At 47.1% G+C, this 178,015-nt stretch carries 177 protein-coding genes, 1 other RNA gene, 3 pseudogenes and 3 riboswitches; of the genes and pseudogenes, 156 read left to right on the top strand and 25 right to left on the bottom strand.

Annotated features, from left to right (window positions below; translation table 11 throughout):
• The 7 genes from BGM27_RS07640 to BGM27_RS07670 form a co-directional block, all read left to right on the top strand.
• Positions 1-5,482: SDR family NAD(P)-dependent oxidoreductase (locus tag BGM27_RS07640; RefSeq protein WP_217031226.1), on the top strand; the 5,482-nt coding region annotated here is incomplete at its 5' end.
• A gap of 4 nt (positions 5,483-5,486) precedes the next feature.
• Positions 5,487-13,205 carry a type I polyketide synthase gene (locus BGM27_RS07645; protein WP_007409376.1) on the top strand — a complete coding sequence of 2,573 codons (7,719 nt, stop codon included), beginning with the start codon at positions 5,487-5,489 and terminating at the stop codon, positions 13,203-13,205.
• A 22-nt stretch (positions 13,206-13,227) separates the two neighbouring features.
• Positions 13,228-19,380 (top strand): type I polyketide synthase, encoded by a 6,153-nt coding sequence (locus BGM27_RS07650; RefSeq protein WP_020954227.1) that lies wholly within the window; start codon positions 13,228-13,230, stop codon positions 19,378-19,380.
• Complete coding sequence (locus tag BGM27_RS07655; RefSeq protein ID WP_020954226.1) at positions 19,377-25,592, top strand: beta-ketoacyl synthase N-terminal-like domain-containing protein; 6,216 nt, start codon at positions 19,377-19,379, stop codon at positions 25,590-25,592. The genes BGM27_RS07650 and BGM27_RS07655 overlap by 4 nt, the downstream gene beginning before the upstream one ends.
• Before the next feature lie 81 nt (positions 25,593-25,673).
• A complete protein-coding gene (locus tag BGM27_RS07660; RefSeq protein WP_007409380.1) occupies positions 25,674-26,828 on the top strand; it encodes a cytochrome P450 in 1,155 nt (384 codons plus the stop codon).
• A 56-nt stretch (positions 26,829-26,884) separates the two neighbouring features.
• A complete protein-coding gene (locus tag BGM27_RS07665; protein WP_007409381.1) occupies positions 26,885-28,132 on the top strand; it encodes a hydroxymethylglutaryl-CoA synthase family protein in 1,248 nt (415 codons plus the stop codon).
• A gap of 58 nt (positions 28,133-28,190) precedes the next feature.
• On the top strand, positions 28,191-28,937 hold the full coding sequence (locus tag BGM27_RS07670) for a polyketide synthase (RefSeq protein WP_023842868.1): 747 nt from the start codon (positions 28,191-28,193) through the stop codon (positions 28,935-28,937).
• A gap of 36 nt (positions 28,938-28,973) precedes the next feature.
• Here the strand turns inward: BGM27_RS07670 and proC are convergent, their stop codons facing one another.
• Entirely contained in the window at positions 28,974-29,813 is an 840-nt protein-coding gene (gene proC, locus BGM27_RS07675; RefSeq protein ID WP_007409383.1) for a pyrroline-5-carboxylate reductase, read from the bottom strand.
• A gap of 396 nt (positions 29,814-30,209) precedes the next feature.
• On the opposite strand from proC, the gene BGM27_RS07680 reads away from it, so the two are divergent.
• From BGM27_RS07680 to BGM27_RS07700, 5 genes are all read left to right on the top strand, one after another.
• Complete coding sequence (locus BGM27_RS07680) at positions 30,210-31,169, top strand: MBL fold metallo-hydrolase (protein ID WP_007409384.1); 960 nt, start codon at positions 30,210-30,212, stop codon at positions 31,167-31,169.
• A gap of 5 nt (positions 31,170-31,174) precedes the next feature.
• Complete coding sequence (locus BGM27_RS07685) at positions 31,175-31,951, top strand: SDR family NAD(P)-dependent oxidoreductase (RefSeq protein ID WP_007409385.1); 777 nt, start codon at positions 31,175-31,177, stop codon at positions 31,949-31,951.
• 16 nt (positions 31,952-31,967) lie between these two features.
• On the top strand, positions 31,968-33,317 hold the full coding sequence (dsdA, locus tag BGM27_RS07690) for a D-serine ammonia-lyase (protein ID WP_007409386.1): 1,350 nt from the start codon (positions 31,968-31,970) through the stop codon (positions 33,315-33,317).
• A 75-nt stretch (positions 33,318-33,392) separates the two neighbouring features.
• Positions 33,393-34,352, top strand: coding sequence for a type I pantothenate kinase (coaA, locus tag BGM27_RS07695; protein ID WP_003153290.1), 960 nt, complete (start codon positions 33,393-33,395; stop codon positions 34,350-34,352).
• Positions 34,353-34,376: 24 nt separating this feature from the next.
• The gene (locus BGM27_RS07700; RefSeq protein WP_029973629.1) at positions 34,377-34,766 is read left to right on the top strand and encodes a VOC family protein; all 390 of its coding nucleotides are present in this window, start codon (positions 34,377-34,379) and stop codon (positions 34,764-34,766) included.
• A 1-nt stretch (position 34,767) separates the two neighbouring features.
• On the opposite strand, the gene BGM27_RS07705 is transcribed toward BGM27_RS07700, so the two are convergent.
• From BGM27_RS07705 to BGM27_RS07725, 5 genes are all read right to left on the bottom strand, one after another.
• Positions 34,768-34,935, bottom strand: coding sequence for a DUF4083 family protein (locus BGM27_RS07705; protein ID WP_007409388.1), 168 nt, complete (start codon positions 34,933-34,935; stop codon positions 34,768-34,770).
• A gap of 80 nt (positions 34,936-35,015) precedes the next feature.
• Positions 35,016-36,098, bottom strand: a complete 1,083-nt coding sequence (locus BGM27_RS07710) for an AI-2E family transporter (protein WP_007409389.1) — start codon at positions 36,096-36,098, stop codon at positions 35,016-35,018.
• Between the two features lie 73 nt (positions 36,099-36,171).
• A complete protein-coding gene (locus BGM27_RS07715) occupies positions 36,172-36,378 on the bottom strand; it encodes a YqzH family protein (RefSeq protein WP_003153294.1) in 207 nt (68 codons plus the stop codon).
• A 101-nt stretch (positions 36,379-36,479) separates the two neighbouring features.
• Positions 36,480-36,824 carry a YolD-like family protein gene (locus BGM27_RS07720; RefSeq protein WP_007409390.1) on the bottom strand — a complete coding sequence of 115 codons (345 nt, stop codon included), beginning with the start codon at positions 36,822-36,824 and terminating at the stop codon, positions 36,480-36,482.
• A gap of 15 nt (positions 36,825-36,839) precedes the next feature.
• Positions 36,840-38,066: a DNA polymerase IV gene (locus tag BGM27_RS07725; protein WP_007409391.1), complete on the bottom strand. Its 1,227-nt coding sequence runs from the start codon at positions 38,064-38,066 to the stop codon at positions 36,840-36,842.
• Between the two features lie 215 nt (positions 38,067-38,281).
• On the opposite strand from BGM27_RS07725, the gene BGM27_RS07730 reads away from it, so the two are divergent.
• The 5 genes from BGM27_RS07730 (at position 38,282) to BGM27_RS07750 (ending at position 40,723) form a co-directional block, all read left to right on the top strand.
• Positions 38,282-38,752, top strand: coding sequence for a GNAT family N-acetyltransferase (locus BGM27_RS07730; protein WP_007409392.1), 471 nt, complete (start codon positions 38,282-38,284; stop codon positions 38,750-38,752).
• Positions 38,753-38,764: 12 nt separating this feature from the next.
• Complete coding sequence (locus tag BGM27_RS07735; protein WP_007409393.1) at positions 38,765-39,109, top strand: antibiotic biosynthesis monooxygenase family protein; 345 nt, start codon at positions 38,765-38,767, stop codon at positions 39,107-39,109.
• Positions 39,106-40,056 carry a GNAT family N-acetyltransferase gene (locus tag BGM27_RS07740; RefSeq protein WP_020954223.1) on the top strand — a complete coding sequence of 317 codons (951 nt, stop codon included), beginning with the start codon at positions 39,106-39,108 and terminating at the stop codon, positions 40,054-40,056. Before BGM27_RS07735 ends, BGM27_RS07740 begins: the two co-directional genes overlap by 4 nt.
• 90 nt (positions 40,057-40,146) lie before the next feature.
• Positions 40,147-40,509 (top strand): iron-sulfur cluster biosynthesis family protein, encoded by a 363-nt coding sequence (locus tag BGM27_RS07745; protein ID WP_014305346.1) that lies wholly within the window; start codon positions 40,147-40,149, stop codon positions 40,507-40,509.
• The gene (locus BGM27_RS07750) at positions 40,484-40,723 is read left to right on the top strand and encodes a DUF2552 family protein (protein ID WP_003153307.1); all 240 of its coding nucleotides are present in this window, start codon (positions 40,484-40,486) and stop codon (positions 40,721-40,723) included. The genes BGM27_RS07745 and BGM27_RS07750 overlap by 26 nt, the downstream gene beginning before the upstream one ends.
• Before the next feature lie 39 nt (positions 40,724-40,762).
• Here BGM27_RS07750 and BGM27_RS07755 read toward each other — a convergent pair whose 3' ends face one another.
• Positions 40,763-41,677: an alpha/beta hydrolase gene (locus BGM27_RS07755; protein WP_007409395.1), complete on the bottom strand. Its 915-nt coding sequence runs from the start codon at positions 41,675-41,677 to the stop codon at positions 40,763-40,765.
• A gap of 122 nt (positions 41,678-41,799) precedes the next feature.
• Here BGM27_RS07755 and BGM27_RS07760 point away from each other — a divergent pair, with 122 nt between their 5' ends.
• A complete protein-coding gene (locus BGM27_RS07760) occupies positions 41,800-42,024 on the top strand; it encodes a YqkE family protein (RefSeq protein ID WP_007409396.1) in 225 nt (74 codons plus the stop codon).
• 32 nt (positions 42,025-42,056) lie between these two features.
• Here the strand turns inward: BGM27_RS07760 and BGM27_RS07765 are convergent, their stop codons facing one another.
• Together BGM27_RS07765 and mciZ are read right to left on the bottom strand one after the other, a co-directional pair.
• Positions 42,057-42,977, bottom strand: coding sequence for an aldo/keto reductase (locus BGM27_RS07765; RefSeq protein WP_007409397.1), 921 nt, complete (start codon positions 42,975-42,977; stop codon positions 42,057-42,059).
• 62 nt (positions 42,978-43,039) lie between these two features.
• Complete coding sequence (gene mciZ / locus BGM27_RS07770; RefSeq protein WP_003153315.1) at positions 43,040-43,162, bottom strand: Z-ring formation inhibitor MciZ; 123 nt, start codon at positions 43,160-43,162, stop codon at positions 43,040-43,042.
• Positions 43,163-43,240: 78 nt separating this feature from the next.
• Here mciZ and BGM27_RS07775 point away from each other — a divergent pair, with 78 nt between their 5' ends.
• Both BGM27_RS07775 and BGM27_RS07780 read left to right on the top strand, forming a co-directional pair.
• Entirely contained in the window at positions 43,241-43,795 is a 555-nt protein-coding gene (locus BGM27_RS07775) for an NUDIX hydrolase (RefSeq protein WP_003153317.1), read from the top strand.
• Positions 43,795-44,958 (top strand): TIGR00375 family protein, encoded by a 1,164-nt coding sequence (locus tag BGM27_RS07780; protein ID WP_007409398.1) that lies wholly within the window; start codon positions 43,795-43,797, stop codon positions 44,956-44,958. The genes BGM27_RS07775 and BGM27_RS07780 overlap by 1 nt, the downstream gene beginning before the upstream one ends.
• Positions 44,959-44,968: 10 nt before the next feature.
• On the opposite strand, the gene BGM27_RS07785 is transcribed toward BGM27_RS07780, so the two are convergent.
• Positions 44,969-45,322, bottom strand: a complete 354-nt coding sequence (locus BGM27_RS07785) for a helix-turn-helix domain-containing protein (RefSeq protein ID WP_007409399.1) — start codon at positions 45,320-45,322, stop codon at positions 44,969-44,971.
• A gap of 176 nt (positions 45,323-45,498) precedes the next feature.
• On the opposite strand from BGM27_RS07785, the gene BGM27_RS07790 reads away from it, so the two are divergent.
• The 24 genes from BGM27_RS07790 (at position 45,499) to lysA (ending at position 65,689) form a co-directional block, all read left to right on the top strand.
• A complete protein-coding gene (locus BGM27_RS07790) occupies positions 45,499-46,488 on the top strand; it encodes a type I asparaginase (protein WP_003153321.1) in 990 nt (329 codons plus the stop codon).
• Between the two features lie 37 nt (positions 46,489-46,525).
• Complete coding sequence (aspA, locus tag BGM27_RS07795) at positions 46,526-47,953, top strand: aspartate ammonia-lyase (protein WP_007409400.1); 1,428 nt, start codon at positions 46,526-46,528, stop codon at positions 47,951-47,953.
• Positions 47,954-48,094: 141 nt separating this feature from the next.
• Positions 48,095-49,501 carry a Na+/H+ antiporter NhaC gene (gene nhaC, locus BGM27_RS07800; protein WP_007409401.1) on the top strand — a complete coding sequence of 469 codons (1,407 nt, stop codon included), beginning with the start codon at positions 48,095-48,097 and terminating at the stop codon, positions 49,499-49,501.
• Between the two features lie 12 nt (positions 49,502-49,513).
• Positions 49,514-50,827: an NAD-dependent malic enzyme gene (locus BGM27_RS07805; RefSeq protein WP_007409402.1), complete on the top strand. Its 1,314-nt coding sequence runs from the start codon at positions 49,514-49,516 to the stop codon at positions 50,825-50,827.
• Positions 50,828-50,939: 112 nt separating this feature from the next.
• Positions 50,940-51,230: a hypothetical protein gene (locus BGM27_RS07810; RefSeq protein WP_003153325.1), complete on the top strand. Its 291-nt coding sequence runs from the start codon at positions 50,940-50,942 to the stop codon at positions 51,228-51,230.
• Between the two features lie 56 nt (positions 51,231-51,286).
• Positions 51,287-51,514, top strand: a complete 228-nt coding sequence (locus BGM27_RS07815) for a hypothetical protein (protein WP_012117898.1) — start codon at positions 51,287-51,289, stop codon at positions 51,512-51,514.
• A gap of 76 nt (positions 51,515-51,590) precedes the next feature.
• Entirely contained in the window at positions 51,591-52,235 is a 645-nt protein-coding gene (gene spoIIM / locus BGM27_RS07820) for a stage II sporulation protein M (RefSeq protein ID WP_007409404.1), read from the top strand.
• A 112-nt stretch (positions 52,236-52,347) separates the two neighbouring features.
• Positions 52,348-52,797 carry a ferric iron uptake transcriptional regulator gene (gene fur / locus BGM27_RS07825; RefSeq protein ID WP_003153330.1) on the top strand — a complete coding sequence of 150 codons (450 nt, stop codon included), beginning with the start codon at positions 52,348-52,350 and terminating at the stop codon, positions 52,795-52,797.
• 115 nt (positions 52,798-52,912) lie between these two features.
• On the top strand, positions 52,913-53,140 hold the full coding sequence (locus BGM27_RS07830) for a YqzK family protein (protein ID WP_007409405.1): 228 nt from the start codon (positions 52,913-52,915) through the stop codon (positions 53,138-53,140).
• A gap of 7 nt (positions 53,141-53,147) precedes the next feature.
• Positions 53,148-54,038, top strand: a complete 891-nt coding sequence (gene xerD, locus BGM27_RS07835) for a site-specific tyrosine recombinase XerD (protein WP_007409406.1) — start codon at positions 53,148-53,150, stop codon at positions 54,036-54,038.
• A 168-nt stretch (positions 54,039-54,206) separates the two neighbouring features.
• Positions 54,207-55,391 (top strand): phosphopentomutase, encoded by a 1,185-nt coding sequence (gene deoB / locus BGM27_RS07840; RefSeq protein ID WP_003153338.1) that lies wholly within the window; start codon positions 54,207-54,209, stop codon positions 55,389-55,391.
• 11 nt (positions 55,392-55,402) lie between these two features.
• Positions 55,403-56,221 carry a purine-nucleoside phosphorylase gene (locus BGM27_RS07845; RefSeq protein ID WP_007409407.1) on the top strand — a complete coding sequence of 273 codons (819 nt, stop codon included), beginning with the start codon at positions 55,403-55,405 and terminating at the stop codon, positions 56,219-56,221.
• Between the two features lie 136 nt (positions 56,222-56,357).
• Positions 56,358-57,527, top strand: a complete 1,170-nt coding sequence (locus BGM27_RS07850; protein WP_007409410.1) for a D-alanyl-D-alanine carboxypeptidase family protein — start codon at positions 56,358-56,360, stop codon at positions 57,525-57,527.
• A 95-nt stretch (positions 57,528-57,622) separates the two neighbouring features.
• Positions 57,623-57,976, top strand: a complete 354-nt coding sequence (gene spoIIAA / locus BGM27_RS07855; RefSeq protein WP_007409411.1) for an anti-sigma F factor antagonist — start codon at positions 57,623-57,625, stop codon at positions 57,974-57,976.
• On the top strand, positions 57,973-58,413 hold the full coding sequence (gene spoIIAB / locus BGM27_RS07860; RefSeq protein WP_003153347.1) for an anti-sigma F factor: 441 nt from the start codon (positions 57,973-57,975) through the stop codon (positions 58,411-58,413). Before spoIIAA ends, spoIIAB begins: the two co-directional genes overlap by 4 nt.
• A gap of 11 nt (positions 58,414-58,424) precedes the next feature.
• Positions 58,425-59,192 carry an RNA polymerase sporulation sigma factor SigF gene (sigF, locus tag BGM27_RS07865; protein ID WP_003153348.1) on the top strand — a complete coding sequence of 256 codons (768 nt, stop codon included), beginning with the start codon at positions 58,425-58,427 and terminating at the stop codon, positions 59,190-59,192.
• Between the two features lie 126 nt (positions 59,193-59,318).
• A complete protein-coding gene (locus BGM27_RS07870) occupies positions 59,319-59,939 on the top strand; it encodes a stage V sporulation protein AA (protein WP_007409412.1) in 621 nt (206 codons plus the stop codon).
• Positions 59,929-60,354, top strand: coding sequence for a stage V sporulation protein AB (locus BGM27_RS07875; protein ID WP_007409413.1), 426 nt, complete (start codon positions 59,929-59,931; stop codon positions 60,352-60,354). The genes BGM27_RS07870 and BGM27_RS07875 overlap by 11 nt, the downstream gene beginning before the upstream one ends.
• A 12-nt stretch (positions 60,355-60,366) precedes the next feature.
• Complete coding sequence (gene spoVAC / locus BGM27_RS07880) at positions 60,367-60,819, top strand: stage V sporulation protein AC (protein WP_003153353.1); 453 nt, start codon at positions 60,367-60,369, stop codon at positions 60,817-60,819.
• A gap of 11 nt (positions 60,820-60,830) precedes the next feature.
• A complete protein-coding gene (spoVAD, locus tag BGM27_RS07885) occupies positions 60,831-61,847 on the top strand; it encodes a stage V sporulation protein AD (RefSeq protein WP_007409414.1) in 1,017 nt (338 codons plus the stop codon).
• Positions 61,848-62,198 (top strand): stage V sporulation protein AE, encoded by a 351-nt coding sequence (spoVAE, locus tag BGM27_RS07890; RefSeq protein WP_007409415.1) that lies wholly within the window; start codon positions 61,848-61,850, stop codon positions 62,196-62,198.
• Between the two features lie 3 nt (positions 62,199-62,201).
• On the top strand, positions 62,202-62,810 hold the full coding sequence (gene spoVAEA / locus BGM27_RS07895; protein ID WP_025284950.1) for a stage V sporulation protein SpoVABEA: 609 nt from the start codon (positions 62,202-62,204) through the stop codon (positions 62,808-62,810).
• Positions 62,764-64,245: a spore germination protein gene (locus BGM27_RS07900; protein ID WP_007409417.1), complete on the top strand. Its 1,482-nt coding sequence runs from the start codon at positions 62,764-62,766 to the stop codon at positions 64,243-64,245. Before spoVAEA ends, BGM27_RS07900 begins: the two co-directional genes overlap by 47 nt.
• Before the next feature lie 124 nt (positions 64,246-64,369).
• Entirely contained in the window at positions 64,370-65,689 is a 1,320-nt protein-coding gene (lysA, locus tag BGM27_RS07905) for a diaminopimelate decarboxylase (RefSeq protein WP_007409418.1), read from the top strand.
• A 44-nt stretch (positions 65,690-65,733) separates the two neighbouring features.
• Here lysA and BGM27_RS07910 read toward each other — a convergent pair whose 3' ends face one another.
• Positions 65,734-66,636, bottom strand: a complete 903-nt coding sequence (locus BGM27_RS07910; RefSeq protein WP_007409419.1) for a DUF1002 domain-containing protein — start codon at positions 66,634-66,636, stop codon at positions 65,734-65,736.
• A 284-nt stretch (positions 66,637-66,920) separates the two neighbouring features.
• On the opposite strand from BGM27_RS07910, the gene BGM27_RS07915 reads away from it, so the two are divergent.
• From BGM27_RS07915 to ribT, 9 genes are all read left to right on the top strand, one after another.
• Positions 66,921-67,352, top strand: a complete 432-nt coding sequence (locus BGM27_RS07915) for a peptidylprolyl isomerase (RefSeq protein ID WP_003153363.1) — start codon at positions 66,921-66,923, stop codon at positions 67,350-67,352.
• A 149-nt stretch (positions 67,353-67,501) separates the two neighbouring features.
• Positions 67,502-67,993 carry a CcdC protein domain-containing protein gene (locus BGM27_RS07920; RefSeq protein ID WP_007409421.1) on the top strand — a complete coding sequence of 164 codons (492 nt, stop codon included), beginning with the start codon at positions 67,502-67,504 and terminating at the stop codon, positions 67,991-67,993.
• A gap of 81 nt (positions 67,994-68,074) precedes the next feature.
• Positions 68,075-68,650, top strand: a complete 576-nt coding sequence (gene lepB / locus BGM27_RS07925) for a signal peptidase I (RefSeq protein WP_032861567.1) — start codon at positions 68,075-68,077, stop codon at positions 68,648-68,650.
• Positions 68,651-68,898: 248 nt separating this feature from the next.
• Positions 68,899-69,243 carry a hypothetical protein gene (locus BGM27_RS07930; protein ID WP_007409423.1) on the top strand — a complete coding sequence of 115 codons (345 nt, stop codon included), beginning with the start codon at positions 68,899-68,901 and terminating at the stop codon, positions 69,241-69,243.
• Positions 69,244-69,362: 119 nt separating this feature from the next.
• Positions 69,363-69,509, top strand: a riboswitch (FMN riboswitch).
• Between the two features lie 131 nt (positions 69,510-69,640).
• Entirely contained in the window at positions 69,641-70,756 is a 1,116-nt protein-coding gene (gene ribD, locus BGM27_RS07935) for a bifunctional diaminohydroxyphosphoribosylaminopyrimidine deaminase/5-amino-6-(5-phosphoribosylamino)uracil reductase RibD (protein WP_007409424.1), read from the top strand.
• Positions 70,737-71,384: a riboflavin synthase gene (ribE, locus tag BGM27_RS07940; protein ID WP_007409425.1), complete on the top strand. Its 648-nt coding sequence runs from the start codon at positions 70,737-70,739 to the stop codon at positions 71,382-71,384. The genes ribD and ribE overlap by 20 nt, the downstream gene beginning before the upstream one ends.
• 14 nt (positions 71,385-71,398) lie before the next feature.
• Positions 71,399-72,595, top strand: coding sequence for a bifunctional 3,4-dihydroxy-2-butanone-4-phosphate synthase/GTP cyclohydrolase II (locus BGM27_RS07945; protein ID WP_007409426.1), 1,197 nt, complete (start codon positions 71,399-71,401; stop codon positions 72,593-72,595).
• Positions 72,596-72,627: 32 nt separating this feature from the next.
• The gene (ribH, locus tag BGM27_RS07950) at positions 72,628-73,092 is read left to right on the top strand and encodes a 6,7-dimethyl-8-ribityllumazine synthase (RefSeq protein WP_003153372.1); all 465 of its coding nucleotides are present in this window, start codon (positions 72,628-72,630) and stop codon (positions 73,090-73,092) included.
• A 116-nt stretch (positions 73,093-73,208) separates the two neighbouring features.
• Positions 73,209-73,583 (top strand): GNAT family N-acetyltransferase RibT, encoded by a 375-nt coding sequence (gene ribT / locus BGM27_RS07955; protein ID WP_003153373.1) that lies wholly within the window; start codon positions 73,209-73,211, stop codon positions 73,581-73,583.
• A gap of 65 nt (positions 73,584-73,648) precedes the next feature.
• Here the strand turns inward: ribT and BGM27_RS07960 are convergent, their stop codons facing one another.
• The gene (locus BGM27_RS07960; RefSeq protein WP_003153375.1) at positions 73,649-74,170 is read right to left on the bottom strand and encodes a DUF309 domain-containing protein; all 522 of its coding nucleotides are present in this window, start codon (positions 74,168-74,170) and stop codon (positions 73,649-73,651) included.
• A gap of 88 nt (positions 74,171-74,258) precedes the next feature.
• Positions 74,259-74,348, bottom strand: a complete 90-nt coding sequence (locus BGM27_RS07965) for a YjcZ family sporulation protein (RefSeq protein ID WP_003153376.1) — start codon at positions 74,346-74,348, stop codon at positions 74,259-74,261.
• 207 nt (positions 74,349-74,555) lie between these two features.
• On the opposite strand from BGM27_RS07965, the gene BGM27_RS07970 reads away from it, so the two are divergent.
• The 14 genes from BGM27_RS07970 to BGM27_RS08035 all read left to right on the top strand — a co-directional run bounded on the left by BGM27_RS07970 (position 74,556) and on the right by BGM27_RS08035 (position 87,519).
• The gene (locus BGM27_RS07970) at positions 74,556-75,311 is read left to right on the top strand and encodes a segregation/condensation protein A (RefSeq protein WP_007409427.1); all 756 of its coding nucleotides are present in this window, start codon (positions 74,556-74,558) and stop codon (positions 75,309-75,311) included.
• Positions 75,301-75,894, top strand: coding sequence for an SMC-Scp complex subunit ScpB (gene scpB, locus BGM27_RS07975; protein ID WP_007409428.1), 594 nt, complete (start codon positions 75,301-75,303; stop codon positions 75,892-75,894). The genes BGM27_RS07970 and scpB overlap by 11 nt, the downstream gene beginning before the upstream one ends.
• An 89-nt stretch (positions 75,895-75,983) precedes the next feature.
• Positions 75,984-76,469, top strand: a complete 486-nt coding sequence (locus BGM27_RS07980; RefSeq protein WP_007409429.1) for a DUF3907 family protein — start codon at positions 75,984-75,986, stop codon at positions 76,467-76,469.
• A gap of 112 nt (positions 76,470-76,581) precedes the next feature.
• On the top strand, positions 76,582-77,733 hold the full coding sequence (locus tag BGM27_RS07985; protein WP_007409430.1) for a D-alanyl-D-alanine carboxypeptidase family protein: 1,152 nt from the start codon (positions 76,582-76,584) through the stop codon (positions 77,731-77,733).
• On the top strand, positions 77,721-78,311 hold the full coding sequence (locus tag BGM27_RS07990; RefSeq protein ID WP_003153385.1) for a nucleoside recognition domain-containing protein: 591 nt from the start codon (positions 77,721-77,723) through the stop codon (positions 78,309-78,311). The genes BGM27_RS07985 and BGM27_RS07990 overlap by 13 nt, the downstream gene beginning before the upstream one ends.
• 4 nt (positions 78,312-78,315) lie before the next feature.
• Positions 78,316-78,852 (top strand): spore maturation protein, encoded by a 537-nt coding sequence (locus tag BGM27_RS07995; RefSeq protein WP_007409431.1) that lies wholly within the window; start codon positions 78,316-78,318, stop codon positions 78,850-78,852.
• A gap of 93 nt (positions 78,853-78,945) precedes the next feature.
• Positions 78,946-79,680 (top strand): 23S rRNA pseudouridine(2605) synthase RluB, encoded by a 735-nt coding sequence (gene rluB, locus BGM27_RS08000; protein ID WP_007409432.1) that lies wholly within the window; start codon positions 78,946-78,948, stop codon positions 79,678-79,680.
• A gap of 84 nt (positions 79,681-79,764) precedes the next feature.
• Complete coding sequence (resA, locus tag BGM27_RS08005; RefSeq protein ID WP_003153391.1) at positions 79,765-80,304, top strand: thiol-disulfide oxidoreductase ResA; 540 nt, start codon at positions 79,765-79,767, stop codon at positions 80,302-80,304.
• On the top strand, positions 80,301-81,929 hold the full coding sequence (resB, locus tag BGM27_RS08010) for a cytochrome c biogenesis protein ResB (RefSeq protein ID WP_007409433.1): 1,629 nt from the start codon (positions 80,301-80,303) through the stop codon (positions 81,927-81,929). The genes resA and resB overlap by 4 nt, the downstream gene beginning before the upstream one ends.
• Before the next feature lie 18 nt (positions 81,930-81,947).
• Positions 81,948-83,123 carry a c-type cytochrome biogenesis protein CcsB gene (gene ccsB / locus BGM27_RS08015; protein ID WP_007409434.1) on the top strand — a complete coding sequence of 392 codons (1,176 nt, stop codon included), beginning with the start codon at positions 81,948-81,950 and terminating at the stop codon, positions 83,121-83,123.
• A gap of 81 nt (positions 83,124-83,204) precedes the next feature.
• Positions 83,205-83,927 carry a DNA-binding response regulator ResD gene (gene resD / locus BGM27_RS08020; RefSeq protein WP_003153397.1) on the top strand — a complete coding sequence of 241 codons (723 nt, stop codon included), beginning with the start codon at positions 83,205-83,207 and terminating at the stop codon, positions 83,925-83,927.
• Complete coding sequence (locus BGM27_RS08025; RefSeq protein ID WP_007409435.1) at positions 83,924-85,705, top strand: ATP-binding protein; 1,782 nt, start codon at positions 83,924-83,926, stop codon at positions 85,703-85,705. The genes resD and BGM27_RS08025 overlap by 4 nt, the downstream gene beginning before the upstream one ends.
• Positions 85,706-85,895: 190 nt before the next feature.
• Positions 85,896-86,480, top strand: a complete 585-nt coding sequence (gene sigX / locus BGM27_RS08030) for an RNA polymerase sigma factor SigX (protein ID WP_003153399.1) — start codon at positions 85,896-85,898, stop codon at positions 86,478-86,480.
• A complete protein-coding gene (locus tag BGM27_RS08035; protein WP_457758434.1) occupies positions 86,416-87,519 on the top strand; it encodes a sugar dehydratase in 1,104 nt (367 codons plus the stop codon). Before sigX ends, BGM27_RS08035 begins: the two co-directional genes overlap by 65 nt.
• Positions 87,520-87,565: 46 nt before the next feature.
• On the opposite strand, the gene serA is transcribed toward BGM27_RS08035, so the two are convergent.
• On the bottom strand, positions 87,566-89,143 hold the full coding sequence (gene serA / locus BGM27_RS08040; RefSeq protein ID WP_007409437.1) for a phosphoglycerate dehydrogenase: 1,578 nt from the start codon (positions 89,141-89,143) through the stop codon (positions 87,566-87,568).
• 206 nt (positions 89,144-89,349) lie between these two features.
• Positions 89,350-89,484: riboswitch (FMN riboswitch) on the top strand.
• 147 nt (positions 89,485-89,631) lie between these two features.
• Between serA and BGM27_RS08045 the strand changes: the two genes are divergently transcribed.
• Positions 89,632-90,204, top strand: a complete 573-nt coding sequence (locus BGM27_RS08045; protein ID WP_007409438.1) for a riboflavin transporter FmnP — start codon at positions 89,632-89,634, stop codon at positions 90,202-90,204.
• A gap of 141 nt (positions 90,205-90,345) precedes the next feature.
• On the opposite strand, the gene BGM27_RS08050 is transcribed toward BGM27_RS08045, so the two are convergent.
• Positions 90,346-90,594, bottom strand: a complete 249-nt coding sequence (locus BGM27_RS08050) for a ferredoxin (RefSeq protein ID WP_003153403.1) — start codon at positions 90,592-90,594, stop codon at positions 90,346-90,348.
• 268 nt (positions 90,595-90,862) lie between these two features.
• On the opposite strand from BGM27_RS08050, the gene BGM27_RS08055 reads away from it, so the two are divergent.
• The 17 genes and pseudogenes from BGM27_RS08055 to fni all read left to right on the top strand — a co-directional run bounded on the left by BGM27_RS08055 (position 90,863) and on the right by fni (position 106,702).
• Complete coding sequence (locus BGM27_RS08055; RefSeq protein WP_007409439.1) at positions 90,863-91,921, top strand: YpbB family protein; 1,059 nt, start codon at positions 90,863-90,865, stop codon at positions 91,919-91,921.
• On the top strand, positions 91,914-93,404 hold the full coding sequence (locus tag BGM27_RS08060; RefSeq protein ID WP_007409440.1) for a RecQ family ATP-dependent DNA helicase: 1,491 nt from the start codon (positions 91,914-91,916) through the stop codon (positions 93,402-93,404). The genes BGM27_RS08055 and BGM27_RS08060 overlap by 8 nt, the downstream gene beginning before the upstream one ends.
• 14 nt (positions 93,405-93,418) lie before the next feature.
• Entirely contained in the window at positions 93,419-94,006 is a 588-nt protein-coding gene (locus BGM27_RS08065; RefSeq protein WP_007409441.1) for a CPBP family intramembrane glutamic endopeptidase, read from the top strand.
• Complete coding sequence (locus tag BGM27_RS08070; RefSeq protein ID WP_007409442.1) at positions 93,984-94,754, top strand: LysM peptidoglycan-binding domain-containing protein; 771 nt, start codon at positions 93,984-93,986, stop codon at positions 94,752-94,754. Before BGM27_RS08065 ends, BGM27_RS08070 begins: the two co-directional genes overlap by 23 nt.
• Positions 94,755-94,822: 68 nt before the next feature.
• Entirely contained in the window at positions 94,823-95,281 is a 459-nt protein-coding gene (locus tag BGM27_RS08075) for a YpbF family protein (RefSeq protein WP_007409443.1), read from the top strand.
• An 86-nt stretch (positions 95,282-95,367) separates the two neighbouring features.
• Positions 95,368-96,156: a metallophosphoesterase gene (locus BGM27_RS08080; RefSeq protein ID WP_007409444.1), complete on the top strand. Its 789-nt coding sequence runs from the start codon at positions 95,368-95,370 to the stop codon at positions 96,154-96,156.
• A gap of 151 nt (positions 96,157-96,307) precedes the next feature.
• Positions 96,308-96,892, top strand: coding sequence for a genetic competence negative regulator (locus BGM27_RS08085; RefSeq protein ID WP_007409445.1), 585 nt, complete (start codon positions 96,308-96,310; stop codon positions 96,890-96,892).
• A gap of 160 nt (positions 96,893-97,052) precedes the next feature.
• Positions 97,053-98,327 (top strand): NAD-specific glutamate dehydrogenase, encoded by a 1,275-nt coding sequence (gudB, locus tag BGM27_RS08090; RefSeq protein WP_003153413.1) that lies wholly within the window; start codon positions 97,053-97,055, stop codon positions 98,325-98,327.
• Between the two features lie 105 nt (positions 98,328-98,432).
• Positions 98,433-99,416: a YpdA family putative bacillithiol disulfide reductase gene (locus tag BGM27_RS08095; protein WP_012117874.1), complete on the top strand. Its 984-nt coding sequence runs from the start codon at positions 98,433-98,435 to the stop codon at positions 99,414-99,416.
• Between the two features lie 96 nt (positions 99,417-99,512).
• Positions 99,513-100,168: pseudogene (gene prsW, locus BGM27_RS08100) on the top strand (glutamic-type intramembrane protease PrsW).
• Positions 100,169-100,298: 130 nt separating this feature from the next.
• Complete coding sequence (gene sleB, locus BGM27_RS08105; RefSeq protein WP_007409447.1) at positions 100,299-101,168, top strand: spore cortex-lytic enzyme; 870 nt, start codon at positions 100,299-100,301, stop codon at positions 101,166-101,168.
• 24 nt (positions 101,169-101,192) lie between these two features.
• The gene (gene ypeB / locus BGM27_RS08110; protein ID WP_007409448.1) at positions 101,193-102,542 is read left to right on the top strand and encodes a germination protein YpeB; all 1,350 of its coding nucleotides are present in this window, start codon (positions 101,193-101,195) and stop codon (positions 102,540-102,542) included.
• An 87-nt stretch (positions 102,543-102,629) separates the two neighbouring features.
• Positions 102,630-103,286: a flagellar brake protein gene (locus BGM27_RS08115; protein WP_007409449.1), complete on the top strand. Its 657-nt coding sequence runs from the start codon at positions 102,630-102,632 to the stop codon at positions 103,284-103,286.
• A 46-nt stretch (positions 103,287-103,332) separates the two neighbouring features.
• A complete protein-coding gene (locus BGM27_RS08120; protein ID WP_003153420.1) occupies positions 103,333-103,509 on the top strand; it encodes a YpfB family protein in 177 nt (58 codons plus the stop codon).
• 78 nt (positions 103,510-103,587) lie between these two features.
• Positions 103,588-104,262, top strand: coding sequence for a (d)CMP kinase (cmk, locus tag BGM27_RS08125; RefSeq protein ID WP_007409450.1), 675 nt, complete (start codon positions 103,588-103,590; stop codon positions 104,260-104,262).
• A 227-nt stretch (positions 104,263-104,489) separates the two neighbouring features.
• Positions 104,490-105,638: a 30S ribosomal protein S1 gene (rpsA, locus tag BGM27_RS08130; RefSeq protein WP_003153426.1), complete on the top strand. Its 1,149-nt coding sequence runs from the start codon at positions 104,490-104,492 to the stop codon at positions 105,636-105,638.
• A gap of 14 nt (positions 105,639-105,652) precedes the next feature.
• A complete protein-coding gene (gene fni / locus BGM27_RS08135) occupies positions 105,653-106,702 on the top strand; it encodes a type 2 isopentenyl-diphosphate Delta-isomerase (RefSeq protein ID WP_007409451.1) in 1,050 nt (349 codons plus the stop codon).
• Positions 106,703-106,736: 34 nt separating this feature from the next.
• Here the strand turns inward: fni and BGM27_RS08140 are convergent, their stop codons facing one another.
• Positions 106,737-106,868: a YpzI family protein gene (locus BGM27_RS08140; RefSeq protein WP_003153429.1), complete on the bottom strand. Its 132-nt coding sequence runs from the start codon at positions 106,866-106,868 to the stop codon at positions 106,737-106,739.
• Between the two features lie 76 nt (positions 106,869-106,944).
• On the opposite strand from BGM27_RS08140, the gene BGM27_RS08145 reads away from it, so the two are divergent.
• From BGM27_RS08145 to BGM27_RS08315, 35 genes are all read left to right on the top strand, one after another.
• Positions 106,945-107,547, top strand: a complete 603-nt coding sequence (locus BGM27_RS08145; RefSeq protein ID WP_007409452.1) for a YphA family membrane protein — start codon at positions 106,945-106,947, stop codon at positions 107,545-107,547.
• Positions 107,548-107,739: 192 nt separating this feature from the next.
• A complete protein-coding gene (gene der / locus BGM27_RS08150; RefSeq protein ID WP_003153433.1) occupies positions 107,740-109,050 on the top strand; it encodes a ribosome biogenesis GTPase Der in 1,311 nt (436 codons plus the stop codon).
• 17 nt (positions 109,051-109,067) lie between these two features.
• On the top strand, positions 109,068-110,105 hold the full coding sequence (locus BGM27_RS08155) for an NAD(P)H-dependent glycerol-3-phosphate dehydrogenase (protein WP_003153434.1): 1,038 nt from the start codon (positions 109,068-109,070) through the stop codon (positions 110,103-110,105).
• 318 nt (positions 110,106-110,423) lie between these two features.
• A complete protein-coding gene (locus BGM27_RS08160) occupies positions 110,424-110,627 on the top strand; it encodes a DUF2768 domain-containing protein (protein WP_003153435.1) in 204 nt (67 codons plus the stop codon).
• A gap of 19 nt (positions 110,628-110,646) precedes the next feature.
• Positions 110,647-111,381: a hypothetical protein gene (locus BGM27_RS08165; RefSeq protein WP_007409453.1), complete on the top strand. Its 735-nt coding sequence runs from the start codon at positions 110,647-110,649 to the stop codon at positions 111,379-111,381.
• A 185-nt stretch (positions 111,382-111,566) separates the two neighbouring features.
• Positions 111,567-113,045 carry a stage IV sporulation protein A gene (gene spoIVA, locus BGM27_RS08170; protein WP_007409454.1) on the top strand — a complete coding sequence of 493 codons (1,479 nt, stop codon included), beginning with the start codon at positions 111,567-111,569 and terminating at the stop codon, positions 113,043-113,045.
• Between the two features lie 374 nt (positions 113,046-113,419).
• The gene (gene hbs / locus BGM27_RS08175) at positions 113,420-113,698 is read left to right on the top strand and encodes a non-specific DNA-binding protein Hbs (protein ID WP_003153447.1); all 279 of its coding nucleotides are present in this window, start codon (positions 113,420-113,422) and stop codon (positions 113,696-113,698) included.
• Positions 113,699-113,884: 186 nt separating this feature from the next.
• Positions 113,885-114,457, top strand: coding sequence for a GTP cyclohydrolase I FolE (gene folE / locus BGM27_RS08180; protein WP_003153448.1), 573 nt, complete (start codon positions 113,885-113,887; stop codon positions 114,455-114,457).
• A gap of 20 nt (positions 114,458-114,477) precedes the next feature.
• Positions 114,478-114,705: a trp RNA-binding attenuation protein MtrB gene (gene mtrB / locus BGM27_RS08185; RefSeq protein ID WP_003153449.1), complete on the top strand. Its 228-nt coding sequence runs from the start codon at positions 114,478-114,480 to the stop codon at positions 114,703-114,705.
• A gap of 156 nt (positions 114,706-114,861) precedes the next feature.
• Positions 114,862-115,617: a heptaprenyl diphosphate synthase component 1 gene (gene hepS, locus BGM27_RS08190; protein ID WP_007409455.1), complete on the top strand. Its 756-nt coding sequence runs from the start codon at positions 114,862-114,864 to the stop codon at positions 115,615-115,617.
• A gap of 5 nt (positions 115,618-115,622) precedes the next feature.
• Positions 115,623-116,324, top strand: coding sequence for a demethylmenaquinone methyltransferase (menG, locus tag BGM27_RS08195; RefSeq protein WP_003153453.1), 702 nt, complete (start codon positions 115,623-115,625; stop codon positions 116,322-116,324).
• A gap of 28 nt (positions 116,325-116,352) precedes the next feature.
• Positions 116,353-117,315, top strand: a complete 963-nt coding sequence (gene hepT / locus BGM27_RS08200; protein WP_003153454.1) for a heptaprenyl diphosphate synthase component II — start codon at positions 116,353-116,355, stop codon at positions 117,313-117,315.
• 121 nt (positions 117,316-117,436) lie between these two features.
• Positions 117,437-117,883, top strand: a complete 447-nt coding sequence (gene ndk / locus BGM27_RS08205; RefSeq protein WP_007409456.1) for a nucleoside-diphosphate kinase — start codon at positions 117,437-117,439, stop codon at positions 117,881-117,883.
• A gap of 189 nt (positions 117,884-118,072) precedes the next feature.
• On the top strand, positions 118,073-118,843 hold the full coding sequence (locus BGM27_RS08210) for a protein-glutamate O-methyltransferase (protein ID WP_007409457.1): 771 nt from the start codon (positions 118,073-118,075) through the stop codon (positions 118,841-118,843).
• Between the two features lie 71 nt (positions 118,844-118,914).
• Positions 118,915-120,087, top strand: coding sequence for a chorismate synthase (gene aroC / locus BGM27_RS08215; RefSeq protein ID WP_003153459.1), 1,173 nt, complete (start codon positions 118,915-118,917; stop codon positions 120,085-120,087).
• On the top strand, positions 120,087-121,175 hold the full coding sequence (gene aroB / locus BGM27_RS08220) for a 3-dehydroquinate synthase (protein ID WP_007409458.1): 1,089 nt from the start codon (positions 120,087-120,089) through the stop codon (positions 121,173-121,175). Before aroC ends, aroB begins: the two co-directional genes overlap by 1 nt.
• Positions 121,172-121,555, top strand: coding sequence for a chorismate mutase (aroH, locus tag BGM27_RS08225; RefSeq protein WP_003153463.1), 384 nt, complete (start codon positions 121,172-121,174; stop codon positions 121,553-121,555). Before aroB ends, aroH begins: the two co-directional genes overlap by 4 nt.
• Before the next feature lie 223 nt (positions 121,556-121,778).
• The gene (gene trpE / locus BGM27_RS08230) at positions 121,779-123,326 is read left to right on the top strand and encodes an anthranilate synthase component I (protein WP_007409459.1); all 1,548 of its coding nucleotides are present in this window, start codon (positions 121,779-121,781) and stop codon (positions 123,324-123,326) included.
• On the top strand, positions 123,298-124,314 hold the full coding sequence (gene trpD, locus BGM27_RS08235; RefSeq protein ID WP_007409460.1) for an anthranilate phosphoribosyltransferase: 1,017 nt from the start codon (positions 123,298-123,300) through the stop codon (positions 124,312-124,314). The genes trpE and trpD overlap by 29 nt, the downstream gene beginning before the upstream one ends.
• Positions 124,307-125,059 (top strand): indole-3-glycerol phosphate synthase TrpC, encoded by a 753-nt coding sequence (trpC, locus tag BGM27_RS08240; protein WP_007409461.1) that lies wholly within the window; start codon positions 124,307-124,309, stop codon positions 125,057-125,059. The genes trpD and trpC overlap by 8 nt, the downstream gene beginning before the upstream one ends.
• 4 nt (positions 125,060-125,063) lie before the next feature.
• Complete coding sequence (locus BGM27_RS08245) at positions 125,064-125,717, top strand: phosphoribosylanthranilate isomerase (RefSeq protein WP_020954214.1); 654 nt, start codon at positions 125,064-125,066, stop codon at positions 125,715-125,717.
• On the top strand, positions 125,698-126,900 hold the full coding sequence (gene trpB, locus BGM27_RS08250) for a tryptophan synthase subunit beta (RefSeq protein ID WP_020954213.1): 1,203 nt from the start codon (positions 125,698-125,700) through the stop codon (positions 126,898-126,900). The genes BGM27_RS08245 and trpB overlap by 20 nt, the downstream gene beginning before the upstream one ends.
• Positions 126,893-127,690 carry a tryptophan synthase subunit alpha gene (gene trpA / locus BGM27_RS08255; protein ID WP_007409464.1) on the top strand — a complete coding sequence of 266 codons (798 nt, stop codon included), beginning with the start codon at positions 126,893-126,895 and terminating at the stop codon, positions 127,688-127,690. Before trpB ends, trpA begins: the two co-directional genes overlap by 8 nt.
• 11 nt (positions 127,691-127,701) lie before the next feature.
• Entirely contained in the window at positions 127,702-128,784 is a 1,083-nt protein-coding gene (gene hisC, locus BGM27_RS08260; protein ID WP_007409465.1) for a histidinol-phosphate transaminase, read from the top strand.
• 51 nt (positions 128,785-128,835) lie between these two features.
• Complete coding sequence (locus tag BGM27_RS08265) at positions 128,836-129,951, top strand: prephenate dehydrogenase (RefSeq protein ID WP_032865269.1); 1,116 nt, start codon at positions 128,836-128,838, stop codon at positions 129,949-129,951.
• An 11-nt stretch (positions 129,952-129,962) separates the two neighbouring features.
• Positions 129,963-131,249, top strand: coding sequence for a 3-phosphoshikimate 1-carboxyvinyltransferase (gene aroA / locus BGM27_RS08270; RefSeq protein WP_007409467.1), 1,287 nt, complete (start codon positions 129,963-129,965; stop codon positions 131,247-131,249).
• Between the two features lie 316 nt (positions 131,250-131,565).
• On the top strand, positions 131,566-132,837 hold the full coding sequence (locus tag BGM27_RS08275) for a tetratricopeptide repeat protein (protein ID WP_007409469.1): 1,272 nt from the start codon (positions 131,566-131,568) through the stop codon (positions 132,835-132,837).
• Positions 132,838-132,910: 73 nt separating this feature from the next.
• On the top strand, positions 132,911-133,450 hold the full coding sequence (locus BGM27_RS08280; RefSeq protein WP_003153482.1) for a ReoY family proteolytic degradation factor: 540 nt from the start codon (positions 132,911-132,913) through the stop codon (positions 133,448-133,450).
• Positions 133,451-133,504: 54 nt separating this feature from the next.
• Positions 133,505-133,951 carry a YpiF family protein gene (locus BGM27_RS08285; RefSeq protein ID WP_003153483.1) on the top strand — a complete coding sequence of 149 codons (447 nt, stop codon included), beginning with the start codon at positions 133,505-133,507 and terminating at the stop codon, positions 133,949-133,951.
• A gap of 137 nt (positions 133,952-134,088) precedes the next feature.
• On the top strand, positions 134,089-134,592 hold the full coding sequence (locus tag BGM27_RS08290; protein ID WP_020954212.1) for a Rieske (2Fe-2S) protein: 504 nt from the start codon (positions 134,089-134,091) through the stop codon (positions 134,590-134,592).
• Between the two features lies 1 nt (position 134,593).
• A complete protein-coding gene (gene qcrB, locus BGM27_RS08295) occupies positions 134,594-135,268 on the top strand; it encodes a menaquinol-cytochrome c reductase cytochrome b subunit (protein ID WP_003153485.1) in 675 nt (224 codons plus the stop codon).
• Between the two features lie 31 nt (positions 135,269-135,299).
• The gene (locus tag BGM27_RS08300) at positions 135,300-136,067 is read left to right on the top strand and encodes a menaquinol-cytochrome c reductase cytochrome b/c subunit (RefSeq protein ID WP_007409471.1); all 768 of its coding nucleotides are present in this window, start codon (positions 135,300-135,302) and stop codon (positions 136,065-136,067) included.
• 107 nt (positions 136,068-136,174) lie between these two features.
• Complete coding sequence (gene lhaT, locus BGM27_RS08305; RefSeq protein WP_020954210.1) at positions 136,175-136,768, top strand: lipoprotein heptaprenylglyceryl N-acetyltransferase LhaT; 594 nt, start codon at positions 136,175-136,177, stop codon at positions 136,766-136,768.
• Between the two features lie 67 nt (positions 136,769-136,835).
• A complete protein-coding gene (gene ypjB / locus BGM27_RS08310; protein ID WP_007409473.1) occupies positions 136,836-137,618 on the top strand; it encodes a sporulation protein YpjB in 783 nt (260 codons plus the stop codon).
• Positions 137,619-137,647: 29 nt separating this feature from the next.
• Entirely contained in the window at positions 137,648-138,823 is a 1,176-nt protein-coding gene (locus BGM27_RS08315; RefSeq protein WP_020954209.1) for an oxalate decarboxylase family bicupin, read from the top strand.
• 23 nt (positions 138,824-138,846) lie between these two features.
• Here the strand turns inward: BGM27_RS08315 and BGM27_RS08320 are convergent, their stop codons facing one another.
• Positions 138,847-139,719, bottom strand: a complete 873-nt coding sequence (locus tag BGM27_RS08320) for a YitT family protein (RefSeq protein ID WP_007409475.1) — start codon at positions 139,717-139,719, stop codon at positions 138,847-138,849.
• Positions 139,720-139,861: 142 nt separating this feature from the next.
• On the opposite strand from BGM27_RS08320, the gene BGM27_RS08325 reads away from it, so the two are divergent.
• From BGM27_RS08325 to BGM27_RS08410, 18 genes are all read left to right on the top strand, one after another.
• Positions 139,862-140,197, top strand: a complete 336-nt coding sequence (locus tag BGM27_RS08325; RefSeq protein WP_003153495.1) for a nucleotide pyrophosphohydrolase — start codon at positions 139,862-139,864, stop codon at positions 140,195-140,197.
• An 8-nt stretch (positions 140,198-140,205) separates the two neighbouring features.
• On the top strand, positions 140,206-141,009 hold the full coding sequence (dapB, locus tag BGM27_RS08330) for a 4-hydroxy-tetrahydrodipicolinate reductase (RefSeq protein WP_003153497.1): 804 nt from the start codon (positions 140,206-140,208) through the stop codon (positions 141,007-141,009).
• Positions 141,010-141,032: 23 nt separating this feature from the next.
• Complete coding sequence (gene mgsA / locus BGM27_RS08335) at positions 141,033-141,446, top strand: methylglyoxal synthase (protein ID WP_003153499.1); 414 nt, start codon at positions 141,033-141,035, stop codon at positions 141,444-141,446.
• Positions 141,439-142,152, top strand: coding sequence for a bacillithiol biosynthesis deacetylase BshB1 (gene bshB1, locus BGM27_RS08340; RefSeq protein WP_007409476.1), 714 nt, complete (start codon positions 141,439-141,441; stop codon positions 142,150-142,152). The genes mgsA and bshB1 overlap by 8 nt, the downstream gene beginning before the upstream one ends.
• The gene (bshA, locus tag BGM27_RS08345) at positions 142,149-143,282 is read left to right on the top strand and encodes an N-acetyl-alpha-D-glucosaminyl L-malate synthase BshA (RefSeq protein ID WP_007409477.1); all 1,134 of its coding nucleotides are present in this window, start codon (positions 142,149-142,151) and stop codon (positions 143,280-143,282) included. Before bshB1 ends, bshA begins: the two co-directional genes overlap by 4 nt.
• A 4-nt stretch (positions 143,283-143,286) precedes the next feature.
• Positions 143,287-144,477, top strand: a complete 1,191-nt coding sequence (locus tag BGM27_RS08350; RefSeq protein ID WP_007409478.1) for a CCA tRNA nucleotidyltransferase — start codon at positions 143,287-143,289, stop codon at positions 144,475-144,477.
• On the top strand, positions 144,462-145,439 hold the full coding sequence (locus BGM27_RS08355) for a bifunctional biotin--[acetyl-CoA-carboxylase] synthetase/biotin operon repressor (RefSeq protein WP_007409479.1): 978 nt from the start codon (positions 144,462-144,464) through the stop codon (positions 145,437-145,439). The genes BGM27_RS08350 and BGM27_RS08355 overlap by 16 nt, the downstream gene beginning before the upstream one ends.
• A gap of 244 nt (positions 145,440-145,683) precedes the next feature.
• Positions 145,684-146,517, top strand: a complete 834-nt coding sequence (panB, locus tag BGM27_RS08360) for a 3-methyl-2-oxobutanoate hydroxymethyltransferase (RefSeq protein WP_007409480.1) — start codon at positions 145,684-145,686, stop codon at positions 146,515-146,517.
• Between the two features lie 3 nt (positions 146,518-146,520).
• Positions 146,521-147,381, top strand: coding sequence for a pantoate--beta-alanine ligase (gene panC, locus BGM27_RS08365; protein WP_007409481.1), 861 nt, complete (start codon positions 146,521-146,523; stop codon positions 147,379-147,381).
• A 1-nt stretch (position 147,382) separates the two neighbouring features.
• Positions 147,383-147,766, top strand: coding sequence for an aspartate 1-decarboxylase (panD, locus tag BGM27_RS08370; protein ID WP_003153510.1), 384 nt, complete (start codon positions 147,383-147,385; stop codon positions 147,764-147,766).
• A 121-nt stretch (positions 147,767-147,887) separates the two neighbouring features.
• Complete coding sequence (gene dinG, locus BGM27_RS08375) at positions 147,888-150,674, top strand: ATP-dependent DNA helicase DinG (RefSeq protein ID WP_007409482.1); 2,787 nt, start codon at positions 147,888-147,890, stop codon at positions 150,672-150,674.
• A 147-nt stretch (positions 150,675-150,821) separates the two neighbouring features.
• Positions 150,822-150,992, top strand: coding sequence for a YpmA family protein (locus tag BGM27_RS08380; RefSeq protein WP_003153512.1), 171 nt, complete (start codon positions 150,822-150,824; stop codon positions 150,990-150,992).
• 9 nt (positions 150,993-151,001) lie between these two features.
• On the top strand, positions 151,002-151,487 hold the full coding sequence (gene tseB / locus BGM27_RS08385; protein WP_007409483.1) for a cell wall elongation/penicillin-binding protein regulator TseB: 486 nt from the start codon (positions 151,002-151,004) through the stop codon (positions 151,485-151,487).
• A 22-nt stretch (positions 151,488-151,509) separates the two neighbouring features.
• Positions 151,510-152,691 carry a pyridoxal phosphate-dependent aminotransferase gene (locus BGM27_RS08390; protein ID WP_007409484.1) on the top strand — a complete coding sequence of 394 codons (1,182 nt, stop codon included), beginning with the start codon at positions 151,510-151,512 and terminating at the stop codon, positions 152,689-152,691.
• 134 nt (positions 152,692-152,825) lie between these two features.
• Entirely contained in the window at positions 152,826-154,118 is a 1,293-nt protein-coding gene (gene asnS, locus BGM27_RS08395) for an asparagine--tRNA ligase (RefSeq protein WP_003153515.1), read from the top strand.
• Positions 154,119-154,212: 94 nt separating this feature from the next.
• Positions 154,213-154,911: a DNA replication protein DnaD gene (gene dnaD, locus BGM27_RS08400; RefSeq protein WP_007409485.1), complete on the top strand. Its 699-nt coding sequence runs from the start codon at positions 154,213-154,215 to the stop codon at positions 154,909-154,911.
• Between the two features lie 18 nt (positions 154,912-154,929).
• Positions 154,930-155,589 (top strand): endonuclease III, encoded by a 660-nt coding sequence (gene nth / locus BGM27_RS08405; protein WP_007409486.1) that lies wholly within the window; start codon positions 154,930-154,932, stop codon positions 155,587-155,589.
• Complete coding sequence (locus BGM27_RS08410) at positions 155,586-156,077, top strand: YpoC family protein (RefSeq protein WP_007409487.1); 492 nt, start codon at positions 155,586-155,588, stop codon at positions 156,075-156,077. The genes nth and BGM27_RS08410 overlap by 4 nt, the downstream gene beginning before the upstream one ends.
• 77 nt (positions 156,078-156,154) lie before the next feature.
• Here the strand turns inward: BGM27_RS08410 and BGM27_RS08415 are convergent, their stop codons facing one another.
• Both BGM27_RS08415 and recU read right to left on the bottom strand, forming a co-directional pair.
• Positions 156,155-158,938: a PBP1A family penicillin-binding protein gene (locus BGM27_RS08415; RefSeq protein WP_007409488.1), complete on the bottom strand. Its 2,784-nt coding sequence runs from the start codon at positions 158,936-158,938 to the stop codon at positions 156,155-156,157.
• Between the two features lie 38 nt (positions 158,939-158,976).
• Positions 158,977-159,585 carry a Holliday junction resolvase RecU gene (gene recU, locus BGM27_RS08420; protein ID WP_007409489.1) on the bottom strand — a complete coding sequence of 203 codons (609 nt, stop codon included), beginning with the start codon at positions 159,583-159,585 and terminating at the stop codon, positions 158,977-158,979.
• A 41-nt stretch (positions 159,586-159,626) separates the two neighbouring features.
• On the opposite strand from recU, the gene BGM27_RS08425 reads away from it, so the two are divergent.
• A complete protein-coding gene (locus tag BGM27_RS08425) occupies positions 159,627-160,589 on the top strand; it encodes a DUF2515 domain-containing protein (protein WP_020954208.1) in 963 nt (320 codons plus the stop codon).
• A gap of 43 nt (positions 160,590-160,632) precedes the next feature.
• Here BGM27_RS08425 and sspM read toward each other — a convergent pair whose 3' ends face one another.
• Positions 160,633-160,737: an acid-soluble spore protein SspM gene (sspM, locus tag BGM27_RS08430; RefSeq protein WP_003153525.1), complete on the bottom strand. Its 105-nt coding sequence runs from the start codon at positions 160,735-160,737 to the stop codon at positions 160,633-160,635.
• 205 nt (positions 160,738-160,942) lie between these two features.
• Between sspM and BGM27_RS08435 the strand changes: the two genes are divergently transcribed.
• Together BGM27_RS08435 and BGM27_RS08440 are read left to right on the top strand one after the other, a co-directional pair.
• Positions 160,943-161,188, top strand: a complete 246-nt coding sequence (locus BGM27_RS08435) for a DUF5446 family protein (RefSeq protein ID WP_007409491.1) — start codon at positions 160,943-160,945, stop codon at positions 161,186-161,188.
• Between the two features lie 45 nt (positions 161,189-161,233).
• On the top strand, positions 161,234-161,602 hold the full coding sequence (locus tag BGM27_RS08440) for a YppE family protein (protein WP_007409492.1): 369 nt from the start codon (positions 161,234-161,236) through the stop codon (positions 161,600-161,602).
• A gap of 38 nt (positions 161,603-161,640) precedes the next feature.
• Here the strand turns inward: BGM27_RS08440 and BGM27_RS08445 are convergent, their stop codons facing one another.
• Positions 161,641-161,823 carry a YppF family protein gene (locus BGM27_RS08445; RefSeq protein ID WP_003153532.1) on the bottom strand — a complete coding sequence of 61 codons (183 nt, stop codon included), beginning with the start codon at positions 161,821-161,823 and terminating at the stop codon, positions 161,641-161,643.
• A gap of 186 nt (positions 161,824-162,009) precedes the next feature.
• On the opposite strand from BGM27_RS08445, the gene BGM27_RS08450 reads away from it, so the two are divergent.
• Entirely contained in the window at positions 162,010-162,444 is a 435-nt protein-coding gene (locus tag BGM27_RS08450) for a YppG family protein (RefSeq protein WP_007409493.1), read from the top strand.
• A gap of 29 nt (positions 162,445-162,473) precedes the next feature.
• Here the strand turns inward: BGM27_RS08450 and BGM27_RS08455 are convergent, their stop codons facing one another.
• A complete protein-coding gene (locus BGM27_RS08455; RefSeq protein ID WP_007409494.1) occupies positions 162,474-162,893 on the bottom strand; it encodes an Hsp20/alpha crystallin family protein in 420 nt (139 codons plus the stop codon).
• Positions 162,894-163,031: 138 nt separating this feature from the next.
• Here BGM27_RS08455 and BGM27_RS08460 point away from each other — a divergent pair, with 138 nt between their 5' ends.
• The 9 genes and pseudogenes from BGM27_RS08460 to BGM27_RS08500 all read left to right on the top strand — a co-directional run bounded on the left by BGM27_RS08460 (position 163,032) and on the right by BGM27_RS08500 (position 170,406).
• On the top strand, positions 163,032-163,538 hold the full coding sequence (locus BGM27_RS08460) for a PTS sugar transporter subunit IIA (protein ID WP_007409495.1): 507 nt from the start codon (positions 163,032-163,034) through the stop codon (positions 163,536-163,538).
• 98 nt (positions 163,539-163,636) lie between these two features.
• Entirely contained in the window at positions 163,637-165,883 is a 2,247-nt protein-coding gene (locus BGM27_RS08465; protein WP_007409496.1) for a DEAD/DEAH box helicase, read from the top strand.
• 19 nt (positions 165,884-165,902) lie between these two features.
• Positions 165,903-167,141, top strand: coding sequence for a ribonuclease H-like domain-containing protein (locus BGM27_RS08470; protein WP_007409497.1), 1,239 nt, complete (start codon positions 165,903-165,905; stop codon positions 167,139-167,141).
• 121 nt (positions 167,142-167,262) lie between these two features.
• Positions 167,263-167,370 (top strand): annotated as a pseudogene (locus BGM27_RS08475) (hypothetical protein); the annotation flags it as partial.
• An 83-nt stretch (positions 167,371-167,453) separates the two neighbouring features.
• On the top strand, positions 167,454-167,690 hold the full coding sequence (cotD, locus tag BGM27_RS08480; RefSeq protein ID WP_003153539.1) for a spore coat protein CotD: 237 nt from the start codon (positions 167,454-167,456) through the stop codon (positions 167,688-167,690).
• A gap of 88 nt (positions 167,691-167,778) precedes the next feature.
• Positions 167,779-168,327, top strand: a complete 549-nt coding sequence (locus tag BGM27_RS08485) for an SLOG family protein (protein ID WP_007409499.1) — start codon at positions 167,779-167,781, stop codon at positions 168,325-168,327.
• A gap of 79 nt (positions 168,328-168,406) precedes the next feature.
• Positions 168,407-168,706: a cell division regulator GpsB gene (gpsB, locus tag BGM27_RS08490; protein ID WP_003153541.1), complete on the top strand. Its 300-nt coding sequence runs from the start codon at positions 168,407-168,409 to the stop codon at positions 168,704-168,706.
• A gap of 55 nt (positions 168,707-168,761) precedes the next feature.
• Positions 168,762-169,143: RNase P RNA component class B (gene rnpB, locus BGM27_RS08495), an RNA gene on the top strand.
• 96 nt (positions 169,144-169,239) lie between these two features.
• Positions 169,240-170,406 (top strand): THUMP domain-containing class I SAM-dependent RNA methyltransferase, encoded by a 1,167-nt coding sequence (locus BGM27_RS08500; RefSeq protein ID WP_007409500.1) that lies wholly within the window; start codon positions 169,240-169,242, stop codon positions 170,404-170,406.
• Between the two features lie 40 nt (positions 170,407-170,446).
• On the opposite strand, the gene BGM27_RS08505 is transcribed toward BGM27_RS08500, so the two are convergent.
• Positions 170,447-170,599 carry a YpzG family protein gene (locus tag BGM27_RS08505; protein WP_003153548.1) on the bottom strand — a complete coding sequence of 51 codons (153 nt, stop codon included), beginning with the start codon at positions 170,597-170,599 and terminating at the stop codon, positions 170,447-170,449.
• 165 nt (positions 170,600-170,764) lie between these two features.
• On the opposite strand from BGM27_RS08505, the gene BGM27_RS08510 reads away from it, so the two are divergent.
• The 5 genes and pseudogenes from BGM27_RS08510 to BGM27_RS08530 form a co-directional block, all read left to right on the top strand.
• The gene (locus tag BGM27_RS08510; RefSeq protein WP_003153550.1) at positions 170,765-170,956 is read left to right on the top strand and encodes a hypothetical protein; all 192 of its coding nucleotides are present in this window, start codon (positions 170,765-170,767) and stop codon (positions 170,954-170,956) included.
• 103 nt (positions 170,957-171,059) lie between these two features.
• Entirely contained in the window at positions 171,060-172,979 is a 1,920-nt protein-coding gene (locus BGM27_RS08515; RefSeq protein ID WP_007409501.1) for an ATP-dependent DNA helicase, read from the top strand.
• A 111-nt stretch (positions 172,980-173,090) separates the two neighbouring features.
• On the top strand, positions 173,091-174,593 hold the full coding sequence (locus tag BGM27_RS08520; RefSeq protein WP_007409502.1) for a carboxypeptidase M32: 1,503 nt from the start codon (positions 173,091-173,093) through the stop codon (positions 174,591-174,593).
• A gap of 133 nt (positions 174,594-174,726) precedes the next feature.
• Positions 174,727-174,826, top strand: a riboswitch (purine riboswitch).
• Between the two features lie 99 nt (positions 174,827-174,925).
• Positions 174,926-175,510 (top strand): xanthine phosphoribosyltransferase, encoded by a 585-nt coding sequence (xpt, locus tag BGM27_RS08525; protein WP_007409503.1) that lies wholly within the window; start codon positions 174,926-174,928, stop codon positions 175,508-175,510.
• Positions 175,507-175,905: pseudogene (locus BGM27_RS08530) on the top strand (solute carrier family 23 protein); the annotation flags it as partial. The gene xpt and the pseudogene BGM27_RS08530, both read left to right, overlap by 4 nt.
• Before the next feature lie 19 nt (positions 175,906-175,924).
• Here BGM27_RS08530 and BGM27_RS08535 read toward each other — a convergent pair.
• Together BGM27_RS08535 and BGM27_RS08540 are read right to left on the bottom strand one after the other, a co-directional pair.
• Positions 175,925-177,466: a recombinase family protein gene (locus BGM27_RS08535; RefSeq protein WP_041482317.1), complete on the bottom strand. Its 1,542-nt coding sequence runs from the start codon at positions 177,464-177,466 to the stop codon at positions 175,925-175,927.
• A 247-nt stretch (positions 177,467-177,713) separates the two neighbouring features.
• Positions 177,714-178,015, bottom strand: a 302-nt coding sequence (locus BGM27_RS08540; RefSeq protein WP_217031231.1) for an excalibur calcium-binding domain-containing protein, incomplete at its 5' end; no start/stop codon positions are given.

Here is a 178,015-nt window from a genome sequence, read left to right on the forward strand (position 1 = left end):
CCGCAGCCATATTTTCGATCTGGGCGAAGAACAAAGCGCCGCCGGACAAGCTCCGGCAGTGGCAGATGCAAGAGATCTGAAAGATCAGGTTCAAGAGAAACTAAAGCGGCATGTATCAGATCTTTTAAAGGTAAGCATGAAAGATATTGAGGCTGACAGCGAACTGACGGAATACGGATTTGATTCGATCATCTTCACTGAATTTACCAATCTATTAAATCGGTCTTATCAGCTTGAGCTCAGCCCGACTATCTTCTTTGAATTTCCGACATTGCGCAAACTGAGCGGCCATTTGATATCTGAATGGAAAGAAGCATTCAGCGGCTTAGAAGGAGAGCGTTTAAAAACCGCTCTAAAAGCCGGAATAAGAAAAGCTGAAGCTCCGGCGGCCGTTCATGTCAAGCGGGAAACGCCCGTATCCGTAAAAGGAAGATCAGAAGAAAAAACCGAACCGATAGCCATTATCGGAATCAGCGGTATTTTTCCGCAAGCGAAAGACATAGATGAATTCTGGACACGTTTACAAAAAGGAGAGCATTGCATCACAGAAATTCCACGAGATCGCTGGGATTGGCGCGAATATTACGGCGATCCGGCAGCGGATGCAAATAAAACGTCAATTAAATGGGGCGGTTTTATAGATGGAATCGCCGGGTTTGACCCGCTGTTTTTCGGGATATCTCCGAAAGAAGCTGAAATGATGGATCCTCAGCAGCGTCTATTAATGATGTATGTGTGGAAAGCCATTGAAGACGCGGGGTACTCAGCAAAACGGATTGCCGGAACAAAAACCGGCATTTTCACCGGCACACTGGGAAGCGGATATCAAACTTTAATCAATAAGGCGGGTCTTCCTGTCGAGGGGTATACGATGACCGGAATCGTGCCGTCCGTCGGGCCGAACCGAATGAGTTATTTTCTTGATATCCACGGGCCGAGCGAGCCGGTAGAAACCGCTTGTTCAAGCTCTTTAGTCGCCATTCACCGCGCGGTAAAAGCCATTGAAACGGGAGATTGTGATATGGCGGTCGCAGGGGGCGTCAACACGATCGTCACGCCTGAAGGGCATATCGGTTTTCAAAAAGCAGGCATGCTCAGTGAAGACGGGCGCTGCAAAACATTTTCCGATCAGGCTGACGGTTATGTCAGAGGAGAGGGTGCCGGCATGATTGTCTTGAAAAAGCTTTCAGAGGCTGAGCGTGACAGGGATCACATCTACGGCCTCATCCGCGGTACAGCGGAAAATCACGGCGGACGCTCAGCGTCACTTACCGCGCCGAATCCGCAGGCTCAGACGGATGTGCTGAAAAGCGCTTATCAAAAAGCCGGTATTCACCCGTCAACGATCACTTATATAGAAGCGCACGGAACAGGAACGGCACTCGGCGATCCGATTGAGATCAATGCATTGAAAAAAGCTTTCCAAACAGACGGGGCGCCGGGCGGATATTGCGGGATAGGCTCAGTGAAGACAAATATCGGACATTTGGAGCTCGCAGCAGGTATTGCGGGCGTTATCAAAGTATTGATGCAGCTGAAACATCGGACGCTCGCCAAAAGTCTGCATTGCGAGAACATCAATCCCCATATCAAATTGAAGGACAGCCCGTTTTACATTGTGACAGAAACAAAGGAGTGGGAAGCGCTGCGTGATGAAAACGGCCGGGTCCTGCCCCGCCGGGCGGGTGTAAGCTCATTCGGTTTCGGAGGTGTCAATGCGCATATCGTTATTGAAGAATACATGGGCAGAAGTGAGACGGAACAGCAGGAAACCCGTGAGAAAGCGTCATCTCTTTTTGTTTTGTCGGCTAAAAATGAAGAGCGGCTGAAAGAAAGAGCGCGTCTCCTTCGCGATTTTATCCAAAACGGATCATCCCGCGATATCGATCTTGCAGATGCCGCATACACACTGCAGACCGGACGGGATGCGATGGAAGCGAGGCTGGGAATCATTGCAGGCTCCGCAGAGGAACTGACTGAAAAACTGAACGCGTTTCTGATGGGAAAAAACAGCGAAGATATCATCAGCGGCCGTAAAAAACGCGAGAATAACACGATCTCCATGTTCTCAGACGATAAAGACGCGGCTGACCTCGTCAGCGCCTGGCTTGAGAAAAAGAAATACAGGAAAGTGCTGCGGCTCTGGGCAAACGGATTTGACACGGATTGGGAGCAGCTGTATACGGACAGTAAGCCGCGCCGCATCAGCCTGCCCTCCTATCCGTTCAGAGCCGACCGCTATTGGGTGCCGAAACGGGAGCAGCTGCCGCTTTCGAATCAAAAAACAGTATTATTGCAGAAAACATGGGAACCGTGCGAGGCATTGTCTTCATCCGAGCCGTTCAACAACAAAATAGCGCTCATCGTCTCTGAAGATACAAAAGACCTTGCCGCCGAGGTGAAAAAACAGCTGAATGATGCTGACATTGTGCAGGAAAATCAGCTCATCTCTTTCTTACAGGGTCCGAACGCGGCCATCTATTCCGGGTTTATTGACTTCACCGGCTGCGGCTCCCGACAAAAGCGGCAGGACATCAGCTGGGTGGCATCGCTGCAGCAGCTGATTGAATACGGCCGCGGACTAGAAAACATGAAAATGCTTTATCTTACAAAAGGGCTTGAAGCCTTCAAAAATAAGGCTGCCGTTATGCACGGTATTGAAAAAGCGGGGCTTTATCGCATGCTGCGGCATGAATACAGCCAAATTCTCACCTGTCACGCCGATATTGATCCTGAAGAGCCGCTGGAGCAGACAGCCGCTTTTATTAAACAAGAAATTGAATCAGACTTAACGGAGTCTGCTGTTTGCTATAGGGACGGCATGCGCTTCAGCTATGTTCTTCGGCAGACTGATCAGATTGAACCAGAAGCCGTGCAAACAGACCGGACTGCGTTTCCAAATGACGCCGTCCTGATGATAACCGGAGGAACGCGCGGACTCGGCGCTTTATGCGCCAAGCATTTCGTTTCCGCATACGGTGTGAAGAAACTGCTTCTGACAGGCAGAAAGGAGCTGCCGCCGAAAACCGAGTGGGATCTTGAGCAAACAGACCCTGTCGTTTCGGAAAAAATACAGCTTATCCGGCAGCTGGAATCACAAGGCGTAAAAGTGTGCGTCTCAGCAGTTGATCTGACGGATAAGCAGGCCGTCGGACGGCTTATAAAAGAGGTAACCTCAACGCTCGGACCTGTCGGAGGCATTCTGCATTGCGCGGGAATTACGGACCGTGAAAACCCTGCTTTTCTCCGTAAATCCAAAGACAGTATTGCGCGGGTGCTCGCGCCGAAAGCAGACGGCCTTCACAGTCTGTATGAGAGTGTAAAGGATGATACGCCGGCATTTTTCGTTCTGTTTTCATCTGTCTCGGCATCCGTCCCGATTCTTGCGGCGGGTCAGAGCGATTATGCGATGGCTAATTCTTATATGGACTATTTTGCAGAAAACAATGAGAGCGGCATCATTAGCATACAATGGCCGGCATGGGATGAGACGGGCATGAGCAGGGATATAAAAAGCGGGATTTATGAGCAAACGGGATTGCTGCGGCACTCTGACGCTGAAGGTCTCAAGATGCTTGATTACATTTTAAGAGAAAGACCCGGAGCTGTCGTGCTGCCGGCACAAGTGAAACATGATTGGGACGCCAAAGCGCTGGAAAATGCCAAGCCAGCCGCCCATAAAGGAATGAGAACAGCTTCCAAACCTCCTGAAACAAAAAAACGGGAACATAACCGGATTGATATTCAATCTTGGCTGAGGTCGCTTTTGGCAAAAGAGCTGAGTATCGATGAAACGCATATGGATATCGATGTGCCTTTTCAGGAATACGGAATGGATTCTATCTTTCTGGCGCAAGTGCTGACAAAGATCGATCAAAAACTGCCGTCCGTTTCAATTGATCCGACTGTCCTTCTGGAACACCCTACCATAGAACAGCTCGCGGATTATTTAGCCGCACATTGTCCGGAAGCTTTTTCGGCAGATGCAGCAGTTCCCGCGGAGAAGGTCCCTTTGCAGAAGACGCCGAAACGGAGCAAAAAAACGGCAGATAACCCCGGGAAACGGGGAAAGGTTGCGATCATCGGCATGGCCTGTCATTTTCCGAAAGCGGGGGATATAAAAGAATTTTGGAAGAATCTCCGCAGCGGAACGGATGCCGTCACTGAAGTTCCGCCGGACAGATGGAACGCCGGGGAACACTATCGGCCGGGTGAATATCAAGAAGGAAAAAGCATCAGTAAATGGGGCGGTTTTATTCACGATATTGATCAATTTGACCCGGAGTATTTCAATATTTCAGAAACGCTGGCACCGATGATAGACCCGCTGCAAAGGCAGTGGCTCGAAGTGAGCGCGGAAGCTTTGGCCGATGCCGGTTATCAAAAAGAGGATCTCTGGGGCCGCCGTATCGGCGTTTTTGCCGGTGCAAGGGCAGGTGCGTTTCATCAGAAATTTCAATATTTGCAAAAAGATGCGATTATTGGCGCAGGGCAAAATTTTATTACCGCACACATGGCGCACATTTATAACTTTACAGGGCCTAACCTGGTCGTGGATACGGCCTGCTCCAGTTCGCTTACGGCAATTCATTTGGCCGTACAGGCCATTCAAAATGGAGAAGCGGAAGCGGCCTTTGCGGGCGGGGTTGACATTTTGCTTGATGAAAAACCTTTTCTCACAATGAGCGCGGCGAGAATCTTATCGCCAAATGGCCGTTCAAAATCTTTCGATGCCGATGCGGACGGAACAGGAATCGGAGAGGGCTGCGGTGTGCTGATGCTGAAGCCGCTTGAAAAAGCGATAGAAGACGAAGATAAAATATACGGCGTTATTGACGGCTCTGCGATTAATAATGACGGCAGCACAATGGGCGTGACGACGCCGAATCCCCGGGCGCAGCAGGACTTGATTGAGCAGGCGGTTCAATCAGCGGAAATCGAGCCGGACACCATGACATACGTAGAGACGCACGGAACCGGTACATTGATCGGCGACCCGATTGAATTAAAGGGATTAACCAATGTCTTGTCTGCTTATTCCGATGAAAAACAATTTTGCGGTGTAGGAAGCGTCAAAAGCAATATCGGCCACTTGCTGAGTGCGGCGGGCGCGGCGGGAATCATCAAAGTTTTGCTGGCGATTGCCAATGAAGAGCTGCCGCCGACTTTGCATTGCCATAAACCGAACCCCCGCTTTCAATTTAAAGATTCTCCGCTTTATCCTGTGCTTGAGCTGAAGCGGTGGAACGGAAAAAAAGAGATACTCAGGGCCGGGGTCAGCGCGTTCGGTTTGGGCGGGAATAACGCCCATATCATTGTCAGCAACGAAGGAATTCCGAAAGAGCGAAAAGCGGCCATGGAACCGAAAGGCGGCCAGACAGTATACCGAAAACAACGGTATTGGCCTGAAAAAGCACAGTTGTCCGAAGCGGAAGAAAATGAGGCGGGCACAGAAGCAATGTTTGAAATAAGCGAGGTGTGATAGATTGGCAGTTGCCACCGATCAAGTCAAAACGTTCCTGCAGAAAATCAGCCATACGAATTATATCGTCCGGGATCATCGCGTTCATCAAATCCGCGTCCTCCCGGGCGTGACTTTAATAGACATGCTGTATCGGCTCGCCGCCGGGTATCTCGGTGAAAGGCCTATAGAATTAAGACAGATTATTTTTAAGCAGCCTGTTGTAACATCTGAAGAGTTTGATAAACACCTGTATGTGACCTTTACGCCGGCGCATAACAGCTGGAAAGTTGAGATTACTAGCGAAAAAGCAAAAAACGGCACACCGCTTGGCGGAAACCGGGATGAGAATATGGAATGCCAGCTTTATTTGCAAGAAGACACGCCCCGGGCAAAAGAACTGAATATTGAAGCGTTCATGAAAAACGCAAGCCGAAAATGGGACATGCATGACATTTACGGAATTGCAAGAAGAAGCCATATTGAGCATGGCGAGTTTATGAAAAATGAAGGGGCCGTTTATCAGCTTCAGGATAAAGAAGAATTAATGGAGCTTACTCTGAGTGATTTGGCTGAAGGATTCCGGGAGAAATTTAAGGCGCATCCGGCTTTTTTAGATGCGTCCACCCTTGCCGGCTCTTCCTTTGCATTGTCGGCCCAAAAGCAGAATGACACACCTTATATTCCTTTTATGATCAATCGTTTTTGCATGTATCAGCCGTTTCCGAAAACGATTTACACTTATTCTGCGAAAAACAGCCGCACTGAAAGCGGCGCATCAGATAGCGAACCTGATGTTTATTCGGCCGACTTCACGATTTACGACAGGGCAGGGAACGTATTGGCCGAATGTGAGAAACTGACAGTAAAAAGGGTCAGACAAGCGAATATGATTACCCATCTGATAGACAAAGAGAAGCCGCCTCAGCAGAACAGAAGCGGCCGTGGTGAGTCGGAAAATTCTGTGGCCGCAGAAGACGTGTCTGAACAGCAAACGCCGGAACAAAACATGGTGACTTACATAAAGTCGGAAATCGCCAGGTTGATCAATCGTCCGGCACAGGATATTGATGTGCGGAAAGGCTTTTATGATATGGGGCTTGACTCGGCGCATTTGCTGAAGCTTGTAAAGATATTAGAGCAGACTTTTCAGCAGCAGTTTTATCCGACACTGCTTTTTGAATATTCATCTGTCCGCCGCCTTGCGGATTACCTTATCAATGAAGCGGGCTGTGTGCTGAAAGATTCGGCCGAAGAACGGCATACATCAGACGCTGACATTGCTGAAGAGGTTCTGTTTTTTGAACCCGCCTGGAAAGATCATCCGCTGGAAACGGCGGTGCAGAACGGGCAAAAACACACCCGTCATCTCATTATCGCTGCCGATGCAGGACCCCTTCTCACCGGTGAACTCGGCATACATTGCCCGGAAGCGGAAGTGATAGAACTGAAAAGGGAGCATGAGGCTGCAGATGAGCAGTTTGGAGCAGATGCCGAGCGCATATTTCGTATGCTCAAACGGGAACTGACAGACCATCCGAAAGAACATACATTGATTCAGCTTGTATGCGCCGTTGAGAATGGAGCGGCATTGTCTTCCGCTCTCGGGGCTATGCTGAAAACGGCACATCTGGAAAATCCGGCTCTTCGCATTCAGGTCATCACCTTCTGTGAAAAGAATGAGAGATTGCCAAGTGAGACGGCCGCAATCATTAGAACAGAAGCAGACTGCTCTCATGCAGGATGCACAGACATTCGGTATAAAGACAATATGCGGCAGATCAGATTGTTCGAACGTATTGAGAAACTGGACGGGCAGACACAGTCTCCTTGGAAACAAAACGGCGTATATGTCATTACAGGAGGCCTCGGCGGTCTTGGATTTCTGCTTGCCCGTCACCTTGCAGAAAAAGAAAAAGTGAAGCTCGCACTCATCGGCCGTTCGCCGGAACAGTCTGAGAAGATCAGCAGACTGAAAGCATTGGGCGCAGAAGTTCTTTACGTTCAAGCGGACATCGGCAGCAAAGCCGAAACAGAGCGGGCATTTGCTCAGATTACAGAAACCTTCGGCCGGCTGACGGGTATTTTTCATTGCGCCGGTGTTTTAAAAGATCAATTTATCATCCAAAAAGACAGTTCTGACTTGAAACAGGTGTTCCTGCCGAAAATCAGCGGCCTGATTCATGCGGACGAAGCTTCACGGAATGAACCGCTTGAGTTTTTCGCCGTATTTTCCTCATTCTCGGCGTTGGCCGGAAATGCGGGCCAAATAGATTATGCCGCAGCGAACGCTTTTATGGATGAATATATGAAATATCGCGATTGCAGAGCGGAAAAAGGCGAACGGACCGGGGCTTCTATGACGATCAACTGGCCGCTTTGGGAAGATGGCGGCATGCAGGTTGACAGCTTGATGAAAGAGATCATGAATGATACAACGGGCACCAGCCCGCTTCCGGCCGGGGAAGGGATGGCTTCACTTGAATATATGCTGCGACTCGGCAAGCTGCAATCTGTTATTTTATACGGGAAGGAGCCCGCTGTAACTGAAAGCATGGCCCGATTGGTTCCGATGGCAGACAAGAACCGCTCTTCATTATCCCATGCAGCTGTAAAGAGAAGGAGCCGAAAACAAGAGAGACATACAGAAGAGCACGATATTGCGGTAATCGGATTGGCGGGAAGATACCCGCAGGCGGGAAGCATCGAAGAATTTTACCAAAATCTGCGCTCAGGGAAAGACTGCATCACAACAATGCCGAAAGACAGATGGAAAGGTTATCCTTTCTCATATGAAGCAGATCAGTTCTACCGTTACGGAGGATTTTTAGATCGCATAGACAGCTTTGATCCGCTGTTTTTCAATCTGACTCCGCGCCAGGCTGAAATGATGGACCCGCAGGCGCGGCTGTTTTTAGAGACGGCTTGGGAAGCTTGTGAAGATGCCGGTTTTTATCAAGACAGAACGGCGCGCGGGCCATCTTCACAAAAAAGAAAACGCGTCGGGGTATTCGCAGGTGTGTTTTGGAGCCATTATGAGCTGTTCGGCGCTGAAATCACACAGCGGGGCACACCGCTGTCTATGGGCGTGACGCCTGCCTCTGTTCCGAATATCGTGTCTCACTGCCTGAACTTTACAGGGCCGTCAATGGCTGTTGATACGATGTGCTCTTCTTCGCTCACATCCATACATTTGGCATGTGAAAGCATTAAAAGGGGGGAGTGCGAATTCGCCCTTGCCGGCGGTGTGAATGCGGTCACACACCCGCATAAATATGCGTTTTTGGCGAATGCCGGATTTCTGTCTTCAGAAGGCGTCTGCAAAAGCTTCGCCGACGGCGGTGACGGTTATGTGCCGGGAGAAGGCGTCGGCGCGGTGTTACTGACAACCGTTCAAGAAGCGGAAAGAATGGGCTGTCCGATATATGGCGTCATAAAAGGCTCCGCTTTAAACCATGTCGGAAAAACATCCGGTTTGACCGTGCCTGATCCGGCATCACAGGCGGAAGTCATTACAGATTCTTTTCAGGGTGCCGGCATTGATCCGGAGACACTGAGCTATATTGAAGCCCACGGAACAGGCACGTCTCTGGGTGATCCGATTGAAATTGAAGGGCTGAGCCGCGCTTTCCGCAAATGGACAAACAAGAAGCGGTTTTGCGCCATCGGCTCTGCCAAATCAAATATCGGCCATTTAGAAGGAGCAGCCGGGATCGCCGGATTAACAAAGGTGCTTTTGCAGCTGAAGCATGGAGAAATCTTTCCGTCATTGCACGCGGACACGCTGAATCCCCATATTCCATTTTCGGACACGCCGTTTTATGTGGCGGACCGGCTGGAAGAATGGGAACGGCCGTCACATCCTGACCAGCCGAGAAGAGCGGGTTTAAGTTCTTTTGGCGCCAGCGGGAGCAATGCCCATTTTGTCATAGAAGAATATCTGCCGCCGCAGGCTGAAAAGAAATCGGTAAATATACGGGAAGACGAGCCGGTTCTGTTTCTGCTTTCGGCAAAAAATGAAGATCGCCTATTAGAATATGTCAAACGGTATGACCGCTTTTTACGGGAAAAAGAAGTCAACCTTAAAGACCTGGCCTACACGCTTCAAGCTGGCAGAGAAGCGATGCCTGAACGGCTGGCATTTATCGTTACATCCGTTTGCGGCCTGCAAGCGAAACTGAAGGATGTGCTTGAACGGAAAACAGAAATTGAAGGATGTTTCCGCGGACGTGCTCAAGATGATATTTCATCAGCAGGAATGGCCGAGCTGCTGAAAAACAAGCAATATTCCAGATTGCTCACTGAGTGGGCAAAAGGAGCCGCCGTTGACTGGAGCCTGTTATACGAAGGAGAGAAGCCGAAACGGGTCAGCCTTCCTGTATATCCGTTCGCGAAGGAGCGATATTGGGTGCCTGTGCCTGCGGATATCCGGAAACAGACAGACGAACCGGCGGAAAACCAAAAGATCATTCTTCAAAAAGACTGGAAGCAGCAAGATCCGGCGGAGTCTGAAGCATTATCAGGAACAGTAATGATACTTGCAACTGATAAGACGAGCCGATTGGCCGATGCTCTTTTTAAAGGAAACGGCCATATTGAAACGATCCGCTTCATCCATCAGGCAAAAGACGGCGCCGATTATTACGCCGCCGCATCGGGGCGAAACCTTTACGGCCGAGTGCGGGAGTCTCTTCAAAACAAACAGATACTCGGGGTCGTCGACATAACCGCATATGATACGGAATATGAACGGCAGGAAGAGATAGAACACGGAAAGCTTGCCTTTTTACAGCAGGCTCTTGAATCATTCCGTCATAGCGGCGCTGTGTTCAGTCAAGTGACACACCGCCTCCAGCCTTTCAAGGAAAGTAAACCTCTGATGCAAGGGGCGAAAACGGCGGGGCTGTACCGGATGCTGGGCGCTGAGTATGCCAACATTCATTCTTTTACGATAGATAGCGATTGTGAGATTGAGCATACAGAAGAATTAAGCAGACAGATTGAGACTGAATTTTTACAGCCGCGGGCCAAAAGCGTCAGTGAATGCTGCTACAGGCTGAATCGCCGTTATGTGCCGTTTCTGAAGCAGGGTATGAATGTTTCGGCGGCGCCTGAGCTTTCCTATTCGTCTGATGACGTGCTGTTAATAACGGGCGGATCGCGCGGGATCGGCGCAATTGCGGCGGAGCATGCCGTTTCACGCGGCTGCAGGAAACTGGTCATCATGGGGCGGGAGCCGCTTCCCGATTCCTCAGAGTGGGCAGACATGAAAAAGGACGGCATTCTCCCGGAAAAAGCCGAGCGGATGCAGAGGTTAGCCGAGCGGGGCGCGGAGATCCGTTATTACAGCGTTTCTCTTACGGATCAAAAGGGGCTCCGGAACATGACGGACGGCATCCGCGGCACGATGGGGCCGATTACCGGCGTTTTTCATTGCGCGGGTGCAATGGGAGAACACCCCGCTTTTTATAACAAAACCGAAACTGAAATCGAAAGCGTTTGCACGCCGAAAGTAACAGGGCTTCGCGGTCTCTATGAAGCTGTTCAGAATGAGCCGCTGTCGTTTTTTATTTTGTTCTCATCCGTTTCGGGTCTGATCCCTTCGCTTGCTGCGGGGCAAAGTGACTACGCGATGGCTAATTCATTTATGGACTCTTTTGCAAATCATCAAGCAGGTAAAGGAAACGTGTTTGTTAAAGCCGTTCAATGGCCCGTCTGGAAAGAAACCGGCATGGCTGAAGGCCTGCCGGAAACACCTGCTTATCAAAAATCAGGACTTTCCAGGCTGTCTGCTGAAGACGGACTGAAGTTTTTAGATTACATCATTTTAAACGGACAAAGCTGCGGAATTCCTTATGTTCCCGAAGACAGTGAGCCTGATTTTGGTGATCTTCTGCAGGTGAAGAAATCTGAAGCTCCCGTGAAAAAAAGCACTGCCGGTGACCAAAAGGTGAAGGACATGATTCGTCAATGGGTGCGCACCGTTTTCAGCGAAGAACTGAAAATGACGGATGAGCAGATAAAAGATGATATGCCGTTTGATGAATACGGGATTGACTCAATACTCTTTGCGGAATTGGTTCAATCATTGCAAAAACGGATCAGCATTAAGTTAACACCGTCCTTAATGCTTCAATATCAAACGATTACAGAAATGGTTGACTATTTCGCAGCGCATCATGAAGCCGATTTTGTGACAAAAGAAAATGGTTTCGTTCAAGACAGGGACGTAGAGCCTGATTTAACCGCCGCCGCTGAAGAGAGAACATCCACGAAGCCGAAAGCGGATACCGAAGACGATATTGCCGTCGTCGGCATGTCCTGCAGTTTTCCGGGGGCGGGCGGAACGGATGCTTTTTGGGAGCTGCTGATGAAAGGAAACACCGCCATCCGGCCTGTCCCCGCATCGCGCTGGCATGCAACAGCAAATGCAAAGGATTATGCGGGGTGGATTGATGATATCGACATGTTTGATGCGGGATTTTTCGGCATCTCTGAAAAAGACGCGGCAATTATGGACCCGCAGGCGCGGATCATATTAGAAGAAGCGGTTCATTCCGTTTATGATGCCGGGTACGGCCAAAAGGATTTATCGGGCCGGAAAGTCGGCGTGTACATCGGCGGCAGGGCGCAGCCTTCAGCCGGTATGGAACATATCCTGCAGGCGCCTAACCCGATTTTGGGGGCGGGGCAAAACTATTTGGCGGCCAACATTTCACGATTTTTGAATGTCACAGGGCCGAGCCTTGTCGTGGATACAGCATGTTCCTCAGGGCTGATCGGGCTGTCCTTTGCAAAAGACGCCCTTTTGGCCGGAAGGATTGACGCGGCCTTAGTCGGTTCGGTGAGTCTGCTCTTATCTCCGTCCGCGCACCGGTTATTCGGAGCGCGCCATATTTTAAATGAGAACGGCGTGTTTCATATATTCGACCGTGAATCAGCGGGAGAAGTGCTCGGAGAAGGAGCGGGGGCGGTTTTTATCAAACGATTGAGCGATGCGGTGCGGGACGGAGACCGTATTTACGGCGTCATAAAAGCCGTCTCGGTAAACAATGACGGCCGGACGCTCGGTCCCGGTTCACCGAATATAAGAGCGCAGAGAGACGCCATTCAAACTGCGCTTGACATGGCGGAAAAGTCGCCCGAAGACATTGGATATATAGAAGTGAACGGAGGCGGTTCCCCAATCGTTGATTCGGTGGAAATCAAGGCACTCTCAGATGTCTATCAGCTGAACCGGAAAACGCTTCTGCCCTGCCGGATCGGATCGGTGAAACCGAATGTAGGGCATTTGCTTCTGTCTTCAGGTCTTGCGGGCTTCATCCGTTGTGTGCTGAGCGTCTATCACAAGCGGATTCCGCCTTTCTTATCAGCGCGTGAGCCTTTTGAACATTATGACTTTGAAGCGTCGCGTATTCATTTTAATCGTGAACCCGTTGATTGGCATTCAGAGAAGAAACCCCGCGTCGCAGCTCAGAGTTCATTTCCTGACGGCGGGACAAATGCTCATATCCTCGTTGAAGAATACAGAGGTGAAAGGCAGCGGGAACATCACCGGGCGCCTCAGCCGCCGGAATTCAGAAAAAAACACTACCCGCTTTTGGGCGGCTGGAACAGCACGGAGAATGAAGCGGAAAAAACAAGTAATGAAAAAACAGACATTGCGGATCTTTTAAAGAAATATGAGAAAAAAGCAGAGACAAGCACTGCACCTGCAGACTCGTTTTGGCAGGTGACAACGTGACGTTTTTAAAAGGGGACGAACCATGAAAAAAACAGTGAATCTGCGCCTGACGGCAGAACATCCCATTATGAAAAACCATCTTGTTCACGGAGAATCTGTCATGCCCGGTCTGGCCTATATTGATATGCTGTATCAGCTGGCAAAGCAAAGCCTTGATCTTTCATTCCGTTCCATCTGTCTGAAACGGGTGACCATTTATCATCCTTTATCAGTGAAACGGTCAGAGCGGCTTGATGTGAGTGTCATATTCAGTAAAGAAAAGGAGTTCTGGACTGCCTCGATTTGCGGGGCGGATTCCGGGACGGTTTTCTTATCAGCGGAGGTGCATGAAGGGGTTTTCTCATCAGATAAGCGCCTTGACGCGGAAGAGAAAAAACAAGTTGCGCTTCCATCAGTCTCCTTGCATACGGTTTACGAAGACGCGAGAAGCCGCGGACTGTCGCATGACGGGCTGATGAAGCCGGAGGGAGAGATCTATGCAAATGAAGAGGAATGTTTCCTTGATATTCGGCAGTCTGATTCATGCCAGGAAAATCTCCCCGGCGCTCTCTTTCATCCCGCGCTGATGGACGGTGCCGCCATGGCCTCCGGCGTATTGCAGACAGCTGCAGGCGCCGGTTTGTTTTTACCGATTTATTATGATTCGTTTAGTGCCGCTGAAACCGTTACGGAGCGCTGTTACGCGGTGATTTCGAAAAAATCCGGCATGCCTTCTGAAATGGTGAAAATGGATATTGACTTTTACAACCTCAGCGGTGCGCATATTGCTTCACTGCTCGGCCTGACAGCCAAAAAGGTGCGGACAGACCGGCAGCTGATACCAGGCGTTCAGCAGATGGAGGAAACCTTATACCGCATTTTCTCAACATACGTAGGCCGTCCTGTCACAAGAAATGATGCGCACACCGTATTTTTTGAATTAGGCCTTGAATCGTCACAGCTTCTGGCCATTATTAAAGACATCGAAGGGGCGTTTGATCTGCGGCTGAATCCGACTCTTTTATTTGAGTGCAGCAGCATATCCGAACTGCTTGAAGACATAAAAACAAAAGGAACAGAAGAATCTTCCGGCCTTGTCGCGGATGCAGCACCGGTCTCTGAAACGCAATCAGTCAGTCAGACATTTACTTTCTATGAACATGAAGCATTCCTTCAGGATCATCTGGTTTTCGGCAAACCGGCACTGATGGGTGTAGTGTATCCGTGTCTGGTGCTTGAAGCGTCCGGAGCGTCTCATTCCGGCACGTATCCCGCCGAGCTGAAAGATATCCGCTTTACGGGCGGGCCCGTCACGCTGGAGCCGGGAGAGGCCGCACAGATTGACATTTCATTTGCGGCAGAAAAGAATGCCGAACGCTTTACCGCAAGCTGCACTGTTTCCGGTAAAGAAAGCCGGAAGACGTGTGCCGAAGGAGAAATAAGCAGAGGTATAGAGACACCCGTAAAAAAATCGTATGACGTTGAACAAATGAAGGCGCATGCACAAAAGGTAGCACCGGATGTTATTTCCCGTCTGTACGATTCGGTTGCCGGCTTCACGATAGGCCCGATGCTGAAAACGGTAACGGCGGGATACAAAATGAGTGAGAGCTCCTTTTTATTGCAGCTGGACTTATCAGGAAAAAAAGAAAAAGGCGATCTGCGTCACTTTGCATTTGACCCGCTTATATTGAATTCTTGTTATATGTCGCTCGGTGAAGAAGAATTGCAGCTGAAAAAGCGGATTCACGTCCCGCTCATGATTGAGAGGCTGACGCTTTACGGACCAGTCATGTCTGATACCGCCTATGTGGTGAATACAATCAAACATAAAAAAGACGGGTTTCTCTCATTTGATGCCGCAGTCCTCAGTCATACCGGGGAACAGCTGGCGGAATTGAAAAACGCGTCTGTGAAAGAAGTGCTTCAGCCAAATCGGCTTGAAAATGCGTCTTTTGCCCCGTCCGGGAATCAAAGCCGTCAGAAAACGAAAGGAAAACCGCTGGATATTGCCATTGTCGGGATTTCCGGCAAGTATCCGCAGGCCGATGATATCAATGCGTTTTGGGAAAATCTCAAACAAGGAAAGGATTGTATTACCGAAATTCCGAAAGACCGCTGGAAATGGGAACATTACTTTTCCGAGGACCGGACGGCGCCGGGAGCGATCTACAGCAAATGGGGCGGATTCATTGACGGGATCGCCGATTTTGATCCTGAGTTCTTTAAGATTTCCCCCCGTGAAGCGGAACACCTTGATCCTCAGGAACGGCTGTTTTTAATGCATGCGTGGATGGCCATGGAGGATGCGGGATATACGAGGATATCACCTGAACTGGGCCGTCAGGTAGGTGTGTATGCCGGTGTCATGTATCAGGAATACCCGCTATTCGCGGCTGAAGCGGGAGTGAAAGGACGGCATATCGGGCTCCCCGGCGGGATTTCATCCATTGCTAACCGTGTCTCCTATTTTTGTGATTTTCAAGGGCCGAGCATTTCGGTCGATACGATGTGTTCGGGTTCGCTGACTTCATTGTACATGGCGTGCCGGGATCTGCGGGATCATCGGATTCGCGCGGCGCTTGCCGGCGGAGTGAATCTCACCGTTCATCCTAACAAGTACTTCATGCTGAGCCAGGGGCAGTTCATCTCATCTAAAGGACACTGCGGGAGTTTCGGCGCCGGGGGTGACGGCTATATTCCGTCAGAAGGGGTCGGGGTGCTGCTTCTTAAACGTTTAGAAGACGCCGTACAAGACGGAGATCGGATTTACGGCGTCATTAAGGGAGCTGCCATTAATCACGGCGGAAGAGCGAGCGGTTACACCGTACCGAACCCCAAGGCGCAAAGCGAAGTCATTTCTCAAGCTTTACAGGAGGCGGGGGTATCTCCGGGCCAGATCAGCTATGTGGAAGCGCACGGGACAGGGACGAAATTAGGCGATCCGATTGAAATCCGGGCTTTAACCGATGCATTCGGTGATGTTCCTGAAACATGTCTCATCGGGTCTGTCAAATCAAATATCGGACATGGGGAATCTGCAGCGGGCATCGCCGCTGTCACAAAAGTGCTGCTGCAGATGAAGCACAAACAAATCGCCCCATCTTTGCATGCGGATGTTTTAAATCCGAATATCCAATTTGACGAAGGGCCGTTTTCCGTCTGCCGGGAATTAACAGATTGGAAACGGATTTCAGCAGACGGAGCAGAACAGCCGCTCAGGGCGGGGGTCAGCAGCTTTGGTGCGGGCGGTTCTAACGCGCATATCATTATTGAAGAATATGAGGCTCCTGTCAAACAAGCAATCAGCAGCCAAGAGCCGGCTGTCATTCTGCTGTCTGCGAAAAATGGGGAGCGTCTGACAGAATACGCGGAGCGCCTTCTTGCTTTTCTTCAAAAGAAGCATACGGATAAGCCGGACTTATTTGATGTCGCATACACTTTACAAGCGGGGCGGGAAGCGATGGATGAGCGGCTGGCTTTCATTGCGGACTCTCTTAAGGAGCTGGAGGACAAGCTCAGATCGTACTTGGAAAATGAAAACGCACCGCATCTTTACAGGGGGCGGGCGAAGCGAAATCATGAGACAGTGGCTGTGTTTGAATCTGATGAAGATTTGCAAGAAGCCATGGTCAAATGGCTGAAAAAGAGAAAGTACGGTCATTTGCTGAACATGTGGGTGCAGGGAGTCGATGTGGACTGGAACTTGTTATATTCGGGACAAAAACCCCGGAGAATCAGCCTTCCCGCCTATCCGTTTGCAAAGGTCAGATGCTGGATTCAAGATGAAGCCGAGGCGGTTTCAAAACGGAATGACGGCAAAACGGTGATCCATCCGCTGCTTCATGAAAACACATCCGATCTGTGGGAGCTGAAATTCACCTCTGTTTTTACCGGACGGGAATTCTTTTTCACTGACCACACAGTCAATGGGGAGAAGGTGCTCCCGGGAGCCGCCGTGATCGAAATGGCCAGGGCGGCCGTTGAGCGTGCCGCATACGCTGTGCCGGACGGACGTAAAGGAATGTATTTGAAAGATCTCATATGGATGAGGCCTGTCGTTCATAAGGGGACGGATGTAGAAGTCCATATCAGCCTTATCCTTAAGGGAAATGAAGACATTGAATTTACGATTTACAGCCTATCGGAAGAACCCGGGGGAGAACGGATTATATACAGTAAAGGCACCGCGGTATCAGGAGAGATAGCAGCGGTTCCGTCAGTTCACTTAGAGGGCTGGCTGTCCGGCTGCAGCCAATCGGTTATGCCGTCTGATGAGGTTTATCAGGCTTTCCGGCATGCGGGTATGATATACGGGCCGAGCCATCAAGGAATTGATCAGCTGATGATCGGAGAGAGGGGTGCTGCAGCCCGGCTGTCGCTGCCGGAAACGGCAGACAGTACCGCCGATCAGTTTGTCATCCATCCGAGTCTTCTAGATGCCGCGTTTCAGGCGTCACTGGGTGCCGGTTCAGATACTGCCGAAGACACTCCGATGCTGCCGTTTTCCCTGCGGCAGGCAGAAATATTTCAGCCGACTCAGAAAACGATGTGGGCGCTTGTCCGCAAACAGAGCGATCGGTCAGATAACGGAGCGCTGACGCTGGATATTGATTTATGTGATGAAAACGGCGCTGTTTGTATGAGATTAACAGGCTTCTCCTGCCGGGCTGTCCGGCAGACAAACCAAATCGAAAGCAAACGGCAGGAAGTTCAGACGGCGATGCTTGCCCCTGTTTGGGACAAAACTTTCTTTTCTCTGGAAGAAAATCGAGCGGTTGATCAGGAACAATTGCTGATCATCGGAAAGCCGGGAAATACCATAAAGGCTGCGGCAAAAATGTGGCCCCGCGCCCATCTGGCGGAGACGCCGGATCATTCAAGCGAGCAAACATTACGTGAATTGACAGCCGGGTATCAGGATATCCGCCATTTCTTATGGATTGCGCCGGATCGTTTCGCACCCGCATCCGTCAGTCAGGAAATGCTTGATGAGCAGGAGAATGGGGTGATTCAATGTTTCCGTTTCATCAAAGCGCTGCTGTCACTCGGGTATGGAAACCGAAACATCAGCTTTACGGCGGTCACCCGGCAGACACAGTCCGTGTATCCGGGTGATCTGCCGCAGCCTGAGCATGCAGGTGTACACGGTTTGATCGGTTCATTGGCAAAAGAATATCCGAACTGGGACATCAGGCTGATTGATGCAGAAGAAGACAGTGATTCGTCTGAAATGAAAGACATCTGGCGCCTCCCTCCAGATCCGGACGGAAATGCTGCCGCGTACCGTAACGGAGCTTGGCACAAGCAAAAAACAGTCCGGGTGCTGACAAGTTCCGCTCCGCGTATGTCGTACAGAGAAGGCGGCGTTTATGCTGTCATCGGCGGAGCGGGCGGCATCGGAGAAGCATGGAGCAAATACATGATCACCCGTTACAAGGCACGGATGATATGGATCGGCAGGCGGCCGAAGGATCAGGAGATTCAGAGCAAAATAGACAGGCTGGCGCTATCAGGCCCCGCGCCGCATTATATACAGGCTGATGCCCAAGATGCCGAAGCGCTTAAAGCGGCCGTCCGTTCCGTAAGAGAGCAATACGGCAATATAACGGGAGTCATCCATTCCGCGATAACGCTTGCCGACAAAAGTATGGCGAATATGGATGAAGCTTCTTTCAGAAACGCTTATTCAGCTAAGGTGAATACGAGCGTCCGAATGATCGAAGCTTTTAAGGGAGAACCGCTTGATTTTGTGCTGTTTTTCTCATCCGTTAATTCTTTCACAAAAAATGCCGGGCAAAGCAACTATGCGGCAGGGTGTACATTTCAAGACGCCTTTGCCCGCCATATCGCTTCCTTGCTTGATTGTGAAGTGAAAGTCATGAATTGGGGATATTGGGGCAGTCTGGGCGTTGTATCAGACCCGTCTTACAGAAAACGGATGGAGGCGTCAGGGATCGGTTCTATTGAACCCGATGAAGCAATGGAGGCGCTGGAAGTCTTACTATCAGAACCGTTCAGCCAAGCGGCATTCATCAAAGCTGCTCCGCACGGCTTAGCCGCGCTGACGGATCAAGATGCAATATCGGTTGTATCCGGCCCGAAGCCTTCATTTATGGAAAGCGTCAAGCGGCAAAATCCGGATCGGAATGAACAGCTTGAGACTTTAAAACGAGAAATGGAGTTGCGCATATGAACAGCCTTCTTTGCAAACTGCTCTTTTACCAATTACAGTCAATCGGGTTTTTCAGCGAGCCTGTCACCACACCTGCAGCATCCATGCGGAGCGCCGGCGTGATCGGCACATACGGCAGATGGCTGGAAGAAAGCTTGAATCTATTAAAAGAAAACGGATATATCGCGTATGACGGATACACGGTCACCCTCCTCACGGATCAGCGCCCGGACGGCCGCACAGTCTGGAATGAGTGGAATGCCCATAAACGCCTGCTTCCCAATGGGGAGCTTGCGCAAGCTGAATTGGCCGAGGCGACGATAAAAGCGATGCCTTCCATTTTAAAAGGAGAACGTCCGGCTACGGATATCGTATTTCCCGATTCATCAATGCGGCTCGTTGAAGGTGTTTATAAGCATAATCCCGTTGCGGATTATTTTAATGAAGTGTTAGCAGATTCCGCGGCCGCTTACTTGAAAGCCTATCTTACAGAACACCCCGATGCCCGTATCAGGCTGATAGAAGTAGGGGCCGGGACGGGCGGAACGAGCGCCATGCTGTTTACAAAACTGAAACCATTTGCAAAACAGATTGCGGAATATTGTTATACGGACGTTTCTAAAGCTTTTTTAATGCATGCCGAACAGGAATACGGACCTGATGTGCCGTATTTGACAACAGCCTTGTTTAATGCGGAGGAGCCTTGCGAATCACAAAATATCAAAACGGGTGTTTACGATATTGTCATCGCCGCCAATGTGCTTCACGCCACAAAAAATATCGGTTTGACACTGCGCCGTCTGAAAGCGCTCCTGAAATACAACGGGATGATTTTGATAAACGAAATCAGCGATCGTTCTGTTTTTACCCATTTAACCTTCGGGCTGCTTGACGGCTGGTGGTCCTATGAGGATGCTGAGCTTCGGATTCCGGGAAGTCCCGGCTTATATCCAAAATCGTGGGAGCGTGTGCTGCATTCGGAAGGATACAGAGCGGTCTGTTTCCCTGCTGAAACGGCTCATGATTTAGGCCAGCAGATTATCGCAGCTGAGAGTGACGGACTCGTCCGGATGCAAGGGATCAGAGACGGCAGAAAGCCATACGCCGCCCCGGCCGAAGTTTTCCGAAAGCCCGCGCAGCCTGCTTCCCGCAGCCGCGCGCCAGAGGAGCATCAAGCTGTTAAGGCTGATGGGGAATCGGTCGCTTCCCATGTCCGCTCAGTCATCAAAACAAGTATTGCCGATGTATTAAAAATGAAAGAAGAGGATATTCAGGAAGAACTGAATTTCTCTGAATACGGCATTGATTCCATTCTGGCCGTCAATGTGATTAACGAGATTAATAAGCGATTGAATCTTACACTGCAGACAACGATTTTATTTGATTACTATCATGTGAAACTGCTGACCGGTTATATCTCGGAAGAATACGAAACCATCATAGCCTCGTCTCTGAAGGCCGAAAGAGCGAAAATCCGCCCGGCGCTTCAGGAAGAACGGCCTGCTGAAAAACCTCTGCAGCCGGAAAGAAAGGAAAACGGTTATCAGAAACCGAAACAAGAACGTATGCCGCCTTCTTTCGCAAAGTCCGATGACTCGGGAATGTTCCGGGTTGTGATTGACCGTCCGGGCGGCATTGAAGATCTGACGATTGCCCGCAGTGAAGTGCCCGAGACAAAAGATGACGAGGTTCAAATAGCCGTCCGCGCCTTTTCTTTAAACTTCGGAGACTTGCTTTGTGTCAGAGGGCTGTACCCGACGATGCCGCCTTATCCGTTCACTCCGGGATTTGAAGCAAGCGGCGTCGTGATCAAGACAGGGAGGCATGTAACATCCGTCATTCCAGGTGATGAAGTGATTGTCGGCATGGGAGAGGAATTTGGATCTCAGGCGAATCTCATCACATGTAAAGAACATCAAGTCTATCATAAACCGGCCCGGCTGACCTTTGAAGAAGCATGCGCTCTTCCCACCGTGGCGGTGACCATGATAGACGCCTTCCGGAAAGCCGGACTTAAAAAAGGCGAAAAAATATTAATTCAGACCGCGACGGGAGGAACGGGGCTGATCGCGGTGCAAATGGCCCGGCATATCGGCGCGGAAATATATGCCACGGCCGGATCACAGAAAAAAATTGAGTATTTGCATTCGCTCGGGGTCCGCAATACCATTTGCTATTTAGAAGAAGATTTTGAAACGGAAATCATGCGAATGACCGGCGGCCGGGGGGTGGATGTTGTCATTAATACCCTGGCCGGTGATGCCATGCAAAAAGGAATGAATTGCCTGGCGCCGGGCGGAAGATATATCGAAATTGCCATGACTGCGCTGAAATCCGCTAAATCAGTCGACTTGTCCGTCCTTCATAACAATCAATCGTTTCACAGCGTGGATTTGCGGAAGCTGTCCCTTCAAAATCCGGACCAGGTCAAGGACTATCAATTGGAACTGCAGCGGCTGGCGGAAGAGGGAGTCATTCAGCCTGTCATCTCAAAAATCTTTTCCTTTGAAGACATAAAAGAAGCGTATCACTGTCTGGATGACCGCGGAAATATCGGGAAAATCGTCATCAGCGTTTCTGAGCCGTATCAAATGACGTACCGCCGCGAACAAAAGGATCCGGCCGAAACAGTAAAATCAGCAGCTGTGTTACATGAAAAAGAACCGATCGCGATTATCGGGATGAGCGGGCGGTTTGCTGAATCGGAGAATGTCCATGAGTTTTGGGAACACTTAGCCGCCGGGCGGGATCTGATTAAAAAAGCAGACAGATGGGATGTCTCTGACAGCCAATGCCAGTATGGCAGTTTTATAGAGGACATTGAATGTTTTGACCCCGTTTTCTTTCATATATCGGGACGTGAAGCGACCTATATGGACCCTCAGCAGCGGCTGTTTTTGGAAGAATCATGGAAAGCGCTTGAAGATGCGGGATATGCGGGAGACTCGGTAAGAGGCCGGGAATGCGGCGTGTATGCCGGCTCCTGCGGCGGAGATTACCAGGCCATTTTTAAACAGCAGGGGCCCGCGCAGGCTTTTTGGGGCAATCATAATTCCGTCACTCCGGCAAGGATCGCCTATCACCTTAATTTACAAGGTCCGGCGATCACTGTTGATACGGCATGTTCCAGTTCGCTGACAGCCATTCATTTGGCATGTCAGGGGCTTTGGACGAAAGAAACGGAAATGGCGGTGGCGGGCGGGGTTTTCATTCAATCCACTCCCGCTTTTTATCAGTCGTCAAATAAGGCGAATATGCTGTCACCGACCGGACGCTGCCATACGTTTGATCAAAGCGCGGACGGGTTCGTGCCTGGTGAAGGCGTGGGAGCGGTGGTGCTGAAACGTCTTAGCGACGCCGTTAGTGACGGAGATCATGTGTACGGCGTCATAAAAGGATCTGCAATGAATCAGGACGGCGCTACAAACGGAATCACCGCTCCAAGCGCGCTTTCTCAAGAACGATTGGAACGTCATGTCTATGATACTTTCCACATTGATCCGGAAACCATTCAAATGGTGGAAGCTCACGGAACGGGCACTGCACTGGGCGACCCGATCGAATTCGGCGCCTTAACGCGCGCTTTCCGCCGCTATACGGATAAAAAAGGATATTGCGCCATCGGCTCTGTGAAAACCAATCTCGGACATGCCGCTGCGGCCGCGGGGATGGCCGGACTGTTTAAAATCCTGCTGTCGCTGAAGCATCGGCAGATTCCGGCTTCCCTGCATTTTCACCAAGCCAATCAGCATATTCAATTTGCGGACAGCCCGTTTTTTGTGAATGAAAAGCTGATACCGTGGAAACGGAATCCGGATGCACCGCGCAGAGCCGCTATCAGTTCATTCGGATTCAGCGGAACAAATGCCCATCTTGTTATTGAAGAGGCGCCGCAAACCGTGCGCCGGTCGCCGGCAAAACCGGCCTGCCTCATTCCTTTATCTGCGCGGACGGAGCGTCAGCTGGAAATTCAGGCAGAACGCCTGCTGGATTCACTCAGCAAGAACAAAGACAGCGATCTGGGAAATATAAGTTATACGCTCCTGCTCGGCAGAAAGCATTTACATCACCGGTTTGCCTGTATCGTAAGCAGTGCGGACGAACTGAAGCGGGTATTATCGGAGTGGCTTGTAAAAAGAGAGCTTCCGGGTGTGTTTGTGTCCAATTTGAAGGATCAGAAGCCGGCAGAAGAAGCCGGAATGAAAACATTCGGAATGGAATGCATTGAACAGTGCCGCTCGGCGGCTTCGCCCGCGCAGTACAGAGAAAGCCTGGCACATATCGCTGACCTTTTTTGCAGAGGGTATGATCTTCCTTTTACACGGCTTTTTGACGGAGGGCAATATTATAAAACGCCGCTTCCTGCCTACCCGTTTTTAAAAGAAAGGTATTGGGCGGCTGATGTAAATAGTTCTTTACCAGGCCAAGCCATGAAAAAGTCTGAAACGCAAACCGTTCTCCCGTCTTCGCCGCAGCCTGAACATGAAGGGCTGATTTCTCTGACTCCTTTAACTGAGATCGAAATGAGAGCGTTTGAACCGGAGACATTGCAAAAGCCAATCGTGTTACAGCCTTTGGATTGTACTGTTTCTGTCCAGCAGCCAGAAAAAGCCGTTTCCGAAGACAATAGAACATTGCTTGAAGAATTGAGGACAAGCCTGGCAGATATTTTATTTTTGTCACCGGAAGATATTGATGCTGATGAGCCTTTCATCGACATGGGTCTTGACTCCATTATCGGGGTTGAATGGATACAAACAGTAAATAAAACGTACCACACTGAGATTACTGCCAATAAGGTGTATGAACACCCGACGCTTGAAGAGCTTGCGGAATATATAGCGGGACAAATAAAGAAACCCGAGTATGCTGAAGCGGAGGAAACAGCGGTACGTCCGCAAATCCCGGAAGCAGAAACTCCCCTTGCCGGCATCTCTGACGGCACTTTGCGCAAAGAGCTCAAAGAAAGCCTTGCGGACATCCTGTTTCTGAAGCCGGAAGATATTGATGAGCATGAGGCATTCATTGAGATGGGGCTGGATTCTATTATCGGTGTGGAATGGGTTCAGTCCATTAATAAGACCTATCAAGCGTCTATTACGGCAAATCTGGTCTATGAATATCCGACAATCGCAACATTAGCCGGGTATCTGACCGGTTCTGTCCAAAAAGACACCGAGGAAGTACATGGGGAACATACGAAACAAAACGATATATCAGAAGAGACAGATGATCAAGAACCGCCCGAGCTGATCTGTCTTAACCCAAATGGAAAGGGAAGACCGATTTTCTGGTTTCATTCCGCGCTGGGGGCAGTGGAGCTGTACCAGCCTGTTGCCGAACGGACCGGGCGTCCTTTTTACGGAATTCAGGCAAGAGGGTGGATGACAGACCGGGAACCGATCCGCGGCATTAAAAAAATGGCCGAATATTACGTTAAGCTCATACGTACCGTGCAGCCCCGGGGTCCTTACGATGTAGGCGGCTATTCATTAGGGGGCATGCTCGCTTATGAAGTCACCCGGCAATTGCAGCTGGCTGGAGAAACCGTTGAGTCAATCGTCATGCTCGACTCCTTTGACGCGGCGGGTGCGCGGGAAATAAACATTCCTGATGAATTATTTGATAAAAATATGATGCTGCAGACGGTGAACATGGCTTTATTTGCACCGATTTATCAACATCCGGAACGCATTTCTGAAACCTTGATTCACCGTGATGAACTAGATGCCGATCTTCATGAAGACATATTTTTAGAGCAATTAATCGCAAAAGCCAAACAGCGGGGGTTAACGAAGACGGACGCGTTGGTGAAAAATCTGATCAGGCAGAATATAAATGTTCAGGACGCTTACGAAATCACTGATTACGAACTCCTGCCGCTTCCGGATCCGAACGGGGTGACATGCTATTATTTCCGAAATAAAAACGGTATTTTCTTGGGTGAGCTTGATCCGTATTTTACAATCAGGGCTGATATTTTATCCGCTGATTTCGTCAACTATTGGAGCCAGTGGGAAGAGCATATGACAAACATCGCCATCATGGATGTGGCGGTATCCAATCATATGACGTTATTGGCTGAAGACAGCGCAGCCGAAACGATTTCTGAATTTTGCGGCGTTTTATATTCGGCAGACGGAATGACAGAATACAGCTTTCTGCAGCTGCAGGAAAAGATACTGAACGTGCATGGTGAGATGCTGAAGCAGCCCGCCAAAACAAGACCGTAAATTCACATATCCGCCCGCCGGGTTTACTCGTAAGCTTTGGCGGGTCATTTCAAATCTTGAACACATCTTGGAGGAATGAAAATGACCAGTTTAACAAAAATCAGACAGCAGCAGCCGTACAAGTGGTACCAAACGATGAGAGAAACCTCTCCCGTTCATTACAATGAAAAGGAAGATTGCTGGGAAATCTTCACCTATGATGAAGTGAAGCGGGTGATTTCTGACTACAGTCATTTTTCTTCCGATCATAAATACTTAAGTGCGGACAAACAGGAAAAAATGATCCGGCATATTAACAAAGACAGCCTTTTGAAAATGGACCCGCCCGAACACACCGTCTTCAGAAAATTGGTCAATCAGCCGTTCATGCCGAAATCGGTTGAGTCTCTTGCACCGCGTATAGCCGCTATCGCTGATGACCTGCTTCAGGCCGTCCGTTCAAAAGACAGGATGGACATTATTGAAGATTACGCATTTCCGCTTCCGATTATCGTGATCGCAGAGCTTCTAGGATTTCCTCCGAAAGACAGAGATATCTTTAAAAGCTGGGTCGACCAAAGCCAGAATGTAAAAGATGAAAAGAAAATGAATGAAGTGCAAAAGCAGATGATCGGATACTTCATGCAGTTTATTTTACAGCGGAGAAAACAGCCGCAAAATGATTTAATCAGTCATTTAATTTCAGCTGATTTAGACGGAGAGCCGCTGTCAGACAAGCAATTAATCGGTTTTTGCGGCTTGTTGATCGTCGCGGGGCACGTAACGACGGAAAATGTGATCGGAAATTCATTTCTCAGTCTCAAGGAGTTCCCGCACATTCTGCCCCGGCTGCTTGAAAACAAGGCGCTCCTTCCTGACTTTATTGAGGAAGTCATCCGCCTCAGACCTTCCATTCAGCGGGTAACCCGCTACACTGCGGTTGAGAGCGAGATTGGCGGAAAAACGATTCCGGCCGGAGAAAAAGTGTATGCGTGGATTGGATCGGCGAACAGAGATGAAAAGAAGTTTAGAAATGCCGATCAGATTGACTTGGGACGAAAGCCGAATCAGCATCTGTCATTCGGTCAGGGCAGCCATTATTGTTTAGGAGCGCCGCTGGCCCGGCTTGAAGCGAAAATCGCGCTTTCCCACTTTTTTGAACAGATGCCCGCATGGCGTTTTACTGAGGATCAAGAGCCGAATCTGGTTCCGAGCCCTGTATTTCACGGCGTTGACAGGCTGCTTGTTGAGTTTTGAACGAAAAAATAAAAGAGGCTTCGCGGGAAGCCTCTTTACTCTGGGGGCTTGGAGAAATGAATGTAGGAATCGAAGCAATGAACGTGTTTGGCGGAACCGCGTATGTAGACGTCATGGAGCTTGCGGAACATCGGAACCTGGATAAAAAAAGGTTTGAGAACCTGCTGATGAAAGAAAAAGTGGTGGCGCTTCCGTTTGAAGATCCGATTACGTTCGCCGTAAATGCCGCAAAACCGATTATCGATTCTCTGTCAGAAGAGGAACGGAATCAGATTGAAATGGTCATCACCTGTACGGAATCCGGGATTGATTTTGGCAAATCCATCAGTACATACGTCCATGATTATTTGCAGCTGAAGCGGAATTGCCGGTTATTTGAGGTGAAACAGGCTTGCTATTCTTTAACGGCCGGGTTTCAAATGGGCGTGAATTTCATCTTATCGCAAACATCGCCGGGAGCGAAAGCGCTCATCATCGGAACGGATATTTCCCGCTTTTTAGTGGCTGAAGGCGGTGACGCGTTGACGGAGGAATGGTCCTATGCCGAACCGAGTGCGGGGGCGGGAGCTGTGGCGCTTTTAGTCAGCAGCACCCCTCATGTCTTTTTGCTTGATCAAGGCGCAAGCGGGTATTACGGGTATGAAGTCATGGATACCTGCCGCCCGATTCCGGATAGTGAAGCGGGGGATGCTGATCTGTCGCTCATGTCTTATTTGGACTGCTGTGAAAAATCATTTCAGGAATACCGAAAGCGTGTGAGCGGGGCGGATTATAAGAATACATTTCAATACCTTTCTTTTCATACTCCGTTTGGCGGAATGGTAAAAGGAGCGCATCGGACGATGATGAGAAAATTGGCAAAGGCTAAGCCGCAAGACATTGAAGCGGATTTTCAGCAACGCGTGCTGCCTGGGATTCAATACTGTCAGCGCGTCGGCAACATCATGGGGGCCACCGTATTTTTATCTCTTGCCAGCACGATTGATAACGGCTCTTTTGAAACGCCGAAACGCGTCGGCTGTTTTTCATACGGTTCGGGCTGCTGCTCTGAATTTTACAGCGGTGTCGTTATGCCGCAAAGCCGTACGCGGCAGAATCAATTTCAGATCAGCCGGCATTTGGATGAACGCGTCCGTTTATCGATGGCTGATTACGACCGGCTGCTCCAAGACAGCGGCATCGTAAAATTCGGCACAAGAAATGCCGCGCCCGCAGCAGACATCCCGAATGCGCATCAAGGAAAAACGCGATTGGTGCTGACTGAAATAAAAGAGTTTCACAGAAAGTATGAATGGACGACTTAATATCAGAAACACTCAGAGCCGGAAAGGCTTGAGTATTTTTAAAGAAACGGAGATAAACATGAATCCAATGATTGATGTACAGGAAACAGAACCGGGCATTGTGCAGGTCACAATGCAGGATACGGCCGGGAAAAACGGGCTGTCAGAAGAGTTTGTCAGAGAGCTGCACCGGGTATTCCGAGACATCAATGCCCATCCGTCCTATAAAACCGTCCTTCTGACGGGTTACGGAAATTATTTCTGCACGGGAGGAACGCAGGAGGGGCTTTTGACCATTCAGAGCGGAAAGCTTCAATTTACAGATTTAAAGCTTCACAGTCTTTTATTGGATTGCAGGATTCCCGTGATTTCCGTCATGCAGGGGCATGCGATCGGAGCCGGCTTTACGATCGGTCTGAGCGCGGATTTCGTGATTTTAAGCAGAGAGAGTTTTTATTCTTGTAATTATATGAAGTACGGATTTACACCGGGAATGGGCGCGACGTATATTGTGCCTGAAAAACTGGGAATTGTCCTCGGGGAAGAAATGCTGTTTACTGCCGCGAATTTCAGCGGCGCCGCTCTGGAAAAACGGGGAGTTCCGTTTGAAGTGCTGCCGAAAAAAGACGTCCTTCAAAGAGGCCGCGAATTAGCCCGGCTGCTGGCGGATAAACCGAGAGCCTCACTGGTTGCGCTGAAAACCAATGTGACCGCACGGATCAAAAGAGAGCTGACAAAAGCGGTTGAGGAAGAGGTGAACATGCACGAAGCCACATTCCATCTTCCTGAAGTAAAAGAGAGAATCAGCCGCTTATACGGCAGTTAAACAGAATGAAAAAAGCATGGGAAGCCCCATGCTTTATCACTGGTCCGTCTTTTGCAGAACGGAGCCTGCGAATTGTTCTTTAATTTCGGCGCTCCGTGCTGCGGTTTCTGCGATGCAGTGCATGATGGCTTCTTCAAAGCGGCGCTCTTCTAATGCGCGAAGGCCTGCTTCAGTCGTGCCGCCCGGGCTTGTGATTTCCTTGCGCAGGCGTTCAGGCCGTTTGCTGCTTGTTCTGAGCATTTCCGTCGCCCCGGCCATGGTTTGTAAAATCAGCTCTTTTGCCGTTTCTTCCGGCAGGCCGGCTTGAAGGGCGGCCTTTTCCATTGCTTCGACATACCGGTACACATAGGCGGGACCGCTTCCGGCAATGGCTGTGACGGCGTCAAGGTGTTTTTCTTCAAAGCGCGTCGCTTCTCCGATTGTTTCCAGAAGCTCTTTTGCCGTCCGGATTTCAGCTTCACTCGCCTCGGAGCTTGCGGAAAAACCGGTCGCCGATTGCTGAATGGCCGCGGATGTATTCGGCATCGCCCGGATGATGGTGAGCTTTCTGCCGAAATATTGCTGAATCGTGTGAATCGTCAGCCCTGCGATGACAGAAATCACAAGCTGATCTTTCACGTATTCGCGAATGTTCTCAATGCTTTCTGCCGCATCTTTCGGTTTAAAGGCGAGAACGAGAATGTCGGTATTGCTGAAAAACTCTTCTTTATCCCGGCACGGTTTTACTCCGTACGTTTTTTGGAGCTCTTCAAGCCGGCTGTCATTTGACCGGTTTGTCATATATATATGTCCGGGGGCTGTCATTCCGCTTTGCAGCAGTCCGTTCACCATTGCTTCCGCCATTGATCCGGCCCCGATAAAACCGATTTTCTTCATATAAATCCTCCTTCTTCTCAAAACACAAAAAAACCTTCCCGTCAAAAAGGACGAAAAGGTTTCGCGGTACCACCTTACATTAGCACGAATCAGCCGTGCTCAGCTCAAATCCCGTAACGAGGGGATACGTTTAGGTTTTCCTAACCGCTCTGAGGGCAGGTTCTGTAAACAAGAGGGCCGCAATGTCTTTCAGCCGGGGACATTGCTCTCTGCTGCCGTTGTTTATATACTAGTTCCTCGTCATCGCGTTCCGTGTTTTCTAGTTTGTTGTTCATTATGCTATGCGCAAGAGCGGGATGTCAATCTTTTTTTCCGATATGCGGCAATAATGACACAGTGAAAAGAAAACGCTAAAATATGATTATTCAGGAATGAAAAGAACGAAGGAGCGTAAACATGGCAGCGAGAAAGATCATTCCGATACGTGTGCCGACTCCGTTTGCAGTCGGCGACGTTATCGTTTATTTAGTAAAAGATGAAGCCTTAACCCTTATTGATTGCGGCCCGAATACAAAGGAAGCGGCTGAATCGCTCTCATTGCAGCTTAAGGAACACGGGGTTTCTGCGGCAGATATAGAACAGGTGGTGCTCACTCATCATCACGCAGATCATTCAGGTCTGCTGCACCTTTTTTCCGACGATGCGGAAGTAATAGGGCATCCGCTGAATGACAGGTACATTACTCAGGATCAGTCGTATATCGCCCGGCAGGAGGACTTTTTTCTGTCGCTTATGACTGAAATGGACGTTCCCCTGACGCCTGAAGACATACATAAAACAGTTAAGCTGTCATACTTATTTTCTGCAAACCGTCCGTTAACGAAAACAGTGAGGGAAGGCGGAAAAATTGACGGGCTTAACGGCTGGACGGTGCTCGAAATCCCGGGTCATGCCGCTTCTCACATTGCGCTCTACCATGAAAAAAGCGGTGAAATGTTCAGCGGCGATCTGCTTTTGTCCAACAGCTCCACCAATCCGATTCTGGAAGCTCCGGAAAAGGGGGGCGTGCGCGCGGCCCCGATGCTCGACTACTTGAACTCAATGAAGCGGCTGCATGACGTAAACCCGTCCTTTTTATATCCGGGACACGGCGATCTGCTGACAGACGTAAAGCCTGCTTTTGACAGGCGGCTTGAAAAACAGAGAAGTCGGTCGGAATATGTGCTGCGCCTGTTGTCAGAGGAAACGCTGACGGCTTTCCAGGTATGCCGGCGGCTGTTTCCGGCTGTGTATGAAAATGAATTGTTTTTAACGATGTCAGAAACGATCGGCCATCTTGACGTGCTGGCCGCCGAAGGGAAGGCTGTATCCTTTCAGTCGGGGAACACTCTGAAGTTTAAAGCTGTAAAGGAGTGAAGGAAATGGGCAGATTAACGGATAAGCGGATTTGGATCACCGGAGCATCCGGCGGACTCGGAGAACGGCTTGCATATTCCTGCGCGGCAGAAGGGGCTCATGTTTTTTTATCCGCCAGGCGGGAGGACCGCTTGCAGGAAGTGAAAAAGACGATTACCGCGCGCGGCGGACAGTGTGATGTCGTTCCGTTTGACGTCCGGCATGCAGAAGAGGCTGAAAACGTAAGGCGTTTGATCGGTCATGTTGACGTATTAATCAACAACGCCGGCTTCGGCATTTTTGAAACGGCCGCTGATTCATCTTTGGATGATATGAAGGCAATGTTTGAAGTCAACGTCTTCGGATTAATCGCCTGTACGAAGGCCTGTCTTCCTGTGATGCTTCATGCGAAAAGCGGCCATATTATCAATATCGCCTCACAGGCCGGCAAATTGGCGACGCCGAAATCAAGCCTTTATTCCGCAACGAAGCACGCCGTGTTAGGGTATTCCAATGCGCTGCGGCTTGAGCTGGCCGGTACGGGTGTAGCCGTGACAACGGTTAATCCCGGTCCGATTAAAACAGACTTCTTTACAATTGCAGATAAAGAGGGCGGTTATGTGAAAAGCGTCGGCAGATGGATGCTTGATGCCGACCATGTGGCAGAGCGCATTACATCCGTGATTCTGACGGATAAACGGGAAATGAATCTTCCGCGATGGATGAGCTTCGGGACGAAGCTGTATCAGCTTTTCCCATCGTTTACAGAAAAACTGGCAGGCCGCGCATTAAAGAAAAAGTAACAAGGGGGAAAAAGGAATGTCCGACCGGGATATACACAAGGCATTGATGGCAGAGCCTCTAGTCAGGCAAATGGCGGAGGCGCGTGAAGTATTTTGGATCAATCCGCATAAAACCGATGATCCAGTAAAGCATGGCGCTGAATGGAAAAAGGAGATTGCCGAAGCGGAAGAAAGGCTGCGCCGGTTTGCGCCTTATATCGCGTCGGCTTTTCCGGAGACGGAAGCGGAGGGAGGCCTCATTGAATCTCCGCTTGTCTTGATTAATGAAATGAAGAAGCATCTGGAACACAGCGCCGCTCAGGCTTTCCCCGGGCGTCTGCTTTTGAAATGCGACGACGAACTTCCGATTTCCGGTTCCATTAAAGCGCGCGGCGGGATTTACGAAGTGCTGAAGCATGCCGAAGATCTCGCGGTAAAAGCGGGGATGCTCTCAGCAGACGACGATTACAGCATATTGACTGAAGAACGGTTTACCGCTTTTTTCTCAAAATACTCTATAGCCGTCGGCTCTACGGGCAATTTAGGTCTGAGTATCGGCATAATCGGCGCGAAGCTCGGCTTTTGTGTGACCGTTCATATGTCCAGTGACGCAAAGCAGTGGAAAAAGGAGCTGCTCCGGGAAAAGGGGGTTCGCGTCATCGAATATGAAGCAGACTACAGTCTGGCTGTCAAAGAGGGGCGCATGCAGGCGAAGCAGGACCCTTATTGTTATTTTATTGATGATGAGCATTCCCGGGATCTGTTTTTGGGGTATGCCGTTGCGGGAAGCCGTGTGAAAAAGCAGCTCGATCAAATGAACATAAAGCCTGATGCAGATGAACCGCTTTTCGTTTATTTGCCGTGCGGGGTCGGAGGAGGTCCGGGCGGCGTCGCGCTTGCGCTAAAGCTGATCTATGGCGGGCATGTCCATATTTTTTTCGGTGAGCCGACGCATTCACCGTGTATGCTGTTAGGACTGTTTTCCGGCTTGCATGACGGAATCAGCGTGCAGGATATCGGTCTTGATAATCAAACGGCCGCCGACGGACTCGCGGTGGGAAGGCCGTCCGGACTGGCCGGCCCTCTGATGGAGCCTATAATCAGCGGCTGTTATACCGCCGATGACGGCACGCTTTTTTCGCTGCTTTATCAATTAAGGGCGGCCGAGAATAAGAGCCTTGAACCCTCTGCACTCGCCGGACTGGCCGGGGCCGTCAAGGTCGTTCAGACCGAAGCCGGAAACCGTTATATAAAAGAGCGGGGGCTTGAGATGGAAAATGCCGTGCACCTTGTGTGGAGCACCGGCGGAAGCATGGTTCCGGAGGAGGAAATGGAAGAGTACAGCCGGATCGGTTCCTCATTTTTGAAAAAAATGGGCAGACAGTGAAGCGGTTTTCCGTTACAATCTTTGTAAGCGTTTGTTTTTTTATCGGAAAGCCATACAGAGAGATTGGTGTGAATTGTGAAAAGTAAAGAATTGAACTTACATACATTGTATACGCAGCACAGCCGCGAGTCGTGGGCCGGATTCGGCGGCCATCTTTCCATTGCCGTTTCAGAGGAAGAAGCCAAGGCGGTAGAGGGGCTGAATGACTACCTGTCGGTGGAAGAAGTAGAAACGATCTACATTCCGCTTGTGCGCCTTCTCCATCTTCATGTCACGTCTGCCGCAAGACGGAATCAGCATGTCAATGTGTTTCTGAAGCATCCGCATTCAGCGAAAATCCCGTTTATCATCGGAATCGCGGGCAGCGTCGCCGTCGGCAAAAGCACGACGGCGAGAATTTTGCAAAAGCTTCTTTCCCGTCTGCCGGACAGGCCGAAGGTGAGCCTGGTGACAACCGACGGTTTCTTGTATCCGACGGCGGAATTAAAAAGGAAAAACCTTCTGTCCAGAAAGGGATTCCCGGAAAGCTACGACGTGAAAGCGCTGCTTGAGTTTCTGAACGATATAAAGTCGGGGAAAGAGAGAGTGGAGGCGCCCGTATATTCCCATCTTACGTATGACAGGGAAGAGGGCGCCGTCGAGGTTGTCGAAGGTGCGGATATCGTTATTATCGAAGGAATCAATGTCCTGCAGTCGCCGACCTTAGAGGACGACAGGGAAGATCCGCGGATTTTTGTATCGGATTTCTTTGATTTTTCGATCTATGTGGATGCCGAAGAAAGCCGGATTTTCACGTGGTATTTGGAGCGTTTCCGCCTCTTAAGAGAAACCGCTTTTCAGGATCCGGCTTCTTATTTTCATAAATTTAAGGATTTGTCTGATGCAGAAGCGGATACCATGGCCGCCTCCATTTGGGAGAGCGTCAACCGTCCGAATCTGTATGAAAATATCCTGCCGACAAAATTCAGATCGGATTTGATTTTGAGAAAAGGTGATGGCCATAAAGTTGAAGAGGTGCTGGTAAGGCGGGTGTGATGGGAGGAGGAAGCGAATATTATGATGCATCATATTGAGTTGTATGTATCTGACTTGAAAGCCTCCGCCCGGTTTTGGGGATGGTTTTTAGGTGAGCTCGGTTATAGAGAATTTCAAAATTGGGACTCCGGCATCAGCTGGAAAAACGCAGGATTTTATGTTGTGCTTGTACAGACAGAGGAGCGTTTTTTAACACCGGAGTACCACAGATGCCGGGTCGGGCTGAACCATCTGGCTTTTCATGCTGCATCAAGAGAGCAGGTTGACGAGATGACAGAAAAGCTGCTTGCCAGAGGATGCCCCGTGCTTTACAGGGACCGCCATCCATATGCAGGCGGAAGCACGCATTACGCCGTATACACGGAGGACCCGGATCGGATAAAAGTGGAGCTCGTTGCGCCTGCTTCTGAATGAACTATAACTTTTCGTTTTTTTCTTCGCGCAGCGCGTCGAGTTTCTTTTCGATTCTGTCCAATTGTATGCGGCGCTTGTTCAAGCTTCTGAATACGTATATCACGGCAAACAGGAAAAATGCGGCTGCAATAAATGAAATCAATTGAAAAATGACATCACCGATGTTCATCTTTTTTACCTCCGTGTGCGGCGGGTTTCTTCAGCCCGCCGTTTTTTCATTTTGACCGATGTGAAGACATGGGGGATGAATCATTTCTCTCCTAGCTTTGTTTTTTTTCTGAGAATGAATAGTTTCTGCATGTGGCTTATGACCACTTTTGCGGCCGCATATCCCGGAATGGCCAGCAGCATCCCGGCAATTCCTGAGAATTTGCCGGCGGCAAGCAGAAGAAAAATAATGGTCAGCGGGTGAATGTCCAGCTTCCGACCCATAATTTGCGGGGAAATCAGCTGGCTTTCAAGCTGCTGGACAATGACGACGACCGTAATCACCAGCACCGCCTCGGTCGGTGAATCGAACAATCCGACAATGACTCCGGGAAATGTGCCGATCCAAGGCCCGATAAACGGAATCAGGTTTGTCACCATGGCGAACGCGCCCAGAACGAGCGGATAATCGAGCCCGATTATAAAATAGCCGATCGTGACGAGAACGCCGACACAGAAACTGACGAGCAGCTGTCCTTGTATGTATGAACTGAGAGCTTCATCCATATCCCGAAGTATTTGTTTTCCTTCTTTTTGATGTTTTTCCGGAAGAAGCCGCAGCAGTCGCCGAGGGGCTTTGTTTCCTTCTTTTAACATGTAATACAGCGCAAACGGAATAATGGCGGCGGTGATGGCGGCATTGGCAGCCGTACCGGCCAGGCTGCTGAGAGAATCAGCGATTGAACCGGAATAATTTGCTGCTTTGTCTGCTAATTTTTTAAAGGAATCCCCATGCTGAAGCCGGGAAAACCATTTGCTGTCCTGGAGATGCCGGATCCAATTTTCAGCTTTTGCGGAAAGCTCCGGAATATGATCTGTGAAGGCTGTAAACTGTTTTTGAACGGCAGGGCCCGCCGTATAAAGGAAGAGGACAAAAAGGCCGGCTGTTCCCGCATAAATCGCTAAAATCGCGATCCCTTCGGGCAGCTTTAATTTCGCATGCAGCAGTCTGACGAGCGGGCGGCACAAATAGTAAAGGACGCCCGATAATACAATGGGCGGAAACAAGGTTTTAACCGTAATCACAACAGGCTGGAACAAAAAGTCTATTAATGTTCCGAGATAAATGATGAGAAATAACAGAAGAACGGCATAGCCGATTCTGAAATAAGGCCCGACAGGCATATCCTGCACCACGCAATCTTTAAGGGTTTACTCTCGGACATTTCCCTTATCGCCCGGTGCATAAACGTCCGTGTCAGGAAAACTGCCCCTGATTGGTGACGTAATCGTAGATAATATCTTCTACATGGGCATGGAGATCCTCATCGGGTTCTTCATTCCTTCTTTCTTCTAAAGCTTTTTTTAAACTCTGTTTTTCATAGGGGCTCAGCGGATCTGTCGACACATTCCGTCCATACTGGCGGAGGGCTTGTCCCAGCATTTTTTCTATAAATTGATCCATCATATATTCTCCTATTCTTGTCATTCATCTTTATTCTACTAAATATCATGTGATCCTCCCACTCTTCTATCATATTTTCTGTCAGGGCCGGGTTAGGATTTTTATTCCAATTCAGCTGAGAGAATACGATGAAACGGCAGCGTTAACGCATCTTCATCGTTTATGATTTTTAAACGCTTTTCGTCATGCCTCACTTGTTTTACCCAGCCCCAAAAGCGGCGGGGGCCGTGTGCGGAAGCGTAGGTGACCGAAATGGCCCTGTCTTCTTCAATCGACGCCGCAATGATGCGGTTCATGTCGTTCAGTTGCTCTTCGCTCAGTTCCGGAGGCCGGAATTCCCGTTCTTTTCGTTTTTTCGCAAGCAGCTGCTCCCGATGTTCGGGCAGCATCATCCGGCTTGATTCCCACATGACATTATACCCGGGTGTTAATTTGTTCGGATTCATGTATATCACCTCAAATTATTTGTAATGCCCGCCGATTTTTTCAGCCCGGTGAAAGGCTTGGCCGGCCTCTGTCAGTGAAGCGGCATGGAGGAGCGACGCAGGGCCGTACCGCTCATGAATATCATCCAATACTTTGCCGAGACTGATCTTTTTTTCCTGGGCATCGAACAGGCTCAGCTGAACATAATCACAAGGCTCCAGCTGGGAAAGGGAGACGCCGGCGCTGCGGACGGGCGCACCGTTCCAATGCTCTTTGAAGAGCTTGACCGCCGTTTTAAAAATATCCATTCCGAAATTAGTCGGTGACACCAGCTTTCTCTGTCTGTGAAAACCTGAAGGGAATTCAAAATCAGCGCCTCTGATGCTGACCGAAACCGTATGGCCGATGTATTGTTTGAAACGGGCGCGGCGGGCCACTTCTTCGCTTAACTCCAGCAGCACGACTTTGATATCCTCAAAGCGGCTGTAGTCTCTCGGGAGGGTCATGTTATGGCCGATCGCTTTTTGCCGGCTGTGCGTGTTGACGGTGACCGGAGAGGGATCGATGCCGCGGGCTGTCCGCTGAAGCAATTCGCCGTTAATGCCCCAGCGTTTTTTCAGCAATTCGGCGGGGTGTCCGGCAAGCCCGCCGATTGTGCTGATGCCCATCCGTCTTAAATGATGCTCCATCCGTTTTCCGATGCCGAATAATTTTCCGACCGGCAGCGGCCACAGATCCTGCCTGATATTTGACATATCCAATCTGTGGATGCCGGATGCGTTTTTTTTGGCAAAATGGTCGCAAGCCATTTTTGCGAGCGCCTTATTCGGCCCGATGCCGACACGGGCATAAATGCCGAATTCACGCATAATCGCTTGCTGAATGCTTTCGGCAATTGTAAAAGGATCACCGAACAGCCGCCTGCTTCCGGTCACGTCGAGAAACTGCTCATCGATGGAATAGGGTTCTACAAGATCGGTATACCGTTCAAACAGTTCGGTAATCATGACGGATACATCAATATACCGCTGCATCCGCGGACGGACAATAACGGCATCGGGACATTTGGCCTGCGCTTCCCACAGCCGTTCGGCATTTTTTACGCCGTATCGTTTGGCGAGCGGACAAGCCGCAAGCACGACGCCGCTGCGTCTTTCGGGATCTCCCGAGACAATCACGGGCCGGCTTTTGAGATGAGGCGCTTCCGCTTTTTCCACAGACGCATAAAACGATTGCATATCTACAAGAAGAATATCAGCCATAAAAAAACCTCCGGGAACATTTGTTCTGTTTTTCATTGTACCCGAACAATGATCACGTTTATACTGGTAAATCATTCCCTGGCTGGAAGACGTGCTGATTCGTTTGCTTGAAAAGAAATCATTTACAATTGCAAACAACCCACATATAATTTTTTATATTCCAATGAGAAGAGCTGACATTCATTTTGCCGGACGAAAAGGAGAGTCAATCGATAATGGATATTCGAACAATTACCTCTGAAGACTATGAAATGGTTACGTCTGTTTTGAATGATTGGTGGGGCGGCAGGCAGATGAAAGACAAACTGCCGCGCTTGTTTTTTGAACATTTTCAGGACACAAGCTTTATCACGTACGGGCCGGAGGGAATGACCGGTTTTTTAATCGGTTTTCAGTCACAATCAGACCCTGAGACAGCCTACATTCATTTTTCCGGTGTGCATCCGGATTTCAGAAAAATGCAAATTGGAAAACAGCTCTACGACCGATTTATGGAGACGGTGAAGAAAAGGGGCTGCACAAAAGTCAATTGCGTGACGGCGCCTGTCAATAAAGTATCAATCGCTTATCATACAAAATTAGGCTTTGAAGCTGAAAAAGGAACCAAAACCGTAAACGGAATCCCTGTTTTTGCGAATTATGACGGTCCGGGAGAAGACCGGATTCTGTTTGTGAAATATATGTAGAGGGGGATGAATATGGGTTTTTTAGCTGACACGCCCAAACCGCCCTATTATGCGGTCATTTTTTCATCAATAAAGGGAAAATATGATGAGGAATATGAACATACGGCAGAGCGCATGATGAATTTGGCAGGCGGACAGCCGGGCTTTTTAGGCGCGGAAAGCGTTCGGGAGGAAAACGGCTGCGGCATCACGGTTTCCTACTGGGACAGCCTGGAGGCGATTAAAAGGTGGAAAGATCATACTGACCACCAGGCGGCAAAACAAAAAGGAAAAAGCGCCTGGTATGAAGCGTACGCGGTCCGCATTACGAAGACGGAGTCACAGCGGATGTTTGCGTCAAAAGGGGCGGAAGATTGATTACATTTTTACAGCATACACAAGAACAGACCGCGCGGGAAATTGCGGCGGTTCAGCGCTGCGCTTATCAAAAAGAAGCCGAGCTGATCGGCTTTTTCGGCATTCCCGCCCTGCATGAAACACCCGATGATATACAGCGGTCACGGGAGACGTTTGCCGGTTTCAAGGAAAAAGATCAGCTTGCAGGCGTCATTTCGTATGAAAAAAAGGGATATGACCTTGTCATATGCAGGCTGACGGTGCACCCGTCCGGCTTTCGAAAAGGAATCGGACGGGCGCTTATTCAATTTGTGATAGATCAAAACCGGGACGCCCAAAAAATAGAGGCGGCTACCGCCAGCCAAAACGTTCCGGCAGTCTCTCTCTATTTAAAAACAGGTTTCACAGAAGCCGGACAGATAGAGACGCCGGAAGGGCTGACCCTCTCGTTTTTTCATCTTTATCCGAAGAGGAAAGCGGAAGTTGTTCCGTACAAGCCGGAATGGAAAGAAACGTTTGAAAGAGAGAAGGCGGACTTGATCCGAATCTTCGGCCCAGCACTTCATTCTGTCAGCCACATCGGCAGCACCTCTATCCCAGGGATGGCCGCCAAACCCGTCATCGATATACTGGCGGAGGTTAAAGATATTTCGGACGCTGACCGATTCAGTCCGCAGCTGGAAGCACTCGGCTATGAGGCGAAAGGGGAAAATGGGATAGAGGGCCGGCGTTTCTTTCAAAAAGGCGGCAACAAGCGCACACACCACGTTCACATATACGAAACAGGCCATCCGGACGTGAAGCGTCATCTGCTGTTCCGGGATTACCTCACCGCAAAGCCTGAAAAAGCGGCTCAATACATGGAACTGAAACGGCACCTCGCTAAGACGTACCCATACGATATGGCAAAGTATAGTGAAGGGAAAAATGACTGGATCAAGGCGGCTGAACAAGAGGCAAAGGACTAAGGAGAGCGGGCTGCTGTAAAGAAAGCAGAAACAATGCATACAGCGGCTCGGTATGCTACAATGGCGAAAATGAAAAACGGAGGATCATCTATGCAAATACATGTGACGGATGCGGCGAAACACACACTTCAGCAGGCAATGGACGCCAACCCGGGGAAAAAAGCGCAGCTCCGCTATGACGCAGAAGGCTGCGGGTGCGCGGTGAGCGGCGTGCCGACCATCTGGCTGGCGGACGAATTAACGGGACAATGCGAAGCCATTGAAACCAACGGACTTCCGCTTTACATCCAGACCTCACAAAAAGTGTTTTTTGACGAGGAAATGACAATCGATTACAATGAAAAGGCAAAAACGCTCGTCTTAAAAAGCCCGGCAGAGATGCTGAGCCCGAGAATGAGCATATTAGTAAAGCAGGGAGAAACGGAAAGTGAATCAAAAGCTGAAAGCCATTAAACAGACGGCACAGCATAAAACGTGGGTATCCTTTCTGAACAACAACCACCCGTACAGTCTGCTGCACTGGTCCATCGGAGGGGCTGAATCCGTTCAGAAGGATGTCTGGCTGCTTCAAGATGAGATGACCTTCAAAGCGCAGGAGTTTACGACAATCGACCTCGCCATTGACTGGATCGGAGAAAATATGGACGGGATTACCGACGTTTTATGACGGGAAAGCGAAAGAACCAGCATACGTTCTTTCGCTTTTTTACGTTTGCGTCATGGTATCTAAAAAGGTTTGAACGGCTTTACGGTAGCTCTCCGGATTTTTGGTGTACGACATGGCATGCCCTCCCGATTCGGCCAGATAGAGCATCTTAGGGCCGCGTTTTCTGCGGTGCAGCAATTCGGAACAAGCGGAGGGTATATAATCATCTTCCTTACTGTGAATAAACAGCACGGGCTGCCGGATGCGGCTGATAACCGATAGAGGAGATACATCACGGATACGGTAGCCTTCTCTCATCCGCAAAAAGAAATCAGCCAAAGGCAGAAGCGGCCACGGAGGCAGCCGGAACTCCCGTTTCAGCCTGTAGGCGAGCTGATCGCGAAAGCTTGCGAACGGACAGTCCGCAATATAAAAATCAGCGCCGTTTTCATCCTGATGCCCGCCCGCGTATAATAAGGCCGTCACCGCTCCCATCGATTCCCCGTGGATGCCGATTTGACCGCCGTCTCCGGTTTTGTGTCTCACCCAATTCACGGCTTCTTCCAAATCATCTTTTTCAAAATAGCCGTAGCTCGTCGTTCTGCCGCCGCTTTTTCCGTGCCCGCGGTGGTCATATACGAGCACATTCCATCCTAAATCTAAAAATAAATCCATGTATTTCAATGAATTGAACGAATTTACGGTAACGCCGTGACAAATAATCATGGTGTTTGCCGTATGATGCGGGGCGATGTAAAAGCCTTTGATCTCATACCCGTGGCGTGACAGGATGACGGCTTCTTCTTTTTCCATGGCCTGAAAGGAATCAAATCTATCATGCCCGTCCGCCGTTTCTTTTTTCATGATATCTTCATCCGTCTTTTTCTTCATAAACATAATCAGATTCGTAAAAGCGAATCCGGCAGCCAAAAAGACTGCGCAAGCCGAACCGAACACCGCCAGCCATTTTTTCACACAGGCACCCTCCTTTCATATGAAAAATCCTTCCTCCGGCTATTCAGGACCGTGAACGTTGCCGGCCTCCGGCGCTCCGTGGTACACTTGCTTCACCATATTCAGATACGGGGGGCGTCATGATGAAAAAGCAGCTGCCTAAAGAAAAACACAGCTTAAAAGACGATCTGGAGGAAGATCTGAAGGCCAGGCTTTTGCAAATGAAAAGTGAGCTGAAGGAAGAAGACGAGAAAAAACAGGCGCAGCAAAAGGCGGAACAAATCAGAAAACGAAAAGAAAAAGAAAAACATAAAAGCTTTGAAGAGCTGCTGAATGAAAGCAGTCTCGATTGGCACAAATATAAATAAACCGGCATCTGAAAAGGTGCCGGTTTTATTATTTAAGAACGATGGGCTTCGTATACGTCCCGTTTTGTATGGTATTGCAGGGCTTTGATTTCCTGGCTGCTTAAACGCCGGGCCTCTGCAGCCGAACAGTTTTCTCTCAGCTGCTCAAGTGAGCTGGCTCCGGTGATGACAGAAGCGACGGCCGGCTGTGACAGCAAGTATTGAAGAGAAAGCTCCGTCATGCTCAAGTCAGGTGCGGCAGCGCTGATCGCTTTTTTGGTTTCTGCCAGTTCTGCAAAAGAATATGTTAAATAGCCGTTCTCTTTTACGCTTGCGGCCGCTTGATCAAGCGGTTTTTCCGTAAGAAGCCCTTTAGCGACAGGCCCCCTTGCGACTACGCTGATTCCGTTCTCCTCTAAAAGGGGAAGCCACTCCTCGGGACGCCGGTCCAGCAGGCTGTATTGCATCATAACGCTGGTGATATTTGATTTTTTTACATATTCTTTAATAACATTCGGACGAATCGAGGAAATGCCGTAATACCGGATGACACCTTCCTGTTTTAAGTCCTCAAATGCTTCGATCGTTTCGTCAATATGGTCTTCCATCGTGCCGCCATGCAGCTGATAAAGGTCGATATAGTCCGTTTTCAGCCGGCGCAGGCTGTTTTTGACCGCTTCTTTTATGTAGCCCTTGGAAGCGTCCCAATGCCAGCCGTCTTTATCATCATTCCAGCGGTTTCCGGCTTTCGTGGCTAAAATGATGTCGTGCCTGCGGTTTTTGACGGCCTCCCCGACAATTTCCTCATTTCTGCCGAAATCATAAAGATCAGCGGTATCTAAATAATTGATTCCAAGCTCGATCGCTTCATCCAAAATAGACAGCGCTTTAGCTTTATCCGTGCCCAGCGACATACAGCCGAGCCCGATTTCGCTTATTTCTAAATCAGAATGTCCCAGTGTGCGTTTTCTCATCGTTTCGCTCCTTTTTATAGTCTTTTATTGACCGTAATATAAAGGCGCGAAGTTTTCAACTGTTAAGGCCCGGTGATCCAATCTCCGACATAGCGGAATGTCCGTCCGTATTCTTTCAGTTTAGCCCGCACTTCCCACGCCTTTCCGACCAATACGATACTCTTATCCTTCCGGTACACCTTCAATCGAAAAGCACCTCCCTCTCATGCATGTATGATAAAATATATGAGGCATAATAGAGAGACAGAACGGGAGATGACATGATGAAACATTTAGAAGAAAAAACACTTGCGAAAAAAAAGCTGTATGACGGGAAAGTCATAGATCTTTACTTAGAGGATGTAGAGCTCCCGAACGGAAAAACAAGCAAGCGGGAAATCGTCAAACATCCGGGAGCAGTGGCCGTACTTGCGGTGACCGAGGAAGGAAAAATCATTTTGGTGAACCAGTTCAGAAAGCCGCTGGAACGGACAATCGTTGAAATTCCGGCCGGGAAGCTTGAAAAGGGGGAAGAGCCGGAACATACGGCGTTAAGAGAGCTCGAGGAAGAAACGGGATATACGGCGGAAACCTTGACGAAAATCACCGCTTTTTATACATCACCCGGGTTTGCTGATGAAATCGTGCATCTCTTTCTTGCGGAAGGGCTTTCGCCGCTGGAAGAAAAACGAGAGCTGGATGAGGATGAATTTGTCGAAGTCATGCAGGTCACGCTTGAAGAGGCCGTGAAGCTGATTGAATCCCGCAGGGTGTATGACGCAAAAACGGCGTACGCGATTCAGTATCTCCAGCTGAAAGAAGCGCTGAAGGAAAAATGATGAAAACCATCTATGCGGATCTGCATATTCATATCGGCCGCACCTATACGGGAAAACCGGTCAAAATCACCGGGGCCAAAACGTTGACGCTGCACCGGATTTTAGAAGAAGCCAGTGAGGGGAAGGGAATTGAACTATTGGGCATCATCGACTGCCATTCCCCGGAAGTCATAGAAGAAATCGAGCGCGGAATTGATGAAGGCGGATACCGTGAGCTGAAAGAAGGCGGCATCCGGTATCGGAATACGACGCTTCTGTTGGGCAGTGAGCTTGAAATCTATGATCACACATGCCGCGGGCCGATTCACGTTCTCGTCTTTATGCCGTCTCTTGCCGAAATGAAGATGTTTTCTGAGTGGCTTGCAAAAAGGCTTAAAAATATCCATCTCAGTTCCCAGCGCATTTATGAAACCGGTTTGAATCTTCAAAGGAAAACAAAGGAATTGGGCGGGCTGTTTATTCCCGCCCATATGTTCACCCCGCATAAAAGCCTGTACGGAAAAGGAGTCATATCTTCTTTGACAGAAGTTTTCGACCCGGCGCTCATTGACGCGGCGGAACTCGGATTAAGCTGTGACACCGACATGGCTTCGCGGGTAACAGAACTTGATCCGTATACATTTTTAACAAATTCTGATGCGCATTCCTTAGGAAAAATCGGCAGAGAATATAATGAAATGCTTCTTAAAGAAGCGAATTTCACGGAATTTTCGCTGGCTTTAAAAGGGAAGGACGGAAGAAAAATCACGGCGAATTACGGGCTGAACCCGAAGCTCGGGAAGTATTACCGGACGGCTTGCGACCGCTGCGGCAGCCCGGTTGAAAAAGGAGCTTCCGCATGTCCGGAGTGCGGGGGGAAAACAATGACAAAAGGGGTCAGTGAACGGCTGGAGGAACTGAGCGGACCGAAAAAAAGCCGCATGCCGCGGCCGCCGTATATTCATCAAATCCCGCTGCAGTTCATTCCCGGGGTCGGGCCGAAAACGTTAGAAAAACTGAAGCGGGCCTTCGGGACGGAGATGGCGATTCTTCATCAGGCGCAAGAAGAGGAATTGGCGCGTGTCGTCCAGCCTAAAATAGCGGCTGTCATTCATAAAGCGCGCACCGGGCAGCTCGTCCTTGAGGCCGGGGGCGGAGGGACGTACGGCAGAATCAAGCCGTAAAAGCCGGTTTTTAACGGAGCTCCTCCTGCACCTTCTTTTTCGTGCGGACAAACGCAATCAATTCGATGATTTCATCCTGATTCAGCGGCTGTCCGTCAACGGTCAGTGTGCCGCGGCCTTGTGCGGCGTTTGTTAATTCGATGGTCTGGGCAAACGGCTCCGCCTTTTTTTCAGTGCGCCCGAGTAAATCGTCGCACGTCGTGTCAAACAGATCGGCAAGCGTGCCCAGCGCCTCGAATGACGGACGCCGGTATCCTGATTCATACCCGGCGTACGTGCTTTTGGCGATGCCGAGACGGTCAGCCGTATATTGAAGAGACCAATTTTTCTTTTTTCTCAGTTCAGTTAAACGATCTAAATTCATATTCAAAACCGCTCCTTTTCACTTGAGCAAATTATATCATATCGATATGCAAAAGTGTACGCGAATTGAATAATAATCACTTGATTAATTTCATTCGTCTGTCTATAATTTGATTAAAAGTATGCGAAAAGCGAATGCTTAACACATCTTGAGAAATGGATGAAGAGGTGCAGGGTATGAAAAAATTATTGCTGTTAACAACCGGAGGAACAATCGCCTCAGTCGAAGGAGAAAACGGGCTTGCACCCGGGGTGAAAGCAGACGAATTGTTAACCTACGTATCAAAACTTGATAACGATTACACGATGGAAACCCATTCGTTAATGAACATCGACAGCACAAATATGCAGCCTGAATACTGGGCCGAAATCGCAAATGCTGTCAAAGAAAAATATGACGCATATGACGGGTTCGTCATTACGCACGGGACAGACACAATGGCTTATACATCAGCGGCACTGTCTTATATGCTTCAGCATGCTGATAAACCGATCGTCATTACGGGTTCGCAAATCCCGATTACATTTCAAAAAACCGATGCCAAAAAAAATATCACGGACGCGATCCGCTTCGCATGTGAAGGGGTGGGCGGCGTATACGTCGTATTTGACGGCAGAGTCATTCAAGGCACACGCGCCATTAAATTAAGAACGAAAAGCTATGATGCATTTGAGAGCATTAACTATCCGTATATCGCGTTTATTACCGAAAACGGAATTGAATACAACAAACAAGTGCACATGCCAAAAGACGATGCTTTTACGGTCAATACTTCACTTTGCACGGACGTGTGCCTGCTCAAGCTACACCCGGGGCTGAAACCGGAAATGTTTGACGCATTAAAGGGCATGTACAAAGGAATCGTCATTGAAAGCTACGGCAGCGGCGGCGTGCCGTTTGAAGGAAGAGACATTCTCGCCAAAGTCAATGAAATGATTGAAAGCGGCATTGTCGTCGTCATTACGACACAATGTCTTGAAGAAGGAGAGGACATGAGCGTCTATGAAGTCGGCCGAAGAGTCAATCAAGATCTCATTATCCGCTCCAGAAATATGAACACGGAAGCCATCGTGCCGAAATTAATGTGGGCGCTCGGCCAGTCTCACAACTTGGCTGAAGTCAAAAACATTATGGAGACACCGATCGCAGACGACGTTGTACTGTAAAAACATGACTACCACAAAGAGAAAGTAGGGTTTTAGCATGACAAACGCGCAAAAAGAATATCGTCAGGAAAAAGATTTCCTCGGAGAAAAACAAATTGAAGCTGATGTGTATTACGGAATACAAACGCTGCGCGCGAAAGAAAACTTTCCGATTACCGGCTACCGCATCCACGAAGAAATGATTAATGCGCTCGCCATCGTCAAAAAAGCGGCGGCGCTTGCCAACATGGATGTAAAACGGCTGTATGAAGGAATCGGAAATGCGATTGTACAGGCCGCAGATGAAATTCTTGAGGGAAAATGGCATGACCAATTTATCGTCGATCCGATCCAAGGGGGAGCCGGAACGTCCATGAACATGAATGCCAACGAAGTAATCGGCAACAGGGCTCTTGAAATCATGGGGCATAAAAAAGGTGAATACATTCACCTCAGCCCGAACACACACGTCAACATGTCACAATCGACGAACGACGTGTTCCCGACGGCAATCCATATTTCAACCTTGAAACTTTTGGATAAGCTCCTTGATACGATGGCGCATATGCTCAGTGTCTTTAAAGATAAAGCGAAACAATTTGATTCTGTCATTAAAATGGGGCGCACACACCTTCAGGACGCTGTGCCGATCCGTCTCGGACAGGAATTTGAAGCATACAGCCGCGTGCTTGAGCGTGACATAAAGCGAATTAAACAATCCCGCCAGCATCTGTATGAAGTAAACATGGGGGCAACGGCCGTAGGTACGGGGCTTAACGCCGATCCGCGCTACATAGAACAGGTTGTGAAGCACCTGGCTGACATCAGCGGACTGCCGCTTGTCGGCGCCGGCCATTTGGTTGACGCCACACAAAACACTGATGCGTATACGGAAGTTTCAGCCGCGTTGAAAGTATGCATGATGAACATGTCTAAAATCGCCAACGATCTGCGCTTAATGGCTTCAGGTCCGCGCGCGGGACTTGCGGAAATTTCATTGCCCGCCCGTCAGCCGGGATCATCTATTATGCCTGGGAAAGTCAACCCTGTAATGGCAGAGCTGATCAACCAAATCGCCTTCCAGGTCATCGGGAATGACAATACGATCTGCCTCGCTTCAGAAGCGGGCCAGCTGGAGCTTAACGTAATGGAGCCGGTACTCGTATTTAACCTGCTTCAATCCATCAGCATCATGAATAACGGGTTCCGTTCATTTACCGATCATTGTCTGGCGGGAATTGAAGCCAACGAAAAACGTCTGAAGCAATACGTGGAAAAAAGTGTCGGCGTCATTACAGCGGTCAATCCGCACCTTGGGTATGAAGCGGCTGCGCGAATTGCCCGTGAAGCAATCATGACGGGGCAATCTGTAAGAGATCTCTGCCTTCAAAATGATGTACTGACAGAAGAAGAATTGGATATCATTTTGAATCCGTATGAAATGACAAAACCGGGGATTGCCGGAAAAGAACTATTAGAAAAATAAATTTTAAAGCAACAACAGCCGCCTTTTCACGTTTTTTAGTGAATAGGCGGTTGCCATACAAAGGGATGAGGCAGTATAGTATAATTTGTTATATCATTTGATGAAAGCGTTTTAGCTTTTTTCTTCTAGGGGGATTTTCTTGTGAAAGAGGCCAGATTGCCAAATTTATTGGAAATTATTATCTTATTATTCGGGTTTTTAGCACTTGTCTTATCGTTCACAGTGTTTTTAGACCTGCCGATCCAGCTAGCTCTATTAATATCCTGGTTTTTCGCTATTATTCTCGGAGTCAGGCTGGGATATTCATATAAAGACTTGCAGGCTTCGATTGTCACCGGGATATCAAACGGTCTTGAAGCGGTATTGATTCTCGTTTCGGTCGGTGCGCTCATCGGGACATGGATTGCCGGCGGCGTTGTGCCGACGTTAATTTATTATGGTTTAGAGTTTATTAATCCTCATATTTTCCTTCTGGCTACACTGGTTATTTGTTCCGTTATGTCCGTTGCGACCGGAACGTCGTGGGGAACCGTGGGAACCGCGGGGATCGCCATGATTGCCATCGGAGAGGGAATGGGTATACCGCTTCCGATCGTAGCGGGAGCCGTTTTGTCCGGGGCTTACTTCGGAGACAAGCTTTCACCGCTGTCTGACAGTACGGTGCTTGCCTCCACGCTTTCTAAGGTGGATGTGCTGTCACACGTCAGAGCGATGATGTATCTGTCAATTCCGTCCTATATTATTACGGCCATTCTGTTTACCGTAACGGGATTTATATACGGCGGAAAAAATATTGATCTCGACAAAGTGGAATTTTTAAAATCTTCATTGCAGAAAACATTTGACATTCATATATGGATGCTCATTCCGGCTGTTGTCGTCGTTGTCCTTCTGATTTTGAAAAAGCCGTCTATGCCCGTTATTATCATCGGTGCTTTGCTTGGCGCAATCTGGGCTTCCGTCTTTCAGGGAATGAATTTTGCCAGTGCCATCGCGACTGCTTATAATGGTTTTTCTATTAAAACGGACGTCGAATTTTTAAATGGCCTGTTAAACCGCGGAGGCATTACCGGTATGCTGGATACGTTAGTCGTTATCCTGTTCGGTCTTGGTTTTGGAGGAATTCTTGAGAAGCTCGGCGTATTAAAAGTGATTGTCTCAACTTTTGAGAAAAAGCTGACCACACCGGGAAATGTGACGCTTTCGACATTGATCGTCGCCCTTTTAGGAAACATTTTCGGCTGTGCGATGTACGTGTCATTGATCCTGACGCCGAAAATCATGGAGAACAGTTATGATAAACTGAAACTTGACAGAAGAGTTTTATCCCGGAACGCAGAGGTGGGCGGCACGCTTACTTCAGGGATGGTGCCGTGGTCTGATAACGGCATCTATATGGCCGGCATTCTCGGCGTATCCACATTTTCTTATCTGCCGTTCATGTGGCTCAGTTTTGTATCTATCGGACTGGCAATATTGTACGGATACACGGGGAAATTCATTTGGTACACGAAAGAAAAATCCTTGCAATCTCAAAAATTGGGTTAGGAGGTTCATTTCATGATTACAAAGCATATGATTCGGACGTTAATGATTGAAACGCCGACTGTTCCCGGAAATCTCGGAAAAGTGGCAACCGCCATCGGAGTGATGGGCGGAGATATCGGGGAAGTTGAAACCGTTAAAGTCGGCCCGAACTACACAATGCGCAACATTACGGTGCAGGCCGAAAATGAAGAGCAGCTGCAGGAAATCATTCAAGCCATTGAAGCTCTGGGTGAAGGCATCCGGCTTCATACAGTCTCAGATGAAGTGCTCTCTGCTCATGAAGGCGGCAAAATTCAGATGAAAAGCAAAATGCCGATCCGGACACTGGCTGAGCTTGGGCGTGTTTATACGCCGGGTGTCGCCGATGTGTGCAGACTGATCGAAAACGAGCCTGAAAAAGCGTCCATCTATACGACAATCAGCAATTCTGTCGCCATTGTCACCGACGGAACGGCGATTCTCGGCCTCGGCAATATCGGCTCTGTCGCCGGAATGCCCGTAATGGAAGGGAAAGCCGCGCTTTTTGACCAGCTGGCGGGTATCAGCGGAATTCCGATTTTGCTCGATACCTCTGATCCGGAAGAAATCATTCGCACGGTAAAACATATTTCCCCGGGGTTCAGCGGAATTCTGCTTGAAGATATCGGTTCGCCCCACTGCTTTGACATTGAAGACCGCCTGAAAGAAGAACTGGACATTCCGGTTATGCACGATGACCAGCACGGCACGGCGGTCGTCACGCTCGCCGCCGCCATTTCCGCTTGTAAAAGCGCCGGTCTTGATTTAAAAGAAGCGAAGGTCGGTCAGATCGGTCTCGGCGCGGCAGGCGTCGCCATCTGCCGCATGTTTATGGCATACGGAGTCAAAGCGGTCTGCGGAACGGACAAGTCAGAAGACGCAATGAACCGCCTCGCTCAGTACGGAGGTCAGCCGCTTGGAAGCATCAAAGAATTAATGGACACGTGTGACATTGTGATCAGCACCACAGGAGTTCCGGGTCTCATTAAAAAAGAGGATGTCAGAAAAGGACACGTCATTCTGGCTTTATCTAATCCGAAACCGGAGATTGAACCGGAAGAGGCATTACAAGCCGGAGCCGCTTATGCAGCTGACGGCCGTTCGGTCAATAATGTTCTCGGCTTCCCGGGGATTTTCCGCGGCGCGCTGAACGCCAAAAGCAAGAAAATCGACCATGAAATGCTTGTGGCGGCCGCAGAAGCCATCGCCTCTTGCACGAAACACGGCGATCTCGTGCCTCAGCCTTTGGATGCGGACGTGCATCAAGCCGTATCAGCAGCCGTAGAACGGGCTGCGGCAGGAAAATAAACAACTCTTACAGTACCGGACATGTGCCGGTGCTGTTTTTTTATCATGAATAGGAAGCGGAATTCTTAGGCAGGCTAACAGATAGCAAAAGACGGAATAAAGAGGTGTCGATGTGGATTATTTTCCGCTGATCCATACAAATATTTGGGATGCTGTGATCGGCGTGCCGGTCGTCTTATGCGTCACACAGCTGATCAAAGTGTTCTGCCGGGTTCCGGGCATATTCGTTCCCACGATTGCCCTTGCTGCCGGAAATGTTGTGTCTATCGTTTTCGGTCATCATGAACACGTGTATGCGGGGATTTTTATGGGGTTTTTTTACGGATACGCCGCAATGGGGAGCTATTCATCTGCCAAAACGTCTCTGCGCGCTTACCGGTCGAAACATGAGCCGTATTCATGAACACATCCGGATTTTTTTGTTATGATAAAGAAAAGGGAAAAAGGAGCGGTTGGCACATGGCGAAGAGCAAAACGAAAAAAATGCGGGAGCATCTCAAAAGAAACGGGATGCGTGACGCAGTCCTGTCAAGGGGGACAGCGCCGTCTTTCAGCACCCATGAAAGAGTGACGAAAACCAAAAAAGACAGGCTTGAAAGAATAAAGCATAAAAAAAGGAACCCCTATGATCACCGGAGTGATGACGGGGGTTCTTTTTTTATGCCTGAATCTCGCGCCTTTCTATGATTTCTCTGTCATGTTTTCTCTTTTCTTTCATACAATCTACTAAATCAAGTCAATAGATTAGCGGGAGGAAAGCGGTATGAGAAAACAATCGTACAAAGAACTGTTTTTTCGCCATGTAAAGGATCATCTGTCACTTTATATATTTGTGTTCGTCTTGTTTTTGATGGGGGTCATTTTCGGGGCGATCATCGTCAACAGCATGACCATCACGCAGAAAGAAGATTTGTATTACTATTTAAGCAAGTTTTTCGGACAGCTGTCTGACGGAAAACATGCCGGCGCTTCAGAAATGTTTTGGCAGGCCGTCTTTCATGATGTGAAATATTTGGGGCTGATGTGGATTCTCGGTATTTCCGTGATCGGTCTTCCGGTTATTTTCATTATGGTGTTCTTAAAAGGAATCGTGGTCGGCTTCACGGTCGGTTTTTTAGTGAATCAAATGGGGATGAACGGGTTTTTCCTGTCATTTATTTCGGTTCTGCCGCAAAACATCGTTCTCATTCCGGCGTATCTTATCATGGGGACATGCTCCATCGCTTTTTCACTGAAACTGATCCGGCAGCTGTTTGTCAAACGCAGCCTTCATGACGCGCCGATCCAATGGTTCGGACGTTACGCCTTCGTGCTGATTCTCATCGTTTTCTTCTCGGTCATCGCCTCGCTGCTCGAGGCGTACGTGTCTCCGCTGTTTATGGAAAAGCTGTCATCACGCATATTTTAGAATGATTATCACAAAATAATACTTTTATTTATCAGTTTATAATAATTATAGTTGGAACTCTGCGCGTATTTTGTTATAATGAGTCATGGAATGCGGCGTAGGAGGGAAAGACATGGAAAACCGTATTGATCGAATTAAAAAGCAGCTGCACTCGTCAAGCTACAAGCTTACGCCACAGCGGGAAGCAACGGTAAGAGTGCTGCTTGAAAACGAAGAAGACCATTTAAGCGCAGAAGATGTATACCTCCTCGTAAAAGAGAAATCTCCTGAAATTGGTCTCGCTACAGTATACCGTACATTAGAATTATTAACAGAATTAAAAGTCGTTGATAAAATTAACTTCGGGGACGGCGTATCCCGCTACGACCTTCGCAAAGAAGGCGCGGCTCACTTTCATCACCATTTGGTGTGCATGGAGTGCGGAGCCGTCGATGAAATTGAAGAAGATCTGCTTGAAGACGTTGAAGAAGTGATTGAACGTGATTGGAAATTTAAAATTAAAGATCATAGATTGACTTTTCACGGAATCTGCCACCGCTGCCGCGGGGATGAAACAGAGTAAAAGCCTACGAACCTTTTCTGCCAGGAAAGGGTTTTTTGCTGTTTTTATGTATAAAAGCCTTTGAAATTGGCATAAGGTGTACTAACAGCCGCCAAAAGAAAGGGTCGATCGAAAGATGGGCAGATTCATAAAAACAGCCGCGGATACGATCAAAGTGTTTATTCTGTTCACAGGTTTTACCGCGCTGTTCTATTATGCTATGATATGGGTGAATTCAGAGTATGAAAACTATCATCGGTACGATAAACCGGAAGGCTCCGCCGTCAAAGTGGCCAAAACGGAACAAGAGGATAAAGACGGCTGGTTCGGCCGATTGATCTTTTTTTACCAAAACGGGGAGTAGATCAAGAGTGAAGGATCAAATTAAGGATTTCATCCATTATGTGAGGGTTGAAAGAGGGCTGTCCCAAAATACGATGATGTCCTATGAGCGTGATCTGAAAAGTTATTCTCTCTTCTTAACTGAAAGCCTTCAGATCACTTCATGGAATGATGTGACCCGTCTTCATATTATTCAATATTTAAAGCATATAAAGGACTCCGGGAAATCCGGCAAGACGTCTGCGAGGCATTTGGCGTCAATCCGGTCTTTTCATCAATTTCTGTTAAGGGAAAAAGCCGCGGATAAAGATCCTTCGGTACATATTGAAACACAAAAAACAGAGCGGACGCTTCCGAAAGTATTGGCGCTTCAGGAAGTTGAGCGGTTATTGGACACGCCTAAGCTTGACAGCCCGTTCGGCCTCAGGGATAAAGCCATGCTTGAACTGCTGTACGCGACCGGCATCAGGGTCAGCGAGATGATCGAGCTGAAATTATCCGACGTCCATTTGACGATGGGATTTGTCCGCTGCTTCGGAAAAGGGCGGAAAGAGCGGATTGTGCCGATTGGTGAAGCCGCTTCTCATGCGATAGAAGCATACATTGAAAAAGCCAGAGGGAAATTATTAAAGAAAAACGTAACCGAAGCGCTTTTTCTGAATCATCACGGCAGGCAGATCAGCCGTCAGGGATTCTGGAAAAACCTGAAAAAAATCGCACTTGAAGCGGGGATTAAAAAAGAGCTGACACCGCACACGCTCCGGCACTCCTTTGCAACGCACCTGCTCGAAAACGGGGCGGATCTGCGCGCCGTGCAGGAGATGCTCGGACATGCCGATATTTCCACGACGCAAATTTATACGCATGTGACGAAAACAAGGCTGAAGGACGTGTACAAACAGTATCATCCGCGCGCTTAGGAGCCGCTGCCAGAGGGGCCGCGGCTTTTTTTGCCGGATTGGCGGAATACAGAGAAGGTTCTAATTATTTGAATCGGCATTGTCAACAAGAATGTAAACGGTTTATACTTGAGTTGTCTGACCTCTGTAAGCTACAATGGACAGATGGAAGAAAAGGAGGCTTTTATGATGTCTGAATACAAATATAACCGGGTATTTTTGATCGTAATGGATTCTGTCGGAATCGGTGAAGCGCCGGACGCCGCCGATTTTAATGATATAGGCGCAAATACGCTCGGACACATCGCAGAGCACATGAACGGCTTACATATGCCCCATATGGCGCAGCTCGGTCTCGGACTGATCGGAGACATTAAGGGCGTGGAAAAAACGGAGCACCCTCTTGCGTACTACGGAAAAATGCAGGAGGCGTCAAACGGGAAAGATACGATGACGGGGCACTGGGAGATTATGGGCCTCTACATTGAAAAACCGTTTAAAGTGTTCCCGGAAGGATTTCCGGATGAACTTCTTCAGGAACTTGAGCGGCGTTCAGGACGGAAAATCATCGGAAATAAGCCGGCTTCAGGCACGGCGATTCTGGACGAGCTCGGAAAAGAACATATGGAAACGGGTGCGCTGATCGTTTATACATCAGCAGATTCCGTACTGCAGATTGCGGCTCACGAAGATGTCGTTCCGCTGGAAGAGCTGTACAGCATCTGTGAAACGGCCAGAGAACTGACGCTTGATCCGAAATACATGGTCGGCCGGATTATCGCAAGACCGTTCGTCGGAGAACCGGGCAGCTTCAAACGCACGCCGAACCGTCATGATTATGCGCTCAAACCGTTCGGCCGCACGGTAATGAACGGAATGAAAGACAGCGGATTAGACGTCATTTCCATCGGCAAAATTTCTGATATTTATGACGGAGAAGGCATTACATCTTCCCGCCGCACGGTATCTAATATGGATGGCATGGACAAAGTGATTGAAACGCTCGGTGAAGAGTTTACGGGTCTGAGCTTTGCCAACCTCGTTGATTTTGACGCGCTGTACGGACACCGCCGCGATCCGGAAGGGTACGGTAAAGCGCTCGAGGAATTCGACGCGAGGCTTCCGGAAGTGTTTGAGAAAATGAAAGAAGACGATCTGCTTATCATCACTGCGGATCACGGCAATGATCCTGTCCATCACGGCACAGATCACACGAGGGAGTATGTGCCGCTTCTTGTGTACAGCAAAAAGCACAAACACACTGAACAGCTGCCGCTTGCGGATACATTTGCCGATATCGGCGCAACCATTGCGGATAATTTCAAAACGGAAAAGCCGGAATACGGAAAAAGCTTTTTATCAAGATTACAGTAGGGGGACTTTTTTTGAAACAAAAGATCGAACGTGCTGCTGCATTTATTAAAGAACACGTGAAAGAAACACCAAAGATCGGTCTGATTTTAGGGTCAGGGCTCGGCGTATTGGCCGATGAAATTGAAGGAGCTGTCAAGCTTACATATGAAACGATCCCTGATTTTCCGGTCTCAACGGTAGAAGGCCATGCCGGCCAGCTTGTGATGGGAACGCTTGAAGGCGTGCAGGTCATCGCGATGCAGGGCCGCTTTCATTACTATGAAGGCTACTCAATGGATCAGGTCACATTTCCCGTCCGCGTGATGAAGGCGCTCGGCGTTGAATCTCTTGTCGTGACGAACGCAGCCGGCGGTATCAACACTGAATTCCGCGCCGGCGATCTGATGATTATTACAGACCACATCAACTTTACGGGCACCAACCCGTTAATCGGGCCGAACGAAGCTGAATTCGGACCGAGATTCCCGGACATGTCAGAAGCCTATGACAAAGAGCTGTCAGGCTTGGCTGAAAAAACGGCCGATGAGCTGGGCATTCCTGTTCAAAAAGGGGTGTATACAGCTGTTACGGGGCCGTCTTACGAAACGCCTGCTGAGGTTCGGTTTTTAAGAACGATGGGTTCTGACGCTGTCGGCATGTCGACCGTGCCGGAAGTCATCGTCGCCAACCACGCGGGGATGCGCGTGCTCGGCATCTCATGCATTTCCAACGCGGCGGCAGGTATTCTTGACCAGCCGTTATCCCATGAAGAAGTAATGGAAATGACGGAAAAAGTAAAAGGCGGCTTTTTGAAGCTTGTAAAAGCCGTAGTCGCACGATCTCAAAAATAAGTCAGCATCAGTCAGCTGTTTCTTCGGAAGCAGCTGTTTTTTTGTGCCCTCAACACGAAACATTTTCCAGATGAGGCGTATAAAACCACCGGATTTGGAAAAAATAAAAAGGATTATGAAATGGAGGGCTTTGGAGATGAAACGTCTTATATCCACTTTGTTGATTGGCATTTTATTAACGGCATCAGCACCGTCCGCTTTTGCAAAGCCGGACGGAAAACATACATCGGAGCTCGCTCATGAAGCCAAAAGCGCCGTGCTGATTGAACGCGATACGGGAAGCATTCTTTATAACAAGAACAGCCGGGAGCGTCTGGCGCCGGCAAGCATGACAAAAATTATGACCATGCTTTTAATCATGGAAGCGCTTGACAAAGGGAAAATAAAGATGAGCGATAAAGTCAGGACGAGTGAACATGCCGCGTCCATGGGCGGATCACAGATTTTCCTTGAACCCGGAGAAGAAATGACGGTAAAAGAAATGCTCAAAGGAATTGCGATAGCTTCCGGAAATGACGCATCCGTCGCAATGGCGGAGTATATTGCCGGTTCAGAAGAGGATTTCGTCAGCCGGATGAACAAAAAAGCAAAAGAATTGGGATTGAAAGATACCTCCTTCAAAAACCCGACGGGACTGCCTGAAAAAGACCATTACAGCTCTGCTTATGACATGGCGAAAATGGCGAAGGAATTATTAAAGTATGATAAAATCACTCAATTTACGGGAACGTATGAGGATTATTTAAGAGAAAATACAGACAAAAAGTTCTGGCTCGTCAATACAAACCGGCTGATCAAATTTTATCCGGGCGTAGACGGCGTGAAGACGGGCTTTACAGGCGAAGCGAAGTATTGTTTAACCGCCACCGCTAAAAAAGGAAATATGAGGGTCATTGCTGTTGTTTTCGGAGCCAGCACTCCGAAAGAAAGAAATGCCCAAGTGACCAAAATGCTTGATTACGCCTTCAGCCAGTTCAAAACACACCCGCTGTACAAACGGGATCAAATCGTCGGAACGGTAAAAGTAAAAAAAGGAAAACAGAAACTGATCAAGCTGACCACATCTGAGCCGATTTCTCTTCTGGCCAAAAAGGGAGAGAACATGGACAAAGTAAAAAAAGAAGTGAAAATCAACGGCAATGTAACGGCTCCGGTTAAAAAAGGAGAGGTGCTCGGCAGCCTCGTTCTGAAAAAAGACGGAAAGGTGCTCGTTGAAAGCCCGGTCACGGCAAAAGACGACATGGAAAAAGCGGGTTTTCTCACTTTTCTGAAGCGGACGATGGGAGATTGGACTAAATTTAAATAATCGTGGCGAACGGGCACTAGTTTTGTCATAGTGAAGGAATTGCTTTCCCGAAAATCGAAACACTCATTATCCGATCATATCAAGGAGGAATGAGCATGAGCCTTGGAATTGACTTTCATGTCAAAGAATCCGTGCTTTGTATTCGATTAACAGGTGAACTCGACCATCATACGGCAGAATCATTAAAACAAAAGGTTACTGAATCGCTGGAGGCTGACGGCATCCGTCACATCGTGCTGAACCTTGAAGATCTTACCTTCATGGACAGCTCCGGCCTCGGCGTGATTTTAGGGCGTTATAAACAAATTAAACAGCTCGGCGGAGAAATGGTCGTGTGCGCGATTTCACCCGCGGTGAGACGTCTGTTTGACATGTCCGGCCTGTTTAAAATCATCAGGTTCGAACAATCAGAACAAAAAGCGCTTTTAACGTTGGGGGTGGCATCATGAAAAACGAGATGCATCTTGAATTTTCAGCCCTCAGTCAGAACGAATCGTTTGCGCGCGTAACAGTTGCTTCTTTTATCGCACAGCTCGACCCGACGATGGATGAGCTGACGGAAATCAAGACCGTCGTATCAGAAGCGGTAACAAACGCGATCATCCACGGCTATGAAGAAAACTGCGACGGAAAGGTGTACATCTCCGTTACGCTGGAGGATCATGTCGTCTATCTGACCATACGTGACGAAGGCCTCGGGATCACGGATCTTGAGGAAGCGCGCCAGCCGCTATTTACGACAAAACCCGAGCTTGAACGCTCCGGAATGGGCTTTACCATTATGGAAAACTTCATGGATGATGTCACGATTGATTCCTCGCCGGAGATGGGAACGACGATACGCTTAACAAAACACCTATCAAAAAGCAAAGCGCTTTGTAATTAAGGAGATTTGTTATGGATGTGGAGGTTAAGAAAAACAGCAAAAACGCGCAGCTCAAGGACCATGAAGTCAAAGAATTAATCAAAAAGAGCCAAGAGGGCGACCAGCAGGCAAGAGACCTCCTCATAGAAAAAAACATGCGTCTTGTGTGGTCCGTCGTTCAAAGGTTCTTAAACAGAGGCTATGAGCCGGACGATCTGTTTCAGATCGGCTGTATCGGATTGTTAAAATCCGTTGATAAATTCGATTTGTCCTATGATGTCCGTTTTTCAACTTATGCCGTGCCGATGATTATCGGAGAAATCCAGCGCTTCATCCGCGATGACGGAACCGTCAAAGTTTCAAGATCTTTAAAAGAGCTCGGCAATAAAATACGCCGGGCGAAAGATGAACTGTCAAAAACATACGGAAGAGTGCCGACCGTCCAGGAAATCGCGGACCATTTAGAAATTGATGCGGAGGATGTGGTGCTTGCGCAGGAAGCGGTGCGGGCGCCTTCATCCATTCATGAGACCGTGTATGAAAATGACGGAGACCCGATCACCCTGCTTGATCAGATCGCCGATCATTCAGAAGAGAAGTGGTTTGACAAAATCGCCCTCAAGGAAGCGATCAGTGATTTGGAAGAACGGGAAAAACTCATTGTCTATCTGAGATATTATAAAGATCAGACACAGTCGGAAGTAGCCGAACGGCTCGGGATTTCCCAAGTCCAGGTATCGAGGCTGGAGAAAAAAATATTAAAGCAGATTAAAGTGCAGATGGATCATACGGAAAGCTGACCTTTTACGGGCCGGCTTTTTTTATTTGTGCATCGGTGGTAATTTATGGTCTTTTGCCGCTGATGAATGAGAACAAAAGTGAACCGCATACTACATATATAACCACCCGAAAGATGGTGATGCAAGATGGAAAGACGAATATTTCTCAGACTTCGCCACCGCGTGAAGGCTCATACCGGAGATATCATCACAATCGGCGACGCCGCGCAGATCGCGGGACAGCAAAAGCTGAAAAAAAAACTGTCGGCACTGCCGCTGTATAAGGTCACGAAAAAAGACAAAAATATCGTCGTGCTGGACATCATAAAAGTGCTGAAAACCATTCATACCGCTTTTCCCGCTCTTGATGTACAGACCGTCGGCGGCGCTGAAACGATAGTGGAAATCCATTACCAGAAAAAGCAGCTGTCAGCCGTTTTGTTCGTCGGTGTCTGGCTCCTGCTTTTTATCGGTTCATGTCTTGCCATTATGAATTTTCATGAAGATGTCAGTATGAGAGAAGTTCATATCGCCTTATATGAAATCATAACGGGCGAACGGAATGAATATCCGTATCTGCTTCAGATTCCGTACAGCATCGGCCTCGGTCTCGGTATGATCGTCTTTTTTAATCACATCTTCAAAAAACGCCTGAATGAAGAGCCAAGCCCGCTGGAAGTCGAGATGTTTAATTATCAGCTTGATCTCGATCATTATGTCGCAATGCACGAAAATGAAGAGACGATGAAAGATCTGCATGATCGTTAGCATTCTTTTCGTTATGTTTGTCGGGCTTGGCGGAGGGCTGACCGTGGGTGCGGGATTTGTGGCTTTTTTAACCGTTATGGGAATCATCCCCCGCCTTATGCAGCTGACAAAAACAATGCGCTTTGTACAGGCCTACGAAGGAGCTGTTATTTCAGGAGCTGTGTTCGGCGGCTGGGAAACCTTAAATATGAATCATTTTTTTTTATCTGAATGGCTGGCCGTTCCGGTCGGGCTTTTGGCCGGCATGTTTGTCGGCATGCTGGCCGCCGCGCTTACAGAAGTGCTGAATGTGCTTCCCATTCTTGCCAAACGGATCGGCTTCGGCAGCAAAATCATCATATTGCTGATGGCCATTGTGTTCGGCAAAATAGCCGGCTCTTTATTTCATTGGCTGTATTTTATCCATCATTCATAAGGAGGAACCGACATGACAAACTTAAAAGAAAATTACAAAACAAAAGTGAAAGACTATCAGCCGAAACCGCCATATGTTTGGAATTGCGTCAAAGCCTTTCTGATCGGCGGTTTGATCTGTCTGATCGGGCAGGCTCTTCAAGACTTTTACATCCACTTTTTTAATTTTAATGAAAAAACAGCGGGCAACCCGACGGCCGCCACTCTTATTTTAATTTCCGCCCTTTTGACCGGATTCGGCATTTATGACAGACTCGGGCAGTTTGCCGGAGCGGGTTCAGCCGTGCCGGTGACGGGTTTTGCAAACAGTATGACAAGCGCCGCTCTGGAACACAGAAGTGAAGGACTCGTGCTCGGAGTAGCGACAAACATGTTTAAATTGGCGGGAAACGTCATTGTATTCGGCGTCGTGGCAGCCTATATCGTAGGCCTGATACGGTTTGCTTGTGAAAAACTGTTTTCGTAGGAGGAGAAAAAATGAAATTGACCGGAAAGCAAACCTGGGTGTTTGAAAACCCGTTATTTGTAAATGCGGCGGGGACGGCAGCCGGACCGAAAGAAAAAGACGGCCCGCTCGGTTCGCTGTTTGATAAGACATACGATGAAATGCATTGCAATCAGAAAAACTGGGAAATGGCGGAACGTCAGTTAATGGAAGATGCCATCAACTCCGCTTTGCAAAAACAGAACTTGAAAAAGAGCGATATTGATTTGTTACTCGCGGGGGATCTTTTAAATCAAAATGTGACCGCCAACTACGTCGCCAGACATCTGAAAATTCCGTTCCTCTGTCTGTTCGGCGCCTGTTCGACATCAATGGAAACGATTGCCGTCGCATCCGCGCTCATTGACGGCGGTTTTGCGAACCGGGCGATCGCAGCCACGAGCAGCCATAACGCGACGGCAGAACGGCAATTCCGCAATCCGACGGAGTATGGCGGGCAAAAACCGGATACCGCCACTTCAACGGTTACGGGGGGCGGGGCGGTCATCATCAGCCAAAACCCTTCTGATATCAAGATTACAAGCGCAACAGTGGGAAAAGTAAGCGACCTTGGAATAACAGATCCGTCCGATATGGGATCCGCCATGGCGCCCGCTGCCGCCGACACAATCAAACAGCACCTGCAGGACTTAAACCGCACGGCGGATGATTATGATCTGATTTTAACGGGAGACCTTTCAGGCGTCGGCTCGCCGATCGTGAAAGATTTGCTCAAAGAAGAAGGCTATCCCGTGGGAACGAAACACGATGACTGCGGTCTTCTCATCTATACGCCGGACCAGCAGGTGTTTGCGGGCGGAAGCGGCTGCGCCTGCTCCGCGCTTGTTACGTACACACATATTTTTAATCAATTAAAAGCAGGGACTCTAAACAGGGTACTCGTTGTCGCGACAGGAGCGCTTTTGAGTCCGACAATGATCCAGCAGAAGGAAACCATTCCGACCATCGCGCACGGTGTGGTATTTGAGCGGGCGGGAGGTGCATCATAAATGGAATATCTGTTGGCTTTTGTTTGCGGGGGAATCATTTGCATTATCGGTCAGCTGCTGCTTGACATTTTTAAACTGACACCCGCCCATGTGATGACAACTTTTGTCGTCATCGGCGCCTTGTTAGATGGGTTCGGAATTTATGACAAATTTATCGAATTCGCAGGCGCGGGCGCGACGGTTCCCATCGTCAGCTTCGGTCACAGCTTATTGCACGGCGCCATGCATCAAGCTCACGAGCATGGATTTATCGGGATCGCCATGGGGATTTTTGAACTTACTTCCGCCGGTATATCTTCAGCGATTTTATTCGCATTTCTTGTAGCCGTTATTTTTAAACCGAAAGGATAATGCCTGATGACGAAACGGAAGGTCATTCTTGTGACAGACGGGGACGTATACGCCGCAAAAACAATTGAATACGCCGCGGAAAAAGCAGGCGGACGGTGTATTTCCCAATCAAAGGGCAATCCGTCAACGAGAAGCGGCCCCGAACTTGTTCAGCTGATTAAAGCCGCGCCGAATGACCCGGTGTTTGTCATGTTTGACGATTCAGGCCTGCAAGGGGAAGGGCCGGGCGAAACGGCGCTGAAATATGTCGCCTCACATCAGGACATTGAAGTGCTGGGTGTGATTGCGGTCGCTTCTAAGACCCATCAGGCTGAATGGACGAAAGTCGATGTCTCCATTGACCGTGATGGAGAAGTGACGGAGTTTGGCGTCGATAAAACCGGAATGAGAGAAATGGACGAGCACAGAATGAACGGAGATACGGTGTATTGTCTGGATAAATTGGACGTTCCCCTCATTGTGGGCATCGGCGACATAGGTAAGATGGGAAGAAAAGATGACATATCCAAAGGCTCGCCGATCACGATGAAGGCGGTCGAATTCATTTTAGAAAGGAGCGAAAGCCATGCCGGAAAAACCGGAAAACATGATCAAGGTGTACCGGGATCCTAGAAAAAATGAACAATTTTTTAAAGACCGCGTCGGTATGGGAACGAGCTATGATGTCGGCGTCCGCAAAGTTCGAGTATTAGACCGGGAAGTCCAGATTTACTTTGTCAACGGATTAACCGATACTTTGTTTATCATTCATTTAATGGAACAGCTCGTCGACGTCAATAATTATGACGAGAATGCGGATGAAGCGATTGACGTTGTTGAAAACAGGCTTGTCAATCAGCAGGTCCAAAAAGTCAAAACGCTCGACGAAGCAACGGATCAAGTGCTTTCCGGACTTGTGGCGGTTATCGTTGAAGACGCGGGCTTCGCCTTTATCGTTGACGTCAGAAGTTATCCCGGACGCACACCTGAAGAACCGGATACGGAAAAGGTCGTCCGCGGTGCAAGAGACGGTTTTATTGAAAATATCGTCATTAATACAGCATTGATCAGAAGACGAATCAGGGACGAAAGGCTCCGCGTCAAAATTACGAAAGTCGGCGAGCGCTCTAAGACCGATCTTGCGATTGTGTATATAGAAGACATCGCGGACCCGGACCTTGTCAGCATCGTCGAAAACGAAGTGAATGCGATTGACATTGACGGATTGACGATGGCTGATAAAACGGTGGAAGAATTCATCGTCAAACAGGGTTACAATCCGTTTCCGATGGTCAGATACACAGAGCGGCCGGATGTGGCAGCCAATCACATTTTGGAAGGGCACGTCATCATCGTCGTCGATACGTCACCGAGCGTGATCATAACGCCGACAACGATATTTCACCATGTTCAGCATGCGGAAGAATACAGGCAGGCGCCTTCAGTGGGCACATTTTTAAGATGGATCAGGTTTTTCGGTATTATTGCTTCAACCGTTCTGCTTCCGATTTGGTTCCTCTTTGTTCTCGAACCGTCTCTTCTGCCTGAAAGATTGGATTTTATCGGTTTAAATAAAAATACGCACATCCCGATCATTCTGCAAATCTTTTTGGCCGATTTGGGGATTGAGTTTCTCAGGATGGCCGCGATCCATACGCCGACCGCTTTATCCACCGCCATGGGTCTGATTGCGGCGGTGCTGATCGGTCAAATCGCCATAGCGGTGGGGCTGTTTTCAGCAGAAGTGATTCTGTACGTATCGATCGCCGCCATCGGATCATTTACCACGCCGAGCTATGAGCTCAGCCTCGCCAATAAAATGATACGCCTCATCTTAATGGTGCTCGTGGCCATTTTCCAAGTAAAAGGCTTTGTGATAGGTTTTACATTGCTGCTGATCATAATGGCGAATATCCGCTCGTTTCACACGCCGTATTTATGGCCGTTTTTACCGTTTAACGGCAAGGCGCTGTGGCAGGTGCTCGTCCGGACGACAGTGCCGGGAGCCAAAGTCAGACCGAGCATTGTTCACCCGAAAGACCGTCAAAGACAGCCAAGCGGTTCATAATCGCATTGAAACCGACAGAAGATTATGATATTGTATGTCTTAACTTATACGGGACTTGTATAAGGACAGCTCAAAAGAAGCTGTCCTTTTCACCCATATGCGGATCAGAAAGAGGGAATGAGCATTGTTCTTACATGGCACAAGCAGACAAAACAAACTAGGTCATTTGGAAATCGGAGGTGTGGACGCGCTGTATTTAGCGGAGCATTACGGCACGCCTCTTTATGTTTACGATGTGGCTTTAATACGTGAGCGCGCTAAAAGCTTTAAACAGGCATTCATTGACGCGGATTTAAAGGCGCAGGTCGCGTACGCGAGCAAGGCGTTTTCTTCCGTTGCGATGATACAGCTCGCTGAGCAGGAGGGGCTCTCATTGGACGTTGTATCCGGCGGAGAGCTGTTTACGGCGGTTGCGGCTGGTTTTCCGGCTGACAGGATTCACTTTCACGGCAATAACAAAAGCGAAGAAGAGTTGAAAATGGCGCTCGATCATCAAATCGGCTGCATTGTCGTTGATAATTTTTATGAAATATCCTTACTCGCGGAACTGTGCCGCAAATCAGGGCGCACAATGGATGTGCTTCTGCGGATCACTCCGGGGGTAGAGGCGCATACGCATGATTATATTACGACGGGACAGGAAGATTCCAAATTCGGTTTTGATCTGCATAACGGGCAAATAGAAAAGGCGATTGAACAAGTATTACAGTCAGACCATATCCGCCTTCTCGGCGTTCACTGCCACATCGGATCGCAAATTTTTGATACGGCGGGCTTTGTGCTGGCCGTAGAAAAAATCTTTGCAAAACTGAATGAATGGAGAGAATCATTCGGCTTTGTCTCTGAAGTGCTGAATTTAGGGGGCGGCTTTGGCATCCGCTACACGGAGGAGGATGAACCCCTTCATCCCGCCGTTTATGTGGAAAAAATTATCGAAGCGGTAAAAGAAAACGCAGCGCTGCACGCTTTTGACATTCCGGAGATCTGGATTGAACCGGGACGCTCGCTCGTCGGAGACGCCGGAACGACGCTTTATACCATCGGTTCGCAAAAAGAAGTGCCCGGCACCCGTAAATATGCAGCGGTTGACGGGGGCATGAGCGATAATATCCGTCCTGCGCTGTATCAGGCGAAATATGAAGCCGTATCGGCAAACAGAATCGGAGAACACCACGATAAAACGGTATCCATCGCGGGTAAGTGCTGTGAAAGCGGTGATATGCTCATTTGGGATATAGACCTTCCGGAAGTGAAAGAAGGCGATCTTCTCGCCGTTTTCTGCACGGGAGCATACGGATACAGCATGGCTAACAACTACAACCGCATTCCGCGTCCCGCCGTCGTTTTTGTGGAAGACGGCGAAGCGCATCTTGTCATTAGAAGGGAAACTTATGAAGACATTGTAAAACTGGATCTGCCGTTTAAGACGGGGGTCAAACAATAAATAAAAAAGAGACCGGAACAATGGCGTCCGGTCTCTTTTTGCATTCAGCTGTTGTTAGAACTTGATCCGCTGTCTCCTGTAAATACAGACACGATCGCATTCCAAATCGAAGCGAAGAAGTCAATGACTTTTTGAACAAAGCTTTTGCCTTCATCGGATTGAATGAACTTCGTGATTTTGTCTTTTGCCTTGTCAAGCTGGCTGCCGACTTGGCCCCAATCAATCTTGGCATTTTTCATTTTATTAAACAATGAAACGAGCTGGTCTTTTTGAGCGTCAGTCAGTGTAATGTTAAGGTTTGAAGCCGCATCATCGACCTTTTTCTCGATTCCTTCTTTTGTATCGGGCACACCGTTTTTCGCGAAATCATCTTTAATGTTTGCGATGAGCGCGGAGGCGTTTTTATCCCCGATTTTATCCCCGAGATTTGAAGTGGTGACAAGCTCTTGGTTGGCGACCTGTTTTACATCTTCTGAAATCGCTTTGTCTGATGAGACTTCATATGCCTTGATGATTCCCGTTAATGCTGCGGTGCCTGATACCTCAAACGGCGCCGTCACGTATACTTTCGCATCTTTCACTCCTGCTGTCATCAGGGCGTTTAAGTACATTTCATCCGTGATGGAATCGATATTATGGGTCTTAACGTCAAGCCCGGACCCTTTCTTTGCCACCGTGATGGATGATGAAGAGATGGCTCTTGTGCCGATTTGGGCATTCGATATATATTTTCCCAGATATTCATGTTCTTCTTTATTCGTGACCGTCACTTTTGTCGCGTTATCAGGGACATTTAATTCGTCAAGCACTTTCTGACGGTTTTCGTTTGACAGATCCGCCCCCAGTGTGACGATGACATCTCCGACTGCGGCATCGGCCAGGCTGATTTTCGGTATTGTGCACAATACAACGGCCGCCGCCAGCAATCCAATCCACATTTTTTTCAAAGCGGTTAACCTCCTTCTTTTCACAAATGCCGTTTTGAAGCGGTTTGTGAGGGCCTGCGTGAAGCAGTTCCGATACATAGACGGCTGTGAAGCTGTTCTGGTTTCATTTTCTTTCTGCGGAAGCGGGGAGATTCGTTTTCCGGCTGAAGGTGTGGTATAATAGCCGCGAAAAGAAGAGCAGAGGCCTCTTCCTTCAAAAGAATATCAAAAAGAAAGCCGGCTTACAATTGAAATTCATATTGAAGAAGGCTTTGACAAAAAACAATACGGAAGTAGGAATGAGAATGAAAACTGGTTATATCGAAATGGAAAACGGCAGCAGAATCGAATTTGAACTTTATCCGAATGAAGCGCCTAATACAGTCGCTAACTTTGAAAACCTGGCGAATACGGGCTTTTATGACGGCGTTATTTTCCACCGCGTGATTCCGGGCTTTGTGAGCCAAGGCGGAGATCCGACTGGGACAGGCATGGGCGGAAGCGGAAAAACGATCAAATGTGAAACAGAAGGCAATCCGCATAAACACGAAGCCGGTTCTTTATCAATGGCGCATGCCGGTAAAGACACGGGTTCAAGCCAATTCTTCATCGTACATGAGCCGCAGCCGCATTTAAACGGCGTTCATACTGTATTCGGAAAAGTGACAAGCGGTTTAGAGCATGCGAAAAACATGTCTAACGGAGACAAAATGAAAGAAATCCGTGTAGAAGGATAATGACGGAAAACCCGCCTTTTTCAGGCGGGTTTTTTTATGTATATGAAAATTCTCATGTGTAAATCATGAAAAAATACATATATGAACATCAGTGATCATTCTGGTATAGTGAAAAAGACCGAGTACAACAATGAAAAGAGGTAGAAACGTTGGTTCAATTGGCAACCGTTTTATTTGTCATTATCATTCTCGCACTTATGATTTGGTTCAGGGTGAAAAAGGGAAACAGGCCGATTAAAGGCGGCGGCTTCGGCATCATTCTCCCGCTTTTGATTATCGCCGTCATTTTTACATTCAGCATCAGCCAGCTCATGAATATCCCGGGAAAGCCGTTTCATTTTCCCGCTCTTTGGGAGCTCGCCATCGCCGGACTGTTAGGCGCGGTATTCGGCGTCATCATGCTGTCGCAAACCGCCTATGAAATCCGGGAAGACGGTTTTGTCTACTCCAAGCGGAATAAAAACTTTAAATATGTCATTATCGCGATTATTGCGATCCGTATCGTGCTCAGCCAATATTTCAAAAACATTGACGCGGCGGAATTCGCCGTTTTAACGATGGAACTTGCTTTTGTGTATTTGTGTATTTGGCGGATCGGAAGCTTCGTGAAATACCGTAAAATCAGCAGATCCGGCTTATAAAATGAAAAAAATGGATGAGGTGCGGGGCTTATTTGCCCTCTGTGCTAGGGATTCATGGTAAAATAAAAACGACCATGGCTAATGGGAGGAAATCACTTGAAATCAGAAAAAGAAAAAACTTCTAAAAAAAGCGCCGTACTTGATTGGGCGAAAGCCATTATCATCGCTGTCGTTCTGGCACTGCTCATCCGAAACTTTTTATTCGCCCCTTATCTCGTTGATGGAAGATCAATGGATCCGACGCTGCATGACCGCGAGAGAATCTTTGTCAATATGACGGTCAAATACATAAGCGACTTCAAACGCGGCCAGATCGTCGTTCTGAACGGAGAAAACGAGCACTATGTCAAACGGATTATCGGACTTCCCGGCGACACGGTGCAAATGAAAAACGATCAGCTGTACATCAACGGCAAAAAAGTGTCCGAACCGTATTTAGCGGCAAACAAGCACAAGGCGAAGCAAGACGGCTATGACCGGCTGACAGAAGACTTCGGCCCGGTGAAGGTGCCGGACGACAAATATTTCGTCATGGGTGATAACCGCAGAGAATCTATGGACAGCCGCAACGGCCTCGGTCTTTTTACGAAAAAACAAATAGCGGGCACATCAAAATTCGTCTTCTTCCCGTTTAACGAAATTCGCAAGACGAAATAAACCGTACAGGCAGTTTTCTTCATGAGGAAAACTGCTTTTTTTATATAAATTTATCTTTCCACCCTCAAAAACAGAACATAAATTCGTATATCTATTTAATAGATAGAAAGTTTTACAGATACATGAAACATCTTCCCTTTATGAAACGTTATATGAATAACTCACGCAGGGAAGAACGGTTTTCTATTCATGAAAAAAAGGAATATGACATAGTAATGAATAGATTGATACGGGCTGGAGGTAGAAAAATGGGAAGAATTAAAACAAAAGCAGCCATTTTACTTGTACTGCTGCTGTTATTAGCGGGCGGTTATATGGTCATAAACGATATTGAACTGAAAGACGTGCCGACTGCAATCGGACAAACCCTGTCCCAGGAAAAAGAAGAATATACAGTCAAAACATATAAAATTACGAAAATCGAAGGAACTGAGTACCACGGTACGGCAGAAAACGGCACAAAAATTATTTTTAACGGCGACAAGCTGAAGCAGGATCTCTCCGATGTGAAAAAGGGAGATAAGATTAAAGCGTATTTCAGCAAATCAAACCGGATTGACGGCTTATTGAAGGTCGTCAAAGTGAACGAATAAATAAAGGCGCCTTTTATGGGAAAAGGGCGCTTTTTATTTTTCTGAATAATTAGGTGCAAATTCATTGCGCCTGCCGCAAAGGATGTTATAATAGCGGATAAGGACAAAAAAATATTGATTGTATCCTTCGGGGCTGGGTGAAAATCCCGACCGGCGGTAATAAGGCGTTTTGCGCTTTACAGCCCGTGACCCGTATGCATCTGTATACGGTGGATTCAGTGAAAAGCTGAAGCCGACAGTGAAAGTCTGGATGGGAGAAGGATGAGAGAAGCTATGCAAAAAATAAACTTACTGTATAGTCTTATTTCCTATGGATTAAAACTGGCAAAGCCCCGAACTGTGTAAACATTCGGGGCTTTTTTGACGCCAAATTGCGTGGAAGAAGGGAGGGATAACGATGGAAGAATATTATATGAATACGGCAATAGAACTTGCCAGACGCGGTGAAGGACAGACACAGTCCAATCCTCTTGTCGGCGCTGTCGTCGTCAAAAACGGACAGATCGTCGGAATGGGCGCCCATTTGCAATACGGAGAAGCGCATGCCGAGGTTCACGCGATTCATATGGCCGGCAGACACGCAAAAGGCGCCGATTTGTATGTGACGCTGGAGCCTTGCAGCCATTACGGAAAAACACCGCCATGCGCCGAACTGATAATAAAGTCGGGGATAAAAAGGGTGTTTATCGCTGTGAAAGATCCGAATCCGCTTGTAGCCGGAAAAGGCATCGGAATGCTGGAAGCAGCGGGCATCGAAGTGAAAACCGGACTTCTCAGGCAGCAGGCAGAAGAGCTGAATAAAATGTTTCTTCACTTCATGCGGACCGGACTTCCGTATGTCACCTTGAAAGCGGCCGCGAGCCTTGACGGGAAAACAGCGACTGAAACCGGTGACAGCAAATGGATTACATCAGAGGCGGCAAGGCTTGATGCCCAGCAATACAGGAAATCGCATCAAAGCATTCTTGTCGGAGCAGGCACAGTCAAAGCCGATAATCCGAGCCTGACCTGCAGGCTTCCTGATGCGGTGAAGCAGCCGGTCAGAGTGATTCTCGATACAAAGCTGACCATTCCTGAAACGGCAAATGTGCTCACTGACGGCGCTGCGCCGACATGGATATTTACGGCCAAAGGTGCAGACGTGCAAAAGAAAGACCGGCTGACCGCACTCGGAATAAAAGTTATTCCGCTGGAAACAGACCGCATTCACGTCCCTGAGGTGCTCAGTATTCTCGCTGAAAACGGCATAATGTCCGTTTATGTGGAAGGCGGAGCATCCGTACACGGAAGTTTTGTCAAGGAAGGCTGTTTCCAAGAGCTTCATTTCTATTTCGCCCCTAAATTAATCGGAGGAACGCTTGCTCCCAGCTTGATCTCCGGTGAAGGTTTTCAATCAATGAAAGATGTCCCCCATTTACAAATCACCCAAATCACCCAAATCGGGCCGGATATAAAACTGACGGCCATACCTAAAGATGGAAAGGATGGTGACGATGTTTACAGGAATCGTTGAAGAAACAGGCACGATCCAAGCAATCAAAAAGACAGGCCTTTCCATGGCATTAACCATCGCCGCTTCAAAAGTGACAAGTGATGTGAAGCTTGGCGACAGCATTGCGGTAAACGGCATCTGCCTGACCGTAACCGGATTTTCTGACAATCAATTTACGGTTGATGTCATGCCGGAAACAGTGAAAGCCACTTCGCTGAACGGCTTGTCAAAAGGCAGTAAAGTAAACTTGGAAAGAGCGATGTCCGCCAACGGGCGGTTCGGCGGCCACTTTGTATCAGGGCACGTGGACGGAACGGCGGAAATTACGCGGATCGAGAAAAAAAGCAACGCGGTCTATTACGATTTAAAACTTTCGCCGGAACTGACAAAAACGCTCGTATTGAAAGGTTCAATTACGGTAGACGGCGTGAGCCTGACGATTTTCGGTTTATCAGACGAAAGCGTGACGGTATCCATCATTCCGCATACCATCTCAGAAACGATTTTTCAGACGAAAACAGTCGGATCGACCGTAAATATTGAGTGTGACATGATCGGCAAATACTTATACCGCTTTTTGCACAAAACAGAACAAACGAAAAGCAATCAAACTATCACGGAAGCCTTTTTAAGCGAGAACGGCTTTTAGAAAGGAAGATCGATATGTTTCATCCGATAGAAGAGGCGTTAGAGGCGCTGAAAAAAGGTGAAGTCATCATTGTTGTCGATGATGAAGACAGAGAAAACGAAGGAGATTTCGTAGCGCTGGCTGAGCATGCCACGCCGGAAGTGGTGAATTTTATGGCGACCCATGGGAGAGGCCTGATCTGCACGCCGCTGTCTGAAGACATCGCCGGCCGGCTGGATCTTCACCCGATGGTCGATCATAATACGGACTCACATGAGACCGCGTTTACGGTCAGTATTGACCACAGGCTGACAAAAACGGGCATCAGCGCGCAGGAACGATCCTTTACCATTCAGGCGCTGTTGAACGAAGAATCTGTGTCTGACGATTTTCAGCGTCCGGGCCACATTTTCCCCTTAATCGCAAAAAAAGGAGGCGTCCTGAAGCGGGCCGGCCATACGGAAGCAGCCGTTGACCTTGCAAAAGCCTGCGGATCTCAGGGAGCGGGCGTCATTTGTGAAATTATGAATGAAGACGGCACTATGGCCAGAGTGCCGGAGTTAGCCGAAATCACCGAACGCCACCAGCTGAAAATGATTACGATAAAAGACTTAATAGAGTACCGTTACAACATTACGACCCTTGTGAACAGAGAAGTTGATATTACGCTGCCGACTGACTTCGGCACGTTTAGAGTTTACGGATATACAAACGAGGTTGACGGAAAAGAACATCTCGCCTTTGTCATGGGGGATGTCCCGTTTAACAGCGAACCCGTTCTTGTCAGAGTGCACTCAGAATGCCTGACGGGCGATGTGTTTGCATCCCATCGCTGTGATTGCGGACCTCAGCTTCATGCCGCGCTTGCGCAAATTGCTGAAGAAGGCCGCGGCGTTCTATTGTATTTGCGCCAGGAAGGCAGAGGGATCGGTTTAATCAATAAGCTGAAGGCGTACCGATTGCAGGAACAAGGGTATGACACGGTTGAAGCGAACGAAGCGCTCGGCTTTCTGCCTGATCTGCGCAACTACGGCATCGGCGCCCAGATTCTCCGCGACTTAGGGGTTCAGCATATGAAACTTTTAACCAATAACCCCCGGAAAATCGCCGGCCTCGAAGGATACGGTCTCAGCATTTCAGAACGGGTGCCGCTTCAAATGGAAGCGAGTGAGCATAACAAGCAATATTTACAGACCAAAATGAAAAAACTTGGACATCTGCTTCATTTCTAAAAACAAATCTCACAAAAAAGGATGGATAACATATGAATATCATACAAGGAAACCTAGTAGGAACAGGACTTAAAATCGGAATCGTCGTCGGCAGATTTAATGAATTTATTACGAGCAAGCTGTTAAGCGGAGCGGAAGACACGTTGCTTCGCCACGGTGTAGAATCAAACGACATTGACGTCGCTTGGGTGCCGGGAGCGTTTGAAATCCCGTTTGCGGCAAAGAAAATGGCGGAAACGAAAAAATACGATGCCGTCATTACGCTCGGCACGGTTATCAGAGGAGCGACAACGCATTATGACTATGTCTGCAATGAAGCGGCAAAAGGCATTGCCCAGGCGGGAACGGCGACGGGCGTCCCGGTTATCTTCGGCATCGTGACGACTGAAACCATTGAGCAGGCCATCGAACGAGCCGGAACAAAAGCCGGAAATAAGGGAGCGGATTGCGCAGTATCTGCCATTGAAATGGCAAATTTAAACCGTTCATTTGAATAATTTGTTGAAAAGCGTTTAAAACAGCGGCGAAAATGATATAATGTGAGGAAACGGATCGCCTTTATGTATCCGTTTGATAGGACATGAATGGACATTTTGGATATAGAGGGGTTTTTATGTTAATTCGTTATAAAAAATCGTTTGAAAAGATTGCGATGGGTCTTCTGTCATTTATGCCGAATGAAAAAGATCTCAAGCAGCTTCAGCAGACAATAAAGGACTATGAAACGGATACTGGCCGCCAGCTCTTTCTTTGGAAAGAGGATGAAGATATCGTCGGAGCGATCGGAGTCGAAAAAAAGGACTCAGAAGTTGAAATCCGGCATATCAGCGTGAATCCTTCTCACCGCCATCAAGGAATCGGAAAGCAAATGATGGACGCCTTAAAACGTCTGTTCAAAACGGAGGCACTCGTTCCGAATGAATTAACGCAAAGCTTTTTTGAACGCTGTCAACATCAAAAAGATCAGGATATCTCATATAATAACTGACAAATGCTCCCGGAATCTTCACGGTTTCGGGAGCTGTTTTGATATAGAAAAAGCAGGGCTGACCGTTAGCCTCTGCTTTTTTTTCTTCTCTCAATTTCCCGTTCGCGTTCCTTAATGACATCCGTCCTGTCCCGCAGGCGGTGTTTATGAATAAGAAAGGTATCTGATACGCCGTCTTGCCCCCATGTATAGCCCTTTCGGCGGCATTCGGCAAGACATGCTTCTTTCAGGGCTTCATCTGTAATCGGCAGCATAACACTTCTGTAAGGCAGGCCCGCTTCTATATCGTCTGACAGCGTTTCTATCAGCTCAATCAGCTTCGGGTGGCTGAGACCGAGAGAACAGACCGCCTGCTTTTCAGACCGGAGAATACGTAAGCTGTTGGCAATCAGCCGTTTCGCCCCGGCTTCATTTCCCCTGCGCTGGTGATACAGAGCGACGGCAAGCTGAATCAGGCCGACCCAATGAATGCTCCGCTTTTCAGCCGGGCTTTCTTTCCAATATTCCTCTAACAGTTCATGACACTCAAAATAATCTCTTGATGCGTGAAATTCGGCCAAAAAGCCGATATAAGCTTTAGGATACAAGCCGCTTCCTCCTTTTATGCTAAAACCAGTGTACCACAGCGCTATGAAAAGGAAAAAAAGAGCGGCTTGGTGTCTGAAGCCTGAGGAACTAGCAGATGTAAGATGCTCCTACGACAACGAGCAAAATAAACAGAACGACAATTAATGCAAAACCTCCGCCGAAACAAGCTCCGCTCATGTGAAATCAGCCTCCCTTTGTTTCAAGTTTACACGGCTATCATATGTGCATCCGCCTTTAAAGGTATAGGCGTATATCTTCTTTTTCAGTATTTTCTAAATAACGGAGGACGTGTATAAAAGTATTGGACGAGAGCATTTCGGTGGATTATACTAAAGGGTAGCCAGTTTTTCCGGCAATGAGAGTGATATTGAAAATGGTGAGATAATGGTAGAATATCAAGTGAAAATTGATACGTTTGAAGGCCCATTGGACCTGCTGCTTCATCTGATTAACCGTCTTGAAATCGACATATACGACATACCCGTGGCAACCATTACTGAACAATATTTATTATATGTACATACAATGCAAGAGCTTGAACTTGATGTCGCCAGTGAATATCTGGTCATGGCGGCGACGCTTCTCAGCATTAAAAGCAGAATGCTGCTTCCGAAACAAGAGGAAGAGCTGTTTGAAGACGAAATGCTTGAAGAAGAAGACCCTCGGGACGAGCTGATTGAAAAGCTGATTGAGTATAGAAAGTATAAAACCGCTGCGAAGGATTTAAAAGAGCGGGAAGAAGAAAGACAAAAGTCATTTACAAAGCCGCCGAGTGATTTAAGTGAGTATGCAAAAGAAATCAAACAGACGGAGCAGAAACTGTCGGTGACCGTTTATGACATGATCGGCGCGTTTCAAAAGGTGCTTCAGCGTAAAAAAATCACGCGGCCGAAAGAAACGACCATTACAAGGCAGGAAATACCGATTGAAGACAGAATGAACGAAATCGTAAAAAGCTTAAAAACGGCGGGGAGAAGAATAAACTTCACGGAGCTTTTTCCTTCTCGGCAAAAGGACCATCTCGTCGTGACGTTTTTAGCAGTCCTGGAACTGATGAAAAATCAGCAGATTATCATTGAACAGGAAGAAAACTTTTCAGATATATACATTACGGGGAGTGAATCCATTCATGGCGCTTGATATCGTGAATTGGAAAGCGATTGTGGAAGCCCTGCTGTATGCGGCGGGTGATGAAGGGCTGACCAAAAAGCAATTGGTGACGGTGCTTGAAATAGAAGAAGCGGAACTGGCCGGAATCATGGAAGAAGTGGCCGCTCAGTACAAGGAAGACGACAGAGGCATCGAGCTTACCGAATATGCGGATACGTATATGCTTGGGACGAAAAAAGAATTCGTGCCTTATTTGAAAAAACTAATCGAAGTGCCGTCAAAAGGGCTGTCACAGGCTTCTTTGGAAGTGCTGGCGATCGTTTCGTACAAGCAGCCGATCACACGGGCGGAAATTGAAGATATCCGGGGCGTGAAGTCTGAGCGGATTCTGCACAGCCTCGTGTCAAAAGCGCTGCTGTGTGAGGTGGGCCGCGCCGACGGTCCCGGCCGGGCGATTTTATACGGCACGACACCGGTATTTCTTGAACAATTCGGCTTAAAAACATTGGAGGAGCTCCCGCCGCTTCCTGAAAATGCGGAGGAAGACGTTCTCCAGGAGGAAGCCGATTTATTCTTTGAAAACTTCAACCAAACTTTTGAGGATATTAAATAATAATCGTTTTTCATCATACGATAGTAGGGAAAGGCCATTGATGAATGACGCAAATGACGACGTACAAGAGAGGAAGGAAACGGACGGAAATGGGAAATTCGATTGTGAGGGCCCATACTGAAGAAACTGGTGAATTTTTAGCCGAGGTTGTCACGATGGTCAGCAGCTATTTAAATCATACAACTTTGCCGGAGATGCGGGCTCAAGGAGAGGCGGATGAGGCATACTGCTGCGACGTGCTCAGTGTGCTGAGGAGGATGACCGTCTTTTGCGAAGGCGCCCAGGAAGCCTGCAGGCGGCTTTTAATGCAGGAGCCGTTTCATGAGGCGAGAGCGGAAAAAACGCTGTATAAAGTATATCATCAGTGCGTGGAAGAGTTTTTCATGCCGAAAAAGGATACATGGTACGAAAACAGCCGCGCCGCTTATACAGGCCAAAGCGCGATTGAATTCTACCAGCAAGTGCCGGACTCGCTGCGGAGCCTTCTGCTTTCGCTCAGCAGTGAATTTCTGCGCATGCGGGAAGAATTGGCGCAATATGAAGCATCAGGCTCAAATATGGCATCAGTCAGATAAAAACTCTTCCTTTTGGGAGAGTTTTTTTATGTGAAAGTGATGCAATTGGTATTCATAAGTCATGGACATGCGCATAAACTTGTACAAACCCACAACAAGGACGTGAGCATTCATGCGCTTTCTCAAAAAAGCTGCCGTATTTCTTTTGACTTTTGTTATTCTTTTTTCCATTACAGACGGCAATACGGCACATGCCCAAATACATGTCAGCGCAAAAAGCGCGATTATAATCGACGGAGCATCTGGCAGGGTGTTATTCGCCAAGGATGAACATCATAAGCGGCGGATTGCAAGCATTACGAAAATCATGACGGCGGTGCTGGCGATTGAATCAGGGAAGATGGAAGAGACCGTGACGGTTTCCCCGAATGCCGTAAAAACGGAAGGCTCAGCCATTTATCTTCAGCCGGGACAAAAAGTAAAGCTGAAAGATCTCGTATACGGGCTTATGTTAAGGTCAGGAAATGACGCCGCTGCGGCAATAGCGGAATATGTCGGCGGAAGCCTTGACGGTTTTGTATTTATGATGAACAAAAAAGCCGAGCAAATCGGGATGGAAAATACAAAATTTCAAAATCCGCACGGGCTGGACGACCATGAAAATTTATATTCAACGGCGTATGACATGGCGCTTTTGACTAAATACGCGATGGAAATCAAGGAATACCGGACCGTTTCAGGCACAAAAGTGTATAAGGCGGAAACGATGGACCGGGTATGGAAAAATAAAAACAAGCTTCTGACCGGGCTCTACCGTTACAGCACAGGCGGAAAAACAGGTTACACAAAAATCGCGAAACGGACGCTCGTCTCGACGGCCTCAAAAGACGGAACGGATCTCATCGCGGTCACCATAAATGATCCGGATGATTGGGATGATCATATGAATATGTTTAATTATGTCTTTGAGCACTATAAAACCTATGTCGTCGCTAAAAAAGGCGGCATCCCGAAGCTGAAAAAGACGTTTTACGGAAAGCGCGCTTTTATTGCCCGGGATGTCAAATATTTGTTAAAAGAGGATGAAATCGACGATGTAAAAATCCGCACAACCTTAATAAAACCGAAAAAAGCCTGGAAAAAGGACGCCTCTCTCATTCCTGATGTCGTCGGCCGGATGACTGTTATGCATGATGGGAAAGTGATCGCCAAGATCCCCGTCTATTATGAAAATGAGCGCCATAAAAAACCGAAAAAGCATTTCATTGAGACGTTTACGAGCCTGTTTATGAGCGCGGCGGGCGGTTCGTCATGGTCAATTTAATCTGGGTATGTCTGACGGTAATCGGACTTGTCTTTGCGATGTTTAACGGTACCTTGCAGGATGTGAATGAAGCCGTTTTTAAAGGAGCGAAAGAAGCGGTTACGATCTCGTTCGGATTAATGAGCGTTCTCGTGTTCTGGCTCGGCCTGATGAAAATAGCCGAGCAGTCCGGCCTTTTGGATATATTCAGCAGAATGTGCCGCCCGTTTATTTCTAAGCTGTTTCCCGATATTCCCCCTGATCATCCGGCGATGGGATACATCTTATCAAATCTCATGGCAAACTTTTTCGGACTGGGAAATGCGGCGACACCGCTCGGCATTAAAGCCATGGAGCAGATGAAAAAGCTGAATGGAGGTAAGTCTGAGGCCAGCCGTTCCATGATTACCTTTTTGGCGGTAAATACTTCGAGTATTACATTGATACCGACAACCGTCATTGCCGTGCGCATGGCTTACTCGGCGAAATCACCGACCGATATCGTCGGGCCGACCATCTTAGCGACTTTAATTTCGGGAATCGGCGCGATTTTCATTGACCGCTACTTCTGGTACCGCCGCAAAAGAAAAGGGAGGTAAGCGAATGGAAATGGTGAATTGGGTGTCTTTAGCCATGATTCCGATTATTATCGCCGGTATATTGATATACGGCACGATCAAAAAAGTGCCGACGTATGAATCATTCGTTGAAGGCGGAAAAGAAGGAATTGAGATTGCGTTTTCCATCATTCCGTATTTGGTCGGGATGCTGGTGGCGATTACCGTATTCCGGGCCTCGGGCGCGCTGGATTTTGTCATGGGGCTGTGCAAGCCTTTCTTTACAGCGCTCGGCATTCCCGCAGAAGTCGTGCCGCTTGCTCTGATCCGCCCGATTTCGGGGACGGCGGCGCTCGGCATGACGACAGATCTGATCGCCGTGTACGGGCCTGATTCATTTATCGGCAGGCTGGCCTCGGTCATGCAGGGATCGACTGACACGACGCTGTATGTCCTGACGGTGTATTTCGGGGCGGTCGGCATCAAAAAAATGGGGGATGCTTTAAAGGTTGGTCTTCTTGCTGATTTGATCGGGGTGGTTGCATCAATCATCATAGTTACGTTATTATTTGGAAGCGCCTGAAATCAGGCGCTTTTTATATATCAGAATAACTCTCCTTGAAAAAGCTTGTTTGTTCAAGGGGAAAAAAGTAAGATTATACTTGAGGTGAACGACATGGAAAGACTGCAAAAAGTTATTGCTCATGCCGGCGTGGCATCACGCAGAAAGGCGGAAGAGCTGATAAAAGAAGGAAAAGTAAAGGTGAATGGAAAAGTAATAACAGAGCTCGGCGTAAAAGTGACCGGTTCTGATCAGATTGAAGTAAACGGATTAAAGGTGGAGCGGGAAGAACCCGTGTACTTTCTGCTTTATAAACCGAGAGGAGTGATCTCAGCAGCTGATGACGACAAAGGGCGGAAAGTGGTGACCGACTTTTTCAAAGAAGTGCCGCAGCGCATTTATCCGATCGGCAGGCTTGATTATGATACGAGCGGACTTTTATTGCTGACAAATGACGGCGAGTTTGCCAACAAACTCATGCATCCGAAATACGAAATTGATAAGACGTACGTCGCCAAAGTGAAGGGGATTCCTTCCAAGGAACTTCTGAGAAAGCTTGAGCGCGGCATTCAGCTTGAAGAAGGCAAGACGGCGCCGGCCAGAGCGAAATTGCTTTCCCTGGACAAAAGAAAGCAGACGAGCATCATTCAGCTGACGATTCATGAAGGACGGAACAGACAGGTCCGCCGCATGTTCGAGGCGATCGGTCATGACGTGCTGAAACTAAAACGTGAAGAATACGCATTTTTAGATTTAAGAGGCCTGCGCACAGGAGACGCAAGAGAATTGTCGCCGCATGAGGTGAAAAGGCTGCGGGCTTTAGCTGAACACGGTAAAAACGCTTTCTAATTTTCACATAACCTTCAAAAATTACAAAACGTGTTGATGATATAATTGAATGGATTTGCAGGCAGGGGAGGGGAGCAGTGTACAATGAACAAAAAACGGCGGCGTTTATTCATTCGGACCGGCATCCTTCTCATCTTACTCTGCGCGCTCGGATATACCATCTATAATGCCGTATACACAAACGGTGAGCGTATATCTGAGGGGTCCAAAGCCCCGAATTTCGCGCTGAAAGATACAGAGGGCAGACTCATAGAACTGAGTCAGTTAAAAGGAAAAGGTGTTTTTCTGAATTTCTGGGGAACGTGGTGTGAGCCGTGCAAGCAGGAATTTCCCTACATGGAGAATCAATACAAGCATTTTAAAGACCTCGGTGTCGAGGTGGTTGCGGTAAATGTCGGCGAATCAAAAATTGCAGTACATAATTTTATGAAAACATACGGCGTCAATTTCCCGGTTGCGCTCGATACTGACCGGCAAGTGCTGGACGCGTACGGCGTATCACCTATTCCGACGACATTTTTGATCAATCCCGACGGAAAAGTCGTGAAAGTGGTGACCGGCACGATGACAGAACGCATGGTTCATGACTATATGAATTTAATTAAGCCGGAGGCGTCTTCATGAAAAAGGTCAAATGTGAATGCGGGCACGTGAATCCAGCCGGGACGGTTTTGTGCGAGTCGTGCGGGAAGCCGCTTGATGATCAAAAATCGCCGCTTGCCGATATGCGGTACGACGGCAGCGCAAGGCGTTCGCAAACATATAATAAAACAATCGTAGATAAGGTATGGAACTTCTTTTCTTCCGTAAAAGTCGGAATATGGCTGATCGTCATTACTCTGGCGGCGTCTGCTTTCGGCACGGTTTTTCCGCAGGAAGCTTATCTGCCGCCGGGCGCCCAGCCGGATACATATTATGAACAGCAGTACGGCATAATCGGCCAAATGTATTATCTGTTGGGATTTCATCACCTGTACGGCTCATGGTGGTATATGCTCCTGATCGCATCTATTGGCATATCACTGGTCATCTGCAGCCTGGATCGGGTGATTCCTTTGTACAGGGCGCTGAAAAATCAAGGAGTTCGGCGGAATCCGGTCTTTTTGAAGAGGCAGCGTCTATACAGCCGGACAGAAACCGAGCTGAGCGGGGATGCGGCTGATAGCCTCAGAACACGATTGAAAAAAAAGCATTATAGAGTGCGAGAACAAGAGGGCAGCATTCTGGCGGAAAAAGGCCGTTTTTCAAGGTGGGGGCCCTACGTCAATCATATCGGCCTGATCATTTTTCTGATCGGAGCCATGCTGAGATTTGTACCCGGTATGTATGTCGATGAAACGCTCTGGGTCCGTGAAGGCGAAACCGCCCAGATCCCAGGTACTGACGGCAAATATTACTTAAAAAACAACCGGTTCACGATGCAGACATATAACAAAGACACTGAGAAAAAAGTATTCGCCGACGCCATTGACAGAGCCGGAAACGGCAAAGTCGCCAAATCCTTCACAACGGACGCGGTTTTGTATAAGAGGGAAGGCGACATTGTATTCGGTGAAAAGCCGAAGCTTAAAAGAGTCAAAGAAAACAATATCCGCGTCAATGAACCGCTGCGCTTTGACTCCTATTCTGTGTATCAGGTGGACTATAAAGAAAACCAGCTCGATCAGATGGTATTTCACCTGATCGACCAAAAAACAAAACAGTCATTCGGCAAACTGAAGATCAATCTTCTCGATCCCGACACGGACTATGATCTTGGTAACGGTTACAAAGTGCAGATCGCCAGTTATCTTCCTGATTTTTATTTTAACAAGGACGGAGAACCGAGCACGAAAACGAAGGTTCCTAACAATCCGGCTTTTGTCTTTAAAATCACGGCTCCTGACAAGCCGAAAGGGGAGAAAAGTTTTGTTGCGATTCAGCAGACTGTTGAAGGTTCCGAAAGTAACAAGTACAAATTAAAATTCGACCATGTGGAAACGAAAAACATTACAGGACTCACCGTCAGAAAAGACTTAACCTTATGGGTGCTTGCCGTCGGCGGCGCGATCTTTATGATCGGCGTCATTCAAGGAATGTACTGGCAGCACAGAAGGATCTGGATCAAAACAGGTGATCATGAAGTGCTTGTGGCGGGACATACGAACAAAAACTGGTTCGGTCTGAAAAAGGATATCGAATTTGTTCTTAGCGGGACCGGGATTCAAGAGCCGGCCGATCAAAAAGAATTGGCCAAAAATCAGGCCTAGTGAAAAAGGAGTGGTGTCATGGCGGAGCTGAGCGCAAATTTTCTTTATGCTGCCTTTTTGATTTATTTAATTGCCGTCCCGGTTTTCGGCGGCGCCATCCGGGGAACAAAAGGTGCTAAGGACGGTAAGGGCCGCTGGTCGGCTATCGGAATCACGTTAACCATTTTCGGATTTCTTTGTCATCTCGGCTACTTCATTGCGAGATGGTCGGCAAGCGGACATGCGCCTGTCAGCAATATGTTTGAATTTACGACGTCATTCGGCATGATGCTTGTTCTCGCTTTTATTATTATTTACTTTATTTACAGACTGCCTTCATTAGGCATGTTCACATTGTCTATCGCGCTTTTGCTTATCGCATATGCAAGCATGTTTCCGACAGACATCACGCCGCTTATTCCGTCACTGCAGAGCAATTGGCTGTACATTCACGTCACGACGGCGGCGCTCGGGCAGGCGATTCTTGCGATCAGTTTTGTAGCCGGCGTCATTTTCCTGTTAAAGCATGTCGACCAATCCAGACCGGGCAAAAAAACGTTCTGGCTTGAAGTCATCATGTTTATACTCGTGACGACCGTGGCATTTATCGCCGTCACGTCGGCATTCCGGCTGGCGGACTACAAAGCTGAATTTAATTGGGTGGATAAAAAAGAAGCCAAAAGCGTCATGATATATGATATGCCTGCGCTTGTCGGCCCGCATGAGGGAGAACTGCTTACGGAAGGCGCAATGAAGCCGCTTATTGAGCTTCCAGCCATTTTTTCAGGCAGAAAGGTCAATACGGTGATCTGGTCGTTTGGCGCAGGTCTCGTTTTATACGGTGCGCTCAGGCTGATATTCAGAAAGAGAATCAGCGCTCTTATCAGCCCGCTCGTCAAAAATGTGAATCTGGACTTGGTCGATGAAGTCGGCTACCGCGCTGTTTCCATCGGTTTTCCGGTATTCACACTCGGCGCGCTTGTGTTTGCGATGATTTGGGCGCAGCTTGCATGGACGCGTTTTTGGGGCTGGGACCCGAAGGAAGTATGGGCGCTGATCACCTTTTTATTTTACGCAGCGTATTTGCACTTGCGGCTGTCAAGAGGCTGGCATGGCGAAAAGTCCGCGTGGCTTGCCGTCATCGGCTTCGCCATTATTATGTTTAACTTAATTTTTGTGAATCTCGTGCTTGCCGGACTTCATTCGTACGCATAGATGCAAAAAGCCGATACAGTTCTCAAGCTGCCGCACAGTTTGTTAAAATGAAAGTAACAGAAGGAAAGCAGGGGGAAAACGATGGATCAAACAAATGAAACTAAAATATTAGTAGTAGATGATGAAGCCAGAATTCGACGCCTTTTAAGAATGTACCTTGAACGGGAAAACTATGTGATTGAAGAAGCGGAAAACGGCGACGAGGCCATTAAAATGGGGCTGGCATCAGATTATGATCTGGTGCTCTTGGATTTAATGATGCCGGGAACGGACGGAATCGAAGTATGCCGGCAGCTCAGAGAAAAAAAAGCGACGCCGATTATCATGCTGACGGCAAAAGGGGAAGAAGCCAACCGCGTCCAGGGGTTTGAAGCGGGTACGGACGATTATATCGTCAAGCCTTTCAGCCCGAGAGAAGTGGTGCTTCGGGTAAAGGCGCTTTTAAGAAGGGCTTCCCAAACATCTTATCTGACAGCCAATACCCCGACAAAAAATGTGCTCGTCTTTTCGCATCTATCCATTGATCACGATGCTCACAGGGTGACTGCGGACGGCACGGAGGTGAGCCTGACGCCGAAGGAATATGAACTGCTGTACTTCCTGGCGAAAACACCGGACAAAGTGTACGACAGGGAAAAGCTTTTAAAAGAAGTGTGGCAGTATGAATTTTTCGGAGACCTCAGAACGGTGGACACCCATGTCAAACGGCTCCGTGAAAAATTAAATAAAGTGTCCCCGGGAGCGGCGAAAAAAATCGTCACCGTATGGGGAGTCGGATACAAATTTGAGGTAGGCGCTGAATGAAGTTTTGGAAAAGCGTAGTAGGAAAGCTTTGGTTTACCATTCTTTCACTCGTGTTAATTGTTTTATTTATTTTAACGGTGCTGCTTCTGGAATTTATAGAAAATTACCACGTTGAAGAAGCGGAAAAAGATTTAACGCAGCTTGCCGACAAAATTGCGGTCATAATAGAAAATCATGAAGACCAGCCGCTTGCCAGATCCATCACGTGGGAACTGGCGGACAATTTAACGAGCATCGCGATCATTCAGGATGATAAGCATGTCTGGTATTCGCCCAATGACGATAATCATTTATCCTCTATTACATTAGAGCAGATCAAACATGACCGGGATCTGCACAAGGCGCTGACAGACCGCAAAAAAGTAAGCAAACGCGCGGTCCCCAACAATGCCGGTTCGGATAACGAACGGCTGATCGTCGGAGTGCCGTATGAAAAAGACGGCAAAAAAGGCATGGTCTTTTTATCCCAATCGCTGCTTGCCGTCAAAGATACGACGAAACATACGACACGCTATATTTTTCTTGCGGCGGGCATTGCCATCGTCTTGACAACGTTTTTCGCGTTCTTTTTATCCAGCAGGGTGACATATCCCCTTCGGAAAATGCGGGAAGGCGCCCAAGACTTGGCGAAAGGAAAGTTTGATACAAAAATTCCGATTCTGACCCAAGATGAAATCGGGGAACTGGCCATTGCCTTTAATCAGATGGGACGGCAGCTCAATTTCCATATTAACGCGCTGAATCAGGAAAAAGAACAGCTGTCCAATATTTTAAGCAGTATGGCAGACGGGGTCATCACCATTAATATCGACGGCACCATTTTGGTGACCAACCCGCCGGCCGAACGTTTTCTGCAGGCATGGTATTATGAGCAGAACATGAACATTAAAGAAGGAGACAACCTTCCCCCTGAAGCAAAAGAGCTATTTCAAAATGCAGTGAACACGGAAAAAGAGCAAATGATTGAAATGACGCTTCAAGGAAGGTCATGGGTTTTATTGATGTCGCCTCTTTATGCGGAATCACACGTCCGCGGCGCCGTGGCCGTGCTCCGTGATATGACCGAAGAGCGCAGGCTGGATAAATTGCGTGAAGACTTCATTGCCAATGTCAGTCATGAGCTCAGAACCCCGATTTCTATGCTGCAGGGATACAGCGAAGCAATAGTGGACGACATTGCAAGCACCGAAGAGGAGAAAAAAGAAATCGCGCAGATCATTTATGATGAATCTCTTCGCATGGGCCGGCTCGTCAATGATTTGCTGGATTTGGCCAGAATGGAATCCGGACATACGGGCCTGCACTATGAAACGGTAAACCTGCATGAATTTCTGGAGAAGATCTCCCGCAAATTTTCCGGGGTAGCGAAGGAAAAAGGCGTTTCGCTCACAGAGGACATCTCAGTGTCTCAGCCGGAGTGTGTCTTTGATGAAGACAAAATGGAACAGGTGTTTACCAACCTTATAGATAATGCGCTGCGCCATACGGAGTCAGGCGGAAGCGTTCATATCGCGGCTCAGACCGTAAAAGACGGACTGAAGATCGATATCAAAGATTCCGGCTCTGGAATACCGGAAGAGGACCTGCCTTTTATTTTTGAACGTTTTTATAAAGCGGACAAAGCAAGAACAAGAGGCAGGGCGGGAACCGGACTCGGGCTCGCCATCGTAAAAAATATCGTGGAAGCCCACGGCGGCTCAATTGCGGTTCACAGCAGCATCGACAAAGGGACGACGTTTACATTTTATATTCCGACAAAAGTGCAGGATGACGTCTGAAATTGACGAACAATCTTGTTCCATACGAAACACCCGCATGTTCTGCGGGTGTTTTTTATTTGTTTCTCCTTTAAAAATTTAAGAATATGTTAATATAAATTCCCTTCCAAATTCCAGTTTCTCGTAATATAGTTGTAATGTAACTTTTCAACGCATTTTTACGACAAAAAAGTGAACGGAGGGGTTTCCCATGGAAGAAACCTTTCAGATATTATATGATGCATACCATCAAGATTTATATCAATTTTTATTTTATATGGTAAAAGATAAGTCGCAGGCTGAAGATTTGACGCAGGAAGTGTATATCCGCGTCTTGAATTCCTATCATACATTTGAAGGAAGAAGCAGTGAAAAAACATGGCTGTTGTCCATCGCACGCCATGTGGCGATTGACTGGTTCCGCAAGCAGCAGACGATCAGACAGCGTATTATGGGTACGTTTGATTGGGATACACAAGATGTCAGAGATCAGCATTTGCTTCCGGACGAACTCGCCGTACAGCATGAAAACGTCCGGGAAATTTATACCGCGCTTGATCATTGCACTATTGATCAAAGAGCTGTTATTATCTTGAGATTTATTCAGGGATATTCCATTCAGGAAACAGCCGCCGCTCTCCGCTTCTCGGAAAGCAAAGTCAAAACGACCCAACACAGAGGGCTCAAAATACTTCGGAAACAGATGGAGCTTTTGAGGGAGGAGCTAATGGATGATGAAGTCATATTGGAACGAAGAAAGAGTAGAGGAGTTGTTAAGACAACTTCCGGCGGTTAGAGATCATCGTTCACCCGAGGCCATTTACCGGAATATTGAAACGGGTAAACCGTACAGGAAAAAACCGGCCCGAAGCTGGATCGGCCCCGCCGCAGCCGGCGTCTGCGCATTGTGCATCGCTCTGATTATATCTCCTCACCTGATGACAAACAAATCTTCCGGTGATCTTACCGCTGACAGCCGCCAGACAGAAAAAGCCAGTCAGTCAGCTTCTGTCAAGCCGCCGGATCAGAAGACGTTCGTCGTCTCAAACCAAAACAAAAACAATTACATTACTTTGGCATTTGCCGATTCAGAAACATCCGCCGTCATTCCGGTCAGTTTTGAAAAAAAGAAGCCGGATGAATCGGTTTCAGAGGCTTTATCCGAAGCGGAAGACCTAGAAGTGCCCGAATCCTTCCTGTCTGTGCCGAACCTTTTGGACGGTGTGCAGGTAACGGCGGATAAGAAGGATTTGCTTGTGCAGGTAAACGGACGGCTCTCTATCGAATCAGTTGCCGATGCTGACTTATTGAAAAAGATGCTGAAAGAGACTTTGACATGGAGTCCTTACGAGCGGATTAAATTGAAAAAGGTTCAAAACGGAGCCGGACAGGATTTTTATAAATCTTACGGCATTTCCGCTGAGATGTCTGTACATAAACAGACAAACCGGGCGTATTTTTCTTACAGCGACAGTCTGGGACAAGAGTATCTCATCCCGTCTGAACAAACCTATTATTCAGTATATCAGGCTATTGACGGGATGAAGACAACAGACGAAGGCTCACAGACTGCGAGCATTATAGAAGCCGATGCGATTGCATCGGTATCGGAAAGGGAAGACGGCGAGCAGCTGCGGATTCAATTGTCCGAAAAACATAAGGTTGAAGATTCGCTGGAAGGGATTTTAATGATCGAAGGGCTTCTGTTAACTGCGAAGGAATTCGGTTATTCTGAGGTGCTGTTCACACATGCGCATACAAAGAAAATCGGTAATTATGATGTGACAAAACCTATCGCTGTGCCTGCCGCGCCTAATCCGCTTCCAAGCCATTAAACGTAAAAAAACCCAAAACATATGAATGTTTTGGGTTTTTTGTTGGTTACGGAAGGTCAATCAGTTTAACGGAAACAATATCCTGAATTGAAGTCAGCTCATTGACGACTTTATCATCTAAATGTTTATCAAAAGAAAGCATCATAATGGCTTCTCCGCCTTTTTCTTTACGGCCTACCTGCATGGTAGCGATATTGATATCGTTATCGCCGAGGATGCGTCCGACGCGTCCGATTACACCAGTCGTATCCTGGTGCTGGATATAAACGAGGTGGCCGGCAGGATTTAAGTCAATATTAAAGCCGTTCAGCTCAACGATTCGTTCACCGAAGTGAGGGATATACGTAGCCGTTAACGTAAATGTGCTCCGGTCTCCGGTTACTTTTACGCTGATGCAGTTATCATATCCTGATTCATTGGAGGAAATCTTCTCGCTGAAGCTGATTCCGCGTTCTTTTGCTACACCGCCGGCGTTCACTTCATTGACCGTTGAGTCTACACGCGGTTTTAAGAAACCGGACAGCAGACTTTTTGTAATAAATGATGTTTCAAGTTTGGCGATGGTGCCTTCATATTGAATCGCAACATCTTTGACGGGTTCCTTCATACATTGTGACACGAGACTTCCGATTTTATCGGCAATTTGGTGATAAGGCTGGATTTTTTTGAATTCATCTTTCGTCATCGCAGGCAGGTTGATCGCTGACATGACAGGCAGACCTTTTGCAAACTGCAGCACTTCTTCAGAAACCTGTGCAGCGACATTCAGCTGTGCTTCTTTCGTTGAAGCGCCTAAGTGAGGTGTGGCGATCACCAGCGGATGGTCGGGAAGCTTTGATTCAACTGGCGGTTCCACTTCAAACACGTCAAGGGCAGCGCCTGCGACATGGCCGCTTTCCAGCGCTTCCAAAAGCGCCGCTTCATCAATAATGCCGCCTCTTGCGCAGTTGATAAGACGGACGCCTTTTTTCGTTTTGGCAATGGTTTCTCTGTTAAGCAGTCCTTTTGTTTCCTTTGTTAAAGGCGTGTGGACGGTAATGATATCCGCGCTTTCAAGCACTTCTTCGAATGTCCGGCTGTTTACGCCGATTTTGCCGGCTCTCTCTTCGGTTAAGAAAGGATCGAATACATGAACCGTCATACCGAACGCTCTGGCGCGCTGGGCAATCTCGCTTCCGATCCGGCCCAGACCGACAATGCCTAAAGTCTTTCCGTAGAGCTCCGCCCCGACAAAAGCCGTCCGGTTCCATTCTCTTGATTTTACTGAGATATTGGCTTGCGGAATGTGTCTCATTAATGAAGAAATCATCGCGAATGTATGCTCTGCCGTTGAAATGGTGTTTCCATTCGGCGCGTTTATCACGATAACCCCATGTTTTGTAGCCTCATCAATGTCGATGTTGTCTACGCCGACACCGGCTCTGCCGACGATTTTTAAAGAGGTCATTTTCTTAAACAATTCTTCGGTTACTTTCGTGGCACTGCGGACTAACAGGGCATCAAAGGTATGTAATTCATCTTCTGCATCCGCGACGTTTTTTTGAACAATTTCTATAAAGTCTGATTCCATCAGCGGCTTTAAGCCGTCATTGCTCATCTTATCTGAGACCAAAACTCGAAACATTGTTAGATTTCCTCCTAGTTTAGCTGACTAAATATCTGATAATTTATCATATTCTCAATAGAGTGTCAATGTGTATTGACGCAGTAAAGGAGAAAAGGAAACCGCTGAATCAGCTTAAATTGGGCTTCCCCAATATTTTATTTAAATTTGAGCAGTTCTCTATACAATTGCAATTTGATCATATATAATGTGAATAAATTCATAAGATCAATCTTCGGGGCAGGGTGAAATTCCCTACCGGCGGTGATGAGCATCATGCTCTAAGCCCGCGAGCTGCTTTGGCGGCAGGATCCGGTGAGATTCCGGAGCCGACAGTATAGTCTGGATGGGAGAAGATGGAGGTTCAGCAGACGTTTTGATGCTTATATCAAACGTTTCTTTGCCAAGCCTTAGTAAGCTCCCGCTTTTTAACAAAAGCGGTTTTTTTATTGGGGCGCAAAAGAACCTTTCCTCTTTTCGAGAGATTTGATCGAAAAGGAGAGAGCATTGTGAAAGTAAAAAAATTAGTTGTCATCAGTATGCTTAGCAGTATTGCTTTTGTGCTTATGCTGTTAAATTTCCCGTTTCCGGGGCTGCCGGATTACTTGAAAATTGATTTCAGTGACGTTCCTGCAATTATCGCCATTTTGGTTTACGGGCCTGCGGCGGGGATTGCGGTTGAAGCGATTAAAAATATTCTGCAGTATATCATTCAAGGAAGCATGGCCGGCGTGCCTGTCGGGCAGGCAGCCAATTTTATCGCAGGAACGCTGTTTATTCTGCCGACGGCGTTTATGTTTAAAAAGCTCAATTCGGCAAAAGGGCTTGCAGTGAGCCTGCTGGCCGGAACCGCGGCGATGACCGTGCTGATGAGTATTTTGAACTATATTCTTATCCTGCCCGCGTATACTTGGTTTTTACATTCACCGGCACTGTCAAACAGCCAGTTAAAAACGGCGGTTGTGGCAGGAATTCTGCCGTTTAACATTGTAAAAGGCGTTATCATCACCATTGTCTTTACGTTCATCTTTACGAAGCTGAAACCTTGGATTGAACAAAAACGCAGCATCCAGACACAATAACCACTCCAAAGCGCCCGCTCTGTAAAACACAGACCGGGCGCTTTTTTGATTGTTTGATCACGCAAAAAAAATAAGACTCCGGCCGATAACAGCCGGAGTCTTATTCAGGACGAAAAAGCTCCTCTCACGGGGAGGGCTTTTTTATTCGTATTTCAGCGGGTCGCCTTCGAACGGTTCATCCGCAACTTTGATTGAATCAGTAGGGCATCCTTCAAATGCGTCAATCATATCTTCTTCCAGAACTTCCGGAACTTCGACGACGCCTTTATTTTCGTCAAGCGTAACGAACGCAATGCCTTCATCATCATAATCATAAATGTCTGGTGCCGCAGCTCCGCAGGCGCCGCATGCAATACACGTATCTTTATCTACAATTGTGTACTTTGCCATGAATAAAACCTCCCAGATTGTTCGTGTTGGAACAAATGGTTTACCTTATATATTTTTAAATATAACACCTATTCCTCTTACTTATTGTAATGATGTTAGTGTCAAATTTCAACAGAAAAATGATTGAGAATGCTTATCACATAAGGGATTCTCTTTAGCACTTCCCCCTAAAAGATGACTTTAAACGTCAAATTTATATGAAAATCTGTTAAAATAAAAAGAACCAAAAAACGAAACTTGTCACAGAAGAAATGTAGGTGTGTTTAGATTGGCGATAAACTACTTTGATACCGTGGTTCTCGACTGTCTGGACAAAATAGACGGCGAACGGACTCCGAGTGCTGTGTTTCATTTATTAAAAGGAAAAAAGTCGTCTCAAACCATTCAGGATGCCGGCTTATTTCAGATCGCTAAATATTTCGGCATGGCTTCACATTGTGAACGCGGCGATATTGCGGCTTCTTTGCATAAACTCACCGAGAACTCATACATTACAGCCGGAAAAGAAGAGGGAACGTGGAAAGTGACTGCGCGCGGCGTTCAAAAGCTTGAACGGGCGTTTGCCGAGCGGCCTTGGCCGAAGCACTGCCACGGCGCGAATTATCAAACGCCTGCCGTTACCCTGTGGAGGCGGCTTTCCCTGCTCATTCAAGTCCTGTCAAACAAAGAGCATCAATGTAATCAATATATACCGGTTACCAACGATGTGCAGACGCTGAGATGGGTCAAACGGTTCATGCGGAAAAACAGAGACGCTAAAGAGCTCTCCGTCCAAATGCATGAGACGCTGTTTCACCTTCTGCAAGGCGCAAGTGAACGGCAGGCGCTTATTTTTGTCTATTCTTTAACTTCATTCAACAGAATCGGCAAAACGAATAAGCAGCTTGCTCTCCAGCTGAACGAAGATGAATGGTATGTGTCCGTCCAGTTTTGGGGAGCGGTACATTATGTTATTCAATCGCTTCCGCAATGTGCATATCCCGCTCTGCGCGAGCTGTTGTCCGATCTGCAGGCGGAAAGCGCGCTGACACAGTCTGCCAGAAAAACCTTTGAGCTGTTGGAAAAAGGGTTTCCGATTGAACGGATCGCCGCGGTCAGAAATTTAAAAACCGCCACAATCGAAGATCATATCGTAGAAATATCATTGCATCAGCCTGCATTTTTTATAGAACAGTATCTTTCCGAAGAGGAACAGCGTATGATAACGGCATTTGCAAAACAGCATCAAACGAATAAAATTAAACGGATTCGCGAAGGAATGCAGATGCGCTTCAGCTATTTTCAGATCAGGCTGGCGCTGGCAAAGACGGTGAATCAGCATGACTGAGCTGCATAAAGCTTTATCCAGGTATTTTGGTTTGCATTCCTTTAAAAAAGGGCAGGAAGAGATTATGACTAGCGTGCTCCAAAAAAAAGATACGATCGCCATGCTTCCGACCGGCGGGGGAAAATCATTATGCTATCAGCTCCCAGGTTACATGATGGACGGGCTGGTGCTGATTATTTCGCCGCTCCTTTCATTAATGGAAGATCAGGTGCAGCAGCTGAAAGCGAAAGGAGAAAAGCGGGTTGCTGCATTAAACAGCATGCTGAATTCCGCAGAGCGGCATTTTATCCTCAGCAACATCAGCCGGTATAAATTTCTCTATATGTCTCCTGAAGCCCTTTCTTCACCTTATGTGCTGAACCGTTTGAAAAATGTCCCGGTCAGTTTATTTGTTATTGATGAGGCTCATTGCATATCAGAATGGGGACATGATTTCAGGCCTGATTATTCGAAGCTCGGGCCCTTCAGGCAGGCACTCGGAAAGCCGCCTGTATTGGCGCTGACCGCAACAGCGACAAAAGAAACGCTCAGAGACGTGACGGATGTGCTCGGACTTGAGCATGCGGTGCGTCATCTTTATTCAGTCAACCGGCCGAATATTCTCCTGGCGGCAGAACATTTGGCGGATAATGCCGAGAAAATAAGCAGGCTCACGGAGCTTGCCGAAAAGCTTGAAGGTCCGGGTATCATATATTGTCCGACCAGAAAATGGGCGGAAGAGCTTGCGGCTGAGCTGAACGAAAAAACGGGAAAGCGGACGGATTATTATCACGGCGGAATGGATACAGGCGACAGGATTTTAATCCAGCAGCAATTTATCCATAACCAGCTTGATTGCATCTGCTGCACCAATGCGTTCGGCATGGGTGTGGATAAGTCAGATATCCGCTTTGTCATTCACTTTTATCCTCCCCAAACGGCCGAGGCCTTTATGCAGGAAATCGGCAGAGCGGGACGCGACGGCAGCCCGAGTGTCAGTATTTTGCTGAGGGCGCCAGGCGATACCGAGCTTCAGCAGCAGATTATTCAGACAGAAAGCCTGTCTGATTATGACCTGGAAGGCATTCTGGCCGTCATACGGGATGCCGGTACGAGTGATGAACGAAAGCTTCGGGACGTCCTGATCAATAAGGGAGTCCAGGAAACACAGGCGCGAACGGCCGTCCATCTGTTTCTGCGAGGAAAAACCACAAAAGACCAGCTGCGGGAAGAACTGACATACCGCGTGGAAAAGAAGCTGCGTAAAATGAATCGTTTTTCGGCGTTATTAGAGCGGAAAGAATGTATAAGAGAAGCGCTGCTGTCTTATTTTGATGAACCGTATGAGCCTGATGGTCAAACCGGACAATGCTGCAGCAGCTGCGGACTTGATCTGGCTCCGTACGAGCAAAAAGGAGAACGTAAAAATATGGAACGGTTTGAAGATTGGAAGCTGGAATTAGGCCGGATTTTCGGATCAGAGTCTGCGGGTGAGTTCAGCTGAGACGGCAAAGCGAATTGATCCGGCAGCTCTCAGACCGGGAGATTGTGATGCAGCTGTACGCCACCCAATTGCTCATATTGGCGGTTTCAGCTGTTATCGGCTTTTTCTTTTTTACCGACATTCACGATTTTTTAAAGCTGTGGCATATACGTGACGATAATATCATATGGTACGGTGTAACTCTTGCCGTCCTTGTCATTTTTGCCGATCTGGCGGTGATGAAATGGTGTCCTTCGCATTTATATGATGACGGCGGCATTAATGTATTGCTTTTTAAGAACAGGCCGGTTCTGCACATTTTGTTTTTGACGCTTCTCATTTCGTTCAGCGAAGAGATTTTGTTCAGAGGCGTTCTGCAGACACATATCGGCTTATGGGCCGCCAGCTTCATTTTTACCGTGCTTCATTTCAGATACTTGGCGAAGTGGCTTCTGTTTATGATGGTTGCGGGCATCAGTCTTTTGCTGGGGCTTATCTATGAATGGACCGGCAATTTATTCGTTCCGGTTACAGCGCATTTTATTATTGATGCGGTATTTGCCTGTCAGATCCGTTTTCAATATGTTAGGAGGGGTTTGCATGACGGAAATGTCAAGAGTTGAAAGAAGAAAAGCTCAGCTGCGTGCCGAGCAGCAGGTTGCCGCGGCCGCGGATGAACAAATTGAATATCTTGAAGACAGCCTCCCGACAAGACAATCTGTAAAAGAGGAGCGTAAAAAAAAGGAAGAGCAGGTGAAGGAAAAAACCAAAACAAAAACGCCGCTGTTCACTTTTCTGACCGTCCTGTTCATTATCGTAACAATCGGTGTCTTTTTCGGTCTTCTTTATATGACGAACAGCAGCAGATTTGACCCGAAGGACTATGAAGATGTCTTTATAGACCACAGTGAAAGCGCGCCTGCCGTTATTCCGAAAGGCGCTCAGAAAGAAACGTCAGAAACCGCTCTTTTAGAACAACCGAAAAAAAAGTCTGACGACAAAGATAAGAAAGAAGCGGCTGCACCTGAAAAAACGAAAGAAAAACCAAGTGAAAAAACACCTAAAAAAACGGAAACGCCCTCAGAAAAACAAGTAAAGCCGACAGACACCGAATACGCGGAGACAAAACAGCAGTCTCCGCCGGCTGTCCGTGAAAAAGCGGCTCCGGCTGAGGCGAGTGATCAAGCCGGGACTGTCCCAAAAAAAGTGCGGACCGTACAGCATACTGTACAGCCGAAAGAAACGCTTTACCGCATTTCAATGAAATACTATAAAAGCCGGGCGGGCGAAGAAAAAATCCGCAGCTACAACGGATTAAACGGAAACGACGTGTACACCGGCCAGGTTCTGAACATTCCGCTGTCTGATTAAAATAAATGCATGTTTTCACCGTGTTTTTCATATAGTGTACCAATGAAAACGGACAAGGTGTGAAGCGCATGGATTCTTTATGGAAGCAATTAGACCGATTTGCTGACGGACCGACGAAACAAATGCTTCAGGCGCTGGTGAAACGGAAATTAAAATACGAAAATTATGCCGCACAATGCCGAAGATGGCAGTGGGCGTCCCTCGTTTGTTTTTCCCTGATGTGCATACTGCTGATGTTTAAAAGCTTTAATGCCCCCCAAGCCTCTCCGCAGCTGATTCTGCAGGAAATATTAGGCCATACGGTTTACTTGTGCTGGATTATGGCTTCCGCTTTTGCGTATTGCACTTCTTATTATTTCAAAAAAAAGGAAGAAAAAGCTGAGGGTGAATTTCATAAACTGAGGTGTGAAATTATCCAAAAAAGCACGGATTTATGGCCCCAGCCTGAAAAATGGAGGGCGAGAGAATCTGTTTTTCACTTGATGAAACATCGGTATGATATCAATCTTTATTTTGAAAGCAAATAAAATGAGGCGTTTTCCGGAAAGGATAGAAACGTCTTTTTTTGTTTGTCCGTCTAATATAAGACAATGACAGAATGGAGAGTGCGTTTATGAAGCTTACAGCGGGAATTCTCGGCTCATTGGCGGGAGCGGCTGCGGTTATGGCGGCCGTTATGTACAAAACGGCAAACGGCAGCCATCTGAAAACACATACATTTACGCTTGATAAAATGAAGGGGATGAAGCCGCTCACCATCTTTTTTATATCTGACGTGCACCGCCGTTTAATTGATGAAAAGCTTCTCCGCGAAGCGGCAGGTTATAAGCCGGATGCCGTTTTGCTTGGCGGTGATTTGGCGGAGGGCGGAGTTCCTTACGCCAGAATTGAAGAAAACATCAAACGTCTGACGGCTCTCGCGCCTGTCATGTATGTGTGGGGAAATAACGATTACGAGGTCAGCCAGCAAAAACTGCTCTCTCTTTTACGGGCATACAAAGTGATCCCACTGAGAAATGAATCGGTTCAATTTGCTTATAAAGGGGAAACCGTTACGATCTGCGGGGTGGATGATATCAGGATGATGATGGATGATTACGAATCTGCAATCAGATATACGGATGCTGACAAAGTAAACCTCCTGCTTTGCCATAACCCCGACATCCATGAGCAGATGAGGGAGTCAGACGGGATTGACGCTGTGTTCAGCGGCCATACGCATGGCGGCCAAATCCGTTTCGGACGGTTCGGGCCGTACGAATTGGGCAGGACGGGAACGGTAAAAAAAGCGCATTACCTGATCAGCAACGGCTACGGGACGACAAAAGTTCCGCTGAGGCTCGGGGCGAAACCGGAGACGCATATGATTACGCTGTGCGGACCGGATGAGCCGTCTTCCTGAAACAAACCCGGCCGTGGTGATAAAAAACGGCATTCTGCTTGTCTTCCCGCTGTACACGGTGTAAACTGATAACAAATTAAGAACCTATGACTCATTTATTCATATACTGTGTTATATGATTTGTGTGCAAGAAGAGGCAGGAGGGAACATTATGCGGCTTGAGCGTCTGAACTATAATAAGATTAAAATCTTTTTAACCCTCGACGATCTGACTGATCGGGGACTGACAAAAGAAGACCTCTGGAAGGACTCGTTTAAAGTCCACCAGTTATTTAAAGATATGATGAATGAAGCAAATACAGAGCTCGGCTTTGAAGCGAATGGTCCGATCGCGGTGGAAGTATATTCTCTTCAGGCACAAGGCATGGTTGTGATTGTAACGAAAAATCATGACACGGACGCAGAAGATGACGAATATGACGATGATTATATCGAGATGCAGGTCAAACTTGACGAAAGCCCGGATATTATTTATCAGTTCCATTCGTTTGAAGATATCATTCAGCTTGCCGGAAGCCTTCACCGAATCGGGATTACCGGCGGCACCGTCTACCACTATGAGAACCAATACTATGTAAGCCTTGAAGACCTCGGCTCCCGTTCCGCCGAAGGCGTCATCGCGGTGCTGGCTGAATACGGACACCCGGCGACGATTACGATTTACAGGCTCCATGAGTACGGAAAACTCATCATGGACGGCAATGCTGTGGAGACCATCCAGAAACATTTTTCATAAAAAAGATTTGAAACGGCAGCTGTTTTCAGCGGCCGTCTTTTTTTAAGCGAAATAATGGAAAAATCATTGTCTTTCTTCTATGCACGGAGATATTGAAGGTGTATACTAGTCACTGAAAGGGAGCATGAGAGAAACAGAAGATTTTAGGAGGTTAACTCAAATGGCAGCCGATCGATTCACCGGTCATAATGAAGAAGACAAACATGATGTATTAAAATCAACCCAAACCGTAATACATAAAGCTCTGGAAAAATTGGGGTATCCAGAAGAAGTGTATGAACTGCTGAAAGAGCCGCTCAGATTATTAACGGTTAAAATTCCTGTTCGGATGGATGACGGGTCTGTGAAAATATTTACAGGCTATCGTGCGCAGCACAATGATTCCGTAGGTCCGACAAAAGGCGGCATTCGTTTTCACCCGAATGTAACTGAAAAAGAGGTGAAAGCACTTTCCATCTGGATGAGTTTAAAATGCGGAATTATTGATCTTCCTTATGGCGGTGGTAAAGGCGGAATTGTTTGTGATCCGAGAAATATGTCATTCAGAGAGCTTGAAAGGCTGAGCAGGGGATATGTCAGAGCAATCAGTCAGATTGTCGGACCGACTAAAGACGTCCCGGCACCTGACGTATTTACAAACTCACAGATTATGGCTTGGATGATGGATGAATATTCAAGAATTGATGAATTTAACTCACCCGGCTTTATTACGGGAAAACCGCTTGTACTCGGCGGATCCCACGGCAGGGAATCAGCGACGGCAAAAGGCGTCACCATCTGCATAAAAGAAGCGGCCAAGAAAAAAGGTCTCGATATTCAGAACGCGCGCGTCGTCGTACAAGGTTTCGGAAACGCGGGCAGCTATCTGGCCAAGTTTATGCATGACGCCGGCGCGAAAGTTGTCGGAATTTCTGACGCGTACGGAGGCCTTTACGATCCGGACGGTCTTGATATTGATTATCTGCTTGACCGCAGAGACAGCTTCGGAACGGTGACGAAGCTTTTCAATGACACCATTACGAATCAGGAGCTGCTTGAGCTGGACTGTGATATACTTGTCCCGGCGGCGATCGAAAACCAAATTACAGAAGAGAACGCTGACCGCATCAAAGCGAAAATCGTTGTAGAAGCGGCAAACGGACCGACGACACTGGAAGGAACGAAAATCCTGACAGACAAAGGAACGCTGCTGGTTCCCGATGTTCTGGCGAGCGCCGGCGGTGTAACGGTTTCTTATTTTGAATGGGTTCAAAACAACCAAGGCTTCTACTGGAGTGAAGAAGAAGTCGAGGAAAAACTGGAAAATATGATGATAAAATCGTTTAATAATATTTATGAAATGTCCCAAAACCGCCGGATTGACATGAGGCTTGCGGCTTACATGGTCGGCGTGCGGAAAATGGCGGAGGCTTCGCGTTTCAGAGGCTGGATATAAACCAATCGTTTGCATAAACAAAAAAAATCTCCTATGATAATATAGGAGATTTTTTATATGAGTGGAAACTTATGATGGAAATGCCAATCGCAGGAGTTGAAGGACATGACAGAAGAAAAAGCAATTATAATAGGCGGAGGTCCTTGCGGATTATCGGCGGCTATACATCTGAAGCAAATTGGCGTGAACGCGCTTGTGATCGAAAAAGGGAATGTCGTAAACAGCATTTATAACTATCCGACCCACCAAACTTTTTTCAGTTCAAGTGAAAAATTGGAGATCGGCGATGTCGCCTTTATTACGGAAAACAGAAAACCGGTCCGAATACAGGCTCTCTCTTACTACAGAGAGGTTGTCAGAAGAAAAGAGCTGCGCGTAAACGCCTTTGAAACGGTGGAGCGCGTAACGAAACAGGAAGACGGCCGTTTTCTTGTAGAAACATCAAAAGACCGCTACCTCACTCCGTTTTGTATCATTGCGACAGGATATTATGATCATCCGAATTATATGAACATACCGGGTGAAGGGCTTCCTAAGGTATTTCATTACTTTAAAGAAGGCCATCCTTATTTTGATAAAGATGTTGCTGTGATCGGCGGGAAAAACTCAAGTGTGGACGCGGCTTTGGAACTGGTGAAGTCCGGTGCGCGAGTCACGGTGCTCTACAGAGGACATGAGTACTCCCCGAGCATCAAGCCGTGGATTCTGCCTGAGTTTGAGGCCCTCGTCAGAAACGGCACAATCCGGATGGAATTCGGCGCTTGTCTTGAAGAAGTGACGGAAGATGAAATCATTTTCCGCTCCGGCCGAAATGAGACGGTCCGGCTGAAAAACGATTTCGTATTTGCCATGACGGGATACCATCCCGATCACGGTTTCCTCGAAAAAATCGGTGTGCGGATTGATGCGGAATCAGGCCGGCCGTTTTTCCGGGAAGAAACGATGGAAACAAATGTTGACGGTGTTTTTATCGCCGGAGTCATTGCGGCTGGAAATAACGCCAACGAAATTTTTATCGAGAATGGCCGTTTTCACGGCGGCTTGATCGCAAATGAAATATCAAAACGGCTGGGTGCAGAGAGCATATGATCATTCATATGCTCTTTTTTAAAAAAATTGAAAGATGTAAAAATGTGAACAACATGGTACGATAGATATAGGAATATAAAGGAAAGAGGTTGCCTGATGTTTGCAATCATCTCTGCAGGAATTGCTCCCGGCATTGCGCTGTTAAGCTATTTTTATTTAAAAGATCAGTATGACAATGAACCCGTACATATGGTGCTGAGGTCTTTTTTCTCGGGGTTGTCCTTGTGTTTCCGACCATGTTTATCCAATATGTTCTTGAAAAAGAGCATGTGGGGGGAGGAAGCTTTTTCGTTTCGTTTTTGTCTTCGGGATTTCTGGAAGAATCGGTGAAATGGTTCGTTCTGATGATCAGTGTGTATCCGCATGCTCATTTTGATGAGCATTATGACGGAATCGTTTACGGGGCCAGTGTGTCTTTAGGATTTGCCACGCTTGAAAATATTCTGTATTTATTCGGCCACGGCGTTGAACATGCTTTCATCAGGGCGCTTCTGCCGGTCTCCTGCCATGCGCTGATCGGAGTGATTATGGGATTTTATCTCGGAAAAGCCCGCTTTTCGCAGAAAAAAGCCCGTGTCAAATGGCTTGTGATTTCGCTGGCCGTGCCTTCATGTCTGCACGGTTCTTACGATTTTATTCTTACCGCCCTCAATCATTGGGTATATTATATGCTGCCGTTTATGCTGTTTTTATGGTGGTTCGGGCTGCGAAAGGCAAAAAAAGCACGCTCCGTCAATATGATCCAAGTGTGAAGAAACCGTGCGTCGCGTGCGGTTTCTTTTTTATGCCTTGACAGGGGATAAGAAGGAAACGTGCATAAAAATAACCTCGTGACAGACAATACGGGTACACTTTAAATTTTGCAGTAGGAGGCTTGAAGAGATGAAGTGCAAAGGAGCCTTTATGGCATGTCTCATTCTATTTTCTTTCGCCGCTGCTTTCTTCGATCATCATGAAACGGTTCATGCGTTTTCAAATCAAGTGATTCAAAGAGGCGCGACGGGTGATGATGTTATAGAATTGCAGGCCCGTCTTCAATATAACGGATTTTATAACGGGAAAATCGATGGTGTTTACGGCTGGACCACATACTGGGCCGTGAGAAATTTTCAGGAGAAATTCGGCATGAAGCCGGTTGACGGCCTCGTCGGCGCGAAAACCAAACAGGTGCTGATTTCTAAATCAAAATATTACCGTGAATATGTAATGGAGCAGATCCAAAAAGGGAATACGTTCACTCATTATGGCAACGTCCCATTGGAAAACCAAACAAAACCGAGAGCCGGAACGCAGAAGCCGGCGGGAACGAATAAGCCTGCTCAAAAGCCGCAAAACAATACAGGCGGTCAGTCAAATCAAAAGCAAAATACGACAGCGGCCAATATGCCTGGCGGTTTCTCAAACAACGACATCAATCTTCTGGCACAGGCTGTGTACGGGGAAGCACGCGGTGAGCCGTTTGAAGGGCAGGTTGCCATCGCCGCGGTTATTTTAAACCGTATTAAAAGCCCGTTATTTCCGAATACGGTGGCCGGCGTCATTTTCGAACCGCTCGCGTTTACCGCCGTTGCCGACGGCCAAATATATATGCAGCCGAATGAAAGAGCAAAAGAAGCGGTTCTTGATGCGATCAACGGCTGGGATCCTTCTGAAAACGCGATTTATTATTTCAATCCTGATACGGCGACAAGCAAATGGATTTGGGGACGTCCGCAGATTAAAAGAATCGGAAAGCACATTTTCTGTGAGTAAAAGTACGCAAAATGAGGTGTTAACATGATTAGAGGAATCATTATCGCTGTTCTCGGTGTCGCGATCGCCGCAACCGGATACTGGGGATATAAAGAGCATCAGGAAAAAGATGCGGTCCTTCTGCATGCGGAAAATAATTATCAGAGGGCTTTTCATGAATTGACGTACCATGTAGATCAGCTTCACGACAAAATCGGGACGACGCTTGCGATGAACAGTAAAAAATCTCTGTCTCCGGCGCTCATTGATGTATGGAGAATAACATCTGAAGCTCATAACAATGTGAGCCAGCTGCCCCTGACTCTCATGCCTTTTAATAAGACGGAGGAGTTTTTATCCAACATAGGAGATTTCAGCTATAAAACATCCGTCCGGGATTTAGACCAAAAACCGCTTGATAAGAAAGAGTATACAACACTGAACAGCCTGTACAAACAGGCGGAGAACATTCAAAACCAGCTCCGCAGCGTTCAGCATCTCGTCATGAGCAAAAATTTACGGTGGATGGATGTTGAGATGGCGCTCGCCTCTGACAAAAAACAAAGCGATAATACGATCGTCGACAGCTTTAAAACAGTCGAAAAAAATGTAGGCGCTTTTTCTGAAGACAGCATCAGCCCCACATTTACGGGAGCAAATACAGAACGAAAAGGTTTTACGCATCTGAAAGGAAAACAAATTACGGAAAAAGAAGCGGTCAAAATCGCGCAACGGTTTGCGCCTGATCATAATTATTCAATTAAAGTGGTCAAAAGCGGCAGGAAGACGAATCGGGACGTATACAGCATCCGCATGAAAGACGCCGACAACAAGTCTTTTATCTATATGGATATTACCCAAAAAGGCGGACATCCGGTCTATTTGATTCAAAAACGGGCCGTGAAGAAACAAAAGATCAGCCTCAATGAAGCATCTAACCGGGCCGTCGCGTTTTTAAAGAAAAATGGATATGAAACAAAAGGCCTCGAAATTGATGAAAGCGCGCAATATAATAACATCGGCGTCTTTTCTTTTATCCCCGTGGAGAAAAATGTCCGCATTTATCCGGAAGCCATCCGAATGAAAGTGGCGCTGGATGATGGTGAAGTCGTCGGTTTTTCCGCGCGTGATTACCTGGCGGCGCACCGCACGAGAACGATTCCGGCTCCCGCTTTGTCAGCTGATGAAGCGAAAGCGAAGCTGAATAAAAATGTTGAAGTGCGGGAGACCCGGCAGGCGCTGATCACGAATGAGCTCGGTCAGGAAGTGCTTTGCTACGAAATGCTCGGGACGATCGGGAAAGACACATATCAAATGTTCATTAATGCGGACGACGGAAAAGAGGAAAAAATAGAAAAGTTAAAAAGTGCAGAACCTATATATAAAGACCTATAAAAATAAAGGAGGAAAGGACTAAAAGTCTTTTCCTTTTTTTCGTTACATGCTTTAATAAAAGCATAAATAATGAAAGAGTGAAGGCCCATGATAGCTGTCGGAGATTATATTTGGATTGAATACATAGAGAACAATGAGCCCAAAAAAGCGAGGAGCAAAGCAGTAAGCGTTGAAAACGGCGAACTGCACATCTCATATCCCGTCGATCTGGATTCGGGACGGACGGTCTTTTTGCATAAAGGATTGGAAATAACAGCGGAATTTATGGGGAATGGCCACGTGCCGTATCAATTTAAAAGCATAATCAAAGGAAAGAAAAAAGACCCCATCCCGATGATCGGATTGGACATCCCCCCTCAGGAGGAAATGAAGCGGATTCAAAGACGCCGATACGTCCGTGCAGACGCAGTATTGGATGTATCCGTCAAAATGGAAGCGAAAAAAACCGCTTTCCAAACGGTTTCCTCTAATATCAGCGCCGGCGGAATCGCTGTTGTGATGCCTGAGCATATTTCCGCGGAACCAGGTGAAAAGCTGTATGTCTCATTTTCTCTTCCCGGCAAGGAAAATACAGCCGATATTACGGCCGAGGCTGTTACCCAGCGGATTTTTTATGATGAAAAGGCGGATAAACAAAAAATGACGCTTGAATTTGCAGAAATCGATCCCGCATCGCAGCAGCTTTTACTCCAATATTGTATGCGCGCGCAGCTGCAGCAGAGAAGAAACAGTCTGTCGGAATAAACAGCAGCGCACTTTTCCATACTAATCCTAATGGAGGTGCGCGTGTATGAAAACGTTTGAACGTCTGCTGGTCAAATTGGTCTGCATTCAGCTTATCATTTTGGGCGCGGTGCAATTTTTGCTTCATTATCAGCCTATTGAACCTTATATTTCGAAAGCTGTGAAATATGAGGGAGTTGATAAAATGGAGAAAAAAGAATGGATTGAAACGGTAAAGCGGTAAATCAGCTCAATTTTTTCGCCCCTTTTCCGGCAGTTCATGATACAATCCATAGAGGAGTAAAGAGCAAGGAGAGAGATTATGGACAAGAAATTATCAATTGCGATCGACGGGCCGGCCGCTGCCGGAAAAAGCACCGTTGCTAAAATAGTGGCTGAGAAAAAATCATATGTGTACATTGATACAGGAGCGATGTATCGTGCCATTACATATACGGCGCTCAAGCAGAATGCCGATTTAACTGATGAAGCGGCGCTTACAGAGCTGCTGAAGCGTACGGAAATTGAGCTTGTATCCGTTCCGGAAGGACAAATCGTTCTGGTAAACGGAGAAGATGTGACAGAAGAAATCCGTAAAGACGAAGTCAGCAACCAAGTATCAATCGCCGCCAAGCATAAAGGCGTCAGAGAAGAAATGGTCAAAAGACAGCAGCAGCTCGGACAAAAAGGCGGTGTCGTCATGGACGGCCGTGATATCGGTACTCACGTGCTGCCTGATGCCGAAGTGAAAATTTTTCTGCTCGCGTCCGTAGAGGAAAGAGCGAAGCGCCGATATGAAGAGAATAAGAAAAAAGGCTATGACGTGAATTACGAGACGCTCATTGAAGAAATTGCCAGACGCGACAAGCTCGATTCAGAGAGGGAAGTTTCCCCGCTGCGCAAAGCGGAAGACGCGATTGAAATCGATACGACGTCACTCAGCATTGCCGAAGTCGCAGGAAAAATTCTGGAGATCGTCGAACAGAAATCACGTTAACTTCGGGCGGAGTGCTTTATAATTTTTTTCGAAAGACAAGATGTTATTGCTTGACAAACCAGTCCATTTATTAGAAGTTAATACTAATAAAACTTTTTATTGATCATTCAAAATCTTTTTTGGATGATTCTTTAATACATATTCGGCTGAAAAGCGGACATTCACATGTTCAGCTTTCAAACCGTATTAATTAAGCTGTGTAGGTTTGGACCAAGGAGGTTATTCAAATGACAGAGGAAATGAATCAAATTGATGTTCAAGTGCCAGAGGTTGGAGATGTAGTAAAAGGGATTGTGACAAAGGTAGAGGACAAGCATGTAGATGTCGAAATTGTCAATGTCAAACAGTCCGGAATCATTCCAATCAGTGAATTATCAAGTCTTCATGTAGAGAAAGCATCGGATGTCGTAAAAGTTGACGACGAGCTTGACCTGAAAGTAACAAAAGTGGAAGACGATGCTTTGATTTTATCTAAACGTGCCGTTGATGCTGACCGCGCTTGGGAAGACCTTGAAAAAAAATTCGACACAAAAGAAGTGTTTGAAGCTGAAGTGAAAGATGTGGTGAAAGGCGGTCTCGTCGTTGATATCGGCGTTCGCGGCTTCATTCCCGCATCACTTGTCGAAGCTCATTTCGTCGAGGATTTCACTGACTATAAAGGGAAAACCCTCTCTCTTATCGTCGTTGAACTCGACCGTGATAAAAACCGGGTGATTCTGTCACACCGGGCTGTAGTGGAAAAAGAACAGACAGCCAAAAAGCATGATTTTCTCCAAACGCTTGAGGTTGGAAGCGTGCTTGAAGGAAAAGTGCAGCGTCTGACTGATTTCGGCGCATTTGTCGACATCGGCGGAATTGACGGGCTTGTTCATATTTCGCAGCTGTCTCATTCACACGTCGAAAAACCGTCTGACGTGGTGGAAGAAGGTCAGGACGTAAAAGTGAAAGTACTGTCCGTAGACCGCGATAACGAACGTATTTCTTTATCTATTAAAGAAACGCTGCCGGGACCTTGGAGCCAGATCGGCGAAAAGGTAAAACAGGGAGATGTGCTTGAAGGAAAAGTGCAGCGCCTTGTAAGCTTTGGCGCCTTCGTTGAAATTCTTCCGGGCGTGGAAGGACTTGTGCACATTTCGCAAATTTCCAATAAACATATCGGAACGCCGCATGAAGTGCTTGAAGAAGGACAGACTGTTAAAGTGAAAGTGCTTGACGTGAACGAAAGCGAAGAGCGCATTTCCTTAAGCATGCGTGAGCTTGAAGAAGCGCCGAAAGCCGATCAGGAGGACTTCCGCCAATACCAGGCGAAAGAAGAGCCGAGCACCGGCTTCCAGCTTGGCGATTTAATCGGAGACAAGCTTAATAAATTAAAATAAATTGGTGATAAAACGTGACACGAGCAGAACGAAAAAGAGAACATATAAATCATGCGCTGTCTACCGGCCAAAACCGGGAAACGGGGCTTGATGATATTACGTTTGTTCATGTCAGCCTACCGAACCTAGCATTGGAAAAAGTGGATATATCAACGAAAATCGGCGGACTCACAAGCAGTTCGCCGATTTTTATCAATGCGATGACAGGCGGCGGCGGACAACTTACATACGAAATTAACAGATCGCTGGCAAGAGCCGCGCGCAAAGCCGGCATGCCGCTGGCTGTCGGTTCGCAAATGTCAGCTTTAAAAGATCCCTCCGAACGGTGTTCTTACGAGATCGTCAGAAAAGAGAATCCGGATGGGCTGATATTTGCCAATTTAGGCAGCGAGGCGGATGCCGAGCAGGCGAAAAGGGCAGTTGATATGATTCAAGCAGATGCCCTCCAGATTCATTTAAATGTGATTCAGGAGATCGTCATGCCAGAGGGTGACAGAAGCTTTACTGGCGCTCTCGGCCGTATTGAGCGGATTGCGGCGGAAGCGGGAGTTCCCGTTTTTGTCAAAGAAGTCGGCTTCGGAATGAGCAGGGAATCGGCACGGCAGTTATTTGATGCTGGCGCAGCAGCAGTTGATGCCGGCGGATACGGAGGTACGAATTTCTCTAAGATTGAAAATATGCGCAGAGAGAAGGCGCTTCATTTTTTTAATACGTGGGGAATTTCCACTGCCGCAAGCTTAGCGGAAATCCACTCGCTCTCCGCTGATCAATCAATTATCGCATCCGGCGGGCTGCAAAGCGCCCTGGATGTCGCCAAATCGATTGCCCTCGGCGCTTCCGGCGCGGGAATGGCGGGCACTTTCCTGAAAGCTCTCACCTCTAAAGGAGAAGAGGGCCTGTTTGACGAGATGACGGCGCTTTTACAAGAGCTGAAAATGATTATGACCGCCCTCGGATGCCAATCGGTTTCCCAATTGCAAAAGGCGCCTTTGGTCATAAAAGGTGAGACACATCACTGGCTTTCTGAACGGGGGATTGACACGTCCCGTTTCAGCAGACGTTAAAAGGCATGCGAACCCGCATGCCTTTTTCTGTTTTTTACGATTTTCTTTTTCGGAATTCCCCGTTTTGCTCAAGGCTTGTCGCTCCTTTATGGTGAATCGAATCATCGCGATCAGATTCCACCCGTCGGGAGGCTTTCAGTTTTTTCTCCTGTCTGTCTTTTCCCATCCTTATCCGCTCCTTTCAGTCATAATTGGTTTAAAAAATGCGTTCCCGCTCCATACTGGTCAGAGGAGGAGCGATTATGGAACCGTTTTATTATTACTGGTCAATGTGGTTTTTATGGATACTTGCGACTTTTATTTTTGCCAAAACAAAAAGCCGCTTTTACGTATCAGTCTTTATTTTGACTAATATGATGGCAAGCATACATCAGATTACGGCTTATTTTACGCTGAACGCGGCATATGTCATGTTTTTTGCTGCGGCATTTGTTTATGCGGGAAGCCTCGGCATGCATAAACGGCTCCGTAATATTGTGATTCATCTGACGGCGGCTGCGGCGTACGGCTTTATTTTTCTTTTTGCATTATATGATCCTGTTTGGTTTATCATAAAACCTGAATGGGCGGCGGTTATACTGCTTACCGTTATTACGCTTTCCGTTGAGGGGCGGTTCCCTGAGAGGCTTTGTCTTTTTGTTCTCGGCATGTGCCAGGGGGAGCTATTGTATGCTGCGGTCATCCGCAATATTGCGGGTGCGGCAGCCGTCGGGGATTATAAGTGGCTTTCAGGCTGTTCGGCGGGAGTGGTTCTTCTCGTCGGGCTGACTACATATGAACAGCTTGCGGCGCGCATCAGCCAAAAAAGCAAAAAGCAGGGCAAAGGAGCGACAAAAATGTCTTGAAAACAGACGGAGACTGTTACATGAATGCGAAACATTTTGAAGAATACATTGTGATCTCAGTGAAAACTGATATAATAAATGAGTTAAGCCCTTCTGTTTGAAGGGTTCTTTTCATAGCGAAGATGATTTTTAATAACCGGTTGAACAATTTTTTGTGAAAATGTAAGCGGCTGGATTGAAAGGAAGGGTACTATGGGTAAACCTGTCGTAGCCATTGTCGGAAGACCGAATGTGGGAAAATCCACAATCTTTAACCGGATTGCGGGTGAAAGAATTTCAATAGTAGAAGATACCCCCGGAGTGACGCGGGACCGGATATACAGTTCGGCGGAATGGCTGAATTATGATTTTAACCTGATTGATACGGGCGGAATTGATATCGGAGACGAACCGTTTCTGACACAGATCCGCCAGCAGGCTGAAATCGCCATGGACGAGGCTGATGTGATCATCTTTATGGTGAACGGCCGCGAAGGTGTGACGTCTGCGGATGAAGAAGTGGCAAAAATACTGTACCGGACGAAAAAACCGGTCGTATTAGCCGTTAATAAATTAGATAATACCGAAATGAGAGCGAACATCTATGACTTTTATGCGCTTGGCTTTGGAGAACCGTATCCGATTTCGGGCACACACGGTTTAGGATTGGGAGATTTGCTCGATGCTTGTGCCGAGCATTTTAAAAACATTCCGGAGACGAAGTACAGTGATGATGTCGTTCAATTCTGCCTGATCGGCCGCCCGAATGTCGGTAAATCATCCCTTGTCAATGCGATGCTCGGCGAAGAGCGGGTTATCGTGAGCAACGTAGCCGGAACGACTAGAGACGCTGTGGATACGGCGTTCACCTACAATCAGCAGGAATTTGTAATCGTTGACACGGCGGGAATGAGAAAAAAGGGTAAAGTATATGAAACAACAGAAAAATACAGTGTGCTTCGGGCGTTAAAAGCCATTGACCGCTCAGACGTCGTCGGCGTTGTGCTGAATGCAGAAGAAGGCATCCTTGAGCAGGACAAGCGGATCGCCGGATACGCCCATGAAGCCGGGAAAGCCGTCGTCATTATCGTAAACAAATGGGATGCCGTTGATAAAGACGAGCGCACGATGAAAGAATTTGAACAGAATATTCGGGAACATTTCCAATTTCTCGATTACGCGCCGGTGCTGTTTATGTCGGCACTGACGACAAAGCGGATTCATACACTCATGCCTGCGATTATTAAAGCGAGTGAAAACCACTCTCTCCGCGTGCAGACAAATGTCTTAAATGATGTCATTATGGATGCGGTCGCCATGAATCCGACTCCGACGCACAACGGCTCCCGTCTGAAAATTTACTATGCGACTCAAGTCGCTGTTAAGCCGCCGAGCTTCGTTGTTTTTGTCAACGATCCGGAACTGATGCATTTTTCTTATGAACGCTTTTTAGAAAACCGAATCCGGGACGCTTTCGGATTTGAAGGTACGCCAATTAAAATATTTGCAAGAGCAAGAAAATAAAAAGGTGTGATACAGAGATGAAAAAAGTGGCAATGCTTGGAGCGGGAAGCTGGGGCACTGCACTTTCTTTAGTGCTGGCTGATAACGGACATCAAGTCATGATGTGGGGACACCGTGCCGAATTGATCGATCAAATCAACGAACTGCATGAAAACAAAGATTACCTGCCGGGGGTGGAGCTATCAAGTTCTATCATCGGTACAGCTGATTTAAGCGAGGCTTTAAAAGGAGCTGACTTCATCATAGTGGCAGTTCCGACAAAAGCCATTCGGGAAGTGCTGAAAAAGGCTCTGCCGTACATCCCGAAACAATCGATTTTTGTTCATGTCAGCAAGGGAATTGAGCCGGATTCGCTTCTCCGCATTTCAGAATTAATGGAAGAGGAGCTGCCTGAGGAGTACAGAAAAGACATCGTCGTGCTTTCAGGGCCGAGCCACGCTGAGGAAGTCGGATTAAGACACCCGACGACTGTTACATCATCTTCAAAAAATATCAAGGCTGCAGAAGCGGTTCAGGATTTATTTATGAACCAGCATTTCCGCGTCTATACCAATCCGGATATGATTGGTGTGGAAATAGGGGGAGCGTTAAAGAATATCATCGCTCTTGCAGCGGGGATTACAGACGGATTGGGATACGGAGATAATGCAAAAGCGGCCTTAATCACCCGCGGTCTTGCTGAAATCGCCAGACTCGGCACAAAGATGGGCGGAAATCCGCTCACCTTTTCCGGCCTGACAGGCGTAGGCGATTTAATCGTGACGTGTACAAGCGTTCATTCCCGAAACTGGCGCGCCGGCAACCTGCTCGGCAAAGGATATAAGCTGGAAGCTGTCCTGGATAAGATGGGGATGGTTGTTGAAGGCGTGCGGACGACGAAAGCTGCGTATCAGCTGTCTCAAAAATACCAAGTGAAAATGCCGATCACAGAGGCGCTTCACCAAGTGTTATTTAACGGGCAGAAGGTAGAAACGGCTGTAGAATCCTTAATGGCCAGAGTGAAAACCCATGAGATGGAAGACTTGGTCAACACATTCGAAAACCGGGTGAAGTGACAATAACATGCCGTCAGCATATTCTGAAGTGACGAAAGTCCAAAACGCAGAACTCTCCGGCTGAAATCGCTTAAAACATTTGCTGATTTAGGCAGAAGAGGATGCAGACGTATGCATCTGCGCATACTATAGCATCGAAGTCCAAGAGAGTGTATCTCAGACGTACAGGTGAATATAGTCAACTTGACTGAAGCAAAGTCCCCCTCTTTGCTTCAGTTTTTTTGTTTTTTCAATAGATGGAAAACCTGTTGATCTTTTCAACATTTGTATATTAAAATGAAATATAACGCTTACAATGATGGGACGGGGGGCACGAACGTGAGTGTGGCATTGATGAAAATGTGGTTTGCGCTTGGTGCGATGGGATTAATGTTTGTTGCGGTGGCCTCTATTTATGTCAGCAGGTACAAAGTGAAAAACAAACTGATAAAAGCAGCGGTTTCTTCACTCGCTTATGCCTGCATGGTCATCTCGGGATTGATCGTGTTAATGGTCGTTTTCAGCGGGCCTGTCAATGAATAAAGCAAAAAGGGGGCGCGGAATGCATAAGTTAAAAATGGCCGTCATAACGGCAATGGCGGTGCTTCTGCTGTCCGGCTGTCTGTACCCTGAAGCGGAAAAAACTGAAAATAAAGTATCTTACAAACATCAGCTTCAGCAGGTGCAAGCGGCAGTGGATGAATTTAAAAAGGCGAACGGCGGACTTCTGCCGATTCAGACAAAAGATATGAAAACACCGCTCTATCAAAAATATCCGATAGATTTTAAGCGGCTCGCGCCCAGATACATAGAGGAGCCGCCGGCCTCAGCTTATGAAAGCGGAGGAATGTACCAATACGTGCTTGTCGATGTGGAAAATAAGCCGACCGTCAAGCTGGTCGATCTCCAAATGGCGGAAGCAATCCGCGACATGAAGCTGCGTGTCAAAATGTATCAGGAAAAGCATACATATCCTCCCTATGAGGACGCCGTTTCAAAAGGGCTTTTCACTTTAAATAAAAAAAAGCTCGGCATGAAAGACTCTCCTTCAGTCAAAAGTCCGGTTTCAGGCACGTCTCTGCCGCTTTTAATCGGCGCTGACGGAGAAATCTATGCCGACTATCGCGTCGATCTCGCCCGCTGCCTGAAGGAAAACAAAAAGAAAATCAAACCGGGCGCGGAAATTCAAGATATTTTATGGAAAGAGACTCCTTTCGTCCCGGCCTTTTCAGTCACATACACCGTAAATGAAAAACAGGAACCCGTTTTTTTAGAAAGTCAAACGAAACAGGAATGAACCTTTTTCCCGCGCATACAAATAGGGAGAAAGGTTTTTTTGATTTTGATAGAAAAGACTGCCTGAAAATTTTCTAAAGATGTCATATTGAAATAGGACAACGTCATACACATATAGTGTCCTGTATTTGATTGGAGAATGGTGAATGAAAAATGATAAGGATAGGAAGTCCGGGAGGGGATCACTTGGAAAAGGTCGATATTTTCAAGGATATCGCTGAACGAACAGGGGGCGATATATACTTAGGAGTCGTTGGCGCTGTCCGTACAGGGAAATCTACATTCATTAAAAAATTTATGGAGCTCGTGGTGCTCCCGAATATCAGCAATGAGGCCGATCGAGCGCGGGCGCAGGATGAGCTTCCGCAAAGCGCAGCAGGAAAAACGATAATGACCACAGAACCAAAATTTGTCCCGAATCAAGCCATGTCCGTTCATGTCGCGGAAGGACTTGATGTCAACATACGTCTTGTGGATTGTGTGGGATATACGGTTCCCGGGGCGAAGGGATATGAGGATGAAAACGGCCCGAGAATGATCAATACACCTTGGTACGAAGAACCGATTCCCTTTCATGAGGCAGCGGAAATCGGTACGAGAAAAGTCATCCAGGAACACTCCACAATCGGGGTCGTCATTACGACAGACGGCTCAATCGGCGATATTGCGCGGGGCGATTACGTGGAAGCGGAAGAAAGAGTCATCGACGAGCTGAAGGAAGTCGGCAAACCGTTTATTATGGTCATCAACTCGGTAAAACCGTACCACCCGGAAACAGAAGCGCTCAGAGCTGAATTAAGCGCGAAATATGATATTCCCGTCCTCGCCATGAGTGTTGAAAGCATGCGGGAAACAGATGTGTTAAGCGTCCTCAGAGAAGCGCTTTACGAGTTCCCTGTGCTGGAAGTCAATGTCAACCTTCCGAGCTGGGTCATGGTGCTGAAAGAAAATCACTGGCTCAGAGAGAGCTACCAGGAATCAGTGAAAGAAACCGTAAAAGATATTAAACGCCTGCGCGATGTCGACCGGGTTGTCGGCCACTTCAGTGAATTTGAGTTTATTGAAAGCGCCGGATTGGCCGGAATCGAACTTGGCCAGGGTGTCGCAGAAATTGATTTGTATGCGCCGGATCATTTATATGACCAGATTTTAAAAGAAGTGGTCGGCGTTGAAATCCGCGGGAAAGACCACCTGCTTGAATTAATGCAGGACTTCGCCCACGCGAAAAAAGAATATGATCAGGTATCAGATGCGCTGAAAATGGTGAAACAGACCGGCTACGGCATTGCCGCCCCGGCCTTAGCCGATATGAGCCTTGATGAACCGGAAATCATCAGACAAGGATCAAGGTTCGGAGTAAGGCTCAAAGCGGTCGCTCCGTCCATTCATATGATCAAAGTGGATGTGGAAAGTGAATTCGCGCCGATCATCGGGACGGAAAAACAAAGTGAAGAACTTGTCCGCTACTTAATGCAGGACTTTGAAGATGATCCGCTTTCTATCTGGAACTCCGATATTTTCGGCAGATCATTGAGCTCTATCGTAAGAGAAGGAATCTCCGCAAAACTGTCACTCATGCCGGAAAATGCGAGATATAAACTGAAAGAAACGCTGGAGAGAATTATTAACGAAGGCTCAGGCGGCCTTATCGCCATTATTTTGTAAGCTGAAGGACCTCTTCCTGAAACGGGGGGTCTTTTTTTATTCTTTTTAGATACTGGAAATCAATCAAGGATTAGGAGGAAAAAAGCAAAAAAAGGAATATTTGTTCGGTAAAACACGTGAAAACCTTGACGAGCAAGGGATTGAGGCTTTAAAATGCTTGATATGGCTTTTTATATGTGTTACTCTACATACAGAAAATCTTCACTTTGTTGGACAAACATTCCTCAAAGTGTCTGTTTTCTTTTGAAAAGCCGTTTACTTGTCTGTTCTTCCCTGCTTTGATTTTTTATCAGACAGGTTTAGAATCAGGCTGAACTGTGAAGAAATGATAATAAACTGCTGATTTGATACCCTTTTGGGAGGAGGTGAAAGGCATGAACAAGACAGAACTAATCAATGCGGTTGCTGAAGCAAGCGAATTGTCTAAAAAAGACGCTACAAAAGCAGTTGATTCTGTTTTTGATACGATTTTAGATGCACTTAAAAACGGTGATAAAATCCAACTGATCGGTTTCGGTAACTTTGAGGTGCGCGAGCGTTCTGCACGTAAAGGACGTAACCCGCAAACAGGTGAAGAAATCGAAATCCCTGCAAGCAAGGTACCTGCTTTCAAACCAGGTAAAGCTCTTAAAGACGCTGTTGCAGGAAAATAATTGTGAATATAGATCGTGTATGCATCTGATACATACACTTTGTTTCTTCACAGAAAAGCCCCTTGATAAAGGGGCTTTTCATATTTAAGCAGCCTCGGTCACCGGGCAGGACTTTCGTTTTGCTTTTGGCGCGGCAAATGTGCTAGAATCGAAATTAAATGTATTCAATGGTGGAGGACACAGACAATGAAAGAAGTTAATAAAGAACAGATTGAACAGGCGGTTCGCCAGATTTTAGAGGCGATTGGAGAAGACCCGGACCGGGAAGGGCTTTTAGATACGCCGAAACGCGTGGCAAAAATGTACGCGGAAGTATTCTCGGGATTAAATGAAGACCCGAAAGAACACTTTAAAACCGTTTTCGGAGAAGACCATGAGGAGCTTGTTCTTGTAAAAGATATCGCGTTTCATTCCATGTGTGAACATCACCTTGTTCCTTTTTACGGAAAAGCGCATATTGCCTACATTCCGCGCGGCGGCAAAGTGACGGGTCTGAGTAAATTGGCGCGGGCGGTGGAAGCCGTCTCAAAACGCCCGCAGCTGCAGGAGCGCATCACTTCAACGATTGCAGAAAGCATTGTAGAGACCTTAGATCCCCACGGCGTCATGGTTGTCGTCGAAGCTGAGCATATGTGCATGACGATGAGGGGCGTAAGAAAGCCGGGTGCAAAAACAGTGACTTCCGCTGTAAGAGGTATTTTTAAAGATGACGCAGCGGCGCGTTCCGAAGTGTTAGAACATATTAAACGTGCGGATTAATAATGATAGAGGGTGCAGATATGAATTCAAAGCATTCAAGTGATTTTGTCGTCATTAAAGCGGTCGAGGACGGCGTGAACGTCATCGGTTTAACGAGAGGAACGGATACGAAATTTCACCATTCCGAAAAACTGGACAAAGGCGAAGTGATTATCGCTCAGTTTACTGAGCATACCTCTGCCATCAAAGTGAGAGGCAACGCCCTCATCCAGACCGCTTACGGAGAAATGAACAGCGAAAAAAAATAAGCCGGCTGTTTCCCGCTTTTGCCAAATGCCCGCAAACGGCGGGAGAATACAGCCAATTTCTTTTTTTTATGCTATAATGATACCTGCGTATAATAATGACGAGTAAATCTCATACATATTAGAATAAATGTGAATTTGGGGACAAGGGTGATATTTTTGCAAGACATCTACGGAACTTTAGCGAATCTAAATACGAAATTAAAACAAAAGCTGTCTCATCCTTATTTAGCGAAACATATTTCTGCGCCTAAAATCGATGAGGATAAGCTTCTTCTTTTTCACGCTTTGTTTGAAGAGGCGGACATTAAGAACAACGACAGAGAAAATTACATAGTAACTGCGATGCTTGTCCAAAGCGCCCTTGATACCCACGATGAAGTGACAACAGCCAGAGCGTTAAAGCGAGACGAAAATAAAAACCGGCAGCTCACCGTGCTTGCCGGCGACTATTTCAGCGGACTGTATTATTCGCTTTTATCTGAAATGAAGGATATCTATATGATTCGGACGCTCGCTACGGCAATTAAAGAAATCAATGAGCATAAAATCCGTCTGTACGATCGGTCTGTCAATGACTTGAATCAATTGATCGAAAGCATGGCGATTGTGGAAGCGGCCCTGTTTCACAGAGTGTCAGACCACTTTAATCTTCCGCGCTGGAAAGAGCTGGCGAGTGATTTTTTTGTATATAAGCGGCTGATGAACGGCAATGCTATATTTCTCGATGTCATCGGCAATATTGTAAAGTCAGGGAAATCAAAGGCTGACATAATGGAAGATAGCTTCCGAAAGGCAAAGCAAAGCATTGAAACGCTGCTGCCGCTCAATTCACCAATCCAAAACCTAATGCTGAACCGGCTTAAAGCGATCAGCCAGGACAAAACATATCATCAGAAAGTGGAAGAAGGGTAATCAACATGCAGGAGTCAAAAGAACAGCGCGTACACGGCGTGTTTGAAAAAATCTATAAAAATTATGACCAAATGAACTCTGTCATCAGTTTTCAGCAGCATAAAAAATGGCGCGATAAAACGATGCAGATCATGAATGTAAAAGAAGGCGCAAAAGCGCTTGATGTCTGCTGCGGAACGGCTGACTGGACGATTGCCCTCGCAGAAGCGGCCGGAAAAAGCGGCGAAATCAAAGGACTGGATTTCAGCAAAAATATGCTGAGCATCGGTGAGAAAAAAGTGAAAGAGGGCGGTTACAGCCAAATTGAGCTTTTGCACGGAAATGCGATGGAGCTTCCTTTCGCTGATGATTCTTTTGATTTTGTCACCATCGGCTTCGGGCTGCGGAACGTTCCCGACTATCTGACCGTGCTGAAAGAAATGCGGCGGGTCGTCAAACCGGGCGGGCAGGTCGTATGTCTGGAAACATCCCAGCCGGAAATGTTCGGATTCAGACAGGCATATTTTCTTTATTTTAAATACATCATGCCTTTCTTCGGAAAAATGTTTGCGAAGAGCTATAAAGAATATTCTTGGCTTCAAGAATCGGCAAGAGAATTTCCCGGTATGAAAGAACTTGCGCGTCTGTTTGAAGAAGCGGGCCTGACGAATGTCAAATACCATTCGTTTACCGGCGGAGTGGCCGCTACGCATATCGGTTGGAAATGATGAATATACAGATGTTTGGGTGAATGATATGAAATTTAAAATGGCCTATTCTTTTTTAAATGACGATATTGATGTGATCGAAAGGGAGCTTGAGCAAACGGTGCGATCAGACTATCCCTTGCTGAGTGAAGCCGGGCTCCACCTGCTCCAGGCGGGCGGCAAGCGGATCCGCCCTGTTTTCGTATTGCTTTCCGGCATGTTCGGCGACTATGACATTAATAAAATAAAATATGTTGCGGTGACGCTGGAAATGATTCATATGGCGTCCCTCGTGCATGACGACGTCATTGATGACGCCGAGCTGCGGAGGGGAAAACCGACCATCAAAGCCAAGTGGGACAACCGCATCGCCATGTATACCGGTGATTATATGCTTGCGGGCTCACTTGAGATGATGACGAGATTGGATGAGCCGAAAGCCCACCGGATCCTGTCCAAAACCATCGTAGAAGTATGCCTCGGAGAAATTGAACAGATCAGAGATAAATACAATATGGAACAAAACCTCAGAACCTATTTGCGCCGCATCAAACGGAAAACGGCTCTTCTCATTGCCGTCAGCTGCCAGCTCGGCGCCATCGCTTCGGGAGCTGATGAGAAGATTCACAAAGCATTATATTGGTTCGGTTATTACGTGGGCATGTCCTATCAGATTATTGACGACATTCTTGATTTCACTTCAACGGAAGAGGAACTGGGAAAACCGGTCGGAGGAGATCTGCTGCAAGGAAATGTCACTCTGCCCGTTTTGTACGCGCTCCGTCAGCCTGAATTGAAAAATCAGCTGAAATTAATTAACAGTGAAACAACACAGGAGCAGCTCGCCCCCATTATTGAAAATATTAAACGCACAGACGCGATTGAAAAATCAATGGCCGTCAGTGACAGGTACTTAAAAAAAGCGTTTGAAAAACTGAATACACTGCCGAGAGGACGTGCGCGCTCATCATTGGCCGCCATCGCCAAATATATCGGCAAACGGAAATTTTAAATTCCTTTTTACGAACAAGATGTGAACATTCTCCGCCCTGGATTGATTAATTGTCAGAAAGATGTTACGATTTCGGTGTGCAACTTGAAAGCCTATACATAATGATGGGGTGGAGAATCTTATGGAAAAAACTTTTATCATGGTAAAACCGGACGGCGTACAGCGCCAGCTGATCGGAGAGATTTTATCCAGATTTGAGCGTAAGGGCTTACAATTGGCAGGAGCCAAGCTAATGCAAGTTTCAGAACAGATGGCTGAAAACCATTATGCTGAACATAAAGGGAAGCCGTTTTTCGGCGAGCTTGTGGAATTCATTACATCAGGACCCGTATTTGCAATGGTATGGGAAGGGGAAAATGTAGTAGAGATCACAAGACAGCTGATCGGAAAAACGAACCCGAAAGATGCACTGCCGGGCACAATCCGCGGTGACTACGGCATGTTTGTCGGCAAAAATATCATTCACGGTTCAGACTCCTTAGAAAGCGCTGAGAGGGAAATTCACATTTTCTTTAAACAGGAAGAGCTTGTACCGTATCAAAAATTAATGGCCGACTGGGTGTACTAAACCGTCAGCCTTTCTTTTTCTCGTATTATGAAAAGGTTTACATCATTTATGAAAGACAGAGGCTGCGCTGCCCTGTCTTTTCGTTTCTCACAAATCAGCCCGCGGGCTGATTTTTTTATTGAAATCGTACAATTTCGACAGAAAACAGGCTATACTAGGACAAAAGACAGCGAGATTGGGAGAGAAGCAATGGAGCCTTACGACATTTTTATCACCAAGTGGAAACAAATAACCGGCGTTGATTTATCTTTATACAAAGAAGCACAGATGAAAAGGCGGCTGACGTCCCTTTATGAAAAGAAGGGGTTCAGAGATTTTCAGGAATTTGCCGCCGCTTTGGAAAAGGACAAGCTTTTATTAAACGAAACATTGGACAGAATGACGATCAATGTTTCTGAATTTTACCGAAATTATAAACGGTGGGAAGTTCTTGAAACCTCAATTCTTCCGTTAATAAAGCATAAAAAACCGTTAAAAATATGGAGTGCGGCCTGTTCAACGGGAGAGGAGCCCTATACTTTGGCTATGATTCTCAATCAGCAGACGGGACTGGCCGGATTTGATATATTGGCGACAGATATTGATGAAAAGGCGTTAAGCAAAGCCAAGCGGGGCATCTATCAGGAACGCTCGCTGCAAGAGGTGCCGGCTTCCGTGAAAAGCCGTTATTTCACTAAGCAGGCTGACAGCAGTTATCAAGTAAAACAAGAGATTCAGAAAAACATCCGGTTTAAGCGGCACAACCTGCTTGCCGACAGCTATGAACAGGATTTTGATCTGATCGTCTGCCGCAACGTCTTTATTTATTTTACTGAAAAAGCAAAAGAAGAGCTGTATGTAAAAATGGCGGGCAGTCTGAAAAAGAACGGAATTCTGTTTGTAGGCAGTACAGAACAAATTTTCAGCCCGGAAAAATTCGGCCTTGAGAGCACTGATACATTTTTTTATCAAAAAAGATAGAAGACATTTAATGAAAACTTGTGGTATAGTTTTACTTAAAAGCGTTAATGCGATGAAGGGAGAAGAAAGAAATGAGATACTTAACAGCCGGAGAATCACACGGTCCGCAGCTGACGACAATTATAGAAGGTGTGCCTGCGGGGCTTTATATAACTGAAGAAGACATTAATTTTGAGCTTGCCAGACGTCAAAAAGGGCACGGCCGCGGACGCCGCATGCAGATTGAAACGGACAGAGCGAAGATCACAAGCGGCGTGCGGCATGCCCGGACACTCGGTTCACCGATCGCGCTCGTTGTAGAAAATAAAGACTGGACCCACTGGACAAAAATTATGGGCGCCGCACCGATTACAGAAGAAGAAGAAAGTGAAATGAAACGCCAGATTTCAAGACCGAGACCGGGACACGCAGATTTGAACGGTGCTATTAAGTATAATCACCGTGATATGAGAAATGTGTTAGAACGATCTTCCGCGCGTGAGACAACGGTTCGCGTGGCTGCCGGAGCCGTCGCTAAAAAGATTTTAGCGGAGCTTGGCATTAAAGTCGCCGGGCATGTCCTGCAAATCGGCAGCGTAAAAGCAGAGAAAACCGATTACACATCCATTGAGGATCTCAAACGGGTAACGGAAGAATCACCGGTCAGATGCTACGATGAAGAAGCAGGCCGTCAAATGATGGCAGCCATTGATGAAGCGAAGGCAAACGGCGACTCGATCGGCGGAATCGTTGAAGTGATCGTCGAAGGTATGCCGGTCGGTGTCGGAAGCTATGTCCACTATGACCGTAAGCTGGACAGCAAGCTCGCTGCTGCCGTTCTGTCGATTAACGCGTTTAAAGGCGTAGAGTTCGGCATCGGTTTTGAAGCGGCCGGCAAAAACGGCAGTGAAGTTCATGATGAAATCGTATGGGATGAAGAGAAAGGCTATACACGCGCCACAAACAGGCTCGGAGGATTAGAAGGCGGTATGACGACGGGAATGCCGATTGTCGTCCGCGGCGTTATGAAACCGATCCCTACTTTGTACAAGCCGCTGAAAAGCGTCGACATTGAAACGAAAGAACCGTTTACAGCGAGCATTGAACGTTCAGACAGCTGCGCGGTTCCGGCAGCAAGTGTAGTGGCTGAAGCAGCAGTGGCCTGGGAAATCGCAAATGCTGTCGTAGAACAATTCGGGCTTGACCAGATCGACCGAATTAAAGAAAATGTTGAAAACATGAAAAAATTATCGAGGGAATTCTGATGAAAGAGCTTGAGGTTCGGACAGCTTCCTCCGCATATCCGGTGTATATCGGTGAAGGTATAAGGAAACAGGCCGCTGCCCTTTTGTCTTCACTGAACAGGCCGCTGACAAAGATCCTTCTCATCATTGATGCTGAAGTTGACCGGCTTTACGGTGATGAGATGTTCCGGCTTTTAAACGAAACATGGTCCGTGAAAAAAGTGATCGTTCCAAGCGGAGAAGAAGCGAAGTCTCTAAAAGAGTATGAACGGATTCAAACGGAAGCGATCGCTTTCCATATGGACCGCTCCTCATGTATGATCGCCTTTGGAGGCGGCGTGACGGGTGATTTGGCTGGCTTTTGCGCAGCAACTTTTATGCGCGGAATTGATTTCATTCAAATGCCGACGACACTGCTTGCCCATGACAGCGCGGTCGGCGGCAAGGTGGCCGTCAACCATAAACTCGGAAAGAATTTAATCGGCGCGTTTTATCAGCCGAAAGCGGTGATTTACGATACGGAGCTACTGAAAACCCTGCCGGAACAAGAGCTGAGATCGGGCATGGCTGAAGTGATCAAACACGCGTTTATCGCCGATCATGCTTTTTTAGAAAAACTTCTCACGTTTGACACGTTACAAGGACTGACAAGCGCTGAGCTGAATGAAATGATTTATAAAGGAATTTCAATCAAATCGGCCGTCGTGCGTGAGGACGAAAAGGAAGAGGGGATAAGAGCTTTTCTGAATTTCGGCCATACGCTTGGCCATGCCGTTGAGGCGGAATACGGCTACGGACGGATTACACATGGAGATGCGGTCGCCCTCGGCATGCAGTTTGCCCTTTACGTGAGTGAACAGGTTGCGGGTTGCAAGATGAACAGGAAAGAACTCACACAATGGCTGATTGGGCTCGGCTACCCGGGAAGCATCAGACAAGATATTGAAACGCCGGTTCTCTCCGCCCGGATGATGAATGATAAAAAAACGCGCGGAGGCATGACACAGTTCATCGTGTTAAAAGAATTAGGCGAAGCGCGGGACTGCATGCTTTCAAAAGATGAGCTCGAAAATTTGCTGAACAAATGGCGAATGGAGGAAACAGCATGATGATACGCGGCATTCGCGGAGCAACAACGGTGGAACAAGACACCGAACAAGAAATTTTAGAAAAAACACAGCAGCTGCTTGAAAAAATCATTGAACAAAATGGATGCAAGCCGGAAGACGTTGTACAGATCCTGTTATCCGCCACGCCTGATATCCATTCCGTATTTCCGGCAAAAGCGGTCCGCCGCCTTTCCGGGTGGCAGTACGTCCCGGTGACGTGCATGCAGGAAATGGATGTCACCGGCGCTCTGCAAAAGTGTATCCGTGTCCTGATGACGGTTCAGACGGATACGCCTCAGGATGAAATCAAGCATGTCTATTTAGAAAAAGCCGTTGTGTTAAGGCCGGATTTATCATTGACAAAAAATACTGACATGTAATACGATAAACAAAGCTTAGAAATACACAAGAGTGTGTATAGAGCTGGTAAGTAAGACATTGAACAGTTGAGTTTAGAATAGGGTAGCAGAGAATGAGTTTAGCTGAGCTGAGATAAACACGTTTTTATTCTGCCCAAAAGAAGCCTTTCTTTTGGGTTTATTTCTTATACGCAAGACTCCTCTCACTCTTCATCTCATTCTCCTTACCGTAAGGAGGAGAATCATGAATTTACAATCGGATGTTTCTTTATTTTTAAAGGACAGTCTGACACACCGCACCATTCCAATCGCAGAGACTTTTACGGTCGACACGATCACACCCATTCAGATGGTTGAAAAACTGGACAGAAACATTACGTATCTTTTAGAAAGCAAGGATGAGTCGTCAAGCTGGTCGAGATACTCTTTTATCGGCCTTGATCCTTTTATCACCATTAAAGAGAGTCATAACACATTCACTGCCGCTGATCCAAACGGGCATACGCTGTTTGAAGCCGGAGAATTAAAAGCCGTGCTTGACTGGATGAATGAGAGCTTCCGCATTAAAACACCCGAGCTTGATATCCCATTTTCGGGAGGGGCGGTCGGTTATCTGAGCTATGACATGATTCCTTTGATTGAGCCTTCCGTGCCAAGCCACGCGAAAGTAACAGATTTCGAAAAATGTATGCTGTTTGTCTGCCGGAAAATCATCGCGTACGACCACGAAACGAAACAAGTGCATTTCATTCAATATGCGGAGCTTAACGGCCGGGAGACGGAGGGAGAAAAGCGGGCCGTTTTTAAAGAAAATTGCGCGGAGCTTCGTAAGCTTATCGGTATTTTGACAGAATCGAAAGATATGAAAGAGCCGTTTTTTTCTAAAGAAACGTTTGACACGCCAAGTTTTGCCGCTGTGACATCCAATTATACGAAAGAAGAGTTTATGGCCGGCGTCGATAAACTGAAAGAATATATAAAAGCGGGAGACATTTTTCAAGGGGTGCTTTCGCAAAAGTTTGACATTCCGGTATCCAGACATTCATTTGAGCTGTACAGGGTGCTCCGCATCATCAATCCTTCACCCTATATGTACTATATCAAACTGCCTGACAGAGACATTGTCGGGAGTTCGCCTGAACGTCTGATCCGCGTGCATGACAGGCACCTGGAAATTCATCCGATTGCCGGAACGAGAAGAAGGGGCGCCGGAAAAGAAGAGGATGAACGCCTGAAAAAAGAGCTGATGAATGACGAAAAAGAAAAAGCTGAACATTACATGCTCGTCGATCTTGCGCGCAATGACATCGGCAGAGTTGCGGAGTACGGTTCCGTAGCCGTTCCGGAATTCACAAAGGTCGTTTCTTTTTCACATGTGATGCACATCATCTCTGTTGTAACCGGCCGTTTAAAACAGGGCGTCCATCCCGTTGACGCGCTGATGTCAGCATTCCCGGCAGGAACACTCACGGGCGCTCCGAAAATCCGCGCGATGCAGCTTTTAAATGAATTAGAACCGACTTCCAGAGAAACCTACGGCGGATGTATCGCTTATATCGGATTTGACGGGTCAATTGATTCGTGTATTACCATCCGCACCATGAGTGTCAAAAACGGTACGGCGTCGGTGCAGGCGGGCGCGGGAATAGTCGCCGATTCCGTCCCGGAAGCCGAATATGAAGAGAGCTGTAACAAAGCGGGGGCGCTTTTAAAAACGATTCAAATTGCAGAAGACATCTTTTCTGGCGGGGAGGAGAAGACGGATGAACAAATTTCTGCAATCGTGCGTTAATGGCCGTACGCTGAAAACCGGAGAAGCCGAAAAGCTGATGGAGATGATGATGAACGGGGACATGTCGCAGTCTGAGATCGGCGGGATTTTATCGGTATTAGCCCACCGAGGTGAAACGGCGGAGGAGCTTGCCGGATTTGTAAAAGTGATGCGGGCGCGGGCACAGACATCAGGTTGCTTGGCGGATGTCGTTGATACGTGCGGAACAGGCGGAGACGGGATTTCTACGTTTAACATATCCACGGCAGCGGCGATTACAGCTTCTGCTGCCGGAGCTAAAGTTGCCAAGCACGGAAATCGCTCCGTTTCGTCTAAAAGCGGCAGCGCGGATGTGCTGGAAAAACTGGGGGTTTCCATTCAAGCCACACCAGACAGCGTCAAACGCAGCATTGAAATGAAACAAATGGGGTTTTTGTTTGCGCCGCTGTTTCATTCGTCAATGAAGCACGTCGCCGCCGCAAGAAAAGAGCTTGGCTTCCGAACCGTATTTAATCTGCTGGGCCCGCTCAGCAACCCGCTGCAGGTGAAGCGGCAGGTGATCGGCGTCTATTCATTTGATAAAGCGCGCCTGATGGCAAGCGCTTTGGAACAATTTGATGTCAGACACGTCATGCTTGTGTCGGCCCGTGACGGATTAGATGAACTGTCCATCTCAGCACCGACCGATATCATTGAACTGAAAAACGGTGAACGTCTGGAATATTCCGTTTCACCTGAACAATTCGGTTTTACAGAAGGTTCACTAAAGGATATTCAAGTGAGTTCATCGAAAGAAAGCGCGCTCCTCATTCAGAATATTTTTGCAAATAAAGCTCCGTCATCCGCTCTGCATATTACCGCCTTAAATGCGGGCGCGGCCATTTATACGGCAGGTCTTGCAAACGATCTGAAAGAAGGAACGAAAACCGCCTTAGAAGCGATTCAAAACGGAGATGCCAAAAGGCAGCTCGAACGTCTGAAACAGAAAGAGGAAGAAATGTATGCTTGATCAAATCATTCAGCAGAAAAAAGAAGAAATCAAATCCATCGTGCTGCCGGAAACCTGTCAAATTGAACGGAGATCCTTTAAAAAAGCGCTCCAGAACCCGAACCGTTTTATCGGGCTGATTGCCGAAGTGAAAAAAGCTTCGCCGTCTAAAGGATTGATTAAAGAGCATTTTGTTCCGGAAACGATTGCGGCGGATTATGAAGCGGCTAAAGCCGACGCCCTTTCAGTTCTCACGGATACCCGTTTTTTTCAGGGGAGAAATCAATTTCTGACAGATGTTAAACAAACCGTGTCTCTTCCCGTGCTGAGAAAAGATTTTATTATTGATTCCCTTCAGGTGGAGGAATCGTTCAGGATCGGCGCCGATGCCATTTTGCTGATCGGGGAAGCGCTGGAACCTTCAGAGCTTCATGAGCTTTATCTGGAAGCCAGCGAGAAGGGCATGGACGTTCTCGTTGAAGTCCATGATGAAACTGTGCTTGAACGGATTTTACAAGTGTTTCAGCCGGACATTCTCGGCATAAACAACCGGGACTTAAAAACGTTCCGTACTTCTGTTTTGCAAACGGAAAAAATAGCGCAGCTTGTACCGGACGGCTGCCTGCTGGTCAGCGAAAGCGGCATCGGTTCTTTGGCTGACCTGCAATTTGTCAACAAGCACGGGGCGCAGGCTGTATTGGTCGGAGAATCCTTAATGAGAGAGGATTCGCAGCAAAAGGCGATCCGCGGACTGTTCGGGGAGTGACGATATGAAAAACCCTGAGGTGAAGTACTGCGGAATACGATCGAAGCGTGATTACGAACTTGCGGCAGCTTCAGGAGCGGATTATCTGGGATTTATTTTTGCCGCAAGCAAACGGAGAGTAACGCCGGATGAGGTCCGGAAATGGAAAGAGCAGGTCCGGACAGACAAGAAACATGTCGGAGTATTTGTAAATGAAACGATAGAAAACATCGCGCAAATCGCCTCTGATCTGGCACTTGACGCCATCCAGCTTCACGGAGATGAATCGCCTGAGGATGCCCTCCGCCTCCGTCCGCTTGTGCGCTCGGAGATATGGAAAGCGCTCCATCACGGGGAAGGGACGCTTCGTCAGATGGCTCAATTTGCACCTGCTGTCGACGGCTATGTCATTGATTCTTCAGTAAAAGGAATGAGAGGCGGCACGGGAATCGCGTTTTCGTGGGCTCGTGTCCCCTTGTACCGAAAGCAGGCTCAAAATGCAAACAAGCGCTGTTTTATTGCGGGCGGCGTTAATCCTGAAACGATTACCGGCTTACTGAGATCGCGTCCGTGCGGTATAGATCTTGCCAGCGGAATTGAAAAAAACGGACAAAAGGATCAAACACTGATCCGGCTTTTAGAAGAAAGGATGAACCACTATGTATCCATATCCAAATGAAATCGGAAGATACGGCGAATTCGGCGGCAAATTTGTCCCTGAAACATTGATGCGGCCCCTTGAGGAAATCGAAACGGCTTTCAAAGAATTAAAGAATGATCCCGTTTTTCATGCCGAATATAAAAAGCTATTGTTTGATTACTCCGGAAGACCGACCGCATTAACGTTCGCAGACAGGGTGTCAGAGTATTTGGGAGGGGCGAAAATCTATCTGAAAAGAGAAGATTTAAACCATACCGGCTCTCATAAAATTAACAACGCGTTAGGCCAGATTCTGCTTGCCAAAAAGATGGGCAAAACGAAAATCATCGCCGAAACCGGTGCGGGACAGCACGGTGTGGCTGCCGCGACAGCCGCCGCAAAATTCGGTTTTAAGTGTACGGTTTTTATGGGTGAAGAAGACGTTGCACGCCAGTCGCTGAACGTATTCCGGATGAAACTGCTCGGCGCGGAAGTGGTGCCGGTCACAAGCGGCAACGGCACGCTGAAAGATGCGACGAATGAGGCCATCAGGTATTGGGTCCAGCATTGTGAAGATCATTTCTACCTCATCGGTTCTGTAGTGGGGCCGCACCCGTATCCGTATATCGTTCGCGAATTTCAGAAAATCATCGGCGAGGAAGCGAAAGAACAGCTCCGCCGGGTTGAAGGAACACTCCCGGACAAGGTTGTTGCATGTGTCGGCGGCGGAAGCAATGCGATGGGCATATTTCAGGCCTTTTTAGACGAAGATATTGAGCTGATCGGCGCCGAGGCGGCGGGAAAAGGAATTGATACGCCGCTGCATGCGGCAACGATCGCAAAAGGGACGCTCGGGGTGATTCACGGTTCAATGACCTATTTAATACAAGATGAATACGGGCAGATTATCGAACCGTATTCCATTTCAGCCGGCCTTGATTACCCGGGGATCGGCCCTGAGCACGCTTATCTGCATAAAAGCGGCCGTGTAACGTACGAAAGCGTGACAGACGATGAAGCGATTGCCGCGTTACGTCTGCTTTCTGAAACAGAAGGTATTCTTCCGGCTATTGAATCTGCCCACGCCCTGGCAAAAGCGTTTGAAATGGCAAAAGACATGGATAAAGACAAAATCATTCTCGTCAGTTTATCGGGAAGAGGAGATAAAGACGTTCATACGCTGATGAATGTTTTGGAAAACGGGGTGGAGACACATGTTTAATCTGCGAGATTCTGAAAAATTATTTATCCCTTTTATTACGGCTGGCGATCCGCTTCCTGACATTTCTGTTGAGCTGGCAATATCATTGCAGAATGCAGGCGCTTCTGCCCTTGAAATCGGCGTTCCTTACACAGATCCGCTTGCGGACGGACCCGTCATACAACGGGCTTCAAAACGGGCTCTGGAAAACGGAATGAATATCGTAAAAGCAATTGAACTTGGCGGCAAAATGAAAAAAAACGGCGTTCATATTCCAATTATCCTCTTTACGTATTATAATCCTGTGTTACAATTAGAAAAAGAATACTTTTTCGCTTTACTGCGGGAAAACGACATAGACGGTCTGCTTGTACCCGACCTTCCATTAGAGGAAAGCGCCCTTTTGCAAATGACATGCAAAAAGGAGAACATCGCTTATATCTCTCTGGTTGCGCCGACAAGTGAAGACCGTTTGAAAATAATTACTGAACAGGCCTGCGGCTTTGTGTATTGTGTATCCTCTTTAGGAGTGACGGGCGTACGCAGCGAATTCGACCCGTCTGTATACTCTTTCATACGTAAGGTGAAAGAATTCAGCCCTGTTCCGGTGGCGGTCGGTTTTGGCATTTCAAACCGCAAACAGGTTGACGGGATGAATGAAATATCTGACGGTGTCGTTGTCGGCAGCGCGCTTGTCAAAAAAGTTGAAGAGCTTAAAACAAAGCTTGTGAATCCCGGAACAAGAGCTGATGCGCTTCTTGAATTTGAAGAATACGCAAAGACGTTCGGACGACTGTACAGTGTAAAATGAGGTGACTGGATTTGCAGATTAAAGAACAGCTGCGGCAGCTGAAACCGTATCAGCCGGGCAAACCAATAGAAGAAGTGAAAATGGAATACGGGCTTGAGAAAGTAGTAAAACTCGCTTCTAACGAAAATCCGTTCGGCTGTTCACAGGCCGCTAAAGATGCGCTGCATCAGGAGATTGAGCAGCTTGCGCTGTATCCCGACGGTTACAGTGCCGCTTTGAGAACACGGCTCAGTGAGCATCTGCAGGTCAGTGAATCTTCGATCATTTTTGGCAACGGCTCTGATGAGCTTGTGCAGATTATCTGCCGTTCTTTATTAAATGATCAGGCAAACACGATTACCGCCGCCCCGACTTTCCCGCAATACAGACACAATGCGGTGATTGAAGGCGCTGAGGTGCGCGAGGTTCCGCTCCGCAGTGACGGCGCTCATGATTTGGACCGGATGCTGGAAGCAATTGACGGCGAGACGAAAATCATATGGGTATGCAACCCCAATAATCCGACGGGGACATATACTTCTGAGCAAGAGCTAATTGCCTTTTTAAACAGAGTTCCCGAGCATATACTCGTTGTACTTGATGAAGCGTACTACGAGTATGTTACGGCGGAAGATTACCCAGAAAGCATTCCGCTTTTAAAGCAATATCCGAATGTTATGATCCTCCGCACCTTCTCTAAAGCGTACGGACTTGCCGCGCTGCGCGTCGGATACGGCATTGCGGACGAAGCACTGATCCGTCAGATTGAACCGGCGAGAGAGCCGTTCAATACGAGCAGAATCGGTCAGGCTTCGGCACTGGCAGCGCTTGATGACCAGACATTCATTCAGGAATGCGTCGAGAAAAATAAAGCAGGCCTTAAGCAGTATTATGATTTTGCAGAAACTCACGGATTAACTTGTTATCCTTCACAAACCAACTTTGTGCTCATTGATTTTAACCGCCCGGCGGATGAACTGTTCCAAGCCCTGTTGGAAAAAGGATATATCGTCCGCTCAGGACAGGCGCTCGGATTTCCGACAGCGTTAAGGATTACGGTCGGTACGAAAGAGCAGAATGAGGAAATTCTCACAATTTTAGCTGAAATATTATAAGAGGTGATCAGGCATCACCTCTTTGCTCTATTAAAATAGTTGAAAAAGGAAATGAGTGAAATGAAGGATACTATATTGCTTGCGGGGATCGGGCTGATCGGCGGATCGATCGCATTGGCCATCAAAAAGGAGCATCCGCATAAACGGATTATCGGTGTGGATATTTCGGAAGAACAGCTCACTGCCGCGCTGAAGCTCGGAATTATTGACGAGCGGGCCGGCTCATTTACGGAAGGTGTGCAGCAAGCGTCTGTTGTCATTATAGCCACGCCTGTCGCCCAAACGCTGAAAATGCTCGATGTGCTGGCGGCATCAGACATCACCCATGAACTCCTGATTACGGATGTGGGCAGCACGAAACAGAAAGTCGTCAGCTACGCCGACAAAGTGCTTCCGGCTCACTATCAATTTGTCGGCGGCCATCCGATGGCGGGATCTCATAAATCCGGGGCCGCTGCCGCGAAAGAATTTTTATTCGAAAATGCGTTTTATATTTTAACACCCGGAAAATCAACTTCTAAAGAGTCAGTAACGCATCTGAAGGAACTCTTGAAAGCGGCAAACGCCCACTTTGTGGAGATGACCCCCGAGGAGCATGACGGCGTAACGAGCGTCATCAGCCATTTCCCTCATATCGTTGCTGCAAGCCTCGTACATCAGGCTCATCATGCTGAAGAAGATTATCCGTTTTTGACACGTTTCGCAGCCGGCGGTTTTCGGGACATCACCAGGATCGCCTCAAGCAGTCCGGCGATGTGGAGGGACATACTTCTTCATAACAAAGATAAACTGCTTGACCGCTTCAAAGAATGGAAACGGGAGATTGACACGATCGAATCTTATGTAGAAAATGAAGATGCGGACAGCCTGTTCGGATATTTTAAAAAAGCGAAAGATTATCGCGACGGTCTGCCGCTCCGTCAAAAAGGAGCGATCCCGTCCTTTTATGACCTTTATGTCGATGTTCCCGATCATCCGGGGGTCATTTCGGAAATTACGGCGATATTGGCAGAAGAAAAAATCAGTATCACCAACATCCGCATTATCGAAACAAGAGAAGATATTAACGGAATTCTCAGAATCAGTTTCCAGACTGATGATGACCGGAAGCGTGCGGAAATCTGCATTCAATCCCGCGCCAAATATGACACATTTTACGCTGACTGAGGTGGAAAACATTGAAAAGAGAAAAAGTGACGTCTTTAAACGGTGAAATTCATATTCCGGGGGATAAATCCATCTCCCACCGTTCTGTTATGTTCGGAGCGCTTGCGGAAGGAACCACAACGGTAAAAAACTTTTTGCCCGGAGCCGATTGTCTGAGCACCATTGCCTGCTTCAGAAAAATGGGTGTCTCCATTGAACAAAACGGAAGTGATGTAACGATATACGGGAAGGGCATTGACGCACTTTGTGAGCCTGACAGCCTTCTTGATGTCGGAAATTCCGGCACGACCATCCGCCTGATGCTCGGCATTTTAGCCGGACGCCCATTTCACAGTACGGTAGCGGGCGACGAAAGTATTGCAAAGCGCCCGATGAAGAGGGTGACGGAGCCTTTAAAACAGATGGGAGCCGCGATTGACGGAAGAGCGGACGGAGGATTTACGCCTTTATCCGTAAGAGGCGGACAATTGAAAGGCATTGATTACGTCTCCCCTGTTGCAAGCGCGCAGATCAAATCCGCCGTGCTGCTTGCCGGATTGCAGGCTGAAGGGACGACGACCGTCACTGAGCCTCATAAATCAAGAGACCATACGGAACGGATGCTGAACGCTTTTGGCGCCGAGCTTGCGGAAACGGAGACGAGCGCTTCCGTAACGGGCGGTCAGAAGCTTCAGGGGGCTGATATTTTCGTGCCCGGCGATATTTCTTCAGCGGCCTTTTTCCTCGCGGCAGGCGCTGTCGTTCCCGGAAGCCGGATTGTGCTGAAAAACGTCGGCCTGAACCCGACACGCACGGGAATGATTGATGTCTTAAAGCAAATGGGAGCTTCACTTGAAGTGATTCCTTCAGAAGCGGACAGCGCAGAGCCTTACGGAGACCTGGTTATTGAAACCTCAGCTCTGAAAGCGGCAGAAATCGGCGGAGAAATCATTCCCCGTTTAATTGACGAGATCCCGATTATCGCCCTTTTGGCAACGCAGGCTGAAGGCACAACTGTCATTAAAGACGCTGCGGAGCTGAAGGTGAAGGAAACGAACCGGATCGACACCGTCGTATCAGAGCTCCGGAAAATCGGCGCAGACATTGAACCGACTGAAGACGGCATGAAAATACACGGCAAAAAAACGCTTGCGGGCGGAGCCGATGTGTCAAGCCACGGTGACCACCGCATCGGCATGATGCTCGGTGTCGCTTCATGCCTGACAGAAGAGCCGATTGACATCTGTGATACTGAGGCAATCCATGTCTCATATCCGACATTTTTTGAGCATTTAGATCAATTAGCCAAAAAAGCCTGAAGACGATTCTTCGGGCTTTTTTCTTCATGTGTCATAAAACTTTGGGCTTTGACATAGCTTGTCTTAAACAGAAAATAACAGAAAGGGGGAATGCGTTTTCGTTACAGAGACAGCCGGAACAAATTGCGCTGTTTGCGTATAAAGATGCCGTCCCCTTTTTTGCCGTTTTCCTCTTAATCATTTTCTGATAAACTATAATGCCGGGTAAAGCATCTTATTTGCGGGCAGGACCTGTCTGAATTATGATAAGAATAACCCGAATAAAAACCCTTTTCATTGGTTGATGAGGTATAGGAAAAGAAAGGACCGGTCTGATTTGAATACATTGATCCAAGAAGCCATAAAATTAGTTGAAGCAGGTGAAACCGAAAAGGGACTCGAAGCGCTTTCAAAAGCTGAAACGCAGCTTCATGACGAAGACAAAGCCATTGCAGCCCAGCTCTACTATGAATGGGGAAACGCCGAAAAAGCGTTAGCGCTGATCAGTGATCTGCATGACCTTTATCCGGATGAGTCTGAGCTGACGAATTTTTACGCCGAATTGTTAATAGATATTGATGAAGAAGAAAAAGCTCTTGAGGTGCTGGAGACAATTTCTCCGGAAGACCCGTCTTACGCGGAAAGCCTTCTTTTAATGGCTGATCTGTATCAGATGCAGGGCTTATTTGAAGTAAGTGAGCAAAAGCTGTTACAGGCGAAAGCGATGTTACAAGATGAACCTGTTATTGATTTCGCTCTGGGGGAATTATACTTTACTCAGGGATCATACGCAAAAGCCGTTCCTTACTATGAAGAGACGGCAAAAGAACGGCACGAAATCGGCGGCGTAAATGTTCATCAGAGGCTGGCTGAGTCATTGAGCGCGGCGGGTGAATTTGAGGAAGCGATTTCATGGTATGAAAAAGCGGCGGCAGAACATACAGAACCGAATACGATTTTCGGGTACGGGTTCACAGCCTATCAGGCGGGAATGGTCAAAACAGCCATCAAGCAGCTGTCTGATTTAAAAGGGCTTGATCCTTCCTATTCATCGCTTTATATGCCGCTTGCAAAAAGCTACGAGGCAGAAGGCATGTATGAAGATGCATTAAAAACCGCTAAAGAAGGTATTACTTACGATGAATACAATAAAGAGCTTTTTCTCTATGCGGCGAAAATGGCGTTAAAGCTCGGCAACGCAGAAGAAGGCAAAAAGCTTCTTCAGGAAGCGCTGGCGCTCGATCCGGGTTACGTGGAAGCGCTCCATACGCTTTTAGCCGTCTATCATAAAGAAGAAAGCTTTGAAGAGATTATTGATCTGATTCAGGAAGTCCGCGGCTACGGAGAAGAAGATCCGAAATACAATTGGTATTTGGCGGGTGCTTATACAGGCCTTGAGCAATACGCTGAAGCGAAAAAAAGCTTCGAAGCTGCGTATCTCCATTATCAGGATGATCGGGATTTCTTATATGAATACGCTCACTTCTTATTGGAAGAGGGTCTCCAGAAAGAAGCGCTGCCGCTTTTAAAACAAGTGCTTTCAATGGATGGAACAAACGAAGAGCTTGAAGAAACAATCTTACGGATAGAGGATGAATTTTTAAGATAAGCAGGATTTTGAACCATGCTTGCTGAATGTATAAGTGATGTCAGATTATACGATCGATAGAGGAGGGAATTACATGCAGACCCCTGTTTCTGTCAATGAAAAAAAGGATTTTATCCGTTGGTTTTTAAATCATTATCAGCTTAAACGCCGGGAGTGCGTCTGGATTTTAAATTATTTAATGAGTCATGATTCATTAATGGAAAAAGTCCATTTTGTAGAACAAGCTGAATTTTGCCCGCGAGGCATTATCATGTCTACTCATTGCGTTGATGAGGTGCCGTTTAGGTTTTACAAAGAAAATGTCATGACTACGGACGCGGAAAAATCTTTTCACGACATCCGGTTAAATAAACAGCAGGATTTATTTATCCAGCTGAATTTCCGTTCGGCCTACAGCTCACCGGAATATGCCGCTGTTCTTGAATCAAATCCGCATCTGCCGAAAGACCTGTTTGAAAATAAACAGGATCAGGGGATGGCCGAAAAAATATTAGAACACGCCATTTCCACTTTCCAGCGGGAAAAGCTGCTTAAAGATATCGACGAGGCGCTGGATCGCCACGACAAAGAAACATTTGAAAAGCTTTCCCGCCAATTGAATCAGCTCACATAAATGACAGCCTTGCAGAATATGCAAGGCTTGTTGCGTAAAGAGGAGGAACGAGACATGAGATGGAGGGCCGCTGATGCCGATGCCTATTTACAATCTGCGGATTACATTGATACCGCTGTCATTCCGTTAATTTCCATAACATCTTCAGGAGGCTTAAAAGAGGCCGTTGAACAGGGGGAAAGCACCCAATTGCTTTCTGAAGAGCTTGAGCGCCAATTGAAGGGACGGGTATATTTATTCCCCTCTTATACATATGTTGATATAGACCAATCACAAATCGCTCTGCTTCAAAAACTCAAAGAAGAGGTGATGACCAACTTTCGGCACGCCTTGTTCCTGACGGCAGACGAAAAATGGAAGGATTCTGAAATAGGGTCTGATGTCATATACATACCTGCCGTTCCGTTTGAACATATGAAAGACTCTTTAAAGAGAAAAATAGCGGATGACAAGTGCGGAGAAATTTTGAACGTTTTGTTACAGAAGTGGAACAATTCTTAAAAACACCAGGCATCCCGCAAAACACCCGTTTTGCCTCTGTTGACCTTGCTGAAAGATTCATATATTATGAGGGTGTCAAATCTCAGAATTATTTTCTATTTTAGTTAATTTTTGGTCAATCTTTAGGGGGGGAAGAGATGGGCGGAAAACAAGATATATCAAGAAGACAATTTTTAAACTATGCGCTCACCGGCGTGGGGGGTTTTATGGCCGCCAGTGCGCTTATGCCTATGGTCCGTTTTGCGCTGGACCCGGTATTAAAACCGACAGGAGATCAAAAAATGGTGCAGGTTGTCAGTGTGGATGAGCTGACGAAGGAGCCGAAGCGGTTTGACTTTAAAATTCATCAAGTCGACGCCTGGTACGAATCGGAAGAATCCAGGTCAGCCTGGATTTACAAGCATGGGGATGAAATTATAGCGCTTTCTCCGATCTGTAAGCATTTGGGCTGCACCGTAAACTGGAACAATGATCCTAAAAATCCGAACAAGTTCTTTTGTCCCTGCCATTACGGGCTGTATGAAAAAGACGGCACGAACGTTCCGGGCACGCCGCCGCTCGCGCCTCTTGACCGTTATGAGCAAAAAGTAAAGGATGGCTTTTTGTATCTTGGAAAAGCAAAGCCTAGGGGGGAAGGGTGACATGCTGAACAAAATTTATGACTGGGTGGATGAACGTCTCGATATTACGCCGATGTGGCGGGATATCGCCGACCATGAAGTGCCGGAACATGTAAATCCCGCTCACCATTTCTCGGCTTTTGTCTATTGTTTCGGCGGTTTGACGTTTTTTGTAACCGTTATCCAAGTGTTGTCCGGGATGTTTTTAACGATGTATTATGTGCCGGATATAAAAAACGCGTGGGAATCTGTGTATTATTTGCAGAATGAAGTCGCTTTCGGGCAGATTGTAAGGGGTATGCACCATTGGGGTGCAAGTTTAGTCATTGTGATGATGTTTTTACATACGCTGCGGGTTTTCTTTCAGGGAGCTTATAAAAAGCCTCGGGAATTGAACTGGATCGTCGGTGTTCTGATCTTTTTTGTGATGCTCGGTCTCGGTTTTACAGGGTATCTGCTCCCATGGGATATGAAGGCGCTGTTTGCGACAAAGGTAGGTCTTCAGATTGCGGAGGCGACGCCATTGATCGGAGCGCAGGTGAAAACTCTTCTTGCCGGCCACCACGATATTGTCGGCGCCCAAACGCTGACGAGATTTTTTGCGATTCACGTATTTTTTCTCCCTGCCGCTTTGTTTGCGCTCATGGGCGCCCACTTTGTCATGATCCGCAAGCAGGGAATTTCAGGACCGCTTTAATACAAATCTGATATAAAAGGGAGGGGATGACATGCACCGGGGGAAAGGAATGAAGTTTGTAGGAGATTCAAGGATACCGGCTGAAAAAAAACCGAATATACCGAAAGACTATTCAGAGTATCCTGGAAAGACAGAGGCGTTTTGGCCGAACTTCCTGCTGAAAGAATGGATGGTCGGGGCCGTTTTCCTCGTCGGATTTCTCGTTTTAACGATTGTGCACGAGCCGCCTTTGGAACGGGTGGCGGACCCGACGGATACAGGGTATATTCCGCTGCCGGATTGGTATTTTCTATTTTTATACCAGCTATTAAAATATGAATATGCCGCAGGGAGCTACACCGTTATCGGCGCGATGATTATACCGGGTCTTGCCTTCGGGTCGCTGCTTTTGGCTCCGTTTCTCGACAGGGGGTCTGAAAGAAGGCCGTGGAAGCGTCCGGTTGCGGTCGGCATGATGCTTTTGGCGCTTTGCGCTACGGTCTTTTTAACGTGGCAGTCAGTCGCGACGCATGACTGGGCGAAGGCGGAGGAGCAAGGGAAAATCAAAAAAGAAGCCGCCATTGATACTGAATCAGACGGTTATAAGGTATTTAAAGAACAAGGCTGTATTTCCTGTCACGGGGATAATCTTCAAGGCGGAAGCGCCGGTCCGTCCCTGGTCGATAACGGGCTGAGCCCGGAAGAAATTAAAAAAATCGCCGTTAAAGGGAAAGGGCAGATGCCAGCCGGTATTTTTAAAGGGAATGACAAACAGCTTGATCAGCTGGCGAAGTTCATTTCTGAAACGACAGCGAAATAACGTATTGTGAAGTAGACAATAGCAGGATATACTTTTATGAAAAGAGCTGACCGGATGTCAGCTTTTTTTGCATGATACATACTTTTTACGGACTGAGAGTTGATGGTATGAGGTGGATTTCTTATCTTTTAGGGTTGCGCGGCATGCTTCTGCTTGTTCTTGCCGTTAATTTTATCGGTACGGTGTACGGCTATTATTGGTATGTGCCTCAGCTTGCGGACACGCCGTTCCGATTTCTGATATTTGTGCCTGACAGCCCGACGGCGACGTTTTTCTTCCTGTTCGTGCTTCTGGCATTTCTCATGGGAAGAAACGCGCCGCTGTTTGAAGCGCTGGCTCTTGTAACCCTTGTAAAATACGGGCTGTGGGCGGTCGGAATGAATGTCTTTGTGCTGGTCAAAATGGGGCAGATGCCTTTGGAAGGGTACATGCTGATTGCTTCACATTTTGCCATGGCCGTTCAAGGCGTTTTATACAGCCCGTATTTTCGGTTCCGGTTATGGCATCTTGCCGTTGCCGCTGTTTGGACGCTTCATAATGATGTCATTGATTATCTTTTCGGCATGATGCCCCGCTACTCAATGCTCAATGACTATATGCAAGAGATCGGCTATGCTACATTCTGGCTGAGCATATTTTCACTCGGCCTTGCATACTATTTGGTGATTTCTAAAAGACGGATAAAGCTTGACTTACACTGATAGAATCTTGGTCTAACCTTGTCCCGCTCCTCATATTCTGTAAAGAGAAGGAGTGGGAGGGACCTCTATGAAACGAAAGCTGACGATCTGTCTTTTACTTGCTCTTATGTGTTTCATCACAACTGCCAAAGCTGAAGATGAGGGCGGTCTCAAGGAACTGAACGACCTTTCGGATACCGTTTTCCAAATGACGCGGCATTCGCAGTATGATGAGGCTCTGCAAGTGCTTGGCTACTTTAAGAAAAAAATGACACACGTAAACTCACTGAGCGGCGCCGAAGTCAGGCAGGTGACTCTGGGTTTCAATGATTTAGTGCGCGTTCTGAAACAGGCAGCCGCCTCAGATACCGAAAAAATCCGGGCAGCCGCCCAGTTCAGGTTGGTAATGGATGCGATGGAAGACCACTCCGATCCGCTGTGGGGTTCGCTTGAAAGACCGATTATGGCGACATTCAGCGCCTTAAAAGAAGATGTCAGCGGAAACGGAAGTGAAAATTTCAATGAAAAGTGGAATGAATTTATATCATTATATGATTTAATTTATCCCAGCCTGACAATGGATGTGTCGGCCGGCCAGCTTGATACGGTGGCGAAACATATCGAGGTGATTGAGCAGGACGGGTTTCAGCAGATGACAAAAGGAACAAAGCTTGAGCGTCTGACGCTCCTGCAACAGGATTTAAAGCGGGTTTTTGACAAGGTGGAGCGGGATGACGCTGACCCTTCGCTGCTCTGGGTCATTCTGACAACAGGCGGTATCATTATTACTGCGCTGACATATGTCGGCTACCGAAAATACAGAGCGGAAAAAAAGAAAGAGAAAAAGCGTGAGTATCCTAAGTCTAAATAAACACAAATTGCTGTAAAGGAGCTAAGCCAGTGAAAAAACTCATCCAGCAATTGGCTTCAAAACACCTCCCGCAGCCGATCAGAGGCAGAAAAGGGGCGACTGACGAAGGACCGCGAAACCTCGCGCGTGACTTCCAGAATCCTGACATGCTCGTTCCGCCTTCAACGGATGCAGGAACGGTTCAAAACTTGAAATTCTCATTTTCTGATACGCATATGAGGCTTGAAGACGGCGGATGGTCCAGAGAGGTGACGGTCAGGGAACTGCCGGTATCCAAAAACATCGCGGCGGTGAACATGAGACTGAAGCCGGGAGCTGTGCGGGAGCTTCATTGGCATAAAGAAGCCGAATGGGGATATGTGATTAACGGAGGAGTCCGTTTAACTGCGGTCGATCAAAATGGGAGGAATTTTATTGACAACGTAAGTGAAGGGGATCTGTGGTATTTTCCTTCCGGCATTCCTCATTCCATTCAAGGATTAGAGCAGGGCAGTGAGTTTTTGCTCGTCTTTGATGACGGCTCTTTTTCAGAAAACAGCACCTTTTCAGTAACGGACTGGTTTGCCCATACCCCGCGCAGCGTGCTGGAGGCGAACTTCGGTGTTCCCGGATATGATTTGGCTTACATCCATAAAAAAGAGCGTTACATGTTCCAGCTGGAACCGCCTCCCCCTATTGAAAAGGCAGCAGTTTCTTCCCCGGAAGGCACCGTTTTGGAGCCGTTCAGCTACAAGCTTTCCCGGCAGGAGCCTCTTGTTACCAGCGGGGGAAGAGTAAAGATTGTCGATTCAAAAACGTTTAAGGTGTCAAAAACGATTGCCGCAGCTCTCGTGGAAGTCGAACCCGGAGGCATGAGAGAATTGCATTGGCATCCGAATACGGACGAGTGGCAGTATTATCTTTCAGGAGAAGCGAAAATGACGGTGTTTGCGGCGGAGGGAAGAGCGCGGACATTTAACTATCAAGCAGGTGACGTAGGATATGTTCCTTTTGCAATGGGACATTATGTTCAGAATACCGGTGACACCGTACTTCGCTTTCTGGAAATTTTCCAAAGCGACCGTTTTGAAGATGTCTCTTTAAACGAATGGCTGGCACTGACGCCGCAGCGCTTCGTCGAGCAGACGCTCAATGTCAGTCCGGCATTCGTCCGCCGATTGAAAAAGAAAAAATCACCGGTTGTTAAATGGAAACACAAACAGTAAAGGCGGCAAAAGCCGCCTTTTTATTATCGTCTGATCGGATTTTTATTTTCATCAAGCGTAAATCCTTCGCCGAGCACATCATGGACGTCGCTTACTGCAACAAAGGCGTGCGGGTCAACGGAAGTGATGACGCTTTTCAAAAGCACAATTTCGTTTTTCGGAACGACGCAGTAAAGAACGTCCCTGTCTTCTTTTGTATATGATCCCTGTCCTTTTAAAACGGTGACGCCGCGCTCCATCTCTTCAATGATTTTTTGCTGGATCAAATCGTTTTTCGAAGAAATAATCGTTGCCCCTTTTGCGGCATAGCCGCCTTCCTGGATAAAATCAATCAATCTCGCAGCGACAAAAACGGCTACAAGCGTGTACATCGCTTCCTTGTAAGAAAGATACGTAAACAAAGAAAGCAGAATGACACAGGCGTCAAAGGCAAACATCGTCCGGCCCATCGGGATTCCGAAAAATTTGTTGATCAGTCTGGCGATGATATCAACCCCGCCCGTCGTGCCGCCGTATTTAAAAATAATGCCGAGACCCGCGCCGATAAATACACCGGCGAATAAGGCGGCCAGCGCTAAATCATGCGACAGCGGCATATGAATTTCGTAACGCTGAAAAACACTCAGAAAAACAGAAAGAGAGACGGTGCCGATCAGGGTATAGACAAACATCGTCCGGCCGAGCATACGCCAGCCGATGAAAAAGATAGGAATGTTCAATATCAGGTTGGAAATAGAAGGGCTGATGTGGAATAACGCATATAAAAGCAGCGTAATGCCGGTAAATCCGCCTTCCGCCAAATTGTTCTGCATATTAAAGTGAACCAGTCCGAATGAAAAAACAGCGGCGCCGATTAAAATAAAGCAAATGTTTTTGATTCTGATTTCTCCAAGCATTGCATCAAACCCCTTTTCCTTCCATAAGATTGCGTAAATATTATAGTGGATACAAAAGAAAACAGCAAACTGCCGTTTTTAACATTTGTCAAATGTACTTGAATTAGCTAACATGGAAGAGATGACAGGAGGTATTCGCACAGTGAGTGACAAAACGATGAAAGACTTACAAGCTGAGGTCGATGAATATATCGGCCAATTCAAAGAAGGCTATTTCAGCCCGCTTGCCATGATGGCCCGTCTCACGGAAGAACTGGGCGAACTTGCAAGAGAAGTCAACCATTATTATGGGGAAAAGCCGAAGAAAACGACGGAAAATGAGAAAAGCATGGAAGAGGAAATGGGCGATGTGCTGTTCGTCCTGATCTGCCTCGCCAACTCCCTTGATATTTCATTGGAGGAAGCTCATAACCGCGTCATGCATAAATTTAATACACGTGATAAAGACCGCTGGACTAGAAAAGAAGAAGGAAAGTAGGAGAAACCATGTCAAATGAAACCATTAAAGTCGTCATTGCCGGACCGAGAGGCAGAATGGGCCAGGAGGCCGTAAAACTTGCCGTCCGCACGCCTCATTTTGAGCTTGTCGGCGCCATTGACCATACATACGATCAGCAAACATTGCGGGAAGTGATGTCAGCTGATTCAGACGCTCTTATTTATACGGATATCCGCGCATGTTTCCAAGAAACAAAACCGGATGTGCTGATCGATTTGACAACGCCTGAAATCGGCAAAAAACATACGAAAGCCGCTCTTGAACACGGCGTCCGCCCCGTTGTGGGAACGACCGGATTTTCTGAAGCGGATTTAGAGGAGCTTCAAGCCTTGACTGAAGAAAAAGGAATCGGCGCCATCATCGCTCCGAACTTTGCATTGGGCGCGGTGCTGATGATGAAGTTCTCACAAATGGCCGCCAACTATTTTGAAGATGTAGAAATCATTGAGCTTCATCATGATCAAAAGCTGGATGCCCCGAGCGGAACGGCGCTGAAAACAGCGGAAATGATCTCAAGCGTCCGTACAGAAAAGCAGCAGGGCCATCCTGATGAAAAAGAAATTCTGCCGGGCGCCCGCGGTGCTGAATTAAACGGCATCCGCCTTCACAGCGTGCGTCTGCCGGGCCTTATCGCCCACCAGGAAGTCATGTTCGGCATGGACGGCCAGACGCTGAAACTGCGCCATGACTCCTATAACCGGGCTTCCTTTATGTCAGGAGTGAAGCTGTCAGTGGAGCAAGTGATGAAAATCGACCAGCTTGTATACGGACTCGAAAATATTATCGACTGAATCGGCAAGGGGGAGAACATCAAATGAAAATCGCTTTGATTGCTCACGATAAGAAAAAGCAGGATATGGTTCAGTTTACGACCGCATATAAAGATATACTGAGCCATCATGAGTTATACGCGACAGGTACGACAGGCCTGAAAATCCAGGAAGCGACCGGATTGTCCGTTGAACGTTTTCAATCCGGCCCGCTCGGCGGAGATCAGCAAATCGGCGCATTGATTGCGGCAAATGCCCTGGATCTCGTCATTTTTCTGCGCGATCCGTTAACTGCGCAGCCTCATGAACCGGATGTCTCGGCGCTGATCCGGCTGTGTGACGTATACGCGATCCCGCTCGCCACAAATATGGGGACAGCGGAAATCCTCGTCCGGACGCTGGACGGCGGGGCATTTGATTTCCGCAATCTTGTGCGCGGAGGAGAGCCGAATGTCTGAACACGTTGATATTCTGGCGTTCGGCGCCCATAGTGATGATGTCGAGATCGGTATGGGCGGCACGATCGCAAAATTTACGGCTCAAGGAAAAACCGCGGTGATATGCGATTTGACCGAGGCCGAACTATCATCCAACGGAACGGTAAGGATAAGAAAAGAAGAAGCGGCAGAGGCGGCACGGATTCTCGGCGTAAAAGAGAGAATCCAGCTTACGCTTCCCGACCGCGGGCTTTTGAAAAGTGAGGACGGCATCCGCCGGATTGTCAGTGTCATCAGAGCCTGCCGGCCGAAAACCGTTTTCATGCCTTATCCGAAAGACCGCCATCCTGACCACGGCAATGCGGCGGCTTTGGTCGAAGAAGCGGTGTTCTCGGCGGGGATTCATAACTACAGAGATCACCAAGAACTGCCGGCTCATAAGGCTCAGCGCGTATACTATTATATGATCAACGGGTTTCACCGTCCGGACTTTGTAATCGACATAACGGAAACCATCGATCTGAAAAAAGAAAGCCTGCACGCCTATCAAAGCCAGTTTATTCCTACGGCGCAGTCAGTGAACACACCGCTGACCAACGGTTATATCGAAATGGTGGAAGCGCGGGAAAGACTGTATGGCAAAGAAGCCGGGACGGGGTATGCCGAAGGCTTCTTTTCAAAACAGCTTCCCGTTTTGAATGATGATGTTTTTGGGGGCGGACAATGAGACCATTAAAAATAGGGATTACATGCTACCCGAGTGTCGGAGGCTCGGGTATTATTGCGACGGAACTCGGCAAGCTGCTTGCGGAAAAAGGGCACCAGGTTCATTTCATCACATCAAGCATCCCGTTCAGATTAAATACATATCATCCGAATATTCATTTTCATGAGGTGGAAGTCAACCAATACGCGGTATTTAAATATCCGCCTTATGACCTTACGCTGGCGAGCAAAATCGCCGAGGTTGCCGCAAGGGAAAATCTTGACATCATTCACGCGCATTATGCGCTGCCGCATGCGGTATGTGCTTATCTCGCCAAACAGATGCTCAAGCGCGACATCGGCATCGTGACGACGCTTCACGGTACGGACATCACCGTTTTAGGATATGATCCGTCATTAAAAGATTTAATCCGTTTTGCCATCGAAGCGTCCGACAGAGTGACGGCGGTATCAACCGCGCTTGCCGGAGAAACATATGACTTAATCAAGCCGGATAAAAAAATTGAGACCATCTACAACTTTATTGATGAACGTGTTTATCTTAAGAAAAATACAGAGAGTATAAAAGAGAAACATGGCATTTTGCCGGATGAAAAGGTCGTCATCCATGTTTCGAACTTCAGAAAAGTAAAACGTGTTAAAGATGTCATCCACGTTTTCCGTAATATCGCAGCCAAAACAAAGGCGAAGCTCCTGCTTGTCGGCGACGGGCCGGAAAAGTGCGTCGCTTGGCAGCTTGTCGAAAAATACGGACTGCAGGATCAAGTGCTGCTCCTCGGAAATCAGGACAGGGTGGAAGAGCTGTATTCCATTAGCGATCTTAAGCTTCTTCTGTCTGAAAAAGAAAGTTTCGGACTCGTACTTCTGGAGGCGATGGCCTGCGGCGTGCCGTGCATCGGAACAAATATCGGCGGAATACCGGAAGTGATTAAAGATCAAGTAAGCGGTTTTCTGGTGGAAGTCGGCGATATTCAGGCGGCATCTGAAAAAGCGCTTGCCGTTTTAGAAGATAAACAGCTCAGCAAACGATTGACTGATCATGCGCTGAAAATGGTGGAGACCGCCTTTTCTTCGCAAAGAATCGTCAGTCAGTATGAACGGATTTATGACGAATTGGCAGGACCGGAGTGATCTTATGGAACAGGAATTTGTCAAAGCCCTCCCCATCCTTCATCATCTGATGAAGGCGGGCCATCAGGCGTACTTTGTCGGGGGAGCCGTCAGAGACAGCTATATGAAACGAAAAATAGGTGATGTGGACATCGCAACCAGCGCTTCGCCGAATGAGGTGGAGCGTCTCTTTAAGCGGACTGTCGATGTAGGAAAAGAGCACGGCACCGTCATCGTCCTGTGGGAAGATGAAACCTATGAAGTCACCACTTTTCGTGCCGAATCAGAATATAAGGACTACCGGCGCCCTGAAGCTGTGCGGTTCATTACTTCTTTATCAGAAGACTTAAAGCGGAGAGACTTAACGATTAATGCGATGGCGATGTCTGCCGAAGGAGAGCTGCTTGATTATTTCGGAGGCGCACATGATATCGGACAAAAGCTGATCCGTACGGTGGGTAATCCTGAAGACCGTTTTCGGGAAGACGCTCTGCGGATGATGAGAGCGGTCCGCTTTATGAGTCAGCTCGGCTTTCTGTTAGAAAAAGAAACAAGAGAGGCCGTCATAAAAGACAGGGAGCTTTTGGCACATGTATCAGTAGAACGAAAGACCGTCGAGTTTGAAAAGCTGCTGCAGGGCGCTTCCTCACAAGAAGCGATTCAAACGATGGTGCAGATAGGTTTGATACAAGAGCTGCCAGGCCTTTCCGGTTATGAGCAGCAAATGCTTGAAGCAAGCGGCTTTCCTTTTTCTTCTTTAGATGCACGCGAAGAACGCTGGGCAGCGCTGTTATTGTTTCTCGGTCTTTGTCCGAAAAGCGCCGAGGCGTTTTTAAAACAATGGAAACTGCCGGGAAAAGTCATAAAAAAAGCGGTGCAGATCATAAGCGTTTATCCGGCGCAGCTGAAAGCAGAAGCGATGTACCGGGCGGGAGAGGCGCTGTTATCAGCCGTTAAAATCGGGATGCTGAAAAAGCATAAGACGATTGATGAACAAAAGCTGAAAGAGGTTCAGAGCCTGTATGAGCAGCTGCCGATCAAAAGCCTTCGAGACCTCGACATTTCAGGCGCTGATCTGATGGAGCTCAGAAACCGCCGCGCGGGTAAATGGGTGGCCGAAGAACTTCGCCGGATCGAAGAAGCGGTATTGGCAGGGAAGCTCCCTAACCGAAAACATGATATAAAGGAGTGGCTCGCATCATGGGATCAACATTAAGAACCCGATTAATTGATTTATTTTCTGAGGCGGGTGACGGCTTTATCTCCGGGCAGAAAATAAGTGGCGCGCTCGGCTGCTCGAGAACCGCCGTTTGGAAACATATAGAGGAGCTCCGCAAAGAGGGTTATGAGGTTGAGGCGGTCAGACGAAAAGGGTACAGGCTCATTAAAAAACCGGGGAAACTCAGTGAATCCGAAATCCGTTTCGGGCTGAAAACAGAGGTTTTGGGCAAACAGCTTCATTACCGGGACGTCCTGCCGTCCACCCAAAAAACCGCTCATGAACTTGCCAATGACGGCGCGCCGGAAGGAACGCTCGTAGTCGCCGATAAACAAACGGCAGGCAGAGGAAGAATGGCCAGAGTGTGGCATTCACAGGAGGGAAACGGGATTTGGATGAGCCTCATTCTGAGACCCGACGTTCCTTTGCAAAAAACGCCGCAACTCACCCTGTTATCAGCCGTTGCGGTCGTTCAGGCCATCGAGGCCTTTACAGGAGTACAGCCCGCCATTAAATGGCCGAATGATTTAATGATTCACGGCAAAAAAGCCGTCGGGATTTTAACTGAGCTGCAGGCAGAAGAAGACCGTGTCCGTTCGGTTATTCTCGGGATCGGGATCAACGTGAACCAGCAGGAAACCGATTTTCCCGGCGAGCTTCAGGACATTGCGACGAGCCTGAGCATGGAAGCCGGCGAGAAAATTGACAGAGCGGGTCTGATACAAGAGATTCTGCTGACTTTTGAAAAACGCTATCAGGATTACTTGAACCACGGCTTTACACCGATCAAGCTGCTATGGGAAAGCTATGCGGTCGGACTGGGGAACGAGCTCAGAGCGAGAACGCTGCAAGGGACGTTTTACGGGAAATCGCTCGGCATTGATGATGAGGGAGTTCTTCTCTTGGAAACGAGAGACGGTATAAAGAAGATCTATTCTGCCGATATTGAGCTCAATTAATCTTAGTTGGTACAAGCCTCGTGAATTTGGTATACTTCCTATGGGCAGTATCATAATGAACTGCACCTGATCAGCAGAACAGAGATTACGAAAAGTCTGCCTTGATCCAAAAAAGGACTGGGACAGAGGGATGACATTCGCCGAAGGTTAAACAAGTGGGGATCCTTCTTATTTTACAGAAGGCTTTTTTGCTTGCGAAGAATTGGCGGCTCATCTCCTCACCGTTTAGAGGAGGAGAAACAGAATGAAAACAAAACTGGATTTCATGAAAATGAAGGAAAACGGAGAGCCGATCGTGATGCTGACCGCTTACGATTATCCGCAGGCAAAGCTTGCGGAACAGGCGGGAGTCGACATGATTTTAGTCGGGGATTCGCTCGGAATGGTCGTGCTCGGACTCGATTCAACAGTCGGCGTAACGGTCAGTGACATGATTCACCATACAAAAGCGGTAAAACGCGGTGCGAAAAATACGTTTATCGTAACTGACATGCCGTTTATGTCTTACCACCTTTCAAAAGAGGATACATTGAAAAACGCCGCGGCCATTATTCAGGAAAGCGGCGCGGACGCGTTAAAGCTTGAAGGCGGAGACGGCGTTTTCGAATCCATCCGCGCGCTGACTCTCGGCGGAATTCCCGTCGTCAGCCATTTAGGCCTCACACCGCAGTCTGTCGGCGTATTAGGCGGATATAAAGTGCAGGGAAAAGATGAGCAAAGCGCGAAAAAGCTCATTGAAGACAGCATCAAATGCGAGCAGGCGGGAGCGATGATGCTCGTGCTTGAATGTGTGCCTGCTGAACTGACTGCTAAAATAAAAGAAGAAGTATCCATTCCCGTCATCGGAATCGGAGCCGGTTCAAAAGCGGACGGCCAAGTCCTTGTCTATCATGACGTCGTCGGCCACGGCGTGGACAGAACACCGAAGTTCGTGAAGCAATACGCCAAAATCGACGGCACGATTGAGTCGGCCCTCAGCGATTACGTCCGTGATGTGAAAGAACGGGTTTTCCCGGAAGAAAAGCATTCCTTTCAGATAAACCAAACTGTGCTGCAAGGCTTGTACGGAGGAAAGTAAGCGATGAAACAACTGACAGAAACTCAACAGCTGAAAGAATTGATTGCACAATACCGCTCAGAAGGCCGGACGATCGGATTCGTCCCGACAATGGGTTTTCTTCATGAAGGACATCTGACGCTGGTTGAAAAAGCAAGCAAAGAAAACGATATTGTCGTGATGAGCATCTTTGTCAATCCGACTCAATTCGGACCGGGCGAGGATTACGAAGCATATCCGCGAGATTTAAAGCGCGATGCCCGGCTTGCAGAACAGGCGGGGGCAGATGTTTTGTTTACGCCGTCTCCAAGTGACATGTATAAAGGCGAGCAAAATGTTGCCGTGCAAGTGAAAAGGAGAACTGACGTGTTGTGCGGCGCCTCCCGCGTCGGCCATTTTGACGGAGTGGCCACTGTGCTGACGAAGTTTTTCAATCTCGTTAAACCGACCCGCGCCTACTTCGGCCTGAAAGATGCCCAGCAGGCAGCAGTTGTGGACGGATTGATTGAGGATTTCTTTATGGATATCGAATTGGTTGCAGTGGACACGGTCAGAGAAGAAGACGGACTTGCCAAAAGCTCTCGCAACGTCTATCTGACTGAGCAGGAACGCAAAGAAGCGCCGATGATCTATAGAGCATTGCAGCAAGGTGCCGAACTGATCAGAGACGGTGAAAGAAATCCGGAAACCGTTATAAAAACCGTCACCGATATCATCGAAAACACAAGCGGCGTCATTGATTATGCCGAACTGTACGCTTATCCGGAGCTGACTCCGCTTAAAACATTAAACGGCAAGGTCATTCTGGCCTGTGCCGTCCAATTTTCTAAAGCCAGACTGATTGATAATATCATTATTGATATTGATGAATGGGAGAGATCATAATATGTACCGCACTATGATGGCCGGAAAACTGCACCGCGCTACCGTGACGGAAGCCAATTTAAACTATGTCGGCAGCATTACGATTGATGAAGATCTTTTAGATGCCGTCGGAATGCTCGCTAATGAAAAAGTTCAGATTGTGAATAATAATAACGGAGCGAGACTTGAAACGTATATTATTCCCGGTAAGCGGGGGAGCGGCGTCATCTGTTTAAACGGAGCAGCTGCCCGTCTCGTCCAAGAAGGAGATAAAGTCATTATTATTTCTTATCAAATGATGTCTGATCAGGAAGCAAAAAGCCATCAGCCGAAGGTGGCCGTTCTGGATGATCAGAATAAAATCGAGCAGATGCTGGGTCAGGAGCCGGCACACACGATTTTGTAAAAGAGCCCCCTTCATGGGGGTTTTCTTTTAAGATTTAGGGGCAAAAGCTGTTTTTCCGCTCCATTTCTCAACAAAACGTGTTACACTTTTCTCGTATGCTAGAATTGAGGTGTCCATTTTAATGAACAAACAACGGTTCGTTGTCATAGATGTCGAAACAACAGGAAATTCGCCGAAAAAGGGCGATAAAATCATTCAAATCGCAGCGGTTGTCATTGAAAATGGACAAATAACTGAGCGGTTTTCAAAATATATCAATCCGAATCAGGCCATCCCGCCGTTTATTGAACAGCTGACCGGAATTTCGTCCGGAATGGTTGAAAATGAACTGCCGTTTGAAGAAGTCGCGGAGGAGATTTTTCATCTGCTTGACGGCGCGTATTTTGTTGCCCACAATATTCATTTCGACCTCGGATTTGTCCGGCATGAACTGAGCGAAGCGGGCTATGAGCTGCCGGATTGTGAAGTGCTTGATACGGTTGAGCTTTCGCGTATTGTTTTCCCGGGGTTTGAAGGATATAAGCTCGGTGAGTTGTGCGCGGAGCTGAATATTGTTCATGACCGACCTCACCGCGCAGACAGCGATGCGGAGGTTACGGGACTGGTCTTTTTAGACATTTTACATAAACTGAAACATTTGCCTTTACCGACATTAAAGCAGCTTAGAAGGCTTTCACAGCATTTTATCAGCGATTTGACGCTGCTTTTGGATTCTTTTATACATGAAAGCAGGCCGGCGGAAGAAAAGAGCTGCATTCCATACGCCTCTTTTTCAATTAAAGAGCCCGATCACATTCCGGTTTCCCGTCCGGTGAATGCGGCCATTGACCTTGAAAAGTGGAACGAAGAAAAAGAACGGATCTTATCCGGCATCATCCCCCGCTATGAAAAGCGGAAAGGGCAGCTTTCGATGATGGATGAAGTGCTTGGCGCCTTCCGCAATCGGGAGCATGCGCTGATTGAAGCGGCACCCGGCATCGGAAAAACGATCGGTTATCTCGTTCCGGCTGTTTTATTTGCCAAAGCGGAGCAAACTCCCGTGATTATCAGCACGTACTCTACTCTTTTGCAGCAGCAGATCATGTCTAAAGATCTTCCGCTTTTGGAGCGTATGTTTCCTTGGCCGGTCAAAGCCGCTATTTTAAAAGGGAAATCACATTATCTGTGCCTGCCTAAGTTTGAACATATTCTGCATGAGGAAGATGACAACTATGATGCGGTTTTGACGAAAGCGCAGCTTCTCGTCTGGCTGACGGAGACTGAAACGGGCGACGCCGCTGAGCTGAATCTTCCATCAGGCGGCAGATTGCTGTGGGAGCGCATGGCTTACGATGAGAATTCTTTTTTGAAAAAAGGGAAGGACTCGGCTGCCGAGTTTTATGAACGGGCTAAAGAAAAGGCGCAGGCCGCAGATCTGATTATCACAAACCATGCTTTGCTGTTTTCAGATCAAAGCAGTGAAACGAAAAAACTGCCTGCAAGCGGAACGATCATCATTGATGAAGCGCATCATTTCGAACGCGCTGCCAGCGAGCACCTGGGGAAGAGAGCTTCATACATCGGACTGCACACAAAGCTCAGCCGAATCGGAACCTTAAAGGAACACGGACTGTTAAAGCGGATGAGAAAACTGTTTTATACGTATGAACTGCCGGCGGAAAGTTTTTTTGACGCCGATGAGTGGATGAAGCATATTCAATCGGAAAGCGACGCATTTTTCAGTTCAGTGCATTCTTTTGTCAAACGAAGAAAACCTAAAGACGATCTGAACCGTCTCGTTTATAGTCTCAATCATAAAAGCCAGGATAAAGGGTTTCACATGATAACGGACGGAGCCGAGCGGCTTTGTGCGATGCTGGATCAGCTGCTTGACATGTTTTCAGTACAGGAGAAACTGTTACATCAAAAGCTTGATCAGATGAAAAGCGGAGCGGCTTTTTTAGCGGCCGAATATGTAAAGTGTATCAGGGGGCTGAAAGAATATCGCGATACGTTCAGCAGGCTGCTGTTTGAAAATGATGAGAAAGAAGCCGTTTGGGTTGAAATTGACGCGAAGGGCGCAAAAAATGCCGTCAGTATCTATGCGCAGCCTTTGGAGCCCGGTGAAATGCTGGCAGACCAGTTTTTCGCCCGCAAAAAAAGCGTTGTGCTCACATCAGCGACCTTAATGGTGGAGCATTCTTTTCAATTTATGATTGAAAGGCTCGGACTTGCGGATTTTTATCCGCGCACCAAAAGCATCCCGTCTCCTTTTTCTTACGATGATCAGATGAACGTCATCATTCCGAAAGAGATGAAATCCGTTAAATATGACGGAGAGCGGGAAGTCATTGAGCATATTGCCAAGTATGCAGAAATCATGTCAAAGGGAAAACAGCCGAAGATCCTTGTCCTGTTTACGTCTCATGATATGCTGAAAAAAGTGTATCAGGAACTGAAACTCAGTATGGAGATATCAGGCATTCAGCTTCTCGCCCAAGGTATTTCGGGCGGGAGTCCCGGTAAATTAATGAAAACCTTTAAAACGGCAAGCCGGGCAATTTTGCTTGGGACGAATCATTTCTGGGAAGGCGTTGATTTTCCGGGGGATGAATTGTCAACCGTCATGATCGCAAGACTTCCTTTCAGGGCGCCTGACAATCCGCTTCATGCCGCAAAATGCGAATTTGCCAAGAAGCAGGGAAAAAATCCGTTTCAAACGATTTCCCTGCCTGAGGCTGTGTTAACGTTCAGACAGGGGATCGGGCGCCTGCTCCGTACGGCGGGAGACAAGGGAACAATCGTTCTTTTAGATCAGCGTGTAAAGACGGCGGGATACGGACGGCTGTTTCTTGAAGCGCTCCCGACTTCATCCCTTTTGGAGCTGACGGATGCCGAACTCGGGGCTTATGTCAGCCAAACGGAATAAAAGCCGCATAATCGCGGCTTTCGTGGTGTGGGATGAGGAATTGTTTTTATAGTAAAAGCGGGTTCATGCCGCCTTGTGATTTTATTATGCCGCGGGCGCATCCCGTTATGACTAACAAAATTTGTTCGACCGATGGAGGGTATAAAAATGGAAAGCAAAATTGAAATTCTGTCAACGATTAATGTGGAGCATTCAGATGATTTATATAAAATCGTCGATACATTAAACCGGACTTTGAAACGGGACAATCTGATGTTCGGGCTTGCGCTCGACGAAGAAAATCAAAATGAAGCGGTCTTCACCATTTATCGCACATAGGTGAAAAAGATGAGAAAAAAAGCATTAATATTTACAGCCGTATTTGGTATTATTTTTTTAGCAGTTCTTTTATTTTCGGCCAGCATTTTTAAATCTGCAATGGCCCAAAAAGAAGAAGGCCACGAAACAGCTGCCGCAGCCGCTAAAGAAAAAACGGATCTGACAGATGCTGAGAAAGTGGAGACCTTTGTCGGCAAACAGAAATATTATGTTGTTACCGGAACGGATAAACATGGAAAAGATATGTATGTATGGGTTCCGGCCGACAAAAAAGCAAAAATTCTCTCAAAAAAAGCCAGTGACGGCATTTCAAGCGGCAAGGCTGCCAAGATCGTTCGGGACGAAGGGCTTGTTTCCAAGCTGAATGGCGTTCACCCGGCGAGAGAAAACAATGTTCCGTTATGGGAAGTGACCTATATCAACAAAAGCGGGCAGTATAGCTTTAGTTATGTGGATTTTACAAGCGGCAAGATTCTCAAAAACATCACACCGTGAGACGTATTAGGGGGAGTTCAAATTGAAATTGGCAAAAAGAGTATCCGCATTAACACCGTCTGCAACACTTGCAATTACTGCAAAAGCGAAAGAGCTGAAAGCAGAAGGCCATGATGTCATCGGCCTCGGAGCAGGAGAACCGGATTTTAATACGCCTCAGCACATTATAGATGCCGCGGTGCGTTCCATGAATGAAGGCCATACGAAATATACGCCTTCAGGCGGTCTGCCGGCGCTGAAAGACAGTATCGCAAAAAAATTCAAAAACGACCAGGGGATTGAATATAAGCCGTCAGAAATCATTGTCTGCACCGGAGCGAAACACGCTCTGTATACATTATTTCAGGTTATTCTCGATGAAGGGGACGAAGTGATTATACCGACTCCTTACTGGGTCAGCTACCCTGAGCAGGTGAAACTGGCAGGGGGGCGTCCCGTCTATGCAGAAGGGCTGGAATCCAATCAGTTTAAAATTTCACCGGAGCAGCTGAAGCAGGCTATCACCGAGAAAACAAAAGCGCTCATTATCAATTCACCGAGCAACCCGACAGGTGTTATGTATACGAAAGAAGAGCTTGCGGAACTCGGAAAAGTGTGTCTGGAGCATGGCATTCTGATCGTTTCCGACGAGATTTATGAGAAGCTTACATACGGAGGAAAAAAACACGTCTCAATCGCACAGCTTTCAGATAAATTGAAAGAGCAGACGATCATCATTAACGGCGTGTCGAAATCTCACAGCATGACGGGCTGGAGGATCGGCTATGCGGCGGGTTCGGAGACGATTATTAAAGCGATGACGAGCCTTGCGAGCCACAGCACATCAAATCCGACGTCCATCGCTCAATACGGCGCCATTGCGGCCTATAACGGGCCGGCTGAGCCGCTGGAAGAGATGAGACAGGCATTTGAGCACAGACTGAACACCATTTACGCTCAGCTCAGTGAAATTCCCGGATTCACCTGTGTCAAGCCTGAAGGGGCGTTTTACTTGTTTCCTAACGCCAAAGCGGCCGCAGAAAACTGCGGATTCAAAGATGTCGATGAATACGTCAAGGCGCTTCTGGAAGAAGAAAAAGTCGCCGTCGTGCCGGGCTCAGGCTTCGGCTCACCGGACAACGTCCGTTTATCTTACGCAACGTCACTCAATCTTTTAGAAGAAGCGGTCGAAAGAATCCGCCGCTTCACGGAAAAACACAGCTGATTCTGAAAAAGCGGCTTTTAAAGCCGCTTTTCACTTGCATTGACCCCGTTAGAGTAGAACGGGTATAATAAAGTGATGAAAAAAGAGATTCAGGCAGATTCCTGAATGTCTTTCTTGTTCTGGAGGGAAAGAGTTTGAAAACAACAATCAACCAAGTGTATAAACACACAGGCGAGGAAGTAACGATTGGAGCTTGGGTCGCTAATAAACGCTCAAGCGGTAAAATCGCATTTTTACAGCTGAGAGACGGTACAGGCTTCATTCAGGGAGTTGTCGTTAAAGCTGAAGTAGAAGAAGACATCTTCCAAATCGCGAAATCAGTGACACAGGAAACGTCACTTTATGTAAAAGGAATTGTGAAAGAGGACGAGCGTTCACCGCTCGGCTATGAGCTTGCTGTTACATCCATTGAAGTCATTCACGAAGCGACTGATTATCCGATTACGCCTAAAGAGCACGGTACGGAATTCTTAATGGATCACAGACATTTATGGCTCCGTTCGAAACGCCAGCACGCAATTATGAAAATCCGCAACGAAATCATTCGTGCGACTTATGAATTTTTCAACAAAGAAGGCTTCGTGAAAGTTGATCCGCCGATTTTGACGGGAAGCGCTCCCGAAGGCACGACTGAGCTGTTCGCGACGAAATATTTTGATGAAGACGCCTTCTTGTCTCAAAGCGGCCAGCTGTATATGGAAGCAGCTGCAATGGCGCTCGGAAAAGTATTCTCTTTCGGACCGACGTTCAGAGCGGAAAAATCGAAAACGAAACGCCATCTCATCGAATTCTGGATGATTGAGCCTGAAATGGCATTTGTTGAATTTGAAGAAAACCTTGAAGTTCAGGAGAATTATGTTGCATACATCGTACAAAGTGTGCTGGAACATTGTAAGATCGAGCTGAACACATTAGGTAGAGACACATCGAAGCTTGAACAAATCAAAGCGCCATTCCCGCGCATTACGTACGATAAAGCGATCGAATTCCTGAAAGAAAAAGGCTTTGACGATATTGAGTGGGGAGATGACTTCGGTGCGCCGCATGAAACAGCGATCGCAGAAAGCTATGACAAACCGGTGTTTATCACTCATTATCCGACGTCATTAAAACCGTTTTATATGCAGCCTGCCAAAGATCGTGACGATGTCGTGTTATGTGCCGACTTAATCGCTCCGGAAGGCTACGGGGAAATCATCGGCGGTTCAGAACGCGTTCATGATATGGATTTATTGGAAGAAAGATTAAAAGAACACGGTCTGGATTCAGATGCTTACAAATGGTATGCTGAACTCAGACAATACGGTTCTGTTCCGCACTCCGGCTTCGGCCTCGGACTTGAGCGGACAGTGGCTTGGATCAGCGGAGCGCCTCACGTGCGTGAAACGATTCCGTTCCCGAGACTTCTGAACCGTCTGTATCCGTAATAGTTATGAAAAACGAAGTCTCCTGCAAGGGAGACTTTTTCTAAGTAAAGGGGAAAGCTCCCGGAGATAACCTTTTACAGTAAGAGGTGTAAGGATGAAAAAACAGCAATTTATAGATATGCAGGAACTCGGCATTTCAAGCATTCCCAACCTGCTGCTGACACATTACCGGCAGCTCGGGCTGAATGAAACCGAATTGATCCTGCTTTTGAAGATTAAAATGCATTTGGAAAAAGGCTCTTATTTTCCGACGCCGTTTGAACTTCAGTCAGGCATGTCCATCTCTGCTGAAGAATGTACAAGCTGCCTGAGAATGTTTATTCAAAAAGGTTTTCTGTTTATTGAAGAATGTGAAGACCATAACGGCATAAAGTTTGAAAAATATTCTCTGCAGCCGTTATGGGCGAAGCTGTTTGATTACATGCAGCATTCTCAAAATGAAACGCAGGAAAGAACGTCAGAAAGAGAACAAAAAAGCCTGTATACCATCTTTGAAGAAGAGTTCGGAAGACCGCTGTCGCCCCTTGAATGCGAGACGCTGGCCATATGGCAGGATCAGGATCAGCATGATGCGATTCTGATTAAACACGCCTTAAAAGAAGCCGTTTTATCGGGAAAACTCAGTTTTCGCTATATTGACCGGATTTTATTTGAATGGAAAAAGAACGGCTTCAAAACGGTTGAGCAGGCGAAGGCGCACAGCCAAAAATTCCGTCGTGTTCAAACAAAACAAAATGATCCGCAAAAAGAGTATACGAGGCAGGTGCCTTTTTACAATTGGCTGGAACAATAACATGAGAAGGGGAGAAACGTGTTAAATTTAAAGCAGATTGAATATTGTCTTGAAAAAATCGGCGATATGTTTCCGCACGCAGAATGTGAACTTGTCCATTCAAATCCTTTCGAACTGGTTGTGGCAGTCGCACTATCCGCGCAATGTACGGATGCTCTCGTCAACAGAGTGACAAAAACGCTATTTCAAAAATATAAACGGCCCGAAGATTATCTTTCCGTATCGCTGGAAGAACTCCAGCAGGATATTAAATCAATCGGTCTGTACCGTAATAAAGCCAAAAATATTCAAAAGCTGAGCAAAATGATCATCGAAGAGTACGGCGGAGAAGTGCCGAAAGACCGGGATGAGCTTGTGAATCTGCCGGGTGTCGGACGGAAAACGGCAAATGTGGTCGTGTCTGTTGCTTTCGGCGTACCTGCGATCGCAGTAGACACTCATGTGGAGCGAGTCTCTAAACGGCTTGGTATCTGCCGCTGGAAGGACTCTGTTTTGGAGGTAGAGAAAACATTAATGAAAAAAGTGCCAAAAGAGGATTGGTCTGTTACGCATCACAGATTAATATTTTTCGGCAGGTATCATTGTAAAGCGCAATCTCCCCGCTGTGCGGAATGCCCTTTGCTTCCGCTGTGCAGAGAAGGGCAGAAGCGTGACAAAAAAGGGCTGGTGAGACGGTGACGGCGATTGACATTCTGACAGGCTATGAAACATACCTGCGCAGTCTTACGGACTTGGAAAGCCTCGAGATCAAAACGGCGCTGCGCCGCCATCCGCTGTATATGGATTTCAGCGGTCAGCCAACAGTGCAGCCATGGAGGGAAAGGGGCGAATATGTCCCGTTTCTGTTTCAGATTTGGAATGAAACGAAAGAAACGCTGCTTCCCGTTTTTCAAACAAGAAAATCGAGATGTGATCAAAATGACATGCTGAAGGGAATTGCCTGTCTGATTGCCGCTTTTCACTGGACGGCAGGGGAGCGGGTCACATCACTCGATTGGTCTGTGCTTGAAACAAAGCATTTTCCCGCCGAACCGATCAATTGGGCGGAGCGAATGGCGTTTATTTTAACAAAACCGACTCAATATCACTCGTTTATTCAGCTTGATGAATTGATGACGGAGATGAAGAAACAATATCATAAATATGAAGCCATGAACAAAGGTTAAAAACCTCCTTTTCTCATAAGGAGGTTTTTTTGTATGAAAAAAATCCTTCACCTGGTTGAGGTGAAGGATTTCGTCCGCTAATGAGCGGGATTTGACTGGATGGTTGACGAATTGGACTGCCCGTTGATATTTGAAGATGAGTCTTGGTTTTTGTCCGTTTGACCGTTGTCAGGTTTATTTGAGCCGTCTGAACCGGAATCGGAATCATTATCAGAGCCGTTATCTTGCTGTCCGTTGTTATCGGTCCCGTTACCGGGCTGATTCTGATTGTTGTTATCTGTTTGATCCTTATCGGATTGATCCTGATTTTTATCCGGGTCATCAGTTGGTGTTTGATCCGATCCGTCAGACGTATCTGTCTGATTGTCATCTGTGTTTGAATCATCGGTTTGCGTTTTGTCTTTGTCTTTATCTTCATCAGACTTCTGTTCATCGTCAGTCGCTTTATCTTTATCCGCATCGTCTTCTTCATCTTTTGGGACTTTGAAAGAAGCTGATGCCGTATCGCTTTTTCCGTCATCGTTTTCCGCTGTCACCTGGAAGCTGTATGTGGAGCCTGGTGTGACATCTGAGACGACGGCTTCTTTTGCCGAACTGTTTTGAATGTCACTGTAGCTTCCGCCGTCAACGGATTGTTTGACATTGAATGTTGCATCACCGTCATAATTCCAGCTTAAAGTTAATGATTTTTTATCTTTGTCGTATTTCACTTGCAATCCTGTCGGTTTATCGGCTTTTTCTTTCGTGTATGTTTTAGAAACGGCAGTTGGCTGCGTTCCTTTCACGAAGTACTCCGTCACTTTTTTATCATCCGGCGTATTTGGTCCGGCTAAAGCGGCAGGATTCGAGCCTTTCTCAACTGTTTCTTTGACGACACTGTCAGGCTGCTTGAAGCTTCCTTTACCGTCATCAACGTATGAGATCAGCTTTTGAAAAATCCGTTTTGCGACTTGCTGGTCTGCAGAAGACAGTGATTTCTTGCCTGCTTTGTTGCCAGACTCAACTCCGGTCCAAACCGCTGCTGTATATTGAGGGGTGTATCCGACAAACCAGGAGTCTGGGACTCCGCCTTGTGCGATATTATATCTTTGGATATCCTCTTTAGTAAAGTTGGTCGTACCCGTTTTACCGGCGACTTCCACGTTCGGTACTTGAGCTAATCTGCCTGTTCCTGACTGCACGACTGTTTTGAGCATATCTGTAACCATGAACGCCGTGTAGTCGCTCATAGCACTTTTCGGTTTCGGTGTTAAATCAAGCTTAGTGCCGTCATTAAATTCAATCGATGTGACCGCGTGCGGTTCATTGTACGTTCCGTTATTTCCGAACGCACTGTAGGCGCCCGCCATTGTCATAGTAGATACACCGCGGTTATCCTCACCAAATCCTCCGATCGAATAAGATTCGGTTACACTCTCTTTGTTTAATCCTAGTCCTAAGTCATTTGCGAAGTCGACGGCATTATCTTTACCTGCTGCTTGGAATGCCTTCAGAGCCGGGATATTACGTGAGTCTGAGAGGGCCTCTCGCATTGATATCTGGCCTCTGTATCTATTGTCATAATCATGGATTGGTGTGCCGTTAGAGTACGTATAAGCCGAATCATCAATCTGCTCATACGTCGACCATTTTTTATTTTCAATGACCGGGCCGTAATCAAGAATAGGTTTTATCGTTGAACCGGGCTGGGTTTTACCTTGTGTTGCATAATTGAATCCCCCGGTAGTTCTGTTCCGTCCTGCTCCGATAGCGCGGATTTCTCCGTTTGTCGTATCAAGGAGCGTGACGCCGCCCTGCATGCCTTCGGTAAATCCGGCTGTATCGCCGTTCATCAATTGATCAAGATAATCTTGTGCTTTCGTATCAAGAGTCGTGTAAATTTTCAGTCCGTCAGTTGAAATATCGACGTCTTTCTTTTCTTTTGTCTCAATTTCTTTCATAACTTCTTCGACAAAAGCGCTGTATTTATTTGTGTCCTTTTTATCGTATTCCTTTTGGCTGACGACGCCTTCATCTTTCATGGACACTTTCTTTGCTTTTTGGTAGTCAGAATTTGAAATGAATCCTTGTTTTTCCATTAAACTGAGAACAATGTTCCGGCGTTTTTCGGAAGCCTTCGGATTTTTAACGGGGTTATATCCGGTCGGGCTTTGCGGCATTCCGGCAAGCGTCGCCGCCTGTTCAACCGTAAGCTTGCTCAAATCTTTTACGCCGAAGAATTCTTCAGCCGCTTTACCGACGCCGTAGGCACGCGGTGAGAAATAAATTCTGTTTAAATACATTTCTAAGATTTCATCTTTAGAATAATGGCGCTCCAGCTGCAGTGAAAGCCACACTTCCTGTGCTTTCCGTTTAATCGTTTTCTGATGGGTCAAAAGCGAGTTTTTCACAACCTGCTGGGTGATTGTGCTTCCTCCCTCTGAACCGAATCCATCCGTAAAGTTGGCGACCAAGGCGCCTCCGATCCGGATCGGGTCTATACCGTGGTGCTTATAAAAACGGGCGTCTTCAGTTGCGATAAATGCTTCTTTCACAACATCGGGTATATCCTTAATCGGGACGTAGGTTCGTTTTTCACCGCCCACTTCCGCTATTTCTTTGCCGTTTTTATCGTAAATCGTTGAAGAGTAAGGCGTTTTCAGCTTGGCTTCGTCCAAAGACGGCGCGCCGGAAACCAAAACGGCAAATGCCGCCGCTCCGCCGACTATGCCAAGGACAAACAGAATAACCAAGGACAGTACAATCTTTTTGAATAAACCGCCTTTACGCTGTTTCTTGCCTTTTTTCGGTGAAGAGGGCTTAGTGCTTTTCGTCTGCCTTGCCTTACGGCGTTCTTCACGGCTCGTAAATTGATCTGACATAACATCTCAACCTTTCGTTTATCAACCTTTCGCTCAGTCTACTGTTCCTGCGAAAAATAAAGCTGTTCAATAATACTAATATAATCAATTCTCGGTGAGTATCCAAGGGAAATCGGAAAGGAAGCATCTTCTAATTCGTCTTTGCGAATTGATTTTCTGCCATTGTTCTCCTTTCTCTCCCAAAAGACAAACAGCTTGTCGGCTTCGAGGAAATAAACCTTTCCGAAAGCGGATATAATAACAAAACAAATGCCGTCTTGTCTGACCACCTGCTTCATATGCTCAATCTGATGATCATGAAAATTCTGCAGGGGAAATGCCGTTTTGTTTTTTGTTTCTTTTGCCTCAAAATCAATGTAGCGCCCTTTATAAATGCCGTTGTAGTCAGTTGTGGAAGACTGTTTAAAATAAGCTTCCTTAATGACTGCGGCGCTTCTTTTCGGATAGTGGACGTTTACAATCTGGACGGGTGTCGGCTTTTTGTGAATGACAGCAATTTGGTTAACCAGATAATACTTATTCGTTTCATTCAGGTCGTCTTCGAGGGTCATGCCGCGATTACTGTATGAATGGGACCGTTTCTGGCTGTTTTGGGATGAAACCGTTTTGTTCGGCTGAAAAGTTTTTCCATTCGGGTACCGAATCACTTTTTCCATCCTCCTTATCAAACTAATAGTGACGGAAGTGAATGAACGTGCATAAACGACAGACCGTAACCGCCATTCTTCGCCTGATCGAAAAAGAGACGAAAATAAAAAATGCCGATAATATTTCCCGGACGAATGCCTATAAAGCATATTATGACCGCCATCCTGAGATCAAGTGGCCGCTTTTGGCATCGTTTGTGTCCCGCAATGCGGGCTGGTCGATGACTGATTTAAGAGGCGTCCTTTATCAGGAGGGCCTTGACAGCAGTCAGAAAAACTGGTTTTTCCTTTCGTATGAAAGGGCGAATTGGCTGATTTTTTCTGATGCCTATCCTCAGCTTCTGGTCTACCAGTGGTCAAAACAAATCGGCGAACCTCTTTTCCGTCATCTTCCTCATTTCCGCGTCTCGGCTTTTATGCAGGAAGAGTGGCTTCGCTTTTGGCGTGACGGAGATACGGAACGGCTCATGTATGCTCTTATTATAAATGAACAAAACACTATCCAAGCACCTATTATACAAAATCCTTCGTTTAAAAAGAATGTTTTTGGCACGATTCCTTTTTATTTAAGTGATTGGTTTCACTTTAATACGGTGATATTCCCTTCATTTGACGGACAATTATACGGAATTTCCGTCAAACGGTTTTCAAAAACCGAAGAGAGAATTACGCTCGGAAAACAGCTGGCCCGCCTTCTGTTCAGCCCTGATCTTCACGCTTCTTTTTACCGTTTTCTTGATACCGTTCCTCATACCGGATCACGCTTTGATATGGAGAAAATGATCGGCATCAAAAAAAGAACATCACCGATGCTGAGGACAACCTATCCCATTGTTGCCCACCCATTAGACGGCGAAAGGGAGGATTGGTTTCAAAAAAGGTTAAGAAAAGGGGCTTTCTTACAGGAGAAAATGCCGAAACAGCTTGAACTGACGGACTGGTACTTCCAGAAAAGACGGGAGCTCCATGCGCTCTTCGCGGTTAAAGAGTGGCTGAAGAAATGAAAAAGCCCGAAACCGTTCGCTGGGGTTTCGGGCTGCTGATGTGTTACGTGGAAGGGCGGTTTGGGCCGCCTAATTTTTTATCAAGCGTATCAGTCGTTTTTGCTTCGGTTTTTTGCTGTTTACCTGCATTTTTCGGTCTCGTTTTCATACGGCACCTCCTCAACTGTATCGTTTGCATTAACGTGCCGGTTCATACAAAGTTTGCGGCACTTTTTTGTCGAAAGGCACGCCTTTTAGGATAATCTCTGTTTGTTTGCCGAACTGCTTCTAGTTTTGTCATGTGCAAAGGAGAGCGGTATGAAAACGAGAATTATATTCTAAAGAAACGCAAGTGATAAAAGGGAGGAACATGAATGTCTGTTTACACGAGCAAGGCTGATATTCTCCGTCTGCTTTCTGATATCGAATTCCGGATTTCTGCTGCTGAAAAGACGCTTACCCAAGCAGTCAGATCCTGTCAGGCGGAAGCTGAAGAAATCAGACAGGAGAAACTTTCCCGCCTTGAGGAAGAGGCGCGGGAGCTTCATGTTTGTATTGATGACCTGTTTTTGGCTGACCGGCGTAAAAAGGATTTGCCGAGAGCCTGCCGGATCAGCTGATTTTATGCAAAAACTTTGGTACCATATGTACTGAGGTGAGTCCGTTTGCAGACACAGTCGTTATTGGAGCTGACAGAACAAATGATAGAGGCGGTTCTGGAAGCCGAAAAAAGGTATCAGGATGGAAAAGAGTCAGGCCGTTCATATGATTTTTTTGAGATTATTAAACCCGATGTTGAAAAAAGAGACCGGCTTTGCGCGCTTTGGACAGAAGCAGCGCTTGCGTTTATTCAGGAAAACCGTCCGAAATACGTTCATCACGCACAAATTCAGGCCGTTACAGAAAATTTCGGAGAGCTGATGCTCCAATCATATGTTCATCATATTCATAAAAAAAGATACAGGGATTTAACTGAATCTGTTTTATATACGCTTCGTATATTAAGGGATGAAATTGAAAAAGAAGGCAGCTGAAAACGGCTGCCTTCTTTTATATAAAGGGGTCGGGTATGTTATTCATACGCCGGGTTTTCTGCTCCACTTGCTTCGAGAACCTTCATACTGTTTCGAAATTCGGTTGCGGTGAGATGGCCTTGAATATAGAGGAATTTTGCAAAGTCCATCAGTTTATCTGCACAATCTGTTTCATATTTTTTCACTTCAGCAAAACGCTTTCTTAAGTATGATACGTTCATAATGGTGCATCCCCTCTCATGTATGTTGAGATTATGGTAACATAACGATTCGACTTTTTTCTGTTTTTAAAAAATTAAGACTTTCGACAGCATTTGACAAAAATCAGAATCACCGAAAGCACATAACCACGGCGGAATTCATACATATATAGCAGAAACTTAGTGAGAGACAAGGGGGAATGTCATATGCAATGGAGAGCAGAGCCATATCAAAATATGTACCAGCAGCCGGCGGGATATTTCTACCCGCAGCAGATACAGCCATTACAGCAGCCGTATCCGCAGCAGATACAGCCATTGCAGCAGCCGCCCTATCATCAGCAAGGGCAGTACCCGCAGCAATTTTATCCGAATCAGGAATACGGTCATATGCAGCAGCCGTTTGCTCCCTCTCCTCCTCAGGCAGCCATGCCCGGGGGGCAGCCGGGGTTTGTGAATCCTTACCCCGTTCCCAGACCGAATCAGCAGCAGTCTTCCCAATTCTCAGGCATACTCTCCCAGTTTAAAAAAACGAACGGACAGTTTGACTTTAATAAAATGATAGATACAACGGGGCAGATGGTAAGCGCCGTAAATCAGGTCGGATCGCTGGTGAAAGGCTTCACCAGTATCTTCAAATAAAAAGCATGAATGATATCCATCATTCATGCTTATTTTTTAGGGAAAAAGAGGGTAAGCGTCTGTTCATTCCAGGATGTTTCCATATCTTCTTCACTCACCTTATACGGGAGGACAACGGTTCTTGTCATGCTTGAAGACACATGGGATGAATGAGCCTGTTTATGATCGTAGCGGATTGTAACGTGAAGGTAGCACCCCTTCGTTTCCACCAGCATATCACCGTCACGGAATGTCTCGGGAACGCTGATATCAACCGCGAGGCCCGTCGGCTCTTCTCTGACGTCAATCGTCACTTGCGCTTGCGCTTCAGTAAAAGCCGAATTGAAAAGGTGCTGAAAACCCTGCATCAATTCTGCGAAGGGACCTGAGTGAAAAAATTGGTCCATCGCATGGCTGATGATGTCCTCATTTCTTTGCGGATCAAGTTTATCGTTTTGTGATTGATCCATATGACCACCGCCTTTTTACAAACAGACTATGCGATGTTATGCCGTATGGTTAAGAATTGAAGGAAAAAAGAAAGTATGGTTAAATAGTGGAGAATAAACTGGTAACGGATTCACATTTAGGAAGGGGAGCACAACACATTGCTGAAAAAATTATTCGGATTGGGAGACAGCCGGAAAAAGCCGGCCGAGGAAGTGATTTTTTCTCCGGCTGACGGAGCGGTGATGGATTTGGCTTCAGTGCCGGATCCCGTATTTTCACAAAAAATGATGGGGGATGGGATTGCCGTCGAGCCTGCAAACGGAGACATTGTTTCACCGGTTGAGGGAGAAGTGATTCAGCTGTTCCATACAAAACATGCTGTCGGCATCCGCACCCTTTCCGGAGCGGAACTTTTGATACATGTCGGTTTGGATACCGTCAATATGAACGGCGAAGGCTTTGAAGCGCATGTAAAAGAAGGAGACAAAGTGAAAACAGGCGATCTGCTTTTAACGTGCCGGCTGGATTTAATAAAAGAAAAAGCAAGCAGCACCGTCATCCCTATGGTGATTATGAATGGCGATGCCGCAGAACCTTTGCAATTTGCAGGCGCAAATGAAGCGAAAAAAGGACAAACAGAGCTTTTTAAGATAAAAATGAAGTAGGCAGGGGCTGATTCCCTGCTTTTTTTCTTGTGCAGGATTTTCATCTAGCCAGGCAAACAAATATTCGGTAAACTGTACCTCATAAAGAGGTGTGAACGATGAAGAAAAAATCACTGAGCGAACTGATTCAGGAATTAAAAAATCATGAAAATATTGTGCATTGGCATGAAGAGGAACCGCGGGAGGCGAAAACCATGCCGATGCCGGAGCAAGTAGATCGGAAAATTCGGGCGGCTCTCGAAAAGAGGGGGATCGAGCGGCTCTTTACACATCAATACTCCGCTTTTCAGACGGTTCAAAACGGAGAAAGCATTGTGGCTGTCACACCGACGGCCTCCGGAAAAACACTGTGCTATAATCTTCCGGTTCTTCAGTCTATCGCGGAAGATGCCTCAAGCCGCGCGCTTTATTTATTTCCGACAAAGGCGCTCGCGCAGGATCAAAAAAGCGAGCTGAACGAAATCATAGACGAGACGGGCATGGACATTAAAAGCTTTACCTATGACGGAGATACGTCTCCGGCCATCAGGCAGAAAGTCAGAAAGGCCGGGCATATTGTGATCACAAACCCTGATATGCTTCATTCAGCCATTCTTCCCCACCATACAAAATGGGTGAGTCTGTTTGAAAACCTGAAATATATCGTCATTGATGAATTACATACGTACCGCGGCGTATTCGGCAGCCATGTGGCGAACGTCATCCGCCGTTTAATGAGAATCTGCGCTTTTTACGGAAGCACGCCGTCATTTATCTGTACATCCGCCACAATCGCCAATCCGAGGGAATTGGCGGAGCAGCTGACGGGAAAATCAGTGCGCCTGATTGACGATAACGGCGCCCCGGCCGGAAGAAAGCACTTTGCTTTTTACAATCCTCCGATTGTAAATAAACCGCTGCATATTCGAAAAAGCGCCACCGTGGAAGTGAACGAACTCGCCAAAACTTTTTTAAAAAATAAGATCCAGACGATTGTTTTTGCCAGAAGCCGTGTCCGGGTTGAAATTATTTTAAGCCACATTCAGGAGATCGTAAAAAAAGAAATCGGTGCGAAGTCTGTCAGAGGTTATCGCGGCGGATATCTTCCGAAAGAAAGAAGAGAAATAGAGCGGGGGTTAAGAGACGGAAGCATTCTCGGCGTTGTCAGCACAAACGCGCTGGAGCTCGGCGTTGATATCGGCCAGCTTCAGGTCTGCGTGATGACGGGGTACCCGGGCAGTGTCGCGAGCGCATGGCAGCAGGCGGGCCGAGCCGGGCGGCGGCAGGGAGAGGCGCTTATCGTGATGGTGGCGAACTCTGATCCGATTGACCAATATATTGTGCGCCATCCTGATTATTTCTTTAAACGCTCGCCTGAATCTGCAAGGATCAATCCCGATAATCTCATTATATTAGTCGATCACCTGAAATGCGCCGCGTATGAGCTGCCTTTCAGAGCCGATGAAACATTCGGAGAAAATGATGCAAGAGACATTCTCGAGTATTTAGAAGAAGAAGGGGTGCTTCACGAAAACCGCGAACGCTATCACTGGGCGAGCGAATCTTTTCCCGCCTCCAACATCAGTCTCCGTTCGGCGTCACAGGAAAACGTGGTCATCGTTGACCGCTCAGAGACGGCTGATGTAAAAATCATCGGAGAAATGGACCGCTTCAGCGCGATGACGCTTCTTCATGATGAAGCGATTTATCTTCATGAAGGGGTGCAGTACCAGGTTGAAAAGCTTGATTGGGATCATAAAAAAGCGTACGTGCGAAAGGTCGATGTCGAATATTATACAGATGCCAATTTAGCGGTGCAGCTGAAAGTGCTGGACATTGACAGAACGGACAGCAGAAAGAAAACGGCCTTACATTTCGGCGATGTAACCGTGAACGCACTTCCGACAATATTTAAAAAAATTAAAATGACGACATTTGAAAATATAGGATCAGGGCCGATTCATCTTCCAGAAGAAGAACTGCATACCAGTGCTGCCTGGCTTGAATTGAAAGAGACGGATTCGGAGATCGGCGAAAAAACGCTTGAACAGCTGCTTTTAGGCATTTCCCACGTCCTGCAGCATATCGTGCCTGTATACGTCATGTGCGACCGAAATGACGTGCATGTCGTGCCGCAAATCAAAGCCGCACATACCGGACTTCCGACAATCTTTCTGTATGATCATTATCCGGGCGGAATCGGACTTGCTGATGAAGTATATAAGCGATTTGATGAAATCAATGAAGGGGCTGAGCGCCTGATCAGACAATGTCCATGTCAAGACGGATGTCCTTCCTGCATCGGCTCCGAAATAGAAGGAATAGATGCAAAGAAAGCGATACTCCGGCTCTTGAATTACGTGTAAAAGAAAAGGGGGACGAAAGATGTCCTTGAAAAATAAATTAAAGCGGATGAAAAACCACCTGAATGTGCCGGAAGCTGAAAAAAAGCCGGCAGCTTCACAACTTTCGGTCCCGGATATTCAAGTCCCATTTAGAGAAGAATGGGAGGCATTCGGAGTGAAGCCTTTCTTTTTTGAGGATGAATACTGTCTTATCCGCGAAACCGTCTATCCGCTTTCGCACCGCCACGGACGGTACAGCTTCAGTGAACTTGATGACGTCATGGCATTATGGAATAAAGGCGGTTTGACACATACTTTATCAGCAGAAGGATACGAAAAAAGCCAGCTGTTCTTCTTTGATACTGAAACGACCGGCCTCGGCGGCGGGGCCGGCAATATGATCTTTTTGCTCGGCCATGCAAGAGTGTATGAAGACCGTGTCGCGGTTAAACAGCATCTGCTTCCTAAACCGGGAAACGAGACGGCTCTTTACAAAAGCTTTTTAAGTGAGGTTGACATTACGTCTCTTGTTACGTATAACGGAAAAGCCTTTGACTGGCCTCAGGTGAAAACTAGGCATACATTGCTGCGGGACAGGCTTCCGAAGCTTCCTGACTTCGGTCACTTTGATCTTCTGCACGGGGCGAGACGGCTTTGGAAACATAAATTAGAGCGTGTATCGCTTTCGGCGGTTGAAAATGAAGAGCTTGCTTTTAAAAGGGACGAAGATACACCTGGTTATTTGGCGCCGATGCTGTATTTTCAATTTTTAAAGGCGGAGGATCCGGCTCTTTTAACGGGAGTGCTCTCGCATAATGAACAAGATGTGCTTTCCCTCATCGCTCTTTACATCCATATGTCAAAAAAGATTTTTGCATCTTCTGATCAGACGTCAGAACGTCAGGAAGCATACGCCATGGCGAAATGGTTTATCGCTCATAAAGAAACCGATCGGGCTGTTTCACAGCTGGAAGCGCTGCAAGGCAAAGACTTTGAAGATTCGGATCGGGCCCTTTTTGACTTAGCAATGCTTTATAAAAAACAAAACCGCAGGCAAGACGCCGTGCCCCTTTGGGAGAAACTGACGGGCTCTGATCTTCACATATGCAGACACCAATCAGCGGTAGAGCTGGCGATCTATTTTGAGCATCACGCAAAAGATTATAAAAAAGCTCTGCAGGCCGCACAGCAGGCGGCAGAAGACGGGGAAATATCGGAAAAAGAAGCCGAGAAGCTCCATGTGAGAATTGCCCGGCTTAAGAGGAAATATCCTTCTTGAAATATTGCCCGGGAAAGCGCAAAAGCCGAGCTGTTTCGCCAAAAATATTTTTTTCTGAATCCGCATCGATTTTGTTGTAGAATGGTGCCGCATCTTGTAAAATAGCGTTAGTTATTTATAGGGGAGAGTTGGTATGTATAAAGGTGTTTTTTACTTGTTCTTTGTCGTGGTTTTTTTGATTGCGTTTGTATTTTCGAATTTTAAAGACAGCTTGCTGACACACTTTTAAATTGGGTGATTGAATTAGAACATGCACCCTCTTTTCTTCATAACCTAACAGTGTAATATAAGTTAATGGAGAGGGGATTTAGCATGTTTCATCATCATTGTTGCAGACCAAACGTGATGCCGCCGATTGTCCATCCGACTCATTGCTGTGAACACCATTGTTTTTCTAACACAGTTGTGCCGCATATTCATCCGCAACATACAACTAACGTAAATCACCACAACTTTGAGCACGTTCATTACTATCCGCACACTTTTTCAAATGTTGACCCGACAACTCACCAGCATTTTCAGTGCGGAAGCCCTTGCTGCGATCATTAGTATTGAACGCTTAAGCAAGATCGGTTAGGATATCAGCAAATCAAAATGGGGCCCGATGGGGAGCCCCATTTTTTAAGCAGGTGATCAATTGAAAGTATTAGCCGTAACAGGATACAAGCCGTTTGAACTCGGAATTTTTAAACAGGATGACCGGGCGCTTGTTTATATAAAAAAGGCGATAGAAACCAGACTCAGAAGCTTTATTGACGAAGGCTTGGAATGGATTCTCATATCCGGACAGCTGGGGACTGAGCTTTGGGCGGCTGAAACGGCGTACGATCTCAGAGAAGAGTATCCGGAATTAAAGGTTGCCGTTATCACGCCTTTCTACGGCCAAGAAGAAAAGTGGAAGGAACCGAATAAAGAAATGTATGAAGCGGTGCTTGCTCAGGCAGATTATGAGGAGAGCCTGACGCATCGGCCGTACGAAAGTCCGCTCCAATTCCGGCAGAAAAACGCGTTCTTTATTGAAAAGTCAGATGCGCTTTTGCTTTTATATGATCCTGAAATGGAAGGATCGCCGAAATATATGCTGCAGCAAGCAGAAAAACGCCGTGAAACAGACGGATATCCGATTTATTCGATTACGATGGATGATCTCCGTGCCGCCGTTGAAGAAGAAGATTTCTTTACATAACACGTCAGAGAATATTTGACAACGGGACGTGTTTCTGAATAAAATATAACATGATGATTCACGATATGAGGTGAAAAAGATGCTTGCTGATAAAGTAAAGCTTTCTGCGAAAGACATTTTGGAAAAAGAATTTAAAACAGGCGTTAGAGGTTACAGACAAGAAGACGTTGACAAATTTTTAGATATGATTATTAAGGATTATGAAACCTTTCATCAAGAAATTGAAGAACTGCAGCAAGAAAATCTGCAGCTGAAAAAACAGCTTGAAGAAGCAAGCAAAAAACAGCCGGTGCAGTCCAATACGACCAACTTTGACATTCTGAAAAGGCTGTCCAACCTTGAGAAACATGTATTTGGCAGCAAACTTTATGACGAATAGGGCAGATGCACTTGTCAAATGAGACAAGTTGCTTTATAATGAACAAGTGTTCTTAACGTTCGGGTAATCGCTGCAGATCTTTGAATCTGTAGAGGAAAGTCCATGCTCGCACGGTGCTGAGATGCCCGTAGTGTTCGTGCCTAGCGAAGAAATAAGCTAGGGCAGCCTTGATAGGCTGACGGCAGGAAAAAAGCCTACGTCTCCGGATATGGCTGAGTATCCTTGAAAGTGCCACAGTGACGAAGTCTCATCAGAAATGGTGAGAGTGGAACGCGGTAAACCCCTCGAGCGAGAAACCCAAATTTTGGTAGGGGAACCTTCTTGAAGGAATTGAACAGATAGAAGGACAGAATGCTTTCTGTAGATAGATGATTGCCGCCTGAGTACGAGGTGATGAGCCGATTGCAGTACGACGGAACAAAACATGGCTTACAGAACGTTAAACATTATTGATATGACAAATTAGAGCTCTCCTTTAAAGGGGAGCTTTTATCTTGAATGAAACGAAAGCTTAAAAGAGACAGGGTGATACGATGAAGAAGTACACACTAATAGCGACGGCGCCGATGGGAATTGAAGCGATCGTCGCCAAAGAAGTGCGTGATTTAGGTTATGAATGCAAAGTAGACAACGGAAAAGTCATTTTTGAAGGAGATGCGCTTGCGATCTGCCGCGCTAACTTATGGCTGCGGACGGCTGACCGCATCAAAGTACAGGTCGCCGAGTTTCAGGCGAAAACGTTTGATGAGCTGTTTGAAAAAACAAAAGCGATTGACTGGCGCGCGTACATTCCGGAAAACGCAAAGTTCCCCGTTATCGGAAAATCCGTGAAATCAGTGCTTGCCAGTGTGCCTGACTGCCAGCGGATCGTCAAAAAGGCGATAGCGGAAAAGCTGAAACTTCAATCAGGAAAACAAAATGAATGGATTGAAGAAACGGGCCCCGAGTATAAGGTGGAGATTTCCCTTTTAAAAGATAAAGCCGTGCTTACACTGGATTCATCAGGAACAGGCCTTCACAAACGGGGATACAGGGTTGATCAGGGAGGAGCTCCGATTAAAGAGACGCTCGCTGCCGCGTTAATTCAGTTAACCAACTGGACGCCTGACCGTCCGTTCGTCGATCCGTTCTGCGGTTCCGGCACGATCGCCATTGAAGCCGCTTTAATCGGGCAAAACATTGCTCCCGGTTTTAACCGTGATTTTGTTTCAGAAGACTGGGAATGGATCGGAAAAGAACTGTGGGACAAGGCGCGTCTTGAAGTGGAAGAAAAGGCGAACTATGATCAGCCGCTGCAGATCTTTGCCAGTGACGTGGATCACCGGATGGTAAACATCGCCAAAGAAAACGCAGAAGAAGCGGGACTTGGTGACCTGATCGAATGCAAACAAATGCGGGTGCAGGATTTTACGACGAAACTCGAATACGGCGTAATCGTCGGAAACCCTCCGTACGGCGAACGGCTCGGCGAAAAAAGGGAAGTCGAGAAGATGTATAAAGAAATGGGCCGGGCATTTGAATCTCTTGATACATGGTCTGTCTACATGTTAACGTCAAATGAACAATTTGAAGAGGCCTACGGAAGAAAAGCAACCAAAAAACGGAAGCTCTTTAACGGTTTTATCAAAACTGATTATTATCAGTACTGGGCTAAAGTGCGGCCGCAGCGGAAAAAGCCGCAACAAAGAGAAGACGCCTGAAACAGCGTCTTCTCCGGCATCTTTACGTTTTATTCTGCCATTACCAGCGGTGCGCTTTTGCGTTGCTCCGTAAAATAATGTTGGTCTGGGACATTTCGGTGTGGCCGTTCACTTGCGATTTAGAGCGTTTCGGCCGCGTCCAATTGTGATGAAACAATTCAGAATGCTGATCTAATCGATCTTTATAACTCATGTAACCATCACTCCCGGATAGAATAATTTTGTGAAGATGGATATTCGATCGAATATCTGTTGTAGTTTGTGCAGGTCAGGTGCGGATCATTCAGAATGGCATGTATAGAAAGTGAAGCATCGGCATAGAATGATGATTATTTCTATTTGAGAGGTGATCTATTTTATGCTGAACAGCGAGCACTTCAGTAAAATACAAAAGGCGTTAGACGCAACTGCTTTCCGGCTGGAGGAAGCCGGAGCGGAGTTCGGTCCTTCCGCCATGACACACGCACAGGAAGAACTTGAAAATGCGGTAAAACATACACATTCAACAGACCATCCGTTCCTATGTACACATATCATTAACCGGAAATGATAATGGCAAAAACTTGGCGAGGCCAAGTTTTTTTGTTGTATTGAAAAGGGTTAAATGATATTATAGATGGTCTGAATGCCGAATAGTTAGGGGTTGGAGTTGGGTGACAACATCACGTTTGCCTTTTGCTTTAACAAAAGAAAAGAATTTTTACGAAGAATTGAACAATTGGATTGGTGACGTGTTTTACGATATCCTTCCCGAGAAAGGCTTTGACCTTCGGGATGAGCAGGTATTTATGGCGTTTCAGCTTGAACGGGCATTTAAAGAGAAAAAAGTCATGTTCGCTGAGGCAGGAGTCGGTACGGGGAAAACGCTGGTGTATCTGCTGTTTGCCATCAGCTATGCCAGATATACGGGTAAACCGGCCATTATCGCATGCGCCGATGAAACGTTAATTGAACAGCTTGTCAAAAAAGAAGGCGACATTTCCAAGCTGACAGAACATTTGGATCTGCAGATTGATACACGGCTGTCCAAATCCCATGAGCAGTATCTGTGTCTGAAAAAGCTTGAGAAAACGATGCAGCGTTCTGATGATGAAAAGTGGCTGGATCTTTATGAGTCGCTGCCTTCATTCGTACACGAATCACAAGCGATGCAGCGCTTTTATCCGTACGGCGACCGCAAACAGTACGCTGATTTGACGAATGAAGAGTGGGCAGGCGTCAGCTATGATTCCTTCCAAGATTGTTTAACTTGTGATATGAGACATAGATGCGGTTTAACACTTTCGAGAGATCATTACAGAAAATCAACGGATCTGATTGTTTGCTCCCATGATTTCTACATGGAGCATGTATGGACGGAAGAATCACGCAAAAGGGAAGGGCAGCTGCCGCTTTTGCCGGACCACAGCGCCGTCGTGTTTGATGAAGGACATCTGCTGGAATTCGCCGCGCAAAAAGCGTTAACGTATCGCGTGAAGCAGTCGACGCTTGAGCTGTTTTTAGAGCGTCTGCTTCAAAATGATATCAGAGAGGAATTCGCCGAACTGATTGAAGATGCCCTTGCCGCAAACGATGAGTTTTTCTATGTGCTGTCAGAGGAATCGAAGGAAATCGAAGGCTCTCACCGATTGGACATCCAAAACGATCAGCGTGTTAAGCGTGCGGCTGACGAACTGTGCCGTCTGCTCGATAAAATCGGCGAGGCGCTCGTATTTGAATCGGAAATGTATACGATTGATAAGTACGAGCTGTCAGTTGTAGAAGAATACGTCGAACAAATGGCATATTCGCTGTCGCTGTATCAAAAGGATGCCATCAGCTGGCTTGAAACGCGGGATACAGACTCAACGTTTGTCGTTATGCCGAGAACTGTAGCCGAAGTTTTGGGAGAAAAGGTCTTTTCTAAAAAGATTCCTTATATCTTCTCATCGGCCACTCTTTCTGAGGGCGGTTCATTTGATTATATCGCTGACAGCCTCGGAATCCGTGATCCGTTATCATTCACCGTTGAATCTCCGTACGATTACGAGGAGCAAATGTCTGTTGCGCTTCACGGTGACATGACGTCTGAGCAGAAAACAGCCGAAACGATTGAAACCATTAAGAAGAATGAAGGACGCACCCTCGTTCTTTTCCCTTCCTTTGAAGACATGAAGGAATTTAAAGAACAGGCTGCCGCGTGGGAGCTGCCGTATCCGATATACTACGAAGGTGACGAAGAGATCTCCAGTCTGGTCGAAAAATTCCAGCGGGATGAAGAATCCGTGCTTTGTTCCGTCCACTTATGGGAAGGTCTTGACATTCCCGGTGACTCGCTCCGGAATGTGACCATTTGGGCGTTGCCGTATCCGCCTCATGATCCCGTGTTTACCGCAAAGCGGAACGGAGCGAAAAAAGATCCGTTTGAGGAAGTTGATCTGCCGTACATGCTCTTGAGAGTCCGGCAGGGAATCGGCCGCCTCATCCGTTCTAATCAGGACAGCGGAACCATATCCATTTATGCGGGCGGAGAAAGTGAACGGGTCTTGGCCGAAGTCAAAAAGATCTTGCCTGTTACACCGAAAATCGTATAAAAACAAAAGCTGCAGGATTCTTATCCTGCGGCTTTTTTAAATCCGGGAAGTTGACTTTATCACGGCATTCCATTAGCCTGTAATTGATAGTGAAAAGGGAGGGGAACGGATATGGATTTACATACATATGAAAAAGAGTTTTTTGATCTGTTAAAAAGAGTATCCCACTATGTCGAAGCCATTGCACTTATGCATTGGGACTTAAGAACGGGAGCCCCAAAAAAAGGCTCTGATGACCGGGCGGAAAGCATCGGACAGCTGTCGGCTGACGTTTTTCAAATCCAGACATCCGACCGGATGAAAGAGCTGATCGACATCCTTCTCGCGCATGCAGAGGAGCTCTCTGAAGATACAGTGAAAGCGGCGGAACTTGCGAAAAAAGATTATGATCATAATAAAAAAATTCCTGAAGATGAGTATAAAGAATATGTCATTTTAACATCGAAAGCGGAAACGGCTTGGGAGGATGCAAAGGCTGCCTCTGATTTTTCTATGTTTGCTCCGTACCTTGAGAAGCTGATTGATTTTAATAAGCGGTTTATTTCGTATTGGGGCTATGAAGATCATCCATACAACGCATTGCTCGATATTTTCGAACCGGGTGTTACGGTAAAGGTGCTGGATCAGCTGTTTTCTGAATTGAAGGAAGCGATTATTCCGCTTATCAAAAAAGTGACGGAATCCGGCAATAAACCGGACACTTCCTTTATAACGAAAACGTTTTCGAAAGAACAACAAAGAGCCCTCTCCTTGTATTTCTTAAAAGAGTTCGGGTATGATTTTGACGGCGGCCGCCTTGACGAGACGGTGCATCCGTTTGCGACGACAATCAACCGGGGCGATGTGCGGGTGACGACCAGATATGACGAAAACGATTTCCGCACGGCGATTTTCGGAACGATTCATGAATGCGGGCATGCGATCTACGAGCAGAATATTGACGAAGCGTTGAGCGGAACGAACTTATCTGACGGTGCATCCATGGGAATTCATGAATCCCAATCGTTATTTTATGAAAACTTTATCGCCAGAAATCAACATTTCTGGACCGCCTATTATGAAAAAATGGTTGAGGCTTCGCCTGATCAATTTCAAGATGTGAAAAGAGAAGATTTTGTACGCGCTGTCAACGAGGCGAAACCGACCTTTATCCGAATTGAAGCCGATGAGCTGACGTATCCGCTTCATATTATTATCCGTTATGAAATTGAAAAAGCGATTTTCAGCAATGAAGTGACAGTGGAAGAACTGCCTGCATTGTGGAATCAAAAATATCATGATTATTTAGGCATTACGCCGCCATCTGACGCCAAAGGCATTTTGCAGGACGTACATTGGGCGGGCGGCGATTTCGGCTATTTCCCTTCCTATGCGCTCGGATATATGTATGCGGCACAGCTGAAGCATACCATGCTTGACGATCTGCCTGAATTTGACCAATTAATAGAACGGGGCGATTTTGAGCCGATCAAACAATGGCTGACAGAAAAGGTTCATCAGCACGGAAGACGCAAAATGCCGCTTGACATCATAAAAGATGCAACGGGAGAAGAGCTGAACGTTCAATATCTCATTGAGTATCTCGTCGGCAAATATTCAAATTTATATTTATAAACGAAACGCCCGGTATACACCGGGTGTTTTTCTAAAAATTCTAAAAACACGAATAATCGAAAACCAATTCTTTGTAAAAGTTCGGAAATATTCAAATTTCACTATGCAAAAGAAGTGTATCTTGTTATAATTTGATTAATATCATACGAACACTCATATAATCGCGTGGATATGGCACGCAAGTTTCTACCGGTCACCGTAAATGTCCGACTATGAGTGAGCAATGGAACGGCTTTATTCGGCCGTTGCGTGTAGATCATTCGGCATTGCTTGCTCTTTTTTTGGAGAGCGGGCAATGCTTTTTTTATTTTTTATAAGCGGGGGTAATCATTGTGGAAGCATTAAAACGAAAAATAGCAGAAGACGGAATTGTTCTTTCTGATCAAGTGCTGAAAGTGGATTCTTTTTTAAACCATCAAATTGATCCGGTTCTCATGCAGCAGATCGGCCGGGAATTTGCGCGCCGTTTTGAAAAAGACGAGATAACCAAAATCGTCACAATTGAATCTTCGGGCATTGCCCCTGCGGTGATGGCCGGCCTTGAACTCGGCGTTCCCGTCATCTTTGCGAGAAAAAGGAAGTCTCTCACATTAACGGATGATCTGCTGACGGCATCCGTCTATTCTTTCACGAAAAAAACAGAAAGTCAGATTGCAATCTCCGGAAATCATCTGTCGAAAGATGACCGCGTGTTAATCATTGACGACTTTTTAGCGAACGGACAGGCGGCAGAAGGACTTTTATCCATCGTAAAACAAGCAGGCGCAGCGGTTTGCGGGATCGGAATCGTCATTGAAAAGTCATTTCAGCCGGGAAGAGATGAGCTGATGAAAAAAGGATGCCGGGTCGAATCACTGGCGAGAATTCAATCGCTTGAAGACGGAAAAGTGACATTTGTACAGGAGGTCCGTTCATGAAAAACGGCTATGCCAAAACACTTTCACTCGGTATCCAGCACGTGCTTGCCATGTATGCCGGCGCCGTCGTCGTTCCCTTAATTGTAGGAGCGGCATTGGGACTGAACGCAGAACAGTTGACATATCTCGTATCAATTGACATTTTTATGTGCGGGGCGGCTACGCTGCTTCAAGTATGGAGGAATAAATGTTTCGGCATCGGCTTGCCCGTTGTGCTCGGCTGTACGTTCACCGCGGTAGCGCCGATTATTTCCATCGGTAAGGAGTACGGGATTTCAGCCATTTACGGGAGCATTTTGGCATCGGGTCTGCTTGTCATTCTGCTGTCGTTTTTCTTCGGCAAGCTCGTATCCTTTTTCCCGCCTGTTGTAACCGGATCTGTCGTAAGAATTATTGATTGAGTACGACATAAACCTAGTTATAGTAGACCTTGATATTCAAATTCTTCGTACCATCTCCCAAATCCTCGACCGTATACGTTACATGACTAATGAGCATCTTTAGTATTAAGTTTATCTCAGAGTTAGACATCCCGTCAGTAGACTCAATCATTTCCTGCACTTTATGATGACTCCATTTTTCTTTTTTTGTCTCAGCGCTAAGAGCATTTTGAAACTCAGTAGATGCAATTAATTCTGCTAAGTCATTTTCAGCTTTTTGAAGTGTCTCTTGTGAAATTTTCAACTTTTCTTTATACTCTGTTTTACTGATGTCTCCATCTAAGTACATTTCTTTTATGCGTTCTATTCTTCCTTTTGCCTTTTTAACAGCTTTCTCTCTTAAACCAATAAGCTGAGTTGTGTAAGAGTCATCGTTAACATCTTGCTCAGTGGGGGAGAAGAGAGCTTCATTGTATTTTTTTATTTCCTTCATAATCGACTGGAACAATACTTCTTCATGAATCCCTTTTGTTTGTTCGCATTCTCTTGTTCTTTCAGCAGATTTTCGTAAACACTTTCTAACGTGTTTTCTTCTGCCTTTGGGTTGTTCTATAGCTTGTGCTTTATGACAATAAGGACATCTAACAATACCAGAAAGTCTGTGGGTATTCATATTTAGACGTCTTCCAGCCACTTTATATGTTCTAAGTTTTTCTATTCTATTCAGGATTAGGGCATGTTCTTCATCAGTTTTCATGGTTTCATGATGACCTTTTGCAATCAATACTTCATCTAAATTTTTATTTTGAACAATACTGTTGCTGCTTTTGCTTTTCTTGTATTTACCAAACCATACATAACCCCTATGAAAATCGTTGGACAGAATTTCTGAGACAACTTCTCCGTACCAAATAGAACGGCCGGATGGGGAAGGGACTTTCAGTTCGTTTAACATCTCAGCAATTACTGTGCAAGAATGTTCCTCTTCTAAGAACCATTTAATCATCATTCTATATATTTTTTTCTTTTCCTCAACAACAACTGCAGCTTTAATATTCTTGTCCCACTTATAACCGTATGGAACTGATCCTGAATGAAGTCTGCCTTCTCTTGTGGCATTTTTCTTTCCGTTAATCGTTCTCCGTTTTATTGCTCTATATTCACTTCGAGCAATTATTGATTCAAACTCAGAAAGCATTTCGTCGCCTTCGATTGATAAATCATAGGTTTTTTTGGGTGTAATAAACAATGTCCCACTCTGCTTAAATGCTTCAAGTATACGCCCGGAGTCAATTTGTGATCCCCTGGACAGCCTGTCCATTGCTACAGCACAAACTGCGTCAAACTCGCCATTTTCAATTCTGGGCAACAACATTGAGAACATTGGTCGTTCATCAATAGTCTCACCTGAGACAACTTCCTCAAACCACTGAACATTTTTAAAGTTCTCTCTTTTTATGAGATATTCTAGCTCATTTCTATGTTTGGCGAGTGTATCTTCTGAATCTCTGTCTTCTCTGGATTTTCTTGAATAAACTGCTATTCTTGAATTTTCGTGTAATGCCAAGTATTTCATCCTTTCTTCTTATTGTAAGTGTAGTTAGATTATATCATGTGCATTGGAATTTCTTTATAAAATCCTCATTTTAACGAAACATTTTAGATCAACTTGCTTATTAATCTAATTTAAAGTATCCTAATTGATGTATCATAGGGGTTTAACAGCCACTATAGACCACAGAGTCCCTCACACGCTCTGTGGTTTTTTGTTTAGATTGAATATACCCAAATGAAAAAAGAAGCCTCAGAGGGCTTCAAATTGATTAATTCTTCTCACATGCAAAGTTGTCATTATCCCGATCCATCTTAGATGTATAAGCAGGGTGAGTGCTTGGTACTCCATGCGGATATTTCTTTCTCAGCTCTGTGCAGTTTGCAAAGTGTTCTGTTCCTCCAGTAGAAGGGGAGGCTTGTGTAGAGTTAGAAGAGCTACTTGATGCTGAACTACTTGAATGGGAACTGCTTGAGTTCGATTTATGTGTCTCAGATTGATGTGGTGTAACTGACTTTTGAGCCGGCTTAGATACACTTACTGATTTCTTCGGTTTCGTTACGCAGCCATTAA

Origin of the sequence: Bacillus sp. FJAT-27001, assembly GCF_019039175.1 — a bacterium.
Classification (GTDB): Bacteria; Bacillota; Bacilli; order Bacillales; family Bacillaceae; genus Bacillus; species Bacillus velezensis.

Coding starts and splice junctions, on each gene's coding strand:
- BGM27_RS07650 (WP_020954227.1), top strand. CDS start 13,228: ATGAAAAAAACAGTGAATCTGCGCCTGACGGCAGAACATCCCATTATG.
- BGM27_RS07655 (WP_020954226.1), top strand. CDS start 19,377: ATGAACAGCCTTCTTTGCAAACTGCTCTTTTACCAATTACAGTCAATC.
- BGM27_RS07660 (WP_007409380.1), top strand. CDS start 25,674: ATGACCAGTTTAACAAAAATCAGACAGCAGCAGCCGTACAAGTGGTAC.
- BGM27_RS07665 (WP_007409381.1), top strand. CDS start 26,885: ATGAATGTAGGAATCGAAGCAATGAACGTGTTTGGCGGAACCGCGTAT.
- BGM27_RS07670 (WP_023842868.1), top strand. CDS start 28,191: ATGAATCCAATGATTGATGTACAGGAAACAGAACCGGGCATTGTGCAG.
- proC (WP_007409383.1), bottom strand. CDS start 29,813: ATGAAGAAAATCGGTTTTATCGGGGCCGGATCAATGGCGGAAGCAATG.
- BGM27_RS07680 (WP_007409384.1), top strand. CDS start 30,210: ATGGCAGCGAGAAAGATCATTCCGATACGTGTGCCGACTCCGTTTGCA.
- BGM27_RS07685 (WP_007409385.1), top strand. CDS start 31,175: ATGGGCAGATTAACGGATAAGCGGATTTGGATCACCGGAGCATCCGGC.
- dsdA (WP_007409386.1), top strand. CDS start 31,968: ATGTCCGACCGGGATATACACAAGGCATTGATGGCAGAGCCTCTAGTC.
- BGM27_RS07700 (WP_029973629.1), top strand. CDS start 34,377: ATGCATCATATTGAGTTGTATGTATCTGACTTGAAAGCCTCCGCCCGG.
- BGM27_RS07705 (WP_007409388.1), bottom strand. CDS start 34,935: ATGAACATCGGTGATGTCATTTTTCAATTGATTTCATTTATTGCAGCC.
- BGM27_RS07710 (WP_007409389.1), bottom strand. CDS start 36,098: ATGCCTGTCGGGCCTTATTTCAGAATCGGCTATGCCGTTCTTCTGTTA.
- BGM27_RS07715 (WP_003153294.1), bottom strand. CDS start 36,378: ATGGATCAATTTATAGAAAAAATGCTGGGACAAGCCCTCCGCCAGTAT.
- BGM27_RS07720 (WP_007409390.1), bottom strand. CDS start 36,824: ATGAATCCGAACAAATTAACACCCGGGTATAATGTCATGTGGGAATCA.
- BGM27_RS07725 (WP_007409391.1), bottom strand. CDS start 38,066: ATGGCTGATATTCTTCTTGTAGATATGCAATCGTTTTATGCGTCTGTG.
- BGM27_RS07730 (WP_007409392.1), top strand. CDS start 38,282: ATGGATATTCGAACAATTACCTCTGAAGACTATGAAATGGTTACGTCT.
- BGM27_RS07735 (WP_007409393.1), top strand. CDS start 38,765: ATGGGTTTTTTAGCTGACACGCCCAAACCGCCCTATTATGCGGTCATT.
- BGM27_RS07745 (WP_014305346.1), top strand. CDS start 40,147: ATGCAAATACATGTGACGGATGCGGCGAAACACACACTTCAGCAGGCA.
- BGM27_RS07760 (WP_007409396.1), top strand. CDS start 41,800: ATGAAAAAGCAGCTGCCTAAAGAAAAACACAGCTTAAAAGACGATCTG.
- BGM27_RS07765 (WP_007409397.1), bottom strand. CDS start 42,977: ATGAGAAAACGCACACTGGGACATTCTGATTTAGAAATAAGCGAAATC.
- BGM27_RS07775 (WP_003153317.1), top strand. CDS start 43,241: ATGAAACATTTAGAAGAAAAAACACTTGCGAAAAAAAAGCTGTATGAC.
- BGM27_RS07780 (WP_007409398.1), top strand. CDS start 43,795: ATGAAAACCATCTATGCGGATCTGCATATTCATATCGGCCGCACCTAT.
- BGM27_RS07785 (WP_007409399.1), bottom strand. CDS start 45,322: ATGAATTTAGATCGTTTAACTGAACTGAGAAAAAAGAAAAATTGGTCT.
- BGM27_RS07790 (WP_003153321.1), top strand. CDS start 45,499: ATGAAAAAATTATTGCTGTTAACAACCGGAGGAACAATCGCCTCAGTC.
- aspA (WP_007409400.1), top strand. CDS start 46,526: ATGACAAACGCGCAAAAAGAATATCGTCAGGAAAAAGATTTCCTCGGA.
- BGM27_RS07805 (WP_007409402.1), top strand. CDS start 49,514: ATGATTACAAAGCATATGATTCGGACGTTAATGATTGAAACGCCGACT.
- BGM27_RS07815 (WP_012117898.1), top strand. CDS start 51,287: ATGGCGAAGAGCAAAACGAAAAAAATGCGGGAGCATCTCAAAAGAAAC.
- spoIIM (WP_007409404.1), top strand. CDS start 51,591: ATGAGAAAACAATCGTACAAAGAACTGTTTTTTCGCCATGTAAAGGAT.
- fur (WP_003153330.1), top strand. CDS start 52,348: ATGGAAAACCGTATTGATCGAATTAAAAAGCAGCTGCACTCGTCAAGC.
- BGM27_RS07830 (WP_007409405.1), top strand. CDS start 52,913: ATGGGCAGATTCATAAAAACAGCCGCGGATACGATCAAAGTGTTTATT.
- deoB (WP_003153338.1), top strand. CDS start 54,207: ATGTCTGAATACAAATATAACCGGGTATTTTTGATCGTAATGGATTCT.
- BGM27_RS07850 (WP_007409410.1), top strand. CDS start 56,358: ATGAAACGTCTTATATCCACTTTGTTGATTGGCATTTTATTAACGGCA.
- spoIIAA (WP_007409411.1), top strand. CDS start 57,623: ATGAGCCTTGGAATTGACTTTCATGTCAAAGAATCCGTGCTTTGTATT.
- spoIIAB (WP_003153347.1), top strand. CDS start 57,973: ATGAAAAACGAGATGCATCTTGAATTTTCAGCCCTCAGTCAGAACGAA.
- sigF (WP_003153348.1), top strand. CDS start 58,425: ATGGATGTGGAGGTTAAGAAAAACAGCAAAAACGCGCAGCTCAAGGAC.
- BGM27_RS07870 (WP_007409412.1), top strand. CDS start 59,319: ATGGAAAGACGAATATTTCTCAGACTTCGCCACCGCGTGAAGGCTCAT.
- BGM27_RS07875 (WP_007409413.1), top strand. CDS start 59,929: ATGATCGTTAGCATTCTTTTCGTTATGTTTGTCGGGCTTGGCGGAGGG.
- spoVAC (WP_003153353.1), top strand. CDS start 60,367: ATGACAAACTTAAAAGAAAATTACAAAACAAAAGTGAAAGACTATCAG.
- spoVAD (WP_007409414.1), top strand. CDS start 60,831: ATGAAATTGACCGGAAAGCAAACCTGGGTGTTTGAAAACCCGTTATTT.
- spoVAE (WP_007409415.1), top strand. CDS start 61,848: ATGGAATATCTGTTGGCTTTTGTTTGCGGGGGAATCATTTGCATTATC.
- BGM27_RS07900 (WP_007409417.1), top strand. CDS start 62,764: ATGCCGGAAAAACCGGAAAACATGATCAAGGTGTACCGGGATCCTAGA.
- BGM27_RS07915 (WP_003153363.1), top strand. CDS start 66,921: ATGAAAACTGGTTATATCGAAATGGAAAACGGCAGCAGAATCGAATTT.
- lepB (WP_032861567.1), top strand. CDS start 68,075: ATGGGAGGAAATCACTTGAAATCAGAAAAAGAAAAAACTTCTAAAAAA.
- BGM27_RS07930 (WP_007409423.1), top strand. CDS start 68,899: ATGGGAAGAATTAAAACAAAAGCAGCCATTTTACTTGTACTGCTGCTG.
- ribD (WP_007409424.1), top strand. CDS start 69,641: ATGGAAGAATATTATATGAATACGGCAATAGAACTTGCCAGACGCGGT.
- ribE (WP_007409425.1), top strand. CDS start 70,737: ATGTTTACAGGAATCGTTGAAGAAACAGGCACGATCCAAGCAATCAAA.
- BGM27_RS07945 (WP_007409426.1), top strand. CDS start 71,399: ATGTTTCATCCGATAGAAGAGGCGTTAGAGGCGCTGAAAAAAGGTGAA.
- ribH (WP_003153372.1), top strand. CDS start 72,628: ATGAATATCATACAAGGAAACCTAGTAGGAACAGGACTTAAAATCGGA.
- ribT (WP_003153373.1), top strand. CDS start 73,209: ATGTTAATTCGTTATAAAAAATCGTTTGAAAAGATTGCGATGGGTCTT.
- BGM27_RS07965 (WP_003153376.1), bottom strand. CDS start 74,348: ATGAGCGGAGCTTGTTTCGGCGGAGGTTTTGCATTAATTGTCGTTCTG.
- BGM27_RS07970 (WP_007409427.1), top strand. CDS start 74,556: ATGGTAGAATATCAAGTGAAAATTGATACGTTTGAAGGCCCATTGGAC.
- scpB (WP_007409428.1), top strand. CDS start 75,301: ATGGCGCTTGATATCGTGAATTGGAAAGCGATTGTGGAAGCCCTGCTG.
- BGM27_RS07980 (WP_007409429.1), top strand. CDS start 75,984: ATGGGAAATTCGATTGTGAGGGCCCATACTGAAGAAACTGGTGAATTT.
- BGM27_RS07985 (WP_007409430.1), top strand. CDS start 76,582: ATGCGCTTTCTCAAAAAAGCTGCCGTATTTCTTTTGACTTTTGTTATT.
- BGM27_RS07990 (WP_003153385.1), top strand. CDS start 77,721: ATGGTCAATTTAATCTGGGTATGTCTGACGGTAATCGGACTTGTCTTT.
- BGM27_RS07995 (WP_007409431.1), top strand. CDS start 78,316: ATGGAAATGGTGAATTGGGTGTCTTTAGCCATGATTCCGATTATTATC.
- rluB (WP_007409432.1), top strand. CDS start 78,946: ATGGAAAGACTGCAAAAAGTTATTGCTCATGCCGGCGTGGCATCACGC.
- resA (WP_003153391.1), top strand. CDS start 79,765: ATGAACAAAAAACGGCGGCGTTTATTCATTCGGACCGGCATCCTTCTC.
- resB (WP_007409433.1), top strand. CDS start 80,301: ATGAAAAAGGTCAAATGTGAATGCGGGCACGTGAATCCAGCCGGGACG.
- ccsB (WP_007409434.1), top strand. CDS start 81,948: ATGGCGGAGCTGAGCGCAAATTTTCTTTATGCTGCCTTTTTGATTTAT.
- resD (WP_003153397.1), top strand. CDS start 83,205: ATGGATCAAACAAATGAAACTAAAATATTAGTAGTAGATGATGAAGCC.
- BGM27_RS08025 (WP_007409435.1), top strand. CDS start 83,924: ATGAAGTTTTGGAAAAGCGTAGTAGGAAAGCTTTGGTTTACCATTCTT.
- sigX (WP_003153399.1), top strand. CDS start 85,896: ATGGAAGAAACCTTTCAGATATTATATGATGCATACCATCAAGATTTA.
- BGM27_RS08035 (WP_457758434.1), top strand. CDS start 86,416: ATGATGAAGTCATATTGGAACGAAGAAAGAGTAGAGGAGTTGTTAAGA.
- serA (WP_007409437.1), bottom strand. CDS start 89,143: ATGTTTCGAGTTTTGGTCTCAGATAAGATGAGCAATGACGGCTTAAAG.
- BGM27_RS08050 (WP_003153403.1), bottom strand. CDS start 90,594: ATGGCAAAGTACACAATTGTAGATAAAGATACGTGTATTGCATGCGGC.
- BGM27_RS08060 (WP_007409440.1), top strand. CDS start 91,914: ATGACTGAGCTGCATAAAGCTTTATCCAGGTATTTTGGTTTGCATTCC.
- BGM27_RS08070 (WP_007409442.1), top strand. CDS start 93,984: ATGACGGAAATGTCAAGAGTTGAAAGAAGAAAAGCTCAGCTGCGTGCC.
- BGM27_RS08075 (WP_007409443.1), top strand. CDS start 94,823: ATGGATTCTTTATGGAAGCAATTAGACCGATTTGCTGACGGACCGACG.
- BGM27_RS08080 (WP_007409444.1), top strand. CDS start 95,368: ATGAAGCTTACAGCGGGAATTCTCGGCTCATTGGCGGGAGCGGCTGCG.
- BGM27_RS08085 (WP_007409445.1), top strand. CDS start 96,308: ATGCGGCTTGAGCGTCTGAACTATAATAAGATTAAAATCTTTTTAACC.
- gudB (WP_003153413.1), top strand. CDS start 97,053: ATGGCAGCCGATCGATTCACCGGTCATAATGAAGAAGACAAACATGAT.
- BGM27_RS08095 (WP_012117874.1), top strand. CDS start 98,433: ATGACAGAAGAAAAAGCAATTATAATAGGCGGAGGTCCTTGCGGATTA.
- sleB (WP_007409447.1), top strand. CDS start 100,299: ATGAAGTGCAAAGGAGCCTTTATGGCATGTCTCATTCTATTTTCTTTC.
- ypeB (WP_007409448.1), top strand. CDS start 101,193: ATGATTAGAGGAATCATTATCGCTGTTCTCGGTGTCGCGATCGCCGCA.
- BGM27_RS08115 (WP_007409449.1), top strand. CDS start 102,630: ATGATAGCTGTCGGAGATTATATTTGGATTGAATACATAGAGAACAAT.
- BGM27_RS08120 (WP_003153420.1), top strand. CDS start 103,333: ATGAAAACGTTTGAACGTCTGCTGGTCAAATTGGTCTGCATTCAGCTT.
- cmk (WP_007409450.1), top strand. CDS start 103,588: ATGGACAAGAAATTATCAATTGCGATCGACGGGCCGGCCGCTGCCGGA.
- rpsA (WP_003153426.1), top strand. CDS start 104,490: ATGACAGAGGAAATGAATCAAATTGATGTTCAAGTGCCAGAGGTTGGA.
- BGM27_RS08140 (WP_003153429.1), bottom strand. CDS start 106,868: ATGGGAAAAGACAGACAGGAGAAAAAACTGAAAGCCTCCCGACGGGTG.
- BGM27_RS08145 (WP_007409452.1), top strand. CDS start 106,945: ATGGAACCGTTTTATTATTACTGGTCAATGTGGTTTTTATGGATACTT.
- der (WP_003153433.1), top strand. CDS start 107,740: ATGGGTAAACCTGTCGTAGCCATTGTCGGAAGACCGAATGTGGGAAAA.
- BGM27_RS08155 (WP_003153434.1), top strand. CDS start 109,068: ATGAAAAAAGTGGCAATGCTTGGAGCGGGAAGCTGGGGCACTGCACTT.
- BGM27_RS08165 (WP_007409453.1), top strand. CDS start 110,647: ATGCATAAGTTAAAAATGGCCGTCATAACGGCAATGGCGGTGCTTCTG.
- hbs (WP_003153447.1), top strand. CDS start 113,420: ATGAACAAGACAGAACTAATCAATGCGGTTGCTGAAGCAAGCGAATTG.
- folE (WP_003153448.1), top strand. CDS start 113,885: ATGAAAGAAGTTAATAAAGAACAGATTGAACAGGCGGTTCGCCAGATT.
- mtrB (WP_003153449.1), top strand. CDS start 114,478: ATGAATTCAAAGCATTCAAGTGATTTTGTCGTCATTAAAGCGGTCGAG.
- menG (WP_003153453.1), top strand. CDS start 115,623: ATGCAGGAGTCAAAAGAACAGCGCGTACACGGCGTGTTTGAAAAAATC.
- hepT (WP_003153454.1), top strand. CDS start 116,353: ATGAAATTTAAAATGGCCTATTCTTTTTTAAATGACGATATTGATGTG.
- ndk (WP_007409456.1), top strand. CDS start 117,437: ATGGAAAAAACTTTTATCATGGTAAAACCGGACGGCGTACAGCGCCAG.
- BGM27_RS08210 (WP_007409457.1), top strand. CDS start 118,073: ATGGAGCCTTACGACATTTTTATCACCAAGTGGAAACAAATAACCGGC.
- aroC (WP_003153459.1), top strand. CDS start 118,915: ATGAGATACTTAACAGCCGGAGAATCACACGGTCCGCAGCTGACGACA.
- aroB (WP_007409458.1), top strand. CDS start 120,087: ATGAAAGAGCTTGAGGTTCGGACAGCTTCCTCCGCATATCCGGTGTAT.
- aroH (WP_003153463.1), top strand. CDS start 121,172: ATGATGATACGCGGCATTCGCGGAGCAACAACGGTGGAACAAGACACC.
- trpE (WP_007409459.1), top strand. CDS start 121,779: ATGAATTTACAATCGGATGTTTCTTTATTTTTAAAGGACAGTCTGACA.
- trpD (WP_007409460.1), top strand. CDS start 123,298: ATGAACAAATTTCTGCAATCGTGCGTTAATGGCCGTACGCTGAAAACC.
- trpC (WP_007409461.1), top strand. CDS start 124,307: ATGCTTGATCAAATCATTCAGCAGAAAAAAGAAGAAATCAAATCCATC.
- BGM27_RS08245 (WP_020954214.1), top strand. CDS start 125,064: ATGAAAAACCCTGAGGTGAAGTACTGCGGAATACGATCGAAGCGTGAT.
- trpB (WP_020954213.1), top strand. CDS start 125,698: ATGTATCCATATCCAAATGAAATCGGAAGATACGGCGAATTCGGCGGC.
- trpA (WP_007409464.1), top strand. CDS start 126,893: ATGTTTAATCTGCGAGATTCTGAAAAATTATTTATCCCTTTTATTACG.
- BGM27_RS08265 (WP_032865269.1), top strand. CDS start 128,836: ATGAGTGAAATGAAGGATACTATATTGCTTGCGGGGATCGGGCTGATC.
- BGM27_RS08280 (WP_003153482.1), top strand. CDS start 132,911: ATGCAGACCCCTGTTTCTGTCAATGAAAAAAAGGATTTTATCCGTTGG.
- BGM27_RS08285 (WP_003153483.1), top strand. CDS start 133,505: ATGAGATGGAGGGCCGCTGATGCCGATGCCTATTTACAATCTGCGGAT.
- BGM27_RS08290 (WP_020954212.1), top strand. CDS start 134,089: ATGGGCGGAAAACAAGATATATCAAGAAGACAATTTTTAAACTATGCG.
- qcrB (WP_003153485.1), top strand. CDS start 134,594: ATGCTGAACAAAATTTATGACTGGGTGGATGAACGTCTCGATATTACG.
- BGM27_RS08300 (WP_007409471.1), top strand. CDS start 135,300: ATGCACCGGGGGAAAGGAATGAAGTTTGTAGGAGATTCAAGGATACCG.
- lhaT (WP_020954210.1), top strand. CDS start 136,175: ATGAGGTGGATTTCTTATCTTTTAGGGTTGCGCGGCATGCTTCTGCTT.
- ypjB (WP_007409473.1), top strand. CDS start 136,836: ATGAAACGAAAGCTGACGATCTGTCTTTTACTTGCTCTTATGTGTTTC.
- BGM27_RS08320 (WP_007409475.1), bottom strand. CDS start 139,719: ATGCTTGGAGAAATCAGAATCAAAAACATTTGCTTTATTTTAATCGGC.
- dapB (WP_003153497.1), top strand. CDS start 140,206: ATGTCAAATGAAACCATTAAAGTCGTCATTGCCGGACCGAGAGGCAGA.
- mgsA (WP_003153499.1), top strand. CDS start 141,033: ATGAAAATCGCTTTGATTGCTCACGATAAGAAAAAGCAGGATATGGTT.
- bshB1 (WP_007409476.1), top strand. CDS start 141,439: ATGTCTGAACACGTTGATATTCTGGCGTTCGGCGCCCATAGTGATGAT.
- bshA (WP_007409477.1), top strand. CDS start 142,149: ATGAGACCATTAAAAATAGGGATTACATGCTACCCGAGTGTCGGAGGC.
- BGM27_RS08350 (WP_007409478.1), top strand. CDS start 143,287: ATGGAACAGGAATTTGTCAAAGCCCTCCCCATCCTTCATCATCTGATG.
- BGM27_RS08355 (WP_007409479.1), top strand. CDS start 144,462: ATGGGATCAACATTAAGAACCCGATTAATTGATTTATTTTCTGAGGCG.
- panB (WP_007409480.1), top strand. CDS start 145,684: ATGAAAACAAAACTGGATTTCATGAAAATGAAGGAAAACGGAGAGCCG.
- panC (WP_007409481.1), top strand. CDS start 146,521: ATGAAACAACTGACAGAAACTCAACAGCTGAAAGAATTGATTGCACAA.
- panD (WP_003153510.1), top strand. CDS start 147,383: ATGTACCGCACTATGATGGCCGGAAAACTGCACCGCGCTACCGTGACG.
- dinG (WP_007409482.1), top strand. CDS start 147,888: ATGAACAAACAACGGTTCGTTGTCATAGATGTCGAAACAACAGGAAAT.
- BGM27_RS08380 (WP_003153512.1), top strand. CDS start 150,822: ATGGAAAGCAAAATTGAAATTCTGTCAACGATTAATGTGGAGCATTCA.
- tseB (WP_007409483.1), top strand. CDS start 151,002: ATGAGAAAAAAAGCATTAATATTTACAGCCGTATTTGGTATTATTTTT.
- dnaD (WP_007409485.1), top strand. CDS start 154,213: ATGAAAAAACAGCAATTTATAGATATGCAGGAACTCGGCATTTCAAGC.
- BGM27_RS08415 (WP_007409488.1), bottom strand. CDS start 158,938: ATGTCAGATCAATTTACGAGCCGTGAAGAACGCCGTAAGGCAAGGCAG.
- BGM27_RS08425 (WP_020954208.1), top strand. CDS start 159,627: ATGAACGTGCATAAACGACAGACCGTAACCGCCATTCTTCGCCTGATC.
- sspM (WP_003153525.1), bottom strand. CDS start 160,737: ATGAAAACGAGACCGAAAAATGCAGGTAAACAGCAAAAAACCGAAGCA.
- BGM27_RS08435 (WP_007409491.1), top strand. CDS start 160,943: ATGTCTGTTTACACGAGCAAGGCTGATATTCTCCGTCTGCTTTCTGAT.
- BGM27_RS08445 (WP_003153532.1), bottom strand. CDS start 161,823: ATGAACGTATCATACTTAAGAAAGCGTTTTGCTGAAGTGAAAAAATAT.
- BGM27_RS08450 (WP_007409493.1), top strand. CDS start 162,010: ATGCAATGGAGAGCAGAGCCATATCAAAATATGTACCAGCAGCCGGCG.
- BGM27_RS08455 (WP_007409494.1), bottom strand. CDS start 162,893: ATGGATCAATCACAAAACGATAAACTTGATCCGCAAAGAAATGAGGAC.
- BGM27_RS08465 (WP_007409496.1), top strand. CDS start 163,637: ATGAAGAAAAAATCACTGAGCGAACTGATTCAGGAATTAAAAAATCAT.
- BGM27_RS08470 (WP_007409497.1), top strand. CDS start 165,903: ATGTCCTTGAAAAATAAATTAAAGCGGATGAAAAACCACCTGAATGTG.
- cotD (WP_003153539.1), top strand. CDS start 167,454: ATGTTTCATCATCATTGTTGCAGACCAAACGTGATGCCGCCGATTGTC.
- gpsB (WP_003153541.1), top strand. CDS start 168,407: ATGCTTGCTGATAAAGTAAAGCTTTCTGCGAAAGACATTTTGGAAAAA.
- BGM27_RS08500 (WP_007409500.1), top strand. CDS start 169,240: ATGAAGAAGTACACACTAATAGCGACGGCGCCGATGGGAATTGAAGCG.
- BGM27_RS08505 (WP_003153548.1), bottom strand. CDS start 170,599: ATGAGTTATAAAGATCGATTAGATCAGCATTCTGAATTGTTTCATCAC.
- BGM27_RS08510 (WP_003153550.1), top strand. CDS start 170,765: ATGCTGAACAGCGAGCACTTCAGTAAAATACAAAAGGCGTTAGACGCA.
- BGM27_RS08520 (WP_007409502.1), top strand. CDS start 173,091: ATGGATTTACATACATATGAAAAAGAGTTTTTTGATCTGTTAAAAAGA.
- BGM27_RS08535 (WP_041482317.1), bottom strand. CDS start 177,466: ATGAAATACTTGGCATTACACGAAAATTCAAGAATAGCAGTTTATTCA.